Origin of the sequence: Neoakkermansia glycaniphila (genome assembly GCF_001683795.1) — a bacterium.
Classification (GTDB): domain Bacteria; phylum Verrucomicrobiota; class Verrucomicrobiia; order Verrucomicrobiales; family Akkermansiaceae; genus Akkermansia; species Akkermansia glycaniphila.
This window is the reverse complement of the sequence record NZ_LIGX01000002.1, coordinates 57672-288357: the sequence shown is the minus strand read 5'-3', so window position 1 is coordinate 288357 and position 230686 is coordinate 57672. Positions and strand designations below refer to the sequence as shown.

Sequence of the window (230686 nt, the reverse complement as noted above, 5' to 3'; positions counted from 1 at the left end):
GAGGAAAGGAGTTTGCCGGGGAACGGGTCGATTTTCGGCAGGGAGTCCTTGTATTTGTGCTTGAGCATTTTGCCGACGGTCTGGAAGGTGGTCAGGTCTTTGCTGTTTTCCGCGCCGATGAGGGCAGCCGCAAGCAGTTTGTCCTTGGCATCCTTGTCCATACGGGAAGCGCCCATGGCCTGCAGAGTCATCTTGGTGAAGGCCTGCTGGAAGGCCGGCTTTTCCTGAGCGACCTGCCCCTGTCCCCACGCGAGGGCGATGGAAGCGAAAGCGGGTTTGTTCATCATGTTGCCCATGACGACCTTGAGGTAGTCCATCAGGAGTTTTTCATTGGGCTTGTTTTTGTCGCGTACCTGTTCGATCTGTTTGTTCAGGAAGTTTTCGACGTCCCAGCGGCAGGAACCCATGTTGTCGAATTGCTTCAGGCTGGCATGGAAGATTTTCAGGCGATCCGTAGGGGATTTGACGCATTGGAACAACTGGGGATAGACGTGTTTCATCAATGTCTGGGCACATACGTCCGGGAAGACGGGAGCAAAGGCCTTGCACACGGCGTCGTTGATTTGCGTCCATTTCCTGGCGTCGTTGGGTGCCTTGGTTTTGACGAGGTTGCAGTATTCGCGCCAGACGGGGAAGTTGAGCGGCTGGATGTCCGTTGCCAGTTCGTACAGGCCGACGGCCGTGTTCTGCTTGTTGGTTGCGGCAAGGAAGCGCGCGATGGCGGATACCTGGTCGGAGATGCGGGTGCGGAACTGGTCGGAGTACAGGGCCTGCGTGAGTTCGAGGAATGCCCATGTGTGTTCGTCCCAGAAGCACCAGTGTGCGCCGCGCTGCCATGAGAGCGAATAGGCAGGCGTCCATTTGCCGTTGACTCGCACCGTGTAGGCGCAGTGGCCCGGTTCGCCCATGGGCAGGGCGGGGATGCCGTTGGCGCAGGCTGCGAATGCTCCGTAGTGGGACAGGCCGCCGCAGACGCCGCCGACGTCTTTCGTCATTTGCGCCTGGTTGCCGGAGAAGTACCGGTCATAGGGGCGGTAGTAGTCGGAACCGTGGATGCTGTCGCCGCTGATGTTGTTGAGGCGGTACGGAGCCTGCCAGCAGGCTCCTGTGTATTGTTCGGCGGGAAGGCGGACGTTGTCGCGCTGCCAGGTGAGCGATTCGACGTTGCCGAAGCCGTTGTTCCCCTTGCAACCGCAGACGATGCGCATGTCCCAGTAGTCGAGGTTGTCGAATTCGCGGTTGAGTTTGCCTTCCTTCCAGCTGGTCGCGTAGAATTTGTTGCGGGCGACGGCTTTGTCGTGTTCCCAGCCCGATCGCGCGAATTCGGCTGCCGTGGCGGCGGCTATTTTGCGGAGCATGGGATCGGAGACGGTGTCCGGCGAGTCCTTGACGATGTCGACGAGGATGGCCAGCGCCTTGTCGGCATTGCCGACGGGCCCCGAGAAGAGGAATCCTTCAAGCCATTCGAGATTGTTGGCGAAGGCGGTCAGGAAGCTGTGGCCGTCCGGCGTGGAGGCGAGGGTTGAAATCTTGTCGGCTCCTGCATGCTGGATCAACTGCCATTGGGCAAGGTCGAGCCTGTTTTGGGGCTTGGAAAGGAATGCCATGACATCCTTGTCGGTGCGGCCTTCGAGGTTTTTTGCGATACGGGAAGCGAGTTTGCGCTGGATGGAGTCCGCCTTGCTCCATGCCGTACCTGTGAATTCCTTGCCGATGAACGGGGCCTCCTTCATGGATGCCAGATGTTTCAGATATTGCTGCAGCTGTTTGAGCTGGGCAGGGGTTCGCGTGGCGGATGCGAGATCGGGAATGTCGGGAGCCGAGGGTTCATCGGCGGCCGGTTCCGGTTCGGGTTCTTCGGCTACGGGCGCAGGTTCGTCCGGCGTGGCCGGTGCGGGTTCCGGGGCAGGGGCCGGTTCCGGCTCTTGCGGCGTATCCGGAGTGGGTGCGGGTTCAGGCTCCGGCTGCGCGGGAGACGGAGCTGGCTGTACCACCGGAGGTGCGATGGAGGGGGCGGGCTGCGGAGGGGCTACGGGGGCAGGTGTGTCCTTCAGCCCGGCGGTATCCGGCTCCGCAATGGGGGATGCGGCTTTTTTCTTCTGCGTCGAATGCGTGTGTTTGGTGGAAACCGGTCTGCCCCCGATGACGGACGGGTAGACGGTGTAACCGGCAAGAACTCCCACGCTCATGGCGATGCCTAATAGATATCCCCTTTTGGACATGTGCGGATTCTACCGGAAAACACCCTGTTGTCAAGCAGGAAACGGCCGATGCCGGGGGCTCCTGCGGCAGTGCGCCGCGTACCCGTTTCAAACCGGGTTGCGTGCAAGGAAGCGCCGGTTCGCGAAAGGCGGGAAAGAAAGGTCCGGAAGCTGCTGGTTTCAAAAGGGCCGGGAATGCTCCGCCCGGAGCGGATGGGAGGCAGCCGGAGTACCCGGCAAACGATGGGTTCAAGGCAGGCGGAGACCTGCCACCATTTTTCCCGAAGTATGATCATTTTTTGCTTTTCACCCCGCATGGTATTTGGTATTCTTACGCGAGAGGGGTAAACCCGATACAGTTTTATGACTATACGCGCACTCTACTTACTTCCGATGATGGCCGGTTGCCTGCTGGCAGCTCCAGAAGACAGCCTTCAAAAGGCCGAGAAACTGATGAAGCGGGCCAATAAGCTTGAACAGAAAGGCTTCCTGTATGCCGCGACGCAAGCGACCAATGCCGCCAAGGATGCCATGGTGAAATTGAAGGATGAACATCCCGATTTCAGGTCCGATTATGTGGAGTCGCGCATTACGACGCTGACGGCCAAGGCGGAAGCTCTCGCCGCCAATGCCGAAGCCGCGCCTGCCGATCTGCCCAAGGAAGTGAAGCTTCCCGATTGTTTTGTCGCTCCCTCCGAAGAAGCTGCCGGCAACAAGATGGATGCTACCGTGCAGCGTATGTACACGGGCAATATCGTACTGACCAGCCGTGGCGAACAGGAACCCGTCGTGATTCCTCCCGTGCGCGGTGAGAAGTATGTGCCCGGCTATTATACGACCCGCAGCGAACCTGTGCGCGTCGTGCAACCTCAGGAGGAAGTGGTCGCCTTTGAAGAAACGACCGTGGAAGTTACCCCTCCCTGGGACTATGTGGAACCCGCTGCTCCCGCACCTGCTCCGCAGCCTCGTGAAGTGGTCGTGGCGACTCCCAGACAGGAAGCCGCCGTGCCTGCTCCCGCTCCGGCTCCCCGCCCTGCAGCTGCTCCTGCTCTGGCACCGGTAGTGCAACCCGCCATTCGCGTGGTGGAAGAATCGACGAGGACGACTCCTCCCAGCGGTTCGGGCCGCATGACGGGCCGCAGCCGTTTCTAATCGTTTATCCCTTCTCATGTCCAATCATCTAGTTCGAGGTCGTCAGGTATTTGTTGACGAAATCGAAGCGTTGAAAGGCGTAACCGACCGCTTGGATGACAATTTCGTCCAGGCGGTCGAGTCTATGTCGGCAGCGCTCGATTCCGGCCACAAAATTATTGTCGTAGGTGTCGGCAAGTCCGGCAATATCGGTCAGAAAATTGTCGCAACCCTGAATTCGACGGGTGCGCCCACCGTGCTGCTCGATTCCCAGAATGCCCTTCACGGCGATTTGGGGATTGTTTGCGACGGGGATGCGTGTATTGCCATGTCGTTCTCCGGGGAAACATCGGAATTGCTGACTCTGCTTCCTTTCCTGAAGCGTTTCAATATGCAGATTATCGCAATGACGGGGAATGTCTCTTCCTCGCTGGCGAATCATGCCGATATCGTGCTTGATACCGGGGTGGAGCGCGAAGCCTGCCCGCTGAATCTGGCTCCGACATCAAGTAGTACGGCCATGCTGGTCATGGGCGATGCGCTGGCGATGGCTTTGTTGGAAGCGCGGCATTTCACCAAGGAAGATTTTGCCAAACGCCACCCGGGCGGTTCTTTGGGGCGTGCTTTGCTGACGAAGGTCTGCGATATCATGCGCAAGGATATTGCCTGTCTGCCGGTGACGGCGACAGTATCCGAATGCCTGCTGGCCATGAGCCGCGCCAAGGCAGGGGCATGTATCCTCGTCAAGGAGGATGGGACGCTTGCCGGGATTTTCACTCATGGAGATTTTGCGCGCGCCTATCAGGCGGATGAATTGGTTGGCGGCAAGCCGGTCGCTCCTCTAATGACGCCGACTCCGGTGTTTGTGAAAGAAGGCGAGCTGGCAGCTGCTGCCGTAAGGACTCTTCGCAATCGCCGGATCGACGATCTGGTCGTGCTCGATGGTGACGGCAAACCCGTCGGACTGATCGATACGCAGGATCTTGCACGCTTGAAGCTGGTCTGATATCCGCTTCCTCTCTTTTCGACAGCCGCTTCCCTGAACGGGGGAGCGGCTGTTTTGCCGAAGGCGTGTTCTGTGTGGCCGCCATCCGGTTTTTTCGGAAGCGAAAGCGTTTGTTTTGTCGCAGGATACGAAAAATCCCTTCTTCCATGCGGAAGAAGGGAAGGATTGGATTTTCGTGCAGCCTGGTTACCAGTTGCAGATGTTGTCTTCGTTGTCGCCTGTTTTGTTGGGGCCGTTGTTGCCCTTCATGTCGGGTCCGAGAGACCAGATGTCGAAGTCGGCGTTGATGCCGTTGCCGCGGTTGCCGTCCGCATCGACGGCGTTCTGGCCGCTGCCGAGGCGGTAACGGTAGGGGGTGCCCCACGGGTCAAGGATGACGTAGCGGCCATTGCGGCGTTTGACGTTGACGCTTTCCGGATCGGAAGATCCGGGTTTGAGTTTGTCCCAATACGGCTTCAGGCGACCTTGGCCTTCGGGGTTCATATCCGGCCGGCCGTCGCCGTCTTCATCACGGTAGAGGGCTTCGTACAGCTTGGTGGAGCTGGTTTCGCTGCCGTCGCCGACAGGGTAGCACGAGTTGTCGGAACGGTATTGGTCCAGCGCGGTCGAGAGCGCAGAGATAGTGACTTTGACCGTTTCCGCACGTTTCTTTTCCTTGATTGCGTTGAAGGCGAACATGCCGATGGTCATCAGGATGGCGATGATGGCGATGACGATGAGGATTTCGATGAGCGTGAATCCCCGGTGCAGCCGGATATGGCGATGGTACGTCATGAGTTTACATGTTGGAGATCAGGTTCATGAGCGGCATGAACATGGCGAACACGATGCCGCCGACGACCACGGCGAGGAAGACGATCATGATCGGTTCCAGCATGGAGGTCAGGGCGCTGACGGCGTTGTCCACTTCTTCGTCGTAAACGTCTGCCACTTTGAGGAGCATGTCCGGGAGCTGGCCCGTTTCCTCACCGACGTCGACCATGGAGATCATCATGGGAGGGAAGACGGGGCAGGTGTTCATGGGCGTGACGATGGATTCACCTTCCTTGACGGAGTCGTGAATGCGGCCTACGGCATCGGCGACGATGCAGTTGCCGGCGGTTTCGCGCGTGATGGTGAGCGCCTGGAGGATGGGGACGCCGGAGGTGACAAGTGTGCCGAACGTGCGCGAGAAGCGGGCGACGGAGCTTTGGCGCAGCACTCGGCCGACGAGCGGAAGCTTGAGCTTGATGCGGTCGATTTCATGCAGGCCTTTGGGCGTACGCTGGAGCATCGTGAAGGCGATGTAGAAGATGACGACAAAGAGGAGGAGGAAGACGGCGTTCGGGATGCCCCAGTGCATTTCGAAGAACCAGTCGCTGAGGTTGAATACGAACTGGGAGATGGCCGGGAGTTCCTGTCCGTTCGTGGAGAACATTTCCTTGAATTTCGGTACGATGACGAGCATCAGGAAGATGAGGATGGCAACCGCGATGAACATGATGATGGAGGGATACACCATGGCGGATACGATTTTGCTGCGGAGTTTCTGCGCTTTTTCCTGATATTCCGCAAGGCGGGTAAGAACGACTTCAAGCACACCGCCGAGTTCCCCGGCCTTCACCATGTTGACGAACAGCTTGTTGAAGATTTTCGGGTGCTGTGCGAGGGCTTCGGAGAAGGTGGATCCGCTCTGGACGGATTCGCAGAGTGCGCCGATGGTGGCGCGGAGGTTGGGGTTCGGTTCCTGTTTGTACAGGACGTTCAGACCCTGCAGGAGGGGAAGCCCGGCATCGATCAGCGTGGCGAGCTGCCGGGTGAAGATCATCAGTTCCTTGCCTTTGACGGAGCCGCCGGCTTTGCCTTTGCGCCCTTTGCTCTTGACCTTTTTGCCGGAGGCGTCGGTTTTCTTGGGCTTCGGTGCCGAAGGTTTGCCGCTCTTGCCGGTTTCACTGATTTCCGTCGGATAGAGCCCCATCGCCTTGATGGATTCAAGTGCTTCGATTTTGGAAGCCGCGGAGATGACGCCCGTTTGGGCTTCGCCATTCTGGTTAAGTGCGGTGTATTGGAAATTAGCCATATGAGAACTGGATGGTGGAATGGAGTTTGTTCGGAGTATATGCGGGATCGGATGGTTCGGGAGAGAGTCGAGCTTCAGGTGTATTTGAGAACTTCTTCGATGGTGGTGTTGCCTTCGTAGATGTTGCGAAGGCCGTCTTCGCGCAGGGTGGTCATCCCCATTTCGATGGCTTTCTGGCGCAGGACGACGGTCGGAGCGCGGTCCGTGATCATATCCTTGAGGGTATCGTTGATGTCGAGCAGTTCGTAGAGGCCTTTACGGCCTTTGTAGCCGGAGCCTCCGCACCGGTCGCAACGCGAGCCCGTGTAGAATGTTTTGTTGCCGAGTTCGTAGGGGGAGATGCCGAGCTGGGAGAGGACGGTGGCGGAAGGTTCGTAGGGTACGCGGCAGTCCGGGCAGATGGTGCGGACGAGGCGCTGGGCGAGTACGCCTTCGAGCGAGGCGGCCACAAGGAAGGGTTCGCAGCCCATGTCCACCAGTCGGGTGACGGCGCCAGCGGCATCGTTGGTATGGAGGGTGGAGAGTACCAAGTGGCCCGTGAGGGATGCCTGAATGGCGATCTGGGCGGTTTCCTGGTCACGCATTTCCCCGACCATGATGCGGTCCGGGTCCTGGCGGAGGAAGGCTCGCAGCACCATGGGGAAGTCCATGCCGATGGCTTCGTTGACGGGGATCTGGACGATGCCGTCGATGTCGTATTCCACCGGGTCTTCCGCAGTGAGTACCTTGGAGTCGATGGTGTTGACTTCGCGGAGTGCGGCGTAGAGGGTGGTGGTTTTACCGGCGCCGGTGGGGCCTGTGACGATGAAGATGCCGTTCGGCTTGTTGACGGTGTCGAGGATGTACTCGTGGATGTGCGTCGGGAGGCCGAGGTTGTTCAGGTTGAGGTTGACGGAGGAGCGGTCGAGCACGCGGAGTACGACGGATTCTCCGTACTGGGTGGGCAGGGAAGATACGCGCATGTCCACCGAGTGGTCGCCGACCTGTTTGACGATGCGTCCGTCCTGCGGTACGCGGCGTTCGGCGATGTTCATGTTCGCCATGACCTTGACGCGGGAGATGACGGGGGTGGCGAGATGGACGGGCGGGGGCTGCATTTCGTACAGGGCGCCGTCCACGCGGTAGCGGATTTTGAATTCGTGTTCGAAGGGTTCGAAATGGATGTCGGATGCACGTTCCTTGATGGCCTGCGTGATGACGAGGTCAACGAAGCGGATGATGGGCGTGGAGTTGACTTCGTCGTTCAGGGAGTCTTCGCTGTGGCTGATGGCGCTCAGTTCCGCCATGAGGTCGCTCATGGCTGCCGCTTCGCCGCCGTAGCTTTCGTTCAGGCGGGCCTGCACCTGATAGTCGGGCGCAACGAGGAGGTGGATGTCCAGCCCGAGGGCGAAGCGCAGGTCTTCGACGGTTTGCGGGTTCAGCGGGTCTTCAAGGCAGACGTACAGGCCATCCGCGCTTCGGCGGACGGGAAGGGCCCCGTGCATGCGGGCCAGGTTCGGCGGGATCGTCTGAAGGACGGCCGGATCGGGGACGAACCCGTCCAGAGAGATGAGTTCCGCGCCAAGTTCATGGGCGATGATGGTCCAGAAGTCGACAGGGGCGCCGAGGACGCCGAAGTCGGTCAGTACATCGGGCAAATCCTTGCCGCTGTTGACCATTTCTTCCTGAATATCCCGGGCGAGGGGATGGTCGATCATTCCGCGTCCGATGAATACTTCGAGGGCGAGATTTGTGTCCATGCTGAAAAATCTGTTCTTGGTGTTTAGTTGGCGTCTCCCATGGTGACGTGCATGACTTCTTCGGCCGAGCAGAGGCCTGCCAGCACTTTGCGTACGCCGTCTTCGCGCAGGGTTCTCATGCCGAGTTCGCGGGCTCGTTTGCGGAGCTGCGGGGTGGTGATCTGTTCGTTGATCATGTGGCGCACTTCGTCGTCGATTTCGAAGATTTCGAAGAGGCCCATTCGTCCCTTGGTGCCGCTGCCCCGGCAGGTGGCGCAGCCGACGGGGACTTGAATTTGCCCCGGGGTGAGGCGGGACATGTCGATGTTGAGGGTGCGGGCCTGTTTTTCCGTGAGTTCGCCGGGGCGTTTGCAGTTGGCGCAGAGTTTGCGGACGAGGCGCTGGGCCATGACGGCGCGGACGGAGGAGGCGATGAGGAAGCGTTTGACGCCGATGTCTGCCAGACGTGCGACGGCGCTGGGGGCGTCGTTGGTGTGTAGGGTGGAGAAGACGAGGTGGCCCGTGAGTGATGCGTTGATGGCGATGTTGGCCGTTTCGGCGTCGCGGATTTCCCCGATCATGATGATGTTCGGCGCCTGGCGGAGCATGGAGCGGAGTGCGGCGGAGAAGGTCATGCCGATGTCTGCCTTGACCATGACCTGGTTGATGCCGGAAAGTTCGTATTCGACCGGGTCTTCCACGGTGATGATTTTCTTGTCCGGGCGGTTGATGTGGTTCAGGCAGGCGTAGAGCGTCGTCGTCTTACCGGAACCGGTGGGGCCGGTGACGAGGATGATGCCGTCCGGCAGAGTGATGAGGCGGTCGAAGGTGGCTTCGTCGTCGGAGAAGAAGCCGAGCTGCGGAAGGCCGAGTACGAGGGCCGATTTGTCCAGAATACGCATGACGATGCTTTCGCCGTGGTTGCTGGGTACGGAGGAGACGCGGAGGTCGATCTGTTTGCCGCCGATGTCGAGCTGGATGCGGCCGTCCTGCGGGAGGCGTTTTTCCGCGATGCTCATGGTGGAGCTCATGACTTTCAGTCGGGCGATGACGGCGCTGAGGAGTTTCTTCGGATGCGTTGCTACTTCGACGAGTTTGCCGTCGATGCGGAAGCGGATGCGCAGCCGGTTTTCCATGGGCTCGATGTGGATGTCGGATGCGCGCATTTTGTAGGCGTCCGAGATCATTTGCTGAACGAGGCGGATGATGGGCGCATCGCCGTCTTCCTGCAGCGCGGAGTCGTGATCTGTATGGCTGCTAGCAGGATAGTAGTTTTCGAGAGCGCGGTTGATGGCATCCTGAGTGGCGACGGCGAAGGTGATGTCCTTGCCGAGGATCTGGGGAAGGCTGTCGAGCGTTTCGAAGGCAAAGGGGTCGGCAATGGCGCAGGTTATGGTAAAATCGTCCGTGCCGAGCGGGATGACTTTGTAGCGGCGGGCTACCTCAGGGGAGACGAGGGCGAGAGTTTCCTGATTCAGCATGTAGTCGTCCAGCGGGGCATAGGCCATGCCGGAACTGTGGGCGCATACCTGGGCGATGTACTCGTCGGTGAGATATTGGTTTTGAATGATATATTCAATAACGCTCTGTCTCGGGGAAAGCTCCCGGCGAAATTGTTCGATTTGTTCGCGATGGAGAGCGCCCGCTTCTACGAGCAGGTCTAAAAGGTATGGTTCGTTTGAGTACACAGCCAAGAGGATGTAAGGTTAACAGAGTACAATCAAGCTGCCAGTCTGGCGCTAAACCGTCCGCTTCGTATTCTAGACCATCGGGGCAGGTACGTCAACAATACAAAACGGTTCATTTGTTTTTTTTGGTATTGTTCCTGATACCGGGCAAAGCGTGTTTTATGAGATGAAAGTCACAGTCAGGCTCTTATGGGTATATTGGCATGGGGAGGCCGTTTGGCGTGGCGGCGGATGATGGCGGAATCCCTGTTCCGGGGTGCCGGGAAAACTGGAATCTTTCAAAAATCGTGCGCGGAGAGATGATAAAGTGTTGCACATTCGTTCCCGGCAGGTATAGTGGTGCCTGCAAACATTTTTCCTTTTATGAAAGTGATATTCGGACGCGGTTTGATGGCCGCATTGCTGTTGTGCGTGCAGGTTGCCTGCCAGACGAAAGAGAAGGCCGCAGTTTCGGAAGACGGGGAATTCACTTCCGTGCCGGCGGAGACGGTCAAGCCCGTCGTTCCGGCCATGCCAAAGCAACAGAATAAGAAGGATGATTCCGCGGCACAGCATATTGCTGCCGTGCGCCCTCGCCCTTCTGTGACTCCTTCCTCAGCCCGTGCCGGGATGGGTATCCGCATTTCCCGCGTGCCGGTGGCCGAGAAGCTGGTGGCCCTGACGTTCGATGACGGTCCCCATGCCCAGTTGACTCCCAGAATACTGGATGTGCTGAACAAGTACAATGCGAAGGGTACGTTTTTTGCGCTGGGGCAGAATGTGAAGCGCAATCCCGGAATTGTGCGCCGCGCTGTGGCCGAAGGGCATGAAGTAGGTATTCATACATGGTCCCATCCGCAGCTGACCAAATGCAGCCGTGAGAAGATCGATTCCGAGATCGGGCGTACGCGGCAGGCAATCATCGATGCTTCCGGACAGGTTCCGGCGGTGATGCGGCCGCCGTACGGCGCTCTGAGCAAGCAGCAGAACCAGTATATTTATTCCAAGTACGGTACTCCCGCCATTTTGTGGGATGTGGATACGCTGGACTGGAACAAGAAGCGTGCCTCTACGCAGGATGTGATCAATACGGCGATCAACGGAGCCAATTGCGGTTCGATCATTCTGGTACACGATATTCACCAGCGGACGGCCGATTCCATCGAGGAGATTGTGCGCGGTCTGCAGGCCCGCGGTTTCCGCCTTGTGACGGTTTCCCAGTTGATGGCGGCAGCTGGCGGCAAGTCTGTGCTTCCGGCTCGTTCGTCGTTCGATGGCGTGCTTGAGCCTGCTCCTGCCTTACCCGCTGTGGTGCCCGCTGTGGTGCCCGCTGCGCAGCCTGCGCCCGATGCTGCGATGCCGGCGGCGGAACCTGTGCCCGCCATGGAGGATGTGAGCGGAGCGGCTCCGGTCGTATAAAGCGGATAATCGATGATTCGAATATACCGGCATGCGTTCCGTCCGCGAGGATGAACGGATGCCGGTTTTGTTTTCCGGCAGGAATGTCCCATCGGATCGGTTGGAATGTGATGACCGTTTCTTGTCGAATCCGGTAGAGCGACGGGGTGGCGTCGATCCGGCTCTGCGACTTGATACGAAGCGGGCAGATGGCTGTGAGTCTTGTACAGTCTGGCCGGAGCCACTCTTAGGTGGATTTGCTTCGGGACTGATGAAATGAAGAGGGTGCAGAAGGCTTCAACCCCGGTAGCGTGCGCGCCTGTGCAGCTCGATAGCCAGTATGAGGCAGGCGATGTTGGGCGCCCAGAGGATCCAGTATGGTGCCGGGCCTGCGTATTTGCGCGAGAGTTCGGAGAAGACGAGGGCGACGAAGTAGAGCGAGGCAATCAGGATGCCCATGGCGAAGCCGGTGGAGGTGTCGCGCCTGCGCGCCGAGACGGCGAGCGGTACGCCGATGAGGGCGAAAGCGATACAGGCCACCGAGAAGGAGGCTCGTTTCGGGAATTCCGTTTCGAATTCAAGTCTTTGCCGAGTGGTCAATTTGGCGGATTGTTCCGGGTCGTTGAGCAGGGCGTTGATTTCGGAGTTGGTGTAGAGGTTGGGCTTGAGCTTTTTGGTGTCGGAATTAGGAAGCTGGATTTCCCAGGGCATTTCGGAGATGAAGGGGGAGTAGTCTTTGCCGTCCTTGTCCTGTCCTTCGATGAATGTGTCGTACATTTGCAGTTTCAGGATGCGATGGTCTTCATCAAAGTCAACCAGGGCTTTCTGGGCATGTACGACCATTTTGGTTAGGCCGTCTTTGGGGAGCTGGTAGATGTGGATGCCGTAGAGGGTGCGGGAGGCTTCATCGCCGTCGTCGATGAAGATTTGCTGGTTTTTGAAGCTGGTGATGGATTGCCCCGGGCGGAGCAGGCTTTTCGGGTCGTTCATGGCGGCCCGCCGGACGATGTCCGCCATGGCCTGCTTGCCTTTGGGGGCGATTTCGATGTTGACGTAGTAGCACAGGGCGGACAGTGCGATGCCGAAGACGATGGCGGGCATGCTCAGCCGCCAGAGGCTGAGGCCGGCCATGCGCATGGAGGTCAGTTCATTGTCGGCTGCCAGCCTGCCGTAAACGAGCAGGACAGCGGTGAGAAAGCCCCAGGGAATGGAGAAGGTGAGGGAGAAGGGGATGACCTGGAAGATGAATTCCAGTACGATGCTGGGCGGTGCGCCGCTTTCGACGAGCAGGGGACGCAGTTGTTTGAAGAGTTCCCCGAGCAACAGCAGCGCGCTCAATGCGACCACCCCGAGCAGGGTGACGAAGATGAGCTGGCGCAGGATGTAGCGGTCGAGGATTTTCATCAAGGGAGAGGTCAGCGGAGCGTCAGGAAATTCGACAGGAAGCGGATGCCCAATTTCTGGCTTTTTTCCGGATGGAACTGGGTGGCGACAAGGTTGCCCCGGCGCACGGCTGCGGCGAAGGTGCCCCCGTAGGAGCATGTGGCTGCCGTCCATTCGTCATTCTCCGGTACAGGGTAGTAGGAGTGGACGAAGTAGAAGTGGGGATGGCCGTCCATTCCTTGCCAGACGGGGTCTTCCGGGTGGAGCAGGGAGATGCCGTTCCAGCCCATGTGCGGGACTTTCAGGTCTCCTTCGGGAAATTTGCGGACATGGCCGCGCAGGATGCCGAGCCCCGGTACGACGGGGGATTCGTCGCCGCTTTCGAAGAGGATCTGGTAGCCGACGCAGATGCCGAGGAAGGGTTTGTCTTCCGCAATCCATGAGCGTACGTGTTCTTCCAGTCCCTGTGCGCGCAGTTTGGTGGCGCAATCTCCGAATTCTCCCACTCCGGGAAGGACGAGGTGCGTCAAGCCTTCCAGATGGGACGGTTGAGAGACGAGGGTGCTTTCGTACCCTGCTGCCCGGAAGGTGTTGCGTACGCTGTGGAGGTTGCCCGCTCCATAGTCGATGATGCCGAGTCGGGAGGTACTCATGAGAGGGTGCCTTTGGTCGATGGAAGGATTCCCTGGGCTCGCGGATCGATTTCCATGGCTTCGCGCAGGGCATGTGCCACGCTTTTGAAGATGGCTTCGGCAATGTGGTGGCCGTCGCGACCGTAAAAGACTTCAATGTGGAGGTTGCAGCGCAGGTTGTTGACGAGTGCGCGGCAGAATTCTTCACAGAGGGTGAGCGGGAAATTGGGCGCATCAGGCATGTCCCTCGAAACGCGGAATTCAAGGAAGGGCCTGTTGCTCAGGTCGATGACGGCGCGGGCGAGCGTTTCATCCATGGGTACGTAGGCCGTGCCGTAGCGTTTGATGCCTTTTTTGTCGCCCAATGCGCACCGGAGGCTTTCTCCGAGGACGATGGCGACGTCTTCGACGGTGTGGTGCGCATCGACATCGAGATCCCCGTCCGCATTCAAGGTCATGTCCATGAGGGAATGGCGCGTGAAGAGGTGGAGCATGTGGTCGTAGAAGGCATGGCCCGTGTTGATGGCAGCGCATCCGCTGCCGTCGATGTTGATTTCGAGGGAGATGTCGGTTTCTCCCGTCTTGCGGGTTTTTGCATCAATGCGCATGGACGGATTATACTTGATGGAGGAACGGTTGTGAAGCTTGAATTCGGTCTTGCGCGTCCGTGGGTAAGGTTGCCCGCGCGAAGCGGTATTGTCCGTTATTCTTTCCTTGTTTGATGAAGGTTATGCGTGCGCGGGTGCCGATGCGTTCAGGGTAGTTCTTTGGTTGCTGCCGGGGTGGCTTTCTGTGGCAGGAGCGCGTTTTTCAGAGGTTCGAGATAGGATGGCGGCATGCCGGCTGTTTCGATTTTTTTCAGGGTTCCCTTGGCTTGCGACAAGTCGCCGGAGTCGATCTGCTGCCAGAAATCGATGATGAGAGGAGTCAGCTGTCCCGGTCGGTTGCCGGTTTGCTCAATGGGGCGGGCCAAGCGCTCACTGACGGTTTCAGCCAGATGAAGAGCGCTTGTTGTGGCTGCCATGTTGTCTTCAGGAGGCGTGTACCAGTTCCATTTTTTCTTTTTGGCTTCGTTGGCGAGGTTGTTGCTGACGGTCTGTTGTTCGTTGCGCCATTTGGCAAGGTATTTGGAGGCTTGTTCCTGTTTTTGAGGAGACATGCGATCCATTTGCCGATTGCGTTCTTGTTGCTGTTTGAGCAAGGCGTCCCGTTGCCGTGTCCACTGGGTTTGGAGCGTTACGGCCAGGCGGCCGGCTTCCGGATATGCCTTGACATAGGCGGCAGAGCCCTTGAACTGCTCCAGAAGAGTGAACATTTGCATGGCTTCGACGTTGCGTTCGGCGCGGGTGTGTTCCATCATGGCGTTATACAGGCGATTGGCTTCACGATCGTAAGCGAACCGTTCTTTGTCCAAGGCGGAATCCGTTTGAGGTTTTTTTGCATCGGTTAATGGTGTCGTTTGTTTGGCGTCGCCTTCCGGGGTTTCTTCCGGTATGCGGGCAGCATCCCGCAATGAGTCGGCCAGCTCTTCGAGTTGGGCTGCTTGCGGATAAGCGGGATGTTTTTCCAGAAAATCGATGACGGCTTGCAGGGTTTCCGTTCGGTCTTGCGGAGTCATTTCGCCCAGCCTTGCTGCTTTACGCATGATTTTTTTGAATTCGTAGTCGGCAGGCGTGCTTTTGATATGTTTCAATACATCGTATTCCTTGATACGCGTTTCCCGTTTGATGGAAGGCGTTTGCGGGTCGGGGTATTCAAGGACGATTTCTTCGCCCTGCCTGAAAAGGATTTTGCAGTCTTCGTAGGTTGTGCCGTCGATCAGTTTGATCGTGTCGGCTGATACGGGCAGGCAGACGAAAAGGAAGAGGGAAAGCGGAATTTTCATGGCCGTACGAGGCTTGGTTCCTTATTGTATCACACGGGCAAGCGAATGGAATAGAAAAGTGGGGGCTCTAAAACAAAACAACCGCACCCCGTGGGGGATGCGGTTGCCGATAAGGTTTGCCGGAGGCGGATCAGGCTTCGGGAGCGGCGGCTTCCGCTGCTTCGGTATCGCTGCCGACGGTGCCTTCGATGGTCACGATGCCGACTTCTCCGTCCATGGAGGTTTCGATGCCGGCGGGAAGCGTGATGGCGGCTACGCGCAGGATGTCGCCGATGTTGAGGGCGGAGATGTCCACGGAGATTTCTTCCGGGAGGTTCTTCACCTTGCACTTGATCGGGAGTTCATGCAGGGTCTGGTCCACAAGGCCGCCGAATTTGGTGCCGGCAGCTTCACCCTGAAGGACGACGGGAACGAGGGAGGTGATGACGGTGTCGTCATTGACGGAGAGGAAGTCGGCGTGGATAGCCTTGTCCGTCAGGAAGTTGTGCTGGATGTCCTTCAGTAGGCAAAGTTTGCCGGCTCCGTCGATCTGGAGGTCGACGAGCATGTGTTCGGAGGTGGCACCGGCAAGCATGGCCGCGAATTCGCGGGCATTGACCTGGATGTCGATTGTTTCGACTCCTGCACCGTAAACGACGCAGGGAAGGATGCCCTGGGCGCGGAGTGCGTTGAGTTTGCCGGTACCTTTGATGCTGCGCTTGGTAGCGTTCAGCTTGTGATGTTGAGCCATAATATGATTGATGGAGCTAAAATGCGGTTTTGTCTTCGTTCTTTTGACGTCGGTGCGCACGAGGTCACCCGCCAAGTTGGTCTCGCGCCAGTCTGCGTGACCGGTGCGGACGCGCAATGTGCAATAATTTCGCTTAAATGTCAATACAAATCATGCTTTTTTTGAGGCGGGTGGAGGAGGTTCCTCCTGTGCTTTTCCGGCAGAGAGAGGTCTGCAAAAAAGAAGGAACCGCCTTCGAGAGAGGGCGGTTCCTGTCGGTTCGGATGAGTTCCGAAGATTTACTTGTCGGTCAGGGCTCCGACGCCGGGGAGGATTTTGCCTTCGAGGAGTTCGAGGGAGGCGCCGCCACCCGTCGAGCAGAAGGAGAGTTTGTCCTGCACCTTGAATTTCTTGGCCGCTGTGACGGAGTCGCCGCCACCGACGATGGAGATGGCGGAGGAATCCGCGAGGGCTTCCGCGATTTCCTTGGTGCCCTTGGCGAAGCAGTCCATTTCAAAGACGCCCATCGGGCCGTTCCAGAGGACGGTTTTGGCGTTTTTGATGATGGCCGCGAATTCGGCAATGGCTTTGTCGCCGATGTCGATGGCCATGCCGCCTTCGCACACTTTGCCGCCTTCCGCGAAGGGGGCGGTGCAGGTGGTTTCGGCTCCGTCTTCGAATTTCATGGCGACGCGTACGTCGGCAGGAAGGAGGAACTGGACGTTTTTGGCCTTGGCTTCCGCGAGGATCTGGCGGGCGAGGTCGAGTTTGTCGCCTTCGATTTTGGAGGCTCCAAGGTCGTAGCCTTCAGCAGCAAGGAAGGTGTTGGCCATGGCGCCGCCGATGAGGAAGGTGTCGGCCTTTTCCATGAGTTTGGAGAGGACTTCGATTTTGTCGGAGACCTTGGCGCCGCCCATGATGACGACGAATGGGTGTTCCGGGTTGTCGAGTTTGCCTTCGAGGTATTCGAGTTCGCGTTCGATGAGGAAGCCCATGGCGCTCTTTTCAGCGAAGTGGGTGACGCCTTCCGTGGAGGAGTGGGCGCGGTGGGCGGAGCCGAATGCATCGTTGACGAAGATGGTGGCGGCACCGAGGAGAGCTTTGGCGAATTCCGGGTTGTTTTTCTTTTCACCCGGGTAGAAGCGGACGTTTTCCAGAAGGATGACGTCGCCGTCCTTCATGGCGGCGCGAGCGGCATCGGCCTTGTCGCCGATGGCTTCGGGGACGAAGGTGACGGGCTTGCCGAGGAGTTCGCCGAGGCGTACGGCTGCCGGAGCGAGGGAGAACACGGGATCGGGTTCGTTGGCCGGGCGGCCGAGGTGGGAGCAAAGAACGAGGCGTGCGCCGTGTTCAACGAGGTATTTGATGGTGGGGAGGGCGGCGGCGATGCGGGCATCGTTGGTGATGGCGCCATCCTTGAGGGGTACATTGAAGTCCACGCGCATGAGGACTTGCTTGCCGGCGACGTCGAGGTCGCGCACGGTGAGTTTTGCCATATTGATGAGTGTTTTGGTCTGTTGTTCGGATAAAAAGTCGGGGGAACGCAAGGTTCCCCCGAAAACAGGTCCGGCATGAGGACGACTCGCGGGAATCAATCCCTATGCCGATGGATCTTTACAGGCTGTCGCCGAGCTTCTTGAGAGCCTGGGCAGCGCGGTTGGAGTAACCCCATTCGTTGTCGTACCAGCCGCCGACCTTGACGAAGTTGCCGCCGAGAACGAGCGTCAGCTTGGAGTCGAAGATGCAGGAGTGCGGGTCGGAAACGATGTCCTGAAGGACGATTTCTTCGTCCGTGTAGCGGAGAACGCCTTTCATCGGGCCTTCAGCGGCGGCCTTCATGGCTGCGTTGATTTCTTCGACGGTGGCATCCTTCTTGAGGATGGCGACGAAGTCGGTGAAGGAACCCGTGGGGGTCGGCACGCGGAAGGATCCGCCATGAAGCTTGCCCTTGAGGGTGGGGATGACTTCACCGATGGCCTTGGCGGCGCCAGTGGAGGTCGGGATGATGTTGATGGCGGCGGAACGGGCGCGGCGAAGGTCGCTGTGCGGAAGGTCGAGGATCTTCTGGTCGTTCGTGTAGGAGTGGATGGTGCTCATCATGCCCTTGTCCACGCCGAATGTGTCGTCGAGTACCTTGACCATCGGGGCGAGGCAGTTCGTCGTGCAGGAGGCGTTGGAGACGATGTTGTGCTTGGCGGCGTCGTATTCGTTGTCGTTGATGCCGATGCAGAACGTAAGGTCCGGGTTGGTGGCCGGAGCGGAGATGAGAACTTTCTTGGCGCCTGCGTCGAGGTGCAGGGAAGCGCCTTCGCGCTTGGTGAAGAAGCCGGTGGATTCGAGGACGACGTCAACGCCGAGCTTGGCCCAAGGCAGGTCGGCAGGATTGCGTTCGGCACAGATGAGGATCTTGTGACCGTCGATGACGAGGTATTCGCCGTCGATGGAGACTTCGTGCGGATAGATGCCCTGAGTGGAGTCGTACTTCAGGAGGTGGGCCAGAGTGGCGGGATTGGTCAGGTCGTTGATGGCAACAACTTTGACGAGTTCTTCTTTGGGCATGGAACGCAGAACGTTGCGTCCGATGCGACCGAAACCATTGATAGCATATTTAGCCATAATAGGAGGTGACTTTGAAAGTTCGGGATGAATATTAAAGTCTTTGCCGTGCCACCTGGCAGAACAAAGCGCACCGAGTTTATCTGCTGGTTCGCCCTCCGTCAACACTAATCTTGTTCAGCCGGGATTTTTTCAGAGTCCGTGCCGAGAGTGTTTCTTGTTTTATTTTTGTTGATAATGAATGTGTTGTCGTTTTATTGCGAGCGGTTGCGGAAAGCTGAAGCCCCATGCAGGGGCATGGGGCTTAATGAAGCAGGGCGATGCCGCTCATGACTGTTTTCAACGTCCCATTTTGATGGGAGTCGTCCGCGGCTGGGATGGCGCCGGGGTGGAAGGTTTGTAGATGGGCTGTCGGTTGGGCGGCGGAGTGATGCTAGGACGCGTCGGCTGGGAAGGAGTCGGGCAGGTGTGGTTAGGCCTGTTCGGGCGGGGATAGACGACGGGCTGGACGATCTGGATGGGCTGAGGCGGGTAGGGGTAGGGGACGATGGTTGGGCCGTCGTCCACGACCATGGTGGTGTTGCTGCCGCGCGGGATGTTTTTGAATGCTTCGCGCAGGTCTTTGTTCTGCTGCTGGAGGGAGGCGATGCTGCCTTGCGAGGCCGTCAACTGGCCTTGCAGGGTGGCGATTTCGCCCTGAAGGGTGGTGATGCGTTCCAGCGCGGAGGCTCGTTTTTCACGCGTGCCGGAGACGGCCGGAGCCTGGTTTTTGATGGTTTCCCGGAAGGCGGCGGCTTCTTCGGCATGGGCAAGCCGGAGGGCTTCCTTTTCATTCCAGACTGCGGCGAGGTATTCGGCTTCGCGGGTGGAGATTTCCCCCTGTTCGGAGAAGATGGTCATGATGTCCGCGCCTCGCAGGTAGCGGGGCGCGCGTTCCGCTTCCGAGAAGGAGTTGCGGATGCGGTCTGCCTTGGCTTGTGCGGCCTGCTTGGCCGATTCCATTCGCTGGGTGACTTGTTCCGGCGTGAGGTCGAGTTTTTTCTGCCACTCGGGGGTGAGTTCGTTGTATTTGATTTTGGCGATGCCTCCGTCGTGGCGGATGCGTACGTGGTCGCTTCCTTTTTCAAGGATGGATATGTTGACGAGCGTGTCTTTATTGGCAAGCGTCATATCTTCGGCCTGCGCCATGGTCGCGAAGGCGAACAGGATGGCGGGCAGTATGGATGAGGTTTTCATGATTGAGGTGAGGATGGGGTGGAGGGTGTGGCGCTGTTGTTTGGAGTGCAGCGTGCGGTTTCGAGTTCGTTCCAGAGGCGAATCAATGCGGCGGCTTCGGCGTCGGGAAGTTCCGGATATCCCATGAGCGTTCGTATTTCTTCGGATGTGAAGGTCCGCGATGCCTCACGGGAGGCGCGGAGGGATTCGTTCAATTTGGCTGTTTGTTCGGCGGTGAGAGGGGGTGCGCCGTTGCGTCGATGGACGAATTCGGACCCTTTTTTGCTCCTTCCGTCGTTATGGCTGTCGTTTGGAAGGAGGGCGTAGGTGGCATTGATGGCCTGTAAGGCGGCGAGGTCGTCTTTTCTGCCGAGTCTTCGTGCTTCCTGTTCGTTCCATCGGTCGGCACGATAGGCGGCTTCGGGCATGTAGATTTGCCAGCTTGCTTCTGTGCCGAGGTTGCCGATGTCGTCGGCAGTTACATAGCGAGGCAATGGGGAAGCTGCCTGGCTCGATGGGATGCGCGGCCGGCTCGGTAAAGCCACAGCCTGTGCCTCAGGCAGGTGAAGGGCTACCGACAACAGGCAGAGGGTTGTGGTGGTTGCTGAGGCGATCATGGGGGTGGGTTTGTTTCGGGAATTGAACGAGGCGAGTCGTTGCCTTTGAGTGTGAGATGACGCGTTTGTCTGTTTTGTTCGATTTTTGGCGCCTTGTTGCCTTTATGGGCCGGAAATGCAAGAGGTGTTGCATTCCCGGCCGGATGCGGGTTTATTTGCCGCCGAGGCCGAGGTCGCTGTATTTGATGCGCAGGAAGTTGATACCAAGCGGTGTTTCATACAGGATGCCGATATGTTCCTTGTCGATGGGGGCGAGGCAGGAGTATCCGCAGCCGGGGCGGCTGTCGTAGGTGTAGGCTTTGCTCCATGTTTTGCCTTCGTCCTGCGATACCTGTATGCTCATGGTGTGGCGGCCTCCCTTGGTGTGGGGGTTGGAGAAGAAGAGGCAGCGGCCGGCCGGGGTGTCGTCCACGGCGATGAGGGAGGCCTGGCAGACGGGTTCGATGAGTGCCTTGCGGTCGGTTTCATGCATGGTCCACGTTTTGCCGAGGTCTTTGGTGATGCCTACGGTGCGGGAGCCGCCGCGGTTGTCGCGGCAGTTGAGCATGAGTGAACCGTCCGCGAGTTCGCAGACCTGGCATTCGGTGGTGTCGATTTTGATGCCGGTGCCGTAAGTCCATGTTTTGCCGTTGTCTTTGGAGTAGCAGATGGTGGAGTATGGTTTGCCTTTGTCCGTTTCATCGTTTTTGCCTCGGTACTGGGCAGGGAAGACGAGGGTGCCGTCTTTCATGGTGATGCCCATGCCGGGGCCGGGCAGGACGAGGCGCCATGCGGGATCCTTGATCTGGGGGGTGATGTTGGTGATTTCCTTGCTCCATGTTTTGCCGTCGTCATCGCTGTGTACCATGACGAATTGTCCTGTTTCTTCGGGTTTCATGCCGGGAGCGGAGCCTCCCCATGAGTTGCCTTTTTTGTGGTACCAGAGGGCGGAGAGCCAGATGCGGCCCGTTTTGGCATCCTGCAGGATGCAGGCGTCGCCGCAGCCGTCGTAGCCGTGTTTGGGGTCATTGCCGGTGTCCATGGCGACGTAGGGATCGGTCCATGTCTGGCCGCCGTCGGTAGAGCGTGCGACGGCTACGTCGATGTCGGCGGCCAGGTCGCCGTGGTGGCGGTAGCGGGCATCGAAGCTGGCGATGAGGGTGCCGTCTTTGGTGCGGATCATGCCGGGGATGCGGTAGCCTTTGGATTTCAGGTCTCCGGGCTGGGCGACTTCATAGCCGAAGTTTTGCGTGCTCTGGACGGCCATGCGGTTTTGCGGAGCAGGTTTACCGTCGATGAGGACGCTTCCGGCCGAGGCCGTGAGGGTGTGGTCAAGGTTGGCTTCTTTCGAGAGTTTGACGGAGACCCATATCCAGTTGTTGCCGGATTTGAGCGGCATGTCTCCCGTGAACGTGAGTGGCCCGCTTGCCTTGTCGGGTTTGGCGGGGGTGAAGACGGCGGTGCCGATATGGGTAGCATCGGAGGTGCCGGAGTAGAGGGTGACTGATTCGATGTCTTTCGGGTCGGCGTTGAAGTTGATGGTGACGCCCGTGAGGTGTTTGGCTTCCTTGACACCCAACGCCGGGATGTTGACGCCGAGGACGGGGTTGTATTCCTTGCGCTGCATGACGGGGTAGATGCCGGGATGCTTGAAGGAGACGATGCCGACTTTCATCGGCGTGTTCGGGATGAGGAGCAGGTCGTCCAGCAGGACTCCTCCCTTCGGGGCGGCGGTGGAGACGAAGCGCAGTTTTTCCGTGCCGGCAGGGATAGTGGCTTTGATGTTCGTTTTGTAGCCGCCGACGGAGATGCTGTTGTTTTCGGCGATGGTTTTGGTGCCGTTTTTACCAATGGCCTCGATGCGGAAGGCGAAGGGGTTGGCTCCCGTCCAGCGTTCGGCCCAAAGTTCCATGCCGGTGTCTTCTTTCGGGATTTCGGCCAAGGCCAGTTCGACCGTTTTGTTTTCGCCTCCTTTGATGTGGAGGCCTTGTTTGCCCGAGCGGCCTTTGCCGTGAATGGCGGCGTTGTCGGGGGCTGCCGTCAATTCACCGTACATGGTGGCCGTTTTGGTGAAGTTGCCTTGTTTCGCCTCTTCGAAGCTTTCTTGGGCATGTGTCGTCGTCGCCAAACCGGCGGCAGCCAGCAGGGAAAGGTAAAAATAAGACTTCATACGTTCTAATGATATGAAAAACATCGAATCATGGCAAGGAGAAAAGACGTATGCAACTCTCCGGTACGGGGTGGGGCGCGATCGGTTTCTGTTGTTTCCAAGGCGGGGTGATGACTTTGTTTGTGATTGACAGACAGGTGAAAGCGGATATGTTAATTCGTGATATGAGCATGCATTGTTCCTACCTTATGGCAGTAGTACCGGTTCTTGTCGGTTCCGTCGTTGCAGCTGACGCCCAGCCCTCCGATTCAGAAATCAATACCTCCCTTATACGCCAAAAAGCGGAAGCCGGGGATATGGTGTCCCAGCGGCGCATGGGTATTTTGTATCTGGCTGGTTCCGGCGGTTTGGAGAAAAGTCGCGAAGAGGGAATCAAGTGGTTGAGAAAGGCTGTTTTGCAAGGTGATGTAACGGCTCAGGGCATGCTTGGCATGTGCTTGGTCTTTAACGAGCATTCATGGGGTGTTTCCATGGAGAATGGGAATGTACAGTTTGGCATCAGGCTTCATCTGGATCTACAGACCAATAAGAGAAATTTGATTGAGACGAATGCCAACAGGGCCGAGTATCGAGAGGGTATGGATCTGTTGAAGCCTATCGTTCAACAAGATGAAGGCGCTTTGGTTTTTTTTGTGTGCGGCCTTTTGTTTGATCGAGATGATGCCGTCAGGGAGCAGGGATGGTCTATCGTGCATGAGCTGCAAAACGATCCGTCGGAGGATGAACGGATGATGGCTGTTTTAATATCGGGACTCGTGGGAATTGCGAGCCAATATCCGGATGCAAGGAATAGAGGTATCGAACTTCTGACGGAAGGGTTGTCGAAGATGCATGACAGGGAGAAGATTGAACCGATTTTCATGTCCGTCATGGCGCTGTATGGTGGCGATGTTCAGACTTTGAGAAGTTTGCTGGAGAAGATGGCCGCGGAAGGAAATACGGATGCAGAAGTGCTGTTGGCTATGAGTTATGCGGATGAGGATGATGGCAAGGAACTGGAATGGTATGAAAGCGCGGCTCGAAAAGGCAACCTGAAGGCGATGGTGTGCTTGGCGTATGGATATTTCCATGGTACCTTTGTGCCAAAAGATGAGGCCAAAAGTTTCAGGTGGATGACTTTGGCCGCTGAAGGCGGCAATGCGCAGGGTATGTCCGGTCTGGCCGAATGTTACCGGGAGGGTTTCGGGGTGGAAAGAGATGAGAAGAAGGCCATGTTCTGGGAGATGAAGGCCCAGGCCGCCATGAAGCAGGAGAAGGATTCGGATTGATCGGTGTTCATTCGTTTCATGAAAAAACGCTGTCCGGTTTGGACAGCGTTTTTTTATTTGAATGATGGTGCTGCGGTCTGTCAGTCGTCGTAATGGATTTCATTGTTCGCTCCGTGGAAGATGCGGTAGGCGATGACGGTGTACACGATGACGAGGGGGAGGGAGATGACGACTCCAAGCAGGAGGGCCGAGAGGGAGGCGGTGGATGCCGCGCCTTCTACCAGCGACATGTGGCCGCGGATGATGTCGGGGTAGCAACTGAGGGAGAGGATAGCGACGCCAAGGATGAAGATCAGTACGGTGAGGGCGAAGGGTACCCAGATTCCTTTGTCCGGCATTTTTCCGAGCCGGGCCAGTGTGATGACGACGGCGAAGGCCAGGACGGCGGATATTCCGCTGAGAATGGTGACGGCGGATATGGATGCTGCCGGGAAGAGGGGAGAAGCAATGGCGATGACGGCAGCTAGCAGGACGGAGATGCGTATGCCTGTTTTGGCCCACGAGACGGCCTGCTGCCGCAGGCTGCCCGTTGTTTTCATGATGAGCCAGCAGGCTCCGACGAGTACATAGGCGGCAACAGCGAGCAGGGGCATGAGCCAGACGGCGGCCGTGTATTCGAAGCCGCTGACGAAGAGTCCGAGCATCCAGCCCTGGGAGAGGGCAACAATGAGCGAGCCTGCGAAGAGTGCCTTGTCCCAAAGGGGTTTGTGTTTCGGTGAGGCTTTGACGCGGAATTCGAAGGCGGCTCCCCGGAAGAGGAGGGCGATGAGCATGATGGCCGTGGGGAGGTATAGCGCGCCGAAGACGATGCCCTGTGCGGCGGGGAAGGCGACGATGATGATGCCGAGGGCGAGCAGGATCCATGTTTCGTTGGCGTCCCAGAAGGGGGCGATCGTGTCGATCATGCGGTCGCGTTTCTTTTCTTCTGCGGCGATGCTGAGGATGCCTACGCCGAGGTCGTAGCCGTCCAGCACGATGTAGATGAGGAGGGTGAGGGCGATCAGGAAGCCGAAGACATCCGGCAGCAAGGCCGTGTCGATCATGAGGAATGTGGGAGAGTCCATGGCGGGATCAGTCGAGAGGTTGAATAGTGTTGGTTTGAGCTGCCTTGCGAGCCAGATAATAGATGGCGTACAGGAAGGCGGCCAGCAGGATGACGTAGCCCGCGATGTAGCAGGCGAAGGTGGAGGCGACCATGCCCGAACCTGTCTTGGTGGCGGCATCGGCCGTTTTCAGGACTCCGTGGATGATGTAGGGCTGGCGGCCCATTTCCGTGGTGTACCAGCCGGTGAGGGTGCCGACCCAGCCGGAGAAGGTCATCCAGACGAAGACTTTGGCCCAGAAGGGGGTGATGTCTTTCCTTCGTTTGAGGACCCATGTGCCGGCGATGGAGACGACGAGCATGGCGAGGCCGGTGAAGACCATGATGCGGAAGGAGAAGAAGACGGGAGCGACCGAGGGGTGTTCGGGGAACTGGTCGAGGCCTTTGACTTCGCCGTTGAGATGGTGGGTCATCAGGAGACTGCACATTTTCGGGATGCCGATTTCGAATTTGTTGCTTTTCGTTTCGGGATCCGGGATGGCGAAGAGGAGGAGGGGGGCTCCTTTTTCGGTTTTCCAGATGGCTTCGGCGGCGGCCATGGTCTGAGGCTGGTGCTGGGAGGTGTTGTAGCCGTGCATGTCGCCGACGACCCATTGCATGAGGGAGCATGCCAGCGCGGTGTAGATGCCGGTGCGCAGGCCGGACATGACGTCCGGGGCGCGGTCGCTGCGCAGCCAGCGGTAGGCCGATATGCCCGCGAGGAGGAAGGCGGAGGTGAGTCCGGCCGCGATCATCATGTGCAGGAAGCGATAGATCATGGACGGGCTCATGATGACGTCGTACCAGGAGGTGACGTGGACGATGCCGTCCCGCACTTCAAAGCCTTGCGGAGTGATCATCCAGCTGACGAGAGACAGGATGATGAAGCCGGAAAGAGTGGCGCCGAATGCGACGAGGAAGGTGGAGAGGGTGTGGAACCATGCCGGAACCTTTTTGTAGGCAAAGAGGACGATGCCCAAGAAGGTGCCTTCCAGAAAGAAGGCGAGCAGGACTTCATAGGCGAGGATTGGCCCCGCGACGTTGCCTGCCATTTCGAGGAAGCCGGGCCAGTTGGTGCTGAATTGGAAGGGCATCGTGATGCCGCTCGCCACGCCCAGAGCGAAGGTGAGGGCGAAGATTTTGACCCAGAAAAAGTAGAGTTTGATCCATTTTTCATCCTTCGTGCGGGAGTATCGCATTTTGAAGAATACCAGCAGCCAGCCGAGTCCCAGAGAGATGGTCGGGAACAGGATGTGGAAGCTGATGTTCAGTGCGAATTGCAGACGTGAGAGTAATAGCGTGTCGTCCATAATTTAGATTAACTCTTGAAAAGTAGCATACGTTTTTATGTACCGCAAGAGAAAAAGTCCGGTTAGGATAACGGTTTTCAACCGGGGGGCGGTGACCGTTCCGGTAAAAGATCATGATTTTTTGTATGATACTATGTTTTTCGCTTGTCACCCTGCCCAAAATAAGATAGACATGAATGCAAGAATGCTTACATGGCATAGATAACCTACTATTGATCGATTTTATAATATGAAACTCCATCTCCCCATCGGCCTTCGCGCCGCTCTGCTGGCTTTGGTTGCACTGCCTCTTTCCGCGACTCCCGTTTTTGTGGACGGCGTGACCCAGACAAGCGGCTTTTACGATATCAACAAGACGTGGAATCGCGATCCGAATTTTCCGGATAATGAGTTGTGCTGGGCTGCATCGTGCAGTAATGTGATTCAATTCTGGCAGGATAAGTACGGAGTGTTTTACGAGGGCAAGGATCCGCTGATTCACGGTACGGCGGTGGCGGGCGACTGGAGCCGTTCCAATATTTTTACGGCATTCAAGCAAAGCTTTGTCGATGATGGCGGCAACGGCTACTTCGGGTATGCGTGGTGGTTGCGTGGTTCAACGCCTCAATTCCCGAATATGAGGCCCAATACGGCGGTTTCGACTTCCTTTTTTTCCAAATATTATGCCAATGCGGATTCCTGCTCGGTTTTCTTGACGATGCAGGAGTTGAACCAGAGGCAGATGGTCAACGGCCTGACCACGAATATGCCCAAGTACGGCCCGGCATCCATCGGTGTCGTGTGGGTCCAGCAGATAGGTGACGTGGCTGGCAACTGGGGTGGTCATGCCATGACGATCTGGGGTTACGAGCTCAATAACGACGGGACACTCGGCAAGCTGTTCATCGCGGACAGCGATGACGAGCCCGCGCAAGGCGGGCAGCCGACGCGTGCGCGCATGCACGAATTTACCATCCAGAACCAGAACGGATATTACTGGATCAATTACGACGGTACCATCGGGCGTATCGAAGAGTTTATTTTCCTGCGGACGGCTCCCGTCCTTGAAAGCATGTATACCGAATATTCGGCCAATACGCTTGTTTGGTCGGGTGGTGCCAATGCTTGGTCTCTGAATAAAACAAGCGATCTGCCGACAGCTGCGGCCGGCTGGACGGCCGATGCCAAAAATAAGGCGTACAACAGCTATTATACGGACGGGCGCGATGTGCTGTTTGCCGGCAACGGTGCGGGCGATGTGACCCTGACGGGCAGGCTTTCCCCCAAGTCGGTGAAAGTGGATAGCGCTTCGGATTATGCGTTTATCGGTTCCGGTTCGTTGAATGGCGCGATGAAGCTGACAAAGCAGGGCGCTGGTACGCTGACCCTGAATATGGCCAATTCGTATACGGGCGGCACGGATCTCAACGGGGGCACCCTGGTGGTGAAGAATGCCAATGCCCTCGGTACGGGAGCTTTGACGATGAACGGCGGTATTCTCGATATCGGCGGTACGGGTACGCTCGGTTCCGTGACGGTCGCTTCTCTGGATGCATCTTCCGGGTATTTCAAGTTCGATTTGTCCGGAGCCGACGGCAAGAGCGATCTGTTGAATGTGACAGGTACGCTGGCTGTGAACGGTACGGTCAAGCTGATTCTTTCCAATGTAGGCGGCGCCTATATGCCCGGTTTTTATTCGCTCATGTCGTACGGACAGTTGCAGGGCGATTTGTCCCTGCTGCTTCCCGATCCGGTCATCGGGTTCGATTTCGGTGTGAGTTCCACCAATAACCGCATTATCCTTTCCGTTTCCACTAATGGTGAATCGGCCGATGATCTGGTGTGGAAGACGGGTAACCGCATTTGGTCGATCGGCGATGACGGCGGCATGGATGTGCTGACGTATCAGAATGGCATGGATGTGAATATCGGGCTTTACCGCCACATCGAGGTGGGTGAGGAAGTCTCCCCCTTGTCCACACTGGTTGATTGCGATCACGATATTCTGATGGACGGCGCCGGGCATATTGCCGGTTCCGGACAGTTGACCAAGGCGGGTGTCGGTACGCTGACGATTGAGACCAACAATACGTATACGGGTGGTACTCTTCTGAAGGGAGGCATGCTCGTGGCTGTGGCGGAATCGGCTCTCGGTTCCGGCAATATCACGATTGAAGCCGGTGCTCTGGATCTGAGAGACCACACCCTGTCCAACAAGATGTCGATCCTCGGCGAGGCGACACTTTACGGTGTCTCGCAATACATGGGCGATGTGACGATCGATCAGGGAGCGGCGGCCTTGACCGTGTCCGGACCGATGCAGGCTTCTACGCTGACTCTGAAGGAAGGTACGATCAACGCGGATGGCGACCACAGCGTGTTGACTGCCGGCAGCTACAACATGTCGCAAGGTGTGGTGAATATCGAGCTCGCCGGTGCCGGAGCCCTCACCAAGGTTTCGGATGGAGCGGTGACTTTGAACGGCGCCAATTCCTATGCCGGTGGTACGACCATGAACGGCGGCACACTGATTGCCGGGAACGATAAGGCTTTCGGCACGGGAGGAATCGTCGCGACACAAGGTGCATTGAAACTGAATTCGAAGGCTGTGTCCAATGACCTGGCCGTGCGCGGAGGCAAGGTGTCACTCTCCGGCGCCGAGCTGTACAGCGGCAATGTTTCGGTCAATTCCGGTGAATTGAGCGTGGCATACGGTACGCTCATGAATTCCCTGACGACGACGAGCGGTACGGTGACTCTTCTGGACAAGAAGGCTGTGTCTCCCGTGTTGCAGTCGATGGGTATTTTGCCGATGTCCGATGCGGCTTCGGAAACGGCTGCTCTCGGTTTGATGTCCGGCGGTGTGATCGATGCGAATTCACGTTTGAACTTTACCATGCCGACTCAGGCCGATGCCACTCCGTTCATCGTGACGGGCGGCAATCTGCGCGTGGAAGGCGGCAAGTTCCATTTTGCCAAGTCCGGCGAACAATTCTATTCCCAGACCCCCGAGCATGTCGTACAGGTTCTTGCTGCGCCCGTGGATGGGGGCAGCATTACGCTCGCCGGCAAGGTGGATGTGGAGTACGATTCCATGCTGTACAAGTTCTACCAGAAGGATTCCATCGCCGTGTCCTATAATGCTTCGACCGGAGTTCTGGAGCTGACGGCAGACCGGAATACGGGAGATTTCTACGCGGACCATGCCATCAATCCCACGCTGGATTCGGTGAGTACGACGGGTGGCAAGCTTCTTGACCGCGCCTTGCAGGCCAAAGACCCGCAGAAGAATGATCCGAATTCCGCTCTCGCGAAGATCATGGATTCCGTGGACGGCAATCTGACGAGCCAGTCCTTCAGCGCAGCTTCCCAGACGCTTGCCGCTCTGGCAGGCAGCACGACGACGGCACTCAGCTCCGCTTACACGCAGGCTTTGAGTACGCAAATGTTCGCCATTCGCAACCGGATGACGACGATGGGTGCAGGCGAAGGCTGCGTGCCTTCCGAATTGCCCTACTGCAATATGTGGTTCAATGCGGACGGAAGCCACCTCAAGCTGGATTCCGACGGCCGCGAAGCCGGTTATACGCTCAATAGCTGGGGTGGTACGCTTGGAGTGGATTGCGACTTTTCGGAACGCATCACGGCAGGCGCCGCTTTCTCGGTGCAATCCGGCGATCTTTCGTCCAGCGCGGCCGAATCCGCCAAGGGCGATCTGGACAGCTTCTACGTGAATCTCTTCCTGCGTGCTCAGGTGAAGCGTTGGGGGCATGCTTTCATCTTGACCGGAAGCCGTGCCAATATGAGTCTTGACCGCTCGTTCTCCGTCGGTTCGGATTATTATACATCCCGCGGTACGACCAACGGTACGGCTATCGGTGCGATGTACGAACTGTCGTACGATATTCCGCTCGATGTCGAATCCCGCACGCTGCCGATGCTTCAGCCGCTGTTGAATGTGTCCTGGACGAGTTCCAGCGTGGATGCCTATTCCGAAACGGGGCTGGGCGATGCCGGGTTGCATGTCGGCAAGCAGGACGTGAGCTTTGCGACCATCGGTCTCGGTGCGCGCTATCTGGCGGACGTGGGCCACAATATTTTCAACCGCAAGGGTATTTTCGAAGCCCGCGCCATGTTGCTCCAGGATATGGGCGACCGCCGCGGCGAAGCCGATGTGGCCATGCTTGCCGCGCCGTCTCAGGCGTTCGGCGTGCGTGGTGCGGAACCCGGCAGCACGCGTATCGAAGTCGGTGCAGGGTTGACGATTCCGGCCGGTATGAACAGCGACGTATTCGTGAACGCGAATGCCGAGTTCTGCTCCGGCGCTACGGGCGTGAGCGGTGCGGTCGGTTACCGTTACCAGTTCTGATCGGACGTTGCCATTCAATCGACAAAACCCGTCCGCCTTCCGGTGGGCGGGTTTTTGTATGATATGTGTGATATGTTTTCGAATGCGAGAATGAAAAATCCCGGCGGGACAGGCCTCGCCGGGATTGTATGTTGAATGGCTGTGGAACCGGGTATCAGATTTTGTGCCCCATTTTGTCCCGCTTGGTGGCGAGGTAGAAAGCATTGCTTTCATTGGGGCATACGCTGATGGGAACCTGTTCGACGATGTCGAGGCCGTGGCCCGAGAGGCCGACGATTTTCTTCGGGTTGTTGGTCATCAGCCGGAGGTGGCGCACGCCGAGGTCGCGCAGGATTTGCGCGCCGACTCCATAGTCCCGCAGGTCGGCGGGGAAGCCGAGCTGGATGTTGGCTTCTACGGTGTCGAGTCCCTGTTCCTGAAGTTTGTAGGCATGCAGTTTGGCCGAGAGGCCGATGCCGCGGCCTTCCTGCCGCAGGTAGAGGATGATGCCGCCTTCTTCCGAGACGCGTTTCATGGCGGTGTGGAGCTGGCTGCCGCAGTCGCAGCGGCGGGAGGCGAAGACGTCTCCTGTGAGGCATTCGCTGTGGACGCGGGCCAGTACGGGTTTGGTCGGGTCGATGTCGCCGTGGACGAGTGCGAGGTGAACGGCTCCGTCCACCTTGGAGCGGTAGGAGTGGCAGATGAAGTTTCCGTAGTCGGTCGGGAGGTTGATGGTTTCTTCCTTTTCGACGAGTTCTTCTGTGTGCTGGCGGTATTCGATGAGCTGGGCGAGGGTGCAGGCCTTGAGGGCGTGTTCCCTCTGGAAGGCGCCGAGATCGCCGATGCGGGCCATGGTGCCGTCGTCCTTCATGATTTCACAGCAGACGCCTACGGGTTGCAGGTGCGCCATGTTCATGAGGTCGACGGTGGCTTCCGTGTGCCCGGCACGCCTGAGGACGCCGCCTTCGACCGCGCGGAGCGGGAAGACGTGGCCCGGCTGGACGAAGTCGTCCACCGTGGCTCCCGGTTCGGCCAGCTTGATGGTGGTGATGGAGCGTTCGAAGGCGCTGATGCCGGTGGTGGTGCCTTCGCGGGCATCGACGGATACGGTGAAGGCGGTGTGCAGTTTTTCCGTGTTGCGCTTGCTCATGAGCGGCAGGCCCATGGCATCCACTTTTTCCGGAGCCATGGGGACGCAGATGAGGCCGCGGGCATGGGTGGCCATGAAGTTGATCATTTGCGGCGTGGCGAATTCGCCGGCGCAGATGAGGTCAGCTTCGTTTTCGCGGCCGGGATCGTCGGTGACGAGGATCATGCGGCCCTGCTTGAGTTCTTCGAGGATTTCCGAGAGGGGGCTGAAGACGAGGGGATCGTCGCCTTCGGCTACGGGTACGGAGTTCATGCTGGGAGCAGGGGCGGTTGCGCCGGGTATGGCGGCGGGCAGCATGTTCTGCTGCTGAGTCTGCGGTGCGAATCCGCCGATATCGAATGTTTCGGGTGTGCGAACTTGTTTCATGTTGCTTATTTGGCTTTGGCCCATGAGTCTTTCAGGGCGACGGCGCGGTTGTAAACGGGGTGTTCCGGTGCATGGTCGCGGCGGTCGGCGACGAAGTAGCCGAGGCGTTCGAACTGGCAGACGAATTCGGGTTCTGCAGCTGCCAGTGCGGGTTCGATTTTCGCGTGGGCGATGATGTCGAGAGAGTCCGGGTTCAGTGCGGCAAGGAAGCCTTCTTCGTGGGCATCCGGGTTTTCACAGGAGAAGAGGCGGTCGTACAGGCGCACTTCGGCATCGACGGCATGCGGTACGGCAACCCAGTGAATGGCCGTTTTGCATTTGATGCCTTCGGGCGGGTTGTTGCCGATGGTGCCGGGGATGATTTCGGCCTGTACTTCGGTGACGTTGCCCGCTTCATCCGTGCAGTATCCGGTGCAGGTGACGCAGTAACCGCCGCGCAGGCGGACGGTGCGGCCTACGCCGAGGCGGAAGTATTTCTTGGGCGGGTCGATCATGAAGTCGTCCTGTTCGATCCATACTTCGCGGGTGAGGGTGAGTTCCCTCGTGCCTTCTTCCGGTTTTTCGGGGTTGTTGACGACGGTGACGGTTTCGCTGTGGTTGGCCGGGAGGTTGGTGAGGACGAGTTTGAGGGGGCGAAGCACGGCCATTCGGCGTGGTGCGGTGGCATTGAGTTCGCCCCGGACGCTGTGTTCCAGCAGGGCTACATCCGTAATGCCGTTGAATTTGGTGATGCCGACGGTTTCGCAGAAGTTGCGGATGGCGGCGGCGGGGTAGCCTCGGCGGCGCATGCCGGAGATGGTGGGCATGCGGGGATCATCCCAGCCGGAGACGCGTTTTTCCTGTACGAGCTGGAGCAGCTTGCGCTTGCTCATGACGGTGTAGGTGATGTTGAGGCGGGAGAATTCCGTCTGGCGGGGGCGGCTCGGCACGGGGCAGTTGTCGATGACCCAGTCGTAGAGGGGGCGGTGGTTTTCGAATTCGAGCGTGCAGAGGGAGTGGGTGATGTGTTCGTAGGCGTCTTCCAGCGGGTGGGCGAAGTCGTACATCGGGTAGATGCACCATTTGTCTCCCGTGTTGTGGTGTTCGGCAAAGACGATGCGGTAGAGGATGGGGTCGCGCATGTTCATGTTGCTGGACGCCATGTCGATTTTGGCGCGCAGGACGGCTTTGCCTTCGGGGATTTCGCCGTTTTTCATGGCGGTGAACCGGGCGATGTTTTCTTCGATGCTGCGGTCGCGGTAGGGCGAGTGCGTGCCGGGCGTGACGAGGTTGCCGCGCTGGGCGCGAATGGTTTCTACGTCCTGTTCATCGACGTAGGCCAGGCCGTTGTTGATGAGGTGGACGGCGCAGTCGTAGAAGAAGTCGAAGATGTTGCTGGCGAAGTAGAGGTTGTTGCCCCAGTCGAAGCCGAGCCACTTGATGTCCGACTGAATGCTGTCCACATATTCCTGATCTTCCTTGCTGGGGTTGGTGTCGTCGAACCGCAGGTGGCAGCGTGCGCCGACGGAAGCGTATTCGAGAGCAAGGCCGAAGTTGAGGCAAATGGCCTTGGCGTGCCCAATGTGAAGATAGCCATTGGGTTCCGGAGGGAAGCGCGTGACAGGTGTTTTGCAGTTGCCGGAGGCGAGATCGTTGGCAATCATCTCGCGGATAAAGTCGCGGCGTTCGGACTGTGGTGTCGTCATGCACTTTTCTACCCCCTGAGCCGCTTGGCTGCAAGCCTTTTCCAAGGGCATGACGCGGGTGTGGGGGAAACAGTCCGGAGCGCTGGCCGATTCTTGTGTCCGACTACGAAAATCCCCTGCCGAAGCAGGGGATCGTTGAGCTGTTCCGGGGAGTGGCTGGCGAATCAGTTTTTCGTCAACTGGTAGCCGTCCTTGCCGTCTTTGACGGTCCAGCCGAGGGCGGCGAGTTCGTCGCGCAGGGTGTCGGAGGCGGCCCAGTCTTTGTTTTGGCGGGCTTGCCAGCGGCGTTCGGCGAGGGCGTGGATGTCGTCCGGGATTTCGATTTGTGCGTCGAGGTCGGGCAGGATGATGCCGAAGGCTTCGAGGATGAAGCGGAGAGCGAGCCATTGTTGCATGGCTGCATCTTTGTCCATTTCGGCAGGTTTGAGCCGTTTGATGGCGCTGAAGACGTGGCCGAGGGCTTCGGGGGTGTTGAGGTCGTCGTTGAGGCTGTCCCATGCGGCCTGGAATGCGCCGAGTGCAGGCTGCATTTTGGCAAGTTCCCGGTAGGAGGGGGCTTTGGGGCTGCCGGCTGCTGTGGCAAGCGTTTTTTCGGCACGGGCGAGGCGTTCCAGCGCGGAGGTGGCATCGGCCATGGAGTTGAGGGTGAAGTTCAGAGGGCGGCGGTAGTAGCCGCCCGCGAGGACGTAGCGGAGGGCTGCGGGGGTGTAGCCTTTGTTCTGCAGGTCTTCGAGGGTGAACATGTTGCCGAGGGATTTCGACATTTTGCCGCCGTCGACGAGGAGGTGGGTGATGTGGAACCAGTGGCGCGCGAAGTGGCCGCCGCAGGCGCAGCGGGATTGGGCGATTTCGTTTTCGTGGTGGGGGAAGACGAGGTCGACGCCGCCGGAGTGGAGGTCGAAGGTGTCGCCCAGGTATTTGTGGATCATGGACGAGCATTCGAGGTGCCAGCCGGGGCGGCCTTCGCCCCACGGGGATTGCCAGTAGTTGGCTCCGTCTTCGGGACGGCGGGCTTTCCACAGGACGAAGTCGGCAGCGGCGTCTTTTTCGTATTCGTCGGCATTGGCCCGCTCGTTGGCCGTTTTGCCGATTTCGAGTTCGCGTTTGTCGAGGTGGGAGAGCTGGCCGTAATCGCTGTATGAGGCGATGCGGAAGTAGACGGAGCCGTCGTCGGAGGGGTAGGCGTGGCCTTTGTCGACGAGGGCTCGAACCATGGCGATCTGTTCGGGGATGTGCGCGACGGCTGAGGGTTCGATGTGGGGGGGAAGGCAGTTGAGGGCGGTGCAGTCGTTGTGGAATTTCTGCGTCCATCCGGCGGTGAAGGCGTCGAGTGTCATGCCGGCCTTTTGGGAGTCGCGGATGGTTTTGTCGTCGACATCGGTGAGGTTGCGGACGTGTTTGGTGTTTTGGCCTCCGAGTTCGACGACGCGGCGGAAGACGTCCTGCAGGACGAAGGTGCGGAAGTTGCCGATGTGCGCCGGTCCGTAGACGGTCGGTCCGCAACAGTAGAACCGCAATGTTTTGCCATCTACTGCTTGCACGGGCTTAAGCCCTCCGGACTGTGTGTCGTACAGGTTCAACATGGGCGTATTTCAACTTAATTCGGGCGTTCGGTCAAGACGGGAAGGTGTCAGAGGGCGTTTTCTCGAGTGAGGAGATGGCGAGGCTTCCCATCATTATGCTTGTATTTGCCGAAGGGAGGAGTAGAATATGGGTGCCCATGGCTGAATCCAGTACAAAAAAGCGGTTGGCGCTCTTGGAGTTACCCGAAATTATTACGGGCTTTCTGATGGCATTGGTCGTTTTCTGGGAGATCGGCTGGCACCGTGTGGAGAGTGCTTCGGAGCAGCTGTTGTTTCTGGATTCCTATCGCGAGATTCTGTTCGGTTTGTCCGTGGCGTATTTTGTGCTGGTGATCAGCCAGGGGGTGTTGCTGAAGTTTCTGCATAAGACGGTCGGGCGTGATTTTTGGGTGAAGGCCGGGTTGAGTCTGGCGACGCTGTTTTTCTCCGCCAATATGTATATGCCGTTTGTGGATGTTCCGTATGCGGCGCAGCGGGGTGTCAGCAATACGCTGTATTTCTGTGCTGGATGGTTTTCCTATCTTCTGGCGCGCCGTTATTATCTGGATCGTGCTGCGGGGAAGTTCGGCAAGGGGCGGTCGGCGTGGCCTCCGGCGCTGTTGTTCCTGGTGTCGATTATCGCGCTGGCTCTGGTGGGTGCTTTGTTTTTGCTGACGCCGGGTGCGTCTCATGTGCCGCTGTCGCTGGTGGATTCCATTTTTGTGAGTACGAGCGCGATGAGCGGTACGGGGCTGTTGCCGGGCAGCGTGATGTCGAATCTGACCCCCATGGGGAAGATGGTGGTGCTGGTGCTGATTCAGGTGGGTGCGTTCGGGGTGATGACGTTCACGTATTTCCTGTCGCTGATTGTGGGGCAGGGGATGTCCGTGCGCGACCGGGTGACGTTCAGCAATATTCTGGATCAGCAGGGTGTGGCCAAGGCGGCGACGCTGATCAAGGGGATGGTGATTCTGACGTTTGTGATGGAGGCGCTGGGCGCGGTGGGGTTGTGGTATGCGTGGCGCGGGCTGGAGGGCGTGCCGCAGGATCATTTGTGGTGGTATGCGATTTTCCATTCGATTTCCGGGTTCTGCAATGCGGGGATCAGCCTGTTCCCGGATAATATGGCGCAGGGGTGCGTGGCCTATGACCGGTTCGGGCAGGGGATCATGATTCTGATCATGTTTGCCGGGTGTTTCGGTTTTGCGGTTTATATCGAGTTCATCAAGCGTATGCGTATCAGGCTGGGGCTGCTGAAGGATCAGTTTCTTCCGCCGCACTGGTCCACCCATACGTGGCTTGCGGTGCGGATGACTTTGATTGTGGCGTTGGGCGGCGGCCTGATTCTGGGGCTGCTCGGGTATTTTGAGCCGTCGCAGCATGCAGCGCAGTCACTGGGATCTTCGATTTGGGAAGGCGTGTATAATTCCGTGGGGCGTACGGCGGGGTTCAATATTTCCAATATCGGGACGTACGGCGTGGTGTATGCGCTGTTTCTGGCTTTTTTGGTGTTTATCGGGGGGAATCCGGGTTCGACTGCAGGCGGTTTGTTTACGACGGTGTTCGCCACGGTGTGCATGGAGGTGAAGCGTGTGGTGTGCGGCCAGCAGGATGTTGAGTTTCACCGGAGGCGTATAGCGAGGAAGACGGTGGAGCGTGCGGTGGCGACGATGATTCTGCTGATTTTCTGGCTGTGCCTGATGACGATGATTCTGCTGCTGGTGGAGCCGAAGATCGCCGCTTCCGACCAGGGGGTGCTGAAGGTGTTTTTCGAGGTGGTCAGCGCCTATGTGATGTCCGGCTTTTCGCTCGGGATTACAGCCGATCTGAGTACGGCGGGCAAGTATCTGATCATTCTGAATATGATCGTGGGCCGCGTCGGCATTTTCTCTTTCTTGCTCGCGTTTATCGGTACGCCCGAGACGAAGCTTATCCGTTATCCTGAAACTCGTTTACCATTATCATGAAATACGTTATTATCGGTGCGGGCCAGTTCGGCCGTGCCCTCGCCCTGAAGCTGGCCGATACCGGGAATGAAGTGACCGTTCTCGATGAGAAGGAAGCCGTCGTGACGGAATTGAAGGATCGTGTGGCGTATGCCCTTGTGGGGGATGCGACCGATCCCCGCACGTTGCGCCAGCTCGATCTGACCGGAGATGATCTGCGGGTGATCGTGGCGATCGGCGAGGGGTTCGAGCGCAGTATCATGATTACGGGGCTGCTGAAGGAGATGGGGGTGAAGCATATTTATGCGCGTTCGGTGAATACGATTCATGCGCGCATTTTGAAGCTTCTCGGCGTGGACGGGCAGATCCGGGCGGAGGAGATTGCCGCCCAGCAGCTGGCGGACAGGTTCATGAATATGTCCCTGCTGCATTTCCGCAAGATCGATAGCAGCCATGCTCTGGCCGAAGTGCATCTGCCTTCCGACTGGATCGGGAAGCAGTTGAAGGATGTGGATTTGCGTTCGAAGTACAAGCTGAATTTGCTGACGGTGCGGCGCGGCGTGCTGTCCGAGACGGGTGACGATGTGCTGGCGACTCCCAATGCTCCGGTGATCGATTTCCCTGAGCCGGATATGGTGTTCGAGCAGGACGATATGCTGGTTCTGTTCGGCCTGGAAGAGTCTTTGAAGAAGTTTGCCGAGCATTTCGGCGTGTGACGATACAGTGCGATGAGTGAAGGTTTTTCTGTGCCGCATGAAGAGTATGCGGGGTATATTTTCGATTTGGACGGTACGCTGGTCGATAGCATGGTCGCCCATTATAGGGCATGGCGCATGGCTTTGGCCGAGCAGGGTGCTCCTGAAGAGGTGTTCCGCAAACCGGAGTTTCTGGCGCACGGCGGATGCTCCGCTCAGGATATCGTCGCTTCCCTGAATGCCTGCTATGGGCTGGAGATGGATGCGGATGCGGTGGCGGCGCGCAAGCGGGCGCTGTATCTGGAGTTGATCGAGAGCGGGAGTCTGGAGCCGATCCGGGAGACGGTGGAATTTGCCCGCCGGATGCAGGGGCGTGTGCCGATGGCGATTGCGACGGGCAGTGCGATGCCCGGCGCGCTGGCGAGTTTGAAGTCTGCCGGCCTTGAAGGTTTGTTCGAGTTGATCGTGACTCCCGAGATGGTGGAGCGCGGCAAGCCTTTTCCCGATATTTTCGAGGAGGCCGCCCGCCGCATGGGGGTGGAGCCGGGCCGTTGCCTTGTGTTCGAAGATGCCGATCCGGGGATCGAAGCCGCCAGGGCGGCCGGGATGGACTGGGTGCGCGTGCCTCCGAGCGAGCGGCTGATGGATGAGGAGTGAGCGAATTTGTACCGTTTTGTCATACGGGAATTGCGCCTTGCGTTCTTCCTGCTGCCGTGTTTGGATGATGGAGGAGAGTTTTTCTCATGAAGGAGAATAAGTACGATCAACCTGCGTTTTTCGAGCAGTATAGCCGCATGGCGCGTTCCGTCCAAGGGTTGGAGGGAGCGGGAGAGTGGCATGTTTTGCGGAGGATGCTGCCGGACTTCCGCGGGAAGCGCGTCCTGGATCTGGGGTGCGGGTTCGGCTGGCATTGCCGGTATGCGGCGGAGCAGGGAGCTGCCGCCGTGGTCGGAGTCGCTCTTTCGGAGAGGATGCTGGAGGTTGCGAGGGAGAGGAATGGGTTTGACAATATGGCGTATGAATGCAAAGCAATCGAGGATTTCGAGTTTGTGCCGGATTCGTTCGATGTGGTGGTGAGTTCGTTGGCGTTTCATTATCTGGAGTCATTCGATTTTGTGTGTGAACGTGTGTATCGATGCCTGTCTTCCGGCGGGGCATTCGTGTTTTCGGTGGAGCATCCCGTTTTTACGGCAAGCGGTCGTCAGGACTGGGCATACGGTCACGGCGGAGAGCGTTTGCACTGGCCCGTGGACCGGTATTTTTCGCCGGGCAGGCGCGAAGCCTGTTTTCTGGGTGAAAGTGTGACGAAGTACCATCGCACGGTGGAGGAGTATGTGGGCTGCCTGCTCGCTCGTGGTTTTGCCCTCAAGGGGTTGGCCGAGCCTCAGCCGGATGAAAAGGCCGTGCGGGAGGTGCCGGGGATGGCGGATGAATTGCGCCGGCCGATCTTCCTGATTCTTTCTGCAGTCAAGGCTTAGGAGTTTTTTCGTTGTCGACTTTTGTTGTGATGTGAAATAAATGCATCCGATTGGCCGTATATTTGCCATATGGTCAAGTTTTGTGTTGCAGGCAGGAGGGGCAGTCGTTGCGGGTTGATATTCGGTTATTGCTTTATGGTGCTGTTGTGTATTGTGCCGGGGTGGGGCATGCCTCAGTCCGAGATGGATGCTGCGCGTGCAGTGATGGAGCGGGCGGTACCCGCTCTGCGCGAGAAGCCCCGGATGCTGGCGCTGGAAGCGATGGAGCAGGAGGGCGGGCTTGATGTTTTCGAGACGAAATCCGAAGGAGGCGTGTTGACGGTAAGGGGTAGCAGCGGCGTGGCTTTGTGCCGGGGTTTCTACGATTTCGTCAAGGCGAACGGTATGGGGATGACGGATTGGGAGAACAGCCGGATGGTTTGGCCCGAATCGCTTCCGGCCGTTTCTGCCCGCAAGGTGTTTTCTCCGTTCCGGTATCGTTATATGTTCAATGAGGTGACGTATGGCTATTCCATGCCGTATTGGACATGGGAGCGGTGGCAGAAGGAGATCGACTGGATGGCGTTGCACGGCATCAATATGCCTCTTGCTCTGGTGGCTAATGAAGCGATTGCGACGCGTGTCTGGCGGCAGATGGGGCTGACGCAGGCCGAGATCGACGAGTTTTATGTAGGGCCTGCCCATCTCCCCTGGCAGCGTATGGGAAATATCGTGAATCACGACGGAGCATTGTCCGATGCGTGGCATGCGGATCAGGTGGCCCTGCAACACAAGATTCTTGAGAGGATGAAGTCACTCGGCATGCATCCGGTGTGCCCGGCCTTTTCCGGGTTCGTGCCGAAGGGCATGAAGCGAGTACATCCCGAAGTAGCCGGGAGTTTGACCCAGCCTGTGTGGAATGCGGGGTTCGGGCCATCCAAGCGGACACATTTCCTGTCGCCGGATCAACCGTTGTTTCAAGAGATAGGCACTCGTTTCATGACGGAATGGCAAAAGGAATTCGGGCGTAATACGTTCCACCGTGCCGATTCCTTCAATGAGATGCCTCTTCCGGTCGCGGCCGACGATCCCCGTGCCAAGGAGATTCTGGCGAAGCTCGGCGAGGAGGTGTATGCCTCTCTCAGCAAGGCGAATCCCGAGGCCGTGTGGGTGATGCAGGGCTGGATGTTCGGCTACCAGCGCAATATCTGGAACCACGAAACGCTGGAAGCTCTTCTGAGCAAGGTGCCGGATGACCGGATGCTGCTGCTTGATCTGGCGACGGATTACAATGCCGATTTCTGGAAGAATGGAATGAATTGGGATGTATTCAAGGGGTTCTGCGGGAAGGGCTGGATTTACTGTGTGGTACCCAATATGGGCGGCAAGGGGGCGATGACGGGCAATCTGGAGCATTACGCGAATGGCCATGTGAAGGCTCTGGAATCCGCCAATCGGGGAAAGCTGCTCGGTATGGGGATGGCTGGAGAAGGGATCGAAACCAATGGAATCGTGACGGAACTTTTTCTCGATGCCGCATGGCGCGATCATCCTGTGCCGCTCGATTCGCTGATAGCCGATTATTGCCGGGCGAGATACGGGGCGTATCCGGATTCGATTCGCGATTCATGGCAATCTTTTCGCAAGACGGTGTACGGCAGCCTTTGCGATCATCCGTATTTCAACTGGCAGCAGGCCCCGGGCAGCCGGGGAGGGTGGGCTCCGCTTCTGAATGAAGAGTTCCTGAAGGGTATTTCCAGGTTCGTGCATACGCAGGGGTTGGAGGATTCTCCGCTGTTTCGTCAGGATTGCATTGAGCTCACGGCCCATTATCTGGGAGCCAGAATGGCACAGGCCAAGAAGGCTGCGCTGGAAGCGCTCGACGAGCAGGATGCCGTGCGCGCACGAGGCTGTATGAAGGAGTTTCGCCGTCTGGCCCTTGAGTGCGACAGCTTGCTGGAGCGGCATCCGACATGGCGGCTTGAAAACTGGATTGCGCTTGCACGTTCACACGGTTCGACCAAGGTGGCACAGGATGCATACGAAGAGAATGCGCGGCGCATTGTGACGCTGTGGGGGCCTCCGGTGAACGATTACGCCGCCAAGGTATGGAGCGGGCTGATTCGCGATTATTATTTGCCTCGTTTCGAGAGGTATGTGGAAGGCCGTCTTGAAGGGAGCAATCCCGATTTGCCCTCATGGGAAGAGGCATGGGTGCATTCGACGACTCTCAGTCCCGCCTCTCCGGTGCAGGATGTCGTTGCGGCATGCAGGGCGGCGGTCGACCGAGCAGTTCCCTTGCCGGATGCGTTGACCAAGGGGGCAGCGGGCGAAGTGGTCGGCAACTGGTCTCCGGCCGAAATATCCACGGATTGGAAGGAAATTTCGTGGCCGCTGGCTCCGGGAGATTTGAAGAGGATGAAAGGAGTGCGTTTCGTCTATACGTCCGGTGATCATGCCCTTGACATCAAAGATGTCGAGATTGTAGGAGACGGCGCGGTGATCGCTGCGGACAGGCACGAAGGCTGTGCCGGATCTCCGTCGCTCAAATCGATGTACACGTTTGATATTCCCGCAGAGGCGAATGCCAACAACGGCTGTGAGATTCGAGCCAGGGTGCGCGGGAACGGTGGTTCCCGATCCAATGGCAAGGTGGAAATGATCGTTCGCTGAACAAGAAACAACGGCTGGAGCCGCGTACTTTCCGGCATAATGCCGGGAGAGGCAGGCAAGAAGAATTTATTTCTTCTTGCCGCTTTTTTTGTCGGCCTTGTCTTTTTGCATGGCCGTTTCGGAACGGAGGAAGACTTTGACGATTTTCTTGTCTTTTTCATCCCAGTCCGGGCATGACATGATGCCTTTCAAGGCGCCGTCGTCCTGCAGGTTGAGTTGAAGGATGCCATCCGTCCGGCGGTAAATGTTGGCCGTGGCTGCATCGGGGTCGAAGCTGCCGCCCGTGATGTTCAGCAGGATGCGGTAGGGTTCGTCGGATTCGGGTTCGAGGATGACGCGGCCCTTGAGTTCCATGATGGCTCCGTCGAGGTAGGGATCGGCAAGCGTGGCTTCGACGAGGGCGGATTTTTCCGACGGGTCGCAGCTCATGACGACGAGGGAGAGTTTGCCGGTTTGCGTGCCGCAGGCCCATTCGCCGACGTACGATTCACCGGAACCGAAAGCTGAGATGAATTGCTTGCGTTCTTTGGCGATTTCGGCCTTGCGCGCGGCGGCCTTCGCTTCCGCTTCCTTCTTTTCGGCGGCTTCGCGTTCCGCCTTCTGTTTATCGGCAGCTTCGGCTTCGGCTTGGCGAAGGGCATTCTGCTGGCTTATCTGTGCCAGAATTTTTTGTTCGCGAGCAATGTTCTGTGCGGTGGTTGCTTCCTGAAGTTTGGCGATTTTATCCTTGAGCTGTCCTGCGAGGGCTTCTCCTTCTCCTTCGTTCGAAGCGAGCATGTTTTGCGGTACGAGATCCTTGACGATGGTGCCGTCCAATTGCTTGAGCGGCTGGAGGTCGATGCTGGTTTCGCTGACGGTCCAGGCGCCGTCTTCCTGTTTGCTTGCCTTGAGGGTGCCGCGCAATTCCAGAATGTCGCCTGCGGAGGCCGTTTTGGCGTAAGCGGTAGGTGAAGCAAGGGCTAGAATTTCCTGAATCAGGCTTTTCACGGGTTCTTCAGGCTGGTAGGCGGCTTTTGCTTCCTGTGGGATTTTGTCTTCCTCTTCTCCGGCGAGAAGGAGGAAGCATGCATCGGGTTTCAGTGCTTCCTGTACGATGGGGTTGACCGAACTGCGCAGGCGGGCCAGCTCAGCGGGTGCGGGCATGCGGGTGTAAAGATCGTCGTGAAGCTTGAGCAAGACGGTGACATCGGCAGCCGTACCTGCTGCATCCGTGCCCGTCGGCACGATGCGGATGTCCGTAATGTCGGCAAGGGTACAGCCTTTCAATGCTTCGGGAAGGCTGGCCCGGACGATTTCGGGCGACGGTACGTCGGCAGCGGGCGGAGCCGGCTTGTCTGTGGCGGCATCGGGGCCGGAAGGAGCGGGCTTGTCACCGGTAGCGGGTGCCGGAGAGGCATCCGATGTTTTTTCGCCGCAGGACGGAGCAAGAGTGCAGAAGGATAATGCCAGCGCTGCCGAGGTGATGAGTCGCGTTTTCATATGCAATGAATGAAATGAGGGAGATGGAACCTCCGGTTCTTGGTGTGTGCGAGTGTGCAGCAGCAAGGAAAGAATGTCAAGCACGATGTAGGATAAGTCTTGACGGTATTCCGTATTTTCCCTATGATGCCCCGACCCGGAATGTTGGCATTCCGGCAGCCAGTTTTGGCTTGCCTCTGTGGTGGAATGGTAGACACAGCAGACTTAAAATCTGCCGGCCGCAAAGCCGTACCGGTTCGAGTCCGGTTAGAGGCACCAAAACGGTTTGGCTGGCACTTGTTACCAAGAGGTAGGTTGTTTTACCTTGTATTTGTTGGAGATGATGGTTGACCATGCATGACAGGATGTGTTACATTTACTGTGTGTGTTCCGTTTGCGTGTTGTTTTGTATTTAGCCCTCGGCGGCGATGTTGCGACAAGGGAAAAGGAATGCCAGCATAGGGGAAATCCGCCGTTCTTTTCCGTTCGGAGAGGTGTGAGGCGGCAAAAATAGACCAATCAATTGAAAAGAGATGATGAATGCGACTGAAAAGAAGATGTCGGCCATGATTTTGCTGTTCGAAGACGACCGTGCGACCGGAGCTGAATCCCTGTGCGTGCGGAAGCTGCCCGCTGCCGATACGGGCGGAAAATTCGAGATTTGCGGTATTTGCGACGGTATCGAACCTGCCGTGTTTGCCGCAATCAAGGCTTTGCTGGATGCGGGGCGAAAGGTGGAGGCATGGGATGCCTGTCTGCAGTACGTGTGGGATAATACGAAGGCGGTGGTCGGATGGATCGGTTCTGCAGAGCATCCGGGGATCGAGTTTTTCCTACGCGACCACTATTTCAATAGCGGAAGCAGGAATACGGGACGTATTCTGCAGCGAGCCCTGTGCAACGACGGTTTTCCGGTGGATGTGGACGGCGTTGTCGGCGCCGGGAGCCGGAAGGCGTTGGCCGACCGTTTGGCCCGGGGCGGCGATTTATTGTTTCTCGATCATTTGCGGAAGGAGCGCGAAGCTTTTTACCGCTCCTGCAAGCAGTTCCCCATTTTCGGGAAGGGCTGGCTGAACAGGAGCCAGAAAGCTTTTGATTTCGCCCGTATGTTGTCGGCGTAAGTTTCCGGTTTTTCCATAGTTCACGCTGCAGGCCGGATGAAGCGGTTTTTCGTTCCGGCCTGCTGCGGGAGTGCCGTACAAAACCATTACCCGGATGAAGAGACGATGGTTTTGTGAACCCAATGCCATGTTGGCAAGAGAAGCGGCGCGATGGCAGATGTGCGGACTGGTTTATTTGTCCCGTACGCGCAAATCCTTTTTGTTGATGATGCTGAAGACGATGCCGTTTTTGTCCGGTTGCCATGCTTCGAAGAGTATGCCAAGGCTGTTTTTGTCGAGATCGAGCAGGTTGGAGTAGGCCGTGTTGCCGGCGAAGACGATTTTTTTGTACGGCCATGTTTTTCCTCCGTCCGTCGAGGTGCGTATGGACATTTCCTTGCGGGCCTTGGGGGCGGAGGGGTTGGAGAAATAAAGGGTGTTGGCCCGCGCATTGTCTCTGATGACGGATGCCTGGCAACGGGGGCAGGGAAGGCTGGTTTCGTGTTTGAGGTCGGTCCATGTAGCTCCGCCGTCGTTGCTGTATCGTACGCCGCGGCAGCCTTTGCTGTGGGTTTGCATGCGCATATTGTGGACGAGTTTTCCCGGCGCGATTTCGGCGATTTGGCTTTCATTCGATCCGTCGCCTGCGGTGGCGCCTAGTTTCCATGTTCTGCCGTGGTCGTCCGAGTAGAAACAGTGGGCACGGTAGGTTTTGCCTGCATCGCTGTGGTTGGCGGGAATGACGAGCCTGCCCTTGTATTTGCCCGCTTGTATTTGGATGCCGGAACACGGTCCGGTGGCATACCAGCGCCAATCCGGCTGTTTGACCTGCTGGCTGATGTTTTCCCGTTTGCTCCACGTGAGACCGTCGTCGTCGGAATACTGGGAGTACACTTCGCGTGTGGTTTTCCCGTTGAGGACTGCGCCTTCACTGCCGGTCGATCCGCAGGAGAGCAGGTAGATGCGCCCCGTGCTTTGATCGACGACCGGGGCGGGGTTGCCGCATTGGTTGTTGCCGTCGTCCTGTACGAGGATCAGGTCGCTCCATGTTTTGCCGTTGTCTGAGGAACGCCGGGCGACGATGTCGAGGTTCCCGTAGTCCGAGCTGCTGTTGACCCGGCCTTCGGCAAAGGCGATGAGTGTTCCCTTGGTGCTCTGCACGATGGCTGGGATGCGAAACGTATGGTATCCGTTCGAGCCGGATTGGAAGACGTAGTTCAGTTCTTCATGCTGCTGTTCGGCTGCTGCGACGAGAGCAGGTGCAGAGAGCGCGCACAGAAGGAAGGGGAAACAGGTGGCGTATGAGTGTAAGAGGGACATTCATAAACTCCTAGCAGGGATGGATGACTGCGTCAAGTTTCATTTGCTGGTCTTATTACAGGTGGGGCAGCGTGCTTTTGACGGCAAGCTGAAATGCGCGGAGCGTGCTGGCGTGGCTGGCGATGTTTTTGCCTGCGATACCGAAGGCCGTGCCGTGGTCGGGGCTGATGCGGAGGCGGGGCAGGCCCAAGGTGATGTTGGCGGCGGTGTCGAAGTCCAGCATTTTCAGGGGGATCAATCCTTGGTCGTGGTACGGAGCGAGGATGGCATCGTAATGGCCGGCGGCGGCTTCGCGGTACACGCTGTCGGGTACGCACGGGCCGCTGAACCGGGCAGCGGGGCATTCGCTGCGCAGCCGGGCGACGGCAGGGGCGATGATGCGCGTTTCTTCGTCGCCGAATGCGCCGTTTTCCCCGGCATGGGGGTTCAGACCCGCAAGGGCGATGCGCGGTTCGGGTTTGCCTATACGGCGGCAGAAGTCCGCCAGCAGTTTACCGATGCGGACGAGTTCGTCCGTGCAGAGCAGGCGCGGTACGTCGGACAGAGGTACGTGGATGGTGGCGAGGCCGACGGTGAGCGTGTCGCCGGAGAGGCACATGGCGAAGTCGGTGCAGCCGAGGCGGTCGGCGAAGAATTCGGTCTGGCCCGGGTAGCGGAAGCCGACGCTGTGCAGCCCTTCCTTGCAGACGGGGCCTGTGACGACAGCATCAATGCTGCCTTCCTTGAGAGCCCGGGCGGCCAGCTCAAGGTGGCGGAATGCCGCCTCGGCGGTGGCCTGTGTCGGTTGTCCGGGAGTGCAGGGGATGTATTCGCCGATGAGCATGTAGTCGGCATGCTGCGGCAGTTCCGGGGAGGCCAAGGCTTTGCCGATGACCTCAGGACCGATGCCTGCCTGGTCTCCGAGCGTGTATCCGATGATGGGGCGCATGGCGCGTAATGGGGGCTGTTATTCCGGTACGGGTTCCGCAATGGGCGGTTCTTCGACCGCAGGAGCGATGGGTGCCTCTGGAGCAGGTGCCGCAGCCGGTGCGGAAGGTGTGGCAGCGGGCCTGGCATTGTTTTTCGGTTTGCCCTTCGGGTTGGTGAATTCGGAGTGGCGTTCCTTTTGTTCGAACTTGATGCCGGAGTTGGTATAGGTCTGGTACACGATGGTTCCCCCTGCGAAGAGGACCACGAGGGCCAGAAGAAACATACCGAGACACGTCCGCATGACACAAGTATGCCGTCTGTTCCTCGAAAAATCAAGACGTTCTTGCAAGAAATTCTTATTGGTTTCCGTTCTCTTTGCGTATATACTGTGTGCGCCGCCCTATCCGGGCGGAAACTTCCCCATGGCTGCCAAACGTTCCATTCTTCGCTGGTTCTTCGTGTCCATTGCCGTTGTTGCGGCGGGCATTGTGGGAGGCATGTGCTGGTATGCTTCGTATGCATCCGATCCGATCGTGCGTCCGCTCAATGAGAAACTGAAGGACGAACCCCTGATGCCGAAGGCGGCAGCAGGGATGAAGCTCCGGCCGTTTTCTTTCGCCGGGTATGACGGCAGGCAGGTGGAGGCTTGCATCGCCGTGCAGGAAGGCGATTTGTCTTCCCGCCAGCAACGGGTGAACGGCAGTATGGTGATGCAGGGTTTGCAGCCGGGGAACGGGTATGTGCTGGTCTGTACGGACTGGGATCACGGTATTGTCGCTTCCTTGCCCTGGGCGGAGGTGTTGACGGCGGCGGGATATACCTGTGTGCTGTGGAATCCGCGCGGTGCGGATCAGGCTCGGGAATACTGTACGCACGGTTTGCGCGAGTGTGATGATGTGCCACTTTTGCTGAATGCGTTGGACAAGGTATGCGGCGGCCTGGATAAGCCTGCCATGATTTTGGGCGAAGGGTTCGGCGCTTCGCTTGCCCTGCAGGCTGCGCCCAAGGATGCGCGTATCCGTTCCGTGGTGGCGATCGATGCCTACAAGACGCTCAAGGATGCCGTGTGGGCCGATTTGGAGGGGCGCATGAACCGTATGTTGTGTTTTCCGGCTTTCTGGCTCACGAATATGGGTATTTCAGCGGCCGCCGATTATACGAGTTTCGATGTGGCTCCGGTGGATGCCGCACCTTCCATTTCCCGCGACGTTCCGGTGCTGCTCGTTTGTACGGAGCGGTATTTTTACGCGCCATTGAAGGATTCCCTCTACATTTACAGCCAGTTGTCTTCGGATGAGAAAGCCGTGTGGTGCGCGAAGACATCGCAGGATGCGGCGGATGCTGCCGAGCGGCGTATCAAAATGAGTTTCGAGAAAGGCAAGAACGGGCAGATGAAGGAGGAAACCGTCGAGGTGGCGCTCTATTCAGGTGAAGACCAGTTGAACGAAAAGCTGGTGAAATGGGTCGGCGAACATGTGAGTTTCGTTCCGCCCAAGATGTTGCCGACGGTGGATTTGCCCAAGGTGACGGCAGGATTTTCCGAATTGAAAACGACGGAGGGCAGGCCATGAACGGTATTGACAGGAATTTCCCCCGCAACAGGCGGCGCAAGGGTTTCCAGCTTTTGAGGCCGCGCCACATGCTGCCCGTTCTGCTGGGAGCCGTGGCCGCTGCCGTGGTGCTGCATTGCTGCGGATTCATGTTTTTGACGTTCTGGTGGCCGGACGGTTTCGTGTTCCGGCTGACGGAGCTGCCGCCGAAGAAGGAGACGCCGGATCGCATTATCATGATTTCCCGGGAAGACCCTGAGGATGTGAAGGAGAAGCCTTTGCCCGAAGTGCCTCCGGAAGAGCCCAAGGAGGTGGAGACGATCGAGCCGCAGGAGATCGATATTATCGATATGCCGATTGAGGAGTTGACGATTGCTCCGGGCGAAACGAATATTCCTACGCCGGAACCGCCGTCTCCCGAGAATAGCATGTCGATGCCCGAACCGTCTGACATCGACTTGAAGCCTCTGATCAAAGGAGCGGATGACGAACCTTCGTCTCTGCCGGAAATTGCGCCCGTGACGAACAATCCGATCAAGGTGGCTGCGGTGGATATTCCCGACAATCTCGATCCTTCGAGGCTGATTGCCGACGAGATCAAAAAGCACAAGGGAAGCGATGCGGCCGATGTGCCCGGAGGTTCCCGCTCGCTGGGCGAGCTGATCAAGCTGTCGAATCCCGGAGCAACCGCCGGCCCTGCGCGTTTGGGTGCCGATCTGCTGTTCGCCTATAACAAGGCGGAGTTGCGAAATGCAGCCCGCATCAGCATGCTCCAGTTGGCTGCTTTGATTCACAAGAATCCCGAAACCCGTTTCGTGATTGAAGGGCATACGGATAGTTTCGGTTCCAACGAATACAATTTTGTTCTTTCCCTGATGCGTGCAAATGCCGTGCGCCTGTGGCTGAAGCAGAACGGCGTTCCGCTCGACCGCGTGTATATCCGCGCCTGCTGGGATCGTTCTCCGATCGTTTCGACCTCGGGCGACCATGCCGCACAGGCGGCGAACCGCCGTGTGGAAATCCATTTGCGCAAGAAAGGCGAAAAGCTTCCTCCGGAATGCCTGTCGAGCAAGGAGGTGGATGTGCTGCGTATCGACAATCTGTCGTCCACGGTGCAGAGCCAGCTGAACCGTCTCAAGCAGTCGAATGCGATTCCCGCGGTGTATGTGCCGCTGCTGTCGAAAAAAGAAACAGCTGCCGTTCCGGCAGGAGGAACGACGCCCGTTTCCGGACGCGGTGCCCAGAATGTGCCTGCCGTGCGCCCTGTATCGGGCGGAACCTCCGGCAATACGGGCAATAACAGTCCAAGTGTTCAACCTGTTCAACCGAAGCCGCCCGTTGTGCAGCCTGTTCCGGTTGCCGTGCCTGTGGCGGAGCCTGTCGTCGACCCGCCGACGGCTGCCGAGGTGCCGGATGATCCTCCCGTTGCCGAGGAGGTCGGTGATTAAGCTGCCATGTGGACGCGCGATCTTCCTGCACAGCCGGCTCTCACCGATTCCGGCGAAGCCGAATGGCTGCTTTCGTTTGATTTTGACGGCACCCTGTGGAGCCGTGATGCCTCGCCCGGGATCAGCGCCGGCTTTTTCGATCTGATGCGTTGCTGGCGATCGTGCTGCGGGGTGCGATGGGGCATCAACACGGGGCGATCCTTGAATTACCTGCTGGAAGAGTTCAACCGAGTGGCTCCGTTTTCGCCCGATTTCATCGTGACGTGCGAACGTTATGTGTACCGGGCTGACGAGGACGGTGTGTTGCGGCCCGATATGGAGCGCAATACGGCCTGCCGCCATGCGCATGAGGAGGTTTTCCGGCTGCACCATGTGCGGTTGGAGGATTTCTTTGTTGAGCTCAGGCGCCGCCATCCCGCCAGCCGATGGAGCAGGGATGCCGAAGATCCGTATTCCATCGAAGTGGAGCATATGCCCGATCTCGATCTGTTTTCTCCGTTGGTGGCCGGTGTTTTAAAGGATTGCCCGGAATTGTCCGTGCAGCGGGCAGGGCCGTATCTGCGATTCTGCCATACCTCCTACAACAAGGGAACTTCCCTGCGGCATATCGCAGGAGCGTGGGGTATCCCGGAAGAGAGGATCGCCATTCTCGGAGACGGGCATAATGATCTGGATGCCTTTCGCCTGCATCCCGGCGCCCTGTGTGCATGCCCCTGCAATGCCCATGCCGAGATTAAGGATTTTTTGAGGGAGAGAGGGGGATACGTGAGTCCTTATGCGGAGCATGAGGGAGTCATGGATATTCTGGAAACGCGTGTCGCTCCGCTGTTGAGATCGGGAAACGGCGAAGGATAAGGTGTTTTTACCCAATCCGGAAGTATATGGGGGAATTCGTGCTTGCCGTTGGGGCTGCCGTATGGGATAGTGATGGCCACCCCAATGATACGATACGCTGTTCTGACCCTATGGATGGCTGCGGGCTTGTCCGCAGCTGATAATGCGCCCGGAATTTTCACACCGGAATCGACGGAGTTTCTGACTCGGTTTTTGAATACTCCGTCACCTTCGACGAAGGAAGAAAAGGCCCAGCAAATGTGGCTGGACAGGGTGTCTCCCCATGCCGACCGTGTGGGCAAGGACGAAGTCGGCAATGCATGGGCCGAGTTCGAGAGCCCCAAAGAGGATGCACCGACTCTGGTCATTGTATCGCATATCGACGAGGTGGGGCTGGAAGTGAAGGAAACGACGCCCCGCGGGTTTGTCAAGGTGAAGCTGCTGGGGCATCCGGATCCGGATGCCGTCGCGTCCGTACCTTATGTTTTCCACGGCTCGAAGGGGCCCGTACCTGCTTTTGCCGGGTGCAGGCCCAGATGGTGGGAAGGGATGAAACCCGATGCCGTCGTTCCAGTGGACAGGCAACTGGAGCTGATTGAGACCGAAATGAATGCGAGCGGCGATTGCTACCGCATGTCCTGGATGGAGCGTCTGCAAATGAGGCAGCGGTATGCCAAGGCCATACTCGAACCGGACGAGAGAAACAAGGGGCGCGACCATTTTGCGAAATGGGTAAACGTCGAGTTCGATGTCGGCGCCAACAACGCGGCGCAGGTGGAGCAAATGGGCATTGTGCCGGGAACTCTGTGTGTGCCTGCGACGCAGGCCGAGATTATCGCGGAGAGCAGGCTGGTAGCCCATGGGCTGGATAACAGGCTGCATGTGTTCCTTCTGTCGGAACTGGCCCCCTATCTCGCTGCGCACAAGAACGATCTTCAATACAATGTGGTACTGCTTTCGGCAGTGCGGGAGGAAATGGGGCTGCTGGGTTCATTTGCCTATTTCCTCAAGAATCCTCCGGAGCAGGTGATCGCGTTGGATTGCACGGTCGATTCGATGCAGTATCCCGACGAGCAATTCGAGGGATTGCCTATATCAATGGGGAAGGGGCCTGTCTTGCAGGCGTATCCGGGGAGAATAGCGGGGAATGCGAGATACCGCTTCGACAGGAAGATGAACCGTTCACTGGAAAATTTGGCCAATGTGAAGGGAATTCCCATGCAGAAGGATACGTTCAAGATGGTGGGGCTGTCGGATTTCCTTTCGGCGATGATGATGGGAGGGAGGGCGACGATGATCGGATGCCCTGTGAGGTATATGCATTCTCCTCGTGAGATGGCCGATTTGAGGGACGTCGATGCACTGTTGAAGCTGATGCAAGCGTTCGTGACGACCCCTCCGGAAGGCGTTTCTGCCTCGGCCTCTCCGAAAGAAGTGCCTGTCGGCGTGGCGGAAACGGTGGCGGAGTGAAATCTGAATGGCAGGAACCGCAGGCTGTGATGCCTTGAGAGGAAAACGGGAGGCGCGTTGCCCCTGCTCGGAACGGTTGTACGTCCAAGCCGGAAGGTTGGTTGTTATGCCATCGTGGATTCAGGGGAGGTTTGCTTGATGTTTTCCGGATCGCATGCCGGTTCCGCACAGTCTCGGCATTTGGATGAGATGTAATGGTTTTTATAGATAATAATGCTTATCGTGTCATCTATATCTTCCAGTGTGGGCTTGCGTAATCCGAGAAGCCTCAGGAGCAATTCGTTATCATCCGGCCACTGCTGAATCCGAACCATTTTTTGAATGTTGTCCAGGTATCGTTGGCAGTGGTCCTGATTCATTTCACGTTTTTGGCATTCGATATATAATCTCGAGATATACAGGCTGATTGCTTCTTCCTTCGATAAACGGTCGATGATCATTTGTTCGTAATAGGCCGCACTGTGTTCGACCAGCCCCATTCTTTTGATCCATGTATCCGTTGGCTCCATGCAATCCGCTATCGTGGCAATGTTCTGAAGTAGGGTTGAAATGCCCTCCAACGAGTAGAACTGGTAGTATTGACATTTGGAACGGATGGCTTCTTTCCGTTCTTGACTGTATTTCCTGTTGTATTCGTTTCTGAGATTCATGCGCATTTCCCGAGATATCAGCTCCAGGATGGAATCGATGAATGCAAATTTCCTATAAGATTGTACTCGGTGGCATATTGTGGTGAAGCATAGGAATTGATCGACAAATTCGTTGATGGCGGCTGTGTCGGTTTTCCATGCAGGTTTTCGAAGAAAGCATGTAAACAGAGTCAGTCGTTTTTTTCTGTTGGCAATGGTTTTGACCATATAATCCCTTGCTTGTCTGTATTGAAGTTCGCGTTCGGATTCAGGGGTGTTTTGTTTCCATTTTTCGGCAAGAGTGATGATGGTACTCTCAGCCTGTGGTGTCAGGAGTGGCGCAGGGCCATTGTTTCGCCGGTTTGATCTGTTCGTTTTGTTTGAGGCGTATGGCAAATCCTGCTGTTGCCCATGGTTCGGATCCTTGAGACAAAGAAGGATTTTGACAATAATTCCGATCACGGGAAGTGCGGCCATCAGGCGCAACGCGATGCCGTGCCAATGTGCCGATGATTCGAGATGATCGGAAGATTCCATGCCGGTACATTGCGGAAGAAAGATGCAGCATGTGCCTGCGGAAAGCAGAATGAAGGCTGTACGCGCCCATAACGGATGCTGTTCTTTTTTATTGTGCTTCGAGATGTTGCCTGTTTGGTCGGGTGATTGTGGGTGATTTGCCTTCATGGGCTTTACAGGTGGAGTAAGTGCCGGGCTTTTGGCTGCACGGCAGATGTGGGCGAGGTGGGGAACGCAAAGGTTCATGCACGATCAGGCCTTTTGTGCTGGCTTCCGCCGGTGTGCCATATGGCATTTGCCTGCTGCTGCGAGGAGGGCGAGAGCCGGTATTCCCCACCAGCATAAGGCGATGCAAAGGGGGTAATCGTAGTCCAGTTCTTTCCACCACCATGCTCCGAGGTCGTCGTCACTGAGCAGAAGGAATTGGCCGCATATCAGGATGAGGAAGTAGATGCTGGCCAGTAGCGGTTTCCACCTGATTTCGGTGGAGAGCATGGCAGCGAACACAAGGGTGATGATGGCGGATACGCAAAGAACCATGCCGGGTGCAGGCATTTTGTCGGCGATTTCCGCAAGGAGAGGATGAGCGGACATGGTGTGAGGGTGAGGGGCAGGGAAGGTGGCGCCCCGTATTGGATTCGAACCAATGACCCACAGCTTAGAAGGCTGTTGCTCTATCCAACTGAGCTAACGGAGCGTAAGGCGATGTGCTGACGGATGATAGCAGGGAGGACGTGGCTTGACAAGTATTTTGTGCCTTGCCGGAGGATGATGGCAATCCCTGTCCGGAAGTTTGCGTTACGGCTCCAGTTCGTCGAGATAGTAGGATTCGACGATGGGTTCCTGTATGGCGAAGAGGTCGGCGCGGAGTTCCGGCGTGTTGTCGAGGTAGCCGTGCAGGTGGACGAGGCCGTGGACGATGTAGCGGAAGAGTTCACGGGCGGTGTCGACGCCGTGGGCGGCGGCGTAGGAGGCGGCCGTATCGGCGCTGACGATGATTTCACCGAGGCCGTCGCCATGCGGGAAGGTAATGACGTCCGTCGCGGTCGGGTCGTTCAGATATTCGCCGTGGATGCGGGCGATGGTGGGATCGTCCACGATGCTGATTTCGACGAGTTGCAGGGTGGAGAGGATGTGTTCGGGGCCGGGCGGGGCTGAGAGAAGGGAGGGCAGGGCCTGTTCCAGCAGTTTGCGGTAGTGGCCGACGGTTCGTTCCGTGGGCCACGGCGTTTCCGTGTTGAGGTAGATTTCGATTTCCGGCATCATGGACGGATCAGGCGGTGGCCTTTTTCGGAGCGGGTTCCGTTTCGTGCTTCGGATATTCGGGGCGGTTGTGCGCCATGGTTTTGAGGGTTTCGAGGAAGGAGTCCCTGATTTTATGGATGTCGCCGAGGGTGAGGTTGCTGTCTTCCAGATGGCCGCTCAACAGGCGTTCCCGGATGAGTTCGTCCACTTTGTTCGCCATTTCTTCGGCTGTGGGGTTTTTCAGGGATCGGGTGGCGCTTTCGACAATGTCCGCCAGTGAGACGATTCCGGCTTCGCGGCTTTGCGGTCCGGGGCCGGGGTAGCGGAATTGTTCGTCGTCGACGGGGGCGGGTTTGGTGTCGATGAGTCCGGCTTCGAAGTCTTTCATGGCAGCTTCGAATTTGTCGAGAGCCTGCCGATAGAAGTAGTAGGCGAGGGAGCGGCCGTGGTGTTCCTTGATGATGGAGATGATGCTGGGGCCGAGGTTGTGTTTTTTGGCGAGTTCGACGCCTTCGGTGACATGGCCGATGATGAGTTTGGCGCTCATGTCCGGCGTCAGTTCACTGTGCGGGCTGGCGGCGGAGCTGGGGATGTTTTCGGCGAAGTACTGAGGGTATTTCGTTTTGCCGATGTCGTGGTAAAGTGCGGCAACGCTGCATTGCATGGAGTTGGCCCCGATGGCTTTGGCGGCATTGGCGGCGAGCAGGGATACGATGACGCTGTGGTGGAAGGTGCCGGGTGCGTGCAGCTGGAGGTCTTTGAGGAGAGGCAGGTTCATGTCCCCCTGTTCCTGCCATGTGATGGGTGTGCTGATGTGGAACATGTGTTCGAGCAGGGGAAGGATGCCGCCGATGAAGACGGAGACGAAGAAGCTCATGCCGATGGCGCTGCCGATGTCCCATCCCAGGTTGCGGGCGCGGAACCATTCGTCTCCGCTACCGAGGGCTCCGAGGCAGAAGGCTGCGGCGAAGGTGACGATGCCGACGATGAAACCCGTGGAGAGGATTTGCTCGCGTTTGCGGAGGTTGCCCGTGAGGACGACGCCGATCAATCCCGTCAGCAGGCTGAGGCAGATGTAGTTCAACGGGGAGACGGGCGAGGGGTCGGGCATCAGGATGAGGCCGTAGAGGGTGACGCAGACGGCGGTGAAGGTGCCCATGGCTTTGCCCAGCAGGACGGAGACGATGATGGGCGCCAGCGTGTACGGTACCAGCAGGATCATCAGGTAGTTCCATTCCGGCATGCTGCGCATGTAGTTGGCGAGCATGACGACGATGCCGAGATGCAGCGCAATGGCAAGGCTGCTGACGAGGAAGACTTTGTTCGAGAAGATTTTGTTGCCTGCTGCGAGTTTGTAGATGAGGCTCATCGAGCAGTAGACGAAGAACATCCACAGGGAGCGGTGGACTCCGTCGGCTACGGAGGTGGCTCCGATGCAGGCGAGTATTTCCAGAAAGAGGAGGTTGAGGATCATGATGGCCCCCATGAGGCCGCGCGAGCTATCGAGGGTGCGCGCAGTTGAGGCTGCATTGTCCGTTCCATCACCGGAGGATCGATGGAATGTCTGGATGAGTGTGTGGAAGATGTTCACGTTTCAGGAATGGGAACCAATGTACTATGGGATGCCTTCCATGGAAAAGCAAGAGGGCAGCGCGTCATCGGGTTTTCTGCCCGGAAGGCGATAAAAAGGATGCAATCCGAAGGGATTGCATCCTTGAGAGGCGTGTTGTCCGGCCGCTGCGTATCAGAAGACGGAGATTTCCGCTGCCGAGACGTGGTTTTTCTCAATGGCACGGGTGCCCGTGAAGCGGAAGTAGCGGACGTTCGGTTCTTTCTTGCTGAAGTTGACGTTCAGTTCGATGGGGTTGGCACGCAGGTTGGAGAATTCTCCTTCGGCGGCTTTTTTCCATGTTTTACCGTCCTGGCTGACTTCGAAGGTGTACCGGTCAGTCATGCCGTGGCATGTTCCGTCCTGGCGGGGCAGGTAGGAGAAGGAGGTGAGGTCGTGGGGCTTGCCCATGTCTACGGTGAAGGATTGGGGCGGAGCCTGTTCCTGTGCCATGTGGGTGTGCCAGAATGTTTTCGGGTTGTCGTCGATGGCCTTGGTGGCGTCGCCCGCCGTGGAGGAGACGATTTTCCATCCGGTTTTCGGGATGCCGAAGCGGTTTTCCTTGACCGGGCCGATGTTTCCTTCCTTGTCGATATAGCAGGCTTTGACGAGGCCTCCCTGCGCGAATGGCACAGGCTGGGTATAGGCGGGTGACTGGGCGGTCGGTGCGGTGCCATCCGTGGTGTATTTGACGGTGAAGCCGGGTTTTTCCGGGATGGTGAGCATGTCGCCCTGGCGGGTGATTTCCGGCTGCGGGATGATGACCGGTTTGCGCAGCAGCGAGAATTCGGAGATGCAGGGCGTGGCCTGGCTGCCGGTGATGCGGAGGCGGAGCTTGTCTGTGGTGACGGGTTCCGGGAGGCGGACCATGATCTGGTTGCCGATGGTTTTGCCGTCCTTGACGATGGTTTTCCATGCTCCGTTTTCCCATGCGTCTACTTCAAAGGAGTCGACGCGCTGGCCGAGGCGGATCTGTTCGCGCAGGCGAACGACATCGAAGGTGGCCGGTTTGGCAAGCTGGATTTCGGCGGAGGGGGTGAGGTTGCCGTCTTCTACGGCCCAATAGGTGTCGAGGTTGTCGTCGACCATGTTGGCAGGGCTGTATTTGGCGGAGTTGCCGCGCGTTTCCGAGGCTGTAGCCTTGGCTCCCTTGGCGAAATCATTGGCATAGAGCCTGTCGCGCAGTTCCTTGAAGGCGAGGAGTGCCTTGACGTCCGCCGGGTCGAGGTTGCCCGTTTGGTCGGCGGCAACGTTCAGGATGAGGTTGGCGCCGCGGCCTACGCAGTCGAACCAGACGTTGAGGAGTTGTTCCGGAGATTTGACGCGGGAGGCCTGTCCGGCGTGCCAGAACCAGCCGGCATGGTTGATGGTGGTGTCGCCTTCGGCAGGTACCCAGCGGTCGCCGCCGCGGTTGCCCGTGCCGCCGCCTCCCGGCTGGGTGGAGCTGAGGGTGGACCAGTGCGGGTAGTTGACATGGCCTTTTTCGGAGCCGCCCCAACGGGCGTCGCCGTAATGTCCTGCACCCCAGATGATGCAGTTCGGCTGAAGTTTGCGGATGTTTTTGACGATTTGCTCGAAGTTGTAATAGTCTCCCTTGATTTGGCGGCGTTCTCGTGCGCCGCCGTAGAAGCCGTCGCCGCCGTTGGCTCCGTCGAACCAGATTTCAAAGACGGGGCCGTAGTTGGTCAGCAGTTCCGCAATTTGCCCGTAGTATGTTTTCAGGTAGCCGTCGCGGCCATATTCGGCGTTGTTGCGGTCCCAGGGGGAGAGGTAGGTGCCGAATTTGAGGCCGTTTTCTTTGCAGGCTTTGGCAAATTCGCCAACGACATCTCCCTTGCCGTTTTTCCACGGGCTCTTGGTGATGTTGTGCCCGGTGGTTTTGGTGGGCCAGCTGCACCAGCCGTCATGATGTTTGGCTGTGTAGATCATGCCTTTCATGCCGGCCTGTTTGAAGGTTTTGATGATTTTGTCGGCGTTGAAATCCGTCGGATTGAACATTTTCGGATTTTCGTCGCCGTATCCCCATTCGCGGCCAGTCCATGTGTTGAGGCCGAAGTGAACGAAGGCGTAGAATTCCATGCGCTGCCAATTGACCTGCGCATCTGTGGGGACGGCGCCGAACGGGGCGGGAGGCAACGTTTTGCCTTGGCTGGAAGCGGTGGGCTTTTTGCTTTGATCTGCAGCCTGTACCGTTGTCGCGAGGCTGGCGCAGGTGCAGGTGAGGATGGCAAGTGTAGACAGTGTGATCTTCATACGTCGGCGGGTATTGTATCGCAAACGTATGGAAATGCAAGATGTATTCGCGTTTGTAAGCGATTCTGTTCGTGTTATATGGAAATGTTTGTATTGTTTTGTTTTCATTGGGTGAAAGATGAGAGGTGGCGGGGGCGTATAATGGTATGAATGGTTTGTGTCCATTCTTTTCAAGGGATTTTTGAATGATGAAAACGAATATGTGTACGGCGGCATTGCTCGCCATTATGTCGGCGGGAACCGTTTTTGCGAACGGAACGAGCGTGTCTTATCCGGATGCCGCGATGGCACCGGGAAAGGCTGAGGCGAAGGTGCTTCAGGAGGGAGGCGGCAAGTCGTTGCTGGTTCTCGGCAATCAGGTGCTTTCCGCCCGGTGGGAGGTGCAAGGTAACCGGATTGTGCGGTTCGGCATTTCCAATTCGGAAGAGAAGCCTGCTTCCGTGTCCGGCAATCAGTCCGAGTTGTTCCGGTTGTCGACGGAGGCTGGCGGGTTCAATTTGCCCGCGTCTTCGTTCGTGCTGGAAAAGCCGCCCGTGGAGGTGGCCTTGCTGCCGGAGAAGGGCAAGAGCGCGCGGGCATCGGATGGTTTTGCGGGGAAGGCTTTTCAGGTGGTGTTCCACAATGAGGCAGCCGGGCTTGTGGTGACTTGGCGGGCGGAATTGAGGGATGGGTCTTCGTATGTGAAAGAGACTTTCGATATCAAGGCGACGAAGCCTGTGGATATCAAAAATATCCAGCTGGTCGATCTGAAGGGGGAGGGCTTCAGCGTGTCGGGAACGGTGCCTGGAAGCCCTCTTGTCGGGAAGAGCGGGATTTTTGCCGGGGTCGAGTTGCCCGTGGCGAAAGCCGAAATAGGTAAGGATGGTGCAACGATCGGTTTTGCATGCAATTTGCCGATGCAGCCCGGTGCGCAGCAGAAGTTTTCGGCCGTGTTCGGCGTTTATCCGAAGGGTCAGTTGCGCCGCGGGTTTCTCGCTTATCTGGAGCGCGAGCGGGCGATGCCTTATACACAGTTTCTCCAGTATAACTGCTGGTACGATTTCGGTTTGAATCCGACGGAGGAGAAGCTTTTGGCCACGGTCAAGGCGTATGGGGACGAGCTGGGGAAGAAGAGGGGAATCAAGCTGGATTCGTTTGTGCTCGATGACGGTTGGGATGATGTGCAGGCCGATCTCTGGCAGCCAAGCGCACGGAAGTTCCCGAGCGGTTTCCGCAAGACGGCGGAGGCGATCCGGGGTATCGGTTCCAATTTCGGTATCTGGATTTCTCCGCTCGGCGGTTATACGGGTACGCAGGAGCGCATCAATCATGCGAAGGCCAAGGGGCTGCTGCCTGCGTCCGCCGGGAAGTTCGATCTCGCGCAGCCGGAGTATTATAAGTGGTTTCGCGACAGGTGCGCCGATTTGATGGTGAAGGACGGGGTGAATTTCTTCAAGTGGGACAAGGCAGGGGAAGGCGTGAGTCCTCATTTCATGGCGCTGCTGTCCATTGCCAACGAGTTGAGGGCAATCAATCCCAAGTTGTTTTTGAGTACGACCGTAGGTACGTGGCCGTCTCCGTTCTGGTTGAACCATGTAGACTGTACCTGGCGCGACGGCAGCGCGGATGTGGGCTGGCAGGGCAAGGGCGATGACCGGGAGCAATCAATTACTTACCGGGATGCCTATTGCTATAGCCTGATCGTGCAACGTGCGCCTTTGTATCCTCTCAGTTCTCTGATGCACCACGGGCTCGTGCTGGGTACGGAGTATCAGGCGGCTCGTGTCAGCAAGGCGGGCAACGATTTGAAGAACGATGCGCGGATGCTGTTCGGTTCCGGTGCGAATCTTCAGGAGCTGTATTTGACGGCTTCCATGATGAATGGCAAGGCATGGGACGATGTGGCGGAAGCCGTGCGCTGGGCGAGGAAGAATGCCGAGGTGCTGGCGGATGTGCACTGGGTCGGCGGCAATCCCCACCATCTCGATGTGTACGGTTATGCGGCATGGAGTCCCGCAGGTGCGACTCTGGCGCTTCGCAATCCCGACGATAAGCCGAAGGAGGTCGAACTGGATGCCGTGTCGGTGTTCGAACCGGTCGGCAGGATGCCGGAGGCGATGCGCCTGCATGCCGGCTATGCCGATCAAAGAGTGCGCGAACTTGTCATGCCGGCAGAAGGGAAGGTGAAGTTGACGCTGCAACCCTTCGAGGTGCTGGTGTTCGACGCGCGCTTCGCTCCGAAGAAGTAGTAAGACTGGTCATGAAGCCGGGATGTCCCGGCTTCATGACTGTGTTTGACAATGGCTCATCCGCGAAATGAAATGTCGATCACTTGCAGGCGGATGGGTTTTTTGAGGGCTGCGGCGGTGTTGAGGGAGAGAAGGATGTCCATGTCGTACCTTGCATCAAGGAAGAGATCTATTTCGTCCGGCTGTTTGGCGGAGGTGTCGATTTCCCGATGGAGTTCGCGTTCCTGTATCAGCGTGCGGCGCGCGTTTTCGGTTTCCGTTTTGTCCAGAGATCCGTTTTGGTCGGTATCGAAGCGTTTCAGCAGTGTGGCACGGTGAGCCTGTAAGAGTTTGTCCGCTTCCTGACGGATGATTGTGAATTCTTCCGGTTCCAATTTTCCGTTGCGGTTGGCGTCGAATTTTTCCAGCAGGAGTTTTTGGGCCAGTATATAGAGAGCGGGCGGCGGAGGAGGTTCATTCCGTCCGGAGCTGTTCGGGGGGGGAGGCGGGCCGCCTGGGTGCGGCTGTCCACGGCGTTGATGCCGCTTGTGCTGGTGGGAGAGGGCTTTTTTCAGCTCAGCCTGTTCCTGTGCGTCCAGTTTGCCGTCTTTGTTCCGGTCGAACTGGGAGATGAAGCGTCTGCGTGCTTCGTCTCGTACTTTGTCGGCATCGGCGAGGAGGGTTTTGCGTTCGTCGTCGTTCAGGATGCCGTCGCCGTCCGTGTCGTATTTATCCAGAATCAGTTGGCGCATGAAGAGAGACAGGGCGATGTGTTCCATGCGTTGTGCCTGTTTTTTCCGGACCGGCGTGCAGTTCGGGCGGCATGTATTTTCCGGTGAAGGAGCAGGCGGCGGAGCGCCGTTATCCGCCTCGGCGGAGGCAAGAAACGGTGTGCATAGAATGATGGCCGGAAGAATACGGATGCTCATATGAAGTAATAACCCCATTGTTTGGGTTTGGTTGTGAAGAAAATGCAGGTTTGCGGAGAGAGTCGTTCAATGGAGGGTGTCGCCGAGGAGGTGATGGCAGGAGAAGGGGTGCGGCGAGGTATAGGCCAGGCGGATGTTTTTTCGTTCAGGAAACGTGGAGGAGCAGGGACGCTATCCCATTGGGCGCGTTTGGGAGAGAAAGGTTTTTCCCGTTCGTAGATGATGAGGGATTTGTCGATTTTGAAGTAGTGGGGGGAAGCCCACCATGGCTTCATTTCACGGGCGAAGTAGTGGTTTTGCGCATCGGAACCGCAATAGTATATGTCGTGCAGGAGGGTGTGCGGGCCGAATGCCGTAGAGTCGGTGACAGGGGTATAATCTCCGGGCCTCAAGGTGCAGGAGGCCAGTATCAAGCAATAAGTTGCGGGAACCGATGCAGCAAGGGTTGATCGGAGCCGGAACTTGGTTTGCATGGTTCTGTTAGGGAATGGGGAGAAAGAAGGCAGCGAACCGTGTGTTGTCCGCTGCCTTGTGAAGGGGGTCAGTCTTTCGATTTGACGTTGATGATGGCCGCTTTTTCGAGCGTGATGGTCACGTCTTTGGCGATTTGTACGTCAACGGTGCGTTCGTCGATTTTGCGCACTTCGCCGTGGATGCCGGCGTTGGTGATGACGCTGTCGCCCACTTTCAGGGCGTTGAGGCGCGCCTGCTGTTCCTTTTGCTGCTTACGCTGCGGGCGGATGAGGAGGAAGTAGAAGAGGACGCCGATGATGAGGAACATGACGAGCGGGCTGCCGAGGAAATTGGTTTCCTCCGCAGGCTGTGCGGCCGGTTTGTCCGTCGTTTGTACGGTGCCGCTCTTGGCATCTTTGGCGGGAGCGGCCGGCTGGGCGGCCGGAGTTGCTGCTGCGGGAGCTTCTCCCGTCGTTGCAGCTCCTTCGATTTGGGCGAGGATGATGTTTGCGTTCATGATATGTCGTTTGCTTGGTAGCGCGAAATGAAGGCACGCTTGAACGAGCCGAATTGTCCGGCCGCGATGGCGCTTCGCGCTTGAGCCATGAGCCGGAGATAGAATGACAGATTTTGAAAGGAAAGCAATCTTAAAGCGAGTATTTCACCGGAGCGGAAGAAGTGGCGTATGGCCGCCCGGGAGAAGCGGTTGACATGAGGGTGTCCTTCCACATCGAGCGGGCGCATGTCTTTTTCCCATTTTTTGTTTTTGATGTGGATGGGGCCGTCGGGCGTCATGGCGATGCCGTGGCGGGCGAGGCGGGTGGGCATGACGCAGTCGAACATGTCGACTCCCCGTTCGATCATTTCAAGGAGCTGTACGGGGGTGCCGAGTCCCATGGCGTAGCGGGGTTTGTCTGCAGGGAGGTAGGGAGCGGAGTGTTCGATGGCCTTGAGCATTTCCTCTTCCGGTTCGCCGACGGAGACGCCGCCGATGGCGTAGCCGTCGAAGTCCATGGCTGCGAGTTCTTCCGCGCACTGGCGGCGGAGGTCGGCATAGACGGAGCCCTGGACAATGCCGAAGTGGCTCTGCCTGCCGCTGCCCGATGCGGGGTTGTTTTCATCGACCCATTGTTTGCATCGCCGGGCCCAGCGGAGGGTGTAGCCGAGGGATTTTTCCGCGTAGCGGCGGTCGCAGGGGTAGGGTGGGCATTCGTCGAAGAGCATGGCGATGTCGCTGCCGAGCTGCGCCTGGATTTCCATGGAGCGTTCGGGGGTGAGCATCATGGTGGCTCCGTCGATGTGGTTTTGGAAGCGGACTCCTTCTTCTGTGATTTTGCGGAGTTTGGCAAGGGACCAGACCTGAAAGCCGCCCGAGTCCGTGAGGATGGGTTTGTCCCAGCCGGAGAGGGTGTGGAGGCCGCCGAGGTCGCGTACGGTTTCGGCTCCCGGCCTGAGGGAGAGGTGGTAGGTGTTGCCGAGGATGATTTGGGCGCCGAGAGCGTGGAGGTCGTCGGGGTGGAGGGTTTTGACTGTTCCCTGAGTACCGACGGGCATGAAGATGGGGGTTTGCACGTCGCCGTGGGGCAGGTGCAGGGTGCCCAGCCGCGCTCCGCTGGGATCGACGCTGTGGAGGGTGAAGCTCATGCTTGTGCGGTGTGTTCTGTTTTGGCGAATCGGGCCCTGTGGATGTGTTTGCCCATGGATTCCCAATGGAGCTGGAAGTCGGTTTTCGGGTAGTAGAATTCGTTTTCCTCCCAGGTGAGTTTGCGGAAGAGGGGGGAGTTGTTCATGTGTTCAAGAACCCACTCGTAGTATTCTTCATGGTCGGTTTTGAAGAGGAATTCTCCTTGCGGCGCGAGTGCACGGTGCAGGACGGGCAGGAAGTGGTCCTGTACGAGGCGGTTTTTGTGGTGGCGCGTTTTGGGCCACGGGTCGGGGCAGAGGTAATGCAGGCGCGAGATGCTGCCGGGCCGGATGAACCATTCAAGGAAGTAGCGGCTTTCGAGCCGGAGGACGCGGACGTTTTCAAGGCGTTCCGTTTCCGCGTTGGAGCAGACGGAGCGTACGCGCCCGAGCAGGCGTTCGATGCCGAGGAATTTGGTGTCCGGGTATTGCCGGGCCATTTGCAGCAGGAAACCGCCGTCTCCGCAGCCGAGGTCGATTTCACATGTTTCGCCGTTGCCGAAGATGTCTTCGACGTCGTGCTGGCTGAAGTAGTTTTCGGGGAGATATGCGGCCTGAAACATGGGTCGACGGATTTTACATGGCGGGTGCGGGCAAGTCAAGCTGCGAGCATGTGCGCCATGTTGCGCGTGGAGTTGCGGCGTTGCATGCTATTTGTTTGGTGCATGCAGCCAGGTGAGGCGGTGCCAGATTCCTTCGAGCGGGCCGTAGCGGTGGCGGCCAAGCCACCAGCGGCAGAAGCGTATCTGCAGGAGCATGGCGGCGACTCCGACGGCGAAACTGGCCACATATCCGAGGTGCGGAGCGAGGCCCAGCGCAAAGGGGAAGAAGATCAGAGATCCGATGACGGATTGGGTGATGTAGTTCGTGAGGCTCATTTTGCCATAGTATCGGAGGCTGTCGGTGAGCTGGCGGAAGTAGGCCGTCCGGTAGAGCAGGACGAAGCCTGCGACCCATATGCCGCTGAAGCTGACGTTGTGCCACATGGTAAAGGCCGTTTTGAGGGGGGCGCCCAGTTCGGGCTGGATCATGGCTATGTAGAAGACGAAGGAGCCCGCAGCAGAGGCGAGCAGGGTGCGCGTCCAGAAGACGGTGTTGCGCCTGCCTGTATGGAAGAATCCTCCTTTGCCGAGGATGAAGCCTGTGATGAAGAGTCCGGGAGCCTGCATCAGGCGTCCGGCATCGATTCCCCAGGCGAAGCTGGAATATTGTCCGGTCGTGAGGTTGTTCCATGCCATGCCCCAGAAGTCGCCGTTGTCGATGCAGGGTTTCAGTGAAGGATACGCGTTTGCGGCAAGGACGGTGGGAGGAGTCCATTCGGGATGGAAGAACTGGATGGCGGCATAGGCGAGTTCGAGGGGCTGGAGGAGGAAGAAGACTGCCACCATGGCGAGGGTTCCTATGCCCAGTTTGCGCAGGGGGATGAGGATCAATCCGGCAATGGCGAAGGTGAGCAGGACATCCCCTCCCGGAAAGAAGACGGCGTTCAGGCAGGCGAAGAGGGCCAGGATCAGAAGCCGCCAGGCGAAACGGCAGCTGAAGTCTTTTCCCTTGCGGAGCTGGTTGCCATACTGGATGGCATAGGTGAATCCGAAGAGAAGGGCGAAGATGGTGTACGATTTCCCGGCGAACAGAAAGAAGAAGGCGTCTTTCATGCCCTGGTTGACGGAGGCCATGAGAGGAGTGGAGACGGGGTAGGAGTCGTAGATGAAATGCTCCAGAAAGTGGACGAGCATGATGGCGACGACGGCAAAGCCGCGAAGTGCATCGACGACATGTAGTCTTTGACCGATTGTGGACGGAGAGGGCGACATGCCTTTTGTACGGTTGGTGATGCTCCGATCTTGCAAGAATGAGAAAAAAGCGGTGCGGAGAGAAATACTGAAAGATTTTTCGTGATGTGTTCGTATGGGTGGATAACCATGAAATATTCCTTTCTCGTTTGTTCGTTATTGTGCCTGCCCGTCTGGGGGGATGAGCCTTCGGCTGTTTCCGTTCAAAAGGCCGGTGTGGCAGCCGTTCCTGCCAAGGAGTCTGTATGGAATGGCATGAAGCGGCTCGATTTTACGGTGGCAGGCCGTCCGGCTCTGGTGATCGTGCCTGCGAAGGCGCTTCCGGGCAATCCGTGGATTTGGAGGACGGAGTTTTTCAATGCGTTTCCGATGGCGGATATTGAGCTGGCAAAGCGCGGGTTCCATGTCGGCTATATCAATATGGAGAATATGTACGGCTGTCCGGATGCGATGAAGCTGATGGATGCCTACCATGATTATATGGTGAAGGAGTACAAGCTTGATCCGAAGCCGGTGCTGGAAGGATTGAGCCGCGGAGGGCTGTTTGCATTCAACTGGGCTTCCCTGAATCCCGGCAAGGTGGCTGGGCTGTATGTGGATGCTCCCGTTTGCGATTTCAAGAGCTGGCCCGGCGGCAAGGGGCAGGGGAAAGGGTCGCCCGGCGACTGGGAGAGGCTGTGCAAAGTATACGGACTGACGCCCGAGCAGGCAATGGCCTACAAGAAGAATCCTGTGGATACGCTGGCTCCTCTGGCCAAGGCGAAGGTGCCGATTCTTGCGGTGGTCGGCGATGCTGACGATGTGGTGCCCGTGGCGGAGAATACGGCGGTAGTCGAGAAGAAGTATAAGCAGTTGGGCGGTTCCATCCATGTGATTCACAAGCCGGGTGTCGGCCATCATCCCCATAGCCTGCAGAATCCGGCGGCGATTGTCGATTTCGCGTTCAAGGCTGTGGGCGCTACTCCTCCAAAGAGGGTCGTGTGCATTGGGGACAGTATTACGTTCGGTGCGGGTACGACTCCGGCCGAGCGCTGGTCCACCCGCTTGCAGAATGCTCTGGGCGACAAGTACGATGTGTACAATCTCGGTATCAGCGCCACGACGCTGCAGGAGGCCGGAGACAGTCCGTATTCGAAGAAGGGAAATTACACGATTGCCCGGCAGATTGAAGGCGATATTATTCTTCTCGCTCTCGGTACCAATGATTCCAAGCCTCAGAACTGGAAGAACTCTGCCGCGTTCTCCAAGGATTACGAGAAGATGATCAAGGAGCTGAGGGCGAGCAATCCGCAGGCGAAGATCTATTGCCTGCTTCCAGTGCCCGCATTCCCCGAGAATTACGGTATCCGCGATACGGTGATCAAGGGCGAGGTGATTCCTGCCATCAAGAAGGTGGCCCGCAAAAATAAGTGCGAGGTGATCGATCTCTATACGCCGATGATCGGGCAGGGTGCCAAGGTGCCGGACAAGGTGCATCCGAACGGTGAGGGGCATGCCATTATGGCGGAGCATGTTTACAAGGGTATTACCGGCAAGAGGATGCCGAAGTAATCAACCATTTTTTCTGAAATCCATGAGATGGTTTGATCTCGCCGTGCTGGGATGGTGCTTTTGCGGCGTCATCCTGCCGTGCGTTGAAGGGGCGGAGTCCGCCGATGTGATACGGTTCGACCGCGAGGCCGTGTGGAAGGCGTCGCGCCCGCAGGGAGGCACCGGCGACGGTTCATGGGCTTCGGATACTTTGCCGATCGGGAACGGCCGCATGGGGGCGATGATTTACGGCGGGGCGCAGACGGATCGTCTGGAGCTGAACGAGATCAGCCTCTGGTCGGGCAGTTCCGAGAGCGATGTCGGAGACAAGTCGAAGCACAAGGGGCCGGATTCCCTGACTTTCGGTTCGTACCAGCCTTTCGGTACATTGACGGTGTCTTATCGTGGGCATGAGGAAGTCAAGGATTATTGCCGGGGGCTTTCTTTAGAGGAGGCTGTGGCGTATGTATCCTGCGAGGCGGGCGGTGCGAAGGTGAGGCGGGAGTATTTCGCTTCGTTCCCGGATCAGGTGATGGTGATGGAGGCAAGCGCTTCCGGCAGTTCCGGACGAGGTATTTCGGCGGATTTCGAGGTGGCGTCTCTGCATCCGCAAGACCGGTTTTCCGTGTCTGTCGACCGGGACGGCACGGGCTGGATACGGCAGGCGGGTACACTGAAGAACGGACTCCGCTATGAAGGCGTGTATGCCTTGACCTGCAAGGGCGGTACGATTGCTGCCGAGGGAAACAGGCTGGTTTTGAAGGGTGCGAAGTCTTACCGCCTTCTGATGTCTCTGGGTACGGATTATGCCTTGAACGCCGATTGCGGCTGGCGCGGAGAAGCTCCGTCGCGTCTCGTGGAACGCCGGGTGAAAGATGCTTTGGCAAAATCTGCTGATGAGCTCCGCAAGAGGCATGTGGACAATTACAGGTCTCTGTATGGCCGCGTGGTTTTGGATCTCGGCGTTTCCGATTCCTCGGTGCGGCAGCTTCCTCTTGACAAACGTCTGGCGGTTTACGGAAAGGCCGTGGACGGCAATGTTTCTCCCCGGGATCCCGAGTTGGAGGCCGCGCTGTTCCAGTTCGGCAGGTATTTGCTGATTTCTTCTTCACGGCCGGGCAGTCTGCCCGCCAATTTGCAGGGTTTGTGGAATTACAGTCTGATTCCGCCGTGGGATTCTGATTACCATAATAATATCAATGTCCAGATGTGCTACTGGCCAGCCGAGACAACCAATCTTTCGGAGTGCAGCCAGCCTCTGATGGAATTCATCCGCGAGACGTCCAAGGTGGCAGGTCCGATTACCCGCAAGCATTTCAAGGCTATCGGCGGCGGCCCTGTGCGCGGCTGGACGGCCCGGACGGCCCAGAACGCGTTCGGCGGGCAGGGTTTCAGCTGGAATACGCCCGCTTCCGCATGGTATGCCTTGCATCTGTGGGAGCATTACCTGTTTACGCAGGACAGGGAGTTCCTCGCTCGCGAGGCCTATCCGCTGATGAAGGAAATTTGCCATTTCTGGGAGGATTCCCTGAAGGAGCTGGATGCCGGAGGCGCCAATTTTCAAACGGAGTACAAGGATGTGCCGCGCGAAAAGATGCTGGAGCAGTTGAAGCGTTTGCCGAAAGGCACTCTGGTGGCTCCTCTCGGCTGGTCCCCCGAGCAGCAGCCGGAGCGTCGTGAAGACGGCGTGGCTCACGATCAGCAGATTGTGTGGGAGCTTTTTTCCAATACGGCGCAGGCTGCGGATGTTCTCGGGAAGGACAGGGATTGGGCGAGGGAGCTGCGCCGGAAGCGCGATCTGCTGGCGAAGCCTGTGGTGAATGGAAAGGGCAGGTTGCAGGAGTGGATGATCGACCGGGAAGGCAATCCCGGGCATCGGCATACGTCGCACTTGTTTGCCGTGTATCCGGGGTGCTGGATTTCCGCAGAGAAGACTCCCGAATGGGCGGAAGCCGCAAGGCTGTCGCTGATCGACCGGGGAACGGCAGGAGATGCCCGCCGTTCATGGACATGGGCATGGAGGGCCAATCTCTGGGCGAGGCTGCGGGAGGGAGACCGTGCCTATGCCATGGTGCAGGGGCTTTTGCGGCACAATATCATGAAGAGTATGTTTGCTACGCATCCGCCGATGCAGATCGACGGCAATCTGGGCATTGCTGCCGGTATGGCGGAGATGCTCGTGCAATCCCATGCCGATACGGTGGAGCTTCTTCCGGCGTTGCCTTCGGCATGGAAAGACGGTTCGGTCAAAGGGCTGAAAGCTCGCGGCAATATCACGGTGGATGTGGACTGGAAGGACGGACGGGTGACCGGGTACCGCCTGACATCTCCTTCGGTTCGTTCGGCCAGGGTGCGTGTCAATGGCAGGACGGAGACCGTAGCCGTGCATAAGCCTTGACCATCGCAACGAATGCCGCGGGATATGTGTCCGGCGGCATTTTCTTTCCCGGGAGGCAGCGTTCTTTCGATGAACGGGGGTGTTGTGTACAGGGCATGGCTCAATCATCTTGTTAGTGAAAGTGTTCAACGTTTGATGACCGGCAGGTGTTGAAAACAATAGAAGCAGCGTATGGGAATGTGATTCAACCGTCCTGTTCGCCTTCTGTTATGGAATCTGCCTGCTTATGGAAATTGCATGGAAAATTGTTTTGTTCTCGCTCGGAGTCGTGTTGATTCTGGCCGTGGTGCGTTCAGGAGCCAAGGTGGCGTTCATGAATTATCCGTCGTCGGAATTCATTTCCCGGACGATCTCCCGGACGATTTACGGCCTGTACAGGCTTTTCCTCTCGGACAGGAGAGGTTATGTGACGCTGCAGAAGCGGCTTTACTGGTTCAGCCCCTTGTTCCTGTTCGGCATGATTCTGGCGTATTTCGGCATCATGCTGTTCGGGTTCGCGCTGATTTACTGGAGTGTCGGTGCTGAAGCGTCTCTGGCGAACAGTTGTCTGGCGAGCGGTTCGGCTTTGAGTACCTTGGGATTCTATACGCCGCACATGGTGAGCGGAGAGGTGATTTCCATCATCGAAGGCGGCTTCGGGTTGGGTGTGGTCGTGTTCCTGATTACGTTCATTCCGGGGTACCAGTCCGCCGTGCAGCAGCGGGAAGATCATGCCGCCTGCCTGTATGCCCGAACCAACCAGTCGCCCGATTGCGAGTCGTTCTACCGATGGGTCGTGCGGTTCGATCTGCAGAATTCCATGTCCGCAATCTGGCTCCAGTGGGAAGACTATATCCGCATGATCGGCGATACGCACTGCGATTCGCCCGTGTTGCTGTTCACTCCTTCCACTCGAACGGGGCAATCGTGGGTGGTCGTCGTACAGGCCGTGCTGGATGCCGCCAATTTCGCAGCATCGGCATTGCAGCCTCAACATGTGCACGGGGCGAAGTCATGCCTGCAGGAAGGCATTTATTCGATGACGAGGGTGGCGCAATCCAATCCCATCCGTTATTGCCTGCCGCAGAATGATGGAGTAGCGGATGTGGTGCGCGATGATTTCAATACCGTGTGCAGGCATCTTGCTTCCCTCGGTTTTGAGCTCAAGGATGATCTGGATGCCGCATGGAATACGTTTGATGAGAACAGGAAGCGTTATGAATCGGCTTTGACGGTTCTTGCGCATTTGTCTTTCGTGCCGATGGATCACCGCCTAGTGAAAGCGGCGGCTTCGAATGACGGTCGCTAGGTGCGGGCAAGTTACCGCGCCTCGTTTGCGGATTCTTCAGGAGCAGGCTGAGTGGTATCAGGAGGCCTGTAACCGCTTTTTTCCCATAAGGGAATCCATGTTCTGACAATGTCTCCGACGATGGCTATGCTGTCGCCCGACGGTTCCAGCGGGTAACTGTCCGTGGCGGTGGTTTGGAGTGCCCAGTTCTTTTCCATGGCGGCAAAGTCGGGAGGCGAGGCCTGTTTGCCTTCCAGCAGGGCCCGGCGGTAGGCGATGAACTCCTGCCAGCGGGGCTTGCAGTAATGCGACAGAAGTCCGCTCCATTCCCTCCATCCGTAGTCGGCCAGGCTGGACGGTTGCCCGTCGGGAAACCAGACTGAGACGAGATTCCGGGCCTGCTGTTCGAACCGGTCATGTTCTCCCTGTGGCGCAATGTCGCGTGCGGCCTGAAGCCACGGGCCCAGCATGAAATCCTTTTCGCTGGCGAGCAGGCGATCCTGCATATCCAGCAGAGAGAGGAAGAGGTTCGCCTGTTTGTCGAACGTTTGAAGATCCTTGCGTGCATCGGCCTGCATCATGGTGCGGTAGGCTTGCAGTCCGAAGCCGGCGAGGAATTGCCGGGCTACGTCGACAAGGTCGTGGCGGTAGGCCGGAGTGTGGCCGCATCGCACCCGCTCGCTGTACAGCAGTTCCAGAGCTTTCCGGATATCGTCCACATTGTAGGGCGGCTGCACGGACGCGGCGAACGGAGAGACTTTGCGCACATCCGTGCCGGGGCGTGCGCAGAAGATGGATTCCGTGGGCCTGCGGTGGTTGGGGAATTCTCCATAGGCGGAGCGCAGCAGCAGCAGCCATGCCTGCCGCAGGCCGTCCGATGCGGCGCCGTAGCGCCGGTCGGCATAATGCCCGATCCATGTTTCGAGGCAATCGGAGCGGCGGTTCCATGGCAGATCGGTCACGAGATCCGCGACGACAGGGTTGACTCCCGTACTTTCCCATGTAAGGCCGATGCCGATGGGGGGCGTACCCGAGCGGTTCGCCTTGAGGAAATTGTGCCAGATGGCGGGCAGGCGGCCATGCAGGCCGACATTGCCGCCATATTGGACGATGGTGGACAGGTACCAAGGTTTTCCGGAAAATCCGTTGTTTTTCTCCCAGTTGCGGAAAAACTCCCCGCAGAGTTCGACAACTTCGGCGTGCTCCGGATCCAGCCCTTTCAGCAAGGCGGGGGAAGGATTGCCGCTCCAGCCTTGTAGCATCCAGACGGCATCAGGGTGGCTGCGGCGCATGAGATCCTGGACTTTGGCTGCCATGCGGGGTACGTCGATGCCGCGGGCATTGCCGCCTTCATGGAACAGATCCCCTGCAAAGCGTGAATTGTTGCCGTAGAGTTTGGCCTGCTCTTCGTACCATGCTTCGGCGACGCGGTCGAAAAGAGGATCGTCCGGATGCAGGACGGGCGGGCGGGGTACGCCGCACCAGCTGCCTTGGGGCAGGAGCCGTGCCCCCGGGTTTTTGTTTGCGAAGTCGAGCGGCACCAGGCCGACGAAGCCTTGCAGGATGGCCCGCATGCCGAGTTCGTGCATGCGGGCCAGTATCTTTTTCTGGAGTTCGACTCGCGATTGCACGTATGCTTCCGAGACGGGGCCGCCGATGCCCTGGCAGTTGCCCATCAGCCACCATGCGGTGTAGGCTGGTCCGGTGGGGAAGGTGCGGGCTTGGTCACGCGTGTAGCCGAATCTTTGGAGGACGCGGAGCCATATTTCTTCCGTGCCGATGATGGCTAGGGGAGTATCGACGCCGTAGAGGCAGAGGAGGTCCAGCTCACGTTCCCATCGCGGCCAGTCCCACCATGCCATCGTGTAGTTGAATGTGCAATAGTTGAAAGCCGTGGCATGCTGCTGGCGGCTGTCGAAATACGCGATTTTGTCCGGCCCCGGCAGCTCTTTCGGCAGGTGCAGCTGGTCATGCGCCCATGAAACGTGGGCATGGGCGAAATGTTTGAGGTACAGATTGAGGCCGGAAGCGAGGCTGATGGTATCCGCCCCTGAAATGCGGATTTTACCTTCGGGCGTGCGGATAATGCCGATCCGTCTCGTGGCTTCGTTTTGCAGGGACGGGTCGATGACGAAGGCGAAATCGTCCGCCCTGTTGCCCAGCAGGCGATGCGTCAATTGCCGCATGGCGGTTTCCTTTGCGCCGGGCAGAGGCGCCGTGTCATGCGGTGCGGCCGTGCCGGCTGGCGGTTGGGCAAGGGTTGATCCGCCCATGCAGGCCAGAATGGCACAGGAGAGGGCAGCATGTCGAAGGTTGATTGTCATGACAGGTGGAGATGGCAAAAGGGCTGATATATTATCCAAGCGCCCTTATTTATACCTTCCTGCGATTGCCTGTCTTTCAAAAAATGCAGGATTTCGGCATCATTCGTTGCTGCATCTGACCTTGACGACGATTTTGCGGATGGAGCCTTCGCCGATGCATCCGGCATGCGCATCTTCCGGGAAGAAGATGACGAAGCTGCCCGGCGCCGCTTCGAAGAAAGTCTCCGGAGCATCGTCGTAATGTTGTGCATCCTTGTCGCGGTTGAACGGTTCGGACGGGGTTTGAAGGTCATCCCGGCTTTTCCATGCGAAACGCTCCGTGGCGGACAGTGTCAGGTGAATGTCCAGAAATTCGTCGTGTATTTCCAATCGGGCTTTGCCGATAGGTTTGAGCGTGCTGTCGTTGACGGCTACGATCAGCCTGTCTTCGGCAAGGATATGTTTGCCCGGCTCAAGGGTGGCCGGGTCGAGGGATGCGAGGTAGTCGAAAGCCTGCTTCAATAAAGGGTGCAGGGAGGTGTAGCGCGCGGCGTTGCGGAGGTTGTCGAGAATCATCGGTGAGAAAAGGTATAGGAGACTATATGCTTTTCTCTGCCCTCATGCAAGGGCTTATTCGGGGGCCGGGCCTTGATCATTCGCAATTGCCGAAGCTGTCGTGAGAGTGGAAATTGCACTCCGGATCGGAACAGTTGTGGCTTTGCGTTCGCCCCATTTGGGACGGCAATGGATCATTGTTCAGCCAGTCATTGGTGCAGATTCCGTATGGTATGGCTGTGACGAACATGGCCGGAAGGTCGATGGCGCAAAACGATAGCCCTACAATGGGCAGCCGGAGGATGTTGCCGACGGACCTATGTGTGGAAGGCGCTTTGAGTTCGTAGGAGCTGAGGAGTGTGCCGGGTTGCGGTGCAGTCGGAGATTGGGCGTTGCCGAGAACAGTGAACGGGCTGCTTTCGAATTCTCCGGAAGGTATCCATGGTGCATCCGGTTCAGGGATGGGGAGGTTGCCTTGGCCGGGCAGAGGCAGGGATTTTTTGTTATAGGAGAATATTTCGTGGTATGCCCACTCTTTTGTTTCCATGCAGATGTAGTGGGATGGCTCGGAGACGGATGTCCACATGCGCGGTGCGGGTCTGAGGCGCAGGCGAGGAGCCTTGATGTAATAGCGGCCCGATTGTTCGAAGATTTGTGCGGCAGGCTGGCTTGTGTTGATGTAATATGCTTCGATGTATTTTCCCGGCGCGTCGAGTTTTCCCGACGTGTTGAGCCAGCAGGATGCAAGGGTGAGGCAGAAGCAGGCAGGCCATGCGAAGAAGGCCAACCGGATAACCGTACGGAGCAGGTGATGGATATAGCAGCGGTTCATGGAGAGGGGATGTCCTTATCTGAAATAACGCATGAACATGTTCTTCGTCCGAAAAAAAGGAAGTTTTTCAGATAAAAACATGGCACTCCATGCCATAAGAGACGAGTGCGCATGAATAGCAGGATCGCGTGGGCATCTGGATGGCATCCCGCTCGACAGGAGAAAGACCGCCAGCCGGCATGGTTTTCAGCGCTTCGAATGCCTTTTACCGTGCTTGCGATGCTTTTTTAAATGCTTGTCGATAGCATCGTCGATGAGCGCGTCCAGAAAATCGTCTTCATCTTCATCGTCTTCATCGTCGTTCGACATGAAGGGTGAGACAAGGATGTTGCCCGGAAGGTCGATCGCGCAGCCTGCGATCAGTACTAGCGGCAGGCGTAGGATGTTTCCCGTCGAGCGGTGCGTGTCCATGATTCGGATGGAGTCCGGATTCAGGATGTCTCCTTCCCGGCTGTGCTGGATGCCGTTTTCTTTTCCAATGACGGTGAAAGGATTCTGTTCGAATTGTGCGGCAGGAATCCATGAACCCGATGCATGCAGGATGGGGTGGAAGTCGCCTTCCGAGAAGTTGATGCTGCCGGTATCCATCGTGAATATTTCGTGGTATCCCCATGCGGGAATACCGGTGATGCGGCTATGCATGGGCTGTTCGGGAGGATCGGTTTCCGCTTGCCGGGGCTGCCATGTTTTTGTTGAGGCTGGGAACCGGACGACTGGCGCTTTGACGTAATATTTCCCGTTCTGTCGGAACAGGCAGGTGGTCGGTCGGGTGGCGTCGTAATAATATCCTTCGTATGTTTTACCGATGGAATCAAGCTTTCCTGATGTGTTGACGACGCAGGATGCCGCTATTGCGGCGGTACACAGACAGGCGGATTGAATAAGGATACGTTTCATGGCGGGAGAGGCAGTCGAAAAACAGAAAAGCGGACTTGTTGAAAGTCCGCTTTTCTTGAAAACTGGTAGCAGGGAGGTGATTTGAACACCCGACCAAAGGCTTATGAGTCCTCTGCTCTACCACTGAGCTACCCTGCCGTGAGTGGTTACCTTGAAGGTGCGGGAAGAATACAGGATTCATCGCCGTTTGTCGAGTATTTTTTTCATGTGCCGGATTTTTTTTCGATCTGTTCGAAGCGTGCTGCGGAAAATGGCGGTTTGAGTTTTTTGTCTGATATTTTCTCTTGAATCTGATAGAAGAACCGATTATATTTCGGTGCATGTTACCCAAAATTACCCAATTGGCGATGTGTTTTTTTGCATCGATGTGCGCGTCTGCTTCTCCGTTCGACCAGATAGGCGATATGGCTGTGTATTCGGCGGATAAGGACGGTACGAAGTATTCCTATACATTCCTGGCTGTGGGTAAGGATGATGATGGACATATTTACGGGGAAGGTACGCTGGAGACGGAGGGTACGCGTCTTTCTTTCGATTACTTGCATGCAGGAGGAGAAGAATACGAGATTGCGACGCGTTTGAAGAGTCTGGAAGCGGATGGTTCGCCGAAGGTGGCGAAGCGGAAGGCGACGATCAGGCCTGGCCGGAATCTTGTGATTCAAGGAATGAATGCCTATTTTCCGACGCAGTTTGCATTGAAGAAAGAGTCGAAACCGCGCGATTGGAAGGAGGCCCGGGAACGCAATTATTATTTCAAGCAGGGGGCAGGTGAGTCGAACCGGAAGAAAGAGGTTGAGCTTGCATGGGTTCGCGGCAGTAAGAATCTGTTCGAAGTTGATAAGCTCTATGTTTTCGAGTGTCCCGAGGAACGGTTTGCCGGGTTTGAAAATCCTGTCGATTTGCATCTTAATTTTATGGCTTTGGGTTCGTTGTCCGGAGGGAGGATGTTCGGTGTAGGGTATCTTTCGGTGGAGGAGAATGGACAGAAGGTGCTGTCGAACAATTTTCTGTGGAAGCAGGTGTCGGATGTTTCGGGGGTGGTGCAATTCCATCTGAAGGAGGTGTCGCCTGAAGCCGATTGGCAGGAGTTGATGCTGGCGCGCAGGGATGGAGTGTATCAGTTTTCCGGGTGGGGTTCATTGAAGTCGACGCTGCCGTGGAAGTGTTTTTTGATTGTCGATAAGGAGGAGCTCGGATCTTTTAGCAGTGAAAGAGACGTGGAGGGGGTGCGCCGTTTGATCGAACCCAGGGTGAATAAGGTGGAGGTGCCGAAGAAGGTTGTGCCCCATGAGGATTTTTCCGTGGTGGGCAAGGTGTCGGTGCAGCGCAGGTCGGGTTTTGTGACGGTGGTGGCACGCATTCAGAATAATACGAACCGGGATTACAGGTCGGTCTATGTGTCGTACGCTTTGCTGGATGCTCAGGGAAATCCCATCGGCAAGACGCTGGGTTCCATTTCCGATCTCCGGGCGGGGCAGAGCAAGGTTGTGGAGTCAAGGGCGGAGGATCAAGGAGCCAAGCATGTGGAGCTTGATTCGATCGAAGGATTCGGCAATTGATCGAGTGCTGGAGGGAGGCCTCCGCGCTGACAGAGCCGGGAGTTGCTTTCCGGTGTTTTGTTTTGTAGAATGATTCCTGAAAATCGGTATTGTTTTCATGAATGTTTTGCCTGTGCCGGATGATAGTTGGGTGATTTTAAGGCCGCTGGGGCTGCCTTCCGGTTGTGTCGGCACTTTATTTTTGATGGGGATGCCCGGGTACCATCGTGCGGACGGTTCTCCGAAAGAGGCGTACGGATGTTTACAGAAGCACGGAGTGGATTTTTTGGTGAATCTGGTCGGAATCAGTGAGATGGAAGAGCGTGGTGCGGCCTATGCGGAGGATTGGAAAGCCGGGCGGGTTCCCGTGGACGAGGCTTTGCATTTCCCTTTGAATGATTATGCCGCTCCTGCCGATGCGAGGAGTTTTGCGCGGCTGTCGCACAGGATGGTCGCCCGGTTGAAGCGGGGCGGTTCCGTCGCGGTGCATTGTGCGAACGGTATGGGTCGCACGGGGCTGTTGGCAGTCGCGGTGCTGATGGCGATGGGGGTGGACCGGGATGAGGCCCGTGCCAGTGTGCGGCGCGCCGGTTCCGGTGTAGAGTCTCAGGCGCAGCAGGAGTTCCTGGCCGGGTTGGAGCCGATGCTGCGGGATGGCGGCTGTTCCGCTGAGGTGTTCGCCTGACTGGATGAAGTTCAGCGATTGTTGTCGGTAAGCCAGTGGAATCCCCCCCATTTGCAGGGGGATTTGCCTGAGAGGGCTTGAAGGAAGCGCAAGGCCGTACATGCGGCAATGGTGTACGCTATGAAGAGGGTAAAGGGGATGGCTGCCCACATGGCGAAGAGCGCGGCCTGGGGGAAGTTGAATATCTGAGTGAGGAGGATGGGGACGAGGATGTACCCGATGAGGTTGAGGAACTGGAGGGTGAGCAGGAGGTTGATGGATTCCGTGAGGCGTTTGCGAAGGATTGGCGGTTTGACGAGCTGCCTGAGGATGAAGGGTAGGATGGCGCAGGCGATGGGAATCGGCCATGGGTACTGCACGAACGGCAGGGCGGCGAGTGGCGCCAGTTCGATGCTTCCGGCCATGAGCCTCTGCCGGATGTGCTGGAGGCTGGAGGTTTCGGCTGTTTGCATGGTTTAGAGTTTGTCGAGGACTTGCCGGACGGTGATCCGGTGCATGCAGGGGGTGGGCTGGTCGCAGTGGGTGCGGTAGCAGGGGTGGCACAGGGTATGCCTGTTGATGTAGGCGTGCTGCGTGCCGAGAGGCCGGTAGCGGTCAGGAAGTCGCGTGCCCATGAGGACGATGCAGCGTGCGCCTTTTTGCGCCGCCAGTCCGGGAATGAGGCCGTCGCACGCGATGAGGGTGCATGAGTTGTTGAGGTGGGCGCCGTATTCGTGCGGTTCCGCGAGGGTGAGCGGTATGCCGAGGTGTTCGGCAAGCTGCGTTGCGCGTTCGCTGTCGCGGGGCAGGGCGAGCAGGGAGGGTGTGGAAGAGAGTTGTCCGATGAGTTCCGCCCAAGCGTCGTCCGTCCATTCGGAGGCCGGGCCGAGGGTGGAGAAGGGGGCGATGAAGAGGCTGGGGGCGTTTGCGGCAAGCGGTTCCGAGGGGGAGGGTGCGAAGTATTCGGCTTTGCGCCGCGTGATTTCATGGTGTTCCAGGAATTCCATGTAGTCTTCGACGCGGTGGACGGGTTTGCCGCCGCGCTTGACGGGGACTTTGCCTCGGAAGCGGTGTTTTTCGGAGCAGGGATGGTTTTCGAAGGCGCTGAGGGTGATCGGGCGGATGTGGCGAAGTTCTTTGAGGGTGCGCGGTGAGTTGTCCAGCAGGAAGGCGAGGTCGAAGACGCCTTCGTTGTAGATGTCGTCTGCATCCAGTTGCTGCGCGAGCGGGGTTGCCGGGTTGTCCGTGGTGAATGTGTGGGCTGCTTCGGGCTGGCTTTGCCAGTAGGCTGCCTGTTCACTGGGGCAAATGACGTTGATCTGGGTATCCGGGCGCGAGTCGAGCAGGCCGCGCAGAAGTGGCAGGACGAGGATGGCCTCTTCGAATGCTTCCGGCATGGAGACGAGGATGCGGAAGGGTTGCAGGGGATAGTTTTGCAGGAGTTCGCGTACGTCGTCGATTTGGGGCGGGGCGAAGGCGAGGAGGGTTTTCCAGCGGTCGTGCATCCAGAAGCCGTCGAGGATGCTGTTTTTCTGGCATTCGGCGAGAACTTCGTTGATGCGGAGGGTGATTTCCTGTATGCCTGCGTTTTCAGGTACGTCGATGACGGTGTCCATGACGGCTTCCCAGTGGCCGATGGATGTGTTGCGCGTGTAGATGGCGTAGAGCGTGCCCCGGCAGCGTTTGTAGAGGAGGGCGGGCAGGTAGGTGGTGCCCGTGATTTTGCCGAAGTAGGGAAGGAAGCTGCCTTCCTGGGTGAATTGGTCGCTCAAGACACCGATGAGGCTGCCTTCACGGGCGAATTTGAGGGTGGAGCGGAGTCCCGATTCCTTGCTGAACATCTGGCATCCGTAGGCGGTGCGCGATTTGTAGACGAGCTGTTCGAGCAGGGGGTTGCTCATGCGGCGGTACATGGAGCCGAAGCGTTCCGTCTGCCGGAAGAGGGGCCGGATGCGGGCGAGGATTTCCCAGTTGCCCGCGTGCGGGATGCAGGCGATGCCCGTGCCTCCCGAGACGACGGATTGTTCAAAGATTTCGGGATGGATGAGGCTGACGTAGCGGTTGAGTTCTCTGTCCGTGAGGACGGCCGTTTTGGCCGCACCGATGAAGTTCATGCAGGTGCGGACGATGTTTTCGCGCACGAGTTTGCCGAGTTCCTTGCCGCGCAGGGTGGGATCGATGACGATGCGGAGGTTGCGTGCGACGATGCGGCGACGCCCCGGCATGAAGAACCAGACGGCGTACCCCAAGCCGCGGCCCATGCGGCACAGCAGGGGCATGGGTGTGATTCTCAGGAGGCCCTGAAAGAGCTTGAATCCCCACAGGGCAAGCCTGTGCCGGAAGGAGGCTTTCGGAGCGGATGCCTGTTCAGTTGGTTCGGATGTGGACACGGGTGTTCCTTTGGCTGGATGAGCCAGTGCGCCGGCATGTTAGTTCCACTGCATGACGGCGGGGATGTGGAACGGTTTGCGGGTGTAGGGATCCCATGCCTTGTCGTGAGCCTTCATTCCCGAGAAGTTGATGGGGTTGTTCGGGGGATAGGGCGAGAGGACGATGTCTTTGTAGCTGGTCGGGAAGGCATAGGGGAGGCCGTCCGCATGGTAGGTGAGGGTTCCGCGTTTGACTGCCTGGGGGGCAGGAAGTTCCCTGTCCGAGACGGTGACCCATTCGTTGTTGGCGGGTTTTCCGTTGTTGTCGGGTATGGCGCGGACAGTGGTACCCGGGTATTCATCCTTGATGACCTGGCTGAGGAGCTGCCCGAAGCAGGATGTCAACGCGACAAGGCTTCCGAGAGCCAGAAGAGAGGTGACGACGTGTTTGCGTTTCATGTTGTCTGTGATGGTGTGGTGATTTGTGCCGGAGGCGGATACAGGGTGATTTTTCCTTTGCCGAGTACGGGGGTATAACGGCTGTTTTTGATGAGATCGAAGATGTCTGCGTAGGCTTTCGCCAGGCTTTCCATGGCGGGCTGGAGGAGGATGAGCGTGTAGCCTTCCGGCAGGGGGAGAACTCCGAGGCGGCCGCCGCGCGGGAAGGTGCCGAGGATTTTTTCTCCGCCGTTGTATTCGATGCGGACGTGGTGCGCATCTCCCGCCTTGACGGTGACGTACATGGAGACGGTTTGGTTGTAGGTGTTGCCGATGGTGCGGTTGATGACGATTTCCGCGTAGTCGTCGAAGAGTCGGATGCCGACGCCGTGTGGGTGGGAGAGGGGCGGCCCGCTCTGGGTGGGGGGCTTGAGGCTGGTGCTGAGGTAGCTGTTGATGTCTTCCTCGGTGAAGGTGACGGCTTCTTTGCCGGAGATGGCTTTTTTGAGGAGGGTGGGGATGTCCGGCGTGGGAGTGTTGCCGTTTTGGAGAGTGATGGCTTTGTAGCCCTGGATTTCGGAGAGGTCCTGCGGTACCCAGGTCAGGAAGACGAGGGAGCCGATGAAGGCGAGGATGCCGAGCGCAACCAGAGTGGAGATGAGTTTCCAAAGGCTGAAGCGGTGCAGGATGCGTCTCCAGCTGAAGCGCCCGTACGGTTCTTCGTCGATGTAGTGCGCGTGTTTGTCGTCTTCTTCGGGGGTGTCGAAGAACGAACCCCAGATTTCTACCGGGGGTTGTTTGGAGCCTTTGCGGCGGCGTTTGTTGTTTTCGGATGCCAAGGCGGAGCTGGATGGCGGTTACGGGATGCGGGGGAATTTCGAGAAATCGGGCTTGCGTTTTTCAACGAAGGCGTCACGGCCTTCCTTGGCTTCTTCGCTCATGTAGTAGAGGAGGGTGGCATTGCCGGCGAGGTCGAGGAGGCCCATTTGTCCGTCGCAGTCCGCATTGAGTGCGGATTTGAGGCAGCGGAGGGCAAGCGGGCTGTGCTGGAGGATTTCGCGGCACCATTGGAGGGTTTCCGTTTCGAGCTGTTCCAACGGGACGACGGTGTTGACGAGGCCCATGTCGAGAGCCTGTTGAGCATCGTATACGCGGCAGAGGTACCAGATTTCGCGGGCTTTTTTCTGCCCGATGATGCGGGCCATATAGGAGCAGCCGAGGCCGCCGTCGAAGGAGCCGACTTTGGGGCCGGTCTGGCCGAATTTGGCGTTGTCTGCGGCGATGGTGAGGTCGCAGACGAGGTGCAGGACATGGCCTCCGCCGATGGCGTATCCGGCGACCATGGCGATGACGGGTTTGGGTATCTGGCGGATTTTTTTCTGGACGTCGAGGATGTTCAGGCGCGGTACGCCGTCTCCGCCGATGTAGCCGGCATGCCCGCGGACTTTCTGGTCGCCGCCGGAGCAGAAGGCGAGGGGACCTTCACCCGTGAGGATGATGACTCCGATTTTGGGGTCTTCATGGACGAGGTGGAAGGCGTCGAGCAGTTCATGGACGGTCTGGGGGCGAAAGGCGTTGCGTACTTCCGGGCGGTTGATTGTGATTTTGGCGATGGCTCCGTCGTCGGTCGCTTCGTAGCGGATGTCGGTATATTCTTTCAGCGTGGTCCACATGGCTTCTCTGGCGATTATACCCTCGCGGGCGTGCGAATAAAGCAAAAAATATGTACTAGGCCCAGTAGCTGGCGATTCGGGAGATTGATGCGGGGGAAACAGGAGTGGGCCATGACGTGCCCGGTGCATGGCTGTTTCATGTGCCGCTTCGGTTCGTTTTTCTTGATCTGTTTTTGTTGTTTTATTGTAATTGTTTGTTTTTTAGATGTTATGGCGATGTGTTGATGGTTGTTCGGTCATGTGATGCGGTGTCAAAGAAAAACGGAGTATCAAGCGATACTCCGTTTTTGACGATGCTTCAGTGATGGAGATATGTTTTATGCACGGCGGCGCCTGCGAAGGAGCAGGGAAGCCATGCCGAGAATGCCCATTGCCGCTGTAGCAGGTTCGGGAATAACGCTCTGATTGAAGGAGACCTGCAGCCATGAGTTGGTGCCGTCGGTCCCGATCGCATAGTGTTCCGTCCATGCGGAGGTTTTGTTTCCGGCGTTCCAGCCCAGAATGCCGGAGTCGATCAAGGCCTGGTAATCGCTTTCGCTGGCTCCCGTCCACGAGAGGAGGTCATAGGTGATGCCGGTGGCGATTCCCGCAGCCCCGAAGTCGAGCATGAGGGTGGCGGTGGTGTCGTATGTCAGGCCGTTCAATGTCCAGTTGATTCCGTCCGCTCCGGCATGGGAGACGTCGAGAGCAAGGCTGGAACCGGCTTCGAGCACCAGCGCTCCGGCTGTGGCATTGTGTTCCGCGCTGAGCATTTTGTTGGCGGATGTGCCGCTGCTGATGACGATGCCGTTGGCGAGGTTGTATCCGTTGAAGTCCATAACTCCGTCCGACAGGCGTACTGTGCCGGTTCCGAAGGCGGTGGAACTGCCTGCCACGATTGTTCCGGCCTGCACGGTTGTGCCGCCCGTGTAGTTGTTCGTTCCCGAAAGCAGGGCGCTGCCCGTACCGCTTTTGACGAGCCTGCCTGCCCCTGTGATTGTTGCGTTCAAGGAGAGGTTGCCGTTGTCGTTGCCGACGTATACGGTTTTTCCGGTCGCGGCGGAAATTGTCATTCCGGATAATCCGGTTGTGCCTCCGGCAATTTCAAGCCCCGATGCGGTGCCGATGCTGAGTGTTCCCGAATAGTTGTTGTTCGTTCCGGAGAGGACGAGCCGCGAATTGGCCGTGGCATTGTTGTAGGTGACGTTGCCGGTGCCTTTCAATCCACCTGCCAGGGCCAGTCGCTCACTGTTGGAGGCGATGACCGTTGCAGAGGAAGCCGTGATCGAGCCGGAGACGATGCCGTTGCCAAGGTTGTTGAGCGTCAGATTGCCTCCGTTCAGTACAAAGCCGTTGGCAAGGGTGACGGTGTTGGCCGTTCCCGTGCCCGAATTGCCCGAAACAGTCAGGGTGGCTCCGTTTTGTACCGTGGCGACGCCGCTGCTGCCGTCCGCCTGGTAAGCGCCGAACGGTGTCAGCGTTCTTCCGTTGGTCGTGGCATTGGTGTCGAACGTGATGTCGCGGCGAATGAGCGTCTGGCCCGTGTAGCTGTTGGTCGTCCAACCGTTTCTGAACATGAAGCTGTTGCCGCCTCCGGAGCCGGTGCCTTCATCCTTGATGGACAGGTTGCCGTTGCCCGAGATCGTGCTGTAGATGATCGTGCTGTTGCCTTGGGTGAATCCTCCGATGTTGGCATATCCTGTACCTGTGTCCAGAATGAAGTCGTTGGAGATGGTATTCGCCCCGGCAGCCGGGTTGATGGCCCATACCTGTACGTTCGACTTGAGGGTGATCAATCCGGCACTCTTCGAGGTGAAGCTTCCGTTGTTGCCCTGGAATGCCAGTTTCGTGTTGGCCGCCATGATGATGTCGCCGCTGTTCAACGCCGATTTGCCGCTGCCTGCGCCTGCCAGCGTCAGTTGGCCTTCCGTGATGTTCAGCGTGCCGGTGAATGCGCTGCTGGCATTGCTGAGGTACAGCGTGCCGCCGCCGACTTTGGTCAGCGTGTCGGTACCGACGATCGCGCCGTTGATCGTTCCTGTTCCTGCGTGGACGCGCAGCGTGCTGTCTCCGGCAAGCGTCAGGGTGCTATTGACCGTTGCGCCATCGATACGGAGCGCGCCCGAGGCGGCCACATCGGAGCTGTTCCAGCCTGAGCCCGATATGGAGATGTTCTGGGTCCATGTGCCGCCGCCCATGTACAGCTGTCCGCCTTGCGTGATTGTGATCGACGAGGCTGCCATTGCTGAGGTGCTGGCTAAGCGTCCGCTGCGGACAATTACATCTCCCGTGTATGCCGCCACATTGGATGATGCAGATGCCGTACCGGCGGAGCTGCTGTCGTTCCCGGTTGTCCAATCGATGACCAGCGCGCCTTGGCCCGCACTTCCCGCAATGGTGCCGAGCCCGGCCTGCGCACCGGTGGATTTCAGCACGACTTCGCCGCTGTTGATGGTAGTGCCTGCGAGTGTTTGCGTATTGCCGATGTTGGCCGTGCCTCCGTTGACGGTAAGTGTGCCGGTTCCGAGCGAGTTGGCTGCCGATGCATTCAGGATGCCTCCATTATTGACCACTGTGCCTCCTGTGTAGCTGTTGGCCATGTTGAGGGTGGCCGTGGCATTGCTGACGGAGAGTGTGGCACCGCCTGCAATATTGCCTGTTCCGTCGGATGCAAAGGTGTAGTTTCCACCCGTGATGGCGATGTCTCCAGGGTTGAGGGTGCCGGAGACGGTGACGGACTGTGTAGCCGCCGTGCCGTCGAAGGTGACGATGTCGCTATCGTAGAAGGCATCGGCATTACCGCCGTTGTGCCAGTTGGTGTTGGAAGTATCGTGGTTCCACGTGGCATTGCCGGACGTTCCGTTCCATGTGAGATTGGCGATTGCGCCTTCAATGTTGAGCGTCAGGGAAGATCCTGTATTGACCAATTGGTATGTCTGTCGTCCCAATCCGGTGACGGTGTACGTGCTGACGTCGCCATTCAGGATGCCGTTTGTCGAGATAAGCGTGTATAATCCGTTGTTTGCTCCCGAAGACAGATTGATAACCTGATTGGCGGCCAGCGTGACGGAGGTGATCGACGATCCGAACGTCAGTGTGCTGTTCGTCAGGTCGGAGGAGGTGTATGTCAGGTTGGCGGATGTCAAGGTGACTGAAGTTGCGCCCAGAATATCGCCGCCGTTTTCTCCGACAATAAGATTGTTGGACAGGGAAATACTCCCCGTTCCGAGATTCAGGGATCCTCCGTCCAGTGTAATGTTGCCCGTGCCAAGTACCGTCTGAGCTTTTGCTGCGCCGCTGGGTGCGAGGTCGAGCGTGGAATTGCCCCGGATGTTCCACGCGATGTTGCTCGTGTTGACGGTGGAGGTGGAATCGATGGAGAAGGTGCCTCCTCCCCGTATGTTGATGGTTCGCGTCGTCGTATCTCCGTAGATCCGGTTGGACGCATAGAGTTTGACCGTTTTTCCGGCCGCGATGTCCATATTGGCATCGGCATAAAATACTGCACTGCTGCCGCCGTAATTATAGCGGGCTGCAGAGCTGCCGATATTGAAATCGGACTTGGCAATGATGTTGCATTGCCCGGCTACTCCTCCGATGGTAGCCGCATCTGCCGCGCTGGATGCCCGGAAGAAGATCGAACGGTTGTTGTTTGCATTCGGCATCAAGGAGAAGCCTGCGGCGCCCGTGTCCACAAGAATGCTGCCCAGTGACATGGTGTTGAATTGGATGGTTGCCGCTTTGTTGGTAGCCGATGCATAAGTTCCCGAAAATTTCAGTATATTGTTGCTTGATCCCGACCATGTGCCCGCCCAGTCTGTGACGGTCGGACTCCAGTTGGAAGACGTATGCAGCCATTGATCCGTTGCTCCTGTCCAAGTGTAGATGCCCGCCTGGGCTGCCCCGGATAGGAGAGACATTGACAATAGAGATGATATCAATGCTTTGCGTAACGAATACGGCAGATGTACTTTCATGGTTTTATTTCTTTCGAATTGCACGGGTGTTCAAACAACCCTTTTGAACATTAGCAAAAGTGTATCCGTTGTCAATATCGAGGGGTGATAACAAACCGATGTGAAATAATGTTTGATGTAATGCAATATCTAAAAAGATTCTTAAATATTGAATTATGATTGCAATGATATTTGCGATATATAGGAGGAAAAAATTCAAGAAAGGAGAAGTATGACAAAAAAAGATTTCGAGATGTGGAAGAAGGTGGATGCGATTGATGGAAAAAGTTTGAAATTTAATTTCTAACAGGCATTTGATGCGCCATGTCATGGGCCTTTCATCGTTCCGGAAACGGTGTTGCCGATGCGGTGATGGAACGGCTGTTCCGAGGTGTGCCGTTGTGAGTGGACATGCTGCCTTGAATCCGGTATCGGCGCGTCTCCCGTTTTCCGTTGACGGGGCAGGAAGCTCGGGTGGGAATCTGCTTGTTTTTGCCGGGAGGCCGCGGTATGCTCTGCGCATGGATAGACGTGAGATTCTGGCCGGATGCAGGTTGTACGGTATTGTGGATATGGGATATGTATCTCCCGATCACGCAGAGGAGGCTGCAGCGGCCTTGATTCGCGGCGGTGTGCGAATTTTGCAGTTGCGGGCGAAGGGCATGCCGGAGGAAGACGTGAGGATGCTGGCGTATCGCTTGCAGCCTTTGTGCTGCGAGGCCGGGTGCCTTTTCATCGTGAACGATTACCCGGAAATAGCCATGGAATGCGGAGCGGACGGCGTGCATGTGGGGCAGGACGACGGTGCGCTGAAGGAGGTGAGGAAGATGATCGGTGAAGGGATGCTTGTCGGGCGGTCGACGCATAGCCCCGAACAGGCTTTGGCTGCCCATGCCGAAGGCGCGGATTATATCGGGTTCGGTCCGTTGTTTCCGACGGGCACGAAGCCCGGTCGCCCGGCCATCGGTCTGGACGATGTGTGCCGAGTGGGTGAGGCTCTTGGGGATTATCCGGTGTTTTGTATCGGCGGCATTAACGGAGGTTCGTTGGACAGGGTGCTGGAGCATGGTGCGCGCCGCGTCGTGATCGTGTCGTGGCTCCTTCTTCATGAAGATCCGGCGGGTGCGGCCCGCGATGTCATCCAGAAGCTGGAGGGCAGGTAAATCCGCGCCTGCGGAGCGTTCCGTTTTTTCATTCGTGTTCGATTACGGGCTTGCCATGGTGCATGTCATATTCTATATTGCGCTAATGGAAATGACGCTTGAGAATTTGAAGAATGCCGTAGCGGGGGAAAGTACGGCATCGGCTGCTTACGCCGCTTATGCAACGAAGGCTTCCTATGAAGGGTATCCGGCCATTCAACGCCTGTTCGAAGCCGCGTCGAAAGCCGAACGCGTCCATGCGGTGAATCATATGAAGGTGCTGGAGCTGCTGGGCGGAAAGGTCGAGGATCTGGATATCAATATTCATGTGGGGACAACGTCGGATAATTTGCGGGCGGCCATCGCCGGTGAGACGTACGAGTTCGAGAGCATGTACCCTTCGTTCATAGCCGATGCTCAGGCGGAGGATGTTCCTCTGGCCATTCGTTCGTTTACTTGGTCTCTGGAGTCGGAGAAAGGGCATGCCGATTTGTACCGGGCCGCCTTGCACCAGCTGGAGCAGGGGACTCCCCATGCGCTGCCGAATATGTACCATGTGTGCCTGAATTGCGGGGATACGTTCAGCTCTCTTGCCGGGCTGGTGATGTGCCCTCTTTGCGGCAAGTTGCCCCAGCGGTACAAATGATCCGGCGATGTGCGTGCGGGTTTGGCTACGGCCGCCCGGCGCGTTTTGTTGCTGTCGGATACGATGTATTTTGAACGGAATGGGATGCCGGGATGTCAGCATATATCACTATGTATGCATTTTCTCTTCGAATGTTGGCATGTGCATCGGCGATTTTTCTTCTGCCTATAGCCGGGCAAGCCAGTGATGCTCCAGTTTCTGCAAGTGTGGAGGAGCCAAATGCCGGTACTTCGTGGGCCGGTGAATACAAGGGGGTGATTCCTTCCGCCGATGGGCCCGGCGTGCAGATGATTCTCACTCTCGGTGCCGACGGTTCGTTCAAGAAGGTGGCGACTCTGATCGAGAAGGAGGCGCTGCCCTATGTGACGGACGGGAAGATCGAATGGATCGAAAAAGGAAAACGGTTCAGGATTCACGATCCCTACCGGGAAGAGATGTACGAACTGGATGGCGGCTCCCTCTATGTGCTGGATGCCGAAGGCAAGCGCGTGAAAGGGAAGATCGGTGCATATTACGTTTTGCACAAGGTGGCGGAAGGGAGCGGAAGAAAGTGATTGTACACGCGCTGTATGGCTTATCCATACCGGGCGAAACGAAGCCGGCAAGATTTGCCGGGAGCGGTTTCACGATGGAAGGATAAATGTTTTATGAAATGTATTTTGTTTTTGTTGTCCATGGGAGCGGCTCTTCCTGCCGTTCATGCCGATGAGGCCGGGAGACCCGTCTCGCAATCGGTTGCTGCCGTTCCGGCCATGTCCGCATGGTGCGGAGTGTATGAAGGGACGCTGCCTGCGGCGGATTGCGAAGGTATTCTTGTGCAGCTGACGCTGAATGCCGATATGACCTGCAAGAAGGTGACGATCTATTTGGGGGTGCAGGATGAAGCGGTCGCGGACGAAGAATTGACCGATCTGAACGATGTTTTCCGCAGTGTGGAAGGAAGCCTGCCCGAGGTTCAGGAAGGGACGCTGGACTGGAGCGATGATGGGAAAACGCTGGTTGTTCATACGGAAGAAGGCCAGGAGCTCTATGAGCTGGATAAGGACGGCCTGCATATGCTGAATGCCGACGGCAAGAGGGTGACGGGGCCTCTGGCACCCTATTACGTGCTGAAAAAGGCGGAGAGCGAGTCCGGCACGGCCCGCAAGGGGGTATAGTATTCGTCCATTCTACCGGAATGCGCCGTATGTCGCAAGGTAAGCATATCGTGATCGTTCACGGCTATGGATCGGCTCCCGGGAGGAACTGGTTTCCGTGGCTGAAGGCTGAGCTGGAGAGACGCGGCTTTTCGGCCGATGTGCTGCAGCTGCCTGATGCCGCCGCTCCTTGCCTGGATGCATGGCTGGATTGCATCGCTTCCCATGTCCGGGATTCCGGTTGCAAGACGTTTTTTGTGGCGCACAGTCTCGGATGCATTTCCTTGCTGGGCGCATTGCATCGGCTGGAGGTAGGGAGTCGTTTCGGCGGAATGGTGCTCGTTTCAGGGTTTTCACGCCCCGTGGAAGGGTTGCGCGAGCTGGATGCCTTTGCGAATCAGGAGATTGATTTCGCTCGTTTGGCGGCGATGTCCGGCAGAACCGTGGTGATTGCCGCCGGGGACGATCCTGTGGTTCCGGCTGCTGCGACAGAGGAGCTGGCGGCCAAGCTGCACGCTGAGTTCATTCTCTGCGAGCATGGCGGCCATTTCATGGATAGCGACGGTTTCAAGGAATGGCCGTTCCTTCTCGCCCGGATCGAGGAGGTTCTGTCTTCCTCGCGCTGCCGGAGCGGGACATGATGCGCCGCTCCGGCGTGATTTTCAGCCTGTTCAGGGGCGGAGAAGCGAGGTCATGCCCTTGGAGACGTTTTCCGTTTTCGGGCTGCCTTGCTGCCATTCCACCTTGACGGCGGCGGATGCCGCCGTGTTGACGTGGACTTCGGAGACGTATTTTTCCGACGGCGTGACGATCCATGTGTTGCCTTCCTTGCGGACTTTACCGTTCCAGACGGTGGGTTTCCCCTGTGCATCCAGAATCAGCCATGCCGTTTGCAGGGCGTGTTCGGCAAGGCATTTGAATATTTCGTGTACGTCGTTGTCGCAGGAACCTCCCTGATGGTCGACTCCGTACTGGTAGTTGTAGCCGAAGACGGGGGTGGCATAAGGCGCTTTCCACCATTGGGAGATCATGGGGATGTAGGTTTCACCGACGACTTCGACCGAGCGGATGCCTTTGCCGGGTTTTTCCGGATTCGGCTTGAATACATCCGTGCGGATGCGGGGGTCGACCATGAAGGCCCACGAGAGTTCTCCCGTTTCCGGGTTCAGGAGGTTCGCACAGGCTCCCAGTCCGTTCATGGCTTGTTGCAGGTAGTCTGTTTTACCTGTGAGGCGGTAGAGGTCGAAGAGTCCGTAGAGTCTCCATGCGGTCCAGCCGTGCGGGGATCCGATCATGTTTTTGCACCACAGAACGTCGTACTGGGATTCCCAGAAGCGCAGGGAGCTGTTGTTCATGCGGCTGTCCGGCTGTACGAGCTGAGAAAGGCAGCGGTGTTTTTCAACGAGTTTTTCGGCGGCTGCGATGTATTTCGCCCGTTCTTCGGGCTGGGCGAAATGGCGAGCCCATGCCGCAAGCTGGGTGTAGGAGCAGGAGATCATGCCGTCTTCGAAGGTCATTTCCCCTTCGGTTTCGATGTTGTCAAGGTGGAGGGCAAGTTCATCGACCGCTTTCCGGACGGAGTCGCGGTGGCGTTCGAAGCGTTCTTTCCAGACGGGAGAGGTACGGGCGAGTTCCTGCTCCGCCATCATGACTTCCATGATGGATTTGGCAGGGTAGATTACGCAGGTGTAGTGGGTGCGCCCGGAGCGGTAGGCGCCATCCGGCTTCTGGGTGGCTAGGATGAAGTCGCACAGTTTGGCTGCCCGCTCAAGGTCCTGAATGTCTCCGGTGATGCGGTAGCGTTCCATGAAGAGGGAGGCGGCGCAAGCGTGGTTCTGGATGCGGTGGGGCAGGGCCGGAGCCGTGGGTTGCATGGTCGCGTAGTCGTACATGGTGGGGAACAGTTCGTTGAAGTCCTTGTCGATCTGCGCGTCCAGCTCCTTGTCGGGATTCAGGTGCCTCCATTTGAAGGAGGGGAAGAAGCCGTACCAGCCTTCGACGTGGCTGCCAGCCTTTTGCTTGGCTTTGACGGTCCATGCGCGGGAGCCGTCCATGTACCATGACCACGGCTGGCGGACGGTGATGACGGTTTCGGAGGTTTTGCCTTTGCCGTTTTCGATGGCGATGCGGTAGAATCCCGGCTCCTTCGGTGCCTGCCAGAGGATTTCCCTGTCTTTGGCTTCAGGCAGGGCGATGTTTTGTCCTTTGTGCTGAACCGTGGCTTTGGAGTGATCGGCACCCGCAAGGTGCAGGCGAATCTGCTCGCCGGGTTCGACGGTGTAGCGGTCGGCTGTGAGGTAGGAGGCATCCGTGTAACGGGAGGCACAGGCGGGCACTTCTTTCAGCGAGGGGATGGGTACGAGGTAGATTTTCCATGTGCGTTCTTCGCCGGGTTTGAGTTCGTTGGAGGTTTGCGGGGAGCGGGCGGGCAGGGGAGCGCCCGCCAGCAGGTTCAGGTTGATGCCGTTGATGCGATGGCCTCCGTTGTTGTAGTTCAGGCTCCATGCAGGGATGGCATCGGGGGAGAAGATGCCTAGGATGCTTCCTTCCGGCGACATGGCGTAGCCCCAGAAGTGGGTTTTTTCACAGCGGAGGAAGGTAGGAAAGTGTTTGGTGTTCCATTGCGGATGGCTGATCATGCATGTGTCGATGCCCAGTGTGAGGGCGAGGCTGTCGGGCGTCACTGCCGTTTTTCCCTTGTTGGCGACGGTGACGGTGGCGGCAAGGGCTCCCTGTTCGACGCCGTAGGAGATGCCCATTTTGAGGTCGCCCTGTTGAGCGGCAAAAGAGGGCGCATGCCCCGGCTGGCGGACGAGGACCGGGACGGTCTGGCGGCCTTGGGCATCGGTGATGCGGAAGGAGGGGCCTCCCCAGGCATTGTTGAACATGTCGATGCGCTGCTTGCCGAATTGAAGGTTCGTGATGTGTCCGGTTTGGGGGGCAAATGTGGCGGAGACGCCGTCTTTCTGCAGGGTGTCGGTACGTGCCGCGTTCTGGGAGGAGGGGGCGGTTTGTGCCGGAGAGGATTCGGCTGCCTGGGGTGTTCCCGCGAGAGGGAATGCCAGGCTGCCTGCAAGTAGAGGTGCCATGAAGAATCGGGACATATGTTACATATACGGAAGCGGGCGGATGTTCTTTCAGTTCAGAGGGAAGGTTTATCGGTGGAACCGTTTTTCGCCCGTTGATGTCCAATGGAATTCAGGACGGATGGCAATATGTCGCAAATCGTCTTTTTTTTCCTGTCGCGGCCCGGTTTCGTGCTTGCTGTTCCTTGCTAGGCTTTGTATAGTACGCCCGGTCGCGGCGCCATGGTGGCGCCGTCCGATTTCATTTTCTACTTATATTAATCCGATGATTCCTGCTACTGCTCGTGTGGCCATGCTGACTGGTCCGAAGTCCGTCGAAATGCGTTCGTATTCCATTCCCGAAATTTCCGATGACCAGATTCTGGTCAAGGTGGAAGCTTGCGGTATTTGCGGTACGGACGGCCATGAATACAACCGCGATCCCTTCGGCCTCGCTCCGGTGGTGCTCGGCCACGAAGGTACGGGCGAGATCGTGAAGCTCGGCAAGAACTGGACGGAAGATACGGCCGGGCGTCCGCTGAAGGTAGGCGACAAGATCGTGACCTGCATTCTTCCCTGCGGCAAGTGCGATCCCTGCAAGAATATGCCGGGCCGCGTGAATATGTGCGAGAATGTGGGCGTGTATGGCCTCATTCCCGACGACGATGTGCATTTCAACGGTTTCTTCGGCGAATATATTGTGATCCGCCCGGGTTCGACTGTGTTCAATGTGAGCGATCTGACGCTCGACCAGCGTATTCTGGTGGAACCTTCCGCCGTGGTGGTGCATTCTCTCGAACGTGCGAAGACGACGGGCCTGTTGAATTTCAGCTCCGTGGTGCTGGTGCAAGGTTGCGGCCCGATCGGCCTGCTGCAGATCGCCACGCTGCGCACGATGGGTATTGAGAATATTATTGCTCTGGACGGCAATGATTCCCGCCTTGAGATGGCCCGCAGCATGGGTGCGATGAAGGGGATCAATTTCACGAAGTACGACGGTATCGAAGCGATCGCCGAAGCTGTGAAGGCAGCCAACAACGGACACTTGGCCGATTTCGTGTTCCAGTGCACGGGCGTGGGCGCAGCCGGAGCCAATGCATGGAAGCTGGTGAAGCGCGGCGGCGGCCTGTGCGAAGTGGGCTTCTTCATGGATGGCGGACAGAGCGTGATCAACCACCATTACGATATTTGCAATAAGGAAATCACGGCCGTCGGTTCGTGGCTCTACACGCCGCAGGATTACGTGATTACGTTCGACTTCCTGAAGCGTGCCTATGGTATCGGCTTGCCGTTGACCGATCTGATTTCCCATCGTTTCAGCCTGGACAATATCGTTGATGCCTTTGAGACGAATGTTCAGATGAAGGGTATCAAGGTTGCGGTGATCGTCGAATAATCCCGGTTCCGTTTTTACGGTTTTTCAAGACCTCCGGTTTCCTTCCGTACCATGTCGGTTTCCTTGCCTGGAACAGTCGTGTGTGCTTCGGAGCCGGAGGTTTTTCGTACCCGCCGGTCGGAGTGCGCCGCTTCCATTCCCTCTTTTGCATGAGTGCCGTTGTTCAGCCGTTTGCCGTGGCGCCGGAGGCATTGCCGACGGTAAGCCGTTCGCCCCGCGTGGCGTGGGTGGATATCGCCCGCGTGATTACGATGCTGGCGACGATGCTGACGCATGCGCCGACAGTGATGTCGATCAAGCAGGGGATGTGGTTCACAGGATCGGGCCGGATGTGCCTGCTGTTCGTGGTAGCCGGGTATTTCATGGCCCGCAGTTGTCCGCCGGGCGTCTGGTTTCCCCAGTTGAAGCGCGCATGGCGCATGATTGCCGCCTATGTGCTGCTGATCGGCCTTTATATCATCTGCCTGGGGTGGACGAGGTTCTGGATGTGGCAGGTGCTTGATCCTCTGGCGGATGGCGATTGGGAGGAGCGGCTGGATGTGCTGATGCACGTGTTCGGTATCGGAGATCAGCCGCCGGGGCCGTTCTGGTTTTTGAGGGATTTGATCCTGCTGACTCTGGCCTGCGGTTTTCTGGCGGCTCTGGGACGCAGGAGGTGCCTGTATCCGCTGATTATCGCCTGCCTGTGTTTCGGGCAGGGCTTGGCCTGCAACCATTTCATGATCGACGGCTATCAGGTGATTCATCCCCGGGAGATCGCCTTTTTTGCACTCGGCATCAGCCTGACGTCGATTCCCCTGACGGCGATTGCCTCTTTTCTCCGTAGGCAGAGCTGGTGGATCGTGGGGCTGTTTGCAGTGGTTTTGTGGTATGAGGCGAAGACTCTGCCGCATATGTCCCATCTCGGGATCGTCTGCTATATCGGCGCGACGTGCGTTGTGGCTTTGTGGATCGAGCAGCTTTTTCCCCGGTTTGCCCGGTGGATGGCAAGCTTGGGGCAGACGGTGTTCCTCGTGTATGTGCTGCACATGCTGGTGATCAGCCTGCTGGTGTATTTGCTTCCGTTCGATGTGCAGGATGCGTCGTTCCCGAAATGGTGCTGGTTTTTCGCCGTACCGGCGATTTATTTGCTGATCCATTATCTGGGGATGGGCATCAAGCGCGTGAGTCCGGAGCTTTTCGATCTGCTCGCGATTCGTCCGCCGCGGAACGCCGCCAAATAAAAGGCCCGCCTTGTTGCAGGCGGGCCGTCGGGAAAGACCGGATGGAGAGGTTCAGACCTCGGGGCGTTCGCGGAAGAGTTTGGCGACGCGTATGTATTTGCACGCGTGGTCGTAATTGGCCTGTTCGACGCTTTCGTCGAGTGTTTTGACGACTTTTGCCGGAGAGCCGAGGACAAGGGAATGGGGGGGGACGATGGTGCCCTTGGTGACGAGTGCATTGGCTCCGACGATGGAGCCGAGGCCGATGACGGCGCCGTCCAGGACGGTGGCACCCATGCCGATGAGGCATTTGTCTTCGACGGTGCAGGCATGGAGTGTGACGCTGTGGCCGACGGTGACATATTTACCCAGATGGCAGCCATAGTCGTCCGCGAGATGGACGCAACAATTGTCCTGAATATTGGAGCCTTCGCCGACGGTGATGCTGTTGATGTCGCCGCGCAGGGTGGTGTTGTACCAGATGCTCGCGTCCTTGTCGATGCGAACCCGGCCGATGAGGTCGGCGCTGGCGGCGATGAATGCGGTGGGATCGATGGAAGGAGTGTGTTCGTAAAACTTCTCGATAGCCATGAGTGAATGATACGCTCCGCCCGGCGGGTTGGCGATGATGCAGTCTGTCATTGGCCGTGGGTGGTGCGGAGGTGACAACAAGGGGCCGCAGTTGCCTACGGCCCGCCGGGAAATGAGTGCTGCCGCGTGGCGTCAGCGGTTTTGCCGCCCTTCGTTGTCCGGAGTGATGCGGATGTCTGTTTTTGCTCCTTCCAGTCCCGGCGACGAGACGGTGAGGGTGGCTTGCCCGGAGGCGTTCCGCCTGGATCGGAGGATGACCTGCGCCATGCCGTTGTATGCTTTGATGTGCATGGTTGTCTTTTTCTCCGGGTTGGACATGGTGGTGAAATCGGTGGCATCGCCGTTGCAGATGCCGACGATGTCCGCCGGGCCGTCGATTTGGAAGGTCAGGTCGTTCTTGGAGCGCGGGACGATGTCGCCGCGTTTGTCCCGGATGGTGACGGTGAGGTAGGAGAGGTCGCGTCCGTCGCCGCTGATGGTGGAACGGTCTGCTTCCATGGCGATTTTCTGCGGTTCTCCGGTCGTGCGGACGGTTTGTTCTGCCCAGGGTTTGCCTCCTTTTTTGACGACGGCTTTGAGTTCTCCCGGCTGGTAGTTGACGTCTTTCCACACGAGGCGGTAGCGGTCGTCGTCCGCCTTGCCCTTTTTGCGGGTGCCGAGGGACTGGCCGTTCAGGAAGAGTTCGGCTTCATCCCCATTGGTGTAGAGGTGGACGGGGGTGGGCTCGCCTTTGCGCTCTTCCCAATTCCAGTGGGGCAGGATGTGGGCGACAGGCTGCTCGTGTTTCCAGCGCGCCTGATAGAGGAAGAAGCGGTCTTTCGGGAATCCGCAGAGGTCGACGATGCCGAAATAGGAGCTGCGCGAGGGAGCGCGGTGGCCGAGTTCCTGAAGTTTCTTCATGTAGGCTTCGCGTTCGGTGGGCGACGAGAAGTTGAGGGCGTTGGTGGCGTCGCGGTTGTAGGGAGTGGGTTCTCCGAGGTAGTCGAAGCCCGTCCAGACGTATTCGCCCGCGACTTTGGCGGAGTCGTCCTGCCCGGCGAATTCGATGTCGGGGCGGTTGGCCCAGCCCGGGGCGTAGAGGTCGTAGGAGCTGACCTGGAAGTTGAAGAAGCCTTTGGATTTGTCCCAGTCGACGGGGAAGAAGTATTCGCCGCGCGAGCTGACGCAGGAGGATGTTTCACTGCCGAAGAAAGGCTGGTTGGGCCGTTTTTGGCTGAATTTTTTGTATTCCCATGGCTTGTAGTTGTAGCCCAGCACGTCGAAGGTGTCGCCGAAGCCGTTGTAGCCTGCTTCGGGGATGCTGCATCCGACGCCCACTTTGCGCGTGGGGTCTTCCCGGTGGAAGAGTTCCGTCAGGCGGCGGGAGGTTTCGAGATGCTGCGGTTTGCGATGGTACTGTTCATGCACTTCGTTGCCAGTGCTCCACAGGATGACGGAGGGGTGGTTGCGGTCGCGGCGGCAGAGGTGGATGAGGTCGCGCTCGTGCCAGTCGTTGAAATACCGGTGGTAGTCGTTCGGTTTTTTGAGTTCGCGCCACATGTCGAACAATTCGTCGATGACGAGGATGCCGTGGCGGTCGCAGAGGTCGAGCAGTTCCGGTGCGGGCGGGTTGTGGGTCATGCGGATGGAGTTGGCTCCCATTTGCTTGAGGATTTCAAGCTGGCGTTCCAGTCCCCGGGTGTGGACGGCGGTGCCGAGCGGGCCGAGATCGGAGTGCTGGCAGACGCCCTTGAGTTCGACGCGCCGTTCGTTGAGGTAAAAGCCGTCGGGCCTCCATTCGATGGAGCGTATGCCGAGGGGTGTCAAGCGGGTGTCGACTGTTTTGCCGTCGATTTTGACGGTGGTGCGTACGGTGTAGAGATGCGGGTTTTCCGTGTCCCAAAGCGTGGGGTTGCCGACAGTCAGGCGTCCGGTGACGATTCCTTCCTTGCCGGGGGCGAGCGGCTGCCCCTGGGATTCCGCCCGGGCGACGACCTGAAGGCCGTCCGTCGCATCCCGGATGTTGTCCTGCGTGGGGCTGGATGTGTTGCCTCGCGGCATCGGTTTCAGGATTTCCTGTACGACGACGGGGGTGACGGTTTTTCCGGTGGTGTTGGCCACGGTCGTGTCGACGTCGACAGTGGCCTGCTGCGTGGATACCTGAGGAGTGCGCAGGTAGATGCCCCAGTGGCCGATGTGGACGGGGGCGGCTTCGGTGAGCCAGACGTGGCGGTAGATACCGCCGCCGGGATACCAGCGCGAGGATTCCGGCGGATTGTCCACGCGGACGGCAACGGTGTTCGGCTGCCCGTAGCGGAGGAAGGGGGTGATGTCTACGCGGAAGGAGGTGTAGCCGTATTTCCATTCTCCGGCGAGTTGGCCGTTGACGTAGACTTGAGGTTTGGACATGACGCCGTCGAAGTCAAGGAAGAAGCGCCGTCCCTGTGCATCTGCGGGTACATTCCATGTTTTGCGGTACCAGCCGATGCCTTCCCACGGCAGTTTGCCCGTTTCATTGGGAAGGTCCATGCGGAAGGGGCCTTCGATGCCCCAGTCGTGCGGGAGGTCGAGGGTACGCCATGCCGCGTCGTTGAAGAGCGGCGAGCGGGGATCCTTGGCCTGTTCTTCGGACGGGACGAGGGGGGCGATGCGTTTGCCGTCCGCATCGGCGAGTATGAGTTCGCGGACGCTGGCCCAGTTTCCGTTGCCCGTGCCGAAGACGGTGAGTTTGTAGTATCGGTGTTTGCCTGTTGCCGGGACGGTATCGCGGGTTTCGTTGCCGCTGCCGTTCCGTTTGTCTGCGATGGCCGTCCATTGCTTGCCGTCGGCGGAGCCTTCGAGAAGAAAGCGGTGGGCGAGTTTCTTTTCCCAGTCGATGGAGACGGTTTGCGGCGAGACGTCCGCTCCCATGTCCAGAATGATGTGGTGTCCTTCTCTGGCGTCGGCGGCGCACCAGCGCGTGGCGGGGTCTCCGTCGATGGCGTGGGCGGCCAGGTTGGCCTTTTCCGAGCTGTCGGCGCTGATACTGCCTGCGGCTCCGCCGGGTTCGGGGGTGATGGAACCGTCCGGCATGGTGCCGAAACGCGAGAATTTCCACCCGTAGTCGAACGACGCGGTGCGACCCGGTCCGGACGGGTCGGCAAATGCCTGGGAGACGGTCAATGCCGTCAGGCAGAGGATGCTGCGGGAGAGGCGGGAATACATGTCTTCCTCTTTACTGGCCTTCGGTGCGGTTTCTTTCATGCGATGTCATGATCCGCTGTTTTTGTCACATTTCGAGGTGTGTTTTGCCTCATGAAGACGGGATACTGCCGGGAATTTTCCGTTTCGGCAAAATGATGCCGCAGGATCGTCTAAAAAGTAGGATTATTCTTCATAAAAACGTTGACAGTATGGGGGCTTCCCCGTACACTGCGCGCATGCGAACCATATTTCCTATTTCCTTAGGTTTGGCGTTGTTTGCATGCGCTGCATCTGCCCAGGAAACAACACCTTCCGCTGACAAATCTTCTGTTCCGGCCGCTGTTGTTCAGCCCGCTTCCGAAGAATCGAAGACGGATGCCGCCATGAAGAAGCTGATTGCCCTGCAACAGGGGGTGAATGATCTCCTTGAGGATATCAAGGATAAGGCATCCGCCGATGCAGCTGCCGAATCTTTGGTGAAGAGCAAGCAGGAAATGAAGGCGATCGTGGACGGGATGCCGAAGGAGCTGACCGAAGAAGAAAACGTTCATGTGGAACAGGTTTATACTCCCCGCGTGGATGAGCTGGCCGCCGAATACGCCAAGCTGGTGGCCGAATTGAAGACGAAGAATTTTTACGATTCCGAAGCTTTGACCAAAGCCTTGAATCAATAACATTTTTCAGAAGTGTTGGTAAAGGCCGTTTGCCTGCTTTTCAATATTTGTCTGGGAATTGCAGGGTTCCGTGAATTGGGTTTCGATTCATGGTTCGGTTCGACGATGTCGATGGTATTGGCCTCGGTGTGTGCCGTGGCGTTTTCCCTGCTGCTGCTTTACGTGTTCGGGCGCAAACCTGCCCGGCGGTGAGAGTTTGATGAATCAGGCGCAGGTGCGAGGCATGGATATGCCTTGGCCTGCGTTTTTTACCTTTTGCCCGCCGTGAGGATGAGGGGAATGGTACAGTCGTGGATGTCGTGCGGAAGGGTGTCCTGCATTTGTTCGGGGAAGGCCGTGGAGACGAGCCGGGCCTGCCGGCAGAGAGGCAGATAGCGGTCATAATAGCCGCCTCCATAGCCGAGGCGGTTACCGTCTTTCGTGAAGGCGACTCCCGGCACGATGATGAGGTCGGCTGCCTCCGGTGCGAGGAGCGGCAGAGCGGGTTTCGGAGCGAGAATGCCGAGAACGCCCGGCTCGAGGTCTTCAACCGGGTTCCGGACGAGGTGGAAGGCGAGTTTGCGCCCGGGCAGGCACAGGGGGAAGTGGTAGCGGTGCTGCGGATGATCCTTCAGCAGGGGCATGAGGTCGACCTCGTGTGCCAGCGGTGCGAAGAGGCAGATGTTCAAAGGGGTGTCGCCGGACAGCAATGGTGCGAGCCGGGTTCGCAAGTCGGCTGAATAGTGTGCGCGCGTTTCGTCCGGTAGGGCTTTGAGCCGCGAGAGGACAGCCCCCCTCAGTTTCTGTTTGAGTAGGGCTGTGGAGGTTTCGGGCATGGCCGGTTCAGCGGGATTGGCGGCCGAACAGGGCAAGCATGCGGCCCGTGTTGCCTTGCTCCATGCGGTAGGAGTAGAAGGTTTCGAGGTCGGCAGCCGTATCGAGCCCGCTATCCGTGATGTTGGCCGGGAGGATGCCGCATGCCTCAAGCTGCGAGGCGATGGTGCCGGGGATGTCCATTTCGTAATGGGGCGGCCGGATGCACGGGGAGATGACGGCGATGCAGTCGGCAGGCTTTACTTTCAACATGCTGCGCATGCCGTGCATGGCGGACGCGACGATGTTGTTTTCCGTGCCGACCTTGCCGGAGTGGAGCAGGGCGCGGGAGCCGGTGACGGTGTCGTAGATCCAGACTGCGGCGCAGTCGGCCACGTAGATGCCGAGGCAGCAGTCTGCGACGCCGGAGCAGAGCAGGCCGTCTACGCCTTCGACGGGGTAGGAACAGCCGATGTCACCGACGAGGGCGACTTTGTTGCCATGCACCTGCTGGGCGCGTCGGAGGTCGATGGGGTTGATGCCGTCTTCCCTGAGGATGCGGTCATGTTCGGGTTGCAGGCGTGAAAGCATTGTCGCCCGGTCCGTCGTCGTTTCAATACCGGGAATCCGGGTGATGAACTGGGCGTAGTTTTCGGGGTATGCGTTCAGACCACGAAGGTACGAAGGCGTGTTCATATGCGTGTGTGTTCAGGAAAGGGTCAAATGGCGCTGGCTCCTGGAAAGGGCGGAGGCAGCGGGAGCAATGGTCGCTTCCGTGTCGACGGGGGCGTTGCTCATGATGTCGGCCAGATCGCGGGCGATGTTGGCACGCATGCGTTCGACGAGTTCCGCGCCTTGTTTGGTGATGCGCACCATGATTTTGCGGCGGTCGGATACGGCGGACGTGCGGGCGGTGAGGCCGAGCTCCTGCAATTTGTCCACCATGCCGGTGGATGCAGCGGTGGAATGGCCCATCATCTTGGCGATGCTGCTCATGGAGAGGCAGTCTTCACTGGCGAGATAGGCGAGGAGGAAGAATTGGGGGTAGGAGATTTTGTCCTGGCTCAATTCGCCGGAAAGGCGGAGGATGCATGAACGCTGGGAAAACAGGATGAAGTCGGCAAGTACCTGTGCATCATGGGCTGTTTGTGTTCCTTTTGTTTGCGTGCGCGTAGCTTTCATGTCGGGGTTCCCTTGAGTCGGATATTACGGAAATCCTGATGATTAGGCAAGGCGAAAATTTTCGGTTTTCCGAAAGAGTCGGAAATGAAAACGGAGGGGGCAAAGGATGTGGCAGCGGTTATGCCGGCACCTGTACCATATCTTGTATGATGCCTGTTTTTCACCATGTTGCAAAAAAGATGCGAAATGAGGGAAAGCAGGGTGTTTTTACGGTTTTCTTCAGCTCCAGGCATTCCGGATGCGGTCGATTTCGTCGCCGTCCATGTGCGGGGCAAGGCGGTGCAGCATGCGCTGGAAGTATTCCGGGCGGGTCCATCCGTGCAGAGGCTGGGGAACGGGTTTAGCATATTGCCAGGTGGGTACGGGGAGGATGAGGTCGACGATCTGTTCGGCTTTGGGGGCGATGCGGCAGAGTGTGCCGCAGATGTCCGCATGGAGGCCGGGATGGGCCTTAAGGCAGTCGAGCAGCCATTCGCAGCTCAGGGCGTTCGGCGTGGCATCCAGCTCGGCAAGCCATGTGCTGAGGGTTTGTTCGTTTTCCTGGCTGATGACGGTGCGGAGGACGGGCAGGAAGCGGAGGTCGCTCAGGCTGAGGGTAGAATCGAGCAGGGGCGTGCGTGAGGGAAGGGGTTCGGCGGTTTCCGGCAGGGGCATGGAAAGGAGGTTGCAGAGTTCTTCGATGCCGGTGAATCTTTCCGCCGCAGTAGGCGGGGCGAGGGTGGCGATGAGGAAGGCGGCGTGGCGCCGCAGGGAGGCATCGGGATCGGCCAGAGCGAAGCAGAGGAAGGCTCGCCAGCCGTCGCCCTTGCGCTGGACGATGAAGCGGGAGAGCTGGGAGAGGCAGCGGAGGCGTTCCGGCGCTGGGGTGTAGCGGACAAAGTGGGGGTAGATGCCGAGGCTGTATTCAACTTTGTCCGTGTCGTTGCAGGTGGTGAGGCCGTAGGCGATCATGGCGAGGGGCCATTGGGAGGCTCCGATTTCATGCAGCCGGACAGGGTCCATGACGAGAGCGGCAAGGCGGCGAAGTTCGGAGAGCGAATCGGTCTGATCTTGAAAAAGTCCCATGCGCCTATCTATTACTTTCCTCCTTGGAAGGCAAGCCCAAACTTCATTGTTGACACGCGGACTCTCTTTCCCTAGGCTCGGCGGAGTTCGCATGAGTGCTGCCATCCGCCGTTCCCGCCGCCGCCGCTTGCGGCCCGACCAGCTTCTTTTGCTGCTTCTGCTGGGGCTTGCATCCCTGCTGTGGGAGCATTGTACGAACGATGCCTCGGATACGAAGGTTTCCCCGGCTGCCGTCGAGTATTCTTCGGACGATTTGGGGCCGGAAGGCAGCCGTGTGGATGTGCCTGCCGCCGGAAAGCCGCTGCGGTTCATGATGTATAATGTGCAGAATTATTTCGTAGCGGGCGAGAGGCGGCGCGCTTCGTACCCGGTTTCGATGAAGTCCGATGAGGCGAAGGATGCCGTGGCGGATTGCATCGCTTCGGTGAAGCCGGATGTGATCGGCCTGGCGGAGGTCGGGGGCAGGGAAGCGCTGAATGATTTGTCTGCACGGTTGAAGAAGAGGGGTATGTCCTATCCTTATGCCAAGGTGCTGGAGAGGGACGGCGAGGACAGGGCTTTGGCCTTGTTGTCCGCGCATCCTCTGGCGGCGGATGATTCCCGCGCGAATTATCCTCTTTACGGGGATCACCGGAGGCAGATGCTGCGTGGGATTCTCGATGTGACGGTGAAGCCGGAGGACGGCCGCCTGTTTCGCATTGTGGGCGTGCATTTGAAGTCCCGGGTGTCGGAGGATCGTGCGGCAGCCGCCAGTCTTCGCAGGCGCGAGGCGGAGACGGTGGCCCTGTATCTGGCCCGGCTGATGCGGAGCAAGCCGGGGCTGCCTGTCGTACTGTTCGGAGATTTCAACGACGGTCCGGCCGATTCCGCCGTGAGGACGCTCGGTTCGGGCAATTCGTCGTCCGTCCCGATGGAGCGGCTGAATCCGAAGGATTCGCGCGGGGAGGCATGGACGATTTATTACAGGCCGGAACATGTGTACCAGACGTTCGACCATATTTTCGTGAACCGTGCGTTGAAGGAGAGGCTGGGGGACAGGAGCCGTTCCGGCGTGGTGGATATTCCCTCTGTGAGGAAGGCGAGCGACCACCGCCCGGTTTGGACGGATATCCGGTGAAGAGGCCGGTTTCGCCGCTTCCGGCGGTTGACGCCGCCTTCCGTTTGTTGTATGATGTCTGCCTACGATGAGTTTACGCGCACGACTTCAGGAGATTCTGCCCGGCCTTCTTCCACGGGACAGCGAGCATGCCATCAAGGGCACCGAGCTGATCCGCCTCGTGCGCTCCGTGCTGGGCGACGAGTATTCCGACCGTTCCTACCGTTCGCATTTTTCGTTCATGGTGCTGGATCCCGATTCCTGTCTGGCGCGCGTCGAGAACGGACAGGGGTATTATTTCAAGGATGCGGAGCAACAGGCCGATTCCCGTTCCCTGCATCCTCTGTTCGAGGCGGGTGCGGCTTCCAAGGCGGAAGGGTACGATCGTTACCACAAGGCGCTTGCCCTCGTCGTCAGGTCGCTGGATACGGCCGGGCTGGGCGTGTTCGTGTACCCTTCGCAGGATGATTTTTCGTGGTTGCATCCCGATGTCGTGGCGGTGCAATGGTCCGAGGGGCATTGGGAGGAAGATGCCTTTGTGATGAATGAGGAGGTGTGCCGGGCATGGGCGGATTCAGGAGAGTCTCCGCTTTCGTACCGGAGCATTTGCCTGTCTTTTGCCGAGGAGAGTAACCGCCGCGCTTTGTTCCGCGCCTTGTCCGCCGGGTTGTGGGCGCAGGAGTGCGAGCTGGTGCTGGTGGGCGAGGCTCTGGCTCAGGAGGAAGAGGATGAGCTGCGCCTGTGCGCTTCGCAGTACGGTGTCGGGATTTCCCAATGGCTGCTGCCGGACGGGCTGCTGGAGAGGCTGCCGAGGGCGGACGAGATTTTCCGCGCCGGACGGGAGGAGGCTCTGGCGCTGGTGGAGCAGATGCACGTGCGGCGGATTGCCGTGCCCCGGTATCGGGCGGAGGCGGCACACGTTTTCGCCAATCTGGATCAGACGGATTTGCAGGCGATGTATTACTGGACATGGGGATGCCTCGACAGGGGGCGCGTGGAGCCGTACGAATTCCGTGTGTCGGTGTCCTGAATGCAATGTTGGTGGCATGCTGCTGCGTTTTGGTGTTGCCGTGCGGGCCGACGGTGTGCGATAATGCATCAACATGAAATTTTCAGGTTTTTGGAAGAAGTTAGGAGTTGTTTGCTGCCTGAGCGGCATGATGGCCGGGGCGTTGTTTGCTGCTCCGGCCGATGCCGGACAGGAAAAGGTCTATCCCGAAAAGTCGATTCTGGTGCAGGATTTCGGCAACGGGAGCCGCAAGTTGCTGACGCCGCGTGCTGTGTACACGGGGCCGGATGGCAGGATGGTCGAGCTGATCGGGGCGGTGCATGTGGGGGAGAAACAGTATTACAAGGATTTGGAAGCGATTTTCGGGCAGTGCGACAAGCTTTTGTTCGAGATGGTGGGCGGCGAGGATATTCCCCGCATCGGTGAATTGCAGCGTAAACTGAAGAGCGGCGGGATGCTGACTGCCGAGGAGGAGAAGGAGATGGAGCAGATGCTCGTCAAGGCACAGAAAGTGCGCGATGACGAGAATGTACTCATGAAGCTGCTCGGGCCGATGTACGCGACCATGGCGAGCGCCTTGGGCATGGTTTCCCAGAAGGACGGAATCGATTATTATGCGCACAGTACGTTTGTGCATGCGGATATGACGGCGGCGGAGTTCGATCAGGAGTTGGAGAAGCGCGGCCAATCGATATGGTCCGAGGTGACGTCGATGTCCGATCGTCAAAAGGTGAGGGACAGTATGGATATCGATCTGCTGGGTATGGCGGGAGCTTTGTTGAGCGGAAATTACCGTTATTTGAAGGGGGAAGCGATTAAGCTGATGGCTTCGGCCGAGGTAGGCGGCAAGGCAGAAAAATGGTCGGTGATTCTGGATGGACGCAACGAGAAGTGTTTCGAGGTGTTCGATTCGGTGAATAAGGACAAGGAGAACAAGCATATCGGTATTTTCTACGGTTCCGCCCATTTGCCGGGTATGCACCGGATGCTTCTGGACCGCGGGTTCAAGCTGGACAAGGTGGAATGGCTGGTGGCCTGGGATACGGAGACGGTGCCCAAGTAAGGATGCTGCCCCGTTTTTTGCGCGGCTGGCAGGCTTTTTGTTTGCCTTGATTGCGGTTGTTGTGTCACGATAGTGCCATGTTGACATCTACCTTGATGAAGAAATGGCTGTTCGGGCTGGGTGCTTTTGCCGTGTTGTGCGGCGGGTCCCTGTATGCCGGACAGGATGCCGATACGGATGCCTATGTCGAGAAGGGGCTGAAGGTGGTCGATCGCGGCGAGGGCAGGATGCTGCTCCAGATGCCGCATGCGTTCTATACGGGGCCGGATGGCAGGCAGGTCGAGCTTCTCGGCGCGGTTCATCTTGCGGACAAGAAGTACTACGATCATCTGAATGAGCTGTTTTACGATTACGACAAAGTTTTTTTCGAGATGGTGGGCGGTGAGGATATTCCCCGCTGTGCGGCCCTGATGCAGAAGGTGGAGAACGGCGAGGGGCTTTCCCTGCCGGAGATGAAGGAGCTGCAGGATATCATGAACAGGCAGCAGGAGAGCGCCCGCAAGTATTTTCTGATGGGGTTGCTCGAGCCTTATTACGATGCGCTTGCGGGAATGCTCGGTTTGGCGACGCAGTCGGAAGCCATTGATTACATGAGTGCGGGCATTTTCGTGCACGCGGATATGTCGTTGAAGGAGTTGAAGTCGGCCATGGAGAAGAAGGGCGAGTCGTTCGTGAAGTTCATGCTGATGGATTTCATGTCGGACGATGAAGAGAAGCCTGCGTACGAGCCGGATCCGGTGCTTTTCGTGGCGGCCCTGTTGAGGAAGGATACGCGTTTTCTGCGTTCGGAGCTGATCAAGGTGATGGCTTCCGAGGAGGAGAAGGAGTCCATGACGGATTCGGTGATTCTTACCGGGCGCAATGAGAAGTGTTTCGAGGTGTTCGATGCCGTGATGAAGGAGCCGGGGAATAACCGCGTGGCTATTTTTTACGGAGCATCTCACCTGCCGGGTATGCACAAGATGCTTTTGGACCGCGGGTTCAAGCTGGACAAGGTGGAGTGGATGACGGCCTGGGATACGGACGCCAAGCCTTGACGCCTGAAGATGTTTTTTTCATGAGCCGCTTCCGGAAGAGGGAGCGGCTTTTTTGATGTGCCTGCCGCGGGGAAGATGCGTAAAGCCCCTGCGCCGGGCGAACCGGGCAGGGGCTTTGCGTGAAGGGATGGACGAAGGCGATCAGAGTTCCTGAACGACGATTTCGTGCGTCTGGCCGCCGATGTTGAGCGTCATCTTGTTGCCGTTGATGATGGCGGAGCATCCTGCGGTGGTGACCGGAATGGAAGCGATGGAGGCCGGAGCGGGGGCGGGCTTGGCCGTGGGCGCTTCGGGTTTCGGCTTGTTCGGGTTGTAGTAGTCTTCAAGCTGCTGCGGGAACATGGCGTAGATGACACATGTTTCGTCGTCGGTGGGGAGTCCCTTGGCGGCGAGTTTGGCGCGGAGGTCTTCCATGCCGGGCTTGATGAGGTCGGCCGGGCGGCAGGTGATCGGTTCCTTGCCCATTTTTTCGGCGCAGAGTTTCTGCACGTCGGGGTCGACGGGAGCCGGGGTGTGGCCGTAGTAGCCGAGGGCGATGTCGGCAGCCTGCGGGGTGATATTCTTCCAACGGCCGAATTTGACGTTCATCATGGCCTGTACGCCGACGATCTGCGAGGTCGGGGTGACGAGCGGGATCCAGCCGAGAGCTTTGCGGACGACGGGGATTTCGGCGAATACTTCGTCGAATTTGTCGCTCATGCCCTGTTCCTGAAGCTGGGTGCGGAAGTTCGAGAGCATGCCTCCGGGTACCTGGTAGCGCAGCGTGTCGGAGTCCACCACTTCATTTTTGTGGGAGGTGAATTTGCTGAGGCTTTCGTAGATGGGCTGGAGCATGGCCTGCACTTCAACGAGTTTTTCCGCGTCGTATTCGGGGCAGCGGGGGTTGCCCTTGAGGAGTGCGAGCATGCGGAGGCAGTCCGGCTGGCCAGTGCCGTTGGCAAAGGGGGCGATGGAGACGTCCACAGCTCCGGCTCCGGCATCAATGCCGGCGATGAGGGTGGAGGCGCCGAGTCCGGCGGTGTCGTGGGTGTGGATCCACACGGGGATGTCGACGGCTTTGCGAAGTCCGTCGACGATGGCGAAGGTTTCGCTGGGCGGGATGAGGCCTGCCATGTCTTTCAGGACGATGGCATCGGCTCCCATGGCGGCGATTTGCTTGCCGAGTTCGACGAAGCTTTCGACGTTGTGGACGGGGGAGGTGGTGTAGCAGATGGTGCCGTGTGCCTGCGCCCCGGCGGCCTTGGCGGCGCGGATGGAGGTTTCCATGTTGCGCGGGTCGTTGAGGCAGTCAAAGATGCGGAAGATGTTCATGCCGTGCTTGACGCTGCACTTGATGAATGCTTCGACGACGTCGTCGGCATAGTTGGTGTAGCCCACCATGTTCTGGCCGCGCAGGAGCATCATGTGCGGAGTTTTGGGGGCTGCTTTCTTCAAGGCGTCGAGTCGGTCGAAGGGAAGTTCTCCAAGGAAGCGAAGGCCTGCGTCGATGGTGGCTCCGCCCCAGGTTTCAAGCGCGCTGAAGCCCATGCCGTCGAGAATGGGGGCAATGGGGAGCATCTGCTCGGTGGACATGCGGGTCGCGGCCAAGGACTGGTGGCCGTCGCGGAGTACTGTGCAGTTGAATGTAACTGGTTTCATATAATCAGGATTGAAAATTCGCCTTGAGGGCTTTTTCTTCTGCACTCAGCATATACTATCAGGATATGCTGAGTCAAGCTGTTTCGGTCGATTGTCACCGATATTTTTGGAATTGTTCTAATAAATAGATTGGAGGCAGTGACGTGCCGGTTTTATTCTTCCGGTCGTCCCGTGTCGGGACGCGAGAAGTGCCGTTCGGCGCCCTGATTGATCATGCGGGCCACTTCGTGAAGTTCGAGAGCAGAGGTGTCGAACTGGTCGTGCGCCGTTTCTTCGTACATGGGGCGGCGCGTGGCGAAGAGCGTTTTGAGGCGTTCCGCCGGGTCGACGTTGTGCAGGAGAGGCCGGTTGTTGGCCCGTGCCGTGCGCTGGATCAATACGGGTACATCCACATTGAGCCAGACGTTGTATCCGAGCTGCCGCAGGAGGGTGCGGTTTTCCGGGCGGATGACGATGCCTCCACCCGTGGAGATGATGTAGGATGCATCCGTTTTTTCCTGAACGAGGTAGCGCAGGAGGGTGGTCTCGAGTTTGCGGAAGTAGTCTTCGCCTTCGTCGCTGAATATGTCTGCGATGTTTCTGCCGAGTTGTTCTTCGATGACGAAGTCGGTATCCAGAAAGGGGGTGCCTCTCAGTTTGCTCAGTTCACGGCCTACGGTCGTTTTGCCGCAGCCCATGAGCCCGATGAGGATGATGTGCCGATGGCGGTTATGGCTTCCTGATGGTGACATGGTGAAGTGGCTGAGGCACCCCGCGGGCAGGGAGATTGTCCCGTCCCCCGGGCAGGTTTGGATACTCATGGCTCAATGTTGTTCGAGCTCTATTTCTCCGGTCAATTCGATGTCGCCTTCGAAGACGAACAGCGCCGGGCCGGTCAGGGTCACATCGGTGAAGTTGAGTCCGTCCCGTTTGAAGCCGATGGAGAGCGTGTCGCCTCCGGCGACGTCGAGCTTGATGGGGGAAGGGGCATCGGTCAGGGCTGCGTGGAGCAGGGCGGTGGCGGTCATTCCGGTGCCGCAGGCGAGCGTTTCGTCTTCGATGCCGCGTTCGTAGGTTCGGATCTGGAGGTGCTGCGGGTTGAGGATGGCTGCGAAGTTGGCATTGGTGCCGGCGGGCGAGAATGCCTTGTGGTACCGGAGGTAGGAGCCTGCCTCCACGATGTCGAGATCTTCCACGGAAGGGAGGAAGACGACGGCATGAGGTACGCCCGTGTTGATGAAGTGGACGGGTGCCAGTACGGTGTCGTCGGCCGGAAGGACGTTGATTTGCAGGTCTTTCGGCGTGGTGAGGCTGATGGTGATGTTGCCGTCGTCTTCGAAGCGGGCGCGTATGAGGCCTGCGGCGGTTTCAAAGCTGATGTCGCCGAGGTCGCCGTCCGTCAGGGCGGAAGCGAATGCGGCGAAACATCTGGCTCCGTTGCCGCACATGTCGGCTTCGCTGCCGTCGGCGTTGTAGTAGCGCATGCGGTAGTCGCCCTGGCCCCGGGAGGGTTCGACGGCGAGCAGGCCGTCTGCTCCGATGCCGAAGCGGCGGTTGCAGAGCGCTTCAATGGTTTCCGCATCAAGGTGCGGCGTGAGAGAGAGATCGCGGTTGTCGACCATGACGAAGTCGTTACCCGCCCCCGTCATTTTGTAGAAGTGGAGAAGCATGATTGCTTATTATACCATCAATGCTCCGGATGGCAAGCTGTGAGTGTTGTTATGTGATACGATGTTGATGCTTTGTTTTTTGTGATTGATGTGTGTTACAGGTTCTTTTCGTAGCAGATGAAAGGTTTGGCTTTTCCTTTGAACCGGATGCGGCCGACGGGGCGGTAGCCGCATGCCTGAAGCAGGGCGTTCATCGACGGGTTGGCGGTGTGGGTGTCGGTTTTGAGGGAGCGGGCGGTTGCCTCCGAGGCTTTGGTTTCGGCGAAGTCGAGAAGTGCTTTGCCGATACCTTCGCGGCGGAAGGCCGGAGATACGGCCATGCGGTGGATGACGAGGGACGGGGGATCGGTTTGCCATGGCAGAGGGGCATATTCTTCCGGTTCGCAGGAATTGATGCAGGCAAAGCCTCTGAGGGAGCCGGTTTCGGCGGCGTCTACATGGAGTGTGCCGGAGGCGATGTCTTGCAGGAAGTCGCCGGGGGTGGGGTAGGTGTGATCCCACTGGTCGTTGCCGCTTTCGTGCATGATGGCTATCGTTTCGCGCACGATGTGCATGATGGCGGGAAGGTCTGCTGCGGTGGCGTGTCGTATTGGCATGGCGGAGGATGTGAGGAGGTTGATCGTTCAGGTGCCGCTCTGTTTTTTCATGACGAGGTAGGAGATGCTCAGGGTGATGCAGGCGATGAGCGCAAGCTGGCGCAATTGCATGCCGATTTGTTCGAGGCCGTAGCCTTTCAGGAAGATTCCCTGGACGATGTGGATGATGTGCGTGAGCGGGTTCCACTGGGTGCAGTGCTGGAGGAAGGCGGGCATGTTCGCCACGGGGGAGAGGAGCCCGGAGATGACGATGGCGGGCACGAGGAAGCAGAAGGTGCCGATGAAGGCCTGCTGCTGGGTGTTGCAGAGGGAGGAGATGAAGATGCCGATGCCGCTCATGGCGAGGGCGAACAGGAGCATGGCTCCGTACATGACGGCCAGCGAGCCGTCGAACGGTACGCCGTAGAGCCAGACCGCGCCGATGGTGATGATGGTGCCCTGCGCCAGTGCAACGATGATGGCGGGTACGGTTTTGCCGATCATGATCTGGAAGATGGAGAGGGGGGTGACGAGGAGCTGTTCGTAGGTGCCTTCTTCCTTTTCCCGTGCGAGGGAGAGGGTGGTGATCATGAGGCAGGACATGGAGGAGATGAGGGCGACGAGGCCGGGCAGGATGAACCAGCGGTATTCGAGGGAGGGGTTGTACAGGCTGCGGGTGACGATGGCGGTGGCGATGGGGAGGTTCGGCACCAGTTCGGCATTCATGTTCTGAATGATGGTGTTGACGTAGCCGAAGGCGATCTGGGCGGAGTTGGAGCGTCGTCCGTCGATGAGTCCTTGCAGCCGGGCCGTTTCTCCCCGGGCGAGCCGGGCGGAGAAGTCCGGCGGGATTTTGACGACGAGCATGACGTCCTGCCGGTCGAGGGCGTTCCGTACGTCATCGTCGTTGTAGTAGGTTTCGACGCGGTGCATGTACGGCGAGGCGGCGAGCCGCTGGACGAGTTCGTTGGCGGTGGTTCCTGCATCTTCGTTGTAGATTCCGAGGGTGCAGTTTTTCACTTCCATGGTGGCTACGAGCGGGAAGATGATGAGCTGGATGATGACGGGTACGATGAGCATCCGGGCGCTCTGCGGGTGCCGGAAGAGGTTTTGGAGTTCCTTGACGATGAGTGTGGCGAGGCGGCGGAACATGATTTTGGTCAGTCGTCGAGTCGTTTTTTCGTGTACCGGGCAGTGAGTCCGATCCAGAAGACGGTGGCGAGGAGGAGGAAGATGATGTTGATGCAGAGTATGTAGGCGATGTTGCCCGCCTGGAAGTGGGTTTGCAGTGCGTTGACGAAGTAGCGGGCGGGCAGGAGGTAAGTGGCGGTGCGGATGGCCCAGGGCATGCTGGTGATTTCGAAGATGAAGCCGGAGAGGAGCATGTTGGGCAGTAGGGCGGTGAGCAGGGCTGCCTGCGCTGCATTGAATTGGTTGCGCAGGGTGGTGGAGAGGAAGAGCCCCATGCCGAGCGCGCTGCCGAGGAAGAGGGCTGTGAGCAGGTAGAGCAGCCACCACGAGCCGCGCATGGGTACGCCCATGATGGAGGTGGCCACGAGGGTGCAGACGGTCATGGAGACGAGGCCGAGGCCGAAGTAGGGGATGGTTTTGGAGAGGAGGAATTCGGTACGGGTGACGGAGGAGGCGAGGAGGGCTTCCATGGTGCCGCGTTCCCATTCGCGGGCGACGATGAGGGAAGTGAGGATGGCCCCGACCATGGACATGATGACGGAGATGGAGCCGGGAATGAGGTTGTAGCGGCTGATGCATTCCGGGTTGTACCAGTAGCTGGGTACGGCTTCGATCATGGGAGGCGGTTTGGTTCCTGCTTCGTCGAGCATGGATTGGTATTCGAGCGCATAGGCTCCTTGTACGTAGGCGGCGACGAAGGTGGCGCTGTTCGGTTCCGCTCCGTCGGCCAGAAGCTGTACCTGCGGCGGCCTGCCGCTGCGGAGCCGGGCGGAGTAGTCGTTCGGGATGACGATGCCTGCCTGGAGGTCTCCCGTTTCGAGGCGGTTCATCATGGTGTCCCTGTCCTTGAGCAGGGTGGGTTTGAAGGAGGGGGAGCCGGTGAAGCGTTCGTACAGGCGGTAGCCGTCCGCCCCGTTGTCTTCGATGAGTACGCCGATGCGGGTGACGGTGGTGTCGAGGTTCAGCCCGTAGCCGTACAGGAAGATCATCATGAGGGGTAGGACGACGGCGAGGAGGATGCTGCTGGGGTCCCGCATGATCTGGCGGCTTTCCTTGACGATGAGGGCGCGGAGCCTTCTCCATGAGATGCGGGGCGGGGTCACGCGCCGCCTCCTTTCTCGATGAGGGAGATGAAGGCCTGTTCCATGGTGGGATCGGGGTGCCGTTCCGTGGCGGCGGAGGCTTTCAGGGCTTCGGGGGAACCCATGGCGATGATTTTGCCCCGGTCGATGATGCACATGCGGTGCATGTACTGGGCTTCGTCCATGAAGTGCGTGGTGACGATGATGGTGATGCCCTGTTCCGACATGGCGTTGATGCGTTCCCAGAATTCGCGTCGTGCGATGGGATCGACGCCGGAGGTCGGTTCGTCGAGGAAGAGGAAGGCGGGGCCGTGCATGACGGCGCAGGCGAGGGAGAGCCGCTGCTTGATGCCGAGCGGGAGGGTTCCGGCATCATGGTTGATGTATTCCTCCAGAGCGAAGGCATGGACGGCTTCTTCGATTTTTTCCTGCTGCCGGGCGCCGGAGAGGCCGTAGATGCCGGAGAAGAAGACGAGGTTCTGCCGGACGGAGAGGGTGCCGTACAAGGAAAATTTCTGCGCCATGTAGCCGATCTGCTGGCGTGCGCGCCGCGCGTCTTTGCGGAGGTCGATGCCGAGGATTTCGGCGCGTCCGCTCGTGGGGCGGAGCAGGCCGCACATCATGCGGAATGCGGTGGTTTTGCCCGCGCCGTTGGGGCCGATGAGGCCGAAGATTTCTCCGGGCATGACGTGGAAGTTCAGGTGGTCGTCCGCGACGAAGTCTCCGAATGTTTTCGTCAGGTTTTCGGCGATGACGACGGGTTTGTCCGGTGCGCGACCCGCAAAGCGGCTGTCCATGGCGGGCGTGGCGGGATGGTTTTTGACGCCCCCCAGCAGGTCGATGAATGCTTCTTCGAAGGTGGGTCGCACGAGTCCGATGTCCGGGAATTCTTCCGTCCATCCGCCGGGGGTGAACGGGGTGCGGAGGAGCAGGCGGATGCGGCTGCCTTCGATGACGCCGTCCAGCACGTCTTCCCGTGCCTGGAGCCGCCGCAGGGTGGAGATGCGGCTCTGTTCCGGCGGTGTCAGGGAGACGGTGCGCCCTTCGAGCTTTCCGAGCAGGTCGCCGGGCTTGCCGAGGTAGTGGATGCGGCCTTCGTGAACCATGCAGACGCGGTCGCACTGTGCAGCTTCGTCGAGGTAGGAGGTGGCCCAGACGATGGCGATGCCCTGCGCACGCATCCGGCGGGCGAGGGCCCAGAGTTCGCGGCGGGAGAGGGGATCGACGCCGACGCCCGGTTCGTCGAGCAGCAGGATTTCGGGGTTGCCGAGCATGGCGCAGGCAAGGCCGAGTTTCTGTTTCATGCCGCCGGAGAGTTTTCCGGCGGGGCGTTCGGTGAAGGCTTCGAGCCCGGCGGTGCGCAGGAGTTCCCGTGTCTGTGCGGCGGCATCATCGGGCTGTACGTTGTGCAGGTCGGCGTAGAGGGCGAGGTTTTCGCGGATGGTGAGATCTTCGTAGAGGCCGAATTTCTGCGGCATGTAACCGATTTTCGAACTGAGCAGGGCATGGTCCTGCACGGGATCCCTGCCGAGGATGCGGACCGTGCCGGAGGAGGGTTTGAAGAGGCCGGCGAGGAGCCGGATCAGAGTGGTTTTCCCCGCGCCGTCCGGGCCGACGAGGCCCAGCACTTCGCCACGGGATACCGTGAGGCCGACGCCCGACAGGGCCGGGTGCGCTTCATCCGGGAAAACGTAGCCCAGGTCTGCCGTTTCGATAATGTCCATGGGGATGGAGGGGGGCCGCCCCGGCTGCGGTTATCCGGCTTTCGGGATGATGATGCTGACGGGCATGCCCTGGTTGAGTCCCTTGCCGGGATTGTCCACGATGATGCGGAGGCGGTAGACGAGCGCTGTACGCAGGTTTCTGCTTTCGATCGTTTTCGGCGTGAATTCTGCCTTGGGAGAGATGTAGCCGACGGTGCCTGCGTATTCTTCCCCCGTATCGGTGCGGACGGTGACTTTCTGGCCGGGATGCACGCGAGGGAAGTCCGGTTCGTCGATGTAGGCGCGTACCCAGACGGGTTTCCTCAGCGAGAGCGTGAGGACGGTTGCTCCCGCATTGAGCATGGTGCCGGGTTCGACGGTGCGTGTGAGGATGATACCGTCCGACGGGGCGACGAGCTGCGTGTCGGAGAGGTCGAGTTTCGCCTTTTCGGCGGCGGCTCGCGCCTGCCGTGCAAGGGCGCGGGCGTTGGCGATGTCTTCATCGCGGAAGCCTTTTTTCAGCAGGGTGTATTTGGCTTCGTAGGCCTTGATGGTGGTTTCGCAACCGCGGATGGCCGCTTCTCGGGCGGCGATGGCCGCTTCCTGCGCCTGAATGGTGGAAAGGGCTTTGTCGCGGGCTTCGACGGCGTTGTCGAGTTCGCGCTGGGCGAGGGAGTTGCTTTTGACGAGTTCGGTGTTGCGCTTCCAGTTGATTTCGGCGTTGGCAAGTACGGCCTGCTGGACGGCGAGGGTGGCTTTGTCCGTTTTCAATTGCGCCTGCTGGGTGGCGAGCTGGGCTTTCTGCGTTTCGAGCTGGGCGGCGGCTTCGGCTATTTCTTCCGGGCGGTTGCCCGTTTCCATTTTGGCGAGCTGGGCTTCGAGGGCGTCTGCATTGCTTTCGGCCTGCTTCAAAGCCAGTTCGTAGGGTGCGGGATCCATGCGTCCAAGCGTGTCTCCGGTTTTGACTGGGTCTCCCTCATCCACGGAGAGGTTCTGAAGCCTGCCGGGTACGCGGAAGGAGATGTCGACCTCGCGGATGTCGACGTTGCCGTTGAGTTCGATGGCTTCGTGCGAGGGATCGTCCCGAAGGAAGTACCAGCAGGCTCCCCCGGCCAGAGCAAGGAGCAGGATGGCTAGAATGATTTTCCGTTTGGGAGGCATATTCATACAGTAATGCCTTTCAAGGCCCAGTCGAGCCGCTGGGCTGCGCTGGTCGGGTCGTCGAGAATGACCCTCACGTCTTGCATCATGGCTGGGGACAGGTCGGTGGCTCCGTGAATCATGTGCTGCATGATCATCGGGGCTTCGGTGACGCTGACGAGGTACAGCAGAAGGCGCACGGGGTCTTCCTGAATGATGCAGCCTGCATCCTGGGCGCGTTTGATCGCCTGCAGAATCACGCGAGGATGCCGCAAGGGTACGTTGTTGGCAAATTTGCGCGCGGCCTGTTCACCGGATTTTGCATCCAGAAACAGGTGGGCGATCAGCTTGCCGTATTTGGCGACATAGTCGAGTACTTCGAGGATGATGGCGCGGAGGCCTTCCAGAGGTGGAAGGTTGCTGCCCATCGTCATTTGTACATTGTTGAACATGGGTGCGTACCAGCGTTCAAGCAATTCGGTCAGGTAGTTTTCCCTCGATCCGAAATGATAGGAGAAGACTCCGGAGTTGACGTTTGCCCTCTGTGCCAGCTTACGCACGGTGATGTTGCGAGAGCCATCCTCCAGAAACATCTCGAATCCTACATTGAGCAGATGCTCATGGGTATGAATATCCTTTTTCATTCCGCCTTCATCGTGACATATATCCGGCGAATATGCAATGCCTTTTTTGGTGGTCTATCTTGTGCTTTTTGTTGAACGTTATGTGTTCCTTTTCCCTATTTGTTTTATGGTAAGACGATAATTTTCTTTCCGTCGTTACGGTTCCGATTTCTTCGTGTTTTGTTGATAGAGGCGCCGGAGGTCGAACGTAACGCAATTATCGCATGAATACCATGAATGCATTCTTATTGTCGGGGCTGTTGGCTTCCGCGAGCATATCCTTTGCCGCTCCACGAGTCGAGGAGGAAGAAACGATCGAATCTCCGGACGGTCTGTACCGTGCCGTGCATCTTAAGGAGTTCGACGATGACGGTTTTGTTTCGCACTATTTTCAGACGTTGCCGAAGGGCGATCCCGGGCATTCCCGCATGGTCGGCCCATTTTCCCGGAATGTAGCGTGGTCATGGTCTCCGGATCACAAGTACGCAGCTGTGACGTGGTACGTTTTGAGCAATGAAACCGTCACGCTGGTGCTGGTGCGCGACGGCGACGGGCGGTTGCGCCCGGTAAACGGCAAGGCAGATGACGACGAGACGGCAGCGGAAAATGCCGGATTCGATTTTTCGGCCCGCTTCTGGGAGATGTTCCGTGCGGAGAACGGTATGAAGCTGCAGCCTGACCATTCCTACGTTTATGCGTTGGCATGGCTGGATGGCCGCACGCTCCTGCTGGGCAGCCTTGGCTATGAGAGCGGGCAAAAGGAGTCGTCGGACGGATGGGCGGCTCTGTATGATGTGGAACGTGATACCTTGTCTGCCGATTGGGATGCGTGGCAGAGATCGCATGGCACATTGCCTCCGATGCGGCCCGTGCGGTCGGATTCCGGCCAGTTCGATGATGAAGTGGCGGATGTGGTTCGGCAAGGAGAGGGCTACGAGGTGCGGGCGACGCTACAGAAGGATACAGGAGCAGATCCGGAACCGGGGTCGCGGGCCGTTCTGTTGCGTGGCGAGGGAGATTGCAGCCTCCGGGTGGCTCCCGAAGGCTTGGCCATGGCGGTAAATACATTCAAACCGGGGAGCAGGGCATGCGTGCAGCTGTTCGTTCGCAGGACGACGATGCAGAGATTCGCCGAGGCGATGCCGGATGATGTTCTCGTGAGGGCCTTTGCCGAAAACGCCGGATGGAAGGATGCGGATGCCGGTTTTGTCGATATGCAGGCCGCCGGATGGCTTGATGCCTCGACCGTGATTCTGCAAGGTACGCTGTCGGATGCTACGGGGAAAAAACATGCGGATCATACGGCATTGTATGATGTCGGCAAGGGGAGGTTCCTCTCCGGTTTGCAGGAGTTCAACCGTTCCGGAGTAGAGCGCTCGGAAAAGAGGTGAATCGGGTTATTTTGTACTTGATTTGTTTTTCGTTTCTCCTATCATAAAATAAAGCAATGAAAAACTACCCTGCGTTTTATTTGTTGGCGGTTTCCGTATTCGGAATTTCCGGTTATTTGCATGCGGAGGATCAGCCTTGTCCTGCGCCCGGAGGGATCTTTCGTTCCGGAAAAGTATGTGCCCCGTTTGGTCGTGCGGTCGATGATCCTCGCATGAAGCTGGCGGCGGTGACCGACGGCAATTTGGAGCCGCTCAGGCAGTATTTGCGGGAAGGCGGCAAAGTGAATGGCCGCTTGTCCAATGGTATGTCGTTGCTCGAAGTAGCGGTACAGTACGGAGGCGACGATGTGGTGGAATACCTGATTTCTCAGGGGGCCGAAGTGAGAAAGCGCGATGCCAAGGGGCGCTCTCTGGGCACATTGGCCGCGATGCAGGGGCGTACGAAGGTGTTGAACATGCTGCTGAATGCCTATCCCGAACCGCCGAATCTGGAGGAGATGTGGATCCCTCTTGTATGTGCCCGTATGGAGGAATACATGTCTCACTTCCGAAGTAGTATGCATTGGCGGGAATCCAATCCATGGATTTCCGGCCCGCCGTGTTGGCCGGTTGTGGAAGGGGATGTGATGGGGGTCCTCCGCACGTTGCTGGAGAGAGGGATCGATCCCGATACCGTGTGCGGGCGTGATACGGCTTTGGGTATTTATGCCGCTGTAGGCGATGTGCAGGCCGTCAAGCTCCTGCTGGGCTTCAGAGCCGATGTGAACGCCATGCCTGCGGATGGTACGCCTCTGATGAGGGCCATCGTAGCGGGCAGGCCGGAAATCGTATGGACTCTGTACGATGCCGGAGCGGATATGCGCAAGGGTGCGCACGGACAGTCCGCCCTGCTGGCCTGCATGGTGCAACCGGGCACATGGGATGAGAGAACCCTGCGCATGCTGTGCGCGGAAAGCGATGCAAACAGCTTCGGCGAGGTGCTTAAAGTGGCAAAACGCACAGGGTGTGCGAGTATGGAGAAAGTGGTCATGGATCGTTGCAGGGAGTATAAATCTTTGAGGAAAGAGGCGTTTGCGAGTCTTGTGCGCAACTTTTCCGACCGGAGGTATCTGGATGACAGGCAGTGGTGCGATCTGGCTCTGGGCTTGATTCGGCAAGGGCTTGATGCGGAGGATATGCAGACGGGATTGCGGGAATCCGTGCGGCTGGGCAAGCCGGAGCTGGTGCGCAGCATGCTGGAACATGGAGGGAATGGGCGCGTTTTGGATGAAAAAGGGCGTACGCTGCTGATGCTGGCGGTGTTGTCGCGCGACGGAGGCGCCATGGAGAATGCCGAACTATTGATACAGTATGGAGTCGATGCCGAAGCCAAGGATGCAGAGGGCAAAACGGCTGCCATGATGGCGGAGGCTCGCGGATTTTCGACCCTGTCCAAGTGGATTCGCGAATGCGAGGAAAAGTACGCCAAAACGACGGTACGGAATGCCTCCACAGACAACCCCAACAAAAAGCAGTAAAGATGAAACGAAAAATGATATATGTCTCCCTGATGCTGTGCATGTCCGCTATTGGTGTACATGCCGGTCAAACCGAGTCGTTTGAAGAGATAGTGAAATCTCTGGAAGCTGAACAGGCAGACGAGTCTTGGAGCGGAAGTTGCGGAATGCCCAATGTCGTCATCGAAAGCGATGCCGACCCTCTTGTGTTGATGGCCGCGGTACGCGACGGGAAGTTTCAACCGCTTCGGGAGTATGTGATTTATGGTCACGGTAATGATCGTTTGAGATCATCGCGTGTCCATGCGCGGTTGGCCAACGGTATGTCGTTGCTCGAAGTGGCGGTCCGGTACGGAGGCGATGATGTGGTGAGGTTCCTGATTGAGCAGGGATCGGAAGTGCGGAAGCGCGACGGCAAGGGTAACTCTCTGGCAACGCTGGCCGTGTGGCAGGGACGTTCCGAAGTGTTGAAGATGCTGTTGAATGCCTCTCCCGATCCCGTGAATCTGGAAGAAATATGGCTCAAGCTGGTGGAACTGCCCATTGATCCCTATGTTTTTTATACGGCGGGCAATATGATGAAAGTCATGCAACATGACCGCGAGCGTACCATCCCTCCTGCTCTTCGGCTGGATGGCCGGATACTGAGCCCGGTGGGCGACGGCCCCTATGACCCGAAGGTGCTGCGGGAGCTGCTGGAACGCGGCGTAGATACTGCAACCCGGCGGAGCAGCGACGGAGCGACGGCCTTGCATGCTTTTATCTATACCGGACGGCCGGAGATTATCAAGCTGTTGTTGAGCTTCCATGCCGATGTGAATGCGAGGGATGCAGCTCAGAGGACTCCTCTGATGTATGCCGCCGGGTTCAGGAGCCTTGACCTTGGTTCCCGGGATGCAGCCACAAACATCGTCCGGATGTTGCTGGATGCCGGGGCCGATGTGAATGCGCAGGATGAGGACGGGCAAACGGCGTTGATGAAGGCTGTCTCGCGCAACCTGTCGGAAATTGCCGAGATGCTTCTGATGGCCGGAGCCGATCCGTCCCTTGCGGATAAAAACGGCATGACGGCACTGGATATCTATGCCTCGCAGTTTTCGCCCTGTTTGAGCGCATCGTGTGTCGACGCCATGTGCGCCCGCTTTGATTGGGGACGGCGTGCTGCGGACGGTTCATCCGTTTTTGCGCGGGCAGCCGGTTCCGGCAATATCGACTTGTTGCGCCGTATCGGCAATGATTGGCAAAGCCGTGGAATTTCCCCTGAAGATGTTGACAAGGCGGTGATGGATACGGTCGGCAATTCGGCTTTGGGAGAAAAGCGGGGCATGCAGGTGATCGAGTATTTGCTGCCGAAGTGCAGTCCTTCGGTGATCGGCCATGCATGGGAGAGGGCGGAAGCCATGGGCAAGCGGGAGATGGCGGCGTTTTTTCGTGAGAAGTTGAAGAATCGTTGAAAGTCAAAGATCAGATATGTCGGATGATGATTGAACGATGAAACTCATCGAGGGTGAATGCCTGTGTGGTTTTGGCCGTTTGGTGACATGGCAGGCGGAGCGGAATACATTCGATGCTGCATGGTGTTCTTCACAAAGTGAATCAGCATCTTTCTGAACGGGCATCTTTTTATGTGGCGATGCCTTCTCTCCCAAGGTGCTGGCCGCAAGCGAATGTCTGTACTTATTTTTTGTTTCGGATGTATATTTGTTTGCTATCCTGTCCTTTAGTTTGTTGTGTTTTTGTTTCTACAACATCGCCGAGAGCCTTCATCAAAGAACTTAATTTCGTATACCCGTAATTGCGGGAGTCGAAATCCGGCATCTTCTTGGAAATCAAATTTCCTATCATGCCGAGGGAGACCCATCCGGTATCGTCTGCAACAGCATCAATTGCGTTTCTCACAAGCGTTTTCAGCTTTTTATCTATCGACCGTATTCCGGGTGGTGTCGTATCTGCTGCCGGCTTTTCCTTGGTTGTTGCCGAGGCTGGCTTGGTGCTGTTTTTCACCGTTTTGGAGGGTGTCGGTTGTGGTGTTTCTTCGGTCGGTGCCTCAGAGCCGAGAATTTCAACGTATGTAAATTTATCACACGATTTGACAAACGGTTGAGGTGTCTTTTGCTCGCCGAACCCGAGAACTTCTTTTCCCGATTCTCGCAGTCGGCTTGCCAGGCGCGTAAAGTCGCTGTCGCTCGATACGATGCAGAAACCGTCAACAGCTTCTTTGTGCAAGATATCCATGGCATCAATGATCAGGGCTGCATCTGTGGCATTTTTTCCCGCTGTATAGGCATATTGCTGGATCGGTATAATTGAGTTTTCCAATAAGGTGTCTTTCCATGCAGCTAATTTGGAATTCGTAAAATCGCCGTAGATTCGTTTGATCGTCGGGATTCCGTAATTGGCAATCTCATCCAGGACAGGCTTGATTTTTTTGGATGAAATATTATCCGCGTCAATCAGAATAGCAAATTTTTTATCCGTTTTGTTCATTGAATTTGTTAACGTATTGAAAGATACAAAATATTTATTGAGAAAGCAAATGATTATTTCAAATCCAGAAAAGAGAATGTGTTCTGCCTCTGGGGGATTGCTTTTCTATTGGGATGCGTTTTTGCCATAGAGCTTGCATCCGAAATGTTTGTACAGTCAGGCGTGATGTCCGAAGGAACAAAAGCTTCGCCCGGCATGCCGTTCACTCGCTCGGCCAGATATGGTCGGTTGTTGAATTCCCTTTCGGACAGAGGGTGTTGAGGTAAAAACGACAGGGCTGCGAGCCGTGGAAAGATGGGGACCGAGATGTGACTGCCGATTGTTCAGTATTGGGCAGGAAATCAGCGGGAGGGAGGCAAATTCACCGTGGATTTGTCTTGTCCTGCGCTTGTCGTGCCGGGGTGTGGTGCGTGGCGAGGAAGGCCGCACTCATGAGAAGGCATCCGGTGATGAGCATCGACAGGTTGGCGTGTTCTCCGAAAATCAGGAGGGACGAGAGAGCCGCAAGAGGTATCTTGAGGTTGTTCATGACGGCGAGCCTGCCGGGGGTGACGCGGCGTGCGCCGTAGTTCCACAGGAAGAAGCACAAGCCCGAAGCAACCGCCCCGAGGTAGGCGAGTACGCCCCATTGAAGGGCGGTGATGCTTTGCCAGCACCCGCTGCCGGACGGGATGCCCGTCGGCAAGGTGACGAGGAGGGCTCCGGCATAGGCGAAGACGGAGCGTTCGTGCTGCGTGACGATGCTGCGTTTCAATGCAGCATAGGCGAGTTGCCCGGCGGCGAAGCAGATGTTTGAGATCTGGACGAGGAGGAATCCTTTGCCGGAGATGTCGGTACCTGACCAGCCTTTCCACAGGATGGCTGCGCACCCTCCTGCCGCAAGCAGGGCTGCGGCGATGTGCCGCAGGGTGAGCTGCCGGTGTATGATGCCCCCGATCAGGACGATATAGATCGGAGTCATGACGGTGAAGACGGCAACCTGCCACGAGGGAAGGTAGTGGAAGGCCGCCGTGTAGCAAAGGTACATGGCTCCGAATTGTACGGCTCCGATTGCAGCCAGCAGGAGCGCGTGGCCTGCAGGGATTTTGCGGACGAAGGGGAGGAAGACGAGGAGTGCGCCCGCCATGCGTACCATGGAGACGAAGTCGGACGGTATGCCGGTGAGGTGGTTGCCGATCAGGCCGAAGGAGATGGCCCAGACGAGCGAAGTGATGAGGAGTGCAGGCATGTGTGGCCTGCGGAGGATAGCACGGATGCGGGGGCACGTGAAGTCCGTTTTGCGGGGAGGGTAGCCGGATGCATCAGGGTGCGGCTTTGATGCCCAGGATGGTTTCGATTTTGCCGAGGTAGTCCCGCAGGGTGCTGTTTTCCGAATCCCTGTCCGCGGCCCAGTCTTTGGATTGCAGGAATCGTTTCAAAAGAGAGATGTTATGGCAGGATAACGGAGTGCGTACGATTTTGCCGTCCGCTTGTTCGATGACGAGGTAGAGGTAGCGGTTCTGCCGGGGATCGGTGTGGCGGCAGTGGGCACAGAGGTCGGTGGAATCGACCGATACTTTCAGCCCGTAGCGGGCGGCGAAGGGTTCAAGGTCTGCGATGGGTTTTCGCGTGTCCTCCCAAAGTTCGATGAGGTATGGAATGTGGGATTGATAGCGGAAGCGGTCGCGTTCGGCCTGCGTGGCACGGTCGCCGGGTGCGCGTTCTCCGGGATGCCTCGTTTTTCTGCCGCAATCCGGGCAAAGAAATGTGGCGGCTTCCACATCCTTCGGTTCGGATATCTGGTAGCACATGGCAAGGCGGATGTCTTGCGGCGGCGTCGGTTTTTCCCGGGCGAGGTCGTTGAGGCGGTTTTGAAGGGAGTCGGTAGGGATGGCGTGCGGGAAAGAGCATCCCGAGGCGAGTGAGCCGATGACGAGAGCCATGATGTGTTTGCCGTTCATGAATACAGTGTATCAGTCGAAGTGGAGGTTCAGCAGCCTTTCGATGGTGGGTACATGGTTGCGAAGGATGCCGTATTGCCGTGTGGGTTGTTTCCAGTCGGTCGTGGTCAGGAATTGGAGAAGAATGGTCAGATCGTCCCCGTTGCAGGAATTGCAGGTGACGGTGCCGTCCTGCTTCCTGACGATCAGGTACAGGTTGTTCATGCCTTTCTGTGCTGCCATGAGTCCTGTATTTTTCTTCGAGCAGAAGGAGCATAGATCCCGCGTGTCGAGCGAGAGGTGCAGGCCGTATGTTTTGGCTGCGGGTTGCATCTGTTCGACGAGTTGTTGGCATTCCTTCCAGCGCGATGCATTGACGATGCTGTTGTATTGATTCAGCGTAAGCGAGTGGGTTGGTCGATACAGTGTTTTGCGCCCGCATTGGGGGCAAAGGTAGGTGCAGGCCTGTATGTCGTAACGAATCGGAGAGGCTGGCGGGGCATAGCAACAGGCCGTTTCAAGAAAGTCGAACCAGCCTGATTCGGATGGCTGAGGTTCGTTTTTCAGGTCGTTCAGCCGTTCTTCAAGGCTGTGGGTGGGAGGAGGCCCGGAAGCGCACCCCGCTGCGAGGGTGCCGATGACGAGGGCGACGATTTGTCTGCCGTTCATGGCTGGGGTGTTTCCGGGAGGTTGAGGAGTTCGCGGATGCGGGGGAGGGATTGTTTTAACGGATGTTCTATGTCTTGATCTCCTTTCCAGCGGTCTTTTCCGGCGAAGAAGGCATCCAGAATGAGCAGATCATCCTCATCGATAGATTGAGCCGGGGTTGTCGTACCATCCGGTTTCCGGACGGCCAACATGATTTTTTTAGGTTTGTCTTTTCCGCATGTGGCGCAGAATGGAGTAGTATCCAGAGAAAGGATGTAACCATGAGGAGTGGCCTGAGGTACTATTTTGTTCAATAGTTTCGTGTATAGCTGGAGTTGCTGTAATTGTCCGTAGATACCTGTGAGTTCCTTGTATCGGGCTGGTGTCTGTTTGGCAGCGTCCGCTTCAGGATAGACGGTATGGTTGCCGCATACGGGGCAGATATACTTATGCTCGGGAGATGTGGATACGATGACGCGAGCGTAGCACATAGCTCCCGGATTTAGATCACGTGGTTCCGGCTTGTTTTTGAGTTCGTCGAGTTTCTGCTGGAGTTCGGGGATGCCTGCCTGTGCGAAGGTTCCGGCGCCGAAGGAGGCGGTGAGCAGGGCGATGATTTGTTTTCCGTTCATGGCTGGGGTGTTTCCGGGAGGTTGAGGAGTTCGCGGATGCGGGGGAGGGATTGTTGCAGGGCGTGTTCCATGTCTTGATCGCCTTTCCACCGGTCTTTTCCGGCAAAGAAGGCTTCGAGGATGCGGAGGTCGTCCAGTTCGACCGGGTGTGCCGGAGCGGTTGTTCCATCCGGTTGCCGGACGATCAAGCGGATTTTTTTAGGTTTTCCTTTGCCGCATTCGGAACAGAAGGAGCTGGTGTCAAGTGTGAAGCTGTAGCCGTCTTTCTGTGCGGTCTGGTTGATGGTTGCCAGGGTGCGGTTGAACGAAGGCAGAAGATTGAGCGTGGTGAGGATGTTCCAGCGTTCGTTCCGTTCCCGGACTGTTTGTTTGGAATAGTCTATTTCAGGGTAGACGGTTCTTTGTCCGCAGTCAGGGCAAATGTAGTTCTGCTGGGCCGGTGTGACCATTTCGTAGCACATGGCACCGACTTGCAGGTTGCGTGGTTCGGGTTTGTTTTTGAGTTCGTCGAGTTTTTGCTGGAGTTCGGCGGTACCTGCCTGTGCGAAGGTTCCGGCGCCGAACGATGCGGAGATGAGGGCGATGATTTGTTTTCCGTTCATGGGATGGGAGGAGTAGGAGTACGAGTTTTTAATTGGGGAGGATGCGAGGCAGCGGTAGTTCGGTGTATGCCGCCAGGGCCGGATCGGCGGCGGTAGGCGAGCCGTGGCAGACGTGGGCGGCTTCGCGGCAACCTCCATCGCATTGGCCGGAGAAGGTGCAGCCTTTGCAGGCATCGGGCAGGTAGTCCTTGAAGATGAATTGCCGCCAGTAGGGGTGTTCCATGAGGGTGTTCCATTGTTTCCAGTGGACAAGTTCCCTGGGCGAGTGGTTGCAGACGCGGAGCATGCCCGATGGGCCGACGACGAAGAAGCCTTTGGCCGCTCCGCAGGTGGTGTTCAGGGAGAGGTGTTTGAGGTTGCGGGAGTCGTGGGCGAGGCAATAGGGGAATTCGGTGCCGACGGAGCCGAAACGGCCCGCCTGAGCCAGTACTTTTTCGACGGTGAAGGGGAATTCCCTGATTTGTTCGGTGGTGAGATCGAGTTCCCGGTGGGTGAGGCCTCGACCGCCGGGCAGGAAGCGGTTCATGAGGATGGTGGTGGCCCCGGCGAGCAGGGCGGCGGCGACGGTTTCGTAGAGTTCGAAGTAGTTTTCCGAGGTGACGGTGATGCCTGCCGTGGTGCGTACGCCTTTTTCCTTGGCGCGGATGAACCAGTCGAGGACGTGTTCGGGCGTGGTGCCTCCGCAGGTGTGTTGTTCGAAGGTGGTGATTCCGGGAAGGCTCATGCTGAGGTTGGCATCGTACATTTTGCAGATGTCGAGGACGCGGTCGCTCATGATTTTGCCGTTGCTGAGGAGGAAGAGGGAGGGGCGTTTGCGTTTGCAGACGATGGCGCCGTCTTCTTCTTCATAGTGGTAGGCCTGTAATGAGGCGGCGTGGTGGACGATGTCTTCCCATCCGTCCTTGAGGAGCATTTCGCCGCCGGTGAAGGCGAAGGAGGTGATGCCGGCTTCGCAAAGTTCCGTGATGCATTGTTTCCATTCGTCCACGGACATTTCCTTGCCGGGTTTGATCATGCCTCCATACCAGGGGCAGGAGCAGAAGCGGCACGCGTGGTTGCATTTGTAGGTGAGTTCCAGTACGGCGGTGCTCGGCAGGAAGGAGCGCATGCATGTTCCGGTTTCGTTCATGGCGTTTTATTTTATGCGATGTGTGGCGGGAGGGCAAGGGGAAAGAACCTCTCCCGGTGCGGTTGGCGGCGGTAGTGTTCCGTCAACAGCAGGCGGGAGGAGGGTTTTTGTTTCCGTGGTCGTTTCGGGTTGGGTAGGGACTTGCGACTTGCCGGGCAGAAAAGCGGTTTCGGTGACCCGACGTGCGCTTTTGTTGTTATTAACGCTTGTACGGCGCCATCGTCCGAAACGGAATGCATTTTTTTCAATTTTTTTTATTCAGGACTTTAAAAAACCTCCGCAGGGATGCCTGCGGAGGTTTGAAGGGACGGTGGTGGCGTGCGGTTATGCCTGTTGCTGTGCGGCGAGTTTGCGGCGTGCGATGCAGACAAGGTCCGTGCCGAGGAGGATGAAGCCGCCTGCCATGATGGCGATATCCTTGATGACAAGCCGTCCTGCTCCCGAAAGGTAGGGGAAGCCGTGGTCCGGCCCTCCGAGGTCCGGAACCCACGTTTCGGGTGTGGTGATGAGGAAGGATAGGGTGCCCATGCTCATGATGATGACGAGCGCATCGCCGATGAGGCCGATTTTCGGGAAGAAGAGGCCGAGCAGGACGAGAGTGCCGATGGTGACGATGAGTGTGCCGAGTCCATAAGAGAAGCCGTAGGTGTTGTTGCTTTCGTGCCATGCGATGTTTTCCGGTACGACGGCCCCTTCCTTGTTCATGTGCTGTTTGTATTCGGGGGCTTCCTTGTTGTAGAAGAAGCTCATCAGGGGGCTGTTGGCGACGAAGGGTACGATGCCGTCCGCTTCGTACCGGCAGACTTTCAGGGTGCCTATCCAGGCAAAGATGATGAAGATGGCGATGCGCATGAAGCCGATGCCGGCTCTGCGGATTTTTTTGCCGTATGCGATGATGGTGTCCGGTGATGAGAATGAGTGGTTCATGAGATCAAGGAGAATGGAGCCGTTCGGATGTCGGACGGCGGTTGCGGTTCGGATGGCGAGGGGGGGTGCTGCCTTCAGGCGATGGTCCAGGCGATGGTGCGTCTGGCGGTGCTGCCCGGCCTGAGGATGACGGAGGGGAAATGCGGTACGTTGACTGCATTCGGGTAGCCTTGAGCCTCAAGGGCGATGCCCGCACGGGGCGCAGGGAGGTATTCTCCCGTGTAGACCTGCATGCCGGGGGCATCGGTGGCTACGACAAGTTTGCGGTGGACTGCCGGACAGATGAGGACGGCGGCCACCTGCATGGCGTCTTCGGAAGCAAGGGCGTAGTTGTGGTCGAAGCCGTGCGCCGTTTCCGGGTATTGGGCGGAGTTGCGCTCTCCGAGGAGGGCGGGGTGGCGGAGGTCGAAGGGGGTGCCTTCCACCGGAAGGACGGAGCCGAGAGGAATGTTGGTGGAGTCTACGGGGGTGTAGGCGGTAGCCCGCACTTCGAGGGTGTGGTTGTCGATGGTGCCGTCTCCCGCGAGGTTCCAGTAGGCGTGGTTGGTGAGGTTGACGATGGTCGGAGTGTCTGTGTAGGCCTCCATGGTGAGGCTCAGGGTAGAGCCGTCCAGCCGGTAGGTGGCGACGATTTCGACGCGGCCGGGGTAGTTTTCCTCGCCATCGGGCGAGGTGTAGGTGAGGATGAGTTTTTCGTCGTCGGCTTCCTGTACGGTCCAGAGTTTGTGGCTGAATCCTTCGAGGCCGCCGTGGAGATGGTTGGGGCCGTTGTTGACGGCGAGCTGGTGGCGTACGCCGTCGAGCGAGAACTGCCCTTTGGCGATGCGATTGGCGACACGGCCGCAAATCGCACCGCAGTAGCAGGTGTCGGCCATGAGCGCTTCCGGAGTTTTGGGGCCGCAGATGAAGTCCCTCCCATGGCCGCATACGGTGAGTATGCGGGCTCCGTAGTCCGTGATTTGCACGGTCAGGGTGTCGGAGCTGAGGGTGTAGAGGGATACGGGGCGACCGTCCGGCGTGTGTCCAAAAGCGCTCATGTGCGTGATGCTGGTTCCAGGTGGCGGATTAATAGCCGTCCGGCACGAAGACGCTGCCCTTGCCGCTGGCGAGGCGGAGGGTGCCGCGCTGTCCGGGCGAGAGTGCGCCGATTTCCTTATAGACGGGCTGGGTGACGGTGTAGGTCTTCTTCGAGCCGTCCACGCGCACAGTCAGGCGCTGGCACTGGGTTTCGCCGCCGAGGACGGTGGGCGTGTAGCGGCCGAGGGCTGCACCGACGAGGCCGAAGCCGACGGTGGAGACGACGTTGCCGCTGCCTTTGCCGAGGAGGCTGCCTGCACCTGCACCGATGGCGGCGCCTGCGAGGGTGCCGAGGTTGCGTGCGGTGTTGCTGGTTTCCTGCGTGACGCTCTGGGCGCTGACGATGGTTGCCGGGTAGTCTTCCGAGACGACGCCGACCTGGTCGGCTCCGACGGTGTTGAAGCTTCCCATGGTCGGGGAGCATGCGGTGATTCCCAAGGCGGCGGTCAGAGCCGTTGTGATGAGCAAGTATTTGTTTTTCATGTTGTTTTGTTGGTTTGGAGGGTGTTTGTTCCTCTAGAGCCGACGAGGGCTGGCTGTTGTTTAGAGGTTGCGAGTTCCGTTTTCGTTGAAGTTTTTCTGTTTTTACTCGTGCCAGGCGAGCGGTTTGTGGTCGGAGAAGATGGCGGGCGAGCAGTCTTTGGCTGGCGTATCGGGCAGGCAGGACGGGTCGACGGGGCGCGGCACAGCGGTTCCGATCGTGGCGTCCCACGGCTGGCTGCCGGCAATGATGACGGGTGTGCCAACGCGGACGAGGGCGAATGCTTTCGGCGCGATGTTTTTGTGCATGCGGATGCAGCCGTGCGATTTCGGCCGGGGATGGACGTATTCCGTGTGCATGCCGTAGGAGGCGGAGCAGAATTCGATCCAGTACGGCATCGGAGTGGGGGTGAAGCGGCTGCCCTCGGGGCAGGTGGCGCGGTAGCAGCGGCGGTAGGCTCCGGTTGCGGGGTTCCATGCCCAGCCGTGGGTGTTGGCCCGGTGGTTTTTGTCTTTGGCACGCACGCGAAAGGTGCCCCGGGGAGTCGGAGAACCCGGCGCTCCGACGCAGACGGGAGCCGCCAGCAGGATGTCCTGGTGGCGGTCGCCTTCAGCGATGTACATGAGCTGTTTGTCAAGGCTGATGCGGACGGTGACTTTGGAGGGATTCGAGGCTTTCCGGGCAGGAAGGTCGAAGGAGTCGTAGGCGGCGCGTACGGCGGCTTGCCGGGATGTAGTGGCGCGGTGGCTGCAGGAGGCGAGTCCGGCAGCTGCAGCGATGACGATGATGCTCGGGAGAGAGGCGTGCATGCGGCGGTTAGCGGGGGACGGCCGTTTCCCAAGAGACGACTTTGCCGTTTTCGAAGAGGACGTTGGCGACGTTGCGGGGGATGTAGGTTACATCCGTTCCGGTATAAAATCCTCCGTAGTAGCGGCGATGGCCGTACGGGCCCGGCCCCCAGTACGGGCCTCCCCAGAAGGCCGGAGTGGTGTAGACGGGTTCCAGTTGGGAATAGACCCAGCGGGTGTAGTTTTTGCCGTCCTTGTATCCTTCGATGGGGGACGCTGCCGGGTTGCCCCATGCGATGTAAACGGCCTGCGGTGGCATGCCCGCTTCGATTTTTCCTTCGCGGACGAGCGTTTGCTGTGCAGGAGTCAAGGCCTGATAGGCTGCCGGGTTTTCGGCGATGCGATCCATGGGGGTGACTGAGCCGCATGAATTCAGCAGCAGCGCGGCGGCGGCCAGTGAAAGGGTGGTATATGCATGCTTCATTGCATGACATTACCACTGATTTTATGTCTTGCCAAGCCTCTATTATTGTCTAGAATAGCCTCACTGACATGAAAGCGATTACTTCTGTTCTTACCCTTCTGGCTGTGCCCGCCATGGTTTCGACCGTGTGCGCCCAGGCTAAACCCGTCGATCTCAAGGAATATCTTCCCGTGGGTTCATTGTCCAGCGGCAATGTCGTGCGCGTCAAGCTGGATGACGGCGTGGCAAAGTATCATGAAATTTTCGATAAAAACGGCAGCAAGATGGCCGATGCCGAACGTGCCGAGTTGATCAAGCTGATCAAGCCGGGGTATCCGATTCCGTGGGATCCGCGTTTCGGCCTTTCCAAGGAAGAGTACGCCAAGTACAAGGAAGCCTGGATGAAGAAGCAGGTTGTGGATATGGAACCCGTGGTTGCCGGTCTTGAACCTGCCGGCAATAATACATGGCGCATCGCTTCCGCGACGCAGCAGCAGGGCCCTCTTTCCATCAGTGCGTTGAAGTACAATGCCAAGGAAGACCAGTGGGAATCGAATAACGGCAAGATGACGCGCGCCGAGGATGTGTCCTATACCGGCGATTATACGTTCGGTGCATGGAAGGGGCAGGAATGGAAGCTGAAGAATGAAGATGCCATGTCGGTGACGACGGAGTCCATTACGTTCGGCAAGACGGACGACGGCAAGAATGTGTACGTTATTTATTCCCTCGTCGAAACCACTCCGGAAGGTGCGGAGCTGGCCCGCCAGAACTACGCTCTCCGTTTCCCTGTGCCGAAGAAAGCCAGGTAAGCCCGTTTTACAAAGTGCGGAAGTCTCCTTGCGGGATTTCCGCATTTTTGTTTCAGCCTATGCGCATTATCAGCGGAATAGCAGGTGGGGTGCCCTTGCAGGTGCCTCGTGGCGAGGTGAGGCCGACGACGGATCGCGTGCGCGAGGCTTTGTTTTCCATTCTGGGTACCCGGGTGGAAGGAGCGCGCGTGCTGGATCTGTTTGCGGGTTCGGGAGGTTTGGGGCTTGAAGCCTTGAGCCGCGGAGCGGCATCCGCCCGTTTTGTGGATGCATCGCGGAATTCCTGCCGCATGGTGGAGGAGAATATGCGGAAGGCGAAACTGACCGGAGGCCATGTGGTGAATGCCGATTGCCTCCAGTTTGTGAAGCGTGAGCGCGCCCGCTACGATCTCGTTTTTGCCGATCCTCCCTATTGCAAATATGTGGGCGACCGCGATATGATCGCCGAGCTGATGAAAGGCAGATTGCGCGAGCTGTTGGAGCCGGGAGGCCTGTTTGTGGCGGAAGCGCAGCTCGGCTACGGCGTGGGCGATGCGCGTACTTGCGAGTTCGAGGGGTGGAAGCTGGAAGACCAGCGGCATTACGGCAAGAATACGATTTTGTTTTATACGGTGCAGGAAGGTTGAATCATGTCCCGCTTGTTGCTGAGGCTCGTTTACAATTGTTTTTTTTCTCTGTTTCTGGTGCTGGCTTTGCCGGGTTATCTGGTGAAGATGAAGCGGCGTGGCGGCTGGGGAACGGGGCTTGCCGAGCGGTTCGGCATTTACCGGCGCTCTCGCCATGAGGAGCCGCAGGGCGGTCTGTATGTGCATGCGGTGAGTGTGGGCGAGGTGATGATCGCGCTGAAGTTGATCCGCGAGTGGCTGAAGGAAGAGCAGGGGCCGGTGGTTCTGGCGACTTCGACGGCGACCGGGCACGAGATCGCACGGCAGGCGGCATTGCCCGGCGTGCGCGTGCTGTATTCTCCGCTCGATCTTCCGGGGCTTTCTGGGAGGTGCCTGCGCCGTTTCCGGCCGAAGTGCATTGCCTTGATCGAGGCCGAGCTGTGGCCTAATTTCGCCGCTGCGGCTGCGCGTATGAAGATCCCGATGGTGATGCTGAATGCGCGGCTGTCCCCGCGTTCGGAACGCCGTTATGCGAAAATCCGTCCTGTGACGCGCACCCTGTTTTCATGGCTGTCCGGCATGGGGGTGCAGAATCGCCGGGATGCCGGGCGGTTCGAGGGTATAGGCGTCGATCCTTCGATTATCGAGGTGACAGGAAGCATCAAGTTCGACGTGTTGACGGGAGAGAAGCCGCATTTGCGGCCGGATTTCCGCGCTGTTCTTGAGCGTTTGTCTTCCGGGCGCATGGTGGTGTTGGCCGCCAGTACGCATGCGGGGGAAGAAGTTCTGATTGCCCGGGCGGTGCGTGAGGCGGGAGCTTTTCCGTTGATCGTGCCTCGCCATGCCGAACGCAGGCATGCCGTGGTGAAGGATATGGAGGAGGATGGCTGGCAGTGCGTTCTGCGCAGTTCCGGCGAGATGCCTGAGGTGCTTGGGCAAGATGTGTGCTATATCGCCGATACGACCGGAGAATTGCGCGATTGGACGGCGCTGGCCGATGTGGCCGTGATCGGGAAAAGTTTTCTTTCGACCGGAGGGCAGAATCCTGCCGAGGCGATCGTTTGCCGGGTGCCTGTCGTATGCGGTATGGAAATGTCCAATTTTGAAGATCTTGTCGCTCTGCTGAATGCGGAAGGCGGTATCTGGCAATGTACGGGCGATGCCTTGGCGGCTACGCTGAAGGAGGTTCTTTCCAGCCCTGAAGAAGCGCTGGCCCGTACCGGGCAGGCGTATGATGCCTTGAGTGTCCATTCAGGCGGGACGAGCCGCAGCGTGGAGCTGGTGCGCCGCTTTTTTGAGCGGACGGATGGGTGATGATGGCTCCGTTTATTCGGGAGTGCGGAACGCTTCGAGGTTGAGCAGGGCGTTCTGGAACAGGTGGGCGGGCCACTGGCCGGGCGCGGATTCGTTGTCGCCAAGGTACCCGTATACCAGCACGGATCCGAGCTGGGCGTAGAGCAGGCGGGAGGTAGGGCCGAGAGGGCCCATGCCCATGATGGCCGTGGGGCCGGTGGCGTGGCTGAGGATTTCGGTGCCGCGCATCATTTCGTCGAGGGTGCGGAGGCGGAAGGCGAATTTGACGACGTCCGCTCCCTGGTTGCGTGCCTGTTCTTCGAGTCTGCGGAAGGTGTCAAGCTCCGGCATGCGGTCGAAGAAGTGGGCGGAGGCGACGATGGTGACGGAGGCGTTTTTTGCTTCCTTCAACAGTTCGGTGGCTTGCGGCATGCAGGCGATTTCCCAGTCGAGGCCGGAAGCACGGCTCATGAGACGGCATGCGGCATCCATGCGTTCCGCATCGGGTATGGGACGGAAGGCTCCCTCTTCCTGCCGCCGTATGGTGACGAGGACGGGTTTCCATATCCAGTGGTTGAGGATGGTATCGCAGTCGATGGAGGCGGGCAGGGCATCTACCCTGAGTTCGACGGCATTGCAGGGCGGCATGCCTGCCGGATCGCTCAGATCAAGCCATGTGTCCCAGTCGGTCACGGCTCCGATGACATAGGGAGGATAAGGCTTGCTTTCGGGGAAAAGATGATGCATAACTGTGGCTGTGCTGCTGACTTTGCCCACTGTACAGCAAAAATGCCGAAAAGGCAAGCTTGCAGGGCGTTTTGCCGGCCGCACGGAATTTTTAGCGATATGAATGCCGGTACTCTCTCGGATCAAGACAGGCCCGTCGCCGTGGTGACGGGGGCAGCAGGTTTCCTCGGTTCCCATTTGGTGGACAGACTTCTGGCGGACGGGTGCCGCGTGGTCGGGGTGGATAATTTCGTGACCGGGCATGAGCGCAATATCGCGCATTTGGCGAACGACGATCGTTTCACGTTTATGGAGCAGGATATTTCCGAGCTGTGGGATGTCGAAGGCCGCGTCGATTTCGTGTATAACATGGCGTCGCCCGCCAGTCCGATCGACTATGTGCAGATTCCGATCGAGACACTGAAGGTCGGCTCCTACGGTGCGCACAATTGCCTTGATCTGGCTCTGCGCAAGGACGCGACGATTCTCGTGGCCTCGACATCCGAGGTGTACGGCGATCCGCTTGTACACCCCCAGAAGGAGGAATACTGGGGCAATGTGAATTCCGTCGGCGTGCGTTCCTGCTACGATGAGGCGAAACGTTACATGGAAGCCGCCGTGATGGCCTACCGCCGCAAGTACGGTCTTGAGACGCGCATTGTGCGTATTTTCAATACTTATGGCCCCCGCATGCGGCTGGACGACGGCCGCGTGGTACCCGCTTTCATCGGGCAGGTGCTGGAAGGCAAGCCGCTCACTATTTTCGGAGACGGCAGCCAGACGCGTTCTTTCTGCTACGTGAGCGATCTGATCGACGGTATTCGCCGCCTTTCGCTTTCCTCGTTTGCCGACCCTGTCAACATCGGCAATCCTCGTGAAATGACCATCCGCGAGTTCGGCGAACATATTCTCCGCATGAGCGGAGCGCAGGTGGGTATGGAGTTCAAGCCGCTGCCGTCCGACGATCCCAAGCTGCGCCGCCCGGATATTTCGCGGGCGAAGGAAGTGCTCGGCTGGGAACCCCGTGTCGTGTTTGAAGAGGGGATCAAGTTGACATGGGATTATTTCGAGAAGCTGGTCAAAGGCTGATCTTTCCGGCGATTCATTGTACGAAGAAGGGCAGGATGGTTCCTGCCCTTTTTTGATGGAATCTTTGTATCCGCGTCCCGTTGTGCGTGCTTACGAGAGTTCGGCAAGCCGGTGGTGGATGCTGTGGAGGCTGTCCGTGCGGGCGGTGGCGGGGCTGAGGTCGGCGTGGCGGGTGACGCGGTTGGGGATGACGATGCAGGGGATGCCGGCCTCCCGGGCGGCGAGGGTGCCGTTGCGCGAGTCTTCGAGGACGAGTGTTCGGTTCGCCGGAGTGCCGAGGCATTGCAGAGCGGCCAGAAAGAGGTCCGGCGCGGGTTTGACGGCGTAGCCGTCCGTGCGGCAGAAGATGCCGCGGAAGCGGTGGATGATGCCGAGTTTTTCCAGCCAGCCGCCGACCCAGCGGCGCGAGGAGGAGGAGGCGACGGCGAGCGGGATGCCGCAGGCGGCGCAGTGGTCGAGCAGTTCGAGGGCTCCGGGGAGGAGGCCTTCATGCTCAAGGTCGCGGACGATTTCGGTTTGCCGGAGGCCGTCGATGGCTGGCCAGTCGTAGGTTTTTCCGGTGAGTTTTTCGAGGTGTTCGCCGGGGTTCCAGTGGGTGTAGCCGCTGCCGAGGCAGGAGTTGAAGAGGTCGAGCGGGAGGGTGTGGCCTTCGCGTTCGTAGACGCGGGCCCAGGATTGGTAGATGGCCCATTCGGTGTCGACGAGAAGGCCGTCGAAGTCGAAGATGATGGCTTGCGGTGAAGCGGCGATGGTGGCGTGGAGTGCGTCGGTCGTCATGTCAGTGCTTGCGGGCTTCCCACTTGCTGCGGAGGCATTCGAGGATGGAGCGGTGGGCAAGCTGGGTGCTGTAGAGGTGTATGGCGATGCCGGTGTAGACGATGTTCGGCAGCCAGGCGGCAAGCCAGGCGGGGAGGTAGCCCGAGGAGCCGAGGGTGGTGGTGCCTTCGTAGATGACGAGGAGGAGGGCGGCGAGGAGGATGGCGATGCCGATGCCTTTCATGGGGGTGCGCCGCTGGAAGGTGATGGCGCTGGGTATGGCGATGGCGACGAGGATGAGGCAGGTGAAGATTTTGGCCGTGCGGGTGTGGAGTTCGGTACGGAGGTTGAAGCGGACGTCGCGGCTGTTGGAGTGGGAGTCGAGCGATTCGAGGATGGCGGGGGTGCCGAGGGTGTCGATGCGCTGTTTGGGGGTGATGAGCTGGAAGGGTTTTTCCGGGTAGTCGCGGGTGATGCTGTGTTCGGGTTCGGGGTCGAAGACGGGGATGTCGTCGGTGTCGGTGTGGCGGCGGAAGATGGCGTTGCGGAAGGTCCAGAGGCTTTTCTTGGAGTCCCATACGGCTTCGTCGGCAAAGAGTTTGTAGGCGAGTTTGCCGGGTGTGGAGAATTGTTCGACGGTGACGTTGCGGAGCGGGTCGCCGGGGTGCATGATGTCGGGCGCATCGCCGATGCACCAGATGCGGTTGTCGGTTTCGTTTTTGTAGATGAGCTGTTTGCTTTCGTCCTGGTTCTTGTTTTTGGTGTTGTTGCCGCGGATCATGACCTGGCGGTACATGGAGGCTCCGGGCGCCCACTGGTAGGTGCAGATGCCGTAGAATGCGGCGACGAGGAGGGAGTAGAAGAAGATGGGGATGCAGAGGCGGATGAGGGAGCGGCCCGACTGGAGCATGCCGGTGATTTCCGAGGAGCCGGAGAGTTTGCTGAGTGCCCACATGGTGCCCATGAGGAGGGTGTAGGGCAGGATGAGGTTGAGGACCATGGGGAGCTGGGTGCCGTAGAAGATGCCGGCTCCGGTGAGGGGGTCGTCGAAGTTGTTGCGGAAGCGCTCCATGTTGTCCGTGAAGTCCGCGAGCAGCCAGATGAGGGTGAGGATGGCGGTGCAGAGGAGGAAGGAGGAGATGAAGCAGCGGGAGATGTAGCGGTCCATGGTGCCCATGAAGCCGTAGACGATGGCTCCGAAGGCAGGGAGGTAGCACCCGGCCAGGAGGAGGTACGGGCGCATTTTCTGGGCAAGGGGGTAGGCATCCGGCGAGCCGGGGATTTCCCAGATCATTTGCGCCCATTCCTTGGGGACGAGGTAGGCGGCAAGGAGGCTGCCGAGGATGAACAGGACGAGCGCCGGGATGAATTTCCTGATCAGTCGGATCATTCTTTCTGCTGCCGGGTTCATGTCTGTTCTGTGGATGATGGTCGCGCCTAGTGATCAGGCGCCGCGGCCGAGGCGTTCGGCGAGGTATTCGGGGAGGCCCGCTTCGATGATTTTTTTCTGGGCGAGCTGGAGGTCGTATTCGACGCGGCGGAAGGAGACGGTGCCTTCATCGGTGTCGAAGATGGCGTAGCAGGCGCGCCAGTCGCCGTCCCGGGGCTGGCCTACGGAGCCGGAGTTGATGAAGTATTTCCGGCCGGGGACGGGGTTGAATTCGGCATTCCCGGTGTTGAGCTGCGCCTGGATTTCTTCGTCGAGTACGGCCCGGTTGCCGTCCAGATAGAAGACTTTCGGTACGTGGGTGTGGCCGTGGAAGCAGATGTCCGTGAATTGGCGGCTGAAGTTCGAGGTGGCGTCTCCCGCGTTGACGATATAATGCCAGAGTTTGGGCTGGTCCAGCGTGGAGTGGACGATGGTGAAGGGCTGGACAAGGCGCATGAGCTGCAGGCGGCGCAGCCAGTCTTTCTGTTCTTCGGTGAGCTGGCTCCGTGTCCAGTCCATGGCGGCCTTGGCGACGGGGTTCATCTGGAGGGTGGTCGGCGAGACGACTTCTTCGTCGTGGTTGCCTTTGACGATGGGGCAGGCGAGGCCGCGGACGATTTCGAGGCATTCCGCCGGGTTGGCATTGTAGCCGACGACGTCTCCGAGGCAGACGATGCCGGTGCAGCGTTCGGCCTCGATGTCGGCCAGCACAGCCTGCAAGGCTTCCAGATTGGCATGGATGTCGCTGATGATGGCGATGCGGGACATGATGTTGGGGTTAGGATGCCACAGGAAGGGTTTTGCCGCAAGGTCAGAATGCGTCTCTCACTTGTTTTCCTGTTTTTTCGGGAGGGCTCGGAGGCGTTCGAGTTCTTCCCGGATGCCGTCGGTGGAGTGCCTGAGGTCGTTGTGGAGGAAGCGTGTGAGCCATGTTTTGGCACGGGCATCCGTCGGGAAGAGTTCGCGGAACGGGATGCGTTCGCTTTTAGGCAAGTGCAGTTTGTTTTGCAGGACGAAGAGGCAGCAGACGAGGACGGGCAGGCGGTTGTCCGGATCTCGGAAGAGTTGTTTGCCGAGGTTCCACGCTTCGCGTTCTTTGCCTTTTGCACGGGCAAGGCAGTAGAATTCCTGCCGTTTGGGCAGGTCTCCTCCGCCGAGGGCTGCGGCTTTGCCGTAGGCTGCCGCCGCTGCTGCGAAGTCCGGCGAGACTCCTCTGCGGATGATGCTGAGGGTGCGGCCGAGCGCGTTGTAGAGTTCCCAGCTTTTGGGGTTGTTGTCGATGCCTTTCCGGAGGAGGGCGAGAGCCTGCCGGTAGTACATGCGGGAGGCGCGGATGCGTTCGGATTCGGAGAGGGAGGGGGTTTCCCGTACGTCCGGGGCGGCGTTGTTGGAGAGGTAGTCGGCGCCTTCGATCCAGTAGTAGACGATGTGCGGTGCGAGGGCGGTGATCTGGTCGAAGCGTTTGGCGACCATCGGCCAGTCCTTGCGGTCCATGCAGTCGACGGCGGCATCCATTTTCAGGATGGCGGCGCCGAGGGTGCGGAGGCCTCCGAGGGTGATGAAGGCGAGCTGCTGGGGCATGGCATCCGATGCGCTGTTGGCAGGGAGCGGGGTGAGGAGGCGGTCGTCGGTTTCGCGTTGCCGTACTGCTTCTGTCCAGGGAGCCATGAGCCATCCGAATGCCGTGAAGCAGGCGACGATAAGCAGGATGCGCCCGCTTGCGCGCGCCAGCCGATGCTGCCGGGGGATGGATGGGGGAGGGGCCAAGGCTGGTGGAGGTCGGTTATCGGTCGAGGCGTGCGCGGATGTCGGCGCAGAGCTGTTCCCAATGGGGGACGGGCGCGTTCACTTCGCGGGCCTTGGCGAGTGTGCTGCCCCAGATGGCTTCGTATTCGACGGGGCGGCCCATGTTGTAGTCCACCGCGCTGGAGGGGATGAAGGCGCCCATGGTGGCGGTGCGTTCCATCTGGTAGTCGACGATGTTGCCGGGGAGTGTGTAGCCTCGCATTTCGGCGGTGAGGACGACTTCCTTCATGATGGCGACGGCGCGTTCGACCTGTTCCGGCATGGTGAAGAGCTGTTCGACGCTGATGCCGCCGAGAGCGAGGCAGAGGCCGTTGAAGGGGATGTTCCAGGTGAGCTTGCACCACTGGATCTGTTCCGCCTGTTCGAATGCCCTTGTTTTGATGCCTGCGCGGGCGAAGAGGGCGGCGTATTCCTCTGCCTGTGCCAGTCCGGCGGCGGAGGGGATGTAGGGGGCGAACTGGATGTCTCCCCCTTCGAGGTGTTCGATGCGGCCGGGCGTGGGCATCATGGCGCAGATGAAGCAGAGGCCGATGTAGATGTTTTCAGGCGCAATGTAGCGCGAGAGGGCTTCGGCATTGCCCATGCCGTTCTGGAGGGTGATGATTTTCGTGCCTTCGTGCAAGAGGGGCGGGAGGGCGTCGGCGAGCTGGCCGTTGGCCGTGGTTTTCCATGTGAGGATGACGAGGTCTGCCTTGCCGGCTTCTTCCGGGGTGCGGTAGATTTGGGGATGGTCGATATGGATGTCGCCGTATTTGCCGGCGATGTGCAGGCCTTCCTTGCGCACGGGTTCGTAGGCGGATCGCATGATGAAGGAGACGTCTTCTCCCGCTTCCGCCAGTTTGGCGCCGTAGTAGCAGCCCAATGCACCCGCTCCCAGAACGATGATTCTCATGGATGCGATTGTGGCGCGGTTCCGGCAGGGAATCAAGCCGGAAGTGAGCCAGCATGCAGCCGGGCGGCCGGCCTGTTTTTCTTCCGGATGGGATGAAAGGGGATGCGGAGGATGGGTGAGCAGAGGTTGCGGAGCCTTGTTTTCGGCGGTATTTTTGCATGTTGGAGCGTGAAACGCGATTTTGTCCTTGCCTTTTCCCATCCGAACGGCTATCTATTCTTTACCGATAACTTGGAGACGCCGGGCGTCTCTTGCAAACTATAGCCTGCTATGGGTCAACAACACCGTACCACCACCAAGCGTCGTCGTCGCCTCGACTACATCAAGCGTAAGAAGGAAATCTCGAAGCTGAGCAAGACTGCCGTTCCTGTGCCTTTGGCCAAGAAGGTGCTCAAGGAAGCTGCCGAAGAGGCCGCCGAGAAGAAGGCACCCGCCAAGAAGGCTGCCGCTCCGAAAGACGCTGCTGCCAAGAAGGCGCCCGCGAAGAAAGCTCCTGCCAAGAAGGCAGCCGCTCCGGAAGCCGCAGCCGAGTAATCGGGTTTCCTTTTCTTTCTCGAGTTGATGCATCGGGTGTTCCTGTTCGGAACGCCCGTTTTTTTGCACTTGCACTTGGCCTTCCGAAAGTATAAAGTTTTCCGGCATGATGGAAAATATTCTGTTTGTTCTGGCAGCCTATCTGATAGGAGCGGTTCCTTTCGGGTATCTGGTCGGGAAGTGGCATGGAATTGATTTGCGGGAGCACGGGTCGAAGAATATCGGTGCGACGAATGTGGGGCGCGTGCTGGGGAAGAAGTGGGGGCTGATCGTCTTTTTCCTTGATTTTCTGAAAGGTTTCATTCCCGTGTACCTGTTCCGGCAGATGCTGGGCGGTTCCGTGGAAGCGATGGATTATGCGAGTGCGTGCTGGTTTATTTCGTGCATTTTCGCGGTGGTGCTGGGGCATACGTTTACCTGTTTCCTGCATTTCAAAGGGGGTAAGGGCGTGGCGACGTCGGCCGGCGCGCTGTTTGCCATTTCGTGGATGATTGGCGGCGGAGCTTTGCTGGCATGGATCGTGGTGATGCTGTTGACGCATTACGTGTCTCTGGCGAGTATGATTGCAGCCGTGGCGATGATCGTGGCGGCGCTGTACGATCTTGATTACATGTCCGATTTTTCCATGAGGCCGAGCGCGTTGATTGTGCTGGTGCTGGTGTTGCTGGCCGCTCTGGTGATCTGGAAGCACCGGAGCAATATCGTGCGCCTGATGAACGGTACGGAATCGAAATCCCTGACTCGAAAGAAAGATAGTTCACGCTCATGATCACTCTCCGCAAGACAGCCGTGATAGGTGCCGGTTCCTGGGGTTCGGTGCTGGCTTTGGCCGCTTCCTTTTCCGGTGACGAGGTGGTGCTCTGGACGCGTTCCGTCGAGCAGGCTCGTACGCTGGCCGAGACCCGCATGGGGATGCATGCCGCGTGTCCAGACCATTTGCTGCCCGATAATGTGAGGGTGACGGCCGATCTGCGCGAGACGCTGGATGCCGATCTCGTGCTGGTGGTGGTGCCTTCCGTGGCGATGCGTTCGGTGGCGGCGATGCTGCGCGATGCCGGGCTGTCGGAGAAATCGGTGGTGTTAAGCTGTACGAAGGGGATTGAGAAGGATTCGCTGTTGAGGATGTCCGAGATTCTCCGGGAGTACCTGCCGAATACGGTGGGTGTGCTTTCGGGGCCGAACCATGCGGAGGATATTTGCCTGGGGCTGCCGTCCGCCACGCTGGTGGGCTTCGAGGAAGAGGAGATTTCCGCTGCTGTGCAGCGCAGGCTGGCTTCGCCTTCGTTCCGCATTTATTCGTCCTCCGATCTGGTGGGGATGGAGCTGGGCGGTTCGATCAAGAATGTGTTTGCCATCGGAGCCGGGATTTGCGACGGTCTCGGCCTCGGAGATAATGCCAAGGCGGCGATGGTGACGCGCGGTCTGGCGGAGATGACCCGCATCGGCCTTGCATACGGCGGTAAGGCGGAGACGTTCATGGGGTTGTCCGGCATGGGGGATTTGATTGTGACGTGCTATTCGAAGCATTCCCGCAATTTGCAGGTAGGTCGCCTGGTGGCCGAGGGTAAATCCGTCGAGGAGGCCGTGGCTTCGCTCGGCATGGTGGCCGAAGGGGTGCCGAATACGCTGTCCATTTACCAGATGTCCCGCAAGGCGAATGCCCGTACGCCGATCGTGGATGTGATTTACGGCATTCTGTATGAAGGTAAGTATCCGTTGTGCGGTTTGCAGGAGTTGATGGATCGTGCTCTTTGTGCGGAGCGTATCGCCGATAACTGAGGTGTGGGGGTGCCGTTGCCGGAAGCCGGAGGCTGCCGCGTTTTACCGTTTGAAATTCCGGCCGGATGTGGTACAATTCTGCTGCTATGGCAGGTTTTGATACCATTGAAAACAAGATGGAGTTGGTCGGTCTTTCCCGTGCGGCAATCGATGCGTTCCGTCATGCGGTGCAGACGGTGGAATCCGGAGAGTCCGGCCTGATCGGGGAGTCCTCGATTCTTCCGGCCCGGGATGTGGCCGAGTGGGATGATTTGACGGCAGCGACTCCCGAGGCCGATCGCGAGCTGATTGCGCAATGCGTGTGCATCAAGTTGAACGGAGGACTCGGTACGAGCATGGGGCTGCAGAAGGCGAAGAGTCTGCTGCCGATTCAGAAGGGGTTGACCTTTCTTGATTTGATTGTCAGGCAGGTGCAATCCCTGCGCGAAAAATCGGGAGCGCCTGTGCGCCTGCTGTTGATGGATTCGTTTTCGACGAGCGAGGATACGATGGCGTATCTCGGCAAGTATGCCGATGGAGGCTTCAACGATCCGAATGAGGTGGAGATGATGCAGAACCGGGTGCCGAAGCTGCTGACAGCGACGCTGGAGCCGGCTTCCTGTCCCGAAAATCCCGATCTGGAATGGTGCCCTCCCGGCCATGGGGATATTTATCCGGCCCTGCTTGGCTCCGGCTGGCTGGATCGCCTGCTGGCGGAAGGCGTGAAGTATGCTTTCGTTTCCAATTCCGATAATCTCGGTGCACAGCTGGATCTGCGTTTCCTGCGCTGGTTCGCCGAGAGTGGCGCTCCGTTCGTGATGGAGGTGACACGGCGTACGGAGGCGGACAAGAAGGGCGGCCACCTTGCCACGCGTGCGGAAGACGGAAGGCTGATTCTCCGCGAGGTGGCGCAGTGTGCGGTGGAGGATATGGAGGAGTTTCAGAATATCGACAAATACAGGTATTTCAATACGAATACGCTGTGGATCAGGCTCGATGTGCTGAAGAAGGTTCTGGAAGATTGTGGAGGGGTGATTCCTCTGCCTGTGATCCGCAATGTGAAGACGCTGAATCCGCGCGATGCCTCTACCCCTGAAGTGTACCAGCTCGAGGTGGCGATGGGTGCTGCGATCGAGTGTTTCCCCGGCGCCCGGGCGGTATGTGTGCCGCGCTCACGCTTTTTCCCGGTGAAGACCTGTTCGGATCTGTTGCTTCTGCGTTCGGACGCCGTGGCGATCGACGAAAACGGCATGATGTCTCTGGCTCCCGAGTGCAAGGGCAAGGCTCCCGTGGTGTCTCTCGATCCGAAGGTGTACAAGCTGGTGGATTCCCTCGACAATCTCGGCGTACCTTCCCTGAAGCATGTCAGCAAGCTGACGGTGAAAGGGGAACATCATTTCACGGATGGCGAACCGCTTTCCGGTGAAGTCGTGGTCGGCTGATGCCGCGAATGGCAAGTTTCTTTGTATGGCCTTCTCCAGTCCATCCGGCGGCGGCAGGGTCGCTTCTCCGCTGAAGGAGGCGGAGAAGGCTCTCGAACCCTTGAACGGAGTTTCCCGCGAGCAGCGGGAACTTCGGTTCACGCGCAATGCGTGGGCGTTGTGGCTGTATTTCTGGGGCGTGTATCTGGTGCTGGGCATGGCAATGACGGTTGGCATGGATATCCGTCCCAGGGTTCCCTTCTGGCTGGAGGCCGCTTGCTGGACGGGTGGTGTTGTGCTTGCCGTTGCCTGTTTCTGGCTGGCTGTGGTGTGCATGCGCCGGGCTTATGTGCTGCTGACGCCGCTCGGTGTGGAGATTCTGCCTCTATGGAAGCCGGAAAAGCGGATGAAGGTCTATCCCTGGTACGGGATCGGCGATTGGTCGCCGCGGCTGGGCGGGATTGTGCTGTTGATGGAGGACGGTTCGTCGGAGAAAATAAATCTGTTCTGCATGAGGGAGAGACAGCGTGAGTTGTTGACAACGGCTCTGACGGGCCGTATCATGCAGAAAATCCATTCGCACCATGATTCCCCGCGTTCAGAACAGGCCGCCCCGTGAACTGTCCGATGCCTATCTGGCGGCGGAAAAGGAATTCATCACACACGGCGGCGCGGCTTCTCCATGGAGCGGGACGGTTCTGTCCTACCGCCACGGCGTGCGTGCGTGGTGCTTTTGGGGTACGTTGATTCTTCTTTTTTCGTTGTTCGTCTGCTACGAGATGATTGTCGATCCGGAGGAGCAGAGTTTCCGGTGGGTGGTGCTGGTGTTTTCCGGCGTAGCGTCTTTGCTGGGGGCATTTTGCCTGGTCGTGCTGCTGCGCCGTGCATGGAAGCGGGATTTTGTCAGCATGTCCGTGCAGGGATTGGAAGTGTATGATGTGGTGGCGTGGAAGGCGGAGACATGGTTCTGTACGTGGGATGATATCATGTCCGTTTCCTTGAGCGACAGCAGCCTGTTCCTGCAACTGGCGATGAGGGACGGTTTGTCGCGGAAGATTTATTTGCCCCTGTTGAGCAGGAAGGAGAGATCGATGCTGTTCGAGCGCATTTTCCTGCAAATGGGGCCAACCATTCAGGAAGATGGTAACACCTGAAAAACGTGCCGCTCTGGCGGAGCGCATGGATTGCCTCGGTATCCGGGAGGGCGATCTGGAGGAGAGTTTCGTGCGCGGTTCCGGCAAGGGCGGACAAAAGGTGAACAAGACGAACAATTGCGTCTGCCTGCGCCATGTACCGACGGGGATTGTCGTGAAATGCCATCGCGAGCGCGAGAGGGAGGTGAACAGGTTTCTGGCACGCCGCGCTCTTTGCGACGAGGTCGACCACCGGCTGAACGGCACTTTGTCGGCTCGACAGATGGAGATTGCCCGCGAGCGGAAGCGGAAAAGCAACCGTATGCGAAAACGAATCCGTATTCAATGCCGAAAGGGCATAGATACGGGTAGTGAAAACGAATCGTGAGGGTGATGGAGGCGGTTGCCGGATATGTTAACTTGCGGATTACCAATCCGCTGTCAATTCTGATTTAACACAATCAAGAACAATAGCGGTCTGTGGCACGTTTCTCGCTTTCGATATACGTCTTCAACTCTGGCAACAAAAACAATCATTCCGTATAGATTATTGACTGTAAAAACAATCAATTAACATTGAATCAAGCGGATTGGTAATCTGTTATTATTTGTCTTTCTTTTATATGTAATCCATTTACTTTAGGATATTTATGAAAAAACACATATTTATTTTGGCTGTTGTGGCCAGCGCCCTTCCCGTATTCGGAGCTTCGTCCATTGACGACAAGAATCTTTCGTACTATTGGGACTTCGATAACGGGACAAGCCTGCAAACTTTCTACACAGGCAATGCTTCTACGGCCAGCGTGGGCTTCGGTGCCTATAAGGCGTTCAGCGCGAGCGGTTCAATGACGGGAGACGGCTATATTTCGACAACGGCGACGACGAAGCTCAATAATACGAGCCTGTATGCTTCCGGATTGCAGGGTATCAACGCCAATAATTTTTCCTTGTCGTTCGATCTCAAAAATTATGTGGATGGAGCTGCTTTGATCATGTTCAACGGTTCGAAGACTCTTTCTTCGGCTTTGGGCCGATGGGGCTGGGGGGCCGCCGGCGAGACTGGCAGTTACAATACGGCTCTGACCGGTACTGCCGGAACGGATACATGGCGCAGTATTGTGCTGTCGTTTTCCAGCGGTACGATGTCGGTTTATGCCGATGGCACTCTGTTGGGTTCCGGCAATTATTCGAATATCGGTGCCATCAGCAGCTTGTCGCTGGGCGGCAATGCTGCGGACAATACATCAATGAGAGCATCGTTCGATAATCTTGCCATCTGGAATACGGCATTGGATCAGGAGACGGCTGCCAAGTTGAAGGGCAGGCGCGCCGACGAAGCGTTCAACGTTCCCGAACCGGCAGCAGCGACCTTGAGCCTGCTCGGCCTCGGTGCCTTGCTGTTGCGCCGCCGCCGCCGCGGATGATCGCCTTGTCGTGAATTGGTACATTTTGCTCTGCCGGAGCTGTCCGGCAGAGCTTTTTGTTTGACCGGATACGGTGCAGAGAACGGATTTAGCCGTTCAAGGGGTGTTCCTGCCTTTTTTCAGCGAGGTCGGCCGGGTTGAGCCTCGTTGTCTTGTTCGGGTCTCTGCCGATGAAGTCGATGAAGCCTGTTTTGGGGCAGTAGATGATCATGGTGTTGCCGCCGGGTTGAGGGTCTGTGCCTCTGTTGTCGATTCGTTTGCCGATTCGTTGCGGGTAGAAGATGATCCAGTAGATGTTTTCTTCGCCGCCTTTGGGGCGCAGGATGACTTTTCGGTGAGGGTATTTGGGGTTGATGATGTTTCGCTGGTCGATGCCGCGCATAGTCTCGTCGCTGCCGGGGGTGAATGGATCGTAAGGTTTTTCCCAGCCGAGAGCGATGGAGAAGTCGTATTCGGCCATCAGTTTGCCGTCGCTTTGGCGCTTGATGCTCAAGGTGCCGAGGATGGTATTGAGCGCATTGGCCCCGATGTTGCCGATGGTGTAGATGTAGCGTTCGGCGTTTTTGTTTTTGACGTACCGGGTGTGGTATTTGAGGTATTCGCGATAGGTGAGCAGTTTTTCATCCAGCAGGATGGAGTAGTGGTTTGCGTCCCGAATGGAGACGTAGGTGGATTGTTCTCCGGGGATGTCGTTATCGAAAGGAGTTGCCATGAGTGCCGGAGCCAAGGCGGCCCAGAACGGCAACATGATGAGGGTAGTTTTCATGTGCCCGCCCACTCTAGCAAATTTTTCGAGGAGCGCAAGCGTAAAGAGTGCGTGACCGGTTGAGTGGGAGGTATGCGGGCTTTATTGAACCAGGGCTTCGATTTCCTGTTCGGTGCGTTCGATTTCTTCGGACAGGTCGGCCCATTTGGTGAAGAGGGCCCCAAGTTCTTTTTCCTGAAGGCGGTATTCGGTGGTGAGGTTCATCAAGGCATCGTTGTCGGATGCGATGGCGGGATCGTTCAGTTGTTCGGCGATTTCTTCCTTGCGCTGTTCGCGCTGGGCGATGTCCGTTTCGACTGCGGCGAGCTTGTCCTGCAGCGGTTTGAGGATGCGCGATTTCCGGCTGCGGATTTCGGCTTCGATGCGCCGTTGCGTTTTTCGGTCGGCAGTGGAGGCTGTTGAGCCAGCTGCTGTTGCTGCCGGGGTTTTGGCCGGAGAGGCAGCGGCTGACGTTTCGGTGCGGCGTTCTTCCATTTCGATTTGTTCGAGGTAGGCTGAGACGTTGCCGAGGAAGACGCGGGGAGGCTGGCCGGGCCGGAATTCGAGGACTTTGTTGACGACGGGGTCGAGGAAGGAGCGGTTGTGCGAGACGATGCAGTAGGAGCCGGGGTATTCCTTGAGGGCTTTTTGCAGCACTTCCTGCGATTGGAAGTCGAGGTGGTTGGTCGGTTCGTCGAGGATGAGGAAGTTGGCCGGGTGCAGGAGCATGCGGACGAGAGCCACGCGGGAGCGTTCTCCACCGGAGAGGACGCCGATGCTTTTGAAGACGTCGTCCCCCCGGAAGAGGAAGCAGCCGAGGATGCTGCGGACGAGAGGGGCCGTTTCGCGCGAAGCGGCGGCGGTGACGCTTTCCAGTACGGTTTGCGACGGATCCAGTTCGTCGGCATGGGTTTGTGAGAAGAAGGCGAGGGCTGCGTGGGGGCCGAAGGTGTGTTTGCCGGAGTCCGGCGCTTCGTTGCCGGAGATGATGCGCGAGAAGGTGGATTTGCCCGCGCCGTTGACGCCGACGATGGCGATGCGGTCTCCCTTGACGATTTCGAAGGAGTAGTTGTCGAGGATGCGGATGGGACCGTAGGCTTTGGAGACGTTTTCGAGTTTGACGACGCTGTGGCCGCTGAGCGGCGGAGTCGGGAAGCGGAAGTTCATGACGGCATCGTCGTCCTCGATTTCGATGCGTTCGATTTTCTCGAGCTGTTTGATGCGGGACTGGACGAGGGAGGCCTTGGAGGCTTTGGAGCGGAAGCGGTCGATGAATTCCTGGCTTTTGGCGATTTCGCGCTGCTGGGCCTTGTATTGCCGTATGAGGATTTCCTTGCGGAGGACGCTTTCCTTGAGGAAGTAGGAGAAGTTGCCGGAGTATTCTTCCGCGCGGCCGTGGTGGAAGGCGATGGTGCGGGTGACGAGGGCATCGAGCAGGGCAATGTCGTGCGAGATGAGGACGATGGCTCCCGGGTAGTTGCGGAGGTATTGTTCCATCCAGCGCTGGGAGCTGAGGTCGAGGTGGTTGGTGGGTTCGTCGAGGAGGAGGACTTCGGGTTCCCGGAGGAGGAGTTTGGCGAGGGCGATGCGCATTTGCCAGCCGCCGGAGAATTCGCCGCAATCGCGGGCGAAGTCCGTATCCTTGAAGCCGAGGCCCCGGAGGATGGATTCCGTGCGGGGTTTGAGGCGGGCGATGTCGTGCGCGTGGAGGGTGAGTTCGAGTTCGCCGATTTCCTCGAGCATGTCGGAGTAGGGGGAGGAGCGGCGGTCGAGGTGCTGGAGCTGTTCGGAGAGTTCGTCGATGCGGTGGCGGACGTCGAGGATGTCGGAGAAGGCGCTTTGGACTTCATCGAAGAGGCTGCGGCCGGAGATGTGGATGCCTTCCTGCGGGAGGTAGCCGATTTGCGCGTGTTTGGGATGGATGATCTGGCCGGAGTCCGCCGTGATGATTTTGGCGATGCATTTCATCAGGGTGGATTTCCCGGCTCCGTTTTGTCCCGCAAGGGCGATGCGTTCGCCTTCGTTCAGGGTGAAGCTGAGGTCGTGGAAGAGGACGCGCGCGCCGTACTGGATGTGCAGGTTCTGTACCGCAAGGACCATGGTGATGGTGTGGAGGGAGGAGGTGTGTCGATTCGGTTGGCGGGAGGGCAGTCGTCAGAATGCCGCCCGGGAGGACGGCATTCCTTGAGGGTGCGGGATGGCAGGCATCCCGGCGAAGGGGCAGACGGGCCGCCCCGGTGAAAGGTTATTTCTTGAGGGAGTTGTTCCACTTGTCGATGTTGGCCTTCTGTTCTTCGAACAGGTCGGCGCAGTCGTCGTGGATGGTGATGCCTTTGATGGTGTCGCCCTGCTTGATGGAGTTGACGACTTTCTGGTCGTCCGCGCTCTTGATCTTGCCGAAGACGGTGTGCTTGCCGTTGAGCCACGGGGTTTCGACATGGGTGATGAAGAACTGGGAGCCGTTGGTGCCGGAGCCGTCCCACGTTTTGCCTGCATTGGCCATGGAGAGGACGCCGGGGCCGTCGTGCTTGAGTTCCTTGACGATTTCGTCGTCGAACTTGTAGCCGGGACCGCCGCAGCCGTTGCCGTCCGGGCAGCCGCCCTGGATCATGAAGTCGGGGATGACGCGGTGGAAGGTCAGGCCGTCGTAGTATCCCTGCTGGGCAAGGTTGAGGAAGGAAGCGGATGTGACCGGAGTTTTGGAGGCGTACACCGTGAGGTTGATGTCGCCTTTGGAAGTGTTGATCGTGATGTTTTTGTCAGTAGCCATGGCAGGACGATACCACGGAGAAAAGGGGAAATCAACAGCAGATTGAGTGTTCGGTGCCATGGCGTTTTCTGCCTGCGGCCGAGCGGGCAGGCATTTCCATCTCTGACATGCCGGGAATATTGTTCGGTGCAGACTTGCCACGGTGCTCCTTCTTCCGTATAATCCGCGCGCCATGCTGCATTTCCGTCTTTTTGGTGTTCCCGTTGCAATCCATCCCAGTGTTTGGATTGTGCTGGCCATTCTGGGAGGGGGATTGCATGTTAACAATGCTGCCGGCCTCCTGCCCATCGGCCTGTTTGTGATTGCTGGGTTTATCAGCCTGTTGGCTCATGAGTTCGGGCATGCGTTGGTCGGAAAGTGGCTGTGCGGCAATCAGGTGTCCATCGAATTGGCCTATATGGGGGGAGCATGCCATTTCGACCACCGTGTTTCTCGCGGAAAGGAGGCTTTGCGTGCGTTGGCGGGCCCTGTGGCATCTCTTCTTGTGGGATGTGTGTTTGTGTGGTTGCTGTCGTTCTATTTATATGATCCTTCCGGTCTTTGGCAGGTTGTATGGTCGATTCTCACTGTTTCGAACGATAGCATCGTGGTAAATGCCGATATGCCGATCAGTCAAGATTTTTTATCATTTATTCGGGCCAGCATCCTCGTCGCCGGGTGGTGGTCTGCATTCAATTTGCTGCCCGTTTTTCCGATGGATGGAGGGCATGTATTGAATAGCTTGACAGGTTCTTATCGCGTAACTTCCGTGGTAGGCCTTCTTGTCGGAGGCGGATTGGCATTGTTTTTATTGTCGTGCGGCTTGATTTTCGCTGCACTCATTCTCGGATATTTCGCCTTTATCAATTTGCGAATCCTGCAATCCCTGCCTCGCTGATTTTTTTCCTACTTACGATTATGGCTCAACAAACCGCTATTTCGCCGACTCGCGCTCAGGATTTTCCCGAGTGGTATCAACAGGTTATCAAGGCTGCCGATCTGGCCGAGAATTCGGAGGTCCGCGGCTGCATGGTGATCAAGCCGTGGGGCTACGCCATTTGGGAGCTGATTCAGCAGGAGCTGGACGGCCGCTTCAAGGCGACGGGGCATACGAATGCCTATTTCCCGCTGCTGATTCCCGTTTCCTATCTGGAAAAGGAAGCCGAGCATGCCGAAGGTTTTGCGACGGAATGCGCCGTAGTGACGCACCACCGCCTCGAAGCCCAGAAGGATGAGGTGACAGGCAAGACGAAGATGATTCCCGCCGGAGAACTGACGGAGAAGTATGTGATTCGCCCGACTTCGGAGACGGTGATCGGTGCTGCATTCGCCCGCTGGACGTCGAGCTACCGCGATCTTCCCCTGAAGGTGAACCAGTGGTGCAATGTGATGCGCTGGGAGATGCGTACGCGCCTGTTCCTCCGCACGGCGGAGTTCCTGTGGCAGGAAGGCCATACTGCCCATGAAACGCAGGAGGAAGCTCTGGAAGAAACGCATACGATGCATAAGGTATACGAGGATTTCCAGCGCGATGTGCTCGCGATTCCCTCCATTCCCGGCGAGAAGACGGAAGCCGAGCGTTTTCCCGGCGCGATTCAGACGTTTACGGTGGAAGCGATGGTGCAGGACCGCAAGGCGATTCAGGCCGGTACGTCCCATTTCCTCGGGCAGAATTTCGCCAAGGCGCAGGATATCAGTTTTGCCGGGCGCGATAATACGCAGCAGCATGCGTGGACGACGTCCTGGGGCGTGTCCACGCGTATGATCGGCGCGCTGATCATGATGCATTCGGACGATGACGGCCTCGTCTGCCCGCCGCGCGTGGCTCCGAAGCAGATCGTCATTATTCCCGTGACTCCGAAGGAAGATACGAAGCAGGCGGTGATCAATCACGCGCAGGCTCTCGCCGACAAGCTTTCGGCCATCCGTTTCCACGGTCAGCCCATCCGCGTGCAGGTGGATACCCGCGATATCGGCGGCGGCGTGAAGAAGTGGGAATGGGTGAAGAAGGGGGTACCAGTGCGTATCGAGATCGGGCCGCGCGATTTGGAGAAGGGTTCCCTGTGCATCGCCCGCCGCGATCAGCCCAGCAACGAGAAGGCGTTTATTGCCGAAGACGAGTTTGTCGCCAATGCGGAGGTTTTGTTGCAGGAGATTCAGGATACGCTGCTGAAGCGTGCCCGCGATTTCCGCGACGCCCATATTCGCACCGCTTCGACGATGCAGGAGCTGGAAGACAATTTCTCCGGCGAAGGCGAAGCCGACTGGCTGCTTGTGCCGTGGGAAGCTTCTCCCGAGCAGGAAGAAGAGCTGGCGAAGCGCCTTCGCATCAGCATCCGCTGCATTCCCTGCGGCGAGATGGGGCAGGGCGATTCCGCTCCCTGTATTCTGACGGGCAAGCCGACGACGCAGCGCGTTCTTTGGGCCCGCAGTTATTGAGGTTGATTGCCGATTTCTACAGGACTGCCGATGCCGCCAGGGCACCGGCAGTTTTTCTTTTTCCGCATAAAAGAAAATTAGATGATAGATTGAGGTATATCGCAGCGTATGCCATTCCATCATGAAGCGTATACCTCTCCTCCTGATATGGGTGTTGACCGCTTTTCTTTCCGTGGCATTTGCCAGGGAAGAACGGGTGGCCATTCTCGGAGACAGCATTCCCTATGCCGGCGGCTGGCCGACATTGGTGACGGAAGGGTTGCATCAGAGCAAGCAATATGCCGATGCAACGATAGTCAATATGTGCGTGCCCAGCGAAACGGTGTCCGGGCTGAGCGAACCGGGCCATGCCGGAGGTGCGTTTCCTCGTCCCTGCCTGCATGACCGTCTGGCCCGCGTGCTCACTGAATTCAAGCCGACTCTCGTGATCGCCTGCTACGGCATGAACGACGGTATTTACAAGCCGCTGGATGCGGGGCGTTTCGAGAGCTACAAGAACGGCATCATTCGCATGAAGAAGGAAGCGGAAGCAGCGGGTGCGCGCGTGATACTCGTGACTCCTCCTCCCTACCGGGGCGACCAGCTCGACAAACCGCAGGATGAGTACGACAAGACGCTTTCCGCCTATGGGGAATGGCTTGTTTCGCAACGCAAGAACGGCTGGAGTGTGATCGATATCCGTCCGGCCGTCAAAAAAGCCATTGCCGACGCCAAAAAGGCGAAGCCCGGTTTCGTTTATGCCGGAGACGGCGTGCATCCGGGGACAGAGGGCCATCGTTTCATCGGTGAAGCGGTATGCAACGGCTTGTCCAAGCTGGCAGGAGTGCCGGCCAAGGCCAAGCTGCCCGATGGTGCCGACTATCAGGCCGCCTTCAAGAAGCAGGAACAGCTGCGGAACGAATGGCTGACCAAGACGAAGCACCAGCGCCCGCAGATTCCCGGTTATGTGGCGAGTATTCCCCGTTACAAGGATGCCGGAGCGACGCAGTCCGACTGGAACGGTTTTGAAAAGAGCGATTTCAAGTTCGACAATCGCAATGCCATGCTCGTATTCCCGAAGAAGGCGGCGCAGGGGAATCCCTGGATATGGCGTACGGAGTTTTTCGGACACGAGCCGCAGGCGGATATCGAGTTGCTGAAGAACGGTTTTGCCGTGGCCTACATCGATATGCAGAATATGTACGGTTCGCCTGCCGCCATGAAGGTGATGGACGCTTTCTACAAGCATGTGACCGAAAATTACGAACTGTCGCGCCGTCCTGTCCTCGAAGGGTTCAGCCGCGGCGGGCTGTATGCCTTCAATTGGGCGGCTCTGCATCCTGCATGGGTATCCGCCATCTATGCGGATGCTCCCGTATGCGATTTCAAGAGCTGGCCGGCCGGGAAGGGCAAGGGAGAGTTGTCCAAGGAAAACTGGGAGCGGCTGCTGGCCGTCTACGGCATGACGGAGGAGCAGGCGCTTGCGTGGAGAGGCAATCCCGTCGACAACCTCAAGGGGATGGCGAAAGAGAAAGTGCCCGTGATCTGCGTGGCCCGCACGGAAGATACCGTGGTGCCGTTTAAGGAAAATTCCGCGGTACTGGCGGAACGCTACAAGAAGCTCGGCGGCCCGATCAAAGTCGTGCTCGGTCCGGGCAACCATCTTCCCCACAGCCTGAAGAATCCGGCGGTCATCGTCAAATTCGTTCTGGATGCGACGGGTTATCCTGCACCTCAGCGCATCGTCTGCCTTGGGGACAGTATCACCTTCGGCCACGGCGTGCAGCCCGGCCAGCGATGGAGCAATCTGCTTGCGGACAAGCTCGGTTCCGGCTACACGGTGGAAAATTACGGCGTGAGTGCGCGTACGCTGCTGTCCAAGGGGGATCATCCCTATATTCGCGAAGCCGCATACACGAAAGCGGTGCAGGCACAGGCCGATATTGCGCTGATCGCCCTCGGAACCAATGACGCCAAGCCCCAGAACTGGAAGTTCAAGGATGAGTTCAACAAGGATTACAAGGCCATCATCGCCGCCTTGCGGAAAGAGAATCCCGATATCAAGATCTATTGCCTCAAGGCGGTGCCTTCTTTGCTGGGTGACGATTCCATCAGCGGTGCGCGCGTGGAGAAGGAAGTCAATCCTCAGATTGAAAAGGTAGCCCGCCAGATGAAATGTACGGTGGTCGATCTTTACACGCCGATGAAGCCGCATCCCGACTATTTGCCGGATAAAGTGCATCCGAATGCGGCGGGGCATGCCCTGATGGCAGATGCCGTTTACAAGGCGGTATCTTCTGATGCCAAATGAATTGAGGAGTCATAGATGCTCTCGCTCGCCCGTCCGCACGCGAACCGGACGGGCGATTTTTTTGTATGACAGAGAATGGATGAAGTCAAGCCATCCCTGAGGTGATATAGATTCATTCGTGAACAGACTTGTGTATCTGCTGGTCGCCGGGGCGGGATGCCTGGTATCGGTCTATGGCGAACATCCCGAACGGAGAACGGAGCAGGCGGACCCCATGACGATGGTCCGGGCCGATCAAACCCTGGTACGGGTGATTCCGCTGGCCCGGGGCTGCAGCGTGCGTTTCGAGGCGAAGCAGGTGGCGAAGGCGGATGTACAACAAGCGCCGGGATGCGGCTATGCCGTGTGTGACGGCCAGCCGTGGATTTCGCCGACAGCTGTGCCGAATGTGATCCTGACACGGGGCGTTTTTTTCGATGGGGAGAAGGAAGTGGAACTGGATGTATCCGGGCTGGCGAATCCATGGGTCGAGGCTGAAGAGCTGGAAGCCCGGAATTGCGAATTGAAGATCGATACGACGGAGGAGAACGAGGAGCTGATCACGCTGAAAGTGGCTTTCATGAAGTGGGGGGCTGAAGATTATATCGTGGAATGGGTGGTGATGGACGGGCGTTCTCTCCGGCTTTCGATCGCCGGTGTCGGCGATACGCTTCCTGAGTGGATGGAGAATCCCGGGACTCCGCAAGGGCAGTACGAGGTAGGCAATGCCCTTTGGGCGAACGGATCCCGTGATAAGGCTCGCGTCTGGTGGAAAAAGGCCGCCGAACGGGGGCACGCGAAGGCCGCCGAAGCGTTGAAACGGCCTGTTGAGGCCGAGTGACGGGAAAAGGGGCGGCTGCGAACGTATGGCGTGCTTGGTGCTTGCCAGGCACGGCGCGTTCTGGTAGATTTTCGCCTTATCGTTTATGGATACGTTGCTTTCTATTCTCACCACGACCGGCATTATCATCGGGGTTATCCTGCTGTTCAACCTGATGATTTTCATCCATGAGCTGGGGCATTTCTGGGCCGCTCGCTGGCGCGGGCTGCATGTGGACCGTTTCCAGATATGGTTCGGCAAGCCGTGGTGGAAGAAGGAAGTGAATGGCGTGCAATGGGGCATCGGCTGGATTCCTGCCGGGGGGTTTGTGTCGCTGCCCCAGCTGGCTCCGATGGAGTCGATCGAGGGCAAGGCCGACCTGCCGGAAGGGTTGAAGCCGGTGAAGCCTCTGGACAAGTTGATCGTGGCAGCGGCCGGCCCCGTTTTTTCCTTTTTGCTGGCAGTTGTGTTTGCCGTAGCCGTTTGGATAATCGGCAAGCCGGTGGCAGAGTCCGTGGGGACGACGATCGGGTATGTGCAGGCTGGTTCTCCCGCAGAGAAAGCCGGCCTGAAGCCGGGTGATACGATTCTGGAGATCGATGGCGCTCCCGTGACGAAATGGGTGGGCAATATGGAGGGCGTGACGGAACTGGTGATGATGGGCGAGCGGGATACGGTCGATTTTCTCGTGCAGAGGCCGGGCGTAGAGAAGCCGCTTCTGATCAAGAGCGGGTACGAGTTGCCCGACAAGAAATGGTATGAGCGGAAGGCCATGCGCATGGTCGGCATTGTGAAGGCCGATCCCTGCGTGATCGGCAGCGTGCTGCCCGATTCTCCCGCTGCGAAGGCCGGGTTGAAGCCGGGTGACAAGGTGAAAGCCGTAAACGGTGCGCCGATCATGAGTGTGGCGGCGGTGCGCGAGGCTTCGAAGAGCGGCGTTCCGCTGGAATGGACGATTGAGCGCGACGGCAAGGAAATGTCGGTGCAGGTGACTCCCGTGCTGCCTTCCAACTGGAAGAAGGGAGCCAGGGATGCCCAGCCGATTGCAGGAACGTTGTGGGCAAGTTCTTTCGACCGCACGCAGCTTGAGCATCCTACTCCATGGCAGCAGGTCGGCGTGAGCCTCAAGTGGATGGGCGATACCTTCCAGAAGATTGCCGCACCGAAGAGTGATGTGGGTGTGGAGCAGCTGTCCGGCCCGGTGGGGATCGGAAGCCACCTTTACCGGATGTTCTCTTCACCCGACGGCTGGATGATGGTGCTTTGGTTTGCCGTGATTCTGAATGTGAATCTGGCGGTGCTGAATATTCTGCCTCTGCCGGTGGTGGATGGCGGCCATGTGGTTCTGAGCCTGCTGGAGATGATTTTCAAACGTCCCGTCGGCGGTGTGGTGCTGGAATATGTGCAGACGGGGTTCGTGTTTGTGCTGATGGCATTTTTCCTGTTCGTGACGTTCAAGGATTTCGGCGATCTGTTCGGCGGCGGTTCGAAGCCGTCCGAGGAGCTGCCGCCGCCCGTTTTCCGCAGTGCAGACGCCTGAACTCCGTATTCCCGCAGTAACAAATAGGGAGAGAATTATTTTCGACTGCATCGGGAATTGCGATTGACACGCTCTGTTTGCAGGCATACTATCATTGCGTATGCAAATGACATCCATACTGACAATCGGAGCCATGGCAATCGCTGGTGGCGTGATGGCCCAGGATACCGTGCCCGCCACACCGGTACAGCCTGCCCAGCCGGCCGTTCCCGCCGCTGAGTTGACTCCGGCCCAGCCCGCAGCCCCCGCCGCCGGCGACAAGCGCCAGGCCACGCGCGAGGAAGCCGACTCTCTGATGAAGAGCATGGTCGGTATGCTCGGCGAAATCAATACGGCTCTGGGTAAAGTCACGGACAAAGCTACCGCCGATGCAGCCGCTGTCACGCTCAAGGGTATCAAAGCCAAGATGGAAGACATGCAGAAGTCTACCGAAAACATGGCTCCTCCTTCTCAGGCCGATATGACCGCTTTGCAGCAGCAGTATCTGCCGGAAATCCTGAAAGTTTCCGCCGAACTCGAACAGACCACGCAGAAACTGAAGGAAAATAAATTCTACGGTTCCGAAGAGCTTGAAACTGTTCTGACCGACAACATGAAGTAAATTTTCATTCCGTTTGGAATCTTTTCAGGCACGTTCCCGGTAAAGGGGCGTGCCTGTTTTGCGTATGGATCTGCCCTTCATCGCGATGTCGTGCAGAAGAGGATAGCTGGTGCGATTGCGGCTTGATCTTCTTCTGTGTTTTTTCTAGGATGAAGGGGATGACCGTCACATGTGTTCTGTTTGCCGGGATTGCGTCGCTTGCCTTGGGTGGAGTTTCTTCAGCTTCGGCTGCCGGAGCTTCCGCTTCCGTATCCGGGAAAGCGGCTGATGAAGCTTTGCCTCCTGCGGAAGCGGCCATCGTGCAAACGGCGACTGTGTTGAGGGAGATCGATGCCTGCCTGGCTCAGGTGAAGGACAAGGCGACAGCGGAATCTGCCGTGCCGGCATTTCTGGTTGCATGCCGGAAGTTGCACAAGGTGCTGGTATCTCTGGATGAGATGGAGGATGTTTCCTCCGAGGAAACGGAGCGCATTTGCGCCAAATACGATGGAGAATTGAAAGCATTGTCCGAGAGCAGCGCCCGGAAACTGGCTTTGCTGCGGCAGGCGGATTATTACGGTTCCGTAGCGTTGAAAGAGGCTGTGGAAACCTTTATGGAGGATCTGAAAGGTATCTTTCCTTCGATGGGTTGACGTTGCGCTGCACTCCATGTCTGCAGAGTGCGTCTTTTGTTGAAAAAACGTGTCTTTGGTATTGACGGCGCGCAGCTTGCTCAGTACACTGCGCACGTATGTATACGACATCCATGTTGTTGCTCGGTTTGCCCTTGTCCGGGATCGTGCTTGCCCAGGAGGCTGCCGAGCCGTCTGCCGTGCAGCTGGCGGAAACCAATGTCAAACAGTTGGTTGCCGTTCTCAAGGGGTTGAACGACCTCCTTTCCACGGTGAAAGACAAGGAGTCTGCCGATGCGGCTGCTCCGGAGATGCTGAAACTGGCGGAACAGATGGATGAGATCAAGAAAGCTTCGAAGAAGCTTGCCGTGCTGCCTCCGGAAGAGCAGAAGAGGCTGGACGGTCTCTATCTCAATACGGTTTCCAAGTATCTGCATACCTATATTGCTCATATGAAACAGATCAGCGATAAGGAATTTTTCGGTTCGGAGACGTTGCGCAAGGCATTTGTGACCTACGGCAAACCCGAGTGAGTGTCATGCGGATGCCTTCAGGGAGGAGGCTATCTGTGCCTTACCAGGGAAGGCATGCATCCCATTTTTGCCTGGCGGTGCGGATGTCGTCCACCGTCATGGAGGAGGAGAGTTCCCAGCTTAAGGGCATTTCCGGCTTGAAGTAGCGCAACAACGCGGCGAAGTCCACATCGCCTCCCTTGAAAGGTGCGCGGTGGTCGCGTGAAGGCCAGCGGACGTCGTTGACATGCGAACCGATCAGATAGGGTTGCATGGATTGGAGGAATTCTTCGTGATTGAGCAGGAGTAGGTTGTGCTTGCGTTGGATGTGGCCGAAGTCGTGCCAGTATCCGATATGCGGATGATCGGCGAATTCCTGCATAAGTTGGAGCATTTCGGGCTCGTCGGGCACCTGTTCAAGATGGCTGCGGCCTTCGATGCCGAGCTTGAGGTTCCATTCGGCGGCCTTGTCTGCAAGTGCGGCGAGTGTATCGCGGGCACGTTCGCAGTAGCGCGGACCCAGTTCCATGCGCCGGCGGACGATTTCGCCTTTTCTCAGGGCGTATTCCCGGGTGCCGATGAGGCCGTTGCGTGCCATGCGTTCCAGTTCTCGCGTGCATTCGTTGGCTTTGAAGAAGGGGACGCTGCCCATGTGCAGGACGACGTAGGATGCCCCCAGTTCGGCCGCATGTTCCATGGTCTGGAAGGTGAGTTCGAGGGCGCGCTTGCGTTCCGGTTCCTTGTAGGAGGTGAACTGGTACATGTCCGGCGAGTCGCCGAGGGATTCGATGGGGGCGGGAAAGAAGTTGTGAACGCCTTCGATGCGCGCGCGTTTGTCTTCCACCGCTTTTTTGATGCCGGGCAGGAGCGTCAGCTGGAGGCCGTGGGAGAGTTCGACAGCCTCGAAGCCGAGTTCGAGGATTTCGTCGATCATGGCTTCGCCGTCGTGGTGGCGGCGGCTGTGCCAACATGTGGAGAATACGTTCACGGTGAAAGGATGTATGAGCTGCCAATGTACTGGCGCGGCTAGGCGAGTGCAAGCCCGGAGTGCGTTCCGTGCCGACGATGGCGGGGAAAGCCGTGGCGGTGGCGAGTTATTCTCCCTGCACGTCGCGCATCCATGCCTGTGCAGCTTCGGTGATGGATTCCGCGATGTGGGCGCGGGGTTGCACGAAGGCGGGGACGAACCACGGGAAGGCGCCGACGAGGTCGGAGATGACGGCGACTTCGCCGTCGCAGCAGTTTTTGCCCGAACCGATGCCGATGGTGGGGATGGGGCATGCTTCGGTGATGCTGCGGGCTGTGTCCGCCCTGGTGCATTCGATGACGGTGCTGAAGGCTCCCGCGTGGGCGACGGCCTGGGCATCGGCATGGAGCTGGGCGATTTCCGCATCGGTTTTGCCTTTCATTTTGTAGCCGCCTTCCTTGAGAACGTTCTGGGGGAGGAGGCCGATGTGGCCCATGACGGGGATGCCTGCGGCAGTGATGGCGGCGATGTGGGCTTCCTTGTCGCACCCTCCTTCGAGTTTGACGGCTCCTGCGCCTGCAGCGACGAGTTTTCGTGCGGTGTCGAGCGCCTGTTCGGGAGTGTCGTAGGTGTTGATGGGGAGGTCGACGACGACGAGTGCGCGTTTGGCGGCGCGGGCGACGGCTTCGCCATGGTGGAGCATGTGCGCGAGGGTGACGTGGGTGGTGTCCGGATATCCGAGGACGACCATTCCCAGCGAGTCGCCTACGAGGAGGATGTCCACACCCGCTTCGTCGAGCGTGCGCGCGGTGGGATAGTCGTAGGCCGTCAGCATGGCGATGGGCTTGCCTCCTTTGCGGGAGCGGATGGCTGCGGCCTGTGCGAGAGGTGTGTTCATGATTACCAGTGTGTCGCGATGAGTTCGGGTTCCGGTTCGCCGGAAGGAAGGTGGTCGAGGAGTTCCCGGACGGTCATGGACTGGCCGGGAAGGATGAGGCCGGGGCGTATGTCCGCCAGAGGGAGCAGGACGAAGCGGCGCAGGTGGAGGCGGGGATGGGGCAGGGTGAGGGAGGGAGAATGGTGCGTGAGGCTACCCATGTAGAGGATGTCCAGATCGACGGTGCGCGGTTCGCCGTAAATCCCGGTGCGCGTGCGTCCCAGTTCGCGTTCGATGGTTTGTGTGGCCTGCAGGAGAGCTTCCGGTTCGAGTCCGCAGTCGAGTTCGACGACGGCGTTGATGTAGTCCGGGGAACCGGGAGGGCAGTTTTGCGGTTCGGTGGCGTAGAGGCCAGATTGCCGGATAGCGCCGAATTGTGCCTGCAGGAGGTCGCTGGCGCGGGTGAGGGATGCGGCCCGGTCGCCGAGGTTGGAGCCGAGCGCGATGCCGCAGGGACGTGTGGACGTGGGCATGTTCGGAAGGATGGCGGAAAGAAAGAGAGGCACAGGCGGAAAGCCTGTGCCTCGTCTGTGCAGAGATGGTTCAATCCTTGGAGAAGCCCAGTACGTCTTCCATGTCGTAGAGGCCTGCGGGTTTGTCCGCAAGCCAGAGAGCCGCGCGGACGGAGCCGGATGCGAAGCTCATGCGGCTGGATGCCTTGTGGGTGAGTTCGATGCGTTCTCCATCCGTGGCGAAGATGGCGGTGTGGTCGCCGACGACGTCGCCGCCCCGCATGCTGTGCATGCCGATTTCCTTTTTCGGGCGTACTCCGACGAGGCCTTCGCGGCCATGCACGACGTTTTGCTTGTAGTCCATGTCCATCTCTTCGCAGATGACTTCCGCCAGACGGCGGGCCGTGCCGGACGGTGCATCGAGCTTGTGGTGATGGTGCATTTCGATGATTTCGACGTCGTAGCCGTCCTTGAGGATGCGGGAGGCCTGCCGGGAGAGCCAGAAGAGGGTGTTGACACCGACGGAGAAGTTGGCGGCGAAGACGACGGGGATGCTTTTGGCGGCTTCCGCGATGGCGGCGCGTTCTTCGTCCGTGTGTCCGGTGGTGCCGATGACGACGGGTTTGTTCTGGCGGACGGCTTCGGCAAGGAGTTCGGTGGTGAAGCCGTGGAAGGAGAAGTCGATGACGGCGTCGCAGGGCTGCATGGCGGCGGCGATGTCTTCTCCGACGTTGTGCGTGCCGCCTACGGTGGAAGCCGGATTGGCTTCGACGGCTTCGAGGACGGCGCGGCCCATGCGGCCTGTGATGCCTGTGATGAGGATGTTCATGGCGGGAGGTGCGTTACAGCAGGCCGAAGCGGGTGAGGAGTTCTTTCAGAGCGGGGATTTTTGTTTCCGCAAGAGGAACGAGAGGAAGATGGATTTCGTCGGTCATGAGGCCGCAGGCGGCAAGGGCGGCCTTGATCGGCACCGGGTTGGTGTCGAGGCTCATGAGGCCTTTCATGAGCGGATAGTATTTTTTCTGGAGTTCCAGCGCGAGTTTGCCGTCGCCGGAGAGGGCGGCGTCCACAAGTTCCTTCATGGCTGCGGGAGCGAGGTTCGAGGTGACGGAGACGAGGCCCCGTGCGCCGCAGGAGATGAAGGGGACGGCCAGCCCGTCGTCTCCGCTGAGGATGGAGCAGCTTTCGGGGAGGGCCTGCAGGAGCTGGTTGACGCGGTCGACGCTGCCGCCGGCTTCCTTGATGGAGATGATGTTGCCGCAGTCTTTGGCGAGGGCGGCGGCGGTTTCGACGGCGATTTCGACGCCGCAGCGGCCGGGGATGCTGTACAGCATGATGGGCAGGGCGGTCTGTTCGGCAATGGCCTTGAAGTGGAGGTAGATGCCTTCCTGCGAGGGGCGGTTGTAGTAGGGTGCCACCTGAAGGGTGCCGTCGGCTCCGGCGCGTTCCGCTTCCTGCGTCATGTTGATGGCTTCGCGGGTGGAGTTCGATCCTGTACCGGCGATGACCTGGCAGCGGCCGGCAGCGGTTTCGACGGCGTAGCGGATGACGTCGAGGTGTTCCTCATGGGTGAGGGTGGGAGATTCCCCGGTGGTTCCGACGGGGACGATGCCGTCCACACCGGCGGCGATTTGGCGTTCGATGAGCTGCTTGTAGGCATCCACATCGACTTTGTTGTTGCGGAAAGGTGTTACCAGCGCTGTATAAAGTCCACGGTGCGTCATAGATGTCGCAGGAGATTCTAGCAGAAATCATTGCCTTGTCACGCCGGAATTGCGCCTTACTTGCCGAATGAGCCGTGGCACCATAGGAACGTTTATCCGACTGAATTCGCTCTTTTTTCGTTCTCGTGGAGACGATGAAGCGGGCCATCCGACAGGGATGGCCCGGTACCCGGCAGCTTGTTCTGCCGGGCATGCGAAGCGTTATGACAGCGAGGTGAGGAGGATGACGGCAGCCAGCACGAGGAAGAGGATGCCGAGGAGGAGCTTCACCATGAAGCTGTGTCTTTCCTGGAAGCGGATGAGGCTTTGCGTGCTCATGCCTTTGTAGCTCAGGTAGAAGATGAGCAGAAGCGGGGCGATGAAGGCGAAGTTGTAAAGGGCCAGCATGGCGATGGCCGATTCATGCCCGGCCCGGATCTGGTAGATGATGGGCGCATAGACCTGCCCGGTGCAGGCGAGTTCCAGCACGGAGATGATGATGCCTGCGATGAAGGCGGCAAGGATGTACCGGCTGGCTTTGGCCTGTGTGCGGGCGACGGAGTGGATGCGGTCACGCAGGAATTTGGGTAGTTTGAGCGACATGTCTTGCATGCGGCCCCTGCGGGCCAGCCACGCATCACGGAAGGAGAGTAGGGCGGCGAGCAGGGCGAGGGCGGCGAAGGTCCAGTCGAGTACGTTTTTCCAGACGTGGGCTCCCTGGATGACGCCGATGAGTTCGTTGAAGGCGAGGCCGATCGAGAAGTAGGTGAGATAGACGGCGAGGATGAAGGCCGCACCCGTCCACAGGAGTTCCTTGGGCGAACGCCGGGCGATGCGAAGGTAGCTCAGGAAGAAGATGAGTGTGGCGAAGGCGCAGGGGTTGATGCCGTCGATCAGGCCGCCGAGGAGGACGATGCCGAGCGTCATGTCTTCGTAGGTGCTGCGGATGTCGGCCTGTGCCTGCTGCCGTTCTTCCTGCGTGACGTCCGCCAGCCTGTTTGCCGTTTCGCCGTTGTCTGCGGCGGTGTTCGTCTTGCGGCGTGCTTCCTGTTCGATGAGGCGGCGGAGGCTGTCGCGGTTGAGGTCGGCTTTTGTCAGGTATCCGTTCGGCGTGAAGACGGCAGGAGCGATGCTGCGTTCCTTGCCGGGTACGTTGAAGCGGCGGCAGAGAGCGGCGTTGCGTTCGAGCCCGTTCTGGGTGGTGATGACGATTTTTTCGATTTTGATGTTCGGGAAGGTGACGGCGAGGTCGCGGAGTTCGGATTCTGTTCGGGCGCATTCGTCACATCCCGGTTTTTCAAAGAAGACGATGGCGATGGCTTTTTGCGTGTCGATGTCTCCGGTGGGAGTATCGCTCGCGTCGTGTTCGTCGGTTTCGTTGGCGGCGGAAACAGGAATATCGGGCGTTGGCGTGTTTTCCGCCGCATCTTCGGGAGTCTTTCCGTCTGCGGTTTCCTTGCCGGCCGGGGAGGTGAGGGCCGTGAAGCTGACGGCGGTTTCTCCGTTTCCGGCGATGTCAAGTTTTTCGCCGTTTTCCAACTTGAGTTTGACATAGTCGGGATTCAGGATGGCGGCAAAGGAGAAGAGGTCTTTCTCACAATCGGTGAGTTTTCCTTGCAGGGGAGTGAATACCTGTTCGGAGCTGTAGAAGTAGGAAGAGTCGGAGGATGAAGCGTTGCGCGTGGAGGTGATGCGGGTGAATTGGGACTGGAGCATGGTGGCCAGCGTTTCTTCCAGCGTCATGGAGTCGTCGTCTTCATCGAGGTGGCGTTTTTCCTGAATGCCGTTTATTTTTTCCAACTGGTTTTTGAGCAGTCGGGCGTCGCAGTCGCCTGTGATGCCGAGTAGGGAGATGGCCGCCGCTGCTGCGACACGGCCGTCGGTATCCTTCTGCATGTCACGTATGAGAGAGACCAGTTCTTCGGGGGCGCGGGCCGTGCGGCTGGAGGAGGTGGAGAGCTTGCGGCGCAGGATGGCCGGTTCCGTGAACAACGGTTTTTTGTTGGTCGAGATCGGCAGGACGAATTTCCAGTCGTAGAGGGATTGCAGGCAGCTGGCGACGGTGAAGCGGATGAGCGGTTCGGGGGATTTTGACCATTTGACGGCCCACGGGAGGATGTCGCCCCGTTTTTTGGGTGCGTCGTCGATGAATTGCAGATACGGCTTGCGGGCGGATGTGCATGATGAGATGAAGTTCTGTACCTCCGGCTTTTTGCGCGTTGTTTCATCGAGGCAGCAGTAGAAGGCGATTTCTTCGCGGAGCGGCATCGGCACTTTGTCGCTGGCTACTGCCGCAAGCAGGAACGAGCGGAAGAACCGCCGTTCGTTCGCGCTGGAATAGCGGCAGGCGCTGCCCCAGTCCCAGAGGATGCTGTCATGCCACATGGCGGCATCGCACATTTCCGGTGTGAGGTATTTGTCCAGCGTGTCGCTGCTGCGCTTGTACCGCAGGTTGCTGTAAACGGCTTTGCGGATTTGTTCGTTGCCGGTGGCGAATGCCTGCGTGAACAGCTCGGCGGGGAGGTCGAGCCTGACATTGTCGTTCGTTTCCAGAATGGAGAGTTTCCGGCTCGCGCTCATTTGCGGGAATGTCCGGATGAGGGTGTCCCGGCTTTCTTTGTCCCGAAGGCTGCACAGGGCTATCAGGGCGCTGTGGCGGAGGTCGTCCGATGCGTCCTTGTCGCGCATGTTGCGCAGGATGCCGAGGAGGCGTTCCATGTAGGGGGCGAATTGCTGTTTCCGGGCGGAAGAGGCGGGAGGTGGTGTGCCCGAGCTGATGTAGATGCTGCTGCTTTCCGTGGGGGCGGCGGATTCGTCGAGGAGGGTGGCGAGGGAGACGTAGTTGAGGGATTCGAGCAGTTCGATTTTCTGCGCCGGGGTGTAGGCCGGGTTTTCCAGTCCGGCGAGGAAGGCGTCCCAGCCGTCCGTGCGGAGCATCAGCCCTTTGCTTTTGCGGAGAAGCAGGATGCGCTTGACTCCGGGATCGGGGCTTTTCTCCAATGCGGCGACGACGGTGCGCGTGGCGCGGTTGCCGCTGCCGGAGGCGAGGATGTAGGTGGTATAGTCGCCCTCCAGCGCGAGGAGATTTTCAATCTGGTCGACGGTCATGCGCGAGAGCATGTTCTGAACGGTTTCGCTGATATCGGCATTGACCGCCATGAACAGGTAGATGACCTGCGGGAGCATTTCCGTGTCGCGCTTGAGGAGTTCCTCGCAGAGGGGGACGAGGTCGTTGCTGAAGAGTTTGCCCACGACGATGGCCTGAAAGGCGGTTTGCCGCACGGTGGCGTCGTCGTCCGTCATGCCTTTGTAGATGAGCTGGCGGCTTTCCGGCGTGAGTTTAGGGGTGGTGCGGTTGCGTTTGTCCGCCGTGATGAGTTCGAACAGAGCGGAGCGGATGCGCCAGTTGGGAGAGGAGAGCAGCCGGTGCATCTCTTCTTCGGAGAATCGGATTTCCTTGCGTGTTTTTTTACTGCGCGAGTCAACGTTGGAGTACATGTCGTCGTCGATGTCCTTCGATTCCCGCAGGACGTTCAGGGCGGTGACGGCGACATCTTCCTGCGGCGAGAGGGCATGGCGGAGCAGGAGTTTTTTCATGTCCGCATTCATGTAGTCGGTCACCCGGCGGAAGGCGATTTGAAGGATGTTGGGGTCGGTTTCCTTCTGAAGCATGGGCATGAGGGCTTCGAGAGCTTTTTCCTTGCCGGTGAGGAGCATGACGTCGATCGCCGTTTCCCTGACCATAGGGTCGGCGTGGTCGATGAGCGTGTTCAGGACGGGTAGAACCGTCTGCGGCGAGTTGCGGAGGGATTCGATGCCTTCGATGATGTCTCCCCGTTTGTCCGAGACGAGGAGCCGCGATGTGGCGGCAGCCTTCGGGCCGAGGGTCGAATCGAGCTGCATGCGGTATTCGATCTGGCGGAGGGCTTTGATGTCGTCCTGCGTGAGGTCGGGCCGGGATTTCAGGGTTTGCTCGATGGCTCCGATGAGGATGTTTTTGTGGGGAAGCAGGAGGCGGCAGGTGCGTTCCCTCATTTCATCGTCTGCAGAGAGGAAGATGGCGATGGCCCGGTTGATCTGTTCCGCATCGGGCGGATGGGAGGTGTTGAGGAATCCGGCGTCGCTTTTGCTCCAGTCCTGAAGGGCTTGCCGGGTTTCCGCCGGGATTTCGGAGGGCGGCAGCCACGGATCGAAGCCGAAGTCGTTTCCGGTGAGGTCTTCCAGAAGGTCGAGGGCGGCGCACCTCGTTTTCAGGGAGGGGCTGGAGAGCTGGGCGACAAGAGCTTCCCTCGGGCAGGCGGCGGCATTGTTGCGCCATGCAGCCAGCAGTTCCTGCCGGTCAACCGTGCTGAGTTGGGAGGCATCGTCGGGCAGGGCCAGTTCGGCGGCCAGAGCGAAGGGGATGCAGAGGAATGGAAGAAGGAAGCGCATGGCTGGTGGGGTGCGGGCGTGTGTGGGTTCGTGCGGCTTTAGCGAAGCAGGGCGTATGCCAGAATGTTGGCGTTGATTTGGAGGGCGTTGCCCAGTTCGCTGCCTCCGCAGCAGCAGCAGCCGCGGGAGTTGGAGCTGTCGTTGAGGCCGTCCGCCGAATAGACGACGACGAGTTTGTCGTTGATCGTGATACCTTCGAGGTGGCCTTTGGTCGGTTTTTTTCCGGCGGAGAGGGTTTTTATCGGGAAGACGGTGGAGAAGATGGGGTGCTGCATCGGGATGGGTTTCATTTCACCGAAGGTTTGGGTCATTTCCTTGCGGAAGGATTTGTCCCATGTTTCGCTGGAGCATCCGGCGGAGGCGAGCAGGAAGCCGCCCCCGGCGACGTATTTCTTGAGGTTTTCCCGTTCCTTGGATGTGAGGGTGAAGTTGCCTTCGCCCGTCATGACGACGAAGGGGAACTGGAAGAGTTCTTCGCTGTCGAGCCGCACGGCCCGGAAGCGGCGGCTGGTGCTGATGCTTGTTTTCTGCTGGACGGTGGACAGGAATTCATCGCTGAAGCAACGGGAGGTTTTGTTGCCTGCGTAGATCAGGTTGCCGCACTGGACGATGCCTTCCTTGGCGGAGGCGGGGCACAGGCAGGCAAGTAGCAGGGTGAGGAGGCAGATGACGGTTTTCATGGTTTGCTGGCGGTTGCGACCGAAGCCGCGGTGAGGGGTTACTGATTGGCGGGTTTGAAGTATTTGCGGACGGCGTCGCGGTAGGTGGGCGGCACCTGTTCCCAGTTGGAGTCGGAGAAGTCGATTTCCTTTTCTCCGGCTTCGGATGGTGAGGGAGAGGATTTGCCGGGATCGTTGCCGGAGTGGTTGTTGCCTCGGTTGCCCTGGCCGCCTTGCGCGGAGTGGGAGCTTTCCGCCGAACCGCTTCCGGCGCGTTTGCTGCGCGGCGGGCCGACGATGGAACGGGATCCCGGCATGGACGGGCGAGCCCCATTGCCGCCGTATCCGGCTCCGGCGCCGTTGCCCTGGCCGTTTTTCATCGGGTCGTTGCCCTGTCCCTGGCATTGTTTGCACAGGGCTTCCATCATTTGCCGGGCTGCGGATTGGCATGCGCCGCTGAGGCATTCGGACGGGTCCAGTCCTTCGCCATCGTTGGACATGGTTTCGTCGATCAGTTTTTTCATGGCTTCGTAGGCCTGGCTGGCATAGTCGTATGCTTCGGGTGCATGGTGCAGGTTGCGGCTTTCGTCGATGGCGGCTTCCATGATTTCCGGAATGTCCAGCTCACTGTATTTGGCCTGGAAGGTGAGCAGGATGTCTTTGAATTTAGCCGCTTCGTCGGGCAGGTTTTCAATGACTTTCGGAATTTTCTCCGACCATGTTTCGAGCCGATCATGGATGTTCTGCTGGTCTTCGCCGAGGGCTTCGAGCTGTTCGGTGGTGACGCGGCGGCCCTGTTTCATTTCGGAGACGTAGGCGAGGAAGCGGTTTTGCATTTCCTTCTGTTCTTCGGTGAGGGCCTGGAATTCATAGAGAAGTTCCATGATGGCGGCTACATTGGCGGCCTTTTCGGCATCTTCTTTCTGCTGGTTGAGGTTTTGCGCACTGGCACCGAGCCGGGCCTGCATTTGTTTCATGGATTCGTTCCATTGTTTCATGCCGGATTTGGGGTCCGTTTTTTCGGCATCGTCCATGTTCTGCTGCAGTTCGGAGGCCAGTTGTTCGGCGAGAGCGGAGAGTTGTTTGTCGCTGTCGAAGATGGGGAAGTCCTTGGCGATGGTTTCCGCCAGTTTCTTGGTTTTCTGGTGCTGTTGTTTGATTTTTTCAAGGGCTTCCGCTCGTTTGGCAGGATCTTCGATGTTTTCGGCTGCAGCCAGTGCTTCGATGGTTTTGTTGAGCTCGTTCTGGAGTTCTTCGTAGCGTGCCTTGAAGTCTTCGAGGCTGGCTTCCATACGGAGCATTTCGGCGTATTCCTCTTCGCTGATGACGGTGACTTTGACGGTGGGCGAGGTGGTGATGTTCAGCCGGTACGGGTTGGCATCCTGCGCTTCGACTCCGAGTTCGAAGACGTCGCCGGGTTGCGCTCCGAGTTTCCGGAGGTCGATGCCGAGGGTGGTTTTCATGTCGCGGTCGCCGGGGGTGCCGAGGATGGAGGTGGGGCGTGGGCGGGTTCCTTCGGTATTCCTGTTCAGGTCGAAGCGTACGAGGCCGTAGTCGTCGGAGGCTTCGGCTTCGAGTTCGAACGGGTAGCCGATGACGACGAAGCAGTCTTCGGACGGTTTGCGGAGGTTGACGACGGGCGGGAGGTCGCTCTGGGTGCGGATTTTGCTTTCAAGCGGTTTCTCGAGGTTGTCGCCGCCTGTATCTTTGAGGTCGATGGTGAGGTTGCCGGAGTAGCGTACGGGGAGGGTGAAGATGCAGGTGTTTTCACGGACGATTTTGCCCTGTACGGTTTCGTCGACTGCTCCCGGGCGTTCCGCGCGGTAGACGGCGGTGCCGGACGAGAGGGAGCGGTTGCTCTGGATGGTGTAGGTGACGGCTCCGCCTTCGGGTACGGTGATTTCCTGCCCGCTCAGGGCGCTGGTGGCAGCCGGCATGCGGGTGTAGGCGGGAGGCGTGACGGTGACGGTGCCCGCCGTGATGCGCGGACGGTAGTTGATGCGGACGGGTTGCCAGTGGCTGCGGGCTTTGCCGTTGTCCGTGGCGAAGGCGATTTCGCAGGCTTGCGTGACTTTTTCAAGGCGGCGCGCCCACATGTTGTCTTTTTCGCGGAAGGCTGGCAGTTTCTGCATGGCGAGGCCGGGCTGCCGCACCCATAGTTCAAGGGTGCCTTCCAGTGCAGGGCCTTCGACTTCCGCCTGGATGAGGAGGTCGCCGCCGTAATGGACTTCGAGTACGGCCGGTTTGACGGTGAAGGTGTAGGGCGAGAGCGGCGGGGTGTCGAGTTCGGGCCTCATGAGGCGGTTGAGTACGACGAGGCTTTCCTTGGGCCATGCGGTGTAGATGCCTGTGCAGAAGCCGGCGAGGAGGAGGATGCCGAGCAGGGGGAAGGCGAATCGTTTCAGTACGGCATGGCTGCGGCGCAGGTAGGTTTTCAGGTCGCTGGCCGTTTGCTGAGTGGCCTGTTCGCGGAGCCATTGGCCGAGGCTTGATGTATCGGCGTCTTTGTTCGTTTCGAGTTCCCAGGCGGAGAGGATGCTTCGGCGGCTGTCGTGCCGCATGGCATCGAGTTCTTCCGCGAGTTTTCGGCGGGGGTAGGAGCAGGCGCGGAGCAAGTCGTACAGGAGGTACAGGCCGACGAGGGCCCGCCAGATGTAGCCGCCGGTGCGGCGGGCGGTTTCCTCGAAGGTGAGCGAGTAATCCAGCAGGGCGAACAGGAGCAGGAGGCAGACGGCGAAGGCTGCCGTGCGGACGATGGCCGCGAAGAAGGCGGCGCAGCGGCGGCGGCGGCAGTAGCGGCGGAAGACGGTGTCGAAGCGGGGCTTCGGGGCAGGAGCGGGGGCTGTCGGTTCTTCGTTCATGGAAGTGGGGATGGTGTTACAGGAGTCCATGGCGGCGGCGGATCCACCAGGCGAGGCCGAGGGCCGCACCGATGGAGAGGAGTACCCACCAGCGGTTCCAGGCGGGGCGGTATTCTTCTTCTTCGCTTTGCGTGTCTTGCGGCATGGCGAAGACGGCATCCCATGCGGCTGCGGGGGAATCGGGGGTGAGCATGGTGCCTCCCGTGCTTTCGCTCAGGCGGGCCAGCCATTCGCGGTCGGCATTGAGGTTGTCGAGTTCGCCGGGAAGGGGGTTGACGCGGATGCGGATTTCAGGACAGGGGATTTCCGGCTGGTCGGGGAGGATGGCTTTAAGCAGGTAGTCGCCGGGTTTGTCCGGTACGAGGGAGGCAGTCCAGCGGTGCAGGCCGTTCTTTTCGCCTTCGTGGCGTGCGGAGACGGTCTGGGGGCTGGATTGGCCGGAGAGGGGGGTGATTTGCAGTTCGACATTGCCGGGCGTGCCGATGCCGCGCCAGCTCATGGTGCAGCGCAATGCGTCGCCCGTTTCGATGGGGTTGCGTTCCGCATGGAGGGAGAGGTCGAAGCCCGGGCGGAATTCGGCGGCGGTTTGAATCCACGGGAGGAATTGTTTCCAGAAGTCGGCGTAGATGTTGCCGTCCCTGCGGGCTTCGGGGTAGAAGTCCCATTTCCAGAGGCCTTCGCCGTTCAGGCAGGCGACGGCTCCCATGCCGACGCGGCGGATGGTGAGGAGGGGCGTCTGCCCGTCGTCCGTAGTGGCGAGGATGCGGGTGTCCGGGGAGATGCTGTCCACATCCCACACGTCTTCGAGGCCGGGCAGGGTTTTCCAGACGGCGTCTTTCGGTGCGGGCAGGACGTGGCCGAACAGTCCTTCGGATGCTCCTGACGGCGTGGGGGTAAGGTGGTGTTCCCCGCCGATGGTGTGCTGCCAGGCGAAGGGTTCCAGCGGTTCCATGGCGGGCATGCTGCCGCCGTAGCTTTTGCCTCGGGCGAAGATGAGGAGGCCTCCGTGGTCGCGCACGTAGGATTGCAGGGCTTCGGCGATTTCGGGTGTGAAGAGGTGTTCCATGCCTTTACCGAGGATGACGATGTCGTAACGGAGGAATTCGGCGGTGCTGGTGGGGATGCCTGCATCGGGGCTGGGTTCGCTGGTATCGTCTCCGCTGTTGATCTGGTAAAAGCGGTCCTGGCTGAGGCGGTGGACGGATTTGACTTCGAAGGCTTCCTGCTTGCGGAGGAACTGGGCGAGGAATTTGCTGTCCCAGTAGGGGGATCCTTCCGCCATGAAGACGCGGATTTTCGAGGTGATGGCGCGGACGGTGACGGAGGCGCTGTTGTTGTCCTTGCGCGTTTCTCCGGCGACGGGTTCGCAGGCGATGGTGTAGTCGGAAGAGTTTTCCGGGCTTTCCAGCGAGAAGGCGACGTCGGCCGTTTTGCCGTTGGCGACGTCGACGATTTTACGTTCGACCTGTTTTCCGGAGGCATCGAGGAGGACGATGCCGAGCTGGCGGTCGCCCATGCCGCTGTTGCGCACGGAGGCTGTGAGGGTGATGGGTGTGCCTTTGTAAGCTTGTACGAGGGTGCGCGAGGAGGAGAGGGCGATGTCGGGCGCTTCCCAGTTGCCGCCGAGGGCGACGGTGTGGATGGGGGTGTTCTGGCCTGCTGCCTTGATGGAGAGTTGCCGGGCGTCGTCGGGGCGGCTGTCCCGCCCGTCGGAGAGGAGGACGATGCCTGCTACGGTGCGGCCCTGCCTCTGGAGGGCGTGGAGCTGCTGGTCGATGGATGAGGCGAGCATGGATGCATCGGCATCCGGTTTGGCGGCGGCCAGCGCGGCGGCATCATCCTTGCGGCTGGCGGTATGGCCGATGCCGAACCAGCGGAGGTCCCGCTCGGGAGTCTGGTAGGCGGCGAGCTTTTTCAGCAGGCCTGCCGCCAGAGAGGAGCGGGATGGGGAGGCTGCATCCGGAGTGGAGGGCGACGCCATGGAGGCGGAGGTGTCCGAAGCGATGAGCCAGACGGGCATGTTGCTGACGAGTTTTTTCTCATAGCGGCCCGGATTGAGCAGGAGTGCGCCGATGGCAAGGACGGCTGCCGCATAGAGAAGGATGCAGGCGAAGCGTGCCTTGCCGGGCAGTGAACGGCAGGCTTTTCTGCACAGCCAGCCTGCCGCTGCTGCAAGCAGCAGGATCAGAGGGACAAGCAGGGGCAGGGGAAGGACGGGGTCGAGGATCATACGGCGGAAGAGCTATCGGAAGTGAAGGTGAAGGGGGAGTCCGAGCGACCGGAGAGGCGTGCGGGACGGCGTTTTTTTCTGGCTCGGCGGTATCCCTGCCGGTCGAGGCTGCGGCTGGCGAGGCTGTTCAGCCATCCGGATATGGACAGGAGCAGCGCAATGGACGAGGCGAAGATGAAGAGGTGGCTGTTCATGGCGTGGGCTGGTTGTCCGAGGGTTTGCCGGATGCACGGCAGCAGATGAGGAGTTCGGCGGCGAGGAAGAGCAGTGCGAGTGCGATGCACCACGGACAGAGGTCGCGGCGTTCCGCAGAGTCGAGACGGTCGTTTTCTTCTTTGTGGGTGATGATGCCCTGCGGAAGTACGGAGGTGTCCATGGTTTCGAGTACGGATTCCGCCGCAGGGAAGTTGACGGCTTGCGTCGCGAGGATTTTGGATGGGTCGTCCTTGCGCCGCCATGTGTAGAGTCCGGGTTCGGCAGGGGTTTCGCTTTGCAGGATCATGCCACGGCGTGCTTCCTTGACTTCGCGGGTGGAGAGGAGTTCGCCTTGATCGTTCTGCAGGATGATGTCGCGAGCGCCCAGATTGGGCGGTACGACGCAGGAGAGGTATCCGGCTCCGGGCTGGATGTCGTCTGCGGCATCCGAGGCCATGCGTGAGGCGGTCAGCGTTTCCGCGACGAAGGGGAGGTAGAGCGGCGAAGATCCCCATCGGGTATCCATCGGGTGAACCGGAATGTTCCACAGAATGACGGCTCCGCGCCCGACAGGGCGGCGGACGATGGCCGGTACTCCGTCCGCATAGCGGAGGAGGACGGTGGCATGCTGCGGGGCTTCGCGCTGCAATCCGTTGTTCAGCCGGCGATAGACGCCGCTCGTGAGGAGGGGGGAGAGTGTGTTGTCCGGGAAGAGCCGGAAGACGCGGTCTTGCGGGGCGGCAATTTCCAGTGTCCATTTTTCGTCGTTTTCGGCGACTTGCAACTGGGCGCGGGCGGGCTTGTACCCCATGACGGCATTGGCGGCGGTGTCGTTGGAGAAATCAGGGATGGCGAGGACGACGGCTCCTTCACGAGCTTTTTCTTCCATGACGGCTACGTCTTCGGCGGCAGGCGCATTCCAGATCAGGAAGTCGGGAGCGTGTTCGCCGGGGCCGGAGGCGATCTGGCAGTCGAGGAAGGGGATGGACTGCAGGGCGCGGAGCATGGTGCCGAGGTGAAGCGGATCGGCAGCTACGGCCTGGCAGGAGAGGCGGTCGTTCAGCGGAAGGATGGTGCGGCGTTCATTGTCCGCCGGGAAGGCGTCCGGATCGGTGGAGGCGGTGAGTACCCATTCGCTGCCGCTGGTGGGGGCATCGATGCTGAAGGATGCCGTGGTGGTGCCGTTCGCCGGGATTTCGCAGACCTGCGAGGTGCGCAGGGAACCGCCTTCGAGGTGGAGGGTGGTGCGTACGGGCGCTTTGCCGCACTGGCCGAGCGTGACGTTGACGGTGACGGGTTGCCCCGGGAGGGCTTTGGCAGGGATGGTGGAGATGGCAGAGATGTAGGTGTTCGCCAGTTTCGGGCTTTGGGCGACGGAGACCCAGCGGACGGGGATTTTGTCGGGGACGAGGCTGGCGTAGTCGAGAGCCGCCCAGTTGGATGCCTGGAAGTCGGAGACGACGTAGATTTCCGCGCTCTGGCCTTCGGGGAGGCTGCGGGCCTGTTCGACGGCGAGGCGGACGGCTGCAGCGGCATCGGATTCTTCTCCGGCGCTGTGCAGTCGGCTCAGTTCGCGCAGGACCATTTGCCGCGCCTGTTCGGGGCGTTCAAACAGGGCCGAAGGACGCGCTCCCGCCGAGATGAGGTTGATTTTGTCCGTAGCCCGGAGTTCGTTGACGATTTTGGTGACGGTTTGTTCCGCCTGTGCCATGCGGAGTTCCTGCCCGTCGGCAGCTCCCATGGAGGCCGAGGTGTCCAGCACGATGATGACGTTGCGCACATGCGAGAGGTCGGAGACGTGGCCTCCGATGTAGGGCAGGAGGAAGGCCGCCGCCAGCGCGAGCATGGCGAGCGTGCGGAGCAGGAGGAGGAGCCTGTTTTTCGGGCGGAAGATGCGCACCTGCCGCGAGATGACTTCGCGCAGGAAGTACAGGGAGCTGAATTTCCTGTCTTTGGGGCGCGAGCGGGCGAGCAGGTGGACGATGAGGGGGATGAGCGCCGCCGCGAGCAGCCAGTACAGGGGGTTGGCGAGGAAAAATTGCATGGGTTATTCGGAGAGGGCGTCGAACAGTTGGTAATAGGATTCATCCGTGGTGACGGAGAAGAAGCGGATGCCGCGCGACATGGCGAGGGAGCGGAGGCCTGTGCGGTGTTCCTGCACGCGTTGCCTGTAGGCCGAGCGGACGGTTTCGCTGTTGCACAGGAGGTGTTCGTTCGTTTCCATGTCGTAGTAGCGGGCGAGTCCGTCGGAGGGGAGTTCGACTTCGTGCGGGTCGAGTACCTGGACGAGTACGATTTTGAAGCCCCGGTGCAGGTACGGGTTGAGGGATTGCATGAGGGCGGCGGGGTCGCTCAGGAAGTCGGAGACGATGACGAGGGTGCCGGGTGTTTTGAGCAGGTGGTGGGATTTTTCGAGCGAGGCGGGCAGGCTGGTGGGGCCTCCCGGCGTGTTGTGTTCGAGGAGGTTGAGCATGCCGTCCAGATGCTTGCGCGTGGAGCCGGGGGGCATGAATGAGCGGATGTCGGCATCGAAGGTCTGGAGGGAGGCGCGGTCGTTCCCCCGGATGACGAGCCATGCGACGCAGGCGGCGAAGTAGGAGGCGTAGTCGAGCTTGGTCATCGGGCCTCCGCTGCGGTAGCCCATGGAGGCGCTGCTGTCCACGAAGATGTGGCATTCGAGATGGGTTTCATGCTCGAAGGTTTTGAGGTGGTAGCGGTCGCTGCGGGCATAGACGCGCCAGTCGATGAGGCGGAGGTCGTCGCCGGGGGCGTACTGGCGGTATTCGAGGAAGTCGCTCGATGCTCCGCGCCCCTTCGCCCGGTGTTTGCCGGACATCCATCCCTCGACCATCATCTGGACGGCGAAGCGGTAGTTCGCCAGCCGTTTGAGGTCTTCGGGCCGGAGGTATTTGTGCTGGATGTTCGGCATGGTCGTGCGTCGGGGGCGGGGTCGTTTTGCGCGGTTCAGGCGAGGGAGTCGATGATGCTTTCGACGCGGATGCCTTCGCCTGTGGCGTTGTAGTTCAGGATGAGGCGGTGGCGCAGCACGGGGTGCAGGACGGCCTTGACTTCTTCCATGGAGACGGTGGTTTTGCAGCGAAGCAGGGCGATGGCGCGGGAAGCGCGGAGGAGGCACTGGGCGGCGCGGGGGCCAGCGCCCCATGAGACGTATTTTTTGACGGCTTCGGTGGCATCCGGGGAGTCCGGGCGGGTACTTTGGACGATTTTGACGATGGAGCCGTAGATGTGGTCCGGTACGGGGATTTCCGAGGCGGCTTTCTGGAGCGCGAGTACCTTGTCCGCATTCATGATGGTGGATGCTTCGGGCATGTTCAGGCCTCCGGTGCGGCGCAGGATTTCCTCTTCTTCCTGTACGGTGGGGTACTGGATGAGGATTTGGAAGAAGAAGCGGTCGAGCTGGGCTTCGGGCAGCGGGTAGGTGCCTTCGTGTTCGACGGGGTTCTGCGTGGCGTATACGATGAAGGGTTCTTCGAGGCGGCGGGTCTGCCCGGCGACGGTGACCTGCTTTTCCTGCATGGCTTCGAGGAGGGCTGCCTGGGTTTTTGGAGGCGTGCGGTTGATTTCGTCCGCCAGCAGGAGGTTGGTGAAGATGGGGCCGGGGACGAATTCGAAGCGGCGGGAGCCGTCGTCCATCGTCTGGAGGATTTCACTGCCGAGAATGTCCGGCGGCATCAGGTCGGGCGTGAACTGGATGCGGTGGAAGCCGAGGCCGAGGATGTTGCCGAGGGTGCTGACAAGCAGCGTTTTGGCAAGGCCGGGCACGCCGACGATGAGGCAATGCCCCCGGCACAGCAGGGCGACGAGCATTTGCTCGATGACGGCGTCCTGACCGACGATCACGCGGGCGGTTTCTTCGCGGATTTGTTTGATATTGTCCAAGATGCCGGACCATTCGTTTTCGGGTGTGGTACTCATGGGAGATTCTGTGGGTGGGAAATAAAAAGGGCTTCTGGTTAGGATAAGCTTTACAGGCTGTTTGTCAAGGTGAAGATGGCGTTTGAAAGTATTTATTCGTCGTGATTCCCGGAAGTTTCATTGTCTGAACCGTCCGGTTCGGTATTATCCGTTTTCAGTGGGATGACTTTGGGAATGTCCAATGCATGGATGTCGAGTAATTCGACGCGAATTACGAGTACGGAATTGCCGGGAATGCTGATGCGTTCGTCCTGCGAGGTTTCTTCGCCGAAACCGAGTTCGGGCGAGAGGAACAGCGTCCATGTGGAGCCGATAGGCATGATGGAAAGCGCTGTGTCCAGCCCCTCGGGAGAGACGGGCCCCATGAGTTCCGTGGGTGCTTTTGTGTAGTCGTCCCAAATGTTGCCGTGGATGTCGGACATCGTAAATTTGACCACGTAGACGGGATATTCGCCGTCCTTTTCTGCGTCGTAGGTACGCCCCGTTCCCTGTTTTTCGATTTTGTATTGAAGGCCGTCCGGCATGGTGACGATTCCTGGCTTACCGGAGTTTTCTTTCAGGAAGGCTTTGGTGATAGCGAGGTTGGCGCGGGCAGCAGTAGCTTCCCTGTTGCGGATGATCTGGCGCATGCGATCCATTGATTCGTCGTAGGCGCGTACCTCGTCTTCAGTGATTTTGCCTTGTAAGGCAGCTTCAAAAGCCTGCCGGAAAAAGGCCGTGTCGATGTCGTCCTGCACAAAGCCGATACTCAGCAGGCAAAAGGCGATGCCGAAACCCATCGACATGGAGTGGGCCTCTCTTTCCTGACCGGTTTTGGCGACAGTGTTGACTTGTTCCGTAGCTTCTTGCCGAGTCGTGTATTGGAGGCCTGTTTTCAGAGCGGTTTGAAAGGTGTTCATGCACAGATCCATATCTATCGTGATGGGCGTGCGATTCTCCTGTGCGAAAGCAATTCCCATGGCATATCCGATGGAGGTTGAAACATCGCGTTTCAACTGTGCCGCATTTTCTGAGGGAGATGCTTCCGGAGGCCGGGTGTCGGCGGCATGGACTTGTCGGGCTTGGCACATGCCGATTGGAAACAGGATTGCGGTCAGGAGGATGGAGGTGTTCATGGTTTAAAAATCCGCAGATGTTTTGATGCCGAGGAATTTTTGTTTGTCGGTATATTGGGTTTGGTGGGGTGTTCTCTCTTTGATGTATGCCGCCATTCCGATTGCGGCGGCATGCTGTTTGTCGATGTCTTCCATGGACGGAGGCGACGCGAGGGATTGTTCCAATTGATTGCGGAATGTGGGTATATCGATGTCCGGAAGGATTAATCCTTCGTCTATCATTTTGTTTGCCCAAATTTTTGCAATTGTATCAGATGTGATTTTTCGGAGTTCTTGAGATGAATATTGTGTTTGCTCTGGATGAAGAGGGGTGCGTGTAGCGGCTTCGTTCAGATGGGCAAGAATCGGCTGCATTTCCGCAATGGCTAAAGCAGGTTTGCTCCAAAAAGGGTTGGCAGCCAGATATACGCTGTCAACCTCGTCCAGACTCAAGGGGACATTGGGGGAGTAGTCGACAAGTTCGATCTGTACAATCAGAACGCTATTGCCTCCGATGCAGGGCTGGCAGATGCGCTCGTGGTCGAAGTGTGCCTGCCGTTCGCCCAAGGAGAGCCACATGAGATTTCTCTGTTTTTCGCCGTATCCGATGGACGGCGGAATGTAAAGAGTCCATTTGGAACCGGGTTGCATCAGTTTCAAGGCTTCATGGATTCCTGCCGGAATGCGCGAAGTTGAGTGGTTGCGTATGATGCTGACTGTTCCGTTATGGTTGTCGATCATGGGGCCATCCAGCGTGTCGATGGTGTATTTGATGGCGTACAGGGCGCGATCGTCGGTTTCCTTGCGGGAGGAGGTGCGGGGTGCGCCGGTACCCTGTTTGTCGATGCGGTATTGCAGGCCGCTCGGCGTGGTGACGATGCCCGGTTTTTTTGCATTTTCTTCCAGAAAGCGGCGGCTGCGTTCGGCATTGGTGGCGGATATTTCGTTGTTCCGTTGTTCCATTTTTGCCCGCATGATGCGCAGCGCCGCTTGTGTGCGGGTTTCGTTCGCCTCCGGTTCGGGAATGTTTTGGCCTTGCAGCGCGAGTTCGATGGCTAAGGTACGGATCAATATATCGAAGTCGAGGTCTTCCGGGCGCATGCCGGCCTCATGCAATGCCGTGCCGAGTATCGAACCCAGATAGGCCGAGACGTCGTGTCGGAGTTTGGCTTCTTTTGTGGGGAATAATGCCGATATTTCCTTTGACTCGCCGCTGCTGGTAGTTGAGGAAGGTATATTTTGTGCCGTGAGGGTATCAAGCGACATCAAAAGTATGGTGAGTGCGGCGGCGATGCGTTTCATAGCTTGGGTTTATTGGGTAGGGCGATCCGTGACGGTGCCATCCGGATGGATGACGCGGGTGTCTTTTTTGATGGACTGAAGTTCCGCTTCGATGATGATGACGGAGTTGCCCGGAATGCAGATTCCATCTTGATAGATGGTTGCATCGCCGAACGCGAGGTGAGGGGGCAGGTAGAGAGTCCATTTGGAGCCGACGGGCATGAGGGTGAGGGCTTCGTCAAAGCCTTCGAGGCCGATGCTGTCGGATGTTTCGATGGCCTTTTCCGTTTTGTCGATGAGGAGGGTGCCGTCCATGAGCAGGAGTTTGAATCGTACAGAGTAGAGAGGGTTTTCTCCATGTTGTTCCTCATCGTAAGCGGAGCCTGCTCCTTGTTGATCGATACGATATTGCAAGCCGCTAGAGGTTTTGACAATGCCCGGTTTTTTACCGTTTTCTTCGAGGAAGTTCCTGCTGATCTGGAGTGTGTCGGTTGCGAGTTTGAGGTTGCGTTGTTCCAATTGGTGCGTAGCGGCATCGATTGTCGGCTGAATGGAATCGACGTACGCGTTGAATTGCTCAAGGTTAGGTTTTTTTTTCATGGTTGCTGCGAAAGCCTTGCGGAATGCAGGCAGATCGATGTCTTTCTTTCGCAACGAGTTGTTTTTCAGGATGACGGCGCTTTCGTAACCAAGGTAGGCAGAGATGTCTTGCCTGGACGGAGGGGTGTGTTGTTTTCCGTCGTTTGAAGTGTCTGGAGAGGTTGCCGGAGCGGATGCCATGCAGAGGCCTGCCAGAAAGAGGGGGGTAAGTAGGGCTGAATTCATGGTGAGATGTTAATGTTCGAGGATGTTATTCTTCGTCTGCGGTTTCTGTTTCTTCGGCGTCTGCATCCATGGGAATAAATTCGAATGGGACGCCTTCGATGTACATGGTTTGCGTCTCGTCACCTTTTTTGATGCCGAATAGTTCCACTTGGATGATCAAGGCCGAGTTGGCTGGCAGCATGGAGCTTGCGGTAACAATATGTTCGTCTCCGAATGCCAGATGGGAAGGCAGAAAGAATGTCCATTGCGAACCGACGGGCATGAGGGAGAGGCCTTCGTCGAATCCTTCGAGCCTGGAGTGGTCGGCAGCTTCGACGGTTTCGTCGGTGAAGTCGGAAACCACTGTGCCGTTGAGCGTGCGTACGGTGTATTTGACGGTGTAGGTGGGGTTGGTTCCGTGTTGTTTTTTATTGTAACTGGTGCCTGTGCCTTGGCGATCGATCCGATATTGCAGACCACTGGCTGTGGTTGTGACGCCCGGTTTTTTACCGTTTACCGCCAAGAATTGTTCTCCGATTTTTTTTGCCTCTTCAGCGAGTTGTTGCCGTCGTGTTTCCGATTGCCTGTTCAGATGGGCTGGGATGTCCTTCCGAGCCAGTTGTTGTTTGATATCTGTTCCGTCGTTCATTCCGTCTTCAAATGCCTGGAAAAATGAGGCGATGTCGATGTCTTGAAGGGTGACATCGTTTTTGAGCAGCTGCAATGCGATGTACGTGCCGAGGTAGGAAGAATAGGCTGACTGGGAATCGTCCGACAGTCTGCTGATTTCCGGAACTTGCAATGTTGCATGTGCTGATGTTTGATTCTCAGCCGAGATGGGAGATACGGAGAGGAGAAGGGGGATGATGTATTTCATGGGAGAAGTGTTTCCTTGTATGATTAACGCATGAGAATGGGTTCGTCCGAAAGGACGGAGTGTTTTTTCAAAAAAATACGGAATGGGATTGTGGAATCCCGGGAGAGGGCTCTATTCGGAGTGGGGGATTTCCGTTCGGAGAAGCCGTACCATGTGCGGCATACCGCAGGATTTGTGAAGGCGGGAAGGGATGAAGCGGTTATTCCTCGTCTTCGATGTCTTCGTCGCGACCATCCGTTGCGTCTTTGTCGTTATGTTCGCTGTCTTTGGACATACGGAACGTGAGTACGAGGAATGCGCTTGCGTCGGCCTTGAATTCTTCGGACATGGCTGAGGCCGGGACATAGACGATCCACTCCGTACCTTCAGGCAGTTCCTTGAGCAGTTCTCTGGATATGTCGGACAGTTCGTCAAAACCGTCGAGTACGCCGGAAGAACTCATGCGGGAATGGGTCGGGAAGTCGGAGTCCGGTACGCCGACGTCTACGCTGTCAGCTTCTTCGATTCTGTAGTTTTTGGCAGGGTCCTTATCTGTGGTGACCTGGCATTGCATGCCGTTTTCCAGCAGGATGATACCGGGCTTTTTCGCATTTTCCTTGAGAAAGCGAGCAGCTTTGGCTGTTGAGTATGCCTTGTATGCTTCGTTGTATGTTTTGACGATGGCTTCCTCTTCTTTTTGGATATTTTCTGCATCCAGGGGACGTGCGATGTTTTCCATGAAGGTTTTTCGCACGAGGTCGGCGTCGATGAGAGGCTGTTGCGTTTTGTCGGCCATGTGTTCAAATCTCTGCTGGAGTCCGAATGCCAGGGCTTTTCCGACGAATTCGCTGTATTGTTTGCGAATGTCTTCCGGGATGGAGGGTGGGGTGGGGGTTGGTTCCGCTGTGGTTGCAGGCGCTGCCTCCTGTTTGGGCGCAGGGGATGAGGGTTGATCGGCTGCGAGTGCGGTGGGCAGTATGGTTGCGATGATTCCGAATACGATGGACGGACGCATGGTGTTGTTGGGGGGGGGAGGGGTGGTGATCGGGTGAGAGCCAATTCGGAGACCGGATGGAACCCGTACCTTTACTTAATCAAATCGGCTCGGTTTTGTCAGTAATAAAATGCGGATATGCGTTGTTTTTTCTTGGGCAGGCATGCGGTTTATTCGCTTTGTTCCGCATCGTTTTCTTTCGGCGGCGACCATTCGTATGTGTAGAGGATGTAGTTCGGGCGGACGCCGATTTTCTGCGTGTATTTGTCCAATGATTTCGGGTTGATCAGGTGGGAGGGGATGCAGAAGAACCATTGTTTGGCCTTGGGCAATGCGTCAATATACGGCCACAATTCCGGATGTAAGTGGGCCTTGGCGGCACTTCTGTCCAGAAAGCCTATGCTTCCGAGGGATTCTCCTGTCAGAGCTCTTGCTTCCATGATGTCTACATCCAGGATGGATCCGTTGTTTCCCTTCGGGTCGATGATGTAGGAGTACTGGACTCCGTTGTCGAGGACGGTGACATTGGGTGTCAGGGCGTTCATTTTCAAAAATTCCGCTTCTTCGCTTGCCAGCGTGTTGGCGTCGATAGGCGGTGGAGACGCGAAGATGGAGTCGGACGGTTGTGCGGCAGGTGCATCGTCTTCAATGTCTGCATCCGTATCCGGTGAAGTAGAGTCTGTTTCTGCCGCTTCGCATGTGAAGACGACGTATTCCGGCTGTTTTTCCCAGACGGCCTTGAGTGAGGATTGTCTCGATTCATCCAGTACTCCGAAGGGGATGCAAGCCGTCCATTTCTTACCGGGCGGAAGGCTGTCGGCGGCATCTCCGAAGATGTCTTGCACTCTGAAGTTGTTGAGGTGCAGTGTGTCGTTCCCTGAGATGGTGGAGAGGGCTGCGGTTTGAATTTTGTCGATGGTTATATTGCGGCCTTCCGGATCCTTTTCAACGGTGTACTGGATGCCGTTTGCGAGGACGGTGACGCCGGGTTTTTTAGCGTTTTCCTCGATGAAGCGTTTGTCCCGTGCCGTTTCGCGTGTTTTGTGGATGGCGTCGTAGCGAAGGATGGTTTCCTTGTATTCGTGGTCGAGGGCTTCGGCGTCGATGTCTTTCCCGATGTATGCGATGAAGGCGGCGCGGGCCAATGCCGGGTCGATGTCCTTCGCCGCCATCTCCTTGAAAGATGCCTGGGCGAATGCAGCGGTGAGTTTGCCCTGGCTTTCTGCGAATCGGCGGCTGAGTGCCGCCGGGATGTGTGCGTATGTTCCCCGGCTGGCCGGGATGGGCTGGACACTGTATTCTTTTTCGTTTTCTCCCTGTTTCTTGCAGATGGTGCAGACGAGGACGGATGCGGAGTTTTCGATCTGCGCCCGTTCGTTGGGTGGCAGGAGGCGGACGGGTATGTAGAGTGTCCATTCCCGGCCTTTCGGCATGTTTTGCAGGGCAGTGCTGTATTGCAGGATAGGCGGCAGGCTGTGGATGGCAGCCAATCCACTGACGCTGCCGAAGAACCGGCCCAGTGTGGAGGCCCGTTTCAGGCTGCCCATTTCTTCGATGCTGCTGTTGTTGCCTTCCGGATCGGGTGTGACTTTGTATTGGATGCCGATGGGGAGGGTGGCGATGCCGGGACGTTTAGCATTTTCCTGCAGGAAGGTTTTGTCATACTCCTTTTGTTCCCGTCCGAGCGTCGCCGTGTATTCCTGCTCGAGGGCTTTGGTCGATTCCCAGTATTTTCGATATCCAGTTCGTTGTCGAGGTTGCTGAGGAGGGCCTGTCGGATGGCTTCTCGATCGGTCAGGTAGCTGGCCGCTGCGTGATCGATCAGGTTTTGCATGTCGAAGGCCATGCGGATGCCGGCATAGGTGCTGTGGCGGCGCAGGATTTCGTCGTTGCCGGGTTCTGTTTTTCCGGGTATGTGCGGCGATGAAGCAGGTTGTGCCGTGCCGGCATAGGTTGCGACGGGAAGCAGTAAAGAGGCGATGGAAGCGAGGGTGGATATGTTCATGATCAGTGTTTCTTGTCGGTTTCGAGGATGTAGAGGACGTAGTTGAGGGGTGCGCCGATGCGCTGTTCGTACCAGTCCACATCCGCAGGGTCAAGCAGGCTGGCGGGAATGCAGAAGAACCATTTTTTTGCCTCAGGCAGGGTGTCGATATAAGGTTCGATGAGGGGATGGGTGTAGATGCGTTTGCCGTCCGCTCGCGTGTTTTGGTGATCGAGATGAATATGGCTGAGGAAGGAATCTCCGGCAAGCGTGTAGGGCGACATGATGCCGACCTGTTTGATGGAGCCGTTGTTTCCATCCGGATCGGTGATGCAGGAGTACTGTATGCCGTTGGGAAGTACGGTGACGTTGGGTGTCATGGCGTTCAGCCGAAGGAACAGGGCTTCGTCACGGGCCATGGATTCGGCCGTTCTATCCTTGTCCCACAGGAAGTTTTCTTTTTCATCGGGTTTTGCCGTGGCATCGTCTTCGATGTCTTCGTCCTTGTCCGCAAGGGACTGGTTGTCATCGGCTTCGAAGGTGTGGGCGATATAGGCCGGGCAGTCGTCGTCCCACGCGTCTTTCATGTCCTTTCTATTCTGTTCGGAGAGGCGTTCGAACGGGATGTAAAAGATCCATTTGCGGCCGGATGCCACACGGGCGATGTCGGTACCGAGCAATCCCGGCATATCGTATTCTTCGGCGGTTACTTTGCCTGGGCTGAAGACGGTGCCCGGCATGATTCTGCCCAGAGAATTGAAAGACTGTGTTATTTTTCCACTGTAGTATAATTGCGTTCCGTCGATGGAGGTGCGTTTGACGAGTTCTGCCTGAATGATGGGTACATTGCGGCCCGCAGGGTTTTTTTCGACAGTGTACTGGATGCCGTTGCCGAGTATGACGACTCCGGGTTTGGCTGCATTTTCCTTTAGAAAGCGTTTGTCGCGTTCTGTCTGGCGCGCGATGTGTATGGTTTTGTACCGGCTGATGACGTTCCGGTATTCGTGCTGAAGGGAGGCGAGGTCGATGGGAGAGTCGAGATGGCCGCAACAGGTCTTTTGGACAAGAGCCGGATCAATATCCATGTCTTCGTTGCGTTGCTTGTTGAGGAGGATGTCCCGGGCCATGTCCGCTCCTTGCAGTTCACTGTACTTTTGGCGATGGCCGTTCGCATCGATTTGGAATGGCAAGTGGCGAAGATGGCGGAGTTCGTCGTCCGTGTCGGTATGCCGGAAGGTGTAGACGATGACGGCGTTTTCGTTGCCGATGTATTTGCGTTCGGAGGATGACAGAAGAGCAGCGGGGACGTAGAAGATGTATTCGCCTCCTTTCGGCATGTTGTCCAGTGCCGAGGTGTGTTGCAGGATGTTGGGCAGTTTGTCGCTGAAGTCAGGCGGGCCGCTTGGTGTATTGCTGAATTTGATGGCAGTCACTTCCGTTTCTTTGTCGAGCTGGCGGCCTATGGTTGTGGAGCAGATGAAACAGCCCATTTCTTCCAGCTGGCGGTTGTTTCCTGCCGGGTCGGGAACGACTTCGTACTGGATGCCGATGGGCAGGGAGACGACGCCGGGACGTTTGGCATTCTCCTGCATGAAGGTTTTGTCCCTCTCGGCTTCTGCTGCGATGAGTGCTTGTTTATGGAGCTTGTAGATGCGCTGGCTTTCTTTGTCGAGTTGTTCGGAATCCATCGGTTTGTTGAGATTGTCCAGAAGCGATTGCCGGATGGTTTCCGGATCGGCGAGATACTGCGAGACATGATGCCGGATGGCGTGCTGAATTTCGGCTGCCAATTGCAATCCGGTGTAGATGCTGTATTGCCGGAGAATTTCTTCCTCATCAAGGGTGGCAGTATCGGCGGCTTGAATGGATGGGATCGGCCGGGACGGTTCCAATCCGGCTGTGGCGGGAGGGAGCAGAGTGATGAGGCAGGTGAGTGCGGAGAGTTGCATGGTTTTTGTTTTGGGTCAGGATTTTTTGTCGGCTTCGAGGGTGTAGAGGATGTAATTGGGCCGTACGCCGATGCGCTGTTCGTACCATTCCATGGAGGAAGGGTCAATCATCTCGGCGGGGATGCAGAAGAACCATTTTTTCGCTTCCGGCAGGTCGTCGATATAAGGTTCGATGAGGGGGTGGGTGTAGTTTCCGGTTCCGTCCGGCCTCGTGTTCTGGAGATTGAGGTGGGTATGGCTGTATAGATAGTCTCCCGTGAGTGTTTGAGGCGTCATGGTGTCGATTTGTTTGATGGAGCTGTTGCGGCCATCCGGATCGGTGATGTAGGAATACTGGATTCCGTTGGGAAGTACAGTGACATTGGGTGTTAGTGTGTTCAGGCGCAAGAAGAGAGTTTCGTACCGGGCCAGTGATTCTGCCGTGAGATCCGGCTTTTGCATCAAATCGGATTCAGGAGCAGGAGCGGGAGGTGCGTCGTCTTCGATGGCTGCATCCTTGTCCGAAGGAGGCGGGGGATTCTCCTCGGCTTCGAAGGTATGGACGATATATTCGGGACATTTTTCCCTCCACGAGTTTTTCAGATCCGTTCTATTCTGCTCGGAGAGGCGTTCGAACGGGATGAAAAAGATCCATTTGCGGCCGGCTTCCACGCGGTCGAGATCCGCGCCGAGAAGTTCCCTCATGCCGTATTCTTCGGAATTCTCTTGTCCGGGAGTGAAACCGATTTGCGCTCCCGGATTGGCGGTGCAGCACATGCGTGAGAAGTCGTCCCATCCGCCGTGCAGGCAGATGAGCGTTCCAGACAGGGATCCGTACTGCTTGAGCGAGGATTGAAGGAAGGGCAGGTTACGGTCTGCGGGATCTTTTTCGACAGTATACTGGATACCGCCGGACAGGACGATCACACCGGATTTACGCGCATTTTCCCGAATGAAGTTCCTGTCGCGTGCCATCTGCCGGGTGTGGTGGATGGTATCATATTGCCGAATAATATCTTGGTAACGGTTTTCAAGAGCAGTGCGATCGCAAGGCTTGTCGAGGTGGTCGAAGAATGTTTGGCGGATAAGTACCGGATCGGCATCCTGTGAAGATCCTGCCGACCACTGTTTCCGGATGGCATGGGATAATCGTTCACCCAGCAATTCGCCGTATTTCCGCCGGAGATCGGCCGGTATCCGTTTGATGGTAGAGGCAGCGGTGTGTACAGGGTTGGTGCGTTGGGCGTTGCCGTCTTTTTCTTTATGGGTGAAAGAGTAGATGACGATGGATGCTTTTTTCTCGATACCTTTGGTTTTGGATGGCGACAGTAGTTCAGCGGGAATGTAGAGGATGAGCTCCCGGCCTTTCGGCATGTTTTGCAGGGCCGAGGAAGAAGTCAGGATGCTGGGAAGGATGAGGTCGCTGAGGCTGTGCGAGTCTTGCAATACCCCATCGAAGCATCTTCCGGATGCCGTGGATACTTTGTAGGTGTTCATTTCGTCGAGCCTGCGGTTGTTGCCTTCCGGATCTGGAATGACTTCGTACTGGATGCCGATGGGCAGGGAGACGACGCCGGGCCGTTTGGCGTTTTCCCGCATGAATGTTTTGCCCATTTCTATCTCTTCTGTTTGAAGAGCTTCTTCGTATATTTTGCTGATCCGTTCGAATTCTTCATCGAATTGCTTGTTATCCCTCGGTTTGTCGAGGTGGGCGAGTACCGATTGACGGATGATGTCCGGATCGGCGAGGGATGATGCAGCTAAATCAAGAGGATCATTCTGAAAGATGTCTGCCGTTTTCGTACCCAGGTAGATGCTGTACTGGCGGATGATTTCATTGGCGTCGAGGTTGACGGCAGCTGACGCTTGCCGGATGGGTTCCGGTGATGGTGTTTCAGCGGTGGTTGCTGTGTATGCCAGAAGCGGAAAGAGGCTGGCGAGGATAGGAAGGTTCATGGTTGTAGTATCAGGTTAGTGAGTCGTGTTGGCTTCGAGAGTGTAGAGGATGTAATTGGGCCGTACGCCGATGCGCTGTTCGTACCATTCCACATCTGCAGGGTCGAGCAGGCTGGTGGGTATGCAGAAGAACCATTTTTTCGCTTCCGGCAGGTCGTCGATATAAGGTTCGATGAGGGGATGGGTGTAGATTTCGGTTCCGTCCGGCCTCGTGTTTTGATGATCAAGATGGAGGTGGCTGCCGAAGGAGTCTCCGACAAGGGTGTGCGGCGTCATGATGGAGACGTTTTTGATGGAGCCGTTGCGGCCTTCCGGGTCGATCATGCTGGCATACCGGACGCCGTTGGGCAATACGGTGACATTGGGCGTGAGGTCAAGGAGGCGCAGGAAGTGTTCTTCATCGCGTGCCATGGCTTCCGGTGAGCGGTCCTTTCGTTTCCAGACATCTTCGCAAGAGGAGGGTTTTTCCGTTGCGTCGTCTTCGATATCTTCGTCTTTGTTTGAAGAGTCCGTTTCTTTTTGAGCCGCTACACAGGAGATGGCGACGTATTCCGGGCATGCGCCTTTCCATAGGCTCGTCAAAAGCTGCCGTTTGATGTCGGGGAGTAGCTGGAAGGGGAGGTAGAAGGTCCATTTGCGGCCGGGTTCGATTTGTTTCAGAGACTCGCCGAGCATGTCCGGAATGCCGAAGTCTTCGATGCCGTCAAGATCGTTTTGTGAGGGCTGGCAGTTTTTCCTTCCGGAGATGGTGGCTATGTTTGTGACTCTGGCCGAGGTGAAGGGCAGATTGCCGTTTGCTGGATCTTTTTCGACGGCGTACTGGATGCCGTTGCCGAGGTCGATGATGCCGGGGCGTTTGGCATGCTCCTGCATGAAGACCCTGTCGCGTTCCTTTTGCCTTTTTTCCTGTATGGCGGTGTATTGGCGAATGACGTCCTTGTATTCGTTCCGGAGAGCTGCAGGGTCGATGGTGTCTGAGATGTGATAGCTGATTGTTTGTTTGACGATGTTCCGGTCGATTTCCTGTGCGGCATCTTCCGTCCAGCGGCTCTGGATGTAATGTGCCACTGAGGCTCCCAGGAGTTCGCTGTGTTTGCGGAGGAGGTCGGGCGGTATGCGTTTGAATTCGGCTGGGGCAGGCACGTCTTCCTGTCGCCAGAAGGAGCCGCCTGCATGTTGATGGCGGAAGATGTAGATGATGATGGAGGCTCTATCGTCTTCGTCCTTTCTTTTGGATGGGGAGAGCAGGGCGACGGGGATGTAGAAGATGAATTCCTTTCCTTTCGGCATGTTCTGCAGGGCTGCGCTGTCCGTCAGGATGTTGGGAAGTACGTAGCTGAAGTCGTGTGATTCGTGGGTTGAGATTCCGCCGATGCATCGTCCCGAGGAGGTTGTCTCCATGTAGCCGTTCATTTCGTCGAGGGTGCGGTTGTTTCCTTGCGGATCCGGTATGACTTTATATTGGATGCCGATCGGGAGGGAGACGACGCCGGGGCGTTTGGCGTTTTCCTGCATGAAGGTTTTGTCTCGTTCGGTTTCTTCTTCGCGAAGGGCAGCCATGTAGGCCTGGCTGATATGCTCGTATTCTGCGTCGAGCGCTTTTTGATCGATGGAGGTGCCGAGGTGGTCGAGGGCCGATTGCCGGATGATGTCAAGGTCGGCGGGGCTCATGGCTGCGGCTTCGATGGCATATCTCTGCAGGCCGTACACGGTTTGAAGCCCCATGTAGATGCTGTATTGGCGGATGATTTCATCCTCGTTGTTTTCCGTGGCGGCGGCTATGGCTGCAGGAGGCTTCGGCGCGTTTTCCTGCATGCAAAGAGCGGTGGGTAGCAGCAGGGAGGATGCAAGTGACAGAGGAATGTTCATGGCTGAGGTGCGGTGGGAGTTTGCCGGTTGCGTTCGAGGTGGTCATTGGGTGTCGCGCCGTTGATTTTGAGCGTATAGACAACAACAGATACGCGTTTCGGTATATGTGCGACTGTAGCCTTGTCCAGCAGGTCGACAGGTACGACGATTCTCCATTCAAGAGCGGGAGGAAGGTGGGGGAGTATTTCCCGGATACTTTGGGAGAGCCGTGCCGCAGGGTCGCCGTAGAGGGTTTCCATCACGAAGCCGGATGTGGTGGCTCCTTCGGCAATGCGCGCGGCGAACACGGGGCGGTTTTCTCCTTCTTTCGATACGGTGGCTTTGTACATGATGCCGTTCGGCAGGATGGTCATGCCTTTTTCAGCGGAGCATTGCCTGATGTACCGGGCGTCTTGCTCGGCCTGTTTTTTGGCACATACCTCTTCGTAGAGTTCGTCGAACTCATGGCAGATTGCTTCAAGCCGGGCGATTTCATCGTCGGTGTAGATTTTGTCTGCATGGGCGAGGAAGGATTTTTTAATGATTTCGGGATCCAGAAAACTGGCGGCGGCATTTCGGTCGATCCATTCAAGGACAGCCTTTCGGAATTTCTCCGGTTGATCCCTGTCCGTCTGAAGAGCGAGCCAACGGCCTTGATCGGCGCTGTACTGGCGAATGATTTCCCGGTCGGCTTCTTCATCCGCCTGTTGCCGGGCCAAGGTTTCCGGTGACGGAGGTGCAGGCGGTGCAGCATTTGCACATGCGAGCAAGGTGCAGGATATGAGGGATGGGAGGAACGCGTTCATCGTGAGGATGCTGCTGGGTTATTCGGGGTCTTCGATGTCCGTATCTCGGCCACGGGCGGGTTGCTTGACGGTCAAGGTGTAGACGATGACGGATGTCCATGCGCCGATTTCGGCCTGCATGTCTTCAATGGAACCCCAGCGGTCGGTCAGGGGATAAAGGTCTTCTTTCCGGGTGAGGAGTGAGGTGGGGACGTAGATGTTCCATGCACGAGCCGGGGGAATCTGATCCTGAATGAAGTCGAGGCCTTGCGGAAGGGAGGTGGGGTGCGGGTATCCTGTAAAATAGCGGGGACGGCCTTCAAGGGATGCGATGCCTGTGATCCGTCCTTCTTCAAAACCGGTATCGCTTCCGTTTCCATCCGCTTTGCTGGTATAAAAGATTCCGTGGCCCAAAGGATGCAGTTCGCCTTGTGCGACCTTCTTCTGCAGGATGAGTCGATCGCGTTCGGCCTGCCGTGCGGACAGAATGCGGAGATATTGAGGGAAGATGCCTGAGAGGTTCTGTTCTGGCTGTTCGAGAGGCAATACTTCTTCGTGAAGTTTCAGGTAGGTGCGGATGACGGTATGCCTGTCGATGTCGTTCGATTCGGCCGAAGAATAACGATACAAGCCATGAATGCGCAAGTATTCGAGAGCCAGTGCCATTCCGGTGAAAGCGCTGTGCCGTTCGACCATGCTGCGCGTGATGCCTGTTTCTCCGGTGGCCGTTTGGGCCGGGAGGGGGCGCATGGCGTAGTAGTCCCATGCTGTGTTGTCGTCCTGCAGTGTGACGATGTAAACATAAATGCGGGCGTAGGGGAATGTACGCATTTCTTCATCGGTCAGGAGCATTCGGGGAATATGGAATACCCATGTGCGAGCATCGGGTATTTGCAACCAATAGCTGCGGATGCATGCCGGGAGAGGCGGAGTTCCTGTACCTTTGTTTTCGACCGGGCCACCATATATTCTGAAGGCTTTGCCGCCGAGCGTGCTGGTTCGTACGCCGGTCGCATTTTCGATGCGGGAGGATCCGCCCATATTTTGTCCGAGCGCGATATATTGCACGCCGTTGTCTAGGGTGGCGACGCCGGGCTTGCGGGCGTGGTTCAGCATGAAACCGGCATCCACGGTTTCGTTTTCCTTGTCTGCGGCTTTGTTGTACAGCTTGAAAATCTCGTTCAAAGCTGCATATTCCCGGCTGTACTGCTCATAAAGTTCTTCCGGTTGTTTTGTGGTATCAACGTGGCGGAGAAAGGATTGTTCGACGATGTCGAGGTCGATTCTATCGGGTGGCACCATGGGAATGAAGAACCGGAGTTTCTTGCCGATGGCGATGCTCAGCTCCTGCCGCAATGCGGGAGATACGATGGTTGCCGCAGCCGGGGCGGCTGCCGGAATGGCGGGCGGTTCTGCTTTCGGTTCGGCAAGGTATGCCGTGCAGGCGAGAGTCAGCAGGGTGAACATGGGAAGAGAACGGAAAATCAGGTATAGCGGCTTATGAGAACTAAAGCACGGTTCGGGCGGGTTGTCACGACGAAAGGCGGCAATACGGTGTTTTATGTTCCGCAGGCGGAGCAGGGTGATGGGGCTGCCGTCTATTCATCCGTGTGTTTTTGGCGGAAGTATGCCGGATTCTCTATCCGCTTTGTTTATTCATGTGTTCAATGATTTGAAAAACAGTCGTTTTTCAAATTTTATTCCTGATTAAAATGAGACATCATGGCGATGGCGTATCTTTTTTGCGATTATTTTCAGGTATATGCCGGTTGATGCTTGACGACGGATAGAGAATCCTTTTCCCCAAAGTATGATGGAACGGAGAAACGCGGTTCAGGCAATGATTGCGACGATTTGTCCTTGTGTATTGCGAGATGATGGTGTAGACCAGAGTTCATGCCCACCAAGAAGCGGAAGTGTCGTCGTAATCCTCGCCGTGATGCATGGTGGGGCATAGGGGTGTCGGGGGTGCTGATGCTGGCTTTCGGGACGGCTGCTGTTTGTGATTCGCATAATATGTGGCAGAGCTATGAGGCTTTGCAATGGAAAGCGTGTCCGGTTCAGAAGGTCGAAAAGAAGGTGAAGAGTTCGCACGGCAGGCGTGGGGGCGGTACTTCAACATCGTGGATTTGCCATTACACGTATCGGGGAGTCGCCTATAAGACGAATGAGAAGGGGTGCGGCGAGTTCGATTCCGGCAGGAGTACCCGCCAACTGAAGAAGTGGCAGGTGTATGTGAATCCGGCCAATCCTTCGGAGGCGGTGATGTCTCGGGGAGTATCTGTCTGGCAATGGATCGGGCTGGCTGTGCTTGTTTTGGTGACGCTGGCGCTGGCTGTCGTTTTCGCTCTGATGGTGCGGTTTTACAGGCGCAATTTCGCAGGTCAACCCGTGAAAGCCGAGAAGAAGGTTCGTGCGGATGTGGCAGGGCCGCGCGTCTGCAAGTGGGATTGCTACGGTTCTCCGGAGAAGCTTTTGAATGCGTTGTCGGGTTCTTCCGAGGTGGCCACGGTGGAGAATGTGCAGGACGAGGCGGATGGAGTGCAGGTGGTTGCCCTGAAGGGAGGCAGGTTCCAGTTGTGTACGGGCAGGGATGCCGAGTGGACGGAGGTTCTGGCGTCTCCTGAGATGTCGCGCGATGAGGTGCTGCGGTGGATGCGTGATTATCGGGATGGGGAGTCGATCCGTGTGTTGACGCAGGGCTGGCAGGTTCTTTGATCCATCCGTTTTTCGGAACGGGTCTATCGGTCTTTTGCCTGTTCGGAATATCGCCTTGACTTGGCGCAGGCTGGCTGGCATATTTCCTACATGAGCGATTCTATTCAATCTACGCCGCTTTGCGAGAAACATGTGGAGCTTGGCGGCAAGATGGTTCCCTTTGCGGGATGGAATATGCCGGTGCAGTATTCCGGCATTATGGATGAGCACAAGGCTGTGCGCGAAGCATGCGGCGTGTTCGATATTTCCCATATGGGCCAGTTTATCGTATCGGGGCAGGGCGCGACGGCGTGGCTCAACTATATGCTGACGAACAATGTCGAGAAGCTTTCGCTGAATCAGGGGCAGTATTCCCTGATGCTCAATTACGACGGCGGCGTGATCGACGATCTGATTCTTTACCGCGACGGTGAGGAGCGGTTTTTCGTCGTGGTGAATGCCTCGATGATCGAAGAAGATTACGCATGGCTCGAAAGCAAGAAGCCCGAGGGCATTTTGCTGGAGAACCATTCGAGCGATTACGTCGGTCTGGCGGTGCAGGGGCCTGCCTGCCAGGAGGTGTTCGCCAAGGTTCTTCCGGGTGCGGAGTTGCCCCCGCGCAACGGGATTTCCCATGTGACGGTGGACGGTGAGAACTGCATCGTGTGCCGCACGGGTTATACGGGTGAGGACGGTTATGAATTTTTCTGCCCGGCCGCATCGGGTGTGGCATGGTTCGAGAAGTTCCTTGCAGCCGGATCGAAGCCCTGCGGCCTCGGCGCGCGCGACAGCCTGCGCCTTGAGATGTGCTATCCGCTGAACGGTTCCGATCTGGCTCCCGACAGGACTCCGATCGAGGCCGGACTCGGTTTTTTCTGCGATCTCTCGAAGGATTTCATCGGTGCGGACGTGCTGCGCAAGCAGAAGGAGGAAGGCCCTGCCGTGCGGCTTGCCGCCATCGAGTATACGGCCAAGGGTGCGCCTCCCCGCCACGGTTATGCCGTGCAGCTTCCGGACGGTACGACGATCGGCGAACTGTGCAGCGGCGTGTTGTCGCCGTCGCTCGGCAAGGGTGTCGGTATGGCCTATCTTCCTGCCGAATACGCCAAGGTCGGTACGGAGCTTCAGATCGAAGTGCGCGGCAAGAAGACGCCGGCCGTGGTTGTGAAAAAACCTTTCTATAAAAAGGAAAAGTAAAAAAGACGCATTTTTTGAAAAATTTAAGCTGACAAAGGAGAGTTTTTCAAGCAATCTAGCGTCGCATATCTTATCATTATTCATCATGAGCAACAATATTCCTGACAATTTGCTGTACTCCCGCGATCACGAATGGGTGGACGTTGACGGAGACATCGCTACGATCGGTATTTCCGATCACGCACAGGCCGAACTCGGCGATGTGGTGTTCGTCGACCTGCCCGAACCGGGCACGAGCATTGCCGCCAATGATTCCATTGCCGTTGTCGAGTCCGTGAAGGCTGCCAGCGATGTGTATTCTCCGGTTTCCGGCGAGATCATCGAGGTGAACGAAGAGCTCGGCAACGAGCCCGGAGCGGTCAACTCCGATCCGTACGGCAACGGCTGGATCTGCAAGATCCGTCTTCAGGACATGAGCGAACTCGACAGTCTGCTGTCGCCGGCGGATTATTCCGAGTTCTGCTCCTGAACCTAGCTTTCGAGCCTGCATTCCGGAACGCGTCCCGTCGGAATGCAGGCTGTTTTTTTCGAATGCCTTTCCGGCATGTTTTGCGGGACGCCCTCTTTTTTCTTAACGTTCCCATCAGATGAATTCTCATTCGGATTTCCTCAGCCGCCATCTCGGTTCCGTGGGCGAGACGCAGAAAGCGCTTCTTGCCGATCTCGGTTATCAATCGCTCGATGAGTTGACGCGTGATATCGTTCCCGCCGATATTCTGCTCAAATCGCCCCTTACTCTGTCTCCGGCTCTCAGCGAGCAGGCCGCTCTCAAGGAGCTGCAAACCGTCATGAGCAAGAACAAGCTGCTCAAGTCCTATATCGGGCAGGGGTATTACGGCACTCTCGTGCCGAGCGTGATTCTGCGCAATGTACTGGAAAATCCCTGCTGGTACACGGCTTATACGCCCTACCAGCCTGAGATCGCCCAGGGCCGCCTTGAGATGCTGATGAATTTCCAGACGATGATTTCTTCGTTGACCGGTCTTCCCGTGTCGAACGCCTCCCTTCTCGACGAAGGTACGGCGGCGGCCGAAGCCGTCAGCCTCTGCATCGCCTCGAAGCCGAAGAGCGATACGTTTTTTGTGGCCGATACGTGCCACCCGCAGACGATCGAGGTGATCAAGACCCGCTCCGAAACGCTGGGAACGAAGATCATCGTCGGCGACTGGAAGTCGTTCGATCCTTCCTCTTGCCCCACGCTGGCAGGCGTGCTCGTGCAGTATCCGGATACGTACGGCATCGTTGAAAGCTATGACGAGTTTTTTGCCGCCGTGCATGCCCAGAAGGCTTATTGCGTGGTGGCCACCGATCTGCTCTCTCTGACCCGCCTTCGCGAACCGGGTGCGTTCGGCGCCGATATTTGCGTAGGTACGACGCAGCGCTTCGGTACGCCGATGGGCTTCGGCGGTCCGCATGCCGCCTTCATGTCCTGCACGGACGAGTTGAAGCGCCGCATGCCCGGCCGTTTGGTCGGCCTGTCGGTGGATGCGCAAGGCCGCCCGGCCTACCGCCTCTCGCTGCAGACGCGCGAACAGCATATCCGCCGCGACAAGGCGACTTCCAATATCTGCACGGCGCAGGTGCTTCTTGCCATTCTGGCGACGTTCTATGCGATTTACCACGGCCCCGCAGGCCTGAAGCGCATCGCAGGTACGATTCACGGCCTCGCCATTACGCTGGCGAAGGCGATCGAGGCATGTCCGACTCTGACCCGCCGCCCTGGCGATTTCTTCGATACGGTGGTGTTCGGTGCGCCCGGCAAGGCTGACGAGCTGGTAGCTTCCGCTCTGGCCGCCGGATACAATATCCGCCGGATCGATGCCGATACGGTGGCTGTAGCCATCGACGAGACGACGACATCCGCCGATGTGATCAAGCTCGCCGAGCTGTTCACGAAGGACGATTCCATCGATATTCCGACGGACGATTCCCTGTACGATTACTTCCTCGGCACCTACGAACGCCCGATCTGGGATACGCAGCATGACCGCACGACGCCGTTCTGTACGGAGACGGTCTTCTCGTCGTACCAGAGCGAAACGGAGATGATGCGCTATATCCATCATCTCGAATCCCGCGATCTTGCGCTGAATGAAGCCATGATCCCGCTCGGCTCCTGCACGATGAAGCTGAATGCGGCTTCCGAAATGATGCCGATCACGTGGCCTTCCGTTTGCCAGTTGCATCCGTTCGTACCTGCCGACCAGTCCGTCGGCATGCGTGAAATGCTGAACAAGGTGTGTGACCGCCTGTGCAAGATTACCGGATTCGTCGCGGTTTCTCTGCAGCCTAATTCCGGCGCGGCCGGGGAGTATGCGGGCCTGCTGGCGATTCACCGCTACCATGTGTCGAGAGGCGAAGGCCACCGCAATGTGTGCCTGATCCCCGTCTCGGCTCACGGTACGAACCCCGCTTCCTCCGCCATGGCCGGTTTCAAGGTTGTGGCTGTCAAGTGCGACGAGGCAGGCAATATCGACATGGAAGACCTCAAGGTGCAGGCCGAGAAGCATCGCGACCATCTCGCCGCTATCATGGTGACCTATCCTTCCACGCACGGCGTGTATGAATCGGGCATCCGCGAGCTGTGCGAGATCGTGCATGCGAACGGCGGCCAAGTGTACATGGACGGCGCCAATATGAATGCCCAGGTCGGGTTGACGACTCCCGGCTTCATCGGTGCGGACGTGTGCCATATGAATCTTCACAAGACGTTTGCGTTGCCGCATGGCGGCGGCGGTCCCGGCGTGGGCCCGATCGGCGTAGCCGCACATCTCGTTCCTTTCCTGCCGGGGCATATCTCCCGCGGTGAGGCGAACAAGGGTGCGGGCGCCGTCTCTTCCGCCGAATACGGTTCTGCATCGATTGTCGCCATTTGCTGGATGTACCTGTCGATGATGGGCGCCTCCGGTCTCCGCACGGCAACGGAAGTCGCGATGTTGAATGCCAATTACGTCGCACGTAATCTTTCCCCGCTGTATCCCGTGCTCTATACGGGTAACAAGGGGCTTGTCGCGCACGAGTGCATTCTTGACCCCCGCCAGCTGACGCACGATGCAGGGCTGTCGGTGGATGATATTGCCAAGCGATTGATGGACTATGGTTTCCATGCGCCGACCATGTCGTTCCCGGTGCCGGGTACGCTGATGGTCGAGCCGACGGAATCCGAATCCAAGTTCGAACTCGACCGCTTCATCGAAGCGATGACGATGATTCATGGTGAAATCATGGATATTATCGAAGGCCGTGCGGACAAGGAGGATAACGTTCTCAAGAATGCGCCGCATACGGCGGAGATGGTGACGGCTTCCGAATGGAACCATCCCTATAGCCGCGAGCAGGCTGCCTATCCCGTCGAATCGTTGCGCCGCCACAAGTTCTGGCCGTACAGCGCCCGTATCGACAATGTGTACGGCGACCGCAATTTCATCTGTTCCTGCGATACGGTGGAAACCTACGCGGAAAATCTCTCGAAGCAGGACTGATCCTCCCATTCGGCGAGATATTCGTTTCTTTCAGGCTGCGGTCAGGCGACCGCAGCTTTTTTTGTCGCCATGCCGGGAGTGCGGCACATGGAGGATGCCGCCGGTTGACTTGCCGGAGGCATCCTGCTATGATGGAAAAAACGGAGCATGAGCGGAATCGATCGACAGGAACTTCTCCTTCATACGCTGCAAAACCAGTATTTGCTGGAGAAGGGCGAGAGGCTGGATGTGTTGTCCGGGTTGTGCGGCCTGCAGGCGCAGTTCGCGAATAATCCGCGTTATGCCCTGCGTATCCGAGCCCGGGATTTCTCCGAAAAGAGCTGGAGCGCCGGACTTCTGAAAATATGGTCCCACCGGAATACCATCCATGTGATCCGGGAAGATGAACTGGGGCTGTTTCTTTCCGCCAAGGGGCATAATCTCGCGTGGGGTGAATCGTGGTGGGATATTCCTGTGAAGGTCAAGCCGTACTGGGCCGCTTTCATCAGGGAAAAGGTAGCCGGAGGCATCGACGAACGCGAGGCCGTCAAACGTGAATGCCGCCGGGCGGGGATGGAAGAGTCTCTGGTCAAACGCGTGTTTCATGGCTGGGGCGGTTTGATCAAGGAGATGTCCGACCGGGGGATGATTGCCTACCGTCCCGGTACGGAGAAGCGTTTTTTCCTTCCGGAAGAACCTGCATGGATGGACCGGGATGAGGCCAGGCTCGAATTGATGCGGAGGTATTTCGAGCGGTTCGGTCCTGCAACGGAAGCCGATTGCGCTGCGTTCACGGGGTACAGGATCACGGAGGTGCGTGAGTTGCTGCGCCGGGGAGGTTTGCCGCTCCGGAGTGTGGATATGGGCGGGGCGCCCCATTTCTATCTGGGCAGGCTGCATGCGGCTTGCTCCCTTCCGGATTGCATTTATCTGGCCGGATTCGATCAGCTTGTGATGGGGTACAAGGATCGTAGCCGTTTTCTGGAACATGAAGACAAGCCGCTTGCCGTCAATCAGGCGGGTATTGTCTATCCGGGGATTTTGCTGCACGGGCGGTTGTGTGCTCGTTGGAAGAAGGAACCGGGCAGGCTGTCGATTACGCCGTTCCGTCCTCTGACCTCGGCATTGAAGGATATTGCGGCTGCCGGTGGACGGGAGCTGTTTGCCGATGAACAGGTCGAGATCGTGTTTTTGGAACCCTGCCGCCCGTGACACGGGGAGCGGCATGAAGCCTTGTCCGGAGTTTCCGGAGAGATGCGGACGCTTCGGGTGAGAAGGCGAACACGGCGGCGTAAAACGTACGTTTTTTCACAAGCATTTCTGCTTGATTTGCCTCTAGCCGATAGGTATAGTGGGTTGCAGCCTTATTTCAAGGCTGTCTTGCCGTCATGTATCTTGCCGCTACTCGCATTACTCTCTGCTTTTTCTGTGCTTCGGTCGGGATCATGTCCGCCCATGCGCAGGTGCAGCCCGGCTTGCAGGAGGTGCGCGAGAGGCAGGGCAAGGATACGAATGAGCTGTATTACGAAGCCTGGCTTTTGTGTCAGGAATCCGAAAAGCTCGCGAAGGCGCAGAATTATGCGCAGGCGATTCTCAAGGGGAATATGGCAGAGCAGGTGCTGGCGCGGCTGGTGAGGGATTTTCCCACATGGAAGGAAAACATGGTGAGGGAACGCCGCAAGCTTCTGGCCGAGAATCTGGCGGAATACCGCAAGAAGCAGGCAGAAAATCCCCTGCCTCCTTCGGTGCCTCTTCGCGGGGTGGAGACGGATGGCGGTGACGGCGTGCTGCCGTCGATCGCGGATTTGGAGAGGAAGCGCCAGCAAGGGGCAGGCAATCCGGTTGTGGTTGCCCCTCCCGTGCATCCGTCGCCGGTAGCGACGGCCGAACAGGTGGATATGTACCAGCAGGTGCAACGCCTCAAAAAGGAGTTGAATACGGTGGTGAATGCGTACCGTGATGTGCAGTCCCAGCTGGCCAAGGCGAATGACGATCTGAAGGAGGCGCGGAGCAGGCAGCAGTTTTACAAGAAATCCTATGAGGAGTTGATGGACCGCATTACCAGTGAACGCAAGGTCAGCAACGAGATGGTGGCGACGCTCAATGAGCGGTTGATGCAGCTGGAATCGGATTACAAGGCCAGTGAACAACGCCGCGAAGCGGCCGAACGTTCCGTGGCCGAGCTGGAGCGCAAGCTCGCGGAGACGCAGGATATGTTGGAGGAGGTGACGAGGCAGCGAGATGCCCTTGCCGAGGAGAACAGGAAGCTTCAGCTCATTGTCGAGATGAACAGCCCCGAGAAGATCAAATCCCTCTTGGACCAGAATATGACGCTGGCGGCGCAGTTGAAGGATGCTCAGGCCAGGCTGGCGGCGATGGAAGCATCGAAAGTGGCGTCGGAAGACCAGATGTCCGTCAACCTCAAGGAGCTGGATAAGACGCGCGAGGAGATCGCGCGCCTCAAGGGAGAGATGTCGACGATTTATGCGGAGAATCTGGGCTATCGCCGCCGCATTTCCGAATTGAATACCCGGCTGACGAATCTGGAGGCCGAGCTGGAAAAGGCGGCGACGGATCCGAAGATCGACCCCGTGGCTCTGGAAGAGAACAAGCTGTTGCGCGAAATCATCGCCAAGCAGAAGAACCAGCTTGCCATGAATGAGCAAGGCCGGAAGATGATGATTGCCGCCTACAAGAATTTGAATGCGCAATCGCCCCTGCTGGAAGAAGTCATCAGAAATTTCGATGAAAAATCGTCTCTGGAATTGACTCCTGCTGAACAGTCTCTCGTCGCATCCGTGGCCCAGCCGCTTTCCGCCGTGCAGGATGGGGCGCAGGATGCCGTGGTGGAAGGAACTTCCAAAATTCTGGGTGATGCCGTCCGCGAGCAATTGCGTATCGAGACTCTGGGCAAGAGTGCGGCCGATGCCTTTGCCAACGGCCGTTATGAGGCGGCGGAACAGCTATACGAGACTCTGCTCGATAAGCAGCCCGACCATGCGGCGGCGCGTGTGAACATGGGGGCGATCAAGATGCAGCGCAACGATATGCCGGGCGCCATCGAGAATTTCAAGAAGGCGATTCTGCTCTCTCCGAAGGTGGCGATGCCCTATTTTCTGTGCGGAAGCGCCATGTACCGGGCCGGGGAGGAAAAGAATGCCATCGGCATGTTCCAGAAGACGGTCGAACTTGATCCGGCCAATGCGACGGCTTTCTTCTATCTGGGCAATCTCGAAGGTTCTCAGGGCAACCGGGCGAAGGCCTTGAACTATTTTGCCTGTGCGGTGAAGCTGAAGCCGGATCTTGCCGACGCGCATTACAATATGTCGCGCCTGTATGCGGAGGAGAACAGGATTCCGGAAGCCTGCCGAGCCTATGACAAAGCGGTCAAGGCCGGAGCGGCTCCCGATATGGAGTTCTTCTCGTTCCTGGAGCATCATCCCGACCGCGGCAAGGCTGCCGCGCCCGAACCCGATCCTGATGTGAACAGGATTGCCCGGGGAGATACTCCTGAACCCGATGCCGACAAAGAGCGGAAGGTGGAGAAGAAACCTTTGGAGATGCGCAAGGCAACGGTGCAGCGCCTGCAGAAGAAGGACGGTTCGATCGTCGAAGTCTCGGTGAAGAAGAAGGATGAGGGCAAAGGCAAACCCTCCTCTTCCCGCCGCCGTTCCCGCAAGGGATAAGTCCGTTTGCGGAGGCAGGATGTTTGTTTCCGATTGAAAGATTGGATGGAATTTTACGTATTGATGATGATGCAACAACAAGAATGGCGTAATTGTGGCGGTGTCTCCGGCTGGAAGTGTGCCCTTTTGGGCGGTATGCTGTGTCTGGGCGCCTGCCTGCCGAACGAGAGCCGTGCCGAAGTTCCGAAACCTTATGGAGCCGTGCCGACTCCCGAACAGCTTCAATGGCACGATATGGAGATGTATGCTTTTGTGCATTTCACGCTGAATACCTATACCGGCAAGGAATGGGGCGGTGGCGACGAATCTCCCGAGCTGTTCAATCCGACGGATTACGATCCCGATCAGGTGATCGGTACACTGGCGGACGCCGGATTCAAGGGGGTGATTCTGACGTGCAAGCATCACGACGGTTTTTGCCTGTGGCCGACAAAAACGACCAAACACAGCGTAGCCTCCTCTCCGTGGAAGGGAGGCAAGGGCGATATGGTGAAGGATTATGCCGAGGCCTGCAAACGCCATGGGGTGAAGTTCGGCGTGTATCTGTCGCCGTGGGACCGCAATCATCCGGCTTATGGTACGCCCGAGTATGTGAATGTGTACCGCGAGCAGCTGAAAGAGCTTTTGACGCAGTACGGCCCGGTTTTCATCGTGTGGCATGACGGCGCGGGCGGCGGTGAAGGATATTATGGAGGAGCGAAGGACAGCCGCACGGTGGACAAGAGCTCCTACTACGACTGGCCGAATACGTGGAAGCTCGTCAAGAGCCTGCAACCGCATGCGGTGATTTTCTCGGATGTCGGTCCCGATGTGCGCTGGGTCGGCAATGAGAGCGGGTTTGCCGGTTATCCCTGCTGGGCGACCTATACGCCGAAGGGGTTGAACGGCAAGCCGCCCGGCCCCGGCTGCAATGTGTATCAGGAGGGCGTGCAGGGTACGGTGAACGGCAAGTTCTGGATTCCGGCCGAGGTGGATGTGTCCATTCGCCCGGGCTGGTTCTGGAAGGCGCATGAGAACGGCCGTGTGCGTACGCCAGAGAATCTGATGAAGCTTTATTTCGAGAGTGTCGGGCGTGGCGCGGATTTGAATCTGAATGTGCCGCCGGATTCGCGCGGACGCATTCATGAGAACGATGCCGCTTCCCTGAAGGAATTTTCTCGTTTGTTGAAGCAGATGTATTCTCTCAATCTGGCGGACGGCGCTTCCGTGAAGTTCTCGTCGAACGGGACAGCGAAATCCTCCGAGGATGTACTGGACCGCAAGCGGGCTACGTTCTGGATGGCGGCTGAAGACGACAGGAACCCCGCAGTGGTCGTGAAGCTGCCGGAAGCTCGGACATTTGATGTGATCCGCCTGTCCGAACCCATTCAATTGGGACAGCGCATCCGCAAGTTCTCCGTCTTCGTCAAGGAGAACGGCCAATGGGTGCCGTGGGTGAATGGAAGCAGCGTGGGTCCGCGTGTCCTGTTGCTGGGTAAGAGTGTGACGACGGACGAGCTGAAGCTCGTGGTCGAAGCTTCCGATGCCCCAGCGGCTTTGTCCGAGTTCTCCCTGTGGCAGAAGCCGCAGATCGTGAGCGCTCCGGCTGTGTCCCGCGATGCATCCGGCAGCGTGACCCTGCGTGGCGGAGACGGTTGTACGGTGCGCTATACGCTCGACGGTTCCGAACCGGGATCGTCTTCTTCGGAATATAAGGCACCCTTGAATCTGCCTGACGGCGGCGTGCTGAACGTGCGTGCGTTTGTGGGCAACAGTTCGTCAGCGACGACGAATGCGGTGCTTCCCGTAGCGACATCCGGATGGAAAATCGTGTCGGCCGAGTCCGGTGCATCCGACCCGGCCCGCATGATCGACGGCAAGGATGACACGCTGTGGCATACGCATGCCGGCTCCGGTGAGATTCCTCCGCCCCAGACGATCGATATTGATATGGGCTGTGAGATTCCCGTGGCATCCGTGTTGTACACGCCACGGCAGGATGGCAATACGAAGGGCATCGTGAACAATTACGAAGTTTATGTGAGCAAGGACGGCAAGGAATGGGGCAAGGCTGCGGCTGCCGGAGAGTTCTCGAACATCAAGGCGAATCCCATCCGCCAGCGCATTGATTTGGCGGAGCCTGCCACCGGGCGCTTTCTGCGCTTTGTCGCAAAATCGGCTATCGACGGCAATCATGTGACCGTTGCCGAGCTGGGCATTCTGCCGGCGAAGCCTGCGGGCAAGTGATGGATCACCCCTATTGATCGACTTCCGGTCAAACGGCCATTCGGTATTCCGGATGGCCGTTTTTTAAGATGAATGGTTCGGAAGGTGTTCTGCGAGAGTTAGCGATATGCTGCACGGAGAAATGACCATGCCGGAGTATCGCGGGAAGGGCATCGCCGGATACCGATGGAGGAGGGAAGTGTCAGAGTGTTTGGAGCTGATGCTTGACCGCCTGCATGTTGATCTGAATTTCGCTGTTGCGGCGGAGTTCCCTCTGGTATTTGCCTGAGGGCTGGAGAGAGGCTGCCTTGGCGATCAGTTCAGACGAGCGCGTGAAGTTTCTTCTGCTGCGTTCGATGATGCCGAGCAGGAACCACGGTTCCGCAGATTGCGGTTTGTTGGCGGATGCCTGTTTGGCGAGCTGTTCGCCGAGCGTCCAGTTCCCGGCCTTGCATGCTTCCGCTGCCTGTTCGAGGATGGGGTTTTCGTCGTCCGAGTCGATGGTGACGGTGTAGGTGCTCTGGTGGGGAACCAGGTCGCGCACGATTTTGTCGGAGATTTCGTCGATTACCTCGTCGTGGGCGGCGTATTCGGAGTTGTACGAAGTATCGCTGCCGTAGTAATTGCGGTAGGCCGAGGAGCCGGTACAACGGGAGGAGATGCGGCAGGTGGTGCCGCCACGGACATCGTAGGAGGAGATGCGGCGGTCATCGTCGTACCTGTCCCTGTTGTGTTTTTTGTCGTGGTTGTGATCGTGGTCGTGGCTGGTATCGTAGTTGATGGTGCAGTCAAGATAGCTGCCGCTGAGGGCGACGAGTACGTCCGTATCGGGATCCGGAGAATGGAGCAGGGGCTGGATGCGGTAGAACCCGCTGGGGTGAAGCTTGATGCGTACTTCCCGGGCGATGTCGCGTCCGACGCTGTTGTCGGCGATGATGGCCAGCGTAGAGTTGCGGTTGACATCGATGATGGCCGGGACGGGTTCGTCGAGGGTGAGCGTCGTACCGCACGAGATGACGGACAGGCAGGACACGGCGAGGAGGGCGGGGCGCTTGACGAGGGATCGGAACGAGGAGAGGTCGAACATGGTGGTAAGCGGTGGTTTGATGGTGGGTGCGAGATGAGGTTACAGGGCGTTTTCCAGAAGTTGGTCTTCGCTGCCCCGGCTTTCATCGAACGGTTTGTCCAGGCGTTTCATTTCTTCATGGACGCGTTTTTGGGAGTCGTTCGTGGACCAGAGGTTGTTGATGGTGCGTCCGAGCGAGAAGAGATTGGACGTGTAGAGTTCCTTGGAGACGGCGCGAGTGTCGGTCAGGATGTTTTTCCTGTTGAAGTCGAAGAGGCGGGTGTACACGTCGCCGTTCTTGCCTCCGGCTACGAGGCCTACGCCCATCGGCAGGTAGGCGATGGTGTTGTTGGATGCCTTGCGGAAGCGGTAGATCCAGCATGAGCCTTTGTCATGGTCGAGCGGAACGACGTCGGAAGGTTGTCCGAATGCTTCGAACACATCGTTTTTCGTCGTCTTGCCGGGGCTCATGGCTGCCAGTTTTTCCTTGGCGGTCACAATATCCGTATTGCCGTACGTCACCGTGCAGGAAACCATGGCAGGTGCGAGCAGCAAGAGGGCGGCGATGGAATAGAGATGACTCTTTTGCATGTGTGGTTGAGAATACAGGAGGGAAGCGCCAGAGGCAAGAGGTTCCCATGTCATCGGATAGAGGAGCGGGTGCATGCATGAGTTTGTTTGGTATGAAGCGATTGGAGGCTGTTTTGTATTGCCCGTGCGAAAGCGTTCTTGCAATCGGAGTTGCCATAAGGTAGGATGGAGCCATGAAGTCCGGTTATTTTTCCAAGGTGGTGGTGGTGACTGGCGGCGTGCATGGGATCGGACGCTGCCTTGCCGAGGCCTTTGCTGCGAAGGGTGCGCATGTGGCGGTGATCGACAGGGCCGGGGAGGAGGGAGCACGGCTGGCCTCTTCTTTGCCGGGAGGCGGACATTTGTTCGTGCACGGGGATGTGGGGAAAAAAGAGGATCTGGAGGCGTTTGCCGCACAGGTGCTGACCAGGTACGGGCATGTGGATGTGCTGGTGAACAATGCCTGTTTCAGCAAAGGAGGTTTGCTCGGCGGCTGCTCGTATGATGACTTCTTGGAGGTGTTGTGCGTCGGCGTGGCGGCTCCGTATGAATTGGCCCGCCTGTTCATGGATCGTTTTGGAGAGGGCGGTGCGATTGTGAATATCGCATCCACCCGGGCGGAGCAGTCCATGCCGGATACGGAGAGCTATTCTGCCGCGAAAGGCGGTATCGTCGCGCTGACGCACGCCATGGCGATGAGTATGGCTTCCCGCGGTATTCGCGTGAATTGCATCAGTCCCGGCTGGATTCAGACGGAGGCCGCTGGTGCGGCTTTGTCCGAAGCGGACGAGAGGCAGCATCCTGCGGGCCGTGCGGGCGTGCCGGAGGATGTGGCAAAGCTGGCTTTGTTCCTGTGCGGGCCGGATGCCGGATTCATCAACGCACAGAATGTGACGGCAGACGGCGGCATGAGCCGCCAGATGATTTATCACGGCGAGCACGGGTGGTCGTATTGCCTCGGTGAGACGGCAGGGGAGTGAATGTTTTCCGGCTTGACAGCCGGCAGTTTCGCCGATAAGGTGACCATGTTGCGGCAAGCATGCTTCCGCTTTACATGCTGATTGTTTCCATGGATTTTTCTGATATTGAATCGTTTCTGCCGTTTGGTTGGGAGGTGACGCATTGGCTGCTTGCCGTAGCCGTGACGCTGCTGGTGCTGGATCTTTTCTTTCAGACGGAGGCTCTCTCTCTGGTTTCCGCAGGGGTGTTTGCGTTGTATTTCACGTTATGGGTGGATGCGCCGCTGCAATGGGATGTGCTTGTGTTTCTTGGGTTCGCCCTGCTGGCGCTTGCCCTGTACATGCTGTTCTGGCGGAAATTCGTGCTGCCTCTGGTTTCCCGCCTGCTGTTGAGGAATGCCGTGAGGGAGAGTGTGGAGAATGCTCCGGGTTCGGTCGGAGTTTTCCGGCGTATCGGCGAGGCCTGTTTCGTAGAATGGAACGGCGAATTGTGGGCGGTCGAGGCAAAGGATCTGAATGAGTTTTCCGACCGCGAGCCCGTGCTGATTCAAAATCAGTCGAACGGCACGTTTTTGATTGCCAAGTGCGGGAGTACGGCGTAAACTGCCAAAAATCAGCCCCGACAGTATCATGGATTTTTTTATCAGTATTGTTCCGCAAGCGCATTGCCGCATTATTGAGCGTTTTGGCAAGCCCGTGAGGGTACAGGAGAGCGGTCTGCGTTTCCGCATCCCTTTTCTGGAACAGGTGAAGAATGTGGCGGATGCATGGCCTTCGTCGAACCGTGACGGCGTGTTCATCGAAAAGGCCGAGCAGATTCTCGATACGACTCCCCGCGAATGTTTTACGCGGGATAATGCGAAGGTGTCCGCCGATTGCATTATTCGCTGGCGTATTGTGGATCCGATCAAGGCCGTGTACGAGGTGGATCGCCTGCACAAGTCGTTGATCGAATCCGTACTGAACGAGATGCGCGCGGTGATCGGTTCATCCGATCTGGATTATATTCTCGGTTCGCGTGCCACGCTTTCGGAAAAGATCGTAGCCAATGTGGCGGCGACGGCGCAGCGGTGGGGTATCCAGATTATCAGTATCGAGATCAAGGAGCTGCGGACCGATCAGGTGACGCAGGACGCGATGCTTCAGCAGCTCAATGCCGAGCGACAGAGCCGTGCCATCAGCCTGGAAGCCCGAGGCAAGGCGGAAGCGACGCTTCGCGATGCGGAGGCAGAGAAGGAAGCCTCCATTCTGAAGGCCGAAGGAAAAAGCCGCGCGCTGGCGATTCTGGCGGAGGCGGAGAAGAGTTATCTGGAGGCATTGTCCGCATCCGTCGGCAAGGAGGAGGCAGCCCGCATTCTGATGGCTCAGAAGATGCTGGATGCCTATGCGGTGATCGCTTCGAAGCCGGGCGACAAGGTGTATATTCCCACGGGGATGAATACGCTTCTTTCCCTGAACGACCAGCAGGGCGGCAAGTGAGGAATTCCGATTTTCGGAGAATGGCTGAATCCGCAGCGGGCGGTTTCAGCCTTTTTTGTATTTCTCGGTGAACTGCTGCCAGTCGATGGCCTTGACCAGTTCGGCAAGGTTGGAGTAGTACCATTCATGGTGGCCGAAGGGGCCGTCCGTCAATTCCTGCAAAGCGGCATCGGGAGTCCATCCCTGCTCGGCGATGCGGTAGGCTGCACAGACGATGCCTGTACGGTCGGAGCCGTGCCAGCAATGGACGAGAACGGGGGAGGGAGCTTTTTTGATGGCGAGAAGGCAGGCGAGCAGTTCGTCTTCGGTGACGCTTCCGGCTGCGAGCGGGATGTGGAGGAGTTTGATACCGGTGCCGCGCGCTTCCTTGTCGTCGGAATGGTATTCACGAAGGTTCAGGACGGTTTTGATGCCGTATTGTTCGAGTTTGCGGAAGTCTTTGCGGGATGGCTGCCCGGAACGAAGGAGTTTCGGGGAGATTTTGTAGCAGTTGTCGACGAGTGCCAGTTTTTCGGCATGGGCGGCCGGTTGTTCTTCTTTGGAGGAACAGCAGGCGAGGAGTTGCACGGAGATCAGCAACAGGAGGGAAAGGCGTGTGACGGAGGCAAGCGGAATCATGGATGAAATATTTTTCTACACTAACGGTTTTTTTCCAGGGTGTCAAACGGAAAAGAAAGGGCAAGGGGCGTGCGTGGATTCTGCATTCTGTTTTCAGCAGCAGTTTGGCATGTTGTTTGATGATAAAACCACGATGCTTTTATATAGGGCATATATGATGAATGCTCGTATGCGTCAATGGGCTTGTCCCCGACGGAGGGGTGAGCCGGGATGGCGTCAGGGCCAGTTGTAATCCGGAGCTTTTTCTTTGGGAAACGGTTGGATGCGCCGTTTCAATTCGCGGAGGATCTGGTAGCGGATGTCCATTTGCCTGAGTCGTTTGCAATGGCCGATGCCCGAGTTTTGTCCGACTATGTGGAAGAGTTTGCGGTTTTCCTTGATGAAGGCCAAGTAACGGTCCATGTTGGTGACGATGTGTTCCCAGAGGTCGAACAGGACGGCTTTGTGATGGATGCCAAGGAGCGGGAAGGAGAAGGGGAGCATCCAGATTTCGGTGCAAGCGAGTATCTGTTTCAAAGCCTGATGGACAACATCCGTGTCTTGATGCCGCAGGAGAATGCAGTTGAGAATGGTTTTCTGCATGTCCGACAGGCTGGGAAAATCGTATTTGTGAGGAAGTCTGCGGCGGACATGGGGCCAGTGATCCTCATTGTAACCATGATAGATGGTGGATGGTATTGTCCATGTTTTGCCCTGCTGTGAGGCGTGATATGTGTATCTGTAGGTAGCCGGATCCAGGGAGGATAATGCTTTGATGACGGCGGCTACATCTTCTCCGAGTTCTGGCGGAAAGCAGCCGGGCAGGATTTCATAGGCATTCAGTTCCATGGCGGGGATGGATGTTTCCGCGCACCTTATGCGGATGTGTCCGTATGGCAGGCGGGGCAGGATGGGTCGCGGGGCAGGGTGATGCGGGTGGCCTTGCCTGTGAGGAGGTCGAGGTGCAGCATGGCGCCGATCAGGGGCTGTCCTGCGCCCGTGATGAGTTTGATGGTTTCCATGGCTTCCATGCAGCCCAGAGTGCCGGCGACGGCTCCCATGATACCGAGCTGTGCGGGTGTGGGGTAGGTGCCGGGTACAGGGATTTCCGGTACGGCGCAACGATAGCAAGGGCCTCCGAGGTGGGGGGCGTAGACGGTGACTTGCCCGCCGTATTGCGATACGGCCGCACTGACGAGCGGGATGCCGAGCGCGAGTGCAACACGGTTCAGAGCATCGCGGGTTTCGTAGTTGTCGGAGGCATCCAGAAGGATGTCGTAACCGCGGACGGTTTCGATGGAATCGGCTGTAAACGGTTGTTCGTGCAGGACGATGTCGAGATCGGATCGGAGGCCGGAGAGCCGGGCGGCGGCGCTTTCGAGTTTGGGGGTGCCGACGCTTTGTTCGCTGTGCAGGAGCTGGCGCTGGAGGTTCGAGGCTTCCACATTGTCGAAGTCGCAGAGACCGAGCCTGCCGATGCCTGCAGCTGCCAGATACATGGCGGCGGGCGAGCCGAGGCCGCCGCAGCCGACGATGAAGACGGAAGCCTGTTTCAGCCGGAGCTGGCCTTCTTCTCCCATGCCGGGAAGGATAGTCTGGCGGGCGTAGCGGGTTTGTTCGTCGTCGGTCAGTCGGGAGGTGGGGTGCATCATGGCGTCAGCGGGCGAATCGTTTGCGGAAGGCGTTCAGTTCGGGTACTTTCAATATCCAGGCGGCTGCCAGATAGGCGATGCCGCCTATGCCGCCGACGAGGGCAAGAGAGAGGAGTTTGGGCCAGAAGCCCCATGAGGTGAAGCCGTCGAAGAGGTAGTAATGTCCGATGGCATAGATGGCTGCCATCGGGAGGCCGGCAAGGATGATGCGGATGAATCCGGGGAGGAGCGTTCCGGCTCCGGAACTGCCCATGAGCCGCGAAAGGTAGATGTAGTAGGCGGCGAAGTTCAGCGTGGTGATGATGGAGGTGGTGACGGCGAGCCATGCGGCGTTACAGTGCAGGATGTTGACGAAGTAGTAGTTCAGCGAGACACTGATGCCCAGTGCAATGACGGCCATGATCATGGGAGCCCACGGTTTTTCGACGGCCATGAAGACGGGCTGGACGACTTTGATGCCGGCATATCCCAACAGGCCGAGGGCGTAGGAGGCGAGGACGTTGCCCGTGAGTTCCGAGGCGCCGGCCGTGAATTCGCCGCGCTGGAAGATGAGGGAGACGATTTCCGTGCCCAGCAGGCCGAGGGCGATGGTGGACGGGACGGCGAAGAAGGAGACGAAGCGCAGGGCCTTGGCGATGTGGTCGGAGATGAGTTTGCGGTCCTCACCGAGGATCATGCGGGAGACGGATGGGAGGACGACCATGCCCGTGGCGACACCGAAGAGGCCGACGGGAAGCTGCCACAGGCGGAAGGCGGCGGAGAGGGCGGTGACGGAGCCGGATTCCAGTTGAAGGGCAAATGTGTTGTTGATCAGTACATTGAGCTGGGTGACGCCTGAAGCGACGACGCCCGGCAGCATGAGGAACCAGATTTTTTTACAGCGGAGGTCTTTCCAGTTCCAGTCGGGTTTCCACCGGAATCCGGCCTGCCGGAGCTTCGGCAGCTGGACGGCGAGCTGTGCGCCGCCGCCGAGTACGACGCCGATGGCGAAGCCGTAGAGGGCCATGGGGCCGAAGTGGGGATCGAAGCAGTAGCCGATGGCAAGGCCGAAGATGACGGAGACGATGTTGAATGCCGCTGAGGCCAGCATGGGCAGGCCGAAGGAGCCGCAGATGTTCAGGGCGCCCATGACGAGGGCCGAGAGGGAGGCGAAGCCGATGAAGGGCCACATCGTTTGGCAGAGGCCCGTAGCCAGTGTCAGGTCGCGCGCTTTACCGGTGGCCGGGTACATGGCTTCCATGATGGGTCCGGATACGAGGATGCCGATCGTGATGATGGCGAGCATCAGCGTAGTAAGCTGGGTGGCGATTTTCCGGGTGAGGTTCCACGCGGCTTCTTCGCCGTCCTGCTGCCGCGTTTTGGAGGCGACGCTGGTATAGGACTGGGAGAGCGCACCTTCCGCAAAGAGGTCACGCAGGGTGTTCGGGATGCGGAAGGCGGTATAGAATGCATCGAGCGCTCCCGTCGCCCCGAAGAGGGATGTATAGACGAGTTCTCGCACCAGTCCGGTGAAGCGGCAACAGAATGTGGCCGCGGAGGCGATCATGCTGCTGCGCATCAGGGACATGTTACGGGCAGGGTATGCGTTCGGCCGGTGCGGCTCAGGCGAGCTTGCGGCAGTACGGTTCGATGGGTGTGAGCTCCGGCTGGGCCTTGATGGCCTCTTCGCGCGCTTCCGGGGTGGGGAAGAGGTAGAGGGCGTAGCCGCCGTGGCCGCCGCCGCAGTATTTGCGGGCGATGCTGCCGGAGATGGCGGGCAGGGGTTTCATGCCTTCTTCGAGCTGGACGCTGTAATACAGGGAGACGCCTGCGGCGAGGGTCTGGATGTTGCTTTCCAGTACGCCGGTGCGGGCTATGAGCGAGCTTTGGGCGATGCGGTCATAGTCGCGTTCCTTGCCGACGTTGCCGGGGGTGTCGTGTTCGTAGCCGGTGTAGTAGATGGCCATGCGGCCTTCGAGGAAGTCGCCCGTGCATTTGGCATCGAGGATGGGGCGTTCTCCGGAGCGCCAGACGCAGAGGCCGGTTTCGGAGATGACGGCGGGATCCTGCCAGCCGACGCCGAGGTCGAGTTCCGATTGAAGGGGATTGCGGCCTTCGAGGATGGCCCATGCTCCGCTGCCGCCCATGCCCGATTTCTTTTCGTATTTCCAGTCGCGCAGGGAGACCATGGGGGTGACGGAGCAGTTGACGATGTATGCGCCCGGGCGGGAGTATTTCGGTACGTCGAGCCAGCCTCCGGCGAAGTCGACGCGAAGGGGTACTTCTGTGGGCGCCTTGATGCGGTTGACGAGCAGCGTGGTGGAAACGGGTGTGAATTTCGGCGGTGTTTTGGGGAGGACGAGGTATTGTGCTCCGACTTTGGCGCACAGGTCCTTTTTGACGTCCGCATAGAGGTCGTCTTCGGTGACGGCGAGGATGTCCGGCTTGATTTCGAGGAATTCCTTTTCGAAGTCGAGGCCTTTTGTCATGCATGTGCCGACGATGACTTCATCAACCATGCGGAGGCTTTCGAGCAGCACTTTTTTGTGTTCGTCCGGGATGGAGGGTTTGCGCTGCTTGTGGTGCCAGAGTACGTCTTCCGAGGCGAAGGAGACGATGAGGTAATCGCCCAGGGCGCGGGCTTCCTGAAAGAACTGGATGTGTCCGGCGTGGAGGATGTCGTAGCATCCGGAGACGAATATTTTTTTCATATCGAGAGTGGGTGAAAGGTTATTTGCGAGGCGAGGAGGGAAGGCGTTCGTCGATCTGCTTCAGGATGCTGCGGGCCGTGTCCTTGTCGCGGTCGAGGTGATAGGTGTTGGCGTATTCGCGTACGGCTTTCTTGAAGAGGGTGGATTCGACATCCTTGCTCTGTTTGGTTTTGGCAAGGGTTTCCTGATCTTCTTCGCTCATGGCTTTGATGGTGTCCACGAGGTTTTTATAGACTTTGCGGGCTTCGTAAACCTTTCTGTTTTTGAGGTGTGCGTTGCCGATTTTCAGGAGGTTGCTCAGGCGGCGGCCGTCAGTGTCCTTGGCGATGGCTTGCAGGGGAATATCCGCACGGCGGAACCACGTGATGGCATCGGCGTATTTTTCGTTGTCGAAGTAGTAGTTGCCGAGTTCGCAAGCCATGTCGGCCTTGCAGGCCTGCTGTTCTTCGGTCGGGGCGTCGTTGTCGGGCACCATGTTCCAGCATTCGAGGAGTTTCTGGATGCGTTCTTCTCCGACGGTGTTGTTGCTCAGGAAATAGAATGCCTTGAATTTTTCGTTGGGATCCGTTTCGTTGGCGGCAAGGTATTTGAGGTCGGCAATGGCCTCGTCTTGAGCTCCCCGGGCGCTGTTGGCGCGTGCGCGGAGCCGGGTGATGCGCAGTTTCAATTCGGGCGTCATTTTGTTGAATGCTTCTGCAAAGGCGGCTGCCTGCGAGAGGGCGGAGACGCAGCCGTCGTAATTGTTGAGTTTGTAGCGTATTTCTCCGAGGATGAGTGTGCATTCGGGGAGGCTCTGTTCTTCATCGGGATAGGCCAGCAGGGATTCGCGACAGCGGTCGAGATCGGCCTCGATGTCGAGAAGGGCGTTACGATCCATGCCTTTGTTGTCCTGAAGCCTTTTGCGGGATTTTTCCATCAGGATTTTAGGGATGGCGGGCGATTGGGTGCATTTGGCGTTTTTGAGGATGGTTTCCGCCAGTTGGAGTCCAGATGCGTTGCTGACATCCGAAAGTTTGTCACTGAGGAGTAGCAGGTTGGCGGCTTCGGATGCGATGGCGGCATTTTCGGAGCATTTTTTCTGGATGCCGGGTTCGCTGAGGCAGGAGAGGATTTCGATGGCTTTTTTGTCCTTTTTCAGAGCAAGGAGCGTGGCCGTATGGCGGCGCAGGGAGCGGACGAGGTATTCGATCGGCTCGTTCGAGTTGCGCATGCTTTTCTGGATTTTTTCCTCAAGGCGGATTTGCAGTTCGTCGTCGCCCCGTTCTTTCGCTTCGACGGCGAGATCTTCAAGTTGCGGAATGCGGATGACGTCTTCGACATTCGGCAGGATTTTCTTGGCTTCCTTCCACTCTCCTGCGTCGATGAGGCGGTTCATCAATGTCCATTCGAAGCGCTGTACCGTCGCCTTGTCGTAGATCTGGTTGGATTGGGGATCGGTGGTGATTTCTGCCAGGCGGATTTTGTAGTTTTGCGCGAGTTTGAGGAGTGTAGCGCGGTCGCCGCCGAGGTCGCGCATCAGGGAGGCGAGTTTGGCATTGGCCTCCTGATTGCTGATGATTGTGATGGTGACGGGATCGAACATTTTCTGGATGTTCGATTTCTGGTAGATCAGAAACGCCGCCCCGCAGAGGAGCGCGGCGATGATGACGACGGGGACGATCGTCCGGTGAGTGCGTTTGCGCGGTTTGTAACGGCGATTGATGAGGGACATGGCGGTGGGGGAGATGTGTTCCGGTTGGCGGTGTTATCTGAAAGGGGCGGTCAGCGGCGGCGAGATGTTCTCGTGCTGCGCGGTTTTACGGTTGCTTTGTCGGCAGACGCAGGGGAAATATTGGCGACGCCCAGAGCGCGATTGCAATCCTGAAGCCGGGATTGCATGTCCTGCCTGCGTTCGTCTGTTTCTGGGGTCATGGCGATGAGGCGTTCCCAGTAGGTTTTCGCTTCCTGCCATTGCTTACGTTCCTGGCAGGCGTAGGCGAGGCTCATCAGGGTGAGGGCGAGGTCTTCCTGCGGCGCGGCCTCGCCGAGCCGGTCGAAATAGCCGAGGGCTTCTCCATAGGTCCGGGTGCTTTCATCGGTGTTGCCGTTGATGTCGCAAGCCTGGCCGAGGGAGCGGGCGACGCGCGCCAGTCCGGCGATGTCGGTGGGCAGGTGCTGTTTTCTCAGGCTGTAGGCCTGCGTGAGGGCTTTGTGAGCCTGTTCTCCCTTGCCGAGGAGGATGCAGGAGCGGCCCATGCCTTCATAGGCTTGGGCGAGGGCGGTCGGTTCGGTCTGGAGTTTGATGGCTTTGAAGAAGTCTCGGGCGGCAAGTTCCGGTTCGTTCTGGAGGAGGTGTACCCAGCCGCGCTGGTCGTACAGGCAGGTCCAGTAGGGGTCGTTGTCCGGGAGACGGCCGTGGGCTGCGCCGTCGGCACGGTAGAGGTAGGCGAGGGCGGCGTTGTAGTCCCCCTTTTTGACGGCGAGCTGGGCGAGGGTGCGGAGGCCGCTCATCATGTACCCGGCATCGGCGGGAGTGGCGTTGAGGGAGTCGACGCCTTTGATGAGGAGTTTTTCGGCTTCTTCTTCGCGTCCGGCATCCATCAGGGCTTCTCCGAAGCAGATTTGGGCGCTGCCGAGCTGAAGGCCCTGTTCGCCTTTCCAGAGGCCGAGGGCTTTTTCGAAGTATTGGTTCGAGTCGTTTTTATTCCCCTGCGTGCGGAGCAGCCGGCCGAGCTGGACGAGGGTGTTGGCCTGGAGCAGCCGGCCGGATTCCCCCAGGGTGAGGGCACGGTCGCTGAGGGTTTTCAGGGCGGTTTCGAGTGCCTGCGGGTTGTTTTGGCCCGAGAGGAGTTCGACCTGTTTTTCGAGGCAGCGGATTTCTTCGCGGGTCATGCCGAGGCCTGCGTAGTTTTCCTGCGCCTTTTTCCACCACCGGAGAGCCTGTGCAGGATCGCCCAGTGCGCTTTCGGCGCGGGCGACGCTTTCCATGCGGTGTGTCCACAGGGCAGTGGGTTTGTCTCCCGTACGGTCGAAGAGTTCCTGAAAGAGTTCTCGCCCGGCGGCTATCTGTTCGCGTTGGAGCAGGGAGAGGCCGAGTGTCCATTCCACTTCGGTGAGGACTTCAGGGTCTTTGATCCAGGCAAGTTCCTGTTTGCGGTTGCGGACGAGCTGCGAGAGGCTTTCCGTGTCCGAAGCCGCGCACTGCATGAAGTGCTTGAGGTGGTCGACGGCTTTGTTGTCGCTGGCCGCGATGGCGTTGCTGGAGGGTTTGTTCGATCCTTCGGCAAAGCCGTGGGAGACGCCGAGACGATAGGTGTAGATTTCCAATCCGACGATGGCGGCGACGAGGCCGCCGATCACCAGCCATTTGGCCCAGGGGGCCGGGGCGTATTGTCCCGAATGGTCGTCCGGCGTGTGCTCCATGGTGATGCGGGGTTATCCGTTGACGCGGTGGAGGTTGAAGGCGTCATGCACGACTTGTGCCGCGCGTTCGATGTCGATTTCGTCGACGGTGACGGTGATGCGGATTTCCGAGGTGGAGATCATGCCGACGGCGATGCCTGCATCGGCCAGTGTTTGGAAGACGGTGGCAGCGACGCCCGAATGGGAGCGCATGCCGATGCCGACGACGGAGAGCTTGGCGAGGCCTGCTTCCGTTTCGAGCTTGGCGGAGGAGCCGAATTCGGCGATGAGGGGTTTCAGGGCGGCCTGGGCGGAGCCGAGGTCGTTCATGTGCATGGTGAAGGATTGGCGGGCGACGCCGTCATGAGCGGTGTTGGCCACGATCATGTCGATGTTGATTTCGGCTTCGGCGAGCGCTCCGAGGATTTTCGCCGTGTAGGCGACGGGTTCGCTGATGCCGGCGATGGTGACGCGGGCCTGGTTGCGTTCGATCGATACGCCGCGGACGACGACGGCTTCCATTGCAGGGATTTCTTCTTTCACGATTGTACCGGGATGGGTGTTCATGGAGTTGCGTACTTCAAAGACGACGCCGTACTTTTTCGCAAACTCGACGGAGCGGGATTGCATGACTTTCGAGCCGCTCGAAGCCATTTCGAGCATTTCGTCGTAGGAGAGTTCATCGATTTTGACGGCGTTTTTGACGACGCGCGGGTCGCAGGTGTAGACGCCGTCCACATCGGTGAAAATCTGGCAAATGTCCGCCTTGAGCGCGGCGGCGAGTGCGATGGCAGAGAGGTCGGAGCCGCCGCGGCCGAGGGTATGGATGAGGCCTTCTTCGGTGGTTCCCTGGAATCCGGCGCAGATGAGGATGTTGCCGTCGGCAAGGTATTGGTGCATCAGGTCCGGTTTGATGGATTTGATGCGGCCCCGCGTGTGGGAGCCGAAGGTGCAGATGCCTGCCTGCGCGCCGGTGATGGAGACGGCTTTGCCCCCCATGTCGTGAATGGCCATGCTGAGCAGGGCGATGGATTGCTGTTCTCCCGTCGCCATCAGGACGTCGAGTTCGCGTTCGCTGGGTTGCGCCGTCACGTCTTTAGCCAGCTTGATGAGTCCGTCTGTGACGCCGCTCATGGCGGAGACGACGGCTACTACCTGATTGCCTTCGGCGACCGTTTCCATCAGGCGGCGCGCGACGTTGCGGATGCGATCAATGGTACCGACCGAGGTACCGCCGTATTTCTGTACGATGAGAGCCATGGATGCTGCTGTGTGGGGGATGGTTTAGGTGGAAGATGTGCCGAGTTTTTCGATTCGGAAGACGGCGGGAGAGGGATCGATGTCCGCAAACTGTGCGATTTCCGCCAGTGCGGCCTGAAGCTGTCCCCACGGGCAGGAGTGGAGAATGAAGACGAGGTCGTTCCACATGGTGCCGTGTTCGTCCGGCGCGCCTTTGGTGGAGCTGGTGGCGGAGATGCCGATTTTGTGCCAGGCGAGGGAACTGGCGATTTCGGCGATGGTGCCGGGCCTGTCCGCCACGCGGAAGCGGACGTAGCAGGGGGTGACGGTTTCGTTGATGTTGAGGACGCGGCGTTCTTTGTCGTAGGGGTGGAATCCGGTGTGGTGTTCCGGGTGGAGGGATTCGCGCATGGCCGTGATGACGTCCGCAATGACGGCGGAGGCCGTGGGGTTTTTGCCTGCGCCGCGACCGTAGAAGAGTGTTTCGCCGACAATGTCTCCATCGACGGCAATGGCGTTGAAGACGCCGTCCACCGAAGCGAGGATGTGGTCGTTCGGGATGAAGCTGGGCTGTACGCGCAGTTCGAGAGCGTCGGTATCATCGTGATGGCGGATGACGACGAGCAGTTTGATGTTGTAGCCGAGCTTGCGGGCGAATTCGAAGTCCACTTGCTGGACGCCCTGAATGCCGGAGACGTAGATTTTATCGCTGGTCAGGGGCGTGCCGTAGGCGAGCATGGTGAGGATGAGCGCCTTGTGGGCGGCGTCCCATCCGTTGATGTCGAAGGTCGGGTCCGCTTCGGCGAAGCCGAGCTGCTGGGCGCGTGCCAAAGCTGTTTCGAAGGATACTCCTTCCAGCTCCATGGAGGAAAGGATGTAGTTCGAGGTGCCGTTGATGATGCCGATGATGGATTTGATGTGGTTGCAGATGAGCGAATTCTGCATGCTCTGGATGATGGGTATGCCGCCTCCTGCCGATGCTTCGAAGTAGAGGGGGACGCCCATTGTGGCGGAGAGCTGGAATAGTTCGGAGCCGTATTCCGCGAGGAGAGCCTTGTTGCCGGTGACGACGGGTTTGCGTGCCTGCAGCGCGGCTTTGACGAGCCGATAGGCTTCGGTGGTGCCGCCGATCAGTTCAATGATGATGTCGATTTCAGGGTCGTCGACAAGGTCGCGCCAATTGTCCGTCAGGAGGCCGGGAGGCAGTTCCACATCACGTGGGCGAGAAAGGTCGCGTACGGCGACTTTCCTGATGGCAAAGGGGATTTGCGCGCGGGCTTCGAGGATGGCGTGGTTGCGGCTGATGGTTTCGTAGACACCCGTGCCGACCGTGCCGAGCCCGGCGAGGCCCAACTGTAATGGCTTCTCCATGATATATCGTGCGCGGGGAGTCTAGCGGGAATCGTGTGCTTTTTCAAGCCAATAGTTTGGCAAGAGGCGTTTTCGTCCGCCCGGCGGCGATGCTTCACACGGGCTCGGTTGCAGAGGGACGTGAGCTTTGCATCAATGGACGCATTTCAGACCGACGACTCCGATTAGGATGAGGGAGACGAAGAGGAGGCGCAGGAGGCTGGAAGAATCCCCGAAGAAGCAGATGCCGAGGATGACGGTTCCGACGGCTCCGATACCCGTCCAGATGACGTAGGCGGTGCCGATGGGTATGCTTTTTTGAGCGAGATACAGCAGGTACCCGCTCAAGGCCATGGATGCGACGGCGAGGCTGATGGAATGGCAGAAGTATCGGGGGTAGGTGTCGGCCAGTTTGAAGCCGAGAGGCCAGCCGATTTCAAATAATCCGGCGAAGATGAGGCAGAGCCAGGGCATGATCGGATGAGATACGGGTTATTCCGTTTTCAGGTGGAAGTGGAGGTGGGTTTCGTGTTCACCCGGCGTAATGCTGCCGTGGAGGCTGTCGATGGTTGCATGAATTTGGTCGATGGTTGCCTGCGTGTCCTTCAACGCGTGGTCTTTGCCGTAGGAGAGCAGTGCATGAATACCTTGATCCTGCCAGATGATTCCGGAGACAGGGGATGCTTGGCATTTTGCGAGAAGGTTGCCACTGGTATGCAGGATAACATCCGTTAACGGTGTAGGGACGATAGAGGAGATTCGGTCGGTACCGGGAAAGGCACGAAGTTGTGTGGTTAATGCCTCGTGGAATTGCTGATCAATATGGAAAAGCAGGTTGTATTTTTTATCCGGAATGGTATTGATCATGGATACTTTATCCGTGGAGAGGATTGATTCCTGCGGTGTTTTGGCAATTTTGAGGTCTTTGTCCGGATCGTCACAGAGGCTGACGATCAATTTGTCTCCCTGCATAGTTGCCAGAAGATAGGTTTCTCGTTTGTTCAGTCGACGGAACATTTCCTGATAGTGTGGCGGTGAGTTTTTCTGAACGTATTGCGCCAATGTTTTCCCATCAAAACGTATTCCTTTCCAGAACCTACCTGAGAAAGTGCCTTCGGTATATTTGCACCCGCGATTCCGGAAATATTCCGGAATCAGTCCTTCAATGTTTTGCCCAGAGGATTCGAAGATCATACGAACCTTTGCCGCCCGTTCGGGTGACAAGTCGAAAACAGCAAGTACATTCGGTACAGGTATGACGATGAGGTCTTCAAGTATCGGCAAGAGAGTTTCGTCAATCCAACGATCCTCCTCGGCATAATATGCATCATTGATGACTGGTGGTTGGTCGGGATCAAGCTTGTCTTCGTAGAGTCGCATGTGAGCGTCAATTTGTTCACGGCTACGTACTAGGCGAACATAAATGGAGAGAAATTGTGCGATGTTTCGTGAGGAGCGAACTCCTGTCGCGACCGTGACGGAGGTGATGCCGCTTTGAGAGACGGTGTTTTTAAGGTTATTCAAGGTGTCTTCATCCAGATGGAGTATTTGCGACCAACGGGTAGTGATGAAGGTATTTGTGAATTCGGGAAGATTCGGAATCGTGCAGAAGATTTCTGTATCGGGCGGCAGTAGTGCGAGGTTGTCAAGTTGTGCTGTTCGCTGATTGAGCGTAGTCGACACATGTGTTGTTATGGTATCCTTATGGAGGGAGGATGACGGTGGGGTGATGGATGTTCCTTCCTGTGCGTGTCCGGCAGACATGAGTGAGAAGGCAGAAAAGAATACCGTTATATTGCGAGTAGATGCAGACATTGCTCAGTGAGGGGAGAAAAAGATGCCCGTGAAGCGGGTTCGCCGGGCATCTTCGGATGGTGTCTGTGGGCGATCTGGTTATTTCTCTTTCACGTAGAGGTGGATGCGCGTGCCGTTGGCTTCCGGTGTCACGGTGCCGTAGACGCCGTCGAAGGCTTTGTCGAGGACGTCGACGACTTCACGGACTTCTTTCGTGTCCATGCCCATTTTGTCGGCGAGCGGGAGGTCTTTGTCCACCATGGCTTTGATGGGCGCCATGCGGAGTACGAAGGCTCCTCCCTTGAGCGTTCCCGTGGCTTTGGCTGCCGTTTCGGCAATCTGTTTGTTGAGCGGCTGGGATGCGCTGATGACGAGCTGTTTGTCGTTCAGGTCGGTCTGGATCAGAGACATGGCTTTGCCATCGACGAAGATCGAGGTCGGGCCGTCAGCGCTGCCGATGATGCCTATATTCTTGGATTGCAGTTTGGCGAAGCTGTCCGCGACGGTTTTCCATCCGGCGAGGATGGAATCCCTGTTCTGCACGGAGGCGTAGAAACCGATGCGGGGTACTTGCAATTGAGCCAGTTCCGGCGCGGGTACCATGTCGGCGGGCAGGGAACCCTGATTGTCCACGACGACAGCCATGCCGCCTTGCAGTCCTTCGGTGATGGTTTCGACTCCCATCCAGAGGGTGGCGAGTTCCGGAAGGGCAAAGGAGGAGGCGAGCTGGCGAAGGCTGTGGCCGACGTATGCCAGAGAGGTTTTCAGGCCTGCCTGGGTGCTGATGCTTTCGCCGTAGAGGATGGTGGTGGGAAGGTCAGCCATGCTGGCGAGTTTCAGCGTGGCGTTCGGATCAATGGTTTTATCCTGTCCGTATGCCATTTCGGCGTGGATGCCCTTGTCCTGCCAGATGATGCCGGTGATGGCTGCGGGTTGCACCATTTTCAGCATGTCCACGTAGGAATTGACAAGGGTGTCTGCATTGATGCCGGGAATGGAGATTTTGCCGCTGCCGAGCTGGGTTGCGATGGCGGTGGATAATGCTTCCTGGAATTTCTTGTCAACGTAGAAGAGCAAGTCGGGGTTTTTGTCCAGACGCGCATCGGCAAAGGCGACTTTGTCCGTGGCAAGGATGGATTCCTGCGGGGTTTTGGCGAGTTTGATTTCCTTGGCCGGGTCGGTGCAGATGCTGATGATGAGCTTGTTGCCCTGCATGGCGGTAAGGATGCTGGCTTCACGTCCGGCAAGTCCGGGAGAGACTGCCTGAGCCAGTTCTTTTTCGGAGTCGGACATGCTGTCCCGGTCTTCTTCGAGGAATTTCACGAGCGTGGCTCCATCGAAATGGATGCCTTGCCAGTGGAGGCCTGCATAGTCTCCATCTGTGAAGGTGATGCCTCGCTTGGTGGCTTCTTCTGCGGCATATTTTTCGAATTGATTGCGCATTTCATCAATGCCTTCGCGAGCGGTTGCTGCATTGTCTTCCGACAGTTCGATGATGGCGAGGACGTTCGGCAAGGGCGCTTCGCTGAGGTCCTTGAGGATGGGGATCATGATTTCGGCCTGCTTTTTATCGCGTTCGGCGCGGTATTTGTCCCATGCTTCCATGCGTTTGGCTTCGCGGGCCATTTGTTTTTCGCGGGCCTGTTTCTGTTTTTCGAGAGCTTCTGGAGTCGGTTCCACATCTTCGATGTCTTCGTCGAGGCTGTCACCATCCTCTTCGTCATCGGCTTCCGAGTCGTCTCCCGTGGAAAGTTCCAGTGTTTCTTCGGGGTAGGGGATGTCGATTTTGTCCATTTGCTCGATGCCGTAGGCCATGCGGAGTATGATGGGCATGAGGTGTGCAACGGCCTGGGACGATTGGGCTCCCGTGGAGATCGTGAGGGAGGAGAAGGCATCTTCGGTGAGGTCGGTGCGAAGGTCTTCCATGTAATCCTCATCCGGGTTCAAGGCTTGCAGCCAGCGCGAAGCGGTGGCGCGTTCGAACGATGCGCCGAGGCTGGGGATGGTGAAGAAGAATTCGGTGTCGGCCGGGAGCAGGGCAAGGCTGCCGAGTTTGGCGGCACGCTGTTCGACAGTAGCGGAAGCTGCCGGGGCGGCTGACATTTGCTGGAGGGTGGCGGTCGGCGTGGAAGCGGGGGCTTCCGTTTGGGCGTATCCGATGGGTGCCAGTGCGGATGCCGCAAGGAGCATCAGGGAGCGTCGGGTGTTCATGTGCGTATGGTATGTGGTTGTTGTTGTTTACCTGAGCGGTTCCGTATATGTTTGTGGCGGGAGCCGTTTTGGCGTACGTCGTTATTTTTGTCGATCAGGTGACGGGATGCAAGCAAAAAATCATCCATCAGGGTACACGGTGCAGGTATGTGCGCCATGATCTGTTGCCCGGATGGATGATTGAAGGTGTGAAGCTGTTGTCAGGTTATTTTTCCTTGATGTAGAGGTGTATGCGCGTGTCCTTGCTGCTCGGGGTGATGGTGCCGTAGATGCCGTCGAACAGGGAGTCGAGCATGTTGATTTCCCCAATGGGGATGGGGAAGTGCATGCTTTGGAGCATGGGAGCGCCTTTGTCGAGCATGCTTTTGACTGGTGCCAGCCTCAGCACGAAGGCTCCGCCCTTGAGGGTTCCGGTGGCGTTGGCGGCCGTTTCGGAGATCTGTTTGTTGAGGGTCTGGGATGCGCTGATGACGAGTTGTTTGTCGGAAAGGTCCGCTTGTACCATGGCGCAGTAGGGCAGGAATTGGTCCGGTATTTGGAGGCCCATCGGCTTCAGAGAGTCGTAGGCTTTCAGGATTTCTTCCCACCCGGCGGTGATGGTTGCCTTGTTGCTGATGCCGAAATAGGCAGCCATGCGGGGAACTTCGAGTTTTTCGATGTCGGTGCCGGGCATGAGCTCGGCGGGCAGGTGGCCCTGATTGTCGATGATGAGAGCGCTATCGCCGTCCAGCCCGCCGGCGCTGGTTTCAATGCCGTGCCAGAAGGTGTTGATTGCAGGAAGCGCCATGGATTGGGCCAGTTCTTGGATGTAGCTTCCTATTTCGGCAAGAGAGGCATCGATCGCTTCTTTGGTGTTGATGCTTTCGGTATAGAGGATGGTGGAAGGCAGATCCGCCATGGATGCCAGTTTCAGGGGGCGGGCGGGATCGAAGCTTTTATCCTGTCCGTATGCCAGTTCGAGGTGGATGCCTTTGTCCTGCCACATGAGGCCGGAAATGGGAGCGGCCTGCATGAGCTTGAACTGATTGAGAGTGCCATGGCTCAGGTCGAGCCGGTCCAGAACAGACGGCAGGGCATCCGAGAAGCTTTTGTCGATGAAGAACAGGATGTCGGGGGTCTTGTCCAGTACAGGGTCGGCAAAGGCGACTTTGTTCGTGGCAAGGATGGATTCCTGCGGAGTTTTGGCGATTTTGATTTCCTTGGCCGGATCGGTGCAGACGCTGACGAGGAGTTTGTTGCCCTGTATGGCGAAGAGGAGGTAGGCTTCGCGTTTGGAGAGGTAGGCGGCATTGTCCCTAAAGCATGGTACGAAGCCGGTAGCGTTCGAGGAGGATTCGGTTTGCTGCAAGTATTGGGCGATTTCAGCACCCTGATAGTGGACGCCTCTCCAGAGGATGCCCGCATGTTCACCTTCGTAGTAGGGTTGTTTCATGCCGGAAATTTCTTGCGCAAATTCCTCTTTCATGGCAGCCAGTCCTGCCGTGATTTTGGCGACGGCTTGATCGGGCAGTTCCGCAATGGCAAACGCGGTAGGTAGCGGAGACTGGAGAAATTCCTTGATGACCGGATTCATGATGGCTCGTTCCTGTCGGCAGTGTTCATCAATGTACTGTTGATACGCGGCTTTCTGTTGTTCTTCCGTTTTTTTGTCGAAATCCGGATCCGAAAAACCAGGATTGGGTATATAGATGCTGTCCATCTGGGCTTTGGCCTGAATGGCATGCATCAGAAGAGGCATGATTTGGGCTACCTTTTTGCCTGAATTTGCACCCATGGAGATCGTCAGAGAACGGAGGTCCATGGAGCCGGTTGCCTTTTCACGAGGGTAGTCGAAGATGTCCATCCACGCGGTCGTGATGTCTTCGGGCTTGAGGCCGAGGCGGCCCCATGCGGATTGAGCCAATCGATCGGCGGTGCCGGGGAGGTTGGGGATGCTGAAGAAGATTTCGGTATCGGCCGGGAGCATGGCCAGAGTCCCAAGTTTGGCGGCGCGCTGTTCGACGGTAGCGGCGGACGCTGCCGGAACGGCTGCCATCTGTTGGAGGGTGGCGGTCGGCTTGGTTGAGGAGGCGTCCGGTTGGGCGTATGCGATGGGAGCCAGTGCGGATGCTGCAAGGAGCATCATGGTGTGTCGGGTGTTCATGTTTGTGGTATGTGGTGGTTGTTTGGCGTTTGCCCGGTTTTCGAGGCGGAGCCAATGTGTTCCGTGTACAGGTTGAGTATGGTTGATTTCGGTGGAGGATGCAAGCCATTCATGAAGGACGGCTTGCATTGGAGTGAAGCGTTTTATTTTTCCCTGATGTAGAGATGGAGTTTCGTGCGGTTCGTTTGCGGTGTGGCGGTGCCGTAGATGCCGTCGAATGCCTGGCTGACGTGTTCGATGATTTCCATGATCTGGTCGGGGATGGGATCTCCCTGTTCGGCGAAGATGGGGACGTTGCGGTCGATCATCTCTTTGATCGGGGCAAAGCGCAGGACGAAAGCCCCGCCTCTGATGTCGCCGGAGGTTTTGCCGACGGCTGCGAGTATCTGGTTGTTGAGTGCGTCGGATGCGCTGACGACGAGGTTTTTGTCCGTCAGGTCGGTCAGGAAGATGTCGGTTCCGTTGCTGCGCCAGTAGGGGATGAGTTCGTCGGACAGGAAGTCGTCGGCATCCATCGTTTCGAGTTCATGGACGACGGTTTGCCAGCCCTGTTCGATGTCCTGCCTGTTGCGGACATCGGCATAGAAGGCGATGCGGGGGATGTGCAGTTTGGACATGTTGCCTGCCAGTTCGGCGGGAAGGTGCCCCTGGTTGTCCATGACGAAGGCGGCATCTCCCTGCCATCCGTCGAGGATGGCGGAGAAGCCCCGGCCGATTTTGCGGAATGAGGCGTCCGTCAATTCAAGGCCGTCCGCAAGGGCGCGGGCGATTTCGGCGGCGTAGGGCATGAATGCTCCGATGCCTTCACGGGAGCTGGCTCCTTCCGCATAGAGGATGGTGGTTGGGCGGTCGGCGATGGAGGCTATTTTCAGTATGGAAGACGGGTCGATGGAGCGGTCTCGCCCATAGGCCAGTTCGGCATGGATTCCCTTGTCCTGCCAGATGATGCCGTTGACGGGAGCAGGCTGGATCAGGGTGCGGCATGCCTGGCAGAATTCGATGATGGACGCGGCGTAGAAGCGGGGCTGTATTTTCTTTTCCCGAGCCATTTGTTCGTCGATTTCACGGGCGAGGTGTTCGAAGAAGCTCTGGTCGATGTGGAAGAGCATGTCCGGATGCAAGGGAAGCCGTGCATCGGCAAAGGCGGTTTTGTCCGTGGCGAGGATGGATTCCTGCGGAGTTTTGGCGAGGTGTATTTCCCTGGCCGGGTCGGTGCAGATGCTGACGATGAGTTTGTCCCCGTGCGTGGCGGCAAGGATATAGCATTCGCGGCCGGAGAGGAGCGGTTCCATTTCCTTGAGCCATCGGGCGTATGCCGCGTCCGACGCATACAGGGCGGCAGTCCGTTGCATGGAGCCGTATATTTTGCCGCCGTCGATGCGTACGCCCTGCCAGTGGAGGCCGTCGTATTGTCCTTCGTGGAATTCGCCGAGGAGGTTGAACCAGCCTTCATGCTCGCGGTCATTGCACAGTTGCTGGATTTCCTGCATGACGGCGGGTATTTTCTCCATCTGGCGGGCGGGCAGTTCCGCGATGAGGGTGATGGCCGGAAGCGGTGCGGAGTACAGGTCTTTCAGGATGGGGCTCCGGAAGGGGTGGGTTTGCCTGTGGCGTTTCTGATCGTATTGCTGCCATGCGGCCATGATTTGTTCGTCGGTCATGTTTTCCGATCCGTAGGCAGGCGGCTGCGGGATGCCGAGGCGTTTTTCCCGGCAATCGGCTATTTCCATGCGGCCCAGTATCGGAAGGATGCGGGCGAGTGCCTTGGTGGATCCGGCGCCTCCGGCGATGACGAGAGACCGGGGGTATTCCTTTCCGGCAAGCAGTTGCTTGACGAGATGAAGTTCGGGCAGGTCCGGATAGGCGGTGCGCGCCCAGTGGGATTGCGAGAGGCGCTGCGCGCTGCCCGGCATGTCCGGGATGGAGAGGAAGAATTCGGCATCCTGCGGGATCATGGCAAGGGAGCCGAGGGCTGCGGCACGTTGTTCTGCCGTAGCCGGGGCGTTGCGCGGAGTTTCCGCCATTTGCCGGAGTACGGCTTGCGGAGTGGCGGATGGAGGGGCTGCTCCGGCGTGTGCGGCAGGATGCAGAACCGATGCTGCCAGGAGCATCAAGGTGTGTCGAGTGTTCATGAAGATGATTGGAAAATGGCGTGTGCGCGGGGATACTGTAGCGGGTTGCTTCCCGTAATCAAGAGGAATGCGTGTGCGGATGGCTCAGCATCCGGCCGGATGCCGCGTTTTGCTCTGCGGGCGGAGCTATTTGAGCCAGGCGAGGAATTCCCTGTTGCCTTCCATGCCCGTGATGGGGGAGTCGGCTATGCCCATCCATTGCCTGCCTAGTGTTTCGGTGACGAATGTATGGATTTTGTCGACGGCACGCCGGTGCAGGTCGGGATCGCGCACGATGCCGCCGGGGCCGATGTCTTCTGGCTGGAGTTCGAATTGGGGTTTGATGAGGACGAGGGCGTCGCCGCCGTCGGCCATGCAGGCAAAGGCTGCCGGGAGAATTTTTGTGAGCGAGATGAAGGAGACGTCCGAGACGATGAGCTGGATGGGTTCGCCCAGGTCTTCGGGGGTCATGTAGCGGGCGTTGAATTGCTCTTTGACGATGACTCGGGGATCGGTGCGCAGTTTCCAGACGAGCTGGTTGGTGCCGACGTCGATTGCATGTACGCGGACGGCTCCATGCTGGAGCAGGCAGTCGGTGAAGCCACCAGTGGAGGAGCCGATGTCGAGGCAGACTTTACCTTCGGCGGAGACCGGAAAGGCGGCAAGTGCGCCTTCGAGTTTCAGGCCTCCGCGGCTGACGTAGCGCGGTTTGTTTTTGACGGCGATGGGCAGGGTATCATCCACCTTCATGCCGGGCTTGGTGGCCGGATGGCCGTTGACGGTGACTTCCCCGGCAAGGATGAGCCGCTGGGCCTGCTCGCGGGATTCGGCGAGGCCCAGCGTGGAGACGAGGAGGTCGAGGCGTTGTTTAGGCACGGAATGAAGGTACGGATGAATGAGTATGAGGGGCGGCTGTCTTCAGCGGTGGCGGGAGGTTGCCGGGTAGCGTGAAGGCGAGGGTGAGGAGCTGCCGGAGTGGTTGTCCCGGTTGTTCCAGTGGGAGGAGCTGCCGGAGGAGTGGGAGGACGAATGGCTGCCCGTATTCCATGAGCTGTGGCTTGATCCGCTGCTGCTCGAATGCCATGAAGACGATGAAGAAGAATGGCTCGGCGGCGTGTAGGAGGGCCGGTGGCTGGGGCGTGAGGGCGAGTATGCCGGGCGGTTGTTGGGCTGTGGCCTGTACGACGGCACATGGTGGCTCGGCCTCTTCGGCGGCGTGACGCAATGGTGTACGTGTGAGGGATAGCGGTAGTGGCCGCGGTAGTGGGGGGCTGGTTTCCAGCTCGGCACGTAGCAATGCCTGTCGAGACTGTTGTACGTGTAGATGGGCACGCCGACGGAGGTGTAGCCGTAGACGGGGCGGCCGTCATAGTAGCCGTAGATGGGGAAGCCGTCATAATCGTAGCGGGCGTTGCTCCAGCCGTTGTTGTTGTACAGGCCGGTCGACGTACCAGACCATCCGACATCAGAATACATGAAGGAGTCGCAAGAGCTCAACAGAAGAGCCGATGCGGACAGTAGCAGGCATGATATGTGTTTTTTCATATGGGGGGTGTCAGGCGACACTGTCGTATGTGATGCATGCGAACAGTTATTTGTTTAAAAAAAGAAACAGTTTTTGAATAAAAAGTATTTGATGACGTTTTATTGAAGGCTGCGGGCCAGTATGGCCAGAGGTCCGATGGCCTGCATGATGACATAAGCGGCGAGCAGCGTGCCCAGCAGCACGGAGGTGCCGTCCATGCGCGAATCGGGGTCGCGGTCTTCAGCGTCAGGCATGATGCAGAGAAAGGCAATGCAGCCGCAGGCAATCCAGAGAATGATCCAGGAGATGGCGCTGGCCGGATGCTCCATGGGCCAGAGATGCAGATCGGCCAGGGCGAGCTGCGTCGGTATGAAGGGGAGGATGACGAGAGTGGACAATTCCGGGCGGCGGCTTTCGGATGCCAGCCGGAGCCAAACGAGCAGCCAGCATGCCGCCATGGCAACGCATCCGATGGCGAGAGCTGCTCCGGAGCCAAGCGTGCCGGCGAAGTTGGGGACGAGCGTCAGGAGCAGGAAGGCGGGAAATGCCCAGGAAAGGAAGCGGGATCTGTTCATGGCGGCAATGGGGATAGCAGGGGGCATGCGGCTGGCAAGCCCCCTTGCGGGAGAGGCTTATTTGCCCCAAATCCAGGTGATGGGGATTTCTACGTCGGGATGGAGGCTTTTTTTGACGGGGCAGTTGAGCGCTGCCTGTTCGAGCATGCTCTTGTAGGGAGTGTCTTCCGGCAGCGGGACGGTGATGACGATTTCCAGCTTGCCGATGCGGCGGGGATCGGCGTTCATGTGCTTGGCGACGTCAACAGTCATGCCGGTGAGGTCGATGCCTTTGCGTTCGGTCACCATGCCCATGATGGTGCTCATGCAGGCCGCCAGTGCCGCGCCGACGAGGTCGGTGGGGGAAAAGGCTTCGCCCTTGCCGTTGTTGTCCACGGGAGCATCCGTTTCGATGACGGCCTTGGAAGGTTCATGCTGCGCGGAGCAATGCAGGCCGCCCTGATAGGTGATGTGAGATTTGACCATAACGACACTCTACCCCTGCATGGGATTCTTGGCAAGGCGAAATCGTGCCCGGCATGTCCCGGCGGAGGAGGGATGCTTACTTTCAGGCAGCGGGAGAAGTTTTCTCCGGGGCTGGTGTTTCAGGCTGTGCAGGTGCTGGCGCTGGGGCAGGAGTGGCTGCCGGAGTTTGTGCGGGGGCGGGCTGCGCCGGAGCTGCGGGCGTAGCGGCCGGAAGGACGGGGTAGCTTTCCGGCGAGGCGGTGAAGACTTGCCAGAGCTCCGCCTTGCCGTTGCCCGGCGTGCATCCGTTCGTATTCAGCCAGGAGACGAGCGCGGCGAATTGCGGTTTGTCGGCCGCCGGAATCTGTCCGCTCAGGCGGTAGAGGTTTTCCGGATATTTGCGGGAGCAGGTTCCCCATGCGTCGCGGATGTCTTCGTGTTCCGAGCCACGCGTCATATCCCATGCCTTGAGCAGGTCGGCATCCGTGGCGGAGGGTTTGGAGGTCAGCCGGGCAATGCGGTTGGCACGGACCTCTTCACTGAGTTTTTCCGTGTTTTCCTTGTCGCCGAACTGGTTGCGCACGCCTTTCTTGACGGTACCGGAGACCTGTTCGCTGGTTTCGTCCTTGATCGCGCCGACGACGGCGTCCGATATGCCGCTGCCTACGGTGGCCAGTGCCGCCACGCAGCCGCTCAATGTGCCGCACAGGCACAGGATAAGAATGTTCGCCGCTTTCATTGTGATGCTCGAATACGCGCGAACGCTATAGAATTCCCGGACGATAGTCAAGTAGAAAGAGAGCGTTAGCCTTTTTACCTTGACAGTCCTGTCTTTTTTCTGTAAGTGTAAGGAAATAATATTTTACACGGATATTCGACCATGAAATACCATGCACCTCTGCTGCGTCCCGTGCGGCTGGCTTGTTTTGCCGGTTGCCTGTTTGGAGCCTCCCTGCCTGCCATGGCGGCGAACGGAAACGATTCGGCCTCCGCTGCGGCGGAAGTATCCGTTTCGGATAATAAAATAGGCAATGCCTTGAAGGATTTGACTTTCCAGAATGCAGGCAAGGTGACTCCGAAAACGGAGGTTCCCTATTATATTTGCCTGTATTCGGCGAGCTGGTGCTCGGCCTGCCGGGCGGAAATGCCGTCGATCGTCCGTACTTACAATTCGAAGATCGCCAAGGACAAGAATGTCGAGCTGATTCTGTTCAACCGCGACAAGACGGCCGAAGCCGGTGCGGCATGGGCCAAGCAGATGAAGATGAAGTTTCCTGTCGTTTCAAAGGACGACGGTTCCAAGGTACCGGGCTACGGCAATAAGAAGGGCGTTTTGCCCTATGTCTATATTGTCGATAAGGACGGCAACGAGGTGGCGAGCGGTTCGCCCGGACAAATTCTCAAGGATTACAAAAAATATTGTAAGCCTTCCCAATAATCCAACGTATACAAATTTAACATGAAAAACAAATTCATCATTACGGTCGGCCTTGCCGGCCTCATGTTGGGTGGAACGGGATTCCTCGTATCCACGGCGCAGGGAGCAGACAATAAACCGATTGCTGTGGAGGATGCTCCGGGTGCAGTCGGCAAGGCTCTTGCCAAGGTGAAGCCTCTCACCGGCCCGAAGGCCAAGACGAATGCCAAATACTATCTGTGCCTGTACTCCGCCAGCTGGTGCGGCCCGTGCCGCGCAGAAATGCCGCATGTGGTCAAGCTGTACAATGAAGAAATCAAGAAAAATCCTGATATTGAATTGATTCTGTTCAGCCGCGACCAGAATCCGGCCGATGCCAAGAAGTGGATTTCATCGAGCAAAGCGAAGTTCCCCGTTCTGGCTCCGAAGGATCAGTCCAAGATTCCGGGCGCACAGAGCCCCAACGGCATTCCTCATTTGTATATTATCGATGCCGAAGGTAATGTGATCAAGAATGGACATCCTTCTTCACTTCTTTCCCAGTACAAAACATTCTGTAAGTAATTTATCTTATTTATTTTTCAAGGAAAACCCTGCGGTCAGGCCGTAGGGTTTCTTTGTGTTGAAGAGCAGGGGGAGGATTGGGTTCGGGTATGTTTGTCTTCGCTATCGAACAGGCGGATGGGTGGGCGCTGCTGCCGGAAGCGGGATGAAAAAGACTCTTCCCGTAGGAGGGAAGAGCCTTTTTGTTGTTCCGCATGAGGCGGAAAGATCAATACTGGTAGTTGACGTAGAACTGGAATTGTCCGCCGTCGTCGA

At 58.1% G+C, this 230686-nt stretch carries 196 protein-coding genes, 3 tRNA genes and 1 pseudogene (2 of these 200 only partly in view); 69 read left to right on the top strand and 131 right to left on the bottom strand.

Features of this window, described 5'->3' with window-relative positions; all coding sequences use genetic code 11:
• Window positions 1-2222, bottom strand: partial view of a galactose-binding domain-containing protein gene (locus AC781_RS02015; protein ID WP_141675688.1) — the 5' portion only. It extends 394 nt beyond the left edge of the window; the window shows 2222 of its 2616 coding nt (coding positions 1-2222); its start codon is at window positions 2220-2222; its stop codon lies beyond the left edge, outside the window.
• A 342-nt stretch (window positions 2223-2564) separates the two neighbouring features.
• Here AC781_RS02015 and AC781_RS02005 point away from each other — a divergent pair, with 342 nt between their 5' ends.
• Window positions 2565-3353 (top strand): hypothetical protein, encoded by a 789-nt coding sequence (locus tag AC781_RS02005; RefSeq protein ID WP_141675687.1) that lies wholly within the window; start codon window positions 2565-2567, stop codon window positions 3351-3353.
• A gap of 16 nt (window positions 3354-3369) precedes the next feature.
• The gene (locus AC781_RS02000; RefSeq protein WP_067772625.1) at window positions 3370-4338 is read left to right on the top strand and encodes a KpsF/GutQ family sugar-phosphate isomerase; all 969 of its coding nucleotides are present in this window, start codon (window positions 3370-3372) and stop codon (window positions 4336-4338) included.
• 186 nt (window positions 4339-4524) lie between these two features.
• Here AC781_RS02000 and AC781_RS01995 read toward each other — a convergent pair whose 3' ends face one another.
• The 4 genes from AC781_RS01995 to AC781_RS01980 all read right to left on the bottom strand — a co-directional run bounded on the left by AC781_RS01995 (window position 4525) and on the right by AC781_RS01980 (window position 9803).
• A complete protein-coding gene (locus AC781_RS01995) occupies window positions 4525-5112 on the bottom strand; it encodes a prepilin-type N-terminal cleavage/methylation domain-containing protein (RefSeq protein WP_067772618.1) in 588 nt (195 codons plus the stop codon).
• Window positions 5113-5116: 4 nt separating this feature from the next.
• Entirely contained in the window at window positions 5117-6397 is a 1281-nt protein-coding gene (locus AC781_RS01990; RefSeq protein ID WP_067772614.1) for a type II secretion system F family protein, read from the bottom strand.
• Window positions 6398-6471: 74 nt separating this feature from the next.
• Window positions 6472-8136, bottom strand: a complete 1665-nt coding sequence (locus tag AC781_RS01985; protein ID WP_067772612.1) for a GspE/PulE family protein — start codon at window positions 8134-8136, stop codon at window positions 6472-6474.
• A gap of 23 nt (window positions 8137-8159) precedes the next feature.
• The gene (locus AC781_RS01980) at window positions 8160-9803 is read right to left on the bottom strand and encodes a GspE/PulE family protein (RefSeq protein WP_067772609.1); all 1644 of its coding nucleotides are present in this window, start codon (window positions 9801-9803) and stop codon (window positions 8160-8162) included.
• A gap of 363 nt (window positions 9804-10166) precedes the next feature.
• On the opposite strand from AC781_RS01980, the gene AC781_RS01975 reads away from it, so the two are divergent.
• Window positions 10167-11201 (top strand): polysaccharide deacetylase family protein, encoded by a 1035-nt coding sequence (locus AC781_RS01975; protein ID WP_067772606.1) that lies wholly within the window; start codon window positions 10167-10169, stop codon window positions 11199-11201.
• A gap of 276 nt (window positions 11202-11477) precedes the next feature.
• On the opposite strand, the gene AC781_RS01970 is transcribed toward AC781_RS01975, so the two are convergent.
• The 10 genes from AC781_RS01970 to AC781_RS01925 form a co-directional block, all read right to left on the bottom strand.
• The gene (locus tag AC781_RS01970; protein WP_067772603.1) at window positions 11478-12584 is read right to left on the bottom strand and encodes an LptF/LptG family permease; all 1107 of its coding nucleotides are present in this window, start codon (window positions 12582-12584) and stop codon (window positions 11478-11480) included.
• 11 nt (window positions 12585-12595) lie between these two features.
• Window positions 12596-13216: an imidazole glycerol phosphate synthase subunit HisH gene (gene hisH / locus AC781_RS01965; protein ID WP_067772601.1), complete on the bottom strand. Its 621-nt coding sequence runs from the start codon at window positions 13214-13216 to the stop codon at window positions 12596-12598.
• Window positions 13213-13803, bottom strand: coding sequence for an imidazoleglycerol-phosphate dehydratase HisB (gene hisB, locus AC781_RS01960; protein ID WP_067772598.1), 591 nt, complete (start codon window positions 13801-13803; stop codon window positions 13213-13215). The genes hisH and hisB overlap by 4 nt, the downstream gene beginning before the upstream one ends.
• Before the next feature lie 146 nt (window positions 13804-13949).
• On the bottom strand, window positions 13950-15080 hold the full coding sequence (locus tag AC781_RS01955; RefSeq protein WP_067772596.1) for a hypothetical protein: 1131 nt from the start codon (window positions 15078-15080) through the stop codon (window positions 13950-13952).
• 130 nt (window positions 15081-15210) lie between these two features.
• Window positions 15211-15810, bottom strand: a complete 600-nt coding sequence (locus AC781_RS01950) for a 50S ribosomal protein L25 (RefSeq protein WP_141675685.1) — start codon at window positions 15808-15810, stop codon at window positions 15211-15213.
• 278 nt (window positions 15811-16088) lie between these two features.
• Entirely contained in the window at window positions 16089-17285 is a 1197-nt protein-coding gene (locus tag AC781_RS01945) for a phosphoglycerate kinase (protein ID WP_067772849.1), read from the bottom strand.
• 118 nt (window positions 17286-17403) lie between these two features.
• Window positions 17404-18408, bottom strand: a complete 1005-nt coding sequence (gap, locus tag AC781_RS01940) for a type I glyceraldehyde-3-phosphate dehydrogenase (protein ID WP_197677925.1) — start codon at window positions 18406-18408, stop codon at window positions 17404-17406.
• A 276-nt stretch (window positions 18409-18684) separates the two neighbouring features.
• A complete protein-coding gene (locus AC781_RS01935) occupies window positions 18685-19581 on the bottom strand; it encodes a hypothetical protein (protein ID WP_067772584.1) in 897 nt (298 codons plus the stop codon).
• Window positions 19578-20177: a hypothetical protein gene (locus AC781_RS01930; RefSeq protein ID WP_141675684.1), complete on the bottom strand. Its 600-nt coding sequence runs from the start codon at window positions 20175-20177 to the stop codon at window positions 19578-19580. Before AC781_RS01930 ends, AC781_RS01935 begins: the two co-directional genes overlap by 4 nt.
• A gap of 151 nt (window positions 20178-20328) precedes the next feature.
• Window positions 20329-22326 carry a sialidase family protein gene (locus AC781_RS01925; RefSeq protein ID WP_172801739.1) on the bottom strand — a complete coding sequence of 666 codons (1998 nt, stop codon included), beginning with the start codon at window positions 22324-22326 and terminating at the stop codon, window positions 20329-20331.
• A 50-nt stretch (window positions 22327-22376) separates the two neighbouring features.
• Here AC781_RS01925 and AC781_RS01920 point away from each other — a divergent pair, with 50 nt between their 5' ends.
• A complete protein-coding gene (locus tag AC781_RS01920; RefSeq protein WP_067772572.1) occupies window positions 22377-23594 on the top strand; it encodes a tetratricopeptide repeat protein in 1218 nt (405 codons plus the stop codon).
• Window positions 23595-23674: 80 nt separating this feature from the next.
• Here the strand turns inward: AC781_RS01920 and AC781_RS01915 are convergent, their stop codons facing one another.
• Window positions 23675-24658: a cytochrome d ubiquinol oxidase subunit II gene (locus tag AC781_RS01915; RefSeq protein WP_083076401.1), complete on the bottom strand. Its 984-nt coding sequence runs from the start codon at window positions 24656-24658 to the stop codon at window positions 23675-23677.
• 7 nt (window positions 24659-24665) lie between these two features.
• Window positions 24666-25985: a cytochrome ubiquinol oxidase subunit I gene (locus tag AC781_RS01910; protein ID WP_067772569.1), complete on the bottom strand. Its 1320-nt coding sequence runs from the start codon at window positions 25983-25985 to the stop codon at window positions 24666-24668.
• A 229-nt stretch (window positions 25986-26214) separates the two neighbouring features.
• Between AC781_RS01910 and AC781_RS01905 the strand changes: the two genes are divergently transcribed.
• Window positions 26215-30333 carry an autotransporter domain-containing protein gene (locus AC781_RS01905; RefSeq protein ID WP_067772559.1) on the top strand — a complete coding sequence of 1373 codons (4119 nt, stop codon included), beginning with the start codon at window positions 26215-26217 and terminating at the stop codon, window positions 30331-30333.
• Between the two features lie 154 nt (window positions 30334-30487).
• Here AC781_RS01905 and AC781_RS01900 read toward each other — a convergent pair whose 3' ends face one another.
• The 3 genes from AC781_RS01900 to cysS all read right to left on the bottom strand — a co-directional run bounded on the left by AC781_RS01900 (window position 30488) and on the right by cysS (window position 35096).
• Window positions 30488-31714 carry a bifunctional 3,4-dihydroxy-2-butanone-4-phosphate synthase/GTP cyclohydrolase II gene (locus AC781_RS01900; RefSeq protein WP_067772839.1) on the bottom strand — a complete coding sequence of 409 codons (1227 nt, stop codon included), beginning with the start codon at window positions 31712-31714 and terminating at the stop codon, window positions 30488-30490.
• Between the two features lie 119 nt (window positions 31715-31833).
• Window positions 31834-33513 (bottom strand): glutamine--tRNA ligase/YqeY domain fusion protein, encoded by a 1680-nt coding sequence (locus AC781_RS01895; RefSeq protein ID WP_067772554.1) that lies wholly within the window; start codon window positions 33511-33513, stop codon window positions 31834-31836.
• A 164-nt stretch (window positions 33514-33677) separates the two neighbouring features.
• Window positions 33678-35096, bottom strand: coding sequence for a cysteine--tRNA ligase (cysS, locus tag AC781_RS01890; protein WP_067772546.1), 1419 nt, complete (start codon window positions 35094-35096; stop codon window positions 33678-33680).
• A gap of 206 nt (window positions 35097-35302) precedes the next feature.
• On the opposite strand from cysS, the gene AC781_RS01885 reads away from it, so the two are divergent.
• The 5 genes from AC781_RS01885 (at window position 35303) to AC781_RS01865 (ending at window position 41846) form a co-directional block, all read left to right on the top strand.
• Window positions 35303-37042, top strand: coding sequence for a TrkH family potassium uptake protein (locus AC781_RS01885; protein WP_172801738.1), 1740 nt, complete (start codon window positions 35303-35305; stop codon window positions 37040-37042).
• The gene (locus AC781_RS01880; RefSeq protein ID WP_067772541.1) at window positions 37039-37737 is read left to right on the top strand and encodes a potassium channel family protein; all 699 of its coding nucleotides are present in this window, start codon (window positions 37039-37041) and stop codon (window positions 37735-37737) included. Before AC781_RS01885 ends, AC781_RS01880 begins: the two co-directional genes overlap by 4 nt.
• 12 nt (window positions 37738-37749) lie before the next feature.
• Complete coding sequence (locus AC781_RS01875) at window positions 37750-38373, top strand: HAD family hydrolase (protein WP_067772535.1); 624 nt, start codon at window positions 37750-37752, stop codon at window positions 38371-38373.
• A gap of 86 nt (window positions 38374-38459) precedes the next feature.
• Window positions 38460-39194 carry a class I SAM-dependent methyltransferase gene (locus AC781_RS01870; protein WP_067772533.1) on the top strand — a complete coding sequence of 245 codons (735 nt, stop codon included), beginning with the start codon at window positions 38460-38462 and terminating at the stop codon, window positions 39192-39194.
• A 168-nt stretch (window positions 39195-39362) separates the two neighbouring features.
• The gene (locus AC781_RS01865; protein WP_245741049.1) at window positions 39363-41846 is read left to right on the top strand and encodes an alpha-N-acetylglucosaminidase; all 2484 of its coding nucleotides are present in this window, start codon (window positions 39363-39365) and stop codon (window positions 41844-41846) included.
• Window positions 41847-41912: 66 nt separating this feature from the next.
• On the opposite strand, the gene AC781_RS01860 is transcribed toward AC781_RS01865, so the two are convergent.
• Entirely contained in the window at window positions 41913-43325 is a 1413-nt protein-coding gene (locus AC781_RS01860) for a hypothetical protein (RefSeq protein WP_067772529.1), read from the bottom strand.
• Between the two features lie 172 nt (window positions 43326-43497).
• On the opposite strand from AC781_RS01860, the gene AC781_RS01855 reads away from it, so the two are divergent.
• Together AC781_RS01855 and AC781_RS01850 are read left to right on the top strand one after the other, a co-directional pair.
• Window positions 43498-43583 (top strand) — tRNA-Leu (locus AC781_RS01855).
• A 254-nt stretch (window positions 43584-43837) separates the two neighbouring features.
• Entirely contained in the window at window positions 43838-44425 is a 588-nt protein-coding gene (locus AC781_RS01850; RefSeq protein WP_067772526.1) for a putative peptidoglycan-binding domain-containing protein, read from the top strand.
• 171 nt (window positions 44426-44596) lie between these two features.
• Here AC781_RS01850 and AC781_RS01845 read toward each other — a convergent pair whose 3' ends face one another.
• The 3 genes from AC781_RS01845 to AC781_RS13900 are packed head-to-tail and all read right to left on the bottom strand — an operon-like array spanning window position 44597 to window position 46934.
• Window positions 44597-45724: a sialidase family protein gene (locus tag AC781_RS01845; RefSeq protein ID WP_067772523.1), complete on the bottom strand. Its 1128-nt coding sequence runs from the start codon at window positions 45722-45724 to the stop codon at window positions 44597-44599.
• A gap of 55 nt (window positions 45725-45779) precedes the next feature.
• Entirely contained in the window at window positions 45780-46652 is an 873-nt protein-coding gene (gene pdxA, locus AC781_RS01840) for a 4-hydroxythreonine-4-phosphate dehydrogenase PdxA (protein ID WP_067772521.1), read from the bottom strand.
• An 18-nt stretch (window positions 46653-46670) separates the two neighbouring features.
• Complete coding sequence (locus tag AC781_RS13900) at window positions 46671-46934, bottom strand: hypothetical protein (protein ID WP_067772517.1); 264 nt, start codon at window positions 46932-46934, stop codon at window positions 46671-46673.
• Window positions 46935-47055: 121 nt separating this feature from the next.
• On the opposite strand from AC781_RS13900, the gene AC781_RS01830 reads away from it, so the two are divergent.
• From AC781_RS01830 to AC781_RS01815, 4 genes are all read left to right on the top strand, one after another.
• Complete coding sequence (locus tag AC781_RS01830) at window positions 47056-48204, top strand: alpha/beta hydrolase family protein (RefSeq protein ID WP_067772514.1); 1149 nt, start codon at window positions 47056-47058, stop codon at window positions 48202-48204.
• Window positions 48201-49631 (top strand): OmpA family protein, encoded by a 1431-nt coding sequence (locus AC781_RS01825; RefSeq protein WP_067772511.1) that lies wholly within the window; start codon window positions 48201-48203, stop codon window positions 49629-49631. The genes AC781_RS01830 and AC781_RS01825 overlap by 4 nt, the downstream gene beginning before the upstream one ends.
• A gap of 6 nt (window positions 49632-49637) precedes the next feature.
• On the top strand, window positions 49638-50486 hold the full coding sequence (locus AC781_RS01820) for an HAD family hydrolase (protein ID WP_067772508.1): 849 nt from the start codon (window positions 49638-49640) through the stop codon (window positions 50484-50486).
• 192 nt (window positions 50487-50678) lie between these two features.
• Window positions 50679-51935 (top strand): M28 family peptidase, encoded by a 1257-nt coding sequence (locus AC781_RS01815; protein WP_172801737.1) that lies wholly within the window; start codon window positions 50679-50681, stop codon window positions 51933-51935.
• 104 nt (window positions 51936-52039) lie between these two features.
• Here the strand turns inward: AC781_RS01815 and AC781_RS01810 are convergent, their stop codons facing one another.
• The 6 genes from AC781_RS01810 to AC781_RS01785 all read right to left on the bottom strand — a co-directional run bounded on the left by AC781_RS01810 (window position 52040) and on the right by AC781_RS01785 (window position 58187).
• Window positions 52040-53326: a hypothetical protein gene (locus AC781_RS01810; RefSeq protein WP_141675682.1), complete on the bottom strand. Its 1287-nt coding sequence runs from the start codon at window positions 53324-53326 to the stop codon at window positions 52040-52042.
• 6 nt (window positions 53327-53332) lie between these two features.
• Window positions 53333-53674 carry a hypothetical protein gene (locus tag AC781_RS01805; protein WP_067772497.1) on the bottom strand — a complete coding sequence of 114 codons (342 nt, stop codon included), beginning with the start codon at window positions 53672-53674 and terminating at the stop codon, window positions 53333-53335.
• A gap of 26 nt (window positions 53675-53700) precedes the next feature.
• A tRNA-Arg gene (locus AC781_RS01800) sits at window positions 53701-53777 on the bottom strand.
• Between the two features lie 101 nt (window positions 53778-53878).
• Entirely contained in the window at window positions 53879-54346 is a 468-nt protein-coding gene (gene ybeY, locus AC781_RS01795) for an rRNA maturation RNase YbeY (protein WP_067772494.1), read from the bottom strand.
• Between the two features lie 7 nt (window positions 54347-54353).
• Complete coding sequence (locus tag AC781_RS01790; RefSeq protein WP_067772491.1) at window positions 54354-55916, bottom strand: HDIG domain-containing metalloprotein; 1563 nt, start codon at window positions 55914-55916, stop codon at window positions 54354-54356.
• A gap of 153 nt (window positions 55917-56069) precedes the next feature.
• Window positions 56070-58187: an alpha-L-fucosidase gene (locus AC781_RS01785; protein ID WP_172801736.1), complete on the bottom strand. Its 2118-nt coding sequence runs from the start codon at window positions 58185-58187 to the stop codon at window positions 56070-56072.
• A gap of 185 nt (window positions 58188-58372) precedes the next feature.
• On the opposite strand from AC781_RS01785, the gene AC781_RS01780 reads away from it, so the two are divergent.
• Complete coding sequence (locus AC781_RS01780; RefSeq protein ID WP_067772488.1) at window positions 58373-60415, top strand: alpha-galactosidase; 2043 nt, start codon at window positions 58373-58375, stop codon at window positions 60413-60415.
• A gap of 56 nt (window positions 60416-60471) precedes the next feature.
• Here the strand turns inward: AC781_RS01780 and AC781_RS01775 are convergent, their stop codons facing one another.
• From AC781_RS01775 to AC781_RS01750, 6 genes are all read right to left on the bottom strand, one after another.
• Window positions 60472-61323, bottom strand: a complete 852-nt coding sequence (locus tag AC781_RS01775; protein WP_067772485.1) for an EF-hand domain-containing protein — start codon at window positions 61321-61323, stop codon at window positions 60472-60474.
• Window positions 61320-61796, bottom strand: a complete 477-nt coding sequence (locus tag AC781_RS01770) for a hypothetical protein (RefSeq protein ID WP_141675680.1) — start codon at window positions 61794-61796, stop codon at window positions 61320-61322. The genes AC781_RS01775 and AC781_RS01770 overlap by 4 nt, the downstream gene beginning before the upstream one ends.
• A 68-nt stretch (window positions 61797-61864) precedes the next feature.
• Window positions 61865-62293, bottom strand: coding sequence for a preprotein translocase subunit YajC (yajC, locus tag AC781_RS01765; RefSeq protein ID WP_083076391.1), 429 nt, complete (start codon window positions 62291-62293; stop codon window positions 61865-61867).
• The gene (gene tgt, locus AC781_RS01760; protein ID WP_067772480.1) at window positions 62290-63420 is read right to left on the bottom strand and encodes a tRNA guanosine(34) transglycosylase Tgt; all 1131 of its coding nucleotides are present in this window, start codon (window positions 63418-63420) and stop codon (window positions 62290-62292) included. Before tgt ends, yajC begins: the two co-directional genes overlap by 4 nt.
• Window positions 63417-64022 (bottom strand): tRNA (guanosine(46)-N7)-methyltransferase TrmB, encoded by a 606-nt coding sequence (gene trmB / locus AC781_RS01755; RefSeq protein WP_067772477.1) that lies wholly within the window; start codon window positions 64020-64022, stop codon window positions 63417-63419. The genes tgt and trmB overlap by 4 nt, the downstream gene beginning before the upstream one ends.
• Before the next feature lie 87 nt (window positions 64023-64109).
• On the bottom strand, window positions 64110-65273 hold the full coding sequence (locus tag AC781_RS01750; RefSeq protein ID WP_067772474.1) for a DUF418 domain-containing protein: 1164 nt from the start codon (window positions 65271-65273) through the stop codon (window positions 64110-64112).
• A 108-nt stretch (window positions 65274-65381) separates the two neighbouring features.
• On the opposite strand from AC781_RS01750, the gene AC781_RS01745 reads away from it, so the two are divergent.
• The 3 genes from AC781_RS01745 (at window position 65382) to AC781_RS01735 (ending at window position 70468) form a co-directional block, all read left to right on the top strand.
• Window positions 65382-66803 carry a GDSL-type esterase/lipase family protein gene (locus tag AC781_RS01745; protein ID WP_172801735.1) on the top strand — a complete coding sequence of 474 codons (1422 nt, stop codon included), beginning with the start codon at window positions 65382-65384 and terminating at the stop codon, window positions 66801-66803.
• A gap of 22 nt (window positions 66804-66825) precedes the next feature.
• Window positions 66826-69180, top strand: coding sequence for a glycoside hydrolase family 95 protein (locus tag AC781_RS01740; protein WP_172801734.1), 2355 nt, complete (start codon window positions 66826-66828; stop codon window positions 69178-69180).
• A gap of 226 nt (window positions 69181-69406) precedes the next feature.
• The gene (locus AC781_RS01735; protein WP_067772468.1) at window positions 69407-70468 is read left to right on the top strand and encodes a hypothetical protein; all 1062 of its coding nucleotides are present in this window, start codon (window positions 69407-69409) and stop codon (window positions 70466-70468) included.
• An 11-nt stretch (window positions 70469-70479) separates the two neighbouring features.
• Here AC781_RS01735 and AC781_RS01730 read toward each other — a convergent pair whose 3' ends face one another.
• The 5 genes from AC781_RS01730 to AC781_RS01710 form a co-directional block, all read right to left on the bottom strand.
• Entirely contained in the window at window positions 70480-72771 is a 2292-nt protein-coding gene (locus tag AC781_RS01730; protein ID WP_067772465.1) for an alpha-N-acetylglucosaminidase, read from the bottom strand.
• Between the two features lie 99 nt (window positions 72772-72870).
• Entirely contained in the window at window positions 72871-73326 is a 456-nt protein-coding gene (locus tag AC781_RS01725) for a NanQ anomerase/TabA/YiaL family protein (protein WP_067772463.1), read from the bottom strand.
• 76 nt (window positions 73327-73402) lie between these two features.
• Window positions 73403-74137 (bottom strand): hypothetical protein, encoded by a 735-nt coding sequence (locus AC781_RS01720; RefSeq protein ID WP_067772460.1) that lies wholly within the window; start codon window positions 74135-74137, stop codon window positions 73403-73405.
• A 186-nt stretch (window positions 74138-74323) separates the two neighbouring features.
• Complete coding sequence (locus AC781_RS01715; protein ID WP_067772458.1) at window positions 74324-75034, bottom strand: hypothetical protein; 711 nt, start codon at window positions 75032-75034, stop codon at window positions 74324-74326.
• 63 nt (window positions 75035-75097) lie between these two features.
• Window positions 75098-75172, bottom strand: a tRNA-Met gene (locus AC781_RS01710).
• A 182-nt stretch (window positions 75173-75354) separates the two neighbouring features.
• Here AC781_RS01710 and AC781_RS01705 point away from each other — a divergent pair.
• Together AC781_RS01705 and AC781_RS01700 are read left to right on the top strand one after the other, a co-directional pair.
• Window positions 75355-76593: an FxLYD domain-containing protein gene (locus AC781_RS01705; protein ID WP_067772456.1), complete on the top strand. Its 1239-nt coding sequence runs from the start codon at window positions 75355-75357 to the stop codon at window positions 76591-76593.
• A gap of 97 nt (window positions 76594-76690) precedes the next feature.
• A complete protein-coding gene (locus AC781_RS01700) occupies window positions 76691-77257 on the top strand; it encodes a protein-tyrosine phosphatase family protein (protein ID WP_071133185.1) in 567 nt (188 codons plus the stop codon).
• A gap of 11 nt (window positions 77258-77268) precedes the next feature.
• Here the strand turns inward: AC781_RS01700 and AC781_RS01695 are convergent, their stop codons facing one another.
• The 6 genes from AC781_RS01695 to AC781_RS01670 form a co-directional block, all read right to left on the bottom strand.
• Window positions 77269-77709, bottom strand: coding sequence for a hypothetical protein (locus AC781_RS01695; RefSeq protein ID WP_067772450.1), 441 nt, complete (start codon window positions 77707-77709; stop codon window positions 77269-77271).
• Between the two features lie 3 nt (window positions 77710-77712).
• Window positions 77713-79626 carry an LpxL/LpxP family acyltransferase gene (locus AC781_RS01690; RefSeq protein ID WP_067772447.1) on the bottom strand — a complete coding sequence of 638 codons (1914 nt, stop codon included), beginning with the start codon at window positions 79624-79626 and terminating at the stop codon, window positions 77713-77715.
• Window positions 79627-79665: 39 nt separating this feature from the next.
• Window positions 79666-80064, bottom strand: a complete 399-nt coding sequence (locus AC781_RS01685) for a hypothetical protein (RefSeq protein WP_067772445.1) — start codon at window positions 80062-80064, stop codon at window positions 79666-79668.
• Complete coding sequence (locus AC781_RS01680; protein WP_067772443.1) at window positions 80061-80882, bottom strand: hypothetical protein; 822 nt, start codon at window positions 80880-80882, stop codon at window positions 80061-80063. The genes AC781_RS01685 and AC781_RS01680 overlap by 4 nt, the downstream gene beginning before the upstream one ends.
• 18 nt (window positions 80883-80900) lie before the next feature.
• Window positions 80901-81716, bottom strand: coding sequence for a 1,4-dihydroxy-2-naphthoyl-CoA synthase (gene menB, locus AC781_RS01675; protein ID WP_067772440.1), 816 nt, complete (start codon window positions 81714-81716; stop codon window positions 80901-80903).
• 317 nt (window positions 81717-82033) lie between these two features.
• On the bottom strand, window positions 82034-85615 hold the full coding sequence (locus tag AC781_RS01670) for a beta strand repeat-containing protein (RefSeq protein WP_067772435.1): 3582 nt from the start codon (window positions 85613-85615) through the stop codon (window positions 82034-82036).
• A gap of 557 nt (window positions 85616-86172) precedes the next feature.
• On the opposite strand from AC781_RS01670, the gene thiE reads away from it, so the two are divergent.
• From thiE to AC781_RS01645, 5 genes are all read left to right on the top strand, one after another.
• Window positions 86173-86814 carry a thiamine phosphate synthase gene (gene thiE, locus AC781_RS01665; RefSeq protein WP_083076383.1) on the top strand — a complete coding sequence of 214 codons (642 nt, stop codon included), beginning with the start codon at window positions 86173-86175 and terminating at the stop codon, window positions 86812-86814.
• An 85-nt stretch (window positions 86815-86899) separates the two neighbouring features.
• The gene (locus AC781_RS01660) at window positions 86900-87439 is read left to right on the top strand and encodes a rubrerythrin family protein (RefSeq protein WP_067772433.1); all 540 of its coding nucleotides are present in this window, start codon (window positions 86900-86902) and stop codon (window positions 87437-87439) included.
• Between the two features lie 206 nt (window positions 87440-87645).
• The gene (locus AC781_RS13210) at window positions 87646-87993 is read left to right on the top strand and encodes a copper resistance protein NlpE N-terminal domain-containing protein (protein ID WP_071133182.1); all 348 of its coding nucleotides are present in this window, start codon (window positions 87646-87648) and stop codon (window positions 87991-87993) included.
• Window positions 87994-88086: 93 nt separating this feature from the next.
• A complete protein-coding gene (locus AC781_RS01650) occupies window positions 88087-88596 on the top strand; it encodes a copper resistance protein NlpE (RefSeq protein ID WP_067772427.1) in 510 nt (169 codons plus the stop codon).
• A gap of 29 nt (window positions 88597-88625) precedes the next feature.
• Window positions 88626-89216, top strand: coding sequence for an RBBP9/YdeN family alpha/beta hydrolase (locus AC781_RS01645; protein WP_067772425.1), 591 nt, complete (start codon window positions 88626-88628; stop codon window positions 89214-89216).
• A gap of 30 nt (window positions 89217-89246) precedes the next feature.
• Here AC781_RS01645 and AC781_RS01640 read toward each other — a convergent pair whose 3' ends face one another.
• Window positions 89247-91664, bottom strand: coding sequence for a hypothetical protein (locus AC781_RS01640; protein WP_141675678.1), 2418 nt, complete (start codon window positions 91662-91664; stop codon window positions 89247-89249).
• 262 nt (window positions 91665-91926) lie between these two features.
• Between AC781_RS01640 and AC781_RS01635 the strand changes: the two genes are divergently transcribed.
• Window positions 91927-93036, top strand: coding sequence for a zinc-dependent alcohol dehydrogenase (locus AC781_RS01635; RefSeq protein ID WP_083076373.1), 1110 nt, complete (start codon window positions 91927-91929; stop codon window positions 93034-93036).
• A 149-nt stretch (window positions 93037-93185) separates the two neighbouring features.
• Window positions 93186-94259 (top strand): acyltransferase family protein, encoded by a 1074-nt coding sequence (locus AC781_RS01625; RefSeq protein WP_141675677.1) that lies wholly within the window; start codon window positions 93186-93188, stop codon window positions 94257-94259.
• Window positions 94260-94310: 51 nt separating this feature from the next.
• On the opposite strand, the gene AC781_RS01620 is transcribed toward AC781_RS01625, so the two are convergent.
• Both AC781_RS01620 and galB read right to left on the bottom strand, forming a co-directional pair.
• On the bottom strand, window positions 94311-94880 hold the full coding sequence (locus AC781_RS01620; protein ID WP_245741047.1) for a gamma carbonic anhydrase family protein: 570 nt from the start codon (window positions 94878-94880) through the stop codon (window positions 94311-94313).
• 81 nt (window positions 94881-94961) lie between these two features.
• Window positions 94962-98051 carry a beta-galactosidase GalB gene (gene galB / locus AC781_RS01615; protein ID WP_245741046.1) on the bottom strand — a complete coding sequence of 1030 codons (3090 nt, stop codon included), beginning with the start codon at window positions 98049-98051 and terminating at the stop codon, window positions 94962-94964.
• Window positions 98052-98059: 8 nt separating this feature from the next.
• Here galB and AC781_RS14180 point away from each other — a divergent pair, with 8 nt between their 5' ends.
• On the top strand, window positions 98060-98665 hold the full coding sequence (locus AC781_RS14180) for a hypothetical protein (RefSeq protein ID WP_218107246.1): 606 nt from the start codon (window positions 98060-98062) through the stop codon (window positions 98663-98665).
• A 248-nt stretch (window positions 98666-98913) separates the two neighbouring features.
• On the opposite strand, the gene AC781_RS01605 is transcribed toward AC781_RS14180, so the two are convergent.
• The 4 genes from AC781_RS01605 to AC781_RS01585 form a co-directional block, all read right to left on the bottom strand.
• Entirely contained in the window at window positions 98914-99480 is a 567-nt protein-coding gene (locus tag AC781_RS01605; RefSeq protein WP_067772407.1) for a 5-formyltetrahydrofolate cyclo-ligase, read from the bottom strand.
• Between the two features lie 7 nt (window positions 99481-99487).
• The gene (locus AC781_RS01600; protein WP_067772405.1) at window positions 99488-100153 is read right to left on the bottom strand and encodes a purine nucleoside phosphorylase YfiH/LACC1 family protein; all 666 of its coding nucleotides are present in this window, start codon (window positions 100151-100153) and stop codon (window positions 99488-99490) included.
• Between the two features lie 12 nt (window positions 100154-100165).
• Complete coding sequence (locus AC781_RS01595; protein WP_067772403.1) at window positions 100166-100639, bottom strand: MarR family transcriptional regulator; 474 nt, start codon at window positions 100637-100639, stop codon at window positions 100166-100168.
• 219 nt (window positions 100640-100858) lie between these two features.
• Window positions 100859-101704, bottom strand: coding sequence for a hypothetical protein (locus AC781_RS01585; protein ID WP_067772393.1), 846 nt, complete (start codon window positions 101702-101704; stop codon window positions 100859-100861).
• Window positions 101705-101795: 91 nt separating this feature from the next.
• Between AC781_RS01585 and AC781_RS01580 the strand changes: the two genes are divergently transcribed.
• The 4 genes from AC781_RS01580 (at window position 101796) to AC781_RS01565 (ending at window position 105909) form a co-directional block, all read left to right on the top strand.
• Window positions 101796-102821, top strand: coding sequence for an endonuclease/exonuclease/phosphatase family protein (locus AC781_RS01580; RefSeq protein ID WP_067772390.1), 1026 nt, complete (start codon window positions 101796-101798; stop codon window positions 102819-102821).
• A 67-nt stretch (window positions 102822-102888) separates the two neighbouring features.
• A complete protein-coding gene (locus AC781_RS01575) occupies window positions 102889-103830 on the top strand; it encodes a hypothetical protein (protein ID WP_067772387.1) in 942 nt (313 codons plus the stop codon).
• 73 nt (window positions 103831-103903) lie between these two features.
• Window positions 103904-104872, top strand: a complete 969-nt coding sequence (locus tag AC781_RS01570; RefSeq protein WP_141675675.1) for a TraB/GumN family protein — start codon at window positions 103904-103906, stop codon at window positions 104870-104872.
• A gap of 77 nt (window positions 104873-104949) precedes the next feature.
• The gene (locus AC781_RS01565; RefSeq protein ID WP_067772381.1) at window positions 104950-105909 is read left to right on the top strand and encodes a TraB/GumN family protein; all 960 of its coding nucleotides are present in this window, start codon (window positions 104950-104952) and stop codon (window positions 105907-105909) included.
• Window positions 105910-106050: 141 nt separating this feature from the next.
• On the opposite strand, the gene AC781_RS01560 is transcribed toward AC781_RS01565, so the two are convergent.
• From AC781_RS01560 to AC781_RS01520, 9 genes are all read right to left on the bottom strand, one after another.
• Complete coding sequence (locus AC781_RS01560; RefSeq protein ID WP_067772378.1) at window positions 106051-107547, bottom strand: pyruvate carboxylase subunit B; 1497 nt, start codon at window positions 107545-107547, stop codon at window positions 106051-106053.
• A gap of 152 nt (window positions 107548-107699) precedes the next feature.
• Window positions 107700-108347 carry a shikimate kinase gene (locus AC781_RS01555; protein ID WP_083076366.1) on the bottom strand — a complete coding sequence of 216 codons (648 nt, stop codon included), beginning with the start codon at window positions 108345-108347 and terminating at the stop codon, window positions 107700-107702.
• Window positions 108348-108350: 3 nt separating this feature from the next.
• Entirely contained in the window at window positions 108351-109196 is an 846-nt protein-coding gene (gene dapF / locus AC781_RS01550; protein WP_067772375.1) for a diaminopimelate epimerase, read from the bottom strand.
• A gap of 95 nt (window positions 109197-109291) precedes the next feature.
• Window positions 109292-109792: a GNAT family N-acetyltransferase gene (locus AC781_RS01545; protein ID WP_067772373.1), complete on the bottom strand. Its 501-nt coding sequence runs from the start codon at window positions 109790-109792 to the stop codon at window positions 109292-109294.
• Between the two features lie 27 nt (window positions 109793-109819).
• Complete coding sequence (locus AC781_RS01540) at window positions 109820-110923, bottom strand: ABC transporter permease (protein ID WP_067772370.1); 1104 nt, start codon at window positions 110921-110923, stop codon at window positions 109820-109822.
• Between the two features lie 8 nt (window positions 110924-110931).
• Window positions 110932-112065, bottom strand: coding sequence for an ABC transporter permease (locus AC781_RS01535; RefSeq protein WP_067772368.1), 1134 nt, complete (start codon window positions 112063-112065; stop codon window positions 110932-110934).
• Window positions 112062-113768 carry an ATP-binding cassette domain-containing protein gene (locus tag AC781_RS01530; protein WP_067772365.1) on the bottom strand — a complete coding sequence of 569 codons (1707 nt, stop codon included), beginning with the start codon at window positions 113766-113768 and terminating at the stop codon, window positions 112062-112064. Before AC781_RS01530 ends, AC781_RS01535 begins: the two co-directional genes overlap by 4 nt.
• A 30-nt stretch (window positions 113769-113798) precedes the next feature.
• Window positions 113799-114914: an HlyD family secretion protein gene (locus AC781_RS01525; RefSeq protein ID WP_067772363.1), complete on the bottom strand. Its 1116-nt coding sequence runs from the start codon at window positions 114912-114914 to the stop codon at window positions 113799-113801.
• Window positions 114911-115531 (bottom strand): TetR/AcrR family transcriptional regulator, encoded by a 621-nt coding sequence (locus AC781_RS01520; protein ID WP_067772361.1) that lies wholly within the window; start codon window positions 115529-115531, stop codon window positions 114911-114913. The genes AC781_RS01525 and AC781_RS01520 overlap by 4 nt, the downstream gene beginning before the upstream one ends.
• A gap of 212 nt (window positions 115532-115743) precedes the next feature.
• Between AC781_RS01520 and AC781_RS01515 the strand changes: the two genes are divergently transcribed.
• The 3 genes from AC781_RS01515 to AC781_RS01505 all read left to right on the top strand — a co-directional run bounded on the left by AC781_RS01515 (window position 115744) and on the right by AC781_RS01505 (window position 119851).
• Complete coding sequence (locus AC781_RS01515) at window positions 115744-116901, top strand: hypothetical protein (protein ID WP_141675674.1); 1158 nt, start codon at window positions 115744-115746, stop codon at window positions 116899-116901.
• Between the two features lie 212 nt (window positions 116902-117113).
• The gene (locus tag AC781_RS01510) at window positions 117114-118418 is read left to right on the top strand and encodes an ankyrin repeat domain-containing protein (protein WP_071133179.1); all 1305 of its coding nucleotides are present in this window, start codon (window positions 117114-117116) and stop codon (window positions 118416-118418) included.
• Window positions 118419-118459: 41 nt separating this feature from the next.
• A complete protein-coding gene (locus AC781_RS01505) occupies window positions 118460-119851 on the top strand; it encodes an ankyrin repeat domain-containing protein (protein ID WP_172801733.1) in 1392 nt (463 codons plus the stop codon).
• A 223-nt stretch (window positions 119852-120074) separates the two neighbouring features.
• Here the strand turns inward: AC781_RS01505 and AC781_RS01500 are convergent, their stop codons facing one another.
• The 12 genes from AC781_RS01500 to AC781_RS01445 all read right to left on the bottom strand — a co-directional run bounded on the left by AC781_RS01500 (window position 120075) and on the right by AC781_RS01445 (window position 129571).
• Window positions 120075-120884, bottom strand: coding sequence for an NYN domain-containing protein (locus AC781_RS01500; protein ID WP_067772349.1), 810 nt, complete (start codon window positions 120882-120884; stop codon window positions 120075-120077).
• Window positions 120885-121245: 361 nt separating this feature from the next.
• Window positions 121246-122112 carry an EamA family transporter gene (locus AC781_RS01495; RefSeq protein ID WP_067772343.1) on the bottom strand — a complete coding sequence of 289 codons (867 nt, stop codon included), beginning with the start codon at window positions 122110-122112 and terminating at the stop codon, window positions 121246-121248.
• A gap of 73 nt (window positions 122113-122185) precedes the next feature.
• On the bottom strand, window positions 122186-122824 hold the full coding sequence (locus AC781_RS01490; RefSeq protein WP_067772340.1) for a hypothetical protein: 639 nt from the start codon (window positions 122822-122824) through the stop codon (window positions 122186-122188).
• Window positions 122825-122836: 12 nt separating this feature from the next.
• Window positions 122837-123472: a hypothetical protein gene (locus tag AC781_RS01485; RefSeq protein ID WP_067772337.1), complete on the bottom strand. Its 636-nt coding sequence runs from the start codon at window positions 123470-123472 to the stop codon at window positions 122837-122839.
• Window positions 123469-124083: a hypothetical protein gene (locus AC781_RS01480; protein WP_067772334.1), complete on the bottom strand. Its 615-nt coding sequence runs from the start codon at window positions 124081-124083 to the stop codon at window positions 123469-123471. The genes AC781_RS01485 and AC781_RS01480 overlap by 4 nt, the downstream gene beginning before the upstream one ends.
• A complete protein-coding gene (locus AC781_RS01475; protein ID WP_067772331.1) occupies window positions 124080-124685 on the bottom strand; it encodes a hypothetical protein in 606 nt (201 codons plus the stop codon). The genes AC781_RS01480 and AC781_RS01475 overlap by 4 nt, the downstream gene beginning before the upstream one ends.
• A 28-nt stretch (window positions 124686-124713) precedes the next feature.
• The gene (locus tag AC781_RS01470; protein ID WP_067772328.1) at window positions 124714-125814 is read right to left on the bottom strand and encodes a radical SAM/SPASM domain-containing protein; all 1101 of its coding nucleotides are present in this window, start codon (window positions 125812-125814) and stop codon (window positions 124714-124716) included.
• 324 nt (window positions 125815-126138) lie between these two features.
• Window positions 126139-126741, bottom strand: a complete 603-nt coding sequence (locus AC781_RS01465) for a DUF417 family protein (RefSeq protein ID WP_067772325.1) — start codon at window positions 126739-126741, stop codon at window positions 126139-126141.
• A 74-nt stretch (window positions 126742-126815) separates the two neighbouring features.
• Window positions 126816-127778 (bottom strand): aldose epimerase family protein, encoded by a 963-nt coding sequence (locus AC781_RS01460; RefSeq protein ID WP_067772322.1) that lies wholly within the window; start codon window positions 127776-127778, stop codon window positions 126816-126818.
• Window positions 127779-127806: 28 nt separating this feature from the next.
• The gene (locus AC781_RS01455) at window positions 127807-128301 is read right to left on the bottom strand and encodes a hypothetical protein (RefSeq protein ID WP_067772319.1); all 495 of its coding nucleotides are present in this window, start codon (window positions 128299-128301) and stop codon (window positions 127807-127809) included.
• Window positions 128302-128403: 102 nt separating this feature from the next.
• Window positions 128404-129108, bottom strand: a complete 705-nt coding sequence (locus AC781_RS01450) for a L,D-transpeptidase (RefSeq protein WP_067772316.1) — start codon at window positions 129106-129108, stop codon at window positions 128404-128406.
• 7 nt (window positions 129109-129115) lie between these two features.
• Window positions 129116-129571 (bottom strand): hypothetical protein, encoded by a 456-nt coding sequence (locus AC781_RS01445; RefSeq protein ID WP_067772313.1) that lies wholly within the window; start codon window positions 129569-129571, stop codon window positions 129116-129118.
• A gap of 68 nt (window positions 129572-129639) precedes the next feature.
• Here AC781_RS01445 and AC781_RS01440 point away from each other — a divergent pair, with 68 nt between their 5' ends.
• From AC781_RS01440 to AC781_RS01430, 3 genes are read left to right on the top strand one after another with little or no spacing between them, the layout of a single operon-like run.
• Window positions 129640-130362 (top strand): hypothetical protein, encoded by a 723-nt coding sequence (locus tag AC781_RS01440; RefSeq protein ID WP_067772310.1) that lies wholly within the window; start codon window positions 129640-129642, stop codon window positions 130360-130362.
• Window positions 130363-130421: 59 nt separating this feature from the next.
• Window positions 130422-130988: a 16S rRNA (guanine(966)-N(2))-methyltransferase RsmD gene (rsmD, locus tag AC781_RS01435; protein WP_067772307.1), complete on the top strand. Its 567-nt coding sequence runs from the start codon at window positions 130422-130424 to the stop codon at window positions 130986-130988.
• Window positions 130989-130991: 3 nt separating this feature from the next.
• Window positions 130992-132281 (top strand): 3-deoxy-D-manno-octulosonic acid transferase, encoded by a 1290-nt coding sequence (locus AC781_RS01430; RefSeq protein WP_067772304.1) that lies wholly within the window; start codon window positions 130992-130994, stop codon window positions 132279-132281.
• Between the two features lie 12 nt (window positions 132282-132293).
• Here the strand turns inward: AC781_RS01430 and AC781_RS01425 are convergent, their stop codons facing one another.
• A complete protein-coding gene (locus tag AC781_RS01425) occupies window positions 132294-133007 on the bottom strand; it encodes a type I 3-dehydroquinate dehydratase (protein ID WP_071133177.1) in 714 nt (237 codons plus the stop codon).
• A gap of 99 nt (window positions 133008-133106) precedes the next feature.
• Here AC781_RS01425 and AC781_RS01420 point away from each other — a divergent pair, with 99 nt between their 5' ends.
• The gene (locus AC781_RS01420; protein ID WP_067772297.1) at window positions 133107-134075 is read left to right on the top strand and encodes a UDP-glucuronic acid decarboxylase family protein; all 969 of its coding nucleotides are present in this window, start codon (window positions 133107-133109) and stop codon (window positions 134073-134075) included.
• A 90-nt stretch (window positions 134076-134165) separates the two neighbouring features.
• Here AC781_RS01420 and AC781_RS01415 read toward each other — a convergent pair whose 3' ends face one another.
• The 5 genes from AC781_RS01415 to AC781_RS01395 are packed head-to-tail and all read right to left on the bottom strand — an operon-like array spanning window position 134166 to window position 138958.
• Window positions 134166-134852, bottom strand: coding sequence for an HAD family hydrolase (locus tag AC781_RS01415; RefSeq protein ID WP_067772294.1), 687 nt, complete (start codon window positions 134850-134852; stop codon window positions 134166-134168).
• A 1-nt stretch (window position 134853) separates the two neighbouring features.
• Window positions 134854-136242, bottom strand: a complete 1389-nt coding sequence (locus AC781_RS01410; protein WP_083076362.1) for an LptF/LptG family permease — start codon at window positions 136240-136242, stop codon at window positions 134854-134856.
• A 33-nt stretch (window positions 136243-136275) separates the two neighbouring features.
• Window positions 136276-137028: a metallophosphoesterase family protein gene (locus tag AC781_RS01405; RefSeq protein ID WP_067772288.1), complete on the bottom strand. Its 753-nt coding sequence runs from the start codon at window positions 137026-137028 to the stop codon at window positions 136276-136278.
• Between the two features lie 57 nt (window positions 137029-137085).
• Entirely contained in the window at window positions 137086-138027 is a 942-nt protein-coding gene (locus tag AC781_RS01400) for a hypothetical protein (protein ID WP_071133176.1), read from the bottom strand.
• Between the two features lie 16 nt (window positions 138028-138043).
• Window positions 138044-138958: a 2-dehydropantoate 2-reductase gene (locus tag AC781_RS01395; protein ID WP_172801732.1), complete on the bottom strand. Its 915-nt coding sequence runs from the start codon at window positions 138956-138958 to the stop codon at window positions 138044-138046.
• Between the two features lie 270 nt (window positions 138959-139228).
• Between AC781_RS01395 and AC781_RS13890 the strand changes: the two genes are divergently transcribed.
• The 8 genes from AC781_RS13890 to AC781_RS01355 all read left to right on the top strand — a co-directional run bounded on the left by AC781_RS13890 (window position 139229) and on the right by AC781_RS01355 (window position 145231).
• Window positions 139229-139492: a hypothetical protein gene (locus AC781_RS13890; RefSeq protein WP_067772279.1), complete on the top strand. Its 264-nt coding sequence runs from the start codon at window positions 139229-139231 to the stop codon at window positions 139490-139492.
• A gap of 106 nt (window positions 139493-139598) precedes the next feature.
• Window positions 139599-140261: a glycerol-3-phosphate 1-O-acyltransferase PlsY gene (gene plsY, locus AC781_RS01385; RefSeq protein ID WP_067772276.1), complete on the top strand. Its 663-nt coding sequence runs from the start codon at window positions 139599-139601 to the stop codon at window positions 140259-140261.
• Window positions 140258-141271: an NAD(P)H-dependent glycerol-3-phosphate dehydrogenase gene (locus AC781_RS01380; RefSeq protein ID WP_067772273.1), complete on the top strand. Its 1014-nt coding sequence runs from the start codon at window positions 140258-140260 to the stop codon at window positions 141269-141271. The genes plsY and AC781_RS01380 overlap by 4 nt, the downstream gene beginning before the upstream one ends.
• A gap of 86 nt (window positions 141272-141357) precedes the next feature.
• Window positions 141358-142692, top strand: a complete 1335-nt coding sequence (locus tag AC781_RS01375; RefSeq protein WP_067772270.1) for a UTP--glucose-1-phosphate uridylyltransferase — start codon at window positions 141358-141360, stop codon at window positions 142690-142692.
• A complete protein-coding gene (locus AC781_RS01370; protein ID WP_067772267.1) occupies window positions 142655-143290 on the top strand; it encodes a hypothetical protein in 636 nt (211 codons plus the stop codon). The genes AC781_RS01375 and AC781_RS01370 overlap by 38 nt, the downstream gene beginning before the upstream one ends.
• Window positions 143256-143825, top strand: a complete 570-nt coding sequence (locus AC781_RS01365) for a hypothetical protein (protein ID WP_067772265.1) — start codon at window positions 143256-143258, stop codon at window positions 143823-143825. The genes AC781_RS01370 and AC781_RS01365 overlap by 35 nt, the downstream gene beginning before the upstream one ends.
• On the top strand, window positions 143812-144192 hold the full coding sequence (locus tag AC781_RS01360; RefSeq protein ID WP_067772262.1) for a peptide chain release factor family protein: 381 nt from the start codon (window positions 143812-143814) through the stop codon (window positions 144190-144192). Before AC781_RS01365 ends, AC781_RS01360 begins: the two co-directional genes overlap by 14 nt.
• Window positions 144193-144454: 262 nt before the next feature.
• Entirely contained in the window at window positions 144455-145231 is a 777-nt protein-coding gene (locus AC781_RS01355; RefSeq protein ID WP_067772259.1) for a LamG-like jellyroll fold domain-containing protein, read from the top strand.
• Window positions 145232-145319: 88 nt separating this feature from the next.
• Here AC781_RS01355 and AC781_RS01350 read toward each other — a convergent pair whose 3' ends face one another.
• From AC781_RS01350 to AC781_RS01340, 3 genes are all read right to left on the bottom strand, one after another.
• Window positions 145320-145997: a hypothetical protein gene (locus AC781_RS01350; RefSeq protein ID WP_067772256.1), complete on the bottom strand. Its 678-nt coding sequence runs from the start codon at window positions 145995-145997 to the stop codon at window positions 145320-145322.
• An 81-nt stretch (window positions 145998-146078) separates the two neighbouring features.
• Complete coding sequence (locus AC781_RS01345) at window positions 146079-148076, bottom strand: ABC-F family ATP-binding cassette domain-containing protein (RefSeq protein WP_067772253.1); 1998 nt, start codon at window positions 148074-148076, stop codon at window positions 146079-146081.
• Window positions 148077-148221: 145 nt separating this feature from the next.
• Entirely contained in the window at window positions 148222-148746 is a 525-nt protein-coding gene (locus AC781_RS01340; protein WP_067772250.1) for a peptidylprolyl isomerase, read from the bottom strand.
• A gap of 172 nt (window positions 148747-148918) precedes the next feature.
• Between AC781_RS01340 and AC781_RS01335 the strand changes: the two genes are divergently transcribed.
• From AC781_RS01335 to AC781_RS01300, 8 genes are all read left to right on the top strand, one after another.
• Window positions 148919-149623 carry a M50 family metallopeptidase gene (locus tag AC781_RS01335; protein WP_067772247.1) on the top strand — a complete coding sequence of 235 codons (705 nt, stop codon included), beginning with the start codon at window positions 148919-148921 and terminating at the stop codon, window positions 149621-149623.
• A 20-nt stretch (window positions 149624-149643) separates the two neighbouring features.
• The gene (gene proS / locus AC781_RS01330; protein WP_067772244.1) at window positions 149644-151164 is read left to right on the top strand and encodes a proline--tRNA ligase; all 1521 of its coding nucleotides are present in this window, start codon (window positions 149644-149646) and stop codon (window positions 151162-151164) included.
• 121 nt (window positions 151165-151285) lie between these two features.
• Complete coding sequence (locus AC781_RS01325) at window positions 151286-153454, top strand: GDSL-type esterase/lipase family protein (RefSeq protein WP_067772242.1); 2169 nt, start codon at window positions 151286-151288, stop codon at window positions 153452-153454.
• Window positions 153455-153572: 118 nt separating this feature from the next.
• Window positions 153573-154274, top strand: coding sequence for a hypothetical protein (locus tag AC781_RS01320; RefSeq protein WP_141675672.1), 702 nt, complete (start codon window positions 153573-153575; stop codon window positions 154272-154274).
• Between the two features lie 85 nt (window positions 154275-154359).
• Complete coding sequence (gene rseP / locus AC781_RS01315) at window positions 154360-155793, top strand: RIP metalloprotease RseP (protein ID WP_067772236.1); 1434 nt, start codon at window positions 154360-154362, stop codon at window positions 155791-155793.
• Between the two features lie 133 nt (window positions 155794-155926).
• Window positions 155927-156394 carry a hypothetical protein gene (locus AC781_RS01310; protein ID WP_141675671.1) on the top strand — a complete coding sequence of 156 codons (468 nt, stop codon included), beginning with the start codon at window positions 155927-155929 and terminating at the stop codon, window positions 156392-156394.
• 158 nt (window positions 156395-156552) lie between these two features.
• The gene (locus tag AC781_RS01305; RefSeq protein ID WP_067772230.1) at window positions 156553-157026 is read left to right on the top strand and encodes a hypothetical protein; all 474 of its coding nucleotides are present in this window, start codon (window positions 156553-156555) and stop codon (window positions 157024-157026) included.
• Window positions 157027-157124: 98 nt separating this feature from the next.
• Complete coding sequence (locus AC781_RS01300; protein ID WP_067772227.1) at window positions 157125-157538, top strand: hypothetical protein; 414 nt, start codon at window positions 157125-157127, stop codon at window positions 157536-157538.
• 40 nt (window positions 157539-157578) lie between these two features.
• On the opposite strand, the gene AC781_RS01295 is transcribed toward AC781_RS01300, so the two are convergent.
• The 25 genes and pseudogenes from AC781_RS01295 to AC781_RS01175 form a co-directional block, all read right to left on the bottom strand.
• Window positions 157579-158505 carry a sugar phosphate isomerase/epimerase family protein gene (locus tag AC781_RS01295; RefSeq protein ID WP_083076358.1) on the bottom strand — a complete coding sequence of 309 codons (927 nt, stop codon included), beginning with the start codon at window positions 158503-158505 and terminating at the stop codon, window positions 157579-157581.
• A gap of 106 nt (window positions 158506-158611) precedes the next feature.
• Window positions 158612-159382 (bottom strand): 3-methyl-2-oxobutanoate hydroxymethyltransferase, encoded by a 771-nt coding sequence (panB, locus tag AC781_RS01290; protein WP_067772224.1) that lies wholly within the window; start codon window positions 159380-159382, stop codon window positions 158612-158614.
• 2 nt (window positions 159383-159384) lie between these two features.
• The gene (gene folK / locus AC781_RS01285; RefSeq protein ID WP_067772816.1) at window positions 159385-159894 is read right to left on the bottom strand and encodes a 2-amino-4-hydroxy-6-hydroxymethyldihydropteridine diphosphokinase; all 510 of its coding nucleotides are present in this window, start codon (window positions 159892-159894) and stop codon (window positions 159385-159387) included.
• Between the two features lie 70 nt (window positions 159895-159964).
• Window positions 159965-160702 (bottom strand): 4-hydroxy-tetrahydrodipicolinate reductase, encoded by a 738-nt coding sequence (gene dapB, locus AC781_RS01280; protein ID WP_067772221.1) that lies wholly within the window; start codon window positions 160700-160702, stop codon window positions 159965-159967.
• 13 nt (window positions 160703-160715) lie between these two features.
• Window positions 160716-161597, bottom strand: coding sequence for a 4-hydroxy-tetrahydrodipicolinate synthase (gene dapA / locus AC781_RS01275; RefSeq protein ID WP_067772218.1), 882 nt, complete (start codon window positions 161595-161597; stop codon window positions 160716-160718).
• Window positions 161598-161798: 201 nt separating this feature from the next.
• Window positions 161799-166007 carry a HEAT repeat domain-containing protein gene (locus AC781_RS01270; RefSeq protein WP_067772215.1) on the bottom strand — a complete coding sequence of 1403 codons (4209 nt, stop codon included), beginning with the start codon at window positions 166005-166007 and terminating at the stop codon, window positions 161799-161801.
• 38 nt (window positions 166008-166045) lie between these two features.
• Window positions 166046-166687, bottom strand: a complete 642-nt coding sequence (locus AC781_RS13885) for a DUF4159 domain-containing protein (protein ID WP_067772213.1) — start codon at window positions 166685-166687, stop codon at window positions 166046-166048.
• Window positions 166688-166725: 38 nt separating this feature from the next.
• Window positions 166726-169527 (bottom strand): hypothetical protein, encoded by a 2802-nt coding sequence (locus AC781_RS13880; protein ID WP_067772210.1) that lies wholly within the window; start codon window positions 169525-169527, stop codon window positions 166726-166728.
• Window positions 169528-169543: 16 nt separating this feature from the next.
• Window positions 169544-171757, bottom strand: a complete 2214-nt coding sequence (locus AC781_RS01255; RefSeq protein ID WP_067772207.1) for a hypothetical protein — start codon at window positions 171755-171757, stop codon at window positions 169544-169546.
• On the bottom strand, window positions 171754-171951 hold the full coding sequence (locus AC781_RS01250; protein ID WP_067772204.1) for a hypothetical protein: 198 nt from the start codon (window positions 171949-171951) through the stop codon (window positions 171754-171756). The genes AC781_RS01255 and AC781_RS01250 overlap by 4 nt, the downstream gene beginning before the upstream one ends.
• Window positions 171948-173996, bottom strand: a complete 2049-nt coding sequence (locus AC781_RS01245) for a VWA domain-containing protein (protein ID WP_067772202.1) — start codon at window positions 173994-173996, stop codon at window positions 171948-171950. Before AC781_RS01245 ends, AC781_RS01250 begins: the two co-directional genes overlap by 4 nt.
• 3 nt (window positions 173997-173999) lie before the next feature.
• Window positions 174000-174881 (bottom strand): DUF58 domain-containing protein, encoded by an 882-nt coding sequence (locus tag AC781_RS01240; RefSeq protein ID WP_067772199.1) that lies wholly within the window; start codon window positions 174879-174881, stop codon window positions 174000-174002.
• 35 nt (window positions 174882-174916) lie between these two features.
• Window positions 174917-175888 carry an AAA family ATPase gene (locus AC781_RS01235; RefSeq protein WP_067772196.1) on the bottom strand — a complete coding sequence of 324 codons (972 nt, stop codon included), beginning with the start codon at window positions 175886-175888 and terminating at the stop codon, window positions 174917-174919.
• A 92-nt stretch (window positions 175889-175980) separates the two neighbouring features.
• Complete coding sequence (locus AC781_RS01230) at window positions 175981-176787, bottom strand: FKBP-type peptidyl-prolyl cis-trans isomerase N-terminal domain-containing protein (protein ID WP_172801731.1); 807 nt, start codon at window positions 176785-176787, stop codon at window positions 175981-175983.
• Between the two features lie 219 nt (window positions 176788-177006).
• Entirely contained in the window at window positions 177007-178284 is a 1278-nt protein-coding gene (locus tag AC781_RS01225) for an FKBP-type peptidyl-prolyl cis-trans isomerase N-terminal domain-containing protein (protein ID WP_067772190.1), read from the bottom strand.
• Window positions 178285-178293: 9 nt separating this feature from the next.
• Window positions 178294-179088 carry an FKBP-type peptidyl-prolyl cis-trans isomerase N-terminal domain-containing protein gene (locus tag AC781_RS01220; RefSeq protein ID WP_071133172.1) on the bottom strand — a complete coding sequence of 265 codons (795 nt, stop codon included), beginning with the start codon at window positions 179086-179088 and terminating at the stop codon, window positions 178294-178296.
• A 25-nt stretch (window positions 179089-179113) separates the two neighbouring features.
• Complete coding sequence (locus tag AC781_RS01215) at window positions 179114-179944, bottom strand: FKBP-type peptidyl-prolyl cis-trans isomerase N-terminal domain-containing protein (RefSeq protein WP_067772184.1); 831 nt, start codon at window positions 179942-179944, stop codon at window positions 179114-179116.
• Window positions 179945-180143: 199 nt separating this feature from the next.
• Window positions 180144-180938, bottom strand: coding sequence for an FKBP-type peptidyl-prolyl cis-trans isomerase N-terminal domain-containing protein (locus AC781_RS01210; protein ID WP_067772181.1), 795 nt, complete (start codon window positions 180936-180938; stop codon window positions 180144-180146).
• 149 nt (window positions 180939-181087) lie between these two features.
• Window positions 181088-182464 carry an FKBP-type peptidyl-prolyl cis-trans isomerase N-terminal domain-containing protein gene (locus tag AC781_RS01205; protein WP_067772178.1) on the bottom strand — a complete coding sequence of 459 codons (1377 nt, stop codon included), beginning with the start codon at window positions 182462-182464 and terminating at the stop codon, window positions 181088-181090.
• Between the two features lie 99 nt (window positions 182465-182563).
• Window positions 182564-183004: pseudogene (locus AC781_RS14240) on the bottom strand (hypothetical protein); the annotation flags it as partial.
• A complete protein-coding gene (locus tag AC781_RS01195) occupies window positions 182925-184850 on the bottom strand; it encodes an FKBP-type peptidyl-prolyl cis-trans isomerase N-terminal domain-containing protein (protein WP_067772172.1) in 1926 nt (641 codons plus the stop codon). The gene AC781_RS01195 and the pseudogene AC781_RS14240, both read right to left, overlap by 80 nt.
• A 15-nt stretch (window positions 184851-184865) precedes the next feature.
• Window positions 184866-186785, bottom strand: a complete 1920-nt coding sequence (locus AC781_RS01190) for an FKBP-type peptidyl-prolyl cis-trans isomerase N-terminal domain-containing protein (protein ID WP_067772169.1) — start codon at window positions 186783-186785, stop codon at window positions 184866-184868.
• Window positions 186786-186800: 15 nt separating this feature from the next.
• Window positions 186801-188654, bottom strand: coding sequence for an FKBP-type peptidyl-prolyl cis-trans isomerase N-terminal domain-containing protein (locus tag AC781_RS01185; RefSeq protein ID WP_071133171.1), 1854 nt, complete (start codon window positions 188652-188654; stop codon window positions 186801-186803).
• Entirely contained in the window at window positions 188651-189439 is a 789-nt protein-coding gene (locus AC781_RS01180; protein ID WP_067772163.1) for a hypothetical protein, read from the bottom strand. The genes AC781_RS01185 and AC781_RS01180 overlap by 4 nt, the downstream gene beginning before the upstream one ends.
• An 18-nt stretch (window positions 189440-189457) precedes the next feature.
• A complete protein-coding gene (locus AC781_RS01175; RefSeq protein WP_067772160.1) occupies window positions 189458-190885 on the bottom strand; it encodes a hypothetical protein in 1428 nt (475 codons plus the stop codon).
• A gap of 549 nt (window positions 190886-191434) precedes the next feature.
• Here AC781_RS01175 and AC781_RS01170 point away from each other — a divergent pair.
• The 7 genes from AC781_RS01170 to AC781_RS01140 all read left to right on the top strand — a co-directional run bounded on the left by AC781_RS01170 (window position 191435) and on the right by AC781_RS01140 (window position 202685).
• Window positions 191435-192136 carry a DUF3592 domain-containing protein gene (locus AC781_RS01170; protein ID WP_067772158.1) on the top strand — a complete coding sequence of 234 codons (702 nt, stop codon included), beginning with the start codon at window positions 191435-191437 and terminating at the stop codon, window positions 192134-192136.
• Window positions 192137-192226: 90 nt separating this feature from the next.
• Window positions 192227-193312, top strand: a complete 1086-nt coding sequence (gcvT, locus tag AC781_RS01165; RefSeq protein ID WP_067772155.1) for a glycine cleavage system aminomethyltransferase GcvT — start codon at window positions 192227-192229, stop codon at window positions 193310-193312.
• Window positions 193313-193397: 85 nt separating this feature from the next.
• Window positions 193398-193781: a glycine cleavage system protein GcvH gene (gene gcvH / locus AC781_RS01160; protein WP_067772152.1), complete on the top strand. Its 384-nt coding sequence runs from the start codon at window positions 193398-193400 to the stop codon at window positions 193779-193781.
• 118 nt (window positions 193782-193899) lie between these two features.
• Complete coding sequence (gene gcvP / locus AC781_RS01155; RefSeq protein WP_067772149.1) at window positions 193900-196794, top strand: aminomethyl-transferring glycine dehydrogenase; 2895 nt, start codon at window positions 193900-193902, stop codon at window positions 196792-196794.
• A gap of 147 nt (window positions 196795-196941) precedes the next feature.
• A complete protein-coding gene (locus tag AC781_RS01150; RefSeq protein WP_067772146.1) occupies window positions 196942-197985 on the top strand; it encodes a winged helix DNA-binding domain-containing protein in 1044 nt (347 codons plus the stop codon).
• A gap of 233 nt (window positions 197986-198218) precedes the next feature.
• Window positions 198219-200459 (top strand): tetratricopeptide repeat protein, encoded by a 2241-nt coding sequence (locus tag AC781_RS01145; protein WP_067772143.1) that lies wholly within the window; start codon window positions 198219-198221, stop codon window positions 200457-200459.
• Between the two features lie 135 nt (window positions 200460-200594).
• A complete protein-coding gene (locus tag AC781_RS01140; protein WP_172801729.1) occupies window positions 200595-202685 on the top strand; it encodes an alpha-L-fucosidase in 2091 nt (696 codons plus the stop codon).
• Window positions 202686-202866: 181 nt separating this feature from the next.
• On the opposite strand, the gene AC781_RS01135 is transcribed toward AC781_RS01140, so the two are convergent.
• Both AC781_RS01135 and AC781_RS01130 read right to left on the bottom strand, forming a co-directional pair.
• Window positions 202867-203751 carry a tetratricopeptide repeat protein gene (locus AC781_RS01135; RefSeq protein WP_067772140.1) on the bottom strand — a complete coding sequence of 295 codons (885 nt, stop codon included), beginning with the start codon at window positions 203749-203751 and terminating at the stop codon, window positions 202867-202869.
• A 39-nt stretch (window positions 203752-203790) separates the two neighbouring features.
• Entirely contained in the window at window positions 203791-204321 is a 531-nt protein-coding gene (locus AC781_RS01130) for a hypothetical protein (protein WP_067772138.1), read from the bottom strand.
• Between the two features lie 173 nt (window positions 204322-204494).
• On the opposite strand from AC781_RS01130, the gene AC781_RS01125 reads away from it, so the two are divergent.
• The 3 genes from AC781_RS01125 to AC781_RS01115 all read left to right on the top strand — a co-directional run bounded on the left by AC781_RS01125 (window position 204495) and on the right by AC781_RS01115 (window position 206738).
• On the top strand, window positions 204495-205280 hold the full coding sequence (locus AC781_RS01125; RefSeq protein ID WP_067772135.1) for an SDR family oxidoreductase: 786 nt from the start codon (window positions 204495-204497) through the stop codon (window positions 205278-205280).
• An 89-nt stretch (window positions 205281-205369) separates the two neighbouring features.
• Entirely contained in the window at window positions 205370-205861 is a 492-nt protein-coding gene (locus AC781_RS01120) for a hypothetical protein (protein ID WP_141675669.1), read from the top strand.
• A 28-nt stretch (window positions 205862-205889) separates the two neighbouring features.
• On the top strand, window positions 205890-206738 hold the full coding sequence (locus AC781_RS01115; RefSeq protein WP_083076349.1) for an SPFH domain-containing protein: 849 nt from the start codon (window positions 205890-205892) through the stop codon (window positions 206736-206738).
• Window positions 206739-206783: 45 nt separating this feature from the next.
• Here AC781_RS01115 and AC781_RS01110 read toward each other — a convergent pair whose 3' ends face one another.
• From AC781_RS01110 to AC781_RS13875, 19 genes are all read right to left on the bottom strand, one after another.
• A complete protein-coding gene (locus AC781_RS01110; protein WP_083076347.1) occupies window positions 206784-207356 on the bottom strand; it encodes a phosphatase domain-containing putative toxin in 573 nt (190 codons plus the stop codon).
• A gap of 216 nt (window positions 207357-207572) precedes the next feature.
• Complete coding sequence (locus tag AC781_RS01105; RefSeq protein WP_067772129.1) at window positions 207573-208184, bottom strand: hypothetical protein; 612 nt, start codon at window positions 208182-208184, stop codon at window positions 207573-207575.
• A 26-nt stretch (window positions 208185-208210) separates the two neighbouring features.
• Entirely contained in the window at window positions 208211-208987 is a 777-nt protein-coding gene (locus AC781_RS01100) for a HesA/MoeB/ThiF family protein (RefSeq protein ID WP_067772126.1), read from the bottom strand.
• A gap of 4 nt (window positions 208988-208991) precedes the next feature.
• Complete coding sequence (gene murJ, locus AC781_RS01095; protein WP_067772123.1) at window positions 208992-210554, bottom strand: murein biosynthesis integral membrane protein MurJ; 1563 nt, start codon at window positions 210552-210554, stop codon at window positions 208992-208994.
• Between the two features lie 34 nt (window positions 210555-210588).
• Window positions 210589-211677 carry an adenylyltransferase/cytidyltransferase family protein gene (locus AC781_RS01090; protein WP_067772120.1) on the bottom strand — a complete coding sequence of 363 codons (1089 nt, stop codon included), beginning with the start codon at window positions 211675-211677 and terminating at the stop codon, window positions 210589-210591.
• Between the two features lie 19 nt (window positions 211678-211696).
• Window positions 211697-213388 carry a hypothetical protein gene (locus tag AC781_RS01085; RefSeq protein WP_067772117.1) on the bottom strand — a complete coding sequence of 564 codons (1692 nt, stop codon included), beginning with the start codon at window positions 213386-213388 and terminating at the stop codon, window positions 211697-211699.
• Between the two features lie 50 nt (window positions 213389-213438).
• On the bottom strand, window positions 213439-215079 hold the full coding sequence (locus AC781_RS01080) for a tetratricopeptide repeat protein (RefSeq protein WP_067772114.1): 1641 nt from the start codon (window positions 215077-215079) through the stop codon (window positions 213439-213441).
• Window positions 215080-215091: 12 nt separating this feature from the next.
• The gene (locus AC781_RS01075) at window positions 215092-216318 is read right to left on the bottom strand and encodes an aspartate kinase (RefSeq protein WP_067772111.1); all 1227 of its coding nucleotides are present in this window, start codon (window positions 216316-216318) and stop codon (window positions 215092-215094) included.
• A 24-nt stretch (window positions 216319-216342) separates the two neighbouring features.
• A complete protein-coding gene (locus AC781_RS01070; RefSeq protein ID WP_067772108.1) occupies window positions 216343-217668 on the bottom strand; it encodes a homoserine dehydrogenase in 1326 nt (441 codons plus the stop codon).
• Window positions 217669-217800: 132 nt separating this feature from the next.
• The gene (locus tag AC781_RS01065) at window positions 217801-218121 is read right to left on the bottom strand and encodes a DMT family transporter (protein ID WP_067772105.1); all 321 of its coding nucleotides are present in this window, start codon (window positions 218119-218121) and stop codon (window positions 217801-217803) included.
• Window positions 218122-218139: 18 nt separating this feature from the next.
• Window positions 218140-219330 (bottom strand): hypothetical protein, encoded by a 1191-nt coding sequence (locus tag AC781_RS01060; RefSeq protein ID WP_218107244.1) that lies wholly within the window; start codon window positions 219328-219330, stop codon window positions 218140-218142.
• Between the two features lie 210 nt (window positions 219331-219540).
• On the bottom strand, window positions 219541-221652 hold the full coding sequence (locus AC781_RS01055) for a hypothetical protein (protein ID WP_071133167.1): 2112 nt from the start codon (window positions 221650-221652) through the stop codon (window positions 219541-219543).
• A 205-nt stretch (window positions 221653-221857) separates the two neighbouring features.
• The gene (locus tag AC781_RS01050; protein WP_141675667.1) at window positions 221858-223795 is read right to left on the bottom strand and encodes a hypothetical protein; all 1938 of its coding nucleotides are present in this window, start codon (window positions 223793-223795) and stop codon (window positions 221858-221860) included.
• Window positions 223796-223938: 143 nt separating this feature from the next.
• A complete protein-coding gene (locus tag AC781_RS01045; protein ID WP_141675666.1) occupies window positions 223939-225927 on the bottom strand; it encodes a hypothetical protein in 1989 nt (662 codons plus the stop codon).
• 126 nt (window positions 225928-226053) lie between these two features.
• On the bottom strand, window positions 226054-226782 hold the full coding sequence (locus AC781_RS01040; RefSeq protein WP_067772091.1) for a TlyA family RNA methyltransferase: 729 nt from the start codon (window positions 226780-226782) through the stop codon (window positions 226054-226056).
• Between the two features lie 42 nt (window positions 226783-226824).
• Entirely contained in the window at window positions 226825-227382 is a 558-nt protein-coding gene (locus tag AC781_RS13555; protein ID WP_141675665.1) for a hypothetical protein, read from the bottom strand.
• A 168-nt stretch (window positions 227383-227550) separates the two neighbouring features.
• A complete protein-coding gene (locus AC781_RS01035; RefSeq protein WP_071133166.1) occupies window positions 227551-228006 on the bottom strand; it encodes a hypothetical protein in 456 nt (151 codons plus the stop codon).
• 57 nt (window positions 228007-228063) lie between these two features.
• On the bottom strand, window positions 228064-228471 hold the full coding sequence (locus AC781_RS01030) for an OsmC family protein (RefSeq protein WP_067772085.1): 408 nt from the start codon (window positions 228469-228471) through the stop codon (window positions 228064-228066).
• Window positions 228472-228553: 82 nt separating this feature from the next.
• Window positions 228554-229189 (bottom strand): hypothetical protein, encoded by a 636-nt coding sequence (locus AC781_RS13875; protein ID WP_067772082.1) that lies wholly within the window; start codon window positions 229187-229189, stop codon window positions 228554-228556.
• 141 nt (window positions 229190-229330) lie between these two features.
• Here AC781_RS13875 and AC781_RS01020 point away from each other — a divergent pair, with 141 nt between their 5' ends.
• Together AC781_RS01020 and AC781_RS01015 are read left to right on the top strand one after the other, a co-directional pair.
• Window positions 229331-229888, top strand: coding sequence for a TlpA family protein disulfide reductase (locus AC781_RS01020; protein ID WP_067772079.1), 558 nt, complete (start codon window positions 229331-229333; stop codon window positions 229886-229888).
• A gap of 21 nt (window positions 229889-229909) precedes the next feature.
• Window positions 229910-230431, top strand: a complete 522-nt coding sequence (locus AC781_RS01015; RefSeq protein WP_067772076.1) for a TlpA family protein disulfide reductase — start codon at window positions 229910-229912, stop codon at window positions 230429-230431.
• Window positions 230432-230639: 208 nt separating this feature from the next.
• On the opposite strand, the gene bamA is transcribed toward AC781_RS01015, so the two are convergent.
• Window positions 230640-230686: the 3' portion of an outer membrane protein assembly factor BamA gene (gene bamA / locus AC781_RS01010; RefSeq protein ID WP_425426445.1), read on the bottom strand. 2395 nt of this gene lie beyond the right edge of the window; only the last 47 of its 2442 coding nucleotides appear in the window; its start codon lies off the right edge, out of view — the gene reads right to left on this strand; it ends in the stop codon at window positions 230640-230642.

Bases quoted from the DNA above. Each gene is read 5' to 3' on its own strand.
- AC781_RS01705 (WP_067772456.1), top strand. From the start codon at position 75,355: ATGTTACCCAAAATTACCCAATTGGCGATGTGTTTTTTTGCATCGATG.
- AC781_RS01635 (WP_083076373.1), top strand. From the start codon at position 91,927: ATGATTCCTGCTACTGCTCGTGTGGCCATGCTGACTGGTCCGAAGTCC.
- hisH (WP_067772601.1), bottom strand. From the start codon at position 13,216: ATGAGTACCTCCCGACTCGGCATCATCGACTATGGAGCGGGCAACCTC.
- murJ (WP_067772123.1), bottom strand. From the start codon at position 210,554: ATGTCCCTGATGCGCAGCAGCATGATCGCCTCCGCGGCCACATTCTGT.
- AC781_RS01080 (WP_067772114.1), bottom strand. From the start codon at position 215,079: ATGGAGCACACGCCGGACGACCATTCGGGACAATACGCCCCGGCCCCC.
- folK (WP_067772816.1), bottom strand. From the start codon at position 159,894: ATGCCCACGTCCACACGTCCCTGCGGCATCGCGCTCGGCTCCAACCTC.
- AC781_RS01780 (WP_067772488.1), top strand. From the start codon at position 58,373: ATGATGAAAACGAATATGTGTACGGCGGCATTGCTCGCCATTATGTCG.
- AC781_RS01625 (WP_141675677.1), top strand. From the start codon at position 93,186: ATGAGTGCCGTTGTTCAGCCGTTTGCCGTGGCGCCGGAGGCATTGCCG.
- AC781_RS01190 (WP_067772169.1), bottom strand. From the start codon at position 186,785: ATGAACCTTCCTATCCTCGCCAGCCTCTTTCCGCTTCTGGCATACACA.
- AC781_RS01255 (WP_067772207.1), bottom strand. From the start codon at position 171,757: ATGATCCTCGACCCCGTCCTTCCCCTGCCCCTGCTTGTCCCTCTGATC.
- AC781_RS01475 (WP_067772331.1), bottom strand. From the start codon at position 124,685: ATGAACGGAAAACAAATCATCGCCCTCATCTCCGCATCGTTCGGCGCC.
- AC781_RS01090 (WP_067772120.1), bottom strand. From the start codon at position 211,677: ATGAAAAAAATATTCGTCTCCGGATGCTACGACATCCTCCACGCCGGA.
- AC781_RS01305 (WP_067772230.1), top strand. From the start codon at position 156,553: ATGACCGTCACATGTGTTCTGTTTGCCGGGATTGCGTCGCTTGCCTTG.
- AC781_RS01585 (WP_067772393.1), bottom strand. From the start codon at position 101,704: ATGGGACTTTTTCAAGATCAGACCGATTCGCTCTCCGAACTTCGCCGC.
- AC781_RS01425 (WP_071133177.1), bottom strand. From the start codon at position 133,007: ATGCATCATCTTTTCCCCGAAAGCAAGCCTTATCCTCCCTATGTCATC.
- AC781_RS01440 (WP_067772310.1), top strand. From the start codon at position 129,640: ATGAAAGCGATTACTTCTGTTCTTACCCTTCTGGCTGTGCCCGCCATG.
- AC781_RS01600 (WP_067772405.1), bottom strand. From the start codon at position 100,153: ATGAACACGCCTTCGTACCTTCGTGGTCTGAACGCATACCCCGAAAAC.
- AC781_RS01470 (WP_067772328.1), bottom strand. From the start codon at position 125,814: ATGAACGAAACCGGAACATGCATGCGCTCCTTCCTGCCGAGCACCGCC.
- AC781_RS01900 (WP_067772839.1), bottom strand. From the start codon at position 31,714: ATGAACTCCGTACCCGTAGCCGAAGGCGACGATCCCCTCGTCTTCAGC.
- AC781_RS01970 (WP_067772603.1), bottom strand. From the start codon at position 12,584: ATGAAAATCCTCGACCGCTACATCCTGCGCCAGCTCATCTTCGTCACC.
- AC781_RS01145 (WP_067772143.1), top strand. From the start codon at position 198,219: ATGTCCGCCCATGCGCAGGTGCAGCCCGGCTTGCAGGAGGTGCGCGAG.
- AC781_RS01620 (WP_245741047.1), bottom strand. From the start codon at position 94,880: ATGACAGACTGCATCATCGCCAACCCGCCGGGCGGAGCGTATCATTCA.
- AC781_RS01180 (WP_067772163.1), bottom strand. From the start codon at position 189,439: ATGAACGCGTTCCTCCCATCCCTCATATCCTGCACCTTGCTCGCATGT.
- AC781_RS01530 (WP_067772365.1), bottom strand. From the start codon at position 113,768: ATGGACATTATCGAAACGGCAGACCTGGGCTACGTTTTCCCGGATGAA.
- AC781_RS13885 (WP_067772213.1), bottom strand. From the start codon at position 166,687: ATGAAAACCGTCATCTGCCTCCTCACCCTGCTACTTGCCTGCCTGTGC.
- rseP (WP_067772236.1), top strand. From the start codon at position 154,360: ATGGATACGTTGCTTTCTATTCTCACCACGACCGGCATTATCATCGGG.
- AC781_RS01920 (WP_067772572.1), top strand. From the start codon at position 22,377: ATGCAACTCTCCGGTACGGGGTGGGGCGCGATCGGTTTCTGTTGTTTC.
- AC781_RS01415 (WP_067772294.1), bottom strand. From the start codon at position 134,852: ATGACGACCGACGCACTCCACGCCACCATCGCCGCTTCACCGCAAGCC.
- AC781_RS01100 (WP_067772126.1), bottom strand. From the start codon at position 208,987: ATGATGCACCCCACCTCCCGACTGACCGACGACGAACAAACCCGCTAC.
- AC781_RS01715 (WP_067772458.1), bottom strand. From the start codon at position 75,034: ATGAAACGTATCCTTATTCAATCCGCCTGTCTGTGTACCGCCGCAATA.
- AC781_RS01055 (WP_071133167.1), bottom strand. From the start codon at position 221,652: ATGAACACCCGACGCTCCCTGATGCTCCTTGCGGCATCCGCACTGGCA.
- AC781_RS01605 (WP_067772407.1), bottom strand. From the start codon at position 99,480: ATGCCCGAAACCTCCACAGCCCTACTCAAACAGAAACTGAGGGGGGCT.
- AC781_RS01075 (WP_067772111.1), bottom strand. From the start codon at position 216,318: ATGGCTCTCATCGTACAGAAATACGGCGGTACCTCGGTCGGTACCATT.
- AC781_RS02005 (WP_141675687.1), top strand. From the start codon at position 2,565: ATGACTATACGCGCACTCTACTTACTTCCGATGATGGCCGGTTGCCTG.
- AC781_RS01685 (WP_067772445.1), bottom strand. From the start codon at position 80,064: ATGAAACGCAAACACGTCGTCACCTCTCTTCTGGCTCTCGGAAGCCTT.
- AC781_RS01030 (WP_067772085.1), bottom strand. From the start codon at position 228,471: ATGGTCAAATCTCACATCACCTATCAGGGCGGCCTGCATTGCTCCGCG.
- AC781_RS01495 (WP_067772343.1), bottom strand. From the start codon at position 122,112: ATGCCTGCACTCCTCATCACTTCGCTCGTCTGGGCCATCTCCTTCGGC.
- AC781_RS01670 (WP_067772435.1), bottom strand. From the start codon at position 85,615: ATGTCTCTCCTATCCGGGGCAGCCCAGGCGGGCATCTACACTTGGACA.
- AC781_RS01785 (WP_172801736.1), bottom strand. From the start codon at position 58,187: ATGAAGATCACACTGTCTACACTTGCCATCCTCACCTGCACCTGCGCC.
- AC781_RS01115 (WP_083076349.1), top strand. From the start codon at position 205,890: ATGGATTTTTTTATCAGTATTGTTCCGCAAGCGCATTGCCGCATTATT.
- AC781_RS01875 (WP_067772535.1), top strand. From the start codon at position 37,750: ATGAGTGAAGGTTTTTCTGTGCCGCATGAAGAGTATGCGGGGTATATT.
- rsmD (WP_067772307.1), top strand. From the start codon at position 130,422: ATGCGCATTATCAGCGGAATAGCAGGTGGGGTGCCCTTGCAGGTGCCT.
- AC781_RS01270 (WP_067772215.1), bottom strand. From the start codon at position 166,007: ATGCGCTTCCTTCTTCCATTCCTCTGCATCCCCTTCGCTCTGGCCGCC.
- AC781_RS01515 (WP_141675674.1), top strand. From the start codon at position 115,744: ATGAATGCATTCTTATTGTCGGGGCTGTTGGCTTCCGCGAGCATATCC.
- AC781_RS01195 (WP_067772172.1), bottom strand. From the start codon at position 184,850: ATGCAACTCTCCGCACTCACCTGCCTCATCACTCTGCTCCCTCCCGCC.
- AC781_RS01015 (WP_067772076.1), top strand. From the start codon at position 229,910: ATGAAAAACAAATTCATCATTACGGTCGGCCTTGCCGGCCTCATGTTG.
- AC781_RS01950 (WP_141675685.1), bottom strand. From the start codon at position 15,810: ATGGCTCAACATCACAAGCTGAACGCTACCAAGCGCAGCATCAAAGGT.
- AC781_RS02000 (WP_067772625.1), top strand. From the start codon at position 3,370: ATGTCCAATCATCTAGTTCGAGGTCGTCAGGTATTTGTTGACGAAATC.
- AC781_RS01345 (WP_067772253.1), bottom strand. From the start codon at position 148,076: ATGGTCCTTGCGGTACAGAACCTGCACATCCAGTACGGCGCGCGCGTC.
- AC781_RS01120 (WP_141675669.1), top strand. From the start codon at position 205,370: ATGGATTTTTCTGATATTGAATCGTTTCTGCCGTTTGGTTGGGAGGTG.
- ybeY (WP_067772494.1), bottom strand. From the start codon at position 54,346: ATGATGCCGGAAATCGAAATCTACCTCAACACGGAAACGCCGTGGCCC.
- AC781_RS01640 (WP_141675678.1), bottom strand. From the start codon at position 91,664: ATGGCACCTCTACTTGCAGGCAGCCTGGCATTCCCTCTCGCGGGAACA.
- tgt (WP_067772480.1), bottom strand. From the start codon at position 63,420: ATGAGCTTCACCCTCCACAGCGTCGATCCCAGCGGAGCGCGGCTGGGC.
- AC781_RS01560 (WP_067772378.1), bottom strand. From the start codon at position 107,547: ATGAAACCAGTTACATTCAACTGCACAGTACTCCGCGACGGCCACCAG.
- AC781_RS13880 (WP_067772210.1), bottom strand. From the start codon at position 169,527: ATGAACGAAGAACCGACAGCCCCCGCTCCTGCCCCGAAGCCCCGCTTC.
- AC781_RS01935 (WP_067772584.1), bottom strand. From the start codon at position 19,581: ATGAAAACCTCATCCATACTGCCCGCCATCCTGTTCGCCTTCGCGACC.
- trmB (WP_067772477.1), bottom strand. From the start codon at position 64,022: ATGTTTCAGGCCGCATATCTCCCCGAAAACTACTTCAGCCAGCACGAC.
- AC781_RS01460 (WP_067772322.1), bottom strand. From the start codon at position 127,778: ATGAGCGCTTTTGGACACACGCCGGACGGTCGCCCCGTATCCCTCTAC.
- AC781_RS01135 (WP_067772140.1), bottom strand. From the start codon at position 203,751: ATGTTCGACCTCTCCTCGTTCCGATCCCTCGTCAAGCGCCCCGCCCTC.
- AC781_RS01370 (WP_067772267.1), top strand. From the start codon at position 142,655: ATGGCGAACCGCTTTCCGGTGAAGTCGTGGTCGGCTGATGCCGCGAAT.
- AC781_RS01205 (WP_067772178.1), bottom strand. From the start codon at position 182,464: ATGGGCAGCCTGAAACGGGCCTCCACACTGGGCCGGTTCTTCGGCAGC.
- AC781_RS01695 (WP_067772450.1), bottom strand. From the start codon at position 77,709: ATGCAAACAGCCGAAACCTCCAGCCTCCAGCACATCCGGCAGAGGCTC.
- AC781_RS01905 (WP_067772559.1), top strand. From the start codon at position 26,215: ATGAAACTCCATCTCCCCATCGGCCTTCGCGCCGCTCTGCTGGCTTTG.
- gcvP (WP_067772149.1), top strand. From the start codon at position 193,900: ATGAATTCTCATTCGGATTTCCTCAGCCGCCATCTCGGTTCCGTGGGC.
- AC781_RS01430 (WP_067772304.1), top strand. From the start codon at position 130,992: ATGTCCCGCTTGTTGCTGAGGCTCGTTTACAATTGTTTTTTTTCTCTG.
- AC781_RS01735 (WP_067772468.1), top strand. From the start codon at position 69,407: ATGGAAATTGCATGGAAAATTGTTTTGTTCTCGCTCGGAGTCGTGTTG.
- AC781_RS01085 (WP_067772117.1), bottom strand. From the start codon at position 213,388: ATGTCCCTCATCAATCGCCGTTACAAACCGCGCAAACGCACTCACCGG.
- AC781_RS01580 (WP_067772390.1), top strand. From the start codon at position 101,796: ATGAGTGCTGCCATCCGCCGTTCCCGCCGCCGCCGCTTGCGGCCCGAC.
- AC781_RS01505 (WP_172801733.1), top strand. From the start codon at position 118,460: ATGTCCGCTATTGGTGTACATGCCGGTCAAACCGAGTCGTTTGAAGAG.
- AC781_RS01985 (WP_067772612.1), bottom strand. From the start codon at position 8,136: ATGGACACAAATCTCGCCCTCGAAGTATTCATCGGACGCGGAATGATC.
- AC781_RS01825 (WP_067772511.1), top strand. From the start codon at position 48,201: ATGAACGGTATTGACAGGAATTTCCCCCGCAACAGGCGGCGCAAGGGT.
- AC781_RS01185 (WP_071133171.1), bottom strand. From the start codon at position 188,654: ATGAACATTCCTCTGTCACTTGCATCCTCCCTGCTGCTACCCACCGCT.
- AC781_RS01540 (WP_067772370.1), bottom strand. From the start codon at position 110,923: ATGTTCCGCCGCCTCGCCACACTCATCGTCAAGGAACTCCAAAACCTC.
- AC781_RS14180 (WP_218107246.1), top strand. From the start codon at position 98,060: ATGATCCGCTGTTTTTGTCACATTTCGAGGTGTGTTTTGCCTCATGAA.
- AC781_RS01845 (WP_067772523.1), bottom strand. From the start codon at position 45,724: ATGTCCCTCTTACACTCATACGCCACCTGTTTCCCCTTCCTTCTGTGC.
- AC781_RS01930 (WP_141675684.1), bottom strand. From the start codon at position 20,177: ATGATCGCCTCAGCAACCACCACAACCCTCTGCCTGTTGTCGGTAGCC.
- AC781_RS01700 (WP_071133185.1), top strand. From the start codon at position 76,691: ATGAATGTTTTGCCTGTGCCGGATGATAGTTGGGTGATTTTAAGGCCG.
- AC781_RS01360 (WP_067772262.1), top strand. From the start codon at position 143,812: ATGGTAACACCTGAAAAACGTGCCGCTCTGGCGGAGCGCATGGATTGC.
- AC781_RS01650 (WP_067772427.1), top strand. From the start codon at position 88,087: ATGAAATGTATTTTGTTTTTGTTGTCCATGGGAGCGGCTCTTCCTGCC.
- AC781_RS01740 (WP_172801734.1), top strand. From the start codon at position 66,826: ATGAGATGGTTTGATCTCGCCGTGCTGGGATGGTGCTTTTGCGGCGTC.
- AC781_RS01105 (WP_067772129.1), bottom strand. From the start codon at position 208,184: ATGGAACTGAATGCCTATGAAATCCTGCCCGGCTGCTTTCCGCCAGAA.
- AC781_RS01175 (WP_067772160.1), bottom strand. From the start codon at position 190,885: ATGTTCACCCTGCTGACTCTCGCCTGCACGGCATACCTTGCCGAACCG.
- AC781_RS01410 (WP_083076362.1), bottom strand. From the start codon at position 136,242: ATGAACCCGGCAGCAGAAAGAATGATCCGACTGATCAGGAAATTCATC.
- AC781_RS01955 (WP_067772596.1), bottom strand. From the start codon at position 15,080: ATGAAAATTCCGCTTTCCCTCTTCCTTTTCGTCTGCCTGCCCGTATCA.
- AC781_RS01865 (WP_245741049.1), top strand. From the start codon at position 39,363: ATGCCTCAGTCCGAGATGGATGCTGCGCGTGCAGTGATGGAGCGGGCG.
- AC781_RS01020 (WP_067772079.1), top strand. From the start codon at position 229,331: ATGAAATACCATGCACCTCTGCTGCGTCCCGTGCGGCTGGCTTGTTTT.
- AC781_RS01885 (WP_172801738.1), top strand. From the start codon at position 35,303: ATGGCATTGGTCGTTTTCTGGGAGATCGGCTGGCACCGTGTGGAGAGT.
- AC781_RS01220 (WP_071133172.1), bottom strand. From the start codon at position 179,088: ATGAATTCAGCCCTACTTACCCCCCTCTTTCTGGCAGGCCTCTGCATG.
- AC781_RS01850 (WP_067772526.1), top strand. From the start codon at position 43,838: ATGATGAATGCGACTGAAAAGAAGATGTCGGCCATGATTTTGCTGTTC.
- AC781_RS01770 (WP_141675680.1), bottom strand. From the start codon at position 61,796: ATGCAAACCAAGTTCCGGCTCCGATCAACCCTTGCTGCATCGGTTCCC.
- hisB (WP_067772598.1), bottom strand. From the start codon at position 13,803: ATGCGCATTGATGCAAAAACCCGCAAGACGGGAGAAACCGACATCTCC.
- AC781_RS01235 (WP_067772196.1), bottom strand. From the start codon at position 175,888: ATGAGTACCACACCCGAAAACGAATGGTCCGGCATCTTGGACAATATC.
- AC781_RS01730 (WP_067772465.1), bottom strand. From the start codon at position 72,771: ATGACAATCAACCTTCGACATGCTGCCCTCTCCTGTGCCATTCTGGCC.
- AC781_RS01170 (WP_067772158.1), top strand. From the start codon at position 191,435: ATGTGGCAGAGCTATGAGGCTTTGCAATGGAAAGCGTGTCCGGTTCAG.
- AC781_RS01595 (WP_067772403.1), bottom strand. From the start codon at position 100,639: ATGAAAGCTACGCGCACGCAAACAAAAGGAACACAAACAGCCCATGAT.
- AC781_RS01480 (WP_067772334.1), bottom strand. From the start codon at position 124,083: ATGAACGGAAAACAAATCATCGCCCTGCTCACCGCCTCCTTCGGCGCC.
- AC781_RS01150 (WP_067772146.1), top strand. From the start codon at position 196,942: ATGAGCGGAATCGATCGACAGGAACTTCTCCTTCATACGCTGCAAAAC.
- thiE (WP_083076383.1), top strand. From the start codon at position 86,173: ATGGATAGACGTGAGATTCTGGCCGGATGCAGGTTGTACGGTATTGTG.
- AC781_RS01565 (WP_067772381.1), top strand. From the start codon at position 104,950: ATGTTGACATCTACCTTGATGAAGAAATGGCTGTTCGGGCTGGGTGCT.
- plsY (WP_067772276.1), top strand. From the start codon at position 139,599: ATGATGGAAAATATTCTGTTTGTTCTGGCAGCCTATCTGATAGGAGCG.
- AC781_RS01880 (WP_067772541.1), top strand. From the start codon at position 37,039: ATGAAATACGTTATTATCGGTGCGGGCCAGTTCGGCCGTGCCCTCGCC.
- AC781_RS01995 (WP_067772618.1), bottom strand. From the start codon at position 5,112: ATGACGTACCATCGCCATATCCGGCTGCACCGGGGATTCACGCTCATC.
- gcvH (WP_067772152.1), top strand. From the start codon at position 193,398: ATGAGCAACAATATTCCTGACAATTTGCTGTACTCCCGCGATCACGAA.
- AC781_RS01110 (WP_083076347.1), bottom strand. From the start codon at position 207,356: ATGATTCCGCTTGCCTCCGTCACACGCCTTTCCCTCCTGTTGCTGATC.
- AC781_RS13890 (WP_067772279.1), top strand. From the start codon at position 139,229: ATGGGTCAACAACACCGTACCACCACCAAGCGTCGTCGTCGCCTCGAC.
- AC781_RS01140 (WP_172801729.1), top strand. From the start codon at position 200,595: ATGCTGTGTCTGGGCGCCTGCCTGCCGAACGAGAGCCGTGCCGAAGTT.
- AC781_RS01975 (WP_067772606.1), top strand. From the start codon at position 10,167: ATGAAAGTGATATTCGGACGCGGTTTGATGGCCGCATTGCTGTTGTGC.
- dapA (WP_067772218.1), bottom strand. From the start codon at position 161,597: ATGACGCACCGTGGACTTTATACAGCGCTGGTAACACCTTTCCGCAAC.
- AC781_RS01500 (WP_067772349.1), bottom strand. From the start codon at position 120,884: ATGAACAAAACGGATAAAAAATTTGCTATTCTGATTGACGCGGATAAT.
- AC781_RS01240 (WP_067772199.1), bottom strand. From the start codon at position 174,881: ATGCCGAACATCCAGCACAAATACCTCCGGCCCGAAGACCTCAAACGG.
- AC781_RS01570 (WP_141675675.1), top strand. From the start codon at position 103,904: ATGAAATTTTCAGGTTTTTGGAAGAAGTTAGGAGTTGTTTGCTGCCTG.
- AC781_RS01645 (WP_067772425.1), top strand. From the start codon at position 88,626: ATGTCGCAAGGTAAGCATATCGTGATCGTTCACGGCTATGGATCGGCT.
- AC781_RS13555 (WP_141675665.1), bottom strand. From the start codon at position 227,382: ATGTATTCTGATGTCGGATGGTCTGGTACGTCGACCGGCCTGTACAAC.
- dapB (WP_067772221.1), bottom strand. From the start codon at position 160,702: ATGAACATCCTCATCACAGGCATCACAGGCCGCATGGGCCGCGCCGTC.
- AC781_RS13875 (WP_067772082.1), bottom strand. From the start codon at position 229,189: ATGAAAGCGGCGAACATTCTTATCCTGTGCCTGTGCGGCACATTGAGC.
- AC781_RS01325 (WP_067772242.1), top strand. From the start codon at position 151,286: ATGAAGCGTATACCTCTCCTCCTGATATGGGTGTTGACCGCTTTTCTT.
- AC781_RS01445 (WP_067772313.1), bottom strand. From the start codon at position 129,571: ATGAAGCATGCATATACCACCCTTTCACTGGCCGCCGCCGCGCTGCTG.
- AC781_RS01450 (WP_067772316.1), bottom strand. From the start codon at position 129,108: ATGCACGCCTCTCTCCCGAGCATCATCGTCATCGCTGCAGCTGCCGGA.
- galB (WP_245741046.1), bottom strand. From the start codon at position 98,051: ATGAAAGAAACCGCACCGAAGGCCAGTAAAGAGGAAGACATGTATTCC.
- AC781_RS01990 (WP_067772614.1), bottom strand. From the start codon at position 6,397: ATGGCTAATTTCCAATACACCGCACTTAACCAGAATGGCGAAGCCCAA.
- AC781_RS01805 (WP_067772497.1), bottom strand. From the start codon at position 53,674: ATGTCCGCTCATCCTCTCCTTGCGGAAATCGCCGACAAAATGCCTGCA.
- AC781_RS01230 (WP_172801731.1), bottom strand. From the start codon at position 176,787: ATGAACACCTTTCAAACCGCTCTGAAAACAGGCCTCCAATACACGACT.
- AC781_RS01860 (WP_067772529.1), bottom strand. From the start codon at position 43,325: ATGAAAACGCGACTCATCACCTCGGCAGCGCTGGCATTATCCTTCTGC.
- AC781_RS01750 (WP_067772474.1), bottom strand. From the start codon at position 65,273: ATGTCGCCCTCTCCGTCCACAATCGGTCAAAGACTACATGTCGTCGAT.
- AC781_RS01035 (WP_071133166.1), bottom strand. From the start codon at position 228,006: ATGAACAGATCCCGCTTCCTTTCCTGGGCATTTCCCGCCTTCCTGCTC.
- AC781_RS01405 (WP_067772288.1), bottom strand. From the start codon at position 137,028: ATGTCCCGCATCGCCATCATCAGCGACATCCATGCCAATCTGGAAGCC.
- AC781_RS01465 (WP_067772325.1), bottom strand. From the start codon at position 126,741: ATGAACCACTCATTCTCATCACCGGACACCATCATCGCATACGGCAAA.
- AC781_RS01050 (WP_141675667.1), bottom strand. From the start codon at position 223,795: ATGAACACCCGACACACCATGATGCTCCTTGCAGCATCCGCACTGGCT.
- AC781_RS01775 (WP_067772485.1), bottom strand. From the start codon at position 61,323: ATGAGCATCCGTATTCTTCCGGCCATCATTCTATGCACACCGTTTCTT.
- menB (WP_067772440.1), bottom strand. From the start codon at position 81,716: ATGTGGACCACGCTGAAAGAATATACCGACATCCGCTACGAAGCGACC.
- gcvT (WP_067772155.1), top strand. From the start codon at position 192,227: ATGAGCGATTCTATTCAATCTACGCCGCTTTGCGAGAAACATGTGGAG.
- AC781_RS01745 (WP_172801735.1), top strand. From the start codon at position 65,382: ATGAAATATTCCTTTCTCGTTTGTTCGTTATTGTGCCTGCCCGTCTGG.
- AC781_RS01575 (WP_067772387.1), top strand. From the start codon at position 102,889: ATGAGTTTACGCGCACGACTTCAGGAGATTCTGCCCGGCCTTCTTCCA.
- AC781_RS01350 (WP_067772256.1), bottom strand. From the start codon at position 145,997: ATGAAAACTACCCTCATCATGTTGCCGTTCTGGGCCGCCTTGGCTCCG.
- AC781_RS01870 (WP_067772533.1), top strand. From the start codon at position 38,460: ATGAAGGAGAATAAGTACGATCAACCTGCGTTTTTCGAGCAGTATAGC.
- panB (WP_067772224.1), bottom strand. From the start codon at position 159,382: ATGAACACACCTCTCGCACAGGCCGCAGCCATCCGCTCCCGCAAAGGA.
- AC781_RS01380 (WP_067772273.1), top strand. From the start codon at position 140,258: ATGATCACTCTCCGCAAGACAGCCGTGATAGGTGCCGGTTCCTGGGGT.
- dapF (WP_067772375.1), bottom strand. From the start codon at position 109,196: ATGCTTCTCCACTTCTACAAAATGACGGGGGCGGGTAACGACTTCGTC.
- AC781_RS01250 (WP_067772204.1), bottom strand. From the start codon at position 171,951: ATGAACAGCCACCTCTTCATCTTCGCCTCGTCCATTGCGCTGCTCCTG.
- cysS (WP_067772546.1), bottom strand. From the start codon at position 35,096: ATGTTGAACCTGTACGACACACAGTCCGGAGGGCTTAAGCCCGTGCAA.
- AC781_RS01545 (WP_067772373.1), bottom strand. From the start codon at position 109,792: ATGCCAATACGACACGCCACCGCAGCAGACCTTCCCGCCATCATGCAC.
- AC781_RS01555 (WP_083076366.1), bottom strand. From the start codon at position 108,347: ATGAGTATCCAAACCTGCCCGGGGGACGGGACAATCTCCCTGCCCGCG.
- AC781_RS01520 (WP_067772361.1), bottom strand. From the start codon at position 115,531: ATGAAAAAGGATATTCATACCCATGAGCATCTGCTCAATGTAGGATTC.
- AC781_RS01945 (WP_067772849.1), bottom strand. From the start codon at position 17,285: ATGGCAAAACTCACCGTGCGCGACCTCGACGTCGCCGGCAAGCAAGTC.
- AC781_RS01925 (WP_172801739.1), bottom strand. From the start codon at position 22,326: ATGAAGTCTTATTTTTACCTTTCCCTGCTGGCTGCCGCCGGTTTGGCG.
- AC781_RS01310 (WP_141675671.1), top strand. From the start codon at position 155,927: ATGGCAATCGCTGGTGGCGTGATGGCCCAGGATACCGTGCCCGCCACA.
- AC781_RS01810 (WP_141675682.1), bottom strand. From the start codon at position 53,326: ATGAACCTTTGCGTTCCCCACCTCGCCCACATCTGCCGTGCAGCCAAA.
- AC781_RS01225 (WP_067772190.1), bottom strand. From the start codon at position 178,284: ATGAAACGCATCGCCGCCGCACTCACCATACTTTTGATGTCGCTTGAT.
- pdxA (WP_067772521.1), bottom strand. From the start codon at position 46,652: ATGCGCCCCATCATCGGATACACGCTCGGAGACCAGGCAGGCATCGGT.
- AC781_RS01210 (WP_067772181.1), bottom strand. From the start codon at position 180,938: ATGCGTCCGTCCATCGTATTCGGAATCATCGCAACCATACTGCCCACC.
- AC781_RS01895 (WP_067772554.1), bottom strand. From the start codon at position 33,513: ATGACGACACCACAGTCCGAACGCCGCGACTTTATCCGCGAGATGATT.
- AC781_RS01395 (WP_172801732.1), bottom strand. From the start codon at position 138,958: ATGAGAATCATCGTTCTGGGAGCGGGTGCATTGGGCTGCTACTACGGC.
- AC781_RS01910 (WP_067772569.1), bottom strand. From the start codon at position 25,985: ATGGACGACACGCTATTACTCTCACGTCTGCAATTCGCACTGAACATC.
- AC781_RS01355 (WP_067772259.1), top strand. From the start codon at position 144,455: ATGAAAAAACACATATTTATTTTGGCTGTTGTGGCCAGCGCCCTTCCC.
- AC781_RS01820 (WP_067772508.1), top strand. From the start codon at position 49,638: ATGTGGACGCGCGATCTTCCTGCACAGCCGGCTCTCACCGATTCCGGC.
- AC781_RS01070 (WP_067772108.1), bottom strand. From the start codon at position 217,668: ATGGAGAAGCCATTACAGTTGGGCCTCGCCGGGCTCGGCACGGTCGGC.
- AC781_RS01215 (WP_067772184.1), bottom strand. From the start codon at position 179,944: ATGAAATACATCATCCCCCTTCTCCTCTCCGTATCTCCCATCTCGGCT.
- AC781_RS01455 (WP_067772319.1), bottom strand. From the start codon at position 128,301: ATGAAAAACAAATACTTGCTCATCACAACGGCTCTGACCGCCGCCTTG.
- AC781_RS01830 (WP_067772514.1), top strand. From the start codon at position 47,056: ATGGCTGCCAAACGTTCCATTCTTCGCTGGTTCTTCGTGTCCATTGCC.
- AC781_RS01365 (WP_067772265.1), top strand. From the start codon at position 143,256: ATGATTCCCCGCGTTCAGAACAGGCCGCCCCGTGAACTGTCCGATGCC.
- AC781_RS01340 (WP_067772250.1), bottom strand. From the start codon at position 148,746: ATGGCTACTGACAAAAACATCACGATCAACACTTCCAAAGGCGACATC.
- AC781_RS01130 (WP_067772138.1), bottom strand. From the start codon at position 204,321: ATGCAAAAGAGTCATCTCTATTCCATCGCCGCCCTCTTGCTGCTCGCA.
- AC781_RS01375 (WP_067772270.1), top strand. From the start codon at position 141,358: ATGGCAGGTTTTGATACCATTGAAAACAAGATGGAGTTGGTCGGTCTT.
- AC781_RS01525 (WP_067772363.1), bottom strand. From the start codon at position 114,914: ATGAATATGCCTCCCAAACGGAAAATCATTCTAGCCATCCTGCTCCTT.
- AC781_RS01065 (WP_067772105.1), bottom strand. From the start codon at position 218,121: ATGCCCTGGCTCTGCCTCATCTTCGCCGGATTATTTGAAATCGGCTGG.
- yajC (WP_083076391.1), bottom strand. From the start codon at position 62,293: ATGAACGCAAACATCATCCTCGCCCAAATCGAAGGAGCTGCAACGACG.
- AC781_RS13900 (WP_067772517.1), bottom strand. From the start codon at position 46,934: ATGCGGACGTGTCTCGGTATGTTTCTTCTGGCCCTCGTGGTCCTCTTC.
- AC781_RS01420 (WP_067772297.1), top strand. From the start codon at position 133,107: ATGAATGCCGGTACTCTCTCGGATCAAGACAGGCCCGTCGCCGTGGTG.
- AC781_RS01045 (WP_141675666.1), bottom strand. From the start codon at position 225,927: ATGAACACTCGACACACCTTGATGCTCCTGGCAGCATCGGTTCTGCAT.
- AC781_RS01485 (WP_067772337.1), bottom strand. From the start codon at position 123,472: ATGAACGGCAGACAAATCGTCGCCCTCGTCATCGGCACCCTCGCAGCG.
- AC781_RS01335 (WP_067772247.1), top strand. From the start codon at position 148,919: ATGCTGCATTTCCGTCTTTTTGGTGTTCCCGTTGCAATCCATCCCAGT.
- AC781_RS01300 (WP_067772227.1), top strand. From the start codon at position 157,125: ATGTATACGACATCCATGTTGTTGCTCGGTTTGCCCTTGTCCGGGATC.
- AC781_RS01510 (WP_071133179.1), top strand. From the start codon at position 117,114: ATGAAGCTGGCGGCGGTGACCGACGGCAATTTGGAGCCGCTCAGGCAG.
- AC781_RS01720 (WP_067772460.1), bottom strand. From the start codon at position 74,137: ATGAACCGCTGCTATATCCATCACCTGCTCCGTACGGTTATCCGGTTG.
- AC781_RS01490 (WP_067772340.1), bottom strand. From the start codon at position 122,824: ATGAACGGCAAACACATCATGGCTCTCGTCATCGGCTCACTCGCCTCG.
- AC781_RS01725 (WP_067772463.1), bottom strand. From the start codon at position 73,326: ATGATTCTCGACAACCTCCGCAACGCCGCGCGCTACACCTCCCTGCAC.
- proS (WP_067772244.1), top strand. From the start codon at position 149,644: ATGGCTCAACAAACCGCTATTTCGCCGACTCGCGCTCAGGATTTTCCC.
- AC781_RS01915 (WP_083076401.1), bottom strand. From the start codon at position 24,658: ATGGACTCTCCCACATTCCTCATGATCGACACGGCCTTGCTGCCGGAT.
- AC781_RS01125 (WP_067772135.1), top strand. From the start codon at position 204,495: ATGAAGTCCGGTTATTTTTCCAAGGTGGTGGTGGTGACTGGCGGCGTG.
- AC781_RS01660 (WP_067772433.1), top strand. From the start codon at position 86,900: ATGGAAATGACGCTTGAGAATTTGAAGAATGCCGTAGCGGGGGAAAGT.
- AC781_RS01245 (WP_067772202.1), bottom strand. From the start codon at position 173,996: ATGCAATTTTTCCTCGCCAACCCCCTGTACTGGCTGCTCGCGGCGGCG.